Here is a 225,566-nt window from a genome sequence, read left to right as displayed (position 1 = left end):
GCGGCGCAGCGCTGGCAGCCGCGCAAGCCGCGACCGGGGCGGCGGCCCAGGCCCTATGGCAGCAGCCCACACCAGCGGACCGGGGCTGTCCGCAAAGGAGTGTGACATTTTCCGGGAACTACCTAGCGTGGCAGGCATGGGACTCATGGAGCTGGAACTTGCCCGGCTGGAGCACCGAGAACGAACCGAGGACGCCGAGCGGCGCAACAACCTTCGGCGGTTGAGGCAGGAGCGCTTGCCGGCTCCGGACCGGCAGCGGGAGCGACCGGTCGCAGCACGGTCCGCGAAACTGGACTGGCCCGTCATTACGCTGCGGCTGGGCCCTTTCCAGGTTGTCCTCTTCCGCACGGTCCGTCTGCCGCGGTCGGGACCGGACTCGCATTCACACGGGACGTCCAGCCTTTTCCCGGGTTGAGCGGAGTACCGTGTTCCGCGAAGAGGCAACCGCCGCTTTCCGTGCTGGGCGGAACGGCGGCCCCGGTTGGGATGATCATGACAAGTGGTTACGCGGGACGCAGCTCATCTTCGGGACGGCGCACCACCACCTCGGGCGGATCACCATGGACCATCGTGGTGGTGGGCGTGGTGATGCTGCTGCTCGTCATTGCCCAGGGAGTGGCCACAGGATTCACCGGCCTGCTGGGCTCGGCGGGACTAATAGCCCTGTGCACCGGGCTGTACACATTCCTCACCAACCGCCCGTCCTGGCTGGACCTGCCCAACCGGGTGCTCGGCGGGATCCTGGCCTTGGCGGGACTGATCGCCTCGCTCATTGCCACCGCCATCCACTGGGGCTGACGAGATCCCGGACTGACTAGATCCGGGACTGCCGCAGAACCCCGGGGCTAGATCCGGCCGGGAAGCGTTTCCCGGTCCACTCCGGTCTCGTCCGCCAGCTCGGCGCGTACCCGTCCGTCGCCGCGCACCCACAGGCGGTAGGCGATAAACAGCAGCCCAATCCACACAACGCCGACAATCAGCGCCACCCGGGTGCCCGGCATAACGCCGAGCAGCACCACAATGAACACCATGAAGGCCAGTGCAGCGTAGGAGGCAACCGGCCAGAACGGCACGCCGAATTCCGACGCCGGCAGGTTGCGCCGGGCCATTTCGCGCTTCATCGCGATGTGCGAGAGCAGGATCATCAGCCACACCCACACGGTGGCGAAGGTGGCAATTGAGGCAATGATGGTGAACAGGGATTCGGGCAGCAGCGCGTTGAGCACCACCCCGAGCAGCAGCACCACCGCCATGGTGGCCACGGTCATCCACGGCACGCCGTTCTTGGAGACTTTGGCGAACGACGCCGGTGCCTGGCCTTGGCGCGCGAGCCCGTACATCATCCGGCCGGCACCGAAAATGTCGGCGTTGATGGCGGACAGGGCAGCGGTGATGACCACGGCATTGAGGATGTGCGCGGCGGCGTGGATGCCGAGCGAATCGAAGATCTGCACAAAGGGGCTCGTGGAGCCGTCAATGTCCTGCCACGGGAAGATCATCATCAGCACCGTCAGGGTGCCTACATAGAAGAGCAGGATCCGGAACGGCACGGTGTTCACTGCCGCCGGAATGGCCTTCTTCGGATTCTCTGCCTCGCCTGCGGTGATGCCGATGGTTTCAATGCCGCCGAAGGCAAACATCACAATCGAGAAGGACGCCAGCAGGCCCCAGAAACCGTTCGCGAAGAAGCCGCCGGAGCCCAAAAGGGTGTCCACGCCCGGGCTGGCGCCGTCGTCGAGCCCAAAACCGAACACGATGATCGCAATGCCGCCCACAATCATGGCAATGATGGCCGTGACCTTGAGGATGGAGAGCCAGAACTCCGTCTCACCGAACACTTTCACCCGCATCAGGTTCAGTGCCGCGATCAGCAGGACCACCGCCAGGATCCAGATCCAGCGCGGCACGTCCGGGAACCAGAAGCCCATGTAGATGCCGAACGCGGTGACATCGGCAATGGCCACCACCGCCATTTCAAAGGCGAAGGTCCACCCGGTGATGAAGCCGGCGAAGGGGCCGAGGTAGCGGCTGGCGTACTGGCCGAAGGAGCCTGAGACCGGATGCCGGACCGCCATCTCGCCCAGGGCGCGCATGACCAGGAACACAGCCGCGCCGCCGATCATGTAGGCCAGCAGGACGGCCGGACCGGCGGACTGGATAGCGGAGGCGGAGCCGTAGAACAGGCCGGTGCCGATGGCCGAACCGAGCGCCATAAAGCGGATGTGCCGGACATTCAGCCCGCGGGCCAAGGCCTGGGTAAAGGAGGACTTCAAAGAAAACGCACCTTGGAGATTGGGGGAGGACACCGAATAGTCGGCCTATCCATGGTACGCCTGCCGCCGGTCGCTCCCTTTTCACCGTCCTGTGCTGCACGCCACTCCCGCACGGCGCACTTTTTGTAGACTCGTCGCAACTGCACGCACCATTGGGGGGATAACCATGGACAACAGCCCTGGCCACAGCACTGCCTATCCGCCGGCGGCACCGCCGGCACCGCCGCCACTGCAGAAGAAAGAACCGGTGCCCGCGCGCGGCAACCGGCGCCGGATTCTCTTGCTGGCAGGTGTGCTCTTGCTGGTCCTGCTCGCCGTCATCGCCGGGCTGGTCCTGTCCCGTGACGACGGCGACGGCGACGGCGATGAGCCTGTCGCTGAGTCGTCCGCCCCGGCGGTGGGCACCTCACAGCAGGTGGCCGATTACAGCGTGACGGTGACCGGGGTGGAAACCGACGCCACCGAGGAGATCAAATCCCTCAATTCGCTGACCAAAGACCCGCAGGGCCAATACGTGCTGGTGGACATCAATGCCGAGTACCTGGGCACCGAAAGCGGGACGCCCTCGGAGGATCTCCAGATCCAGTTCATCGCCGCGGACGGCAGCGAATACGGCCATTGCGGGGCGACGCTCGTCAAACCCATGCACAGGGTTCCGGCCATGGCCACCGGTGACACGGCGGAGTTCCAGATGTGCATGGACGTGCCCACGGATGACCTCGCCGGGGCCACCATCCGGGTCGAGTCCTATATATGGGTCAGCGAGGAGGAAGACGCGGTGGACTGGGCAGTGAAGTAGGGGGGACTGTTTGCCGGAGGACCCGAAGCCCTGGATGGCGGCTTCGCCCGTGCGATGTGGATGATGCCGCGGAACTCCAGGGACGCCGTCTGGCCGACATTCGGGTCCACAGGAGCAGAGGATCCGAAAATGTCAGAGGCAGCCGCTACCTTCACTGTTGGGGATCAATCGAGCCCGGCAGGCACCTCAATCAGTGTCTGCACCTTTTCATCAGCTGCCTGCTTTGCCGGCACGCACATCACATGGGGACCACTATGGACAACACCGGAAACACGCCTTACCCGCCCGCGAACCAGTCAGGGGAGGGCGGGCGCCCCGGTGGTCAGCCGGACCCTGCAGGTTCCGCCTACGCTGGGTCCGGCTATGCCGGCACCACCTATGCGGGTCCCGGTCCCGGAGGTGGTCCCGTCCCGGGGAAACCTGGAAACCCCGAGGCCGGGAAGGGCCTGGCCATCACAGCGCTGGTCATCGGAATCGTGTCCCTGCTGCTGTGCTGGATTCCCATTGTGAACAACGCGGTGTTCTTCCTCGGGCTGATCGGCTTGGGCTTCGCCATCCCGGCACTGATTATTTCGCTGAAGAACCGGTCCCGTGCCAAGGGCATGTCCATTGCGGCATTGATTCTTGTAATCCTGTCCCTGGTCGGGGTTCTGGCCACTCAGGCCTTCTACGGCAAAGTGATCGACGATGTCGTGGAATCCATCGAAGACGGAGCCGACGGCGTGGTGGAGAGTTCGGAGAACGAGCAGGAAGTTGCCGCTACTGAGGCACTGGCTCTGGGAACTGCGGCACAGGTGGGCGACTACAGTGTCACCGTCACCGCTGTGAACACCAATGCGGCCGACATCATCCTGGCAGCGAATCAGTTCAACGAGCCGCCCGTGGGGCAGTACGTGTTGGTAGATCTTGCGGTGGAATACTCCGGCGACGCGGAGGGCAACCCGTGGATCGATCTGCAGACCAAGTTCATCGGTGCCGACGCCCGGCAGTATGACCGCTCAACCTGCGGTGCCGTGGTGCCCAACCCTGACATGGATGTGCCCACCCTGGAAAAGAGCGGTACGGCCACTTACCAGATCTGCATGGACGTCCCGGCCGAAGCGCTTACCGACGCCAAGATCTTCGTGGAACCCAGTTTCTCGCTGAGCAATAATGACCGAGCCTACTGGTCAGCCCAGTAGCAAGCTAGAGGACCACAGACGACGGCGGTACCTCCCTTGGGGAGGCGCCGCCGTCGTGCTGCCGGGGATCGGCTACGGAACGCTCGTAGTAGGAACGTACGGCACCGTGTACTCCTCGACATAGGTGCCGGTCGGTGCGGTGCCGGAGAAACGAGTCGGCGGGCCGAACTGTCCGTCCAGCTGGCAGGTCTGCTGCGATCCGGAAAACGACACGATGTCGAAGCCGTACACAGCGACCTTCGACTGGCCGACCGTGACCGGCCCCGAAAGCTGTAGTGGATCTTCGAGACTCCAGCTTTCGCTCAGGGAGGCGTCGGCGTTGACCTGTGCCTGCAGGGGCTCAAGGATTTGCCCAACCGGGACCTGGCCGGACACCTCAGCGGTAGCGGTGCCGGGGGACGGCGCCGTCAGTGCGACGGGGACCTCGGATCCGGAAACATTCGACAGCGTGACCGAGGAGACGGATTCCTTGCTGGCGGTGACGTAATGGTGGTCGAATGTTGTACTCAGGCCGCCGGGTTCGCACTCGGTGCCGGCGGCCCCGGCTGACGGGGCAAGGACCACGGAGCCGGCGATGAGTCCGGCAGTTGACAGTAGGACGGCGGTTCTTTTGCTCGTGCTCAACATGTCGCTCCTTCGTGCAGCGGGATCGTCCCGCTGCCTTGGGGAGCCCCCACGATACTCCTCAGTAAAGGAGTGTCAAGTGTGCGGAAGGCATGATCGCGCTGGTATGCCGGTCTGTCAATACTGTTTTGTCGGATTAGGGTCAGTTGTGGCCTGCGCCTAGCCGATGCGCGCCTCGCGGGGAATCAGAGGCTGACCGGCACGGACCTTTATTTCCTGAACGGTCCACGAATTGCCGTCCGGATCCGAGAATCCGAACAGCGTCCCGCCGTCGCGCGGATCAATAACCATGACGTCGCCCGCGTCCACGCCCCGGTCGACGAGCTCCTGCCGCGCGGTTCTGGCATCGGGGACCACCAACTGCAGGCCGTGCAGGGACCCGGGTGCCATCTGCGCCAGACCCAGCACTATGGAACAGCCCGAACCCGGCGGCGTCAGCTGGGCGAAATCCATCTGCTCGTTAGTGGTCCGGTGGTCCAGGGTGAAACCGACCTGGTCGCGGTAGAAACCCACCGCCCGGTCCAAATCACTGACCGGAACCTGCACCACTTCAAGGGTCCAATCCACTCGGATCATCCTCCTGTCCGGACGGATGCAAGCAGTTCGTCCAGCTGGTCGTAGCCGGCCGACATTCCTTCTTCGATGCCGTTGGTCAGGAACTGGTCACGGGATTCCAATGAAGGATAAAGGGAGCGGCCCTGCAAGCTGCTCCGCCCGCCGGGCAGGGCCGCGAAGGTGGAGTATTCCAGGGTCACCACATCCGGATACCCCTCAAACTCGAAGGTCTGCAGCACAAACTCGTCCTGCCGCACCGTGTGGAACATGCCCCGGAAGGCGAATTCGTCGTCGCCCCGCGAGTGCACAAAGCGGTAGGTCCCGCCGGTGCGGGCCTCAAAGGTGTCTATTCGGGTATCCAGGTCCCGCGGTCCGACCCACAGGGCGTAGAGGGCCGGGTCCATGTGCGCGCGAAAGACATCGCTCACCGGGAAATCGAACTCCCGGTGATATTCGAGGAACGGTTCGCCTGCCGGAGCGTTGAGGGTCAGGGCATTGGTCATCACACGCCCCTTCCCTGCAGCGGTGCCGGCTGGAGCTGTGCCAGGAGCTCCTCCATCCGGTCGAAGCCCTCGGCGACGCCGGACTCCATGCCGGAGGCGGCCATGCCGTCCCGTGCCTCCATGGACGGGTAAACCGCGTGGGCGCTGATTCGGGTGCGGCCGTTGTCGAGCGCCGTCAGCGTCATGAACTCCAGACTGGTCACATCGGGATAGCCGGAGAACTCGAAGGTCTGGATGGCGGCTTCGTTTTCCCGCACGGTGTGGAAAATGCCGCGGAACTCGTAGGGCACTCCGTCCGGGCCGGTGTGGATGTAGCTGTAGGAGCCGCCGGTGCGGAAATCGTAATGGTTGATCTCCATCTTCATTCCCCGCGGGCCAAGCCACTGAACGATCAGGTCCGGTTCGGCGTAGGCCCGGAAAACCTGCTCCACGGGGTAATCCACCTCGCGGCTGAAATCGATGAACGGTACTCCGTCGGGGACGGTGAGCTGCAGTGCGTTGGTCATGATGGATCCTTTGCCTGCGGGCCGCTTTTCGCTGCGGCCTGTGCGCGAAGCACGGCGTCAAGGCTGCGGAACTGCTCCTCCCGGACCAGCCGGTACTGGCCGATCCAGGCGGTGAGCGCCTCCAACCGTGCGGGATTCAGGTGGACGGGCCGGCGCTGCGCGTCACGGCTGCGCGTGACGAGCCGGGCATGCTCGAGGACCTGGATGTGCTTCGAGACCGCCTGCTTGGAAATCTCGAAGGGTTCCGCCAGTTCGTTGACCGTGGCCGGACCCCGGGAAAGCCGGGCAATGATTTGGCGGCGGACCGGATCGGCCAGGGCCAGGAAGGCCTGGTCCAAAAGGGGTTCGTCGCTGTGGGAGTCCATGCGCCTGGTCTGTTCTGAGGAGCGGTAATCAAGGTGCTGGTTGTTCAACCTTGCGGTTGATTACGAAGCTACGCCCGGTGCTCTGGAGGGTCAAGGGTGTGCTGGAAAACAATTCCGAAAGGCCGCCGTCGCCGCGGACAGGAGAGAGAATCCGCCCGGACGCCGGGACGACGGAGCCAATCCGGAAATTACGCATCCGCAGTTTTCTCCCTGCGGGTACGGTCGCCCTCCTCTGTACATCTCACACGTCGATTAGGACGGACCTGCCATGGCATATCTCATCGGCTCCCACCACGTGACGCTCTCCGTGGGCGGGGCGCAAGAGGACGTAGACTTCCACACCCGGGTCCTCGGCTTGCGCTTTATCAAAAAGACCGTGCTCTACGACGGATCCACCCCCGTCTACCACCTGTATTACTCCAATGCCGACGGAGATCCTTCCTCAGTGGTGACAACCTTTCCGTGGGCCCAGCACGGCCTTTTCGGCACCCGTGGCACCAACCAGGCCCGAGAGGTGCTGCTGGCTGTTCCGGAAGGGTCAATCGACTTCTGGGCCCAGCGCCTGACGGACCATGGCATCGAGAATGCGCAGACGGAGATCTTCGGGGAGAGACGGGTAACCTTCCACCACCCATCCGGGCTGGAGTACCAGCTGGTGAGCACGGCCGGGGACTCCCGCCGGGGTTTCACCGGCCATGGCGTGCCGGACACTGCGGCAATCCACGGTATCCACGGCGTGGGTATACACGTGTACGACGCCGACCGAATGGTTGACTTTGGCAGCGAGGCCTTCTTTGCGCGGGACCAGATTCTGGAAGAGGGCGACCGGGCCCGTTTCCGGGTGGGCAAGAGCGATTTCGGCAACTGGATAGAGCTCACCGGCAACCGCACCGACGCCCAGGGAACGTGGCGTTACGGTGCCGGGACATATCACCACTTTGCCTGGAATTTCGACACCTTGCAGAACCAGGAAGAGGCGAAATTCGACATCGAAGGCGCCGGCTACACCGACATCTCCGAACTAAAGGACCGCACCTACTTCAAGTCCCACTATGTCCGGTCCCCCGGAGGGGCGCTGTTCGAGCTGGCGGTGACCCACGAGGACGGCGGCTGGGACTGCGATGAGTCTCCGGAGGAACTGGGCCGGGCGTTCATGCTACCGCCGCGGTTTGAGCACGAACGCGAACACATCATGTCCCAGCTTGAGCCCATCACTACGGATGAAGGCTGAACTCCATGCATGCACCGGGCGGTGCGGGGTCCTGCCCGGTGCCGGGAAAACGCCGCCCGGCCGCACCGCATGCCCGTAAGGAGGATCCGTGCCGTCCAACCCCCATCTGAGCCAGGACCCTCTCTGGTACGGACCAACCGATGCCTCGTTGGTTGTTTATGCAGTGCACGGGAGAGGACAGAGCCCTGACTACATGAAGGACGTCGCAGACCGAGTGGACCTGCCCGACCTCGCGTGGGTTCTGCCGGCCGCCCACAACAACAGCTGGTACCCGCAGAGCTTCCTGGCGCCTGTCGAGGACAATCAACCGGAGCTCGATGACGCACTGGAGACTGTCCGCACACACCTGGCTGACCTGTTGGACCGGGACGGGCCGCCGGTCGGCGTATTGGGATTCTCCCAGGGCGCATGCCTGTTGTCGGAGTACCTATTGCAGGAGCGCCCGCCTTTGGCCGGGGCTGTCCTGCACACCGGAGGCTACCTCGGTCCAGCCCAACGGGATTGGCCCCCGGATCCCCACCTGACCGGATTGGCGGTTGAACTATTGACTTCCCAGGACGATGCCTGGGTCCCGCTCCACCGCGTCGAAGCCACCGCCCTTGCCTTCCGTTCCCTCGGTGCCACGGTGGAACTGACCACCTACGACGATCCTGAGCACCACCTCAATGACGATTCCATCCGGATAATCCGCCGCTACCTTCGGCAGCGCACGACCAGCAGCAGGAGCAAATAACCATGGCCCTGGCATTTGAACATGTGACCCTTGGCCAGCGTGTGCTGTTCGGCTCCGGCAAGGCGGCGGAAAACCTGGCATCCGAGGTCGAGAGGATCAACGCGAAGCGGGTAATGGTGATCGCCTCGGCAAGGGGAGCCAAGGACGCTGCTGACGTTTCCTCCGGAATCGACGTGGCCCTCAAATACTCCGACGTGACAGCGCACGTGCCGCTCGAAATAGCCGAGGCAGCCAGGTCCGCTGCGGCCGATTCCCACATTGACCTGGTAGTGAGCATCGGAGGCGGCTCAGCGACCGGACTGGCCAAAGCCGTTGCCATGACCGCAGGCCTTCCCATCGTTGCTGTCCCCACCACGTACTCCGGTTCTGAGGCAACGAACATCTGGGGTCTGACCGAAGCTTCTCGCAAGACCACCGGCGTTGATGACGCGGTATTGCCGACGACCGTTATCTATGACGCCGCTTTGACCCTCTCCCTCCCGGTGGATCTGTCGGTGGCCTCCGGGCTGAACGCCGTGGCCCACTGCATCGATTCGATGTGGGCGCCCCGGGCGGACCCGATCAACAAGGCCTTGGCAGCAGAGGGTCTCCGGGCGCTGAGCAGGGGTTTGCCTTCGGTTTTCGAGGACCCGCAGGATCTGCCCGGGAGGGAACTGCTGCTCTACGGGGCATACCTCGCAGCGGTCGCCCTTTCCTCGGCCGGTGCCGGAATGCACCACAAGATCTGCCATGCCCTCGGGGGCACCTGGAACCTGCCTCACGCGCAGACCCACGCCATCGTGCTGCCCTACGTGCTCGCCTTCAATGCGCCCTCGGCTCCGGAGGCTGCTGCCCGGATCGCCGACGCATTCGGTGCCGAGGACGCCCTCACCGGCCTGAACCACCTCCGTGCCGCCGTCGATGCGCCTGCAGGGCTCAAAAACTACGGTTTTGCGGAGAAAAACATAGCCGAAGCCGTGGAACTCATCCTGCCGGTCATTCCCGCATCGAATCCGCGGCGGGCCACCGCTGCGGAGCTCGCCGAGCTGCTCACGGCGGCCTGGGCAGGAGCGCCCGAAAGTGCATAGCCGCCGCTACGGGTGAAACGGGGAGGGAAATGACAAGCAAAGTCCGGTCCGGCGGAAACCGGGCGGCCGCGCGGAAAATCACCGAACCGGCGCCTGGCGTGTTCTTCGTGGAAGGACCGGCGTCGAACTGGATCATTCTGCGCCGCGGCCAGCAGTTCACACTCGTCGACGGCGGCTACCGGGGTGACCTGCCCCGGGTCCTGGCCTCCATCCGCGCCGTCGGCCTGGACCCGGGTGGCGCCGTCGCGCTGCTGCTCACGCATGCGCACGTGGACCACACGGGGGCCGCCGCGTACTTTGCCCGGCACTACGGCACACCGGTGTTCAGCAGCGCGGCCGAGCACCGGCAGCTGACGGGACTGGAGAAATTCCAAGTGTCGCCGCTGCAGATACTGGCCCGTGCCTGGCAGCCAAGGGTGTTGCACTGGACGGTGCGTGCGCTGCGGTCCGGCGGCGCCAGGGCCGTACCGGTTCCGTCAGCAGCGGTCTGGGATGACGCGCTGCTGGCATCGCTCCCGGGCAGCCCCGTTGCCGTCCCCACACCGGGGCATACCCCCGGGCATACGGCCTTCTATCTGCCAACGGCCAAAGCGGTGGTTACCGGGGACGCTCTGATCACCGGGCACGCCATCAGTGCCCGGAACGGTCCGCAGCTGCTGCACCCGATGTTCCATCACCATGCCTCCGGCGTGCAGGGTTCGCTGGCGGTCCTGGCGAAACTGGATGCCGGCCTGCTGCTGCCCGGGCACGGCCCTGCGCTCCGGATGCCAGTCCGCGACGCGGTGGATGCAGTCCGCCGGTCGACGGCGGCTGCCGGACGGGCTCGCGGGCCCGCCCTGCTGCCGGGCCGGACAGGCCTGGCCGGGAACGGCGTCCGCTTCTTCACCTGACCCCGGCACAGTCGTACACTGAGCGCCAAGTTAGTACCGCCGTCGCTGTGCAGTTGAACCGGAGCTGGCTCGCCCGTCCGGCACAGTTGCGGACCGGCGAACACGCGAAGGAAGCGCATCATGCAGAAACAGCTCATGACGCCCCGGCGGCGCTGGATCGTCGCCTTGTGCTGGCTCACCGTGGTGTTTGAGGGGTATGACATTGTGGCGCTGGGGGCCGCCATTCCCACGCTGCTGGATACCGCGCACGTTGGCATCACCGCTGCCGGTGCAACCTATGTCTCCACCATTTCCCTGGTGGGCGTGGGCATCGGTGCGGCGTTGATCGGCCCGCTGTCGGACCGCTGGGGCCGGCGGGTTCCGCTGATTCTCTGCGTGGTCGTTTTCTCCCTGTTCACCCTCGTGCTGCCGCTCATGCCCAGCGTTGCACTGATGGGGATAGTCCGGTTTATTGCCGGGCTGGGCCTGGGCGGGTGCATGCCCGTGGCCATCACCGCCATGCAGGAAGCGGCCTCTGAGAACGCCAAGGCCAATGCCAGCACCATCACCATGACCGGCTACCACTGCGGTGCCGTGCTGGCTTCGGTACTGGCGATCATCTTCCGTGAGCACTGGGGGTGGCTGTTCTATGCCGGCGGCGCGCTGGGACTGGCAGCCGCCGTCGTCATGTGGTTCCGTCTTCCGGAGACCGGATCAGTGCATCTGGCCGCTCGGGAGGCCAAGGAGAAGGGAACCGCCCAGGTGAAACTGGGGGACCTGCTGCGCCCGCCGTATCTGCGGATCACCCTGGGGCTGTGGGTGGCAGCGTTCATGGGGCTCATGCTTGTGTACGGCCTGAACACCTGGCTGCCGCAGATTATGCGGGAGGCCGGCTATGCGGTGTCCGCCTCGCTGGTGCTGCTGCTGGTTCTGAACGTCGGTGCCGTGATTGGGCTGCTGATCGGCGGCCGGGTGGCGGACAAACGCGGGCCCAAAGGAACCACCATGGCATGGTTCGGTGCGGCTGCGGTGCTGCTGGCCATCCTCAGTATCCGGATTGAGAGCTCGCTGCTGCTGAACGCGGTGGTCCTGGTGACCGGCGTCTTCGTCTTCTGCGCGCAGGTCCTGGTCTACGGCTTCGTGGGATACCTGTATCCCCGCGCGGTGGTGGGCTCGGCCATGGGGTTTGTCTCCGGCGTGGGACGGCTGGGCGCCATTGTCGGACCGTGGCTGACCGGCGCCCTGGTCACCGCGGGGATTGCCTACCCGTTCGGGTTCTACGTCTTTGCGCTCGCCGCCGCCCTGGGGGTGGTGGCCGTTGCGGTCATCCCGCGGCCCGGGCGGCCTGTTGCAGACACGGCGGACCCCCGGGTCTCTCCGGACGGGCAGGCTGTCTAGGATCGCACAGCCAACCCCGCCTGCTGCCGGATCCTGGGCGGCTGCCGTTCCGAAGAACGGTAGCCGCCCAGGAGATCAACAGCCTCTAGCAGGGGCGCCAGGTCTGGCCGCCCGGTGCGTAGCAGCGCGGCCCGTTGTAGCCCGGGGGATTGACCTGCACCGGAGGTGCCGGCGGAATGTACTGCTGCTGGGCCTGCCGGTTGGCCTCGGCCTGGGCGGCTGCCTGCCTATTCGCTTCGGCCTGGGCAGCCGCGATACGGTCTGCCTCCGCCTGGGCAGCCGCAATGCGGTTGGCTTCGGCCTGCGCGGCCTCGGCCGCAACCCGCTGGGCCTCGGCTTCGGCGGCCACGCGGGCCGCTTCCTTCTCGGCGGACCGGCGCTGGCCTTCCAGGGCCACCAGCTGGTCATGTTCGGTATGGACAGTGCTTTTCGCAGCAGCGGCGCGGGCCTTGAGCGAGGTTTTCTCCGCCTCCGAAAGCGCCTTCGACATCAGGGCATCACCGGTCTTGACCGCTTTTTCCAGCGCATCAACGGTCTCATCCACGGTTTTGACCAGGGCATACACCACCGCGACGGCAGCAGCAGCCTCATCCGCGCTGGACCCTGTTCCCTCGGCAGCGGCCTGAGCCGCGGCCTGCTCCACCAGGCCAACCATGGCCGGCACAGTGCACTCAATGGCAGGGCTGTAGAGTCCGGCCTGGGCGTCCCTGGCCTCCTGGTAAGCCTCGTCCACCGGCGGGCGGAACTTGACGTTCTTGCCGTAGGTTACCGGGAAGCCCAGCCCGGCACGGGCCACCTCGGCGTTCATCAGGCGGTCCGTGGCGTCGTACACCCCGGCAAGGGTCCGGCCGTAGCGGTCTTCGCGTTCGACGTCGTACTCCAACGTCACGGTGCTGCCGGCCGGCAGCGCGTCCTTGAGGAACTCCGTGGCTTCCGGGCCGAGGCACTCCACGTCCTTGTCCGGATCTTTGGTCTCCGGGGTGTCCACATTCAACAGCCGGACGGTGACTTCCTCATTGTCGAGGTCCACCACGAGGGTGTCTCCGTCGATCACCCGGACGACGGTCGCCCCGTCACGCTGCTCGACCTCGGTCTCGGCGGCGGCAGGTTCGGAGCAGGAGGAGGCGGTAAGAACAACGACGGCGGCAGCCGCGATGGCCGCCGCCTTTCTGAAAGGTGCGGAGCGGTACGCTCCACCGGTAGTGCGATACAAGGTGTTTCCCCATCTATTGAAATATCCGGGAGAACTATCGGCATGTTCCGCGGAACGGGTAGGCGCGTCCGGATGCCGCGCAGGCTCCCGCAGCGATCTGGAGTTGGCGCCCATTCATAGTGCAGATAATGCGGCCTGGACGGACCGCAGCCAGCATTATCTGCGCTATGAACGCCGTGCAGGCGGAGATCCCGAACACTAAGTGCGCTGTCGATGGGCATGAACGGGCGCAAACCTGAAAGAATGGCAAATGCCGGCTCGGGGGAGTCACGCTGCGGAACCCGTTGTGGAATGCCCCCTGCCGACGCGCCACCTTCAGTCTCACGCAGGAGCATGCATATGACCCCCGAACCAGCCGCCTCCCCCTTCAGCATCCCCGCGGACTCCCGCGTCACCGTGTACGGTGCGCACGGCCGTGCGGAGGTGGCGGAGTTGGTCCCGGCCGGTGCGTTCCTTGCCGAGGACGACGGCCGGTTCCCCGCCGACGTCGTGATCCTTTTCGTCTCCACTGCCGCGGACCTGGCGCACGAGCTGGCCACCGCCGCCGCATCCGTGGAGTCCGGCGGGGTGCTGTGGGTCTGCTATCCCACCGCCGAGGTAGACGGCAATGCTCCGGACCTGAACCGGGACACCGTCGCGTCCCTCTTTGAGACCAATGACTGGGAGCCGGTGGGCGACGGGACCCTGAACGCGCACTGGTCTGCGGTTCGCGGGCAGCCGACGGGAATCTGACCTCACCGCCGAAACTGGCAAATCTCTCTTGTGTAAGTAGGGATCGAGTGGATAAGTTGTCCGCGCCTACAAATAGTTGACGGGCTGGACCCGGCAACAGGTGCTACAGCGTTGTATCCGCTTGATCCAGCTGCCGCCAGCCGCGGCCGTGACGCCGGTTCCCGGCCGCGCGGCCCCCGTCTTCCGACTGCGGGATCCTTTTCGAAGGCTTCAGCATGAGCACAATGAAGAATGTCTCGGCCGTCTTTTTGGCCGCAGGACTCGCCGCCGGCCTGGCGGCCTGCGCACCGGCAGGATCCGGTGACGGCGGGGACGGGGAAGCATCCTCCTGCAACGTCGGCATCTCCATGCCCACCCGCAGCCTGGAACGCTGGATCAATGACGGCGAGGGTTTGAAGGAAAAACTCGAGGACAAGGGCTGCCAGGTTGACCTGCAGTACGCGGACGACAAGACCGACCAGCAGATCAGCCAGATCCAGAACCAGGTGGCCGGCGGCGCGAAGATCCTCGTGGTCGCGGCCATCGACGGCGAGGTCCTGGGCCCCGCCCTGGAGGATGCCAAGAACCAGGACATCCAGGTGATCGCCTATGACCGCCTTATCAACGGCACCGATGCCGTGGACTACTACGCCACCTTCGACAACTACAAGGTGGGCCAGCTGCAGGGCGAGTTCATTGAAGAGGAGCTGGGCCTGGCCAACGGCGAGGGACCCTACAACCTCGAACCGTTTGCCGGCAGCCCGGATGACAACAATGCCGCGTTCTTCTTCGCCGGCGCCTGGGACGTGCTGCTCCCGTACGTGGAAAGCGGGCAGCTGGTGGTTCCCTCCGGCAAGTCCCCGGCCAGCAACGAGGAGTGGACCTCCATCGGCATCCTCGGCTGGCAGTCCAAGGATGCGCAGGCCGAAATGGACAACAGGCTGCAGTCCTTCTACACGGGGGACAAGAAGGTTGATGTGGTGCTCTCCCCGAATGACAGCCTTGCCCTGGGCATCGAATCCTCCCTGGACGCCGCGGGCTACGAACCCGGCACCGACTGGCCGGTGATCACCGGTCAGGACGCCGACGTCGCCAACGTCCAGGCCATGCAGGGGGACCGGCAGTCGATGACCGTCTGGAAGGACACCCGCGAACTCGGCAGCCAGGTGGAAACCATGGTGGACGCCATCGTGGCCGGTGACGAGGTGGAGGTCAACGACACCGAAACCTACGACAACGGGGTGAAGGTGGTTCCCACCTACATTCTGGAGCCGATGGTGGTCACCAAGGACACGGTCCAGAAGGAGCTGGTGGATTCGGGCTTTATGTCCGCCTCCGACGCCGGCCTCTGACCTGTCGGCCTTTGACACGCGGGGTACGACGACGACGGCGGCCGCCCGCCGCCGTCGTCGACCCCCGTTCTCCACTACTGAAGCGAGTGCGGCATGAGTGACGTCATCCTGAAAATGGACGGCATTGTGAAGGAATTCAGCGGCGTCCGGGCACTGGACGGCGTCTCGATAGACGTGGAACGCGGCGGCGTGCATGCCATCTGCGGCGAAAACGGCGCCGGGAAATCCACCCTGATGAAGGTGCTCAGCGGTGTGTACCCGCACGGCAGCTTCGACGGGACCATCACCCTGGAAGGCACCCCGGTCAGCTACGGATCGATCAACGATTCCGAGCGCGACGGCGTTGTCATCATCCACCAGGAACTGGCATTGAGCCCGTTCCTGTCCATTGCGGAGAACATTTTCCTGGGCAACGAGGTGTCCAGGGGCGGGGTGATCGACTGGAACAAAACCAATCTGGAGGCGGCCCGGCTGCTGCAGCGGGTGGGCCTGGTGGAGAATCCAGCCACCAAGATCGTCGAGCTGGGGGTCGGCAAACAGCAGCTGGTGGAGATTGCCAAGGCGCTGTCCAAGGAGGTGAAAATCCTGATTCTGGACGAACCCACCGCGGCGCTGAACGACGACGACTCCGCGCACCTGCTGGGGCTGATCCGCCAGCTGAATGAAACCGGCATCACCTCGATCATCATTTCGCACAAGCTCAAGGAGATCCGCTCCATTGCGGATACGGTCACGGTGATCCGGGACGGACGGACCATCGACACTTTCGAGGTCCAGGACACCGAGGAAATTGAAACGCGCATCATCCGCGCGATGGTCGGCCGCCCGCTGGACCACCAGTTCCCGCCACGCGAGCCGCAGATCGGTGAGGAGAAATTCCGGGTGGAGGACTGGACCGTGCATCACCCCATCGATCTGGACCGGGTGGTGGTGGACCGCGCGTCCTTCTCGGTGCGGGCGGGGGAAATCATCGGCTTCGCCGGGCTGATGGGGGCCGGCCGGACGGAGCTGGCCATGAGCATTTTCGGCCGGTCCTACGGTTCCGGCATCTCCGGCCGGGTGTACAAGGACGGCGTCGAAATCCGCACCCGGACCGTTGATGAAGCGATCGGGCACGGGATCGCCTACCTCAGTGAGGACCGCAAGCGGTACGGGCTGAACCTGATTGGCAGCGTCACCGTGAATGTCTCCGCTGCGGCGCTGGGCAAGCTGGCACGGCTGGGCATCATCGACCGGAACCGGGAATACCGGGTGGCGGATGAGTACCGCCAACGCATGAACATCCGCACGCCCAGCGTCTCTTCCCTGGTGGAAAACCTCTCCGGCGGCAACCAGCAGAAGGTGGTGCTGAGCAAATGGCTGTACTCCGGTCCCGAGGTGCTGATCCTGGACGAGCCGACCCGGGGCATTGATGTCGGGGCGAAATTCGAAATCTACGGAGTCATCAACGAGCTGGCGGCGCAGGGCAAGGCCGTCATCCTCATATCCAGCGAACTGCCCGAGCTGATCGGGCTGGCGGACCGGATCTACACCATCTCCGAGGGCAGGCTGACGGCTGAAATTCCCCGTGCGGACGCCACCCAGGAGGAACTGATGCGCCATATGACCGCGGACCGGACCCAAGGAGCAGAAACCCCGTGACCACTACTACTCCCGAACAGGCCCGGGCGCCGCTGCCGCAACCGGGCAAGAACGGCAAAAAGCGCCGCCGGGTGGACCTGCGGCAGTACGGCATCCTGGGGGCGCTGGCCGTCATCATCCTGCTGTTCCAGATCCTCACCGGCGGCCGGCTGCTGTATCCGGGCAACGTCAGCAACCTCTTCCAGCAGAACGCCTACGTGGTGATCCTGGCCATCGGCATGGTCATGGTGATCATTGCCGGGCACATCGACCTGTCCGTAGGATCCGTGGTGGCCACGGTCGGCGCCATTGCCGCCCTGTCAATGAACGAGTGGGGCCTGCCCTGGTGGGCCGCCGTCGCCATCTCCCTCGTGGTCGGAGCCCTGATCGGTGCCTGGCAGGGGTTCTGGGTGGCATTTGTGGGGATCCCGGCGTTTATTGTCACGCTGGCCGGGATGCTGGTGTTCCGCGGCACCGCGCTGATCCTGCTCACCGGCGGAACCATCAGCGGACTGCCGCGCCCGTACAGTGCGATCAGCTCCGGCACCCTGCCGTCCACGGGCACACCGGACCTGGTGACGCTGGGCATCGGCGCGCTTGCCTGCGTGGCCCTGGTGGTGCAGCAGCTCAAGGGGCGGGCGGACCTGCGCCGGCTGGACCTGCCCCGGGAGCGGAGCGGCTCCTTCATCTTCAAGATCGCGCTGGCCGTCATCGCCATCATGTACCTCTGCTACCTGCTGGCCTACAGCCGCGGCATGCCGATCATCGTGGTCATCCTCGCGGTCCTGGTGCTCGCTTACTCCTTCCTGCTGAACCGCACGGTGTTTGGCCGGCACATCTACGCCATGGGCGGGAACCTTAACGCCGCGATGATGTCCGGCGTCAAAACCCGGTGGGTGAACTTCCTCGTGTTTGTGAACATGGGCTTCCTGGCCGGACTGGCTGCGGTGGTGAGCACCGCCCGGGCCGGCGGAGCCGTGGCGTCGGCCGGCGGCGGGTTCGAGCTGGACGCGATTGCCGCGGTGTTCATCGGCGGAGCTTCCGTGCAGGGCGGTGTAGGCACTGTGGTGGGGGCCGTGATCGGGGCGCTCGTGATGGGCGTGCTGAATCAGGGCCTGTCCATCCTGTCCGTGGATGCCGCCTGGCAGCAGGTCATCAAGGGCCTGGTGCTGCTGGCTGCGGTCGCCTTCGGGTTCAGTCGGCGGAAGGGTGCCCGTTAGGGCTGAGATTTTTAGCCGGACCGCTACCGCCGGGACTGACGCCGGAGCATACTCGGTGGCATCCGATCCGCCATGCGTAAGGAGAGAATTATGCCCAGCCAGATGAACCCCTACCTCAGCTTTCGGGACAACGCCCGGGAAGCCATGGACTTCTACCAGAGTGTCTTTGGCGGCACGCTGGAACGCTCCACGTTCGGTGAAATGAACATGGCCGATGATCCGGCCGAGGCGAACAAGATCATGCATTCCTCACTGACCACCGACAACGGATTCGTCCTGATGGCCTCGGACACGCCGTCGAGCATGAATCTCGACGAAGGCAGCAGCTATTCCATCTCGCTGAGCGGCGACAACGGCGAAGAACTGCGCCGCTACTGGGACCGCCTGCTCGACGGCGGGCAGATGGACCTGCCGCTGGAAAAGGCCCCCTGGGGCGACCTCTTCGGCATGCTGACGGACAAGTTCGGCACCAGCTGGATGATCAGCATCGAGGGCGAGGACTCCTAAGCGTCCTCGCCCGAGCCGGAGGTCATGCCCTGCCCGGCTGCCCATTCGGCAACCCGGGCGGCGCTTTCCTCCTCGGACAGGTCCTCCACCCGGGACATCACGGACCAGCGGACCCCGAACGGGTCACGGATGCTGGCGAACCGGTCCCCGCTGACGAAGGTCGTCAGTGGTTCACGGATACTGGCCCCGGCTGCTTCCGCCCTGGCCACGGTCTCATCCGCGTTTTCGCAGTACAGGCCCATCGAATAGCAGTCGGCATCGCCGTCCGGGGCGGAGACCAGGCCGTAGTCGGGGTTGGGTTCGCCCAGTTGCAGCCGGCCGGTGCCGAAGTCCAGGTCCGCGTGGACCACGATGCCGCCCATCTCGGTGGCATCGATCAGCCGGGCGCCGAAGACATCCCGGTAGAAGTTGATGGCCTCGCGGGCGTCCGGAACGGCCAGGAACGGGGTCAGCGTGGTGACGCCATGCGGGACGCCGCCGGTGGTGTGCCGGCCGGTCACGCCTGCGGTGCCCTGCGCAGTGGTTGAAGGATTGGTGTTGGGTGAAGTAGTCATGTTTCGACGGTAGGGGTGCAGGCAGGGCTCCGGCTTGAAGATTTGCGACAGTTCGGGAAGCAGGCCGGGAAGGCACTCCGGAAGACAGGCCGGAAGGCAGTCCAGATGCCAGGGCGGGGGAGGCAACGTGGAGGAGCAGTGGCGCGGAACGCTGTATCCCGCCCGGCTGCCCTCCTTCCACCGGCTCCCGGCTCCGGTGGCGCTCGCGGACCGGGTGCGCTGGTTCTGGATCCCGGAATGGCAGCTCGCCCCCGGCCGGGTCAGCCGGCAGGAGGTGCTGCCCTTTCCCGCCCTGAACCTGGTGGTGCAGCCAACCGGGGTTACCCTCTCCGGACCGGCCACCCGGCGGTCCTTCCGTGATCTGGAGGGGCACGGGTGGGCGGTGGGGATGCTGCTCGGTGCCCGCCTTTACCAGCGATCCGGGCAGCCTGCGGAACTCCGAAATCCCCGTGGACATGCCTGACCTCCATGCTGCCGTCGTTTCCGCCATGGCCGGGGAGAGCGGGACGCGCGACGGTGACGGCCGGCGCGAGGACGCGGCGGGTGCGGCGGGGACCTGGCTGGAGCGCAGGGTGCCGGTTCCCGAGGCCGACGGGTTGGTGGCCAACCGGTTGGAGGACCTCATCGCCGCCGATGCGTCGCTGACGCGGGTAGGGCAGGCAGCTGACCGGCTGGGGGTGTCGGTACGGACGCTGCAGCGGCTGGCCCGGCGCCACGTGGGCCTGCCGCCGCTGGCCATGATCCGGCGCTACCGGCTGCAGGAAGCCGCCGAACGCCTGCGCCTGCAACCCGGTCTGCCCGTCGCAGACATTGCCGCCGAGCTGGGCTACGCCGACCATGCCCACCTGACGACGGATTTTCGTACCGTCCTGGGCTTCACGCCCAGCGGTTACCGGCGTTCGGCGGCGGAACCGTAGAAGGACCGGACGCTGAGCTGAACAGCCCGGCCACCTGCGCCAGCTCCGGGGGAGCAGCGGCATTCCAGGCGGCCCAGGTCTGGACCTGAAGGGATTCTCCACCGGCATCCCGGGCAGAGAGGGGTACCCATTTCCAGCCGGGAAAGTTGATGCCGGCCGAGGATTCGGTGGTGAGGGCGGCGTCGGCGTCCGCCAGATCCGCAATCAGCAGGCTGTGGTGGCTGAACTTCCGGAAGACCCAGTGGGTGCGGACCCCCTCCGCCTCCGCGGCGCTGCGCAGCTTCACTTCCTGGATGCGGATTTCCCCCGCTGCGTGGGCCATCACCGTGAGTCCGTCCAGATCGAACAGGCTCAGGACATCCCGGTCATTCAGCGCTGAGGAAGGCCGGACGGCAGCGCCCAGCGGCTGGGTCAGCAGGTGCCGGCGCTGAATGCCCTCGCCGGGTTCCGTGTGCAGCAGGGCCATGTCGATCTGGCCGGCGCGCAGCAGCCGGTGCTGTTCATCGCTGCTGGCTTCGTAGAGGGAAAACCGCACCGCCAGTCCGGCGGACTCCACCCGGCGGACGGCGGCCCGGAACCAGTCGTGCGGAAGGCCGGGAGGAGCGCCCACCCGGATCAGCGAGCTGCCGCTGGCGGCCAGGCGCACCAGCTCGGGGGTGCGGTCCACCTGGGCCAGGATGGTGTCGGCATGGGTCTTGATCACCTGGCCCAGCGGCGTCAGGGTCACCCCGCGGGGATTGCGCTGCAGCAGTGCCCCGCCCAGTTCCTTCTCCAGTTCCGCGAGCTGGCGGCTCAGGGCAGGCTGCGTCATGTGCAGTTCCGCCGCGGCGCCACTGATGCTGCCCGTGGTCGCCGTGCGCACAAAGTACTTCAGGTGCCTGATCTCCATGCCGACACCCTATGCCCAAAAGGCATGGCGTCACGTAGCTTTAGGCATTTGATTTATAGGTGGTCGGAGTGGACGATGGTTCGCAAGTGAACTATGTGACTTAGGTCACCCGTAAGAACCAGCTAAGGAACCACCCTCTATGACCTCCCCATCTCCCAGCGCCACCTTCGACGTCGTTGTGGTGGGCGGCGGCGCGGCAGGCGTGGCCGCCGCGGTCAGCGCCGCCCGGACCGGAGCCAGCGTTTGCCTGATCGAGCAGTACGGTTTCCTCGGCGGAGCCGCCACCAACAGCTCGGTCCTGGCCTACTGCGGCTTCTTCGACCAGACCAAGGAACAGGTGGTCCGCGGCATCGGCCAGGACTTCCTGGATGAACTTGAACGCCAGGAACTGCTGAACGTGGAGACCTCGCCCGCGACCGGCAACACCATCGTGGTCCTGGACCTGGAGACCACCAAGTCGGTCCTGGACAACCTGGTCCGGTCCGCCGGCGTCGAGGTGCTGTTCCACAGCACGCTGGTGGCAGCGGAAACCGATTCCACCGGCATTACGGCCGTCCGGATTGTGCACCGCGGCGGAACCCTGCGCATCACAGCGGCGTCCTTTGTGGACTGCAGCGGAGACGGTGCCCTGCTGCAGGCCGCCGGGGCCGGGTTCCAGCTGGCACCCACGGAACGCCGGCAGGCCAGCACCCTGGTGATGCGGATCGGCGGCGTGGAGGAGGATGCTGACGTCTCCGGCGAGGGCATGGACGCTGCCTTCGCCGCGTACGGCAAGGCCACCGGGGAAACCCTGACCCGCAGCAACGGCACCTGTGTGCGGATGCCCCGCTCCCGGGAACTGATGCTGCTGCTGGCCGACGAGCACGTGGACGTGCTGGACGTCCGCGAACTCTCCCGCGCGGAACTGGAGGGACGGGAACGGGCCCGGCACTATCTCACCGCGCTGAAGACCGGCGCCCGCGGCTGGTCCGGCGCCTACCTGGCCTCCACCGGACCGCAAATCGGCATCCGGGAAGCCCGGCGGATGCAGGGCGTGGAAAGCGTGGCGGCCGAGGATGTCCTGACCGCGCGGCGTCGTCCGGCCGACGGAATAGCCCGCTGCGGCTGGCCGATGGAGGACCACGCGACCCCCGGCGCCACCACCTACAGCTCCATCCGGGACCGCAAGTGGTACGACATTCCCTACGGCGCGGTCACCAGCGCAACCATCCGCAACCTCTGGGGTGCCGGGCGGCTGACCAGCTGCGACAGCCGGGCCTTTGCCTCGCTGCGGGTGATGGGCACCTCCTTCGCCACCGGCCATGCCGCCGGCCTGGCCGCCGCCCTGCACAGCTCCTCCGGAAGCGTGGACGTGGCCAAGCTGCGCGGCATGCTCGAGGACCAGGGAGCACTGCTGTGAACCCGGCGCAGGAGAAGGGACGGCGGATAGCCGTCACCGGCGCCTCCGGCAGCCTGGCCCGGGACATCATTCCGCAGCTGGCCGACGCCGGCTACACCATGGTGTGCGTGGACCGGACACCTCCGGTCGAGTCCTTCGGCCAGGAATGGGTCATCACCGAGGTCTCCGACACGGATGCACTCACCGCCGCCTTCCGGGGCTGCGACGCCGTCATCCACTTGGCCGGGATCCCGCTGGAAGCCGACTGGGACCGCATCCTCTCCGCCAATATCGACGGCACCCACTCCGTCCTGGACGCCGCGCACCGGGCCGGGGTGACGCGGGCGGTGCTGGCCAGTTCCATCCACGCCACCGGATTCACTGCCGTGCCCCGTCCCGGGGAGCAGGTTCCGGATGACACCGCGGTGCGGCCCAACACTTTATACGGCGTCTCAAAGGCGGCGGTTGAGGCCCTTGGCAGTTACTATTCGGATCGATACGGCATGGATGTTATCTGCCTTCGCATCGCCTCCCGGTTCGACCGCCCCCGCGATGTCCGAATGCTGAGCACCTGGCTCTCGCCCGACGACGCCGCACGGTTGTTCCGCGCGGCCCTCACCGACTCCGGGCACGGCTTCCGTATTGTCTGGGGGGTGTCCGCGAACACCAGAAGCTACCTCTCCCCGGATGCCGGCAGGGCAATCGGCTATGTCCCACAGGACGACGCCGAGAGCTACGCCAAGGACCTGATCGGCCCGGCCGCGCCCAGCGCCGCCGCGGAAACCGACTGGGACAGACAATTCATCGGCGGCGTTTTCTGCTCACCCCGGCCTCCGCGCCATACCGATATGCACCCCTCCAAATGACCAGGAATCAGAACATGACACCAGCCCCACCCGCGGTGAATTACGCGTTCGAGGTCGACGCGGTCCACAAAGTCTTCTCCGGATCGCAGAACGTGTATGCCCTCGAAGACATCAACCTCAAGCTGAAGGAGGGCTCCTTCACCTGCATCGTCGGACCCTCCGGCTGCGGCAAGTCCACCCTGCTGCGGATCCTGGGCGAACTCGAAACCGCCACTGCCGGCACGGTTACCCGCAACGTCACCGCAGACAAGGTGCCCGCCTCCGCCTTCGTGTTCCAGGAACACGGTGTGTTCCCCTGGTTCACCGTGCTGCAGAACGTGGCCTTCGGCGAGCACATGGCCGGTGTGGGCAAACGTGAGCGGCTCGAACACGCCCGGCACTGGATTGCCGAAGCGGGCCTGTCCGGCTTCGAGGACAGCTACCCGCACCAGCTCTCCGGCGGCATGCGGCAGCGCATCGCCATTGCCCGGGCCTTCGCCACCGGCTCCCCGGCCCTGCTGATGGACGAGCCGCTGGGCGCCCTGGACGCACAGACCCGCATGCTGATGCAGGAACAGCTGGTCCGGCTCTGGGAACTCGAGCGCAAGACGGTGGTCCTGGTAACCCACTCCATTGAGGAGGCGCTGCTGCTCGGGGACCAGATTGTGATGATGTCCGCCCGCCCGGGCCGCATCAAGGAAATCATCGACGTGCCCTTCGGCCGTCCCCGCAGCATGGAAATCGAAGGCACCAGCGAGTTCGGCTCCATGAAGCAGGGGATCTGGGATTCCCTCCGCGACGAGGTACAAGCATCTTTGAGGTTCTCCTAATGACTAACACCACTGCCGACCGCACTGCCGCGAAGGCCAACCAGCCCGAGCTGGACGCCGCCATCCGCCGCGAATACCGCCAGACCGTCCGGCTGCGCTACCGCGACGTCCTGCTCTCCACCCTCACGCCGGTCCTGCTCCTGGCCCTCTGGGAAGTTGCCGCCCGGACCGGTGCCCTGGACGCCCGGCTGTTCACCCCGCCAAGCCTGATCGCCCAGCAGGCGTGGAACATGCTGCTCAGCGGGGAACTGTGGACCCATACCTCAGCCACCATTGCCCGGCTGATGGCCGGCTTCCTGCTCGGCGCCGTCGCCGGGATCCTGGCCGGGCTGCTGATGGGTGTCTGGCGGCCGCTGCGCGCAGCACTCGGGCCCACCTTCACGGCCCTGTACGCACTGCCGAAAATCGCCATTGTCCCGCTGCTGCTGCTGATCTTCGGGCTGACCGAAACCCCCAAGGTCCTCTCCGTGGCCATCTCCGTGTTCTTCGTGATGCAGATCAACACCCTGGCCGGCATTGTCCAGATTGACAGCCGCGTGCTGGAAGCGGCCCGGGCGTACAAGGCCAGCGGGTTGAAACTCTTCCGCTACGTGCTGCTGCCCGGCGCCACCCCGGCCATCATGACCGGCCTGCGGGTTGCCGCGGGCATGTCGGTGATCGTGATTACCGCCGTCGAATTTGTCGCATCCAACAACGGCCTCGGCTACCTGATCTGGAACTCCTGGCAGCTGTTCCAGCCCAGCAAAATGTACGTCGGCCTGATTGTGGTGTCCCTGGTGGGCGCCGGCGTCACCGCCCTCATCATCCTTCTCGAACGGGCTGCCCTGCCCTGGAAATACAAATCCGGATCCAAGAAGAAGGATCGAAAATGAAAAAACACCTGAAGGTCCTGGCAGCAACGGTGCTGGCCGGACTTGCCCTCTCCGCCTGCGGGGGAGACACCACTGCCTCCTCCGAGGGCGACTCGCAGGAAAACGCCACCGTGAAGGTCGGCATTGTGCAGCTGCCCATCTTCGCCCCTATCTACGTGGCTGACGCGAAGGGTTACTTCGACGAAGCCGGCCTGGACGTACAGCTGGAAACCGTGAAGTCCGGCCAGGACGCGGTGCCGCTGGCCTCCAGCGGCAAGCTCGACGTCGTCGCCGCCGGGTTCTCCGCCGGTATGTTCAGCGCCATCGAAACCGGTTTGGACATCAAGGTGGTCGCGTCCATGGGTGTCAGCGACGGCGACACCGAGAAGAGCCCCACGGACCTGGTGGTTTCCAAGGCCAAGGTCGATTCCGGTGAGATCACCGACATCGCCGGGCTGAAGGGCAAAAAGATCGGCGCCGCAGGCGGAGCCGGCGGTACCGGCGCCTTCCTGCTGAGCCTGGCGCTCGAAGAAGCAGGCCTGAGCATCAACGACGTGGAGATTGTGAACCTGGGCAACCCGGACATGCCGACGGCGCTGGCCAACGGCAGCCTGGACGCCGGCCTGATCTCCGCACCGTTCTCCACCATGGCCATCGAGGACGGCACCGGTGTGTCCATGGCCGTCCCGCCGGAAGGCACCTCCGGCACCGGCATGCTCTACGGCGGCCAGTTCGCCGGCAGCGAGAACGCGCAGAAGTTCTTCGACGCCGTGGCCCGTGCCGCACAGGACCTGCAGGGCGAGGAACGCTACTCGGAGGAGAACCTGAAGATCATCGGCGAGGCCACCGGCCAGAGCGTGGAGGAACTCAAGTCGGTTCCGCTCTACACCTGGCTGCCGAATATCGAACCGCTCCCGGAACAGCTCAAGGGCATGGAAGCGGTCTGGATGGAATCCGGTGCCATTGAGTACAAGGAAGCCATTGACCAGGATTCCTACATTGACGCCTCGTTCTCGGAGAAGACGCCGTAGGTTCGGTTTGAGAACAGCAGCGGCACCCCGGGACACCGGGGTGCCGCTATTTGTTTAACCCGGGCGCCGGGAGCTAGGTCCGCAGCAGGTACACCGCGAGGAGGGCGGCCGCCGTCGTCAGGGCGAGCCGGAGCAGGAAGTAGGCCTGCGGATAGCCGCGGGCCAGGCGCAGCCACACCCCGGGCTGGCCGGCAGGCCAGGACCGGGATTCGCAGCGGATCACGGTCAGCGTGAAAATGACGGCTCCGCCCACACCGCACAGAGTGGTCAGGGCGCCCACCAGGTCCGCGTTGGCGCTCAGCCCGCCCGCCAACAGCACACCCACCGCCAGACCCAGCGAGCTGCCGCGGCCCACGAAATCCAGGTAGCGTGCCATGCCGGGCAGGAAGGCGTCCCGGAAGCGGCGCGGAACATCTCCGCGCAGCAGGCGCAGTCCGGCGGCCCGGTGCAGCTTCTCAGTTGCGGCGAGCTCCGCGGGTGTGCACGCGGCGGCAACGGCACCGGCCAGCCCGGTGAGCTCGTCCCGGGTGGACGGCGGCAGACCCGGTGCCAGCGAGGGCCGGTCCAGCAGCTGCAGCAGTGCTTCCTGGGAGGCGGCACGTTCGGCATCCGAGGGGAGAGCCTGCAGGGAACGGCGCAGGCGGCGGAGGTAGCCTGCGTCCTGCCGGTTGGCAGCGAATTCCACATCCGGGTCCCGCAGCCGGTCTTCCACCAGCTGCAGGTAGCGGTCCTTGAACTCGGGCAGCCCGGCGTAGTCCCAGCAGGCCCTGGCCAGGATCCAAATCCCGAAACCGGCGGTTACCAGTGCTGCCGCCTGCAGCACGGTCCAAAAACCTATTCCCAGCACGTTCCCCGGCCCCCGTCCCACCTGGCCAGCAGCGGTTACCGGCCGGAAGAAATCCTTTCACAGGGGTTGAAGTGTTACGCGGCTGTTTACCGGGACACCGTAGCGGTCATTCCCGGGACCCGGCGGGAACGCGCCCGAGGGTTTCCCGGGCCGAGCGGATGACGGCGGCGTCGATCATCCGGCCCTCGCCGTCCACGAGCACGCCTCCGCCCTGCCCGTCGAAGCGGTCCACCAGTTCACGCGCAGCGGCAAGCGCGGCCGCATCCGGAGTGAAGGTCCTGTGGATCAGCTCCACCTGGGAGGGATGGATGGCGGTGCGGGAGCGGAAACCCAGATCATGCAGGTGACGGCCGGTACGCTCAAAAAGCTCCGTGTCCCGGATGGCCGTGGAGGTCGGTGCCACCGGTGCGCTCAGTCCGGCCGCCGCGCAGGCCACCACCAGGCGGGTACGGAGTGAATCAAGGGCCGCCTCGGTGCCCGCGGTGCGGGCCATCCGCAGATCAGCGAGCAGATCCACCTCGCCCAATGCCAACGTGACGAGCCGGCGGGACCGGACAATATCGTCCAGGCCGGCCAAGGCATCGGCATCCTCGATCAGCCCGATGATGCCGATGCTGCCCGCCGGCAGTCCCCGCTCGATTTCCAATTCGGCAAGCACTCCGGCCGCCCCTTCCAGGACCGCCTTGCTGCACTTGGCCAGAAACACCCCGTCCAGGGCGGGGCCCGTCACGGCGTGCAGATCGGTGTCGAAACTGTCCGGATTCAGGCGCACCCACTGCTGCTGACGCGGTTCCCGGCGGGGCGGTGTTCCGCCCGCGTTCGCAGCGGTTCCGGCGCCTGCGGAAAGCCAGCGGCCGACGGCGGCGCGGGCCTCGGCCTTCCGGTCCAGGGGGACGGCGTCCTCCAGATCGAGGATCAGCGCGTCCGCGGCACCGGCGGCCGCCTTGGCAAACAGCTCCGGCTTGTTGCCCGGAACGTAAAGGAAGGAGCGCGGCAGAACCGCCGGATCGGGGGACATGGGATTCCTATCTGGCCAGCAGCCGCGTGATTTCACGTGCGGCTGCGGTTACTTTGGCGGCATGCCCGGCGGTGTCCGCGGAGGTGAATCTGAAAATCGGGCCGCAGGAGCTGATGGCACCGAGCACATTGCCGGTCTTGTCGAAAAACGGTGCCGCAATGGACGCCGCACCGATGTTGCGTTCGTTATAGGAGGTTGCGTAGCCGTCCCGGCGGACCGTTTCCAACAGCTGCCGGTACTCCGTCTCGTTAAAATCCGGTTTGGACTGGGCCAGCGCAGAAACAGCTTCCTCCACATAGGACTCGGGCAGGAAGGCGATCATCGCCCGGCTGGAGGCGCCGGAATGCAGCGGATGCCGGGCACCGATGTCCACCACCATCTTGATTTCCTGCGGACTCTCGAACTGATCCACATAGAGCCGGGAATGGTTCATGAGCACCGAGAGGGTAGTGGTTTCCCGGGTGTCGTCGCGCAGTTGGCGCAATACCGGAGCCGCGATGCTGCGGAAGTCCAGCTGGCCCCAGGCCTTGTTGCCCATGCCGATGGCCGCCGGGCCCAGGACATAGCTGCCCGAGGCATCCACGGTGGAAAGCAGCCCGCGGGAACCCAGGGACTGCAGGATCCGGTGCACCACTGCCTTGCTCAGTTTCAGGCTGCGGGCTATTTCGGAAACCCCGAGTGCGCCGTCAGCCCGGCTGAACAGCAGCAGGACGTCGGCCACCCTGTCCGCTGCTTCGGTTCCCCCGGCTGTGGGTTGTAGATCTGTCGTCGGCGCCATGTTGAGTCCTTTCCGGAACGTAACTCTATCCTAGCGTTCCGGTCAGCGGAATGATTCCGGCACGTAAACTCTGGATTAACGGCTAGTAATCCAAGTCACACTCGTGCACAATGAGTCGAAAGCCTTGCTGCTCCCCCCATTCGCAGTCCGCTGAACGGAACGTAGTTCACTGTTTCTGTTCCGCTCAGCGGATCGACGTCAGGCATATGAAGGGAAATACCGTCATGAAAAGAAATGCCCTATCCGCAGCGGTGCTGGCCGCCAGCCTTGTTGGCCTCTCAGCATGTTCGTCCGAATCGGCTGATTCCGGCTCGGACTCCGTGGAGACCGTGACCATCGGCTCCGTCCACCCGCTGAGCGGAAGCCTCGCCGGCGTCGGCGGGCTGATGAACGACGGCGCCAAGATGGCGGTGGAGGACATCAACGCCGCCGGCGGCATCGAGTCCCTCGGCGGCGCCCAGCTGGAACTGATGGACGGTGACAGCCAGGGTGAGGCACAGGTAGGCCAGAGCGAGGCGCAGCGGCTGATCAGTGAAGGCGCCGTCGCCTTGGTGGGGACTTACCAGTCCGATGTGACGCAGAACGTTGCCTCCGTGGCGGAACGCTCCAAGGTCCCCCTCGTCATTGACGTTGCCGTGGATGACAAGATCCTGGAGCAGGGCTACAAAAACACGTTCCGCATCCAGCCCGATGCCAGCAGCATGGGCCAGGCCGGGGCGCAGGCATTGGTGGCCATGGGCGAGGAGACCGGTGAGCCCATCGACTCGGCAGCCTACATCCACATTGAGGGCGCCTTCGGCGACTCCGTCTTCGCCGCGTTCAAGGAGGAAGCGGAGAAGCAGGGAATCACCATCACCAAGGAAGTCACCTACTCCGGCAGCAACTTCTCCGATGCCACCACCCAGGTCAGCGAAGCCCTGGCCGGTAATCCGGACGTCATTGCCGTCACCGGCTACTACCCGGACAACCTGCTGGTGGCCAAGGCCCTGGGCTCGATGGCTAACGACACCAAGGCCGTCTTCGGCATCGCCAGCGGTGCCTTCGATGACACGTCCTTCCCGGCCGCGGCGGGCGACGCCGGCACCGAAGTGCTCAGCGCGAACTACCACTACAGCGCCACCAGCGACCGGGCCGCGGACATCCGCGAGCGCTTCGAGGAGAAGTACGGCAAGCCCATGGAAACCGCGTCCATGCTCTCCTATCAGGCCGTGGAAGTCATTGCCGAAGGCCTGGAGCAGAGCGGGTCCGATGACCCGGAGGAACTGCGCGACGCGATTGCCGGACTCAGCCTGGAGGACCCGCTGCTGGCCTTCGACGGTCCCATTGAATTCGGTGAGAACGGCCAGAACGAGAACGCGACGGTCATTGTGATGCAGGTCCTGGACGGCAAGGTGGAGCAGGTCTTCCCGCAGGAATTCGCCACCGCGGAGCTGGTCTTCCCGACCGGCTCGGGTAACTAAAGCAGGGAATCCATGGCTATTACAGAAACTCCGGCGGCTCCGGCCGCCGACAAACGCAATCCGCTGACCGCCGGGGGGACCCGTATCACCCTGACCATCGGTGGCATCGCGGCGGTTGGCCTGGCCCTGGTGTACCTGGTGGGGGACCGGGATCCCTCCCTGGTCACCCAGTATCTGGTCTCGGGCCTGCTGCTGGGCGGGGTATATGCGCTGGTCTCGCTGGGCCTGACCCTGATCTTCGGTGTCCTGGGCATCGTCAACTTTGCCCAGGGCGCCATGCTGACCCTGTCGATGTACCTGGTCTACGTCCTGCAGGGCAGCCTCGGACTGAACCTGTACGTGGCGGTGGTGCTGACCATTCCGCTGCTGTTCGGCTTCGGCTGGCTGGTGCAGTCCTTGCTGCTGAACCGGCTCACCGAGGATGCCAGCCATGACCGGCCGCTGCTGGTCACCCTGGGCCTGTCCCTGCTGATCGTGAACGTGCTGCTGATGATCTTCGGCGGCCGGCCCAAGAGCGTGGACGCCCCGATCAGCGGCAGTATCGAGATCCTCGGGGCGCTGGCGGACATCCAGCGGATCATCGCCTTCGCCGGAGCGGTGCTGGTAGCTGCAGCCCTGACCTTGGTGCTCCGCAGGACCTCCATGGGCCTGGCCATCCGTGCGGTGGCTGCCAACGGCACCGGTGCCTCGCTGGTGGGCGTGAACGTCCGCAGGGTTTATGCCCTGACCTTCGGACTCGGCGCAGCCTCCGTGGCCGTGGCCGGCGGTCTGATCACCCCGTTCACCACGCTGGTGCCCTCGGCCGGAGAACAGTTCACCACCCTCGCCTTCGTGATTGTGGTCCTCGGCGGGCTGGGGAGCATCCCCGGCGCCCTGGTGGGCGGCCTGTTCATCGGCGTGCTGCAGACCGTCGGGTCCCTGTACCTGCCCGGCAGCGGCTCCCTGATCCTGGTCTTCGGGATCTTCGTCCTTATTCTCTTTCTGCGTCCCCAGGGACTGTTCGGAGCAAAACAATGACGGCCACCGACGCCCCGGCCGCCCCGCAGGCACCCAAACTGCGCCCGGCCAACGGAGCCAAACGCCAGTACACCTTCCTGCTGATTGTCCTCGCAGCACTGTTCTTTGTGCCCTACATCCTGCCCGACTCCGCGCAGCCGGTAGCGGTGCGGACCCTGATCTTCGCCATCATGGCGGTGGGCTGGAACCTGATGAGCGGCTTCGGCGGCATGTTCAGCTTCGGCCACGCCGTGTTCTTCGGCGTCGGGGCGTACACGGACGCGTACCTGCTCACCTCGTTCGGCGTCTCCCCATGGCTGTCCATGATCATCGGCGCGGTCCTCGCCGCCGGCGTCGGCCTCACCATCGCCTACTTCTGCCTGCGCTATAAACTGGCCGGCTCCTACTTTGCCCTGGCCACGTTCGCCTTTGCGCAGATGTTTTATCTGCTCAGCCAGAACCTGGGCTTCCTGAATAAGACCGACGGCATCAATGTTCCGCTGCTGCCGGAGGAATCCTGGGCGATGCTGCAGTTTGACCAGGACTCCAAGTTCTACTTCTGGATTCCGCTGGCCATCCTGGGCCTGGCCATGGCCGTGACCATTTACTTTGCCCACTCCCGGGCCGGGCAGTTTGCCCAGGCCATCCGCGACGACGCGACGGCGGCGGAATCGCTGGGCATCAAGGTGATGAAATACCGGCTGATCACGGTGGCCATGAGCTGCGCCATCACCGCCGTGGCCGGTGCCTACTACAGCCAGTACTACCTCTTCGTCGGCCCGGACCAGGCCTTCGGCATCCACGTTTCCACCGACGCCATCATCCCCGCGGTGATTGGCGGCGTCGGAACCATTTGGGGGCCGCTGATCGGTGCCGCCGTCGTCGGCCCGCTCTCCGAAGTGATCGCCCACCTGCTGCGCAACCCGCCGGAGTTCCTGGAGTTCCTGCAGGGCACCAGCGGCTTGGACGTCGCCGTGTACGCGGCCCTGCTGATCGTAATTGTCATCTTCCTGCCCAAGGGCATCTACGGAACCATCCGCGAAAGGATGCGCAAATGAGCCTGCTGACCCTGGACGGCGTCTCCAAATCCTTCGGCGGCCTCAAAGCACTGGGGGAGACCACGCTGGAGATCCCCGAACACGAATTCTTCGGGATCATCGGCCCCAACGGCGCGGGGAAGACCACCCTGTTCTCGGTCCTCGCCGGCCAGCTGGCCCCGACCTCCGGACAGATGATGTTCGACGGCGTGGACATCACCGGCTGGTCCGCGGACAAAACCGCGGCGCAGGGCCTGGTCCGGACGTTCCAGCTGATGCGTCCGTTCGAAAGCATGACCGTGCTGGAAAACGTCACCATCGCCTCGCACAACAAGTTCCGTTCCCCGCACAAGGCACGCGAGCACGCGGCCGCGGTGGTGGAGCGGGTGGGCCTGGACTCCTATATGTACGCGATGTCCGGCACCCTGCCCACGGCCGGCCTGAAACGGCTGGAGCTGGCACGGGCGCTGGCCCTGGAACCGCGCATGATCCTGCTTGACGAGGTGCTCGCCGGACTGGTGCCCACCGAACGCGCACCGATCATCGATCTGCTGCGCAGCATCCACGCCGAGGGCGTCACCGTGATGTTTGTTGAACACATCATGGCCGCCGTGATGGCACTGTCCGAACGCCTGCTGGTGATGCATGAGGGCAAGGAACTGGCCCTGGGCCTGCCCGAGGAAGTCATCGCCAACCAGCTGGTCATCGACGCCTACCTCGGAGAGGACTACTCATGATCCTGGAACTGGATGCCGTTTCCGCCGGCTACCGGCGGCTGGAAATCCTGCACGATCTGACACTAGGGGTGGAGGAAGGCGAAATCGTCTCCGTCATCGGCGCCAACGGCGCCGGGAAAACCACCACGCTGCGGGCCGTGGCCGGGCTGATCTCCACCTCCAAGGGCAGCATCAAATTCAAGGGCGAACCCGTGCACAACACCCGCCCAGACAAGCTGGTCCGCTCCGGGCTGGTGCATGTGTCCCAGGACCGGGCGCTGTTCGGCAACCTGCAGGTGCTCGAAAACCTGACCATGGGTGCCTACACCCAGCCCCGGAACACCATCGCCGCCTCTCTGGAACAGGTCTTTGAACTGTTTCCCATCCTCAAGGAACGCCGCACCCAGCGGGCGGACACCATGTCCGGCGGGCAGCAGCAGATGCTGGCCATTGGCCGGGCCCTGATGGCCCGGCCGGCCTGCCTGACCTTGGACGAACCGTCCATCGGCCTGGCGCCCAACCTGGTGGCCCAGGTGCTGGACGCCATCACCCGGATCCGGGACACCGGCGTCACCGTGCTGATCGTGGAACAGAACGCCTCCCAGGCCCTGGCCATCTCGGACCGGGCCTACGTGATGGAAAGCGGCGCCATTGTCCTGGAGGGCACCGGCAGCGAACTGGCCGACAGTGCCGAGGTGCGCAAGGCCTACCTGGGCATGTAACCGGTCCGCACGCCCCCGTTGCACATCCGGCAAGTGAAAGGAACCCCATGCAGATCCTCGCAGTGACCCCCATCGCTGTCCCCCCGGAGGAACTGAGGCGCCGGCAGGCACGCTACACCCGGCTGGCCCCGCCCGGGCTCACCGTCCGCCTGCACAATCTGGGCACCGGCTCCTCGGTGCCGCGGGCTCTGGAGACCGACGACGACGTCACCGCCTCCGAGGCGGCGGTCACCGAATGGTTCGCCGCGGCGGACCCCGAAGGTGTGGATGCCTTCCTTCCCGACTGCGTGCTGGATCCCGGCGTGGGACCGGACGCCCGCGAGCAGCTCCGCCCAATGCTGGGCCTGACCCGGCTTGGCACCGGATTCCTGGGCGGAACCGGCGCCACCCTCGGCGCGGTGGCCCGGAACGAGGCCATTGCCCGCGAACTCGACCGCAAGATCGCCTCCTACGGGCTGGGCCTGCACGAACCCGTGTCCGTGCTGGGACTGACGCTGGCGGACATTGCCGACGACGCCGGTTGGAGCCGCGCCGTGGACACCGCACTGACCCGCCTCTCCAGCGATTACGTGCTCAACGCCTGCTCCGCAGTGAACCTGGCTCGGCGGGAGGCGGGCGGTCCGGTACTGGTTGATCCCACCGCGCTGGCCCTGCAGCTGGCTGGCCTCCTCGCCGGTATGGGAAGCGGTGCCGGAACGAGTAGTGGAGAGACTGCCCGAAAGAGTGCGGAAACCGGGCCGGGCACGGACCGCCCGGGACAGGTGCCGGCATGAGCCTGACCGCCCGGCCGGACCAGCCCGGAACCTCCGCCGCCGTCGTGGGGGCCATTGATGAACTGGCCCGCTTCGCCGCGGACCTGGACTATGCCGCCCTGCCGGAACCGGTCCGGGAACGCCTGGCCCTGATGCTCACCGATCTGTGGGGCGTGACCGCAGCCGGCGGACGAACCCCGGAGCAGCAGGCGCTGTGCACCGCATGGCAGGCCGGACCCGGGGATAGTCCGGTGCTCGGCGCCGGGTTCAGCTCCACACCGGAAACCGCGGCGTTCCTGAATGCCGTGGCCGCGTGCCAACTGGAACTGGACGAGGGCAACAAACACGCCCAGGGCCACCCCGCCGTGCACGTGGTCTTCGCTGCGATGGCCGCCGTCCAAGGAGAAACCCGGCCCGTCACCGGCACCGAGTTCCTCACCGCAGTGGCCGCCGGCTATGAAGTAGCCGCCCGGTTCGGCCGCGCCCTGACGCGCCATCCGGGCTGGCACACGCACGGCCACTGGGGCGCCACGGGCGCCGCCTGCGCTGCCGCCCTGATCCGCCGGCTACCCGCCGGGAAAATTGCGGCGGCCATCGATGCCGCTGCCGGGCTGGTGCACGCAGCCGCCTGGGACATGGTGCTGGGCGGGCAGTACACCCGAAACCTCTGGGCCGCCGGCGCCAACCTGGCCGGGCTGAACGCCGCCCGTCTGGCCGCCGCCGGGCTGGCGGGCAACGACGGCGCGGCCGCCATGGGCCTGGGCACGCTGGCGGGCACCCTGGACCCGGACCGGCTGGTCGAAGGCCTCGGCCGGGACTGGCTGCTCACGCAGGGCTACGCGAAACTGCATTCCTCCTGTTCCTACACCCACGGAGCGGTGGACCTGGCCCTGGAGCTGCGGCCCGAACACGTTGAGCCGGAGGAGATTGCCGCCGTGCAGGTCCATACCCACTCCCTGGCCGCCCCGTTGTTCCCCGGCGGCGGCACGGGGGCGCCCCGCAACCGGCTCGCGGCGATGTTCGACTTCCCCTTTGTAGTGGCCAACGCGCTGACGGCGGGGGAAATCTCCCCGGCCAGCATGGCCCCGGACGCCCCGGGGTTCGACGCCGCTGGGCGTCTGGCAGCCCGGGTCAGCGTGGCCGCGGATCCGGGCTATGACCGGCTGCTGCCGGCCCAGCGGCGCACCCGGATGGAGATCCGGTTCACCGACGGCCGCGTAACCGCCGCGGAGTCACCCAACCCGCGCGGCGACGTCGACCATTTCCCGCTGGACCGCACCGGCGTCGGCACCAAACTGGCCGCCCTGATCGGCACAGGCCCCGCCGCCCGGCTGGACACGGCAGTCCGCGGCCTGCCGGACACGGCCGACGCCAAGGCCATGCTGAACACGCTGGAAACCCTGATGACCTCCCCGGAAGGAGATGCCCAATGAGCGAAGACGAGTTCGCCGGACCCGATCTGGTGGTTGCCGGTGCAGGCGGAGGGCTGATCGCTGCTCTGCGCGCCGCCCAGCTGGGACAGTCCGTCCTGGTGGTGGAAGCCAATGAGCACTTCCGCCGCGGCAATAACACCGCCATGTCCACCGCCATGATTCCCGGGGCCGGTTCCCGCTTCCAAGCCGATGCCGGCGTACAGGACTCCCCGGAAGCCTTCGTCGCCGACATCATGGCCAAAACCAAGAACACCGCCGATCCGGTGCTCGCCGAGGCGCTCGCCGGTGTCAGCGCCCGGCTGGTGGAGTGGATGGCCGATGACCTTTCCCTGCCGCTCACCCTGGTCACCGACTTCCAATACCCCGGGCACAGCTTCCACCGCTGCCACACTGTTCCCGGCCGGATCGGCACCGCGCTGCTGGACCTGATCCTGGCACGGGTCGAGGCCGAACCGCTGATCGATGTCTACGCCCCTGCCCGGCTGGTGGACGTGCTGATGGAGGACGGTGCGGTGGCCGGCGTGGTGGTTGACACCCCGGCCGGTCCCGAGGAAATCCCGGCCCGCGCCGTGCTGCTGGCCACCAACGGTTTCGGCAACAATCCCGAGCTCGTCGCACAGCACCTGCCCGAGATTGCCGGCGCCCAGTACTACGGCAGCGAGGAATCCCGGGGAGATGCCCTGCGGATCGGTGCCGGCCTGGGGGCGGACAGCGCCTATCTGGACGCCTACCAGGGCCACGCCGCGCTGGCCATGCCCTCGGCCACCCTGGCCGGCTGGGCCACGGTGATGCACGGAGGGTTCCTGGTCAACCGGGCAGGAGAGCGGTTCGGCAACGAGACCGTGGGCTACTCCGAATACGCGGTGGAATCCCTGCAACACGCTGACGGGCAGGCCTGGATTGTGCTGGACGAGCGGATCCACGACGCCTGCGGCAGTTTCCAGGACTTCCGCAACACGGTGGAATCCGGCGGCCTGAAATGGGCGGCGGACGTGGACGGGCTGGCCGCCGCCACCGGAATCGACGCCGACGGGTTGCGGGAAACGCTGGCGCAGACCCGGCGGATTGCCGCCGGGGACGCCGAGGACAGTTTCGGCCGCACCGCCTGGGAAGCCCCGCTGGCCGGCCGGCTCGGTGCCATTGCCGTCCAGCCAGCCCTGTTCCACACCCAGGGCGGGCTGCGCGTGGACGCCAATGCCCGGGTGCTGCGTACCGACGGTGACCCCATTCCGGGACTCTATGCCTCCGGCGGCGCGGCCAACGGCATCTCCGGCCACGGGGCCGGCGGCTACCTGGCCGGCAACGGGCTGCTCCCCGCGCTCGGGCTGGCCCTGCTGGCCGCCGAGCACGCCGGCGCAGGCGGGGCTCCGGAAGCCTCGGCGCAGCCGGCCCTTGAAGCCTCGGCGCAGCCGGCCCTTGAAGCCTCGGCGCAGCCGGCCCCGGCAGCAGCAGCTCCGGTGGCCCCGGACCTGCCCGCCCCCGGCACGCCTGCCTGACCGGACAGGTTTCCCGCAGACACAGTCCAGCCCGGCCCCCGGCAGCACGGCCGGCGCATCCGCACCATCGAGAACGGAACGAGATCCACGTGAGCGAGAAAGCACCACCCCCGACGCCATCTCCGGACGGCAACGCCCGAAACAGTGACACAGCGGTTACCGGACCCCTGGCCGGCCTGCGGGTCCTGGACGCCTCTACCATCCTCGCCGGACCGCTGTGCTGCCAGCTGCTGGGGGACTTCGGCGCCGAAGTCATCAAGATTGAACACCCCCAGCACGGGGACAGCATGCGCGGCCACGGGGAAAGCAAAAACGGCATCCCGCTTTGGTGGAAGGAAGTCTCCCGCAACAAGCGCACCCTCGGCCTGAGCCTGAGCAGCCCCGAGGGCGCCGACGTCTTCCGGCGCCTGGCCGCGACCGCCGACGTCGTGGTGGAGAACTTCCGCCCCGGCACCCTGGAGCGCTGGGGGCTGGGCCCGGACGTGCTGGCGGAACTAAACCCCGGCCTGGTGCTGGTCCGGCTCACCGGCTTCGGCCAGACCGGGCCGTACTCATCCCGTGCCGGATTCGGCACCCTCGCGGAGGCGATGAGCGGCTTCGCGCACCTCACCGGGCCCGCGGACGGCCCGCCCACCCTGCCGGCCTTCGGCCTGGCGGACAGCATCTGCGGCATCGCCGCGTCCTCCGCCGTGCTGATGGCGCTGCGCCACCGGGACGCCACCGGCGAAGGGCAGACCGTGGACCTGAGCATCCTGGAACCGATCATGACCGCCGTCGGGCCCAGCCCTACCGTCTACCAGCAGCTTGGCGTGATCGGACAGCGGCACGGCAACCAGTCCACCAACAACGCCCCGCGCAACACCTACCTCACCAAGGACGGCAAATGGGTGGCGGTCTCCACCAGCGCCCAGCGCATTGCCGAACGGGTGATGGAACTGGTGGGCCATCCCGAAGTCATCACCGAACCGTGGTTCGCCGCCGGCAGCACCAGGGTGGAGCATGCCGAGGAGCTGGACGGCTATGTGGGCAGCTGGATCGCCGACCGCAGCCGCGAAGACGTGGTGGCTGCGTTCTCCGATGCCGGAGCCGCCGTCGCCGCCGTCTATGACGCCCGGGACGTGGTGGAGGATCCGCACATTCGGGAAACCCGGATGCTGCTGGAGGTTGAGGACCCGGATCTGGGACCGGTGCTGCAGCACAACGTGATGTTCCGGCTGAGCAAGAGCCCGGGGCAGATCCGCTTCACCGGCCGCAGCCTCGGTGCGGACACCGCAGACATCTTGCACGAAATCGGTTATTCGGACTCAGAAGTCACCAGTCTCAGGGAAAGCGACGTCATCAAATGAGCGATGCACTGCTGGAAGCAGTCACCAACGGCATCACCTACGTGGATCTGGGCCGGCAGCTGACCGTGGGCATGCCGCAGTCGCCCAACCATCCCCAGTTCTGGCACACTCTGCCGCGCCGGCACGGGGACATGGTCCGGGCCGACGGCGGCAGCGCCGCGAATGACATGATCACCACCGGCACGCATGTGGGCACCCACATCGACGCACTGGCGCACGTCAGCCAGGACGGCAAGCTGTACGGCGGCGCGGACGCCGGCCAGTCCTGCCTGGGCGGCAAATACGTGGAACACGGAGTGCACACCATCGACCCCATGGTCCGCCGCGGGATCCTCCTGGACGCCGCCGGTCACCTGGGCGCCGACGTGCTGGAAGGCGGTTACGAAATCACCGTGGCGGACCTGCAGGGCTGCCTGGCCGCGCAGCAGGTGGAACTGCGCGAGGGGGACGTGGTGCTGATCCGCTCCGGCTGGGGCCAACGGTTCGCCGAGGGCGCCGCCTATGTGGGCAAGGACTCCGGAGTGCCCGGCATTAGCGAAGACGGCGCCGAATGGCTGGCCGCGCAGGGTATCCACGCCGCCGGCGCGGACAGCATCGCCTTTGAACGCCTCGCCCCCGGCGGCGGGCACGCCGCGCTGCCGGCGCACCGGGTGTTCCTGGTGGAAAACGGCATCTACATCATCGAGGCGCTGGACCTGGAAGAGCTGGCCCAACGCCGGATCTACGAGTTCACGTTCGTGCTGGTGCCGCTGAACATCTTCGGCGCCACCGGTTCCCCCGTCCGCCCGCTGGCCGTGGTGGCGGCATGAGCGCCGTCCACGCCGGCGAGCGCACGCTCGCCCAGCAGCTGGGGGACTTCGCCGCCGGAACCCGCTATGAGGATCTGCCGGAAGAAGTGGTGGAGAGCGTCAAAGCCCGGGTGCTGGACATTCTCGGCATCGCCGCCGCCGCGGCGCCGCTGGACACCAGCCGGGCTGCACGCCGCTGGGCCGCGGACCAGGGCGGCACGCCGTCGGCCTCCGCCGTAGGTGTCTCCGCGCTGCTGCCGGCCAGCCAGGCGGCATTCGTCAACGGCGTGCTGGCGCACTCGCTGGACTATGACGACACGCATCTGCCCTCCGTGCTGCATCCCAGCGCCAGCGTGGTCCCGGCGGTGCTCGCCGCTGCGCAGGCCGCCGGGAAGGATGGCCGGGACGCGATCCGGGCCATCGCCGTCGGGCTGGAAATCTGCGTCCGGCTGGGCATGGCCGGGTATGACACCGAGGCGAAGAACTCCACCTTCTTTGAGCACGGCCAGCACGCCACCTCCATCTGCGGGGCCATGGGGGCCGCCGCCGGGGTGGCCGTGCTGCTGGGCGACGGGCAGCTGGTGACCGACGCGCTGGGCGTCACCGCGTCGATGGCCTCGGGCATTATCGAATCCAACCGCACCGGCGGCACGGTCAAACGCATCCACTGCGGCTGGGCCGCGCACGCCGCCGTCAGCGCGGTGGAACTGGTCCGCTATGGCCTCACCGGCCCGCCCACCGTGCTGGAGGGCAGGTTCGGGTTCTTCCAGGCCTGGCTGCAGGGCCGGTTCAATCCGGCGGCCATCACCGACGGGCTGGGGGAGCAGTGGCAGGTGCCGGACATCTTCTTCAAGCCGTACCCGGCCAACCACTTCACCCACGCCGCGGTGGACGCGGCTGCCGCCCTGCGCCGCGCCGGCATCAGGCCCGAGGACGTGGAATCCTTCACCCTGGGCGTGCCGGCGCCGAACCTGCGCACCGTCGGTGAACCGCTGGCCGTCAAGCAGCAGCCGCAGACCGGCTACATGGCGCAGTTCTCCGGACCCTACGCGGTGGCCGCCGGGCTGCTGGGCGGCGGCGGGCTGGAAGTGGGCCTGGATGACTACACCGACGAGCTGGCCAAGGACCCCGTCCGCCGGGCGATCATGGCCCGCGTGGACGTGGTGCCCGACGAGGAATGCACCGCCATTTTCCCGATGCAGTTCCCGGCCGTGCTGACCGCCCGGCTCACCGACGGACGCACCGTCACCGAGAAGGTCCTCACCACCCGCGGCGGGCCGCAGCGTCCGCTGGGCTTTGAGGACCTGGCCGCCAAATTCGAGGACAACGCCCGCCGCACCCTCGCCCCGGCGGCACGCGAGCGCCTCCGCGAAACCTGCCGCACCCTGCAGAACTGCACCGACCTGTCCGTCCTGTTCACCGACCTCTCCACAGCCGACGCCCCCGTGCCCGGCACCCCCACGAACCTCCCCACAGTAGAAAGAGGAAACAAATGAGCACCTATGACCTGCTGGTAAAGAACGTCCAGGTTGTCCGTCCCGGCGGCGACGGCGCCGAAGCCCTCGACCTGGCCATCAAGGACGGCAAGTTCGCCGCCATCGAGCCCGGCATCGATCCCGGCACCGCCGCCGAAGTGGTCGACGGCGGCGGCAAGCACCTGTTCCCCGGCGTGGTGGACGTGCACCAGCACTGGGGCATCTACAACGAACTGGGCGAGGACACCGAGTCCGAGAGCCGCGCCAGCGCCCAGGGCGGCGTCACCAGCGGCATCACCTACATCCGCACCGGGGCCTACTACCTGAACAAATCAGGCCCCTACAAAGAGATCTTCCCCGAGATCCTCGAAGCCGCGGACGGCCGCGCCTACATCGACTACGGCTTCCACGTGGCCCCCATCCTCAAGGAACACATCGAGGAGATCCCGGACCTGCTGGACATGGGCGTGCCGTCCTTCAAGATCTTTATGTTCTACGGAATCCACGGACTGCACGGCAAATCCAGCGACCAGGGCAAGTTCCTGATGATCCCGCCGGAGGACTCCTACGACTACGCGCACTTCGAATTCATCATGCGCGCCATTGAAAAGGCGCGCCGGGACCCGAAGTACGCGGACATCGCGGACCAGATCTCGCTGTCCCTGCACTGCGAGACCGCGGAAATCATGCGCGCCTACACCAAGATGGTGGAGGAGGAAGGCCAGCTCAAGGGCCTGGAAGCCTACAGCGCGTCCCGGCCGCCGCACTCCGAGGGCCTGGCCATCACCATCGCCTCCTACCTGGCGTACGAGACCGAGCTGCCGAACATCAACCTGCTGCATCTGTCCTCCCGCAAGGCCATCGAGGCGGCCATGATGATGCAGGAGACCTTCCCGCACATCAACTTCCGCCGCGAGGTCACCGTGGGACACCTGCTGGCGGACTTCAACACCGCCAATATGGGCGGCAAGGTCAACCCGCCGCTGCGCTCCCCGGAAGACGTGGAAGCGCTTTGGGAACACCTGCTCGCCGGGCACTTCTCCTGGGTCACCTCCGACCACGCCTGCTGCAAGGACGAAACCAAGTTCGGCGATCCTCGGGATGACGTGTTCCTGGCCAAGTCCGGGTTTGGCGGCGCGGAATACCTGCTGCCGGGCATGATTTCCGAGGGGCGCAAGCGCGGACTGTCCTACAACCGGATCGCGGAGCTGGTCTCCAAGAACCCCGCCGAGCGCTACGGCATGCCCGGCAAGGGCGACCTGGCCGTGGGCTTCGACGCCGACTTCTGCCTGGTGGACGACGGCGTGCAGTACACCGTGCGCGCAGAGGACTCCCTGTCCACGCAGGATTACACGCCGTTCGAGGGCTTCGAGCTCACCGCCGCGGTAACGGACACCTACCTGCGCGGCAGCAAGGTCTTTGGCGACGGCGCCGTGGTGGGCGAGCCGCGCGGCAAGTACGTCAAGCGCTCCGGCAACTAGGAGCATGTTCCACTCTGTGGCCGGGAGGCGGTTCGCCGTTCCCGGCCACAGGTGCCTGAGATTCATCCTTGGCCGGAGCCTAGCCGGGGCAGGCCTACCAAATGCAGGCGGCATACACTGAGGGTGCCTAACTTTTACTCAAGACACCTTGGGAGACCTCCCCGCATGATCAGCACGCCCGTCACCGAATCCCTGGTCCGCGGTGCCGCGGAATACGAAACCACACCCCGGGGACTGCGCCCGCACCGGCTGCCGGCGAACGTGCGCACGCGCTTCCCGGATCCGCAGCTGCTCATGGCCGAGGCCCAGCCCTCCGGCGTCCGGCTGGTCTTTAGGACGACGGCGCAGCAGCTGGAACTGGTCCTGCACTCCACCCGGGTGGTCTACCTCGGGGCGGACCGGCCGCGCGGCCATGTGGACCTGCTGGTCGACGGCGAGCTGCAGCACAGCGACGAACTCACCGGAGGTTCCTACACCGAGGTGAACATGTCCACAGGTGCCGCCCGGCAGGTGGACGGGGAGTCGCACGTGAGCGTGTTCTCCGGGCTGCCCGCGGGCAGCAAGCGGGTGGAAATCTGGCTGCCGCACAACGAAGCAGTGGAACTGGTCGAGCTGCACTCGGATGCGCCGCTGGAGCCGGCCGCCGCGGACCGGCCGGTGTGGCTGCACCACGGCAGTTCGGTGAGCCACGGCTCCAACGCGGCAACGCCGTCGGGCGTCTGGCCCGCGGTGGCCGCACGGATCGGCGGCGTGGAACTGACGAACCTCGGCCTGGGCGGCAGCGCCCTGGTTGACCCGTTCACGGCGCAGGTGATGCGGGATTCGCCGGCGGACCTGATCAGCGTGAAGCTCGGCATCAACATGGTGAACCTCGACGGGATGCGGCTGCGGACCTTCGTGCCGGCGGTGCACGGCTTCCTGGACATCATCCGTGAGGGACATCCGGAGACCCCGCTGGTGCTGATCTCCCCGATTTTCTGCGGGATCCACGAGGACACGCCCGGTCCCGGCGCCTTTGATCCGGCGTCCTTCGGGACGGGGCAGGTGAAGTTCCAGGCCACCGGTGATCCGGCCGGGGTGGCGGCGGGACAGCTGACACTGCGGGTAATCCGCGAGGCGCTGGCATCGCTGGTGGAACGCCGTGCGGAGGATCCGAACCTGTACTACCTGGACGGACTGGAGCTGTACGGGGCGGCGGACGCCCAGGAGCATCCGCTGCCCGATGCGCTGCATCCGGACAGCGCCACGCACCAGATCATCGGGGAACGGTTTGCGAAGTATGCGTTTGCGGGAGAGGGGCCGTTCGCGGGCGGCCGGCACCTGTTGTAACGGGTGATCCGGCCGCCGCTGCCCGGCTAGTGGATGACGGCGGAGAGGAACTGCTGGGTCCGTTCCATCTGCGGTGACCCGACCACAGAGGCGGCGGGACTTCCTCCACGACGGCGCCGTCCGCCATAAAGATGATCCGGTCCGCCACTTCCCGGGCAAAGCCGATTTCGTGGGTAACCACCATCATGGTGCGGCCGGACTTCGCGAGCTCCCTCATGTCGTCCAGCACTTCGCCCACCAGTTCAGGGTCCAGTGCCGAGGTGGGCTCATCGAAGAGCATCAGCTCCGGATTCATCGCCAGGGCACGGGCAATGGCCACACGCTGTTGCTGCCTGCCCGAAAGCTGGACGGGGTGACGGTCCACCGTGCCGATCTCGCGGCGCTGCCGTGCCTTCTGCCGTTCCGTCAGGTCAAATTAGCGGCCAGCAAATGCAGGAACTCCATGACCGGCTGCCGGACGCCAATGGGGACCGTGCCGTCCGGCACCCCGCCGCCGTTCCGCTGAATGATCGAAGCGGTTCAGGGGAACGCCCTACGGAAATAGAGTCCGGAAGGCCGGCTGATAAGCGCGGCCGCGCTCCGGAGGAGGACTGGGATGAGAACAAATTTGCTAGACGGTGTCAGGGTTTTGGACCTGACCAATGTGCTGTCCGGGCCGTTCGCCGGCTACCAGCTGGCGCTCATGGGCGCCGAAGTCCTCAAGGTCGAGGCAACCCGCGGGGGAGACCTTGCCCGGAAGCTGGGAGCATCCGCTGATCTCAGCGCCCGTCATCTGGGAATCTCCTTCCTGGCGCAGAACAGCTCCAAGCAATCGCTGACCCTAAACCTCAAGTCCGAGCAGGGCCGGCAGGTCTTCCGGCAGCTTGTTGAGACCCACGATGTGGTGCTGGAAAACTTCCGTCCCGGGGTGATGGACCGCCTGGGCTTTGGCTGGGAGGCCCTGCAGGAGATCAATCCGGGCATTGTCTACTGCGCCATTTCGGGATTCGGGCAGAGCGGACCGCTGCGGGACCGGCCGGCCTATGACCAGATCATCCAGGGGATGTCCGGTCTGATGTCCGTGACCGGTGACCGGGAAACCGCGCCCCTGCGGGTGGGAGCTCCCATCGCTGACACCGTGGGCGGTTTTGCCGCGGCCTTCGCCATCGCCTCGGCCCTGGTGCGTCGCGGACGAACCGGGCAGGGCGCTTTGCTGGACGTGTCCATGCTGGAAGCCACGCTCACCGCCATGGGCTGGGTGGCCTCGGACTACCTGGTGGGCGGCAGCGAACCGGTGCCGATGGGCAACGAAAACCGGACGGCCGCGCCGTCGGGCACCTTTGCCACGGCCGACGGCGATTTCAACATCGCGGCCAACAAGCAGGAACAGTTCGAAGAACTGTGCCGGGTGATCGGCCGCCCCGAGCTCATCGGGGACCCGCGCTTCGCTGAACGGGAAACCCGCAAAACCAACCGCCTGGCACTGAAGGCGGAAATCGAATCCGTCCTCACCACGCGCCCCAGCGCCCACTGGGACAAGGAATTCGCTGCTTCCGGCATCCCCGGTGCCCCCGTCATGGACGTGGCAACCGTCCTGGCCTCCGAACAGATTGTGGAACGGAGTCTGGTCTCGACCTTGAGGATCGATGCCGCAGCCGGCGTCACCGGCACCGGGGTGGGGCCCGAGGGGGACATCCGGCTGCTGGGCGCCCCCACACACGTGGACGGCGCACCGGTGGGTCCGGATGCGCCGCCGCCGCTGCTCGGTGAACACACCGAGCAGGTGCTGGCGGGCCTCGGGTACAGCCCGGAGGACATAGCTGCAATGCGCAACGAGGGAGTCATCTAATGGAAAGCTCAACCTGGTGGAAGACCTCCATCTCGGACATCTCACCCGGGGTGATCCGCTTCCACGGCTACCCGGTGGAACAGCTGATCGCCTCCGCCGACGTCGGCATGGCCACCATGGCGTGGCTGATGACCCGGGGTGAGCTGCCCGGCGTGCCGCAGGCGCGGCTGCTGGAACGGGCTCTGGTGGCCGGTGTGGACCACGGACCCCAGGCGCCCTCCATCGGCATTGCCCGCATGGCCATGACCTGCGGCGTCGGCATCAACAACGCGATGGCCTCGGCCACCAACGTGCTCGGGGACGTGCACGGCGGAGCCGGCCAGGAACTGATGGAGATCTTCGAAAGGATCCTGCAGGATCCGCGTCCGGTGCCGGACGCGGTGGCCGCCGAAATTGCCCGGCTGCGGGCGGAGAACAAATACGTTCCCGGCTTCGGGCACCGCTTCCATCCGGTGGACCCGCGCAGGGCACCGCTGGTGGCAGCGGTGGAGGAGGCGCGGGACCAGGGCGTGGTGGAAGGCCGCGTACTGGAGGTTGCGCTGGAGATTGAACGGCAGATCAACGAGGGCCGCCAGCGTCCCATTCCCATGAACATCGACGGCGCCACCGCCATCATCTACGCGGAACTGGGGTTTGCGCCGGTCCTGGGCCGGGGGCTGTTCATTCTCTCCCGTTCCATCGGAGCGCTGGCCCACGCCTGGGAGGAATCCAACTCCGGACAACGCAACAAGGGGCCCGAACACCGAACGATCCTGCCGGACTACGTGGGCCCCGCCCCGCGCGACGTCCCCTGATCCCGCCTGCCGGTTACACACAAAGGATTGCCCCCATGCTGACCACGTCCTCCACCGCCCCAACCGGAACCCTGGAGCTCTCCACCGGCCCCGTGCGCTACGTGGATATCACAACGGTGCCGGGCGTGGAGGCCCTGCCGCTCAGCCTGAAAATCCTGCTGGAAAACGTGCTCCGGCACGGGGCCGGGCCGGAAGCGGTGGCGGCGTTGGTGGACTCTCCGTCAGCGGGAGAGGGCCGGCAGGTTCCGTTCCATCCGGCCCGGGTGGTCATGCAGGACATGGCCGGCGCCCCGGTCATCCATGACCTGGTGACGCTGCGGGAGGCCGTTGCCCGGCACGGCGGGGACCCGGCCGGGGTCAAGCCGCTGATCCCTGCGGAGCTGGTGGTGGACCACTCGGTGATCGTGGACAGCTCCGGCACCCGTGGCGCCTTCCGGCGCAACGCTGAACGGGAGTTTGAGCGCAATGAAGAACGCTTCCGGTTCCTTCGCTGGGCCCAGGACGCCTTCGACGGACTCAAAGTGGTTCCGCCGGGACGCGGCATCATTCACCAGGTCAACATTGAACACCTGACCCGCGGCGTGATGACCACCGATGCGAACGGCGAACGGATCGCCTACCCGGACTCCTGCATCGGCACGGACAGCCACACCACCATGGTCAACGGCCTCGGTGTCCTGGGCTGGGGCGTAGGCGGCATCGAAGCCGTCTCCGCACTGTTGGGCCACCCGCTGTCCATGCTGGTTCCCCCGGTGGTGGGAGTGGAATTCACCGGCAGCCTCCGCCCCGGAACCACCGCAACGGACCTGGTCCTGCGCATCACCGAACTGCTGCGCGGGCACGGGGTGGTGGGCAAGATCGTGGAGTTCCACGGCCCCGGCCTGGCCGGCATCCCGGTGGCGGACCGGGCCACCATCGCCAACATGTCACCCGAGTTTGGCTCCACCGCGGCAATGTTCCCCGTGGATGCCAAGACCGTGGAGTACTACACGCTCACCGGCCGCCCCCGGGAACAGGTGGAACTGATCGAGGCCTACGCCCGGGCGCAGGGAATGTGGAGCGACGGCGGGAGCTCACCGGCGCGCTACAGCGAGTCGCTGCGGCTGGACCTGTCCGAAGTGGTTCCCTCGATTGCCGGCCCTTACCGGCCGCAGGACCGGATATCCCTGGACTCGGCCCATGCCCGCTTCCGGGAAGACCTGGCTGCGCTGCTCGACCGGGACACGGGCCGGGACAACGGGCGGGACGGGGGCACCAACACGGGCAGCGGCACGGACAGCCAGCGCGGCCCCAGCGCCCCCGGCGTGGACGTGACCGTCAACGGGGCCGATGTCCGCCTGCGGCACGGGGCACTGGCCATCGCCGCCATCACCAGCTGCACCAACACCTCCAATCCGCACGTGATGATGACGGCGGCGCTGCTGGCCCGCAACGCCGTCCGGCACGGACTGCGCGTCCCGCCCTGGGTGAAGACGTCGCTGGCACCGGGCTCGCAGGTGGTGACCCGCTACCTGGAACAGGCGGGACTGATGCCGGATCTGGAAACGCTGGGCTTCCACGTGGTGGGCTACGGCTGCACCACCTGCATGGGAAACTCCGGCCCCCTGGCGGATCCGGTCTCCGACGCCGCGCAGGACGTGGTCCTCACCTCCGTGCTGTCCGGAAACCGGAACTTTGAGGGACGCATCAGCCCCGATGTCCGCATGAACTACCTGGCCTCCCCGCCCCTGGTCATCAGCTACGCGCTGGCCGGAACCATGGACATTGACCTGCACCGGGACCCGCTGGGACAGGACAGGGACGGCAGGGCAATCCATCTGGCCGACCTCTGGCCAAGCCCGCAGGAAGTGGAAGAGGAACTCGCCCGGGCCGTCACCGGCTCCCTGTACCGGGACACCTACGCGGAGGCCTTTGCCGGCACGGCACAGTGGGAGGGTATGGCTATCCCGGCCGGCCCATCCTATGAATTCGGCGAGTCCACCTACATGCGCCCCTCCCCGTTCCTGGACGGTGCCGGCCTGCAGCCGCAGCCGGTGGCCGATCTGGCGGGAGCCCGGGTGCTGCTGAAACTGGGCGACTCGGTAACCACGGACCACATCAGCCCGGTGGGACACATCCGCGCCGACAGCCCGGCAGGGCAGTACCTGCTCGCCCAGGGCGTGCCGCGCCGGGACTTCAACACCTACGGTTCCCGCCGCGGCAACCACGAGGTGATGGTGCGCGGCACCTTCGCCAATGTGCGCCTGCGCAACGAGCTGGCCAATGGGCGAAGCGGAGGATTCACGCAGTTCCTGCCTTCGGGGGAGGAAATGACGGTCTTCGACGCCGCAGAACGCTACCGCCGCCAGGGCGTTCCGCTGCTGGTGCTGGGCGGCAGGGAATACGGCAGCGGCTCAGCCCGCGACTACGCCGCCAAAGGCACCTACCTGCTGGGCGTTCGGGCCGTGCTCGCCGAGTCCTTTGAGCGCATCCACCGCTCCAACCTCGTAGGCATGGGGGTCATCCCCCTGCAGTTCCGCTCGGGCGACAGTGCCGAGGCCCGTGGACTGGACGGGACCGAGGAATACAGTGTGTCCGGTCTGTCCGGGTTTACCGACGGCGGATGGCCGCGCACCGCGGGTGTGGAAGCCCGGCGGCAGGACGGCACCCGCGTGATGTTCGACGTCGATATCCGCGTGGACACGGCCACTGAAGCGGACTACATCCGCCACGGAGGGATCCTGCCGTTCGCCTTCCGGGCCGGGTTGGCCACGTGAGCGGCATCATCCCCGTCAGCGACCAGGAATTCTCCGCGCATACCGCCGGGAAACTGCCGGCCCCCGAACAGGTGGCGGACGGCGTCTGGACCCTCCCACAGCCCAACAAAGCCGGGCATATGCCGTTCACCCTGTCCTACCTGATCCAGGATTCCGCCGGGGACATCCACGTGCTGGACCCGGGGTGGGACCTGCCGCCGAACACAGGGATCCTGGCCGCGGCCCTGGACCGGATCCGTCCGGGGCTGAGGGCCCCGGCCTCCGCCATCCTCACCCACCTGCACCCGGACCACACCGGCCTGGCCCGGAGCCTGCGGGAGCAGTACGGAACCCGGACCGTGATGCACCGGCGGGAGCAGGAGGCGCAGCAGGACTATGCCCGCTGGACGGCCGATGACTCCCGCATCCGCGCCGATCTGGACGCCTGGGCCGTACCGCAAAGCCGCCACACGGAGGTTTTGGGTTATGCGAAGGGCAGCCCGCGCGTGGTGGTTCCCGCGGACCGGCTGGTGACGGACGGGGACCTGCTGCCGGTGCCCGGACGCCGGCTGCGGGTGCTGCACAGCCCCGGCCATACCCCCGGGCATATGTGCCTGGTGGAGGAGGACCAGCGGCTGCTGTTCTCCGGGGACCACCTCCTGCCGCGCGTCACGCCGGGCATCGGCGCGTCCGGCGGTTTCCCGGAGAATCCCCTGGAGCTGTATCTGCAGAGCCTGCACCGGCTGCGCGCCTATGACGACTGCCAGAACCTGCCCGGCCACGAGTACCGGTACCGGGGCATCGCGGACCGGGCGCACGCCATCGCCACACGCCATCTGACGCGCACGGCGGAGGTGGAGCAGGTGCTGGCCGCGGATCCGGATGCCACGGTGTGGCAGACCGCTGAACGGCTGAGCTGGGGGAGAGGCTGGGACGCACTGACCCGGCATTACCTTGTCTCTGCCCTGCGCCAGACCGCCATGCACATGGACCTGGTGGCGTCCGGTGGGCATAAAAAAGCGTTCGGGTCCTGGCAACCACTGGCTGCCAGGACCCGAACGGTCTGAGGGTTACGCGCGGGCAACCACCGGCATGGTCAGTTCCCCGACCTCCGGGATGGTCAGCACCACGGTTTCACCGGGCAGGATCTGGCCCACGCCCTCGGGAGTACCCGTGGCAATGATGTCGCCCGGCTGGAGCGTCATCACCTCGGAGTACACCTCGATCAGCTTGGCAATCCCGTAGATGAGGTAGGAGGTGTTGGAGCGCTGGCGCTCCTCGCCGTCCACGGTCAGCCAGAAATCCAGGTTCTCGGGGTCCGGCACCTCGTCTGCGGTGACGATGTAGGGGCCGATCGGCGTGAACGTGTCAAAGGATTTCCGGAAGGAACGGTCTTCTTCCCCGCGCAGGGTGATATCCAGCAGCGGGGTGTAGCCGAACACGTAGTCCAGGGCGTCCTCGGCGGACACCCGGCTGGCGGTCTTGCCGATGATCACGCCGATCTCCGCTTCATGGTCGAAGCGCCGGTCCTCCCAGGGCAGCTCGATGGCGCCGTCGGGCCCGACCACGGAGGTCACGGCCTTGAGGAATCCCTTCCGCACCTCGGCGGTGAGGATCTTGCGGTCCGCGTAGACGCCGTTCTCGCCGCCCATTTCCTGCTGGTGCTTGTGGTAATTCACCGGAGCGGCAAACAGGTTGCGCGGGCGCGGCTGCGGCGCACGGAGCGTCACCTCGGCCTCCGGGACGCCGCCGCCGGCCGCGGCGCGCTCGGCCGCGGCGGCCTGCAGCGAAGCCCACCCCGAAATCAGGGCGTTCATCCGGTCCTCAGCGGGCGTGTGCTCGGGCACCAGATCCGTCAGGTCCACCACCGTGCCGTCGTCGGCCAGGACGCCGAGACGCTGATCGTTGAAAACGCAAAGCCGCATTACTTGCCCACCTGCTCGCGCCACAGGCCCAGTGCCGTAATGGCCGGGCGGTCGGTGTAGGAGAACAGCACTGCATCCTCGGACGTGGAGTTGTGGTGGGAGTGCTCGTACCAGAGCGGAACGGCCAGGGTATCGCCCTTGGTCCATTCGATCTTCTGCCCGTCCACAATGGAGTAGCCACTGCCGCTGACCACGTGGTAGACCGTGCTGTGCGTGTGCCGGTGCGAACGGGTGTCCACACCCGGGCGGATCAGCTGCAGGTAGGCGGAAATGGTGGTCATGACCGGACCGCCGGTGACCGGGTTCTTGTACTCCACGATGATGTCGTCGTAGGGGTCGCCTTCGCCGTCGCGCAGGTACTCCAGTGCCGCCAGGGCGTCCGCCAGCTTGTAGACCAGCGGCTGCTGCAGCTGGTGCGGCTCGCCGTAGGTCTTGGCCAGCATGCCCTCCACATAGGCGGCCGGCATGGCCTTCTCCACCGGCTGCTCGTCCGAAGACTCGTCGATGATGTACTGGTTCAGCCGGCTGATCAGCGGCGAATCCAGGCCGTCCAGCCAGATCATGGGACCGTCGCCCTCGTGGCCGTGTTCGTGCCAGTGCAGGGACGGGGTCAGCAGGAAATCTCCCACCTCCATGGGGACGCGCTGCCCGTTCACCACGGTGTAGGCGCCCTCGCCCTCAACGATGAACCGCAGGGCGGAGGGGGTGTGGCGGTGAGGGGGTGCCACCTCGCCGGGCATGACCAGCTGCAGGGCGGCCCAGAGGGAGTCGGTGGCACCGGTGCGCTGCTCCGGGCGTGACCCCGGGTTGCGGAAGCCCAGGACGCGGCGGAGTGCATCCTCGAGGGGAACCACCTGGCCGGCCTTCACCATGAGTTCGCGGGCCTGCTCATAGCGCCAGATGTGCGGCACCAGGTTGGTTTTGGCCTCGGGGCCAATGCCGCCCATGAGCTTCCACAGCGGGGAGTAGTGGTTCTCGGCCAGCTCGGCGTAGAAGGCCTGGTCAGCGGTGACTGTCTCGGTTGTCATCATGGCTCCATTCTGCATGACAGATTCATATTCCGCTTACAAGAATGTGTCACCGGTCACGCCGCGTCAAGACCCCTCTCGCTGGGTGAGAGTACGGAGCACCCTCGCCGCCCGCGGAATCAGGTGAAACCGCCGGCCACGCGTACGGAATTGGGTGCCTGCGTGTGCCGGGTCTGCACGGAGGACATCAGTGTGGAACGGAGCCACTCCAGATCCGCGGCCGGCAGATCGCGCCGCAGGGTGTACATCGCCACCTGGGTGAGGGGAACGTCGAACGGCAGCCGGAAGGAGCGGACCTCATGGCGCCGAATGAGGCGGCTGGCGACGCCGGTGGGTGCGTAGGAGACCAGCTCACTGCCCTCGAGCAGGTCCGGCAGCGAGCTGAAGGTCGGGATGACCACCGAAACCCGCCGGTTGATGCCAAGTTCACGCACCCGCACATCCAGGGCGGTGTGGCCGGTGGAGGTTGCCACTGCCACATGTTCTTCATCCTCGTAGGCGCCCAGGGCGGGTTCCTCGGAAATGCGCGGATGGTCCGCGGCGCACAGCCCGACATATTCCTGGTTGAAGAGCAGGTCCCTGCGGATATCCGACTCGTCCAGCCGGGTGGTGCAGATGGCGGCATCTGCAGCCCCCGTCCGCAGGTCATGCAGGACCGTGGCCAGGTTCAGCGATTCCACCTCAAGCGTCACCCCCGGCGCCTGGCTGCGCACGGAACGGAGGATGGAGGGCAGCAGTCCGCTCACGCCGACGTCGGTCATCCGCAGCCGGAAGCGGCGGCTCGAGACGGCCGGGGAGAATTCCCCCGGGGTCTCCATGATGTCGTCCAGTGACTCCAGCAGGTGGCGCAGCTTGGGGTAAAGCTCATGCGCCAGGCGGGTGGGTTCAAGCCGGTGGCCCTTGCGCTGGAAAAGGGGATCCCCGAAGTGTGCGCGCAGCTTCCGCAGCGTGTAACTGACGGAGGGCTGGCTGATGAAAAGCCGTTCGGAGGCATGGGTGACGCTGCCGGTTTCGTACACGAGGATAAAAACGCGGAGCATCCCGAGGTCATAGGAAGACATTCCCTGACTATAAAGACCGTCTATGTCTGCATCAAGTATTCATTGTTTGAATTTATGCGGGGCTCTCCTAGGGTGATATGCAACACATTTACTGATTCCAAAGGCAACCACATGACTACAAACCGCGAAGCGACATATGAATTGTTGCGGCGGCAGGGAATGACCAAGGTCTTCGGCAACCCGGGATCAAACGAGTTGCAGTTCCTCAAGGACTTCCCCGAAGACTTTCATTACATCCTGGGCCTGCACGAGGGTGCCGTGATGGCCATGGCCGACGGATATGCCCAAGCCTCCGGCGAAATCCCGCTGGTGAGCCTCCACTCCGCCGCCGGCACGGGCACGTCCATGGGCGTGCTGGCCAATACCGTCCAGTCCAAGTCCCCGGTAGTGGTGCTCTCCGGGCAGCAGCTGCGGGACATGGTGGGCCAGGAAATCATGGTCAGCAGCACCAACGCCGCCCAGCTGCCCCAGCCGCTGACCAAGTTCAGCGCCGAACCCCTCTCCGCGAACGACGTCGTCCGCACCATGGCGCACGCCATCCACCTTGCCGGCATGCACCCCAAGGGGCCGGCCCACATCTCGGTCCCGCACGATGACTGGGACCGGCCGGTGGATGAGAACACGCAGCTCACCATTGGCCGCACGGTGCAGGACGCCATGTCCCTGGCACCGGCCCAGCTGGAAGAGCTGGCCGCGCTGCTGGACTCGGCTGCCTCCCCGGTACTGGTGCTGGGACCGGAAGTGGATGCCACCCACGCCAACGACGCCGCGGTGGTCCTGTCCGAGCAGCTGGGCGCTCCGGTCTGGATAGCCCCCTCGCCGGCCCGCTGCCCGTTCCCCACCGACCATCCGCACTTTGCCGGGCTGCTGCCCGCCAACGTCCGCGACATCTCCGGACTGCTGTCGAAGCACGACCTGGTGCTGGTGGTCGGGGCACCCGTGTTCCGGTACCACCATGACAAGCCGGGAGCCTACCTGGGGGAAGGCACCCGGCTCATCCACCTGTCCCAGGATCCGGACGAGCTGGCCCGGGCACCGTTCGGTGACGCCTACCTGGCTCCGGTCGCAGACACACTCTCCGCCCTGTCCGCACGGGTACAGAAGCGCACGGACACCGCGGTTCCCGCCCGGACCATCCCCGCACCGGGCACCGACCGGCCGGGTCGCATGCACCCGGATACGGTGTTCCGCGCCATCCAGGACCTGGGCCCGGAGGACCTGATCCACGTGGTCGAATCCACCTCCACCGCCGAGTCCTTCTGGTCCCATGTGAAGCTGCGCTCGCAGGGCTCCTTCTACTCCGCAGCCGCCGGCGGCCTTGGCTTCGGCCTGCCCGCCGCCGTCGGCATCCAGCTGGCCCAGCCTGAACGGCGGGTGGTCGCTGAAATCGGTGACGGATCGGCGAACTTCGGCATCACGGGCCTGTGGTCCGCGGCCCGTCACCAACTGCCGGTGGTCTTCGTGATCTTCCGGAATGAAACCTACGGCGCCCTGGTCAACTTCGGCCGGCGCCTGGACACCCTGGGAACCCCCTCCTTTGAGCTTCCCGGAATCGACTTCGTGGCCATTGCCAAGGGCTATGGGGTGCGGGCGGAGTCCGCAACCACCGAGGCCGAGCTTCGCGACGCACTGGCCCGGGCGTTCAGCGCCCAGGAGCCGGTCCTGATTGAAGCATTCACCTACTTCGAATAGGCGGAACAATGAAGATTACTATCGAGAACCTCCAGCTGCGGTACGGCAAGTTCACCGCAATCGACAACATGAATGTGGAAATCGGCGACCGCGAATCAGTGGTGCTGCTGGGCAAGTCCGGCTGCGGAAAAACCAGCACCATGCGCTGCATCGCCGGGCTGGAACAGCCCACCGCCGGCCGCATCACCATCGGAGACACAGTGGTCTTCGATGCCGAGGCAGGGATCAACCTTCCGCCCAACAAGCGCAACGTCGGCATGGTGTTCCAGTCCTACGCCGTCTGGCCGCACATGACCGTCTTCGAGAACGTGGCCTATTCCCTCAAGATCCAGGGGGTCGGCAAGAGCGAGATCAAGCAGCGCGTGCATGAAGTCCTGGAACTGGTGGGCCTGGAGGACTTCGCCTCCCGGGGCGCCAGCCTGCTTTCCGGCGGCCAGATGCAGCGCGTTGCCCTGGCCCGCAGCCTGGTCATGCGCCCGGACGTGCTGCTCCTGGATGAACCGCTGTCCAACCTGGATGCGCGGCTGCGGGACCGGCTGCGGATTGAACTGCGCGAGATCCAGCTGCAGCTGGGCCTGACCACCGTCTACGTCACCCATGACCAGCAGGAAGCCTTTGCCCTGGCGGACCGGATTGCGCTGATGAAGGACGGCATCATTGTCCAGATGGAGGATCCCACCTCCATGTACCTGGAGCCGGCCAGCGCCTCCATTGCGCACTTCCTCGGCGTCTCCAACGTCCATCCCGTGGTTCCGGCCCCCGGTGGCGCGTGGAGCTTCCCCGGTTCGGACCTTCTTCTGGCCCCGGCCTCCCCGGTCCGGGAGACCGGCGAGGATCTGCGGGCCTGTTTCCGCAGCGAGGACCTGAGGCTGTCCAGCGCCGGCGCGGCCGGGGCCAACAGCTGGCGCGGCGTCGTCAAGGTGTCCAGCTTCCAGGGGAGCAGCATCCGCTATGCCGTTGCCCTCGGCGACGGGCACATGGAGCTCGATGTCCTGGCACCGCTCAGCGCCGCGGAACGTTTCCAGCCCGGGCAGGATGTCTGGGTCACCATTGATCCCGCTGCAGTGCAGATCCTCCCGGAGAACCCCGCACCGCAGACGCTGCAGCCGGCGGTGGCCGCATGACGTCCACGCTGCGCCCGGTCGAACCCGAAGCCATCCCGACCCTCACCGGCACCCAAAACCCGCTCAACCGGCCGCATCACAAACGGTCCCGCGGCGGGCGGGGCCTGGTTCGGCTGAAGAACCTCCGCCGCGAGATCCCCAGCGGGATCCTAGGCGTGCTGTTGTTCTTCCTGATCATCCTGCCCATCATCTTCATTGTCATTGCGGCGTTCTCCACCGCGGTGCCGCGGCCCGGAAACGCCGAAGTGGGCTCCTTCACCTGGGCCAACTTCGGAATCCTGGGCACGCCTGAGGGCATCCAAAGCATCATTAACTCGCTGATCATCGGTGCGGGAGCGGGTGTGCTCTCGTTGCTGATCGGGGCGCTGCTGGCCTTCATCGCGGCCCGGACCGATGCGCCGTGGAAGCGGTTCATCTACATCACCGGAATTGCCCCGATGTTCCTGCCGGCACTGGTGGGCGCCCTGGCCTGGTCCATCCTCGCCAGCCCCAACGCCGGGCACCTGAACCTCTTCCTGGAGGCCATCGGCATTGGCGGGACGCTGAACATCTACTCCTACGGCGGCATCATCTTCGTCCTGGGCCTGTACTACGCCCCGTACGCCTTTATGCTCACCTACAGCTCCTTCTCCATGATGAACGCGGACCTGGAAGAGGCGGCATCGGTGCACGGCGCCAGCCTGGGCCGGCTGTTCCGCACGGTCACCCTGCCGCTGTCCATTCCCGCCCTGGCAGGTGCAGCCATCCTCTGCTTCACCCTGGCCATGGAAAACTTCCCGGTCAACGCCATCCTGGGCAACCCCGCCGGCATTGAAACCCTTCCCACCTACATTTACCGGCTGATGGCCGGGGACGCCCGTCCCAACGCGGCCGCCGGCATCGCGATCGCCCTCACGGTGGCCGTGGTGGCTGTGACCTGGCTGCAGCAGCGGGTGGTGAACCGGAAGCGGTTCACCACGCTCACCGGCAAGGGCAACCGGCCGCGCACCATTCCGCTGCGCTGGCTGCGGTGGGTAGCCACCGGCTTCGCCGCGGTCTACTTCGCCCTGGCCGTGGTCCTGCCCGTTGGCGCACTGGTGTTCACGGCGATGGGGGAGAAGACCTACATCAGCCGCTTCGGGGATCTGTTCGGCGGATTCTCCGCCCACCGGCTGGTCCAGGCCATAGGCCAGGCAGACTTCCAGCAGTCCACCTGGAACTCCATCCTCATGGCCCTTGCCGCCGCAGTGGCGGGCACCCTGATTGCCTTTATGGCCTCCTACGTCCGGTTCCGGACCACGTCCAAGGCCGGCCAGCTGCTGGAACAGGTTTCCATGCTCCCGCTGGCCATCCCGCAGGTGGTCCTGGGCATGGGCATCCTCTGGGGCTGGCTGACCCTGCCGCTGCCCGTCTTCGGTACGCTGCTGCTGCTGGTCATCGCCACCGTGGCGGTCAACATGCCGCAGGGATACCGCAGCATTTCCTCCTCCATGCTGCAGATGGACGGGGACCTGGAACACAGCGCCGTCATGCTGGGGGCCGGGCGCCTCCGGGCCGTCCGGGACATCACCATCCCGCTGATGCGCACCGGCATGGTCTCCACGCTGCTGCTGCTGCTCATGCTGGGCCTGCGGGAGATGAGCGCCATCCTCTTCGTCTACACCTCGGACACCCGGGTGCTCTCCATCCTGGTGTTCCACAGCTTCGAGAACGGCAGCATCAGCTACTCGGCCGCCATCAGCCTGGTGTTCGTGCTCCTGATCGCCATTGTTGCCATTGCCACCCAGGTGATCGGCATCCGGGAAAAGAAGTTCAAGGAACCCGGGCACTGAGTTTTCTCCGGGCAGCGCGCAGGCGCTGCCCGCCACCCCCCCCCACAACAAATGAAAGGCACACCCATGAAGAAGCGAATTGGCAGCGTCGCCTCGCTTGCCGCCCTCATGCTGGCCCTCTCCGCCTGCTCCGGTGCATCGGCCAACTCCGTGGTTACCGACGAAGCCGAGGTGGACACCAGCAACGGCAGCCTGGTCATCGACGGGGAACAGATTGCCGACAAGGAGACCTACGAGGCGGCCAAGGAGCAGACCCTCACGGTCTACACCGGCTACCAAGAAGCCAACCAGCATGTCCTCAACGAGGCGTTCACCGAAGACACCGGCATCAAGGTGGAGTACGTCCGCGACGTAACCAACAAGCTCTCCGAACGCGTCCTGTCCGAGGCCGGTGCCGGCCAGCTGGGCGCCGACGTGCTGATCACCTCCGACTACAAGGTCGCCAACGCCTTTGACGAGGCCGGAATCTGGGACTCCTACGTCCCGGACGCCGTGGCGGACCTGCCCGAGCTGCAGCACAACGACGGCAAGTTCGTCACTTTCGCCAATGTGCCCGTCACCTTCGCCTACAACACCAACAACGTTGCCGAAGAGGATGCGCCCAGCTCCTGGAAGGATCTGCTGGATCCGGCCAACGAGGGCAAGATCGGCATTGTCCAGGGCACCGCGGGCGGTTCCTCCATTGCCCTGAACCGCTTCATCCAGGAAAAAGTCGACCCGGACTACTGGACCAAGATGGCTGCGCTCAAGCCCACCGTCTATGACAGCGGCGGACAGCGCCAGGAGGCACTGGCCCGCGGTGAACTCAACGTTGCCACCGCCGGCACCGCTGCCGTGAACGTGGCCATCACGGAGGACGGCGCCCCCATCCAGTACGTGGTGCCGGAAGAGGGGATTGTGCTCTTCAGCTTCTTCGCGGGCAAGGCTGCGGATACCAAGAACCCGGAGGCGGCGGAGCTGTACCTGAACTACGCCCTCTCAGAGCGGGGCCAGTCCGTGGTCCGGCAGGTGGGAGACTACTCGGCGCGTGCCGATGTGGATCCGCCCGTGGCCGCCGGCCGTGAACTGCCCGCCCTGGATTCCGAGCAGGTCTGGCTGATGCCGGCCCAGGATGAGCTGAAGTACGCCACCGAAGACGCCGCCCTCTGGCGGAGCGCTTTCGGCCGCTGATCCGCCGCGCAGCCCGTCAGGGCATCGAACGGCCGGCGTCCGGATCAGCACCGAACGCCACGCAGAGCCCGGCACGGACCCCGTGCCGGGCTCGCTTTTTGTCCGGGCCCGTTATTGAACGGGGTCGACCGACTTCATGATGGGGGAAACATGGCTGCCACCGGCCCGAATGTCCAGGGACATCCCTTCGCCGCCCTCCGCCACCGCGGGTTCGCCCTGTTCTGGACGGGCGCCCTGCTCTCGAATACCGGCACCTGGCTGGGAAACCTGACCGTTCCGTACGTGCTGTACCAGAGCACCGGCAGCGCCTTCTGGGTGGGGCTCGCAGCGGCCGCCCAGTTCGGCCCGGCCCTCATCCTCTCTCCGCTGGGCGGACTGCTGGCTGACTCGCTGGACCGCCGCCGGCTCCTGCTTTGGACCCAGATGTGCATGGGCGGGGTGGCAGTGGCCATGTGGCTGCAGTGGTCCTCCGGCCTGCACTCACCCGCACTGCTGATCGCCCTGCTCACCCTGTCCGGAGTGTTCAACGGGCTGAACAACCCCGCCTGGCAGTCACTGGTCAATGACCTGGTGCCACGGGGCGATGTGCTCTCCGCCGTCACCCTGAACTCCCTGCAGTTCAACCTGGCCCGCGCCGTCGGACCCGCACTGGCCGGCGTCCTGCTGGCCTCGCTGGGCGCCACCTGGGCGTTCTTCTTCAACGCCGCCTCGTTCGCCGTAGTGGTGGTGAGCCTGCTCTTTGTGCGCGCCTACCGGACCATGGATCCGCCGGCACACCGGGAGGGCTTTGTTGCGCAGTGGCGCCAGGCCGGCGTCTACCTGGCGTCCAGCCGTCCGCTGCTGCTGGCCGTGGCCCTGTGCTGCGTGGTGGGCATGCTCAGCAACCCCGTCTTCAGCATGACCGTGGTGTTCGCCGAAACGGTCTACCGCACGGACACCATCGGACTGGGACTGCTGACGGCCGCCCTGGGCACCGGCTCGGTGCTCTACGCCCTGGCCGGGCTGCTGCCCCGCCGCCGGCCGGTCTCCTTCGCCCGCCGCACGCAAGTCGGCATCACCGTCCTGGGGATCGGCCACATCATGCTCGGGGTGGTATCCGGGCTGGTCGGGGGAATCATCGCGGCGGTCCTGATCGGCGCGGCGTTCCTGGCCGCCATGTCCACCTTCAACTCCGTCATCCAGCTGCTGGCACCGGATCTGCTGCGCGGACGCATCCTGGCCGCCCGGCACATGGTCTTCTCCACCTCGGTGGCCGCCGGCGCGCTCCTGGCAGGCCTGCTCACGGATGCCCTGGGCGTCCAAACCACCTTCCTGCTCCTGGGCGGCGCGCTGCTGCTGTCAGTGCTGATCCTGGTCTGCATCCCGCGGGCCCCAGCGCTGCTAGACCGCGCCGGATCCGGGGCCGGAGCGGGCGCCAGCGCAGCGACCGAAGCCGGCACCGACACCGCGGACGGCACCACTGCCGGCTCCCCAAAAGACACCGCACCGGAAACTCCCGGCCCTAATTCCACCCGGTGATACATCCGGTACCGCCCCGGCTCCGGCTTCGTTTCACTGGAGTCCAACACGACATAAGGAGTAACCATGGCAGATTTCATTGAGTCATCGGCATTCGGCCTCACTGAGGACCAGCTCGTCATCCGCAAGGCCATTGATGATCTGTGCGCCCCCTTCGACAACGAGTACTGGCGCAAGCACGACGCCGAGCACACCTACCCGGAAGAGTTCGTCGACGCACTCTACGAAGCGGGCTGGATGAGCATGCTGATCCCGGAGGAATACGGCGGCGGCGGAGCCGATATCCGTGACGCGGCAGTGGTGCTGGAGCAGATCGAGCGCAACGGCGGCCACGCCGGTGCAGCCCGCGCCGGCATGTACACCATGGGCGCCATCCTGCGGCACGGCTCCGAGGAACAGAAGGCCGAGTGGCTGCCGAGGATCGCCTCCGGTGAGCTGCGGCTGCAGTCCTTCGGCGTCACCGAGCCCGACGCCGGGTCCGACACCACCCGCATCAAGACCTTCGCCGTGCGCGAGGGCGATGAATACGTGGTCAACGGCAACAAGATCTTCATTTCCCGCGTCCAGCACTCGGACCTGCTGCTGCTGCTGACCCGCACGGCCAAGCGCGAGGACGGGGCCAAGCCCACGGACGGTTTCACCGTGCTGCTGGTGGACCTGAAGACGGCTCTGGCCAACGGGCAGATCGAAGCCACGCCCATCAAGACCATGGTCAACCACGAGACCAACGAGCTGGCCATCCGCAACCTCCGGGTGCCGGTGGCCAACCGCATCGGCGAAGAGGGCAAGGGCTTCCGCGTGATTCTCTCCGGCATGAACTCCGAGCGGGTGATCGTCACCAGCGAATACATCGGCGCCGGGTTCTACCTGCTGGACCGTGCCGTGCAGTACGCCAACGAGCGCGAGGTGTTCGGGCGCAAGATCGGCCAGAACCAGGCGATTCAGGTGCCCCTGGCCCGGGCCTACGCCCAGCTGCAGGCCGCCTCGCTGATGCGCTGGCGCGCCGCGGAAATGTACGCCGCCGGGGAAAACCCGCGCTTCGAAGTCAACGGCGCCAAGCTGCTGGCCTCGGAGGCACTGTGGGCTGCCGCCGACGCCGCCTTCGACACGTTCGGCGGATACGCCGCCGCGGAGGAATACGGCATTGAGCGCAAGTGGCGCGAGGCGCGGCTGCCGCGTACCGCCCCCATCAGCAACAACCTGGTGCTCGCCGGTATTGCCCACGGCACCCTCGGCCTGCCGAAGTCGTTCTGACGCCTTGGCCGGGAACACAGCGGAAATGGGCGCCACGGAGGTCCTCGCCACCTATGCCGTTGCAGGCGACGGCGCGGCGGCGGACCACCGGGACGAGGTTGCCCGGGCACTGATCGACACGGTGGCCGTGGCGCTGGGCAGTGCCGGGTCCGCCGGGGAGACGATCCTGCGCGACTGGGCCCGCGCCCAGTCGCCGTCGGGACCCGCCACGGTTTGGACCTCGGGGGAGCGGACGTCGGCATCCACTGCGGCGCTGGTCAACGGAACAGCGGCACACCTGCTGGACTTCGATGACATCTCCCCGTCCATGCCGCTGCACCCCAGTGCCGTGCTGATGCCGGCACTGGTGGCCGCCGCCGAAGGCTGGGGCGGCCCGGCGGCCACGCCGGAACGCTTCACTGCCGCGTACGACGTCGGGGCTGCAGCGTTCCGCGCGCTGGCGGACCTGCTGCCCCAGCACGTCCACTACGCCCGCGGCTGGCACAGCACCTCCACGGTCGGCCGGCTCGCCGCCGTCGCCGCACTGGCCCGGCTGGGCGGCCTGGATGTGGAGACCACCCGGCACGCGCTGGGCCTGGTCTCCTCGCTGGCCGCCGGCTCGCGGCCGAACTTCGGCTCCATGACCAAACCGCTGCACGCCGGGGCCGCCGCCCGCGATGCGGTGATGGCGGTGGAACTGGCCCGGGCCGGATTTACCGCCAACCCGGAGGAACTGGAAGCACCCAACGGGTTCCTGGAACGCTACGGCGATCCACAGCTGGCACCGGTGGGATCGGCAGCCCAGACCCTGGACGAGCGCCTGGAATATTGGACGGACGCGTGGCTCCAGGACTGGGGGCTCAAACGCTACGCCAGCTGCTACGGCACCCACCGCGGCATCGACGCCGTCCTGGAACTGCGCCGGCAGCATCCCCAGGACCTGCCGGTATCTCTCAAGGCGACGCTGCACCGCCGCGGAACCCGGCCGCTGCGCCGGACCGCCCCGACGTCGGGCACCGAAGCGAAATTCAGCCTCGAATACGTGCTGGCCGTGGCCTACCTGCGCGGGCGGGTCACGCTGGAGGACTTCACCGAAGAGGCCTTCGCGGACGGGCAGGTCCGGGAGTTGATGGGCCGGGTCCAGGTGGGGGAGAGCGATCAACCGCCGGTGGGACCGGCGGAATATGCCACCGGGTTCACCGTGGTGGAGGCCTCCTTCGCGGACGGGTCCACCCGGGCGGCCCGCGTGGAAATCACGCACGGACAGTATGCCGATCCGCTGACGGACGCCGAGCTGCGCGAGAAAAGCGGAGAGTGCGTCCGGGCCGGCGGCTATCCCGCTGAGCTGGCAGACCAGATCATCGAGGCGGTCTCGGATGCACCGGGCCCGGCCTTCACACGAGTTATTTCCGGGAGGAATCCATGAGCAACGGCAGGCCCACCGTCCTGATCCAGGAAGAGGGCATGCGCGAAGGCATGCAGATCGAAAGCCGCGACATCCCCGTTGACGGCAAGATCCGCCTGCTGGACGCGCTGTCCCGGACCGGACTGAAGAAAATCATTGTGGGCTCTTTCGTGAGCCCGAAATGGACACCCCAGATGGCCGAGGTGGAGGCCGTCATTGACGGCTTCACCCCGGCCGAGGGCGTGGAGTACACGGCGATCGTGCTGAACCGGAAGGGAGCCGAGCGCCGGGCGGAGTACGCGCACAAGCTCACCCTGCCGGATCCCGCGCTGGGCCGCATCAAGGTCCATCTGTGCGACGTGTTTGTCCGGCGCAACACCAACCGCAGCCAGCAGGATGAACTGGACGCGCTGGAAAGCTCTGTGGCCTCCGCCCGCGATGCCGGCATCACCCACGCTGAGATCTCCATCAACGCTGCCTGGGGTTCGAACTGGCTGGGCGAATTCACCGAGGATGAGCGGATGCGGCTGCTGCAGCTGCAGTATGACGCGTGGACCGCCGCCGGCATCCCGGTGACCCGCATCCAGATCGGCGACCCGATGAGCTGGAACACCCCGGCGGCCGTGCGGTCCATGATGCGCCGCGTCGTCCGGACCTGGCCCGAGGTCCGCAACTACCACCTGCACCTGCACGACGCGCGGGGGATGGCGATGCTCTCGGCCTACGTGGCGATGGAGGAACTGGATGAGCGGCACACCCTGCTCATTGACACCGCCATCGGCGGCATGGGCGGCTGCCCTTATTGCGGCAACGGCCGGGCCACCCGGATGATCCCCACCGAGGACTTTGTGCACCTGCTCGAATCCGAAGGAATCGAGACGGGCATCGACCTGCCGCTGCTGATCGAGGCCGGGAAGATCGCCGAGGAGGTGGTGGGCCATCCGCTGTGGTCGAAGGTGACCGCGGCCGGTCCCCGCCCCACCGGCGAGGACGTGTATCCGATGGACATGCCGTTTATTGAAACCTTCGAGGAAGCCCAGCATTTCCGGCTGGGGCCCTCCGTCTACCAGGGGGCGCTCTCACCCTGGCGCGAGCCGGTGCAGTCCCCGGCCCGGAAGAACTACGACGCGCGGCTCGCCGCAGGAAAGGAACCGGCGCTATGAGTACCCAGGGATCCCTGGCCGGAATCCGGATCATCGAAATCGGGACCAGTGTGGCCGTTCCCTACGGCTGCCAGATCCTGGCCGATTTCGGAGCCGAGGTCATCAAGGTGGAACGCCTCGGCGGCGGCGACGACGCCCGCACCTGGGCACCGCTCAGCGGCGGCATCTCCATCACCTTCCTGTCCCTGAACCGGAACAAGAAGTCCGTGGTGCTGAACTACAAGGACCAGCGCGGCGCGGAACTGCTCGAGGAACTGCTGGGCTCCGCCGACGTCCTGGTGCAGAACCTGCGCCCGGGAGCCCTGGCCGCGGCCGGGTTCTCCTGGGAACGGATCCACGAGATCAACCCGAAGCTGGTCTATGTGGAAATGACCGGCTACGGACGCACCGGGCCGCGCAGCCAGCAGCCCGCCTATGACGCGATGCTGCAGGCCTACGCCGGCGTGGTGGCCATGACCGGTTCCGACGACGGCCCGCCGGCACGGGTGCCGCTGTCCATGATGGACATGGGCACCGGCATGTGGCTGGCGCTGGGCGTTTTTGACGCGCTCCGCCGCCGGGAACAGACCGGTGAAGGCACCCATGTGGAGGTCTCGCTGCTGCAGACCGCCCTGGCCTGGGTGAACACCCCGCTGATGAGCGTCGCGGCCGGCGGCGCCGTCCCCGAACGGCTCGGCTCCGGGTTCCGCGGCAACGTCCCCAACGGCGCCTTCCCGGCGTCGGACGGCTACGTGTTCCTCTCCGTGGGCAACAACGAGAGCTTCTACCGCCTGCTGGACGCCATTGAAGCCCCGTACCTGCGGGACGAGCCGGGCTTCGAGGACAACCTGGCCCGGGTGAAGAACCGGCACACGGTCAACGAACGGCTCGGGGAAGCCACGGCGAAGTTCACCATGGATGACCTGCTGCAGCGCCTGGAGAAAGCCAAGGTTCCGCACTCCGCGGTGAACACCCTGGACCGGGTCCTGGCGGATCCGCAGGTGGAGGCCCTGGGCCAGCTCGAAGACGTTTCCCATCCGGTCCTGGGAGACGTGACGGTGGTGAACACCCCGGTCACCTTCAACGGGGAGTACCTGGCCCAGCGCCGGACCCCGCCCGCCCTCGGTTCGGACACCGCCGACGTCCTCACCGCCCTCGGCCTCACCGATGAGCAGATTGACGGACTGCTGGCCGCCGGCGTCATCGAGACCGGCACCGCAACAGACAGCACTACAGAAGGAGCAGACGCATGAGCGACGGCCTGATCAGCGGCAGCGCCGAGGAAGTCCGCTATGAAGTACGGGACTCGGTAGCGTGGATCACCATCAACCGGCCCGAACGGCGCAACGCCATCAGCCGGCACACCGTCCAGCTCCTGGTAAAGGCCTTTGTGGAGGCCGAGGAGGATCCGGATGTCTGGGCCGTGGTCATCACCGGCACCGGCGACAAGGCGTTCTGCGCCGGCGGCGACATGAAGGAAATGGACAGCGTGGCCCGCGCCGGACGTCAGGTGCACACCCCCATGACCGGCGAGTACCGTGCCCTGCTGGAAGTAATGCTGGAGACCTACAAACCCGTGATTGCCGCGATCAACGGGCACGCCCTGGCCGGGGGCTGCGAAATAGCCCTGGCCTGCGACATCCGGATTGCCGTGGAGGGAGCCACCGTGGGCCTCACCGAGGCCAAGCGCGGCATGGGCGCCAACTTCGGCTCCGTGGTGCTGCCCCGGCTGATCCCGCGCGCGCTGGCCATGGACATGCTCTACACCGCCCGGATGGTGCCGGTGGAGGAAGCCCTGCAGATGGGCCTGGTCAACAAGGTGGTGCCGCGCGAGGAGTTCGAGACCGCGGTGAAGGATTACGTGGCCGGCATTGTGGCCAACTCCCCGGTATCCCTGCGCCGCTACAAGGAAATGGCCACCAAGAGCTGGGGCCTGCCCGTCAGCTCGGCGCTGCGCCTGAACGTGGGCCCCAATCCCTACACCAGCGAGGACCGTGCCGAGGGGGTCCGCGCGTTCCTGGAGAAGCGCGCCCCGCAGTGGAAGAACAGGTAGGAAGCGCCCATGGACATGCTTGAGGAATGGGCCGTCCCGCAGGGCGGGATCTGGACGGACGGCGACGGCGAGCCGCTGCCGGTGCGCGAGGCCGCCACCGGCGAGGTGATCACCACGCTGGCCACCGCCTCGGTGGCCCAGGCCGAAGAAGCCGCCCGCACCGCTGCCCGCGCCCAGCGGGACTGGGCCGCGCTCCCGCCGTCGGCCCGCGCCGCCGTGCTCCGCCGCGCCAGCGAATTGTTCGCCCAGCACGCGGACCGGATCACGCCGTGGATTGTCCGCGAAAGCGGCGGCACCTGGGCCAAGGCCTCCACCGAGATCCTCGCCGCCGTCTCCGAATGCGCCGAGGCGTCCGCGCTGCCCACCCTCCCGCAGGGGGACACCCTGGCCACCAACAAGCAGCGGTGGTCCTTCTCCCGCCGGGTTCCGGCCGGAGTGGTGTCCGTGATTGCCCCGTTCAACTATCCGCTCACCCTGGCCATCCGCTCGGTGGCTCCCGCGCTCGCCGCCGGCAACGCGGTGCTGCTGAAGCCCGATCCGCGCACCACGGTGTGCGGCGGGGCCGCGATCCAGCGGATCTTCAACGAGGCCGGCCTGCCCGCGGGTGTGCTGCAGGTCCTGCCCGGCGGCGCCGACATCGGCGCGGCCGTGGTCAGTGCCCCCGAGGTGCGCATCATTTCCTTCACCGGTTCGACGGCGGCCGGCATCAAGGTGGGCGAGGCCGCAGCACGGCAGATGAAACGAGCGCACCTGGAGCTGGGCGGCAACAACGCGGTAGTGGTGCTGCCCGGGGCGGACATTGCTGCCGCCGCGGCGGCCGGGGCCTTCGCCTCCTTCCTGCACCAGGGGCAGATCTGCCAGGCCGCCGGCCGGCACCTGGTGCATGTCTCCCAGGCGGAGGACTACCTTGCGGAGCTGGCCCGGATCGCCAAATCCCTGGTGGTGGGGGATCCCTGGCGGCAGGAAGGCGTGCAGATCGGCCCGGTCATCGATGAACGCCAGCTGGCCGCCGTCAAAGCCCTGGTGGACGGCGCCGTGGCAACCGGTGCCCGGGTACACGCCGGCGGACGGACGGAGGGCCGGGCTTACCTGCCCACCGTCCTCTCCGGCGTCGAACCGGGCATGCCCGTGTGGCAGGACGAGATCTTCGGACCCGTGGCCCCCGTTCTGACCTACGAAACCCTCGACGAAGCAGTGGAGCTGGTCAACGCGAGCCCCTACGGCCTGTCCGTGGCGGTGCTTGGTGATGCCGGCACGGCCATGGCGGTGGCGGACCGGATCCACAGCGGGGTAGTGCACATCAACGAACAGACCGTGGGGGATGAGGCCACGGCGCCGTTCGGCGGGATGGGCACGTCCGGAAACGGTGCTCGCTTCGGCGGCCCGGAGGCGAACTTTGAGGCCTTCACTGAGACACAATGGGTCACAGTACGTCCAACCATTGAGACCTACGCCGTGCCGTCCGGGCGGGCGCCGCTCAACGGATAGAATCGCCGGGTGGCGGGCGGAAACGGGCCCGCCCCACGGGATAGACGGAGATTTTATGGCAGGCAACGGCACGGTGGATCCGCACGAGGACACAAAGCGGTCCGTCCTGGGCAGGGCCTTCGAAATCCTGGACTGCTTCGAGGGCGGCCAGGAAATGACGGTGGCCGGGATCTGCGAACGGACCGGCCTGCCGCCGGCCACCGTGCACCGGATGCTCGCGGCCCTGGTGGAGTGGGAAGGCGTGGAACGCCTGGCCCGCGGCCGCTACCGCCTCGGCGCGCGCATCTGGCGGCTGGGTGTCAGCGCACCGCAGGTACGGCGCCTGCGCGAGCTCGCCCAGCCGTACCTGGTCAACCTGCACATGGCCACCCGCGGAACGGTCTACCTGGGCGTCCGCGACGGCCAGGACGCCGTCTTCGGTGACCGGATCACCCGGGTCAAACCCACCGCAGCCTCCTCCTTCGTCACCCGGCGGATGCCGCTGCAGAGCACGGCCGGCGGCCGGGTGCTGCTGGCCTACTGCGAGGACGCCTGGGCGCAGGTGCGGAAGGACGCCGCCCTGGAAGCGGAGGACAGCAGCGGCGCAGCGTACGACGACGGCGCCTCCGCCGCGGGTGCCGCGGTTCCGTACGGGCTGGCCGCGCTGGAACGCGAGCTGGCCGAGATCCGGAGGCAGGGCTACGGTGTGATGCTCAATGACGGGCTGCCCGGCCGGACCTCCGTGGCAGCGCCCGTGTTTGGCGAACTCGGCACGGTGGTGGCCAGCCTCACCGTCTCCTTCCCGGAAACCCGGATTCCAGAGCCGCGCACCATCCTGCCGCAGGTGCTGGGCACCGCCCGGGCCATCAGCGGTGACCTGGCCCGGCACTCGCTGCCGGCGTCGTCGGCCGTGCCGCCGGAGCCTGCGCACTAGTCCAACCCTTTTCCGCGACACCGGCGCAGAATCGCATTCTGGAGGGCGAGACCCCGCTAAGGTCTTGACGTATGACAGCTAAGCAGCGCGAGAAGGACGAGCCCACCTATCCCATCGGATCGGTGGACAAGGCCCTGCGCCTGGTGGTCCTGGTGTCCGAACACCCGGGCGGTATCCGGATCGGCGAGGTTGCTGCCGTCCTGGGCGTGGCTCCGTCCACGGCCCACCGGCTGCTGCAGATGCTGGTGCACCGCGGCTTCGCGCGCCAGGACCCGGACACCAAGGCCTACCATCCCGGTGAAACCCTGGACCGGCTCTCCGACCAGCGCGAGCGGGTCCGCCAGCTGGCCCGGCCCATCCTGACCGGCCTGGTGGAGGAGTTCGGCGAGACCGTGCACCTGGCCATGCTGGACGGATGGAACGCCCTGACCATTGCCTCCGTGGAAAGCCCGCATCTGCTGCGCGTCGGCAACCGCGAGGGCCACGCCCAGCCCGCGGTGAGCAGCGGTATGGGCCGGGTACTGCTCTCCGGCGTCGACACCCCGGTGCCCTCGCCCATGCTCAAGTCCGCCGGCGTCGGCCGGGAACGCTTCGAAAACCACCTGGCAGAGATCGAGGCGAACGGTTTCCTGCTCCAGCACGGGGAAGTGGAGCACGGCGTCAGTGCTTTGGCCGTCCCGGTGTACGGGCGGGACGGGGAATCGGTGGACTACGCCATCGGTGTCACCTACCCCACCGGGCGGATCGGGGAGGCAGACCTGCCGAAGCTGGTGAAGGCCGCCAAAACAGCAGCGGCGCAGCTCGGGGAGGAGCTGCACCGCTGAGCTGCACGGCTGACTTACACCGCTGACAGGCGTTCGGTTCGGCGGCCGGCTTGGGCCGGGGCTTAGCTTGAGGCTTGGATCGGGGCTTAGATCGGGTACTTCCGCTCCTGCGGAGCCCGGTCCAGCGGCATGAACATCCAGTCCAGATCCGCGTAGTCCTTCGGATCGTGGTCCTTGAAGATGAAGTTGCGCATGTTCCGGCCCACACCCTCGGTGTGGAACAGCTCTCCGGCCGCGCGGGCCAGGCGCTGGATGTTGCCGGCATGCTTCAGCCGCCGGTCCTGGTAGGCAGCGAAGGCTCCCTCCACATCCTCCGTGCGGGTCAGTTCCTCGGAGATCGCGATGGCGTCATCGATGGACTGGGCCCCGCCCTGGGCGAGGTACTGGAGCATCGGATGGGCGGCGTCGCCCAGCAGGGCCACCCGGCCATCCACCCACACATCCGCCGGCTCGCGGTCATACATGGGCCAGCGGATGTCGCGGCTGAGGTACTGGCCGGCGTTCTGCACGGCGTCGCAGCACTTGGAGAAGCGGGCATCCAGTTCCTCCGGGGTGCCCCAGTTGTCGTGGTCCGGGGAGTACGCGTCGGACTTGAAGACCGCCACGTTGTTGTACAGCTTGCCGCCGCGCAGCGGGTACTGGATCAGGTGCATGTTCGGGCCCAGCCAGCACAGCACGGCGGGGGAGGAGGTGACGTCCTCGCCCACGGCTTCGATGGGGACCGTGCCGCGGTAGGCCACGTACTTGGACGGCACCAGATCATCATCGATGATGGCCCCGCGCAGGTTGGAGCGCACGCCGTCGGCCCCGATCACCGCTTCGGCAAGGTACTGGGCGCCGGAGAGGGTCTTGACCAGCACCGTCCCGTCGGCCTGGTTGGTGGCGCTGAGCACCTCCGCATCGGTCTGCAGCTGGACCCGGCCGCTCTCCTGGCAGGCCTCCAGCAGTGCCGAGTGCAGGTCCGCGCGGTGCGTGACGATGTAGGGGTAGCCGTAGTGCGCCTGGAACTCTTCGCCCAGGTCAATGGTGGCAATGGTCTGCCCGGTGACGGCGTCAATGTAGATTTTCCGCTCCGGGACCACCGCGTCCTTCTTGACCTTGTCCAGCACGCCCAGCCGGTCCAGTGCGGACAGGGCATTGGGGGCCAGCTGGATGCCGGCGCCCACCTCGGCGAATTCGGGGGCGCGTTCCAGGACAAGGACGTCCTTGCCGGCACGGGCGAGGCCGGCAGCGGCGGCCAGGCCGCCAATTCCTCCGCCTACCACCAGGGTGTGGACCTTCGTGATTTCCTGCGTCATGTCTTGCTCTCCTCCGGTGCCGAATCCGCGGCGTCGCGGTTCTTGCTGATTCTGTATAGCGGAACTTCATTCGTTCCAACAGAATAGGGAGGGATGTGAGCTGCGTCAATGGGTTGCCGCCGCACTATCAGCCAGTGAGAGGACCGGTACGCAGCCTGCGACTCCGCCATTAGGCTGGCGCTGATGAAACTGAGGCGGTGCCCGCGGGCCGGGCCGCCGTAGCTTCCGCACACTTAAGGAGCCGTAATGAGAATCGTTGTCTTGGTCAAGGAAGTCCCGGACACCTACGGGGACCGCAAGCTGTCCCTGGAGACCGGGCTTGCCGACCGCGCGGCCGGGGACGTGGTGATGGACGAAATCGGGGAACGCGCCATTGAAGCGGCCCTGACCTATGCCGATGCCAACGCCGGCACCGAAGTGGTGCTGCTGTCCATGGCGCCGGAATCCGCGACTGCAACCATTCGGAAGGGCCTGGCCGCGGGGGCGTCCTCGGCCGTGCTGGTGGCGGACGAGGCCCTGCTGGGCGCGGACATGAACCTGACCTCTGAGGTGCTGGCGGCCGCGGTGCAGCGGATCGACGCCGACCTGGTGATCGCCGGCAACCAGTCCACGGACGGCTCCGGCGGCATGATGGCGGCCATGCTGGCCGAACGGCTGGGCCTGCCCCAGCTGACCTTCCTCTCCGCCGTGGAGATCTCCGAGACCGCGGTTTCCGGCACCCGGATGACGGACGCCGGCACGGCACAGGTCTCCGCGGACCTGCCCGCGGTGATTTCCGTGACCGAGGCACTGCCGCCCTGCCGCTTCCCCAACTTCAAGGGCATCATGGCCGCCAAGAAGAAGCCGTTCGAGGTGCTGAGCGCCGCGGACCTGGGCCTGGACGCCGAGCGCCTGGACATTCCGCGTTCCATCCTCACCCAGGTCTCCGTCCGTCCGGCCCGCGGGACGGGCGTGAAGATTGTGGACGACGGCGACGGCGGCCGGCAGCTGGCGGAGTACCTACTCGAAAACAAACTGGCCTGAGGGGCACCATCATGACTGAATTCGCAACTGATTCCATTCTCGTGCTGCTGGACACCCTTCCCGGCGGAGCCCTGGCCAAGAGTGCATCGGCACTGCTGGGGGCTGCGGACAGCATCGGCACCCCCGTGGTGCTGCTGGCCGGAAAGCCGGATGAGCTGGCGGAAGCTGCCGAGGCCGCTGCCGGTTTCGGTGCCGCACAGGTCCTGGTGGCGGACACGTCCGCCGCCGGTGGTGAGCTGACTGTGCCCACCGTGGATGCCCTGGAAGCGGCAGCCGCCTTGGTCCGGCCCGACGCCGTGCTGATTTCCCACTCCGTGGAGGGCCGCGACGTCGCCGGCCGGTACGCGGTACGCGCCGGCACCGCCGTGGCCGTGGACGCGGTGGGCGTCGCCCGGGACGCCGAGGGCATTGTGGCCCAGCATTCCGTGTACGGCGGCGAGTTCCTGGCCGAATCCGCCCTGACCTTCGGCACTCCGGTGATCACGCTCCGCCAGGGTGCTGTGGAGGCACGGGCCGAGGCCCGGCCGCTGCAGCGGCAGGACCTGGACTTTGCACTCTCCGCTGCCCGCGCCGCCAAGGTGAACTCCTTCGACGCCGCTGCAGTCAACGCCTCCCGGCCGGAGCTGCGCGGTGCCGCCAAGGTGGTGGCCGGCGGCCGCGGCCTCGGCTCCGTGGAGCAGTTTGCCCTGGTGGAGCAGCTGGCCGACGAACTCGGCGCCGCCGTGGGTGCTTCCCGTGCCGCCGTCGACGCCGGGTACATTCCTTACGCCCATCAGGTGGGGCAGACCGGCGTCTCGGTGTCCCCGCAGCTGTACCTGGCCCTGGGTATTTCCGGTGCCATCCAGCACAAGGCCGGCATGCAGACCGCCAAGACCATTGTGGCGGTGAATAAGGATGCGGATGCGCCGATCTTTGAGGTGGCGGACTTCGGTGTGGTGGGTGATCTCTTCACGGTGATCCCGCAGGCCATCGAGGTGCTTCAGGCGAAGAAGGCGGCGTCCTGATGACTGCCGCAACCACGACCCTGCGCCGCGGGCTGCCCCGCCGGCCGGGCGGGGAACCGTGGCCGGAGGTCGACGGGGGAGCGGTGGATGTTGGCGGGGCTGGTGCTGAGGCGGCGGTTGCGGCGGAGGCTGCTGCGGCTGAGGTTGCCCCGGCCGCTGATGCGCCGGCCGCTGATGCGCAGGTTGCAGCTCCCGCTGACGCGCAGGGTGCCACCGAGGCGGCGCCGCAGGTGTCGGCCGAGCCCGCAGCCCAGGCTATTCCTGCGGCTGAAACCCCTGAACCGACTCCCCAGCCTGTTCCGGCAACCGAGCCTGCTCCGTCGTCGGCGACCGTTTCCCTGCGGCGCGGCCTACCGCGCACCCCCGGCGGCGAACCGTGGCCGCCCGGTGGCGTGTCGGTGCCGGCGGCAGCCGCCGTTCCGACGTCGTCGGACGCGGCGAACAGTTCCGCACCGGATGCTTCAGCAGCTGGCGCCTCGAAGGGTTCGGCACCCGCCGTTTCAGGGAGTGCCAACCCAGCGCCGGTGACGGACGCACCCGTCGCCGACCCGGCGTCGGCGTCCTCCGCTGCAGCTGTCTCCAATCCGGCTATCTCCAATCCAGCAGTCGGCAGCCGCACCGAGACGGTCCGGCTGCGGCAGGGACTGCCCCGGAAAGCCGGTGAAGACGCCTGGCCAACCGTTGCCGAAGTCCAAACCGAGGTGGCAGGCGTCGCATCCGTCGCCGCGCCGCCGTCATCCCCTGCAGCTGACAACTCTGCGGGTACGGCAGCGTCGGCTGCACCCGCTGCTGACGCTGCACGGACATCAACTGAGGTGCCTGCTGAGAACGCTGCTGCCGGTGCCTCTGATGCGGCGAGTCCCGCTGCTCCGGCTGCTCCCGCCATGTCGGCCGCTTCCGCCGGGGCTTCAGTTCAAGCTGAACCCGCTGCCCAGGCCAAACCGGCTGTCGCTTCGGCCACCCCTGCGACCTCCACCAAACTGGGCACCCCGGCATCCCCGACCAAATCCACCTCGGCGGGTTCCGCCGAGCCCGGCAGGGCCTGGTTGTCGAACCGCTGGGCGAAGCTCGGTGCCGCCGCTGCAGCCCTGGTGGTTCTTGCTGCCGTGGCCGTGCTGTGTTCGCGCTGGTTCCTCAGCAGCGACGCCGGCGTTTCCTTCTTGGCGGCGTATCCGGGGGAGTACCACCTGCCCGAGGGCGCTCCGGTCGGGCTGCCGGCCTGGCTGGGCTGGCAGCACTTCATGAACGTGTTCCTGATGGTGCTGATCATCCGTTCCGGCTTGCAGATCCGCCGGGAGACGCGGCCTTCTGCGTACTGGACGCCGAAGCGGGCGGGCGGATCCAAGGTCAGCCTGACCGTCTGGTTCCACCAGTCACTGGACCTGCTCTGGCTGGTGAACGGGGCGGTGTTCATAGTGCTGCTGTTCGCCACGGGCCAGTGGATGCGTGTCATTCCCACCTCGTGGGAGGTCTTCCCCAATGCGGTGTCCGCCGGTCTGCAGTACATGTCCCTGGACTGGCCGACGGATAACGGGTGGGTGAACTACAACGCCCTGCAGCAGCTGGCCTACTTTGTCACCATCTTTATCGCCGCGCCGCTGGCCGCAGCGACCGGTTTCCGGATGTCGGGCGTGTGGCCGAAGAAGGCCGTGAAGGTGAGCCAGCTGTTCCCCATCGAGGCCGCCCGTCGGGTGCATTTCCCGGTGATGCTGTACTTCGTGGCGTTCATCGCCGTCCACGTCATCCTGGTCTTCGCCACGGGCGCACTGCGCAACCTGAACCACATGTATGCGGCGCAGGGATCCACCGATCCCTCGGCCTATGCATCCAACTGGTTCGGCTTCTGGATGTTCGTCCTGTCCCTGGCCGTCATTGGCGGGGCATGGGCAGCCAGCCGGCCGTTCCTTCTGGCACCGGTGGCCTCCCTATTCGGGAAGGTCAGTTCCCGGTAACGGTTTTCCAGTCCTCCGGCCACGGGATTCCCCTGTCCCGTGGCCGGGGTTTTATCCCGGGTCGCCAGACAATCAAGCTTCCAAACTGCGAGGTCGTCGGGCATCTGACCGGCGGTGGCCGCACGGGTCGGCGGCGTGGAACTGACGAACCTCGGCCTGGGCGGCAGCGCCCTGGTTGACCCGTTCACCGCGCAGCTGATGCGGGATACCCGGCGGACCTGATCAGCGTGAAGCTGGGCATCAATTGTGGTCAACGCGGACGTGATGCGTTTGCACGCGTTTGTGCCGGCGGCGCACGGGTTCCTGGACACCATCCGCGAGGGGGATCTGGAGACCCCGCTGGTGCTCATTTCGCCGATTTTCTGCGGCATCCACGAGGACACTCCCGGCCCTAGTGCGTTCGATCCGGCGTCCTTCGGGACCGGTCAGGTTGGGTTTGTGGCCAGGCTCGTCAGAGGGTGTGGCTGTCGGCCAGCTGACGTTGCAGGTAATCCACGAGGCGCTGGCATGCGCAGGGCAGAGGACCCGAACCTGTTCTATTTGGACGGGCTTTCGCAACACGGGGGCAGCGCATGCTGAGGTGCATCCGCTGCCCGATGCGTACAACCGGACAGTGCCACGCACCAGCTGATCGGGGACCGGCTTGCGAAGTATGTGTGTCGGGGGAGGGGTAGTTTGCAGCCTCCTAAAACCCCGACTTAGGTAGGTGGGATGCACCGGTGCCGTTGTTTACGGTGGTGATCGAGCACGGAGCCCCAGGTTGTTCGAGTTGCGCATCAAGGAATTTGTCGTGCTAGCAGCACCTCTCTTCGAAGTTCATCGGGAGAGAAGGGCGGCCACCTTCTGTGCGCGGCACGGTGGCAATTTGCGCATAGGGGTACCAGCTCGGTGCGTGGATCAACCACTCGAGGGCCGTCCATACTGCTGACCGGGGTCAAATGATGAATCTCCACGTACCCCTTGGCCAGATTTCCGTAGAAGGAACTGAAGGAGAACCCGCAAACAGTGCAGTTCGTTCCGTGTAATTCGATAGCGACCGCACGATTAGCTCTGCTGCGCTCATATCGACGGGACAGCTCAAGCTTTTCGGCACCTTCCTCGTCAAATACTTCAGGTGGTCCCGTCATAGCTGGATCATTCGAAATAGTTGCGAGCTCCAGTATGAGAGCTAAGACACTGGCCGCCGCCACTCGTCGCGCGTCGCCGGTCGTGGGGACGTCATCGAACATAACCCGGCTCGAAAACAAGGGAATCGTTGTGGGCTGCTCTTCAGATTTCATAGCTGAATGTGTCTCTTCGGAATACCGGGCACCCAGAGACGAGAAAGAATCGATAAGCACCTGTAGTTGGTTACGCTTTTCAACAAACGATGAGGCCACATGGTCACGCAAAGTCTTAGCCAAGTTATCGAATTCCAGTGTTGCATCCACCCATGACAACATCGGACGGAGAGTCACACTGAGCCCGTGCGGCCGTTTCAAGCCTTCAATACGAAGCTGGAGCTTTGCTCCTCCCGTTGGCTGGCTAACCACGGGGAGCCCCAGTATGCGAGAAAGCTCCTCTTCCAGAACATTCAGTTCAGACAAGGTTTACCCCTCAAGATCGGGCTCAGGAAGATCTTCGACTAGTTTCCGCAAGGCTCTCGAGACATCGAACCGAATGTCTTCAAATATTTCTTTGGTAGCGTCCTCAGTAGCACGGAATTCAGCAGCAGCTAGCGCCCATAGGAGCGAATCTAGTGCTTGGACCGTCACACCGGTGCTCCGGTTCGGAACATAAACCTTTCGGTAGTATGGGTGGCTCTTGCTTATGAGTACCCCTGGGTTGCTTCCGATGTATGAAGGCTTATAGAGCAAACCCTCGTTGAGTTCATCCACGCCCTCGATGAAGACCTTCGAGTCGTGCGACGGACGGTAGGGAACGGAAACTGTGCCTTTGGGATTGGTTATTTGTGCACTACCACCGATTTCATCCGTTGATGTAACGGACGGCTTCGGAAGATTCTTACCTTTGTCCCCGATAACAGCGTTGGACGGACCATGGGTCGCTGCATCATCAATCTTGGCAACGTCGGACCTCTGCCCGTCTCGATAGCGGATCTGGGCTTCCCTACGAGGTGGAGTTAGGGCTCTTTCAGCGAACTCACTTAAACCGCTGTCGAGCACTATTGCGGATTTCTTGATGTCGACTTGGAAAGCATCGTCCAAGGTATGATCAAAGGACAGCTCCGCGCGCGCAAGGGTCAAGTGGGGTTCTTGACTCCACATATTGAGCCAGTCCGGGCCGTGGATGAGACGGTTTTCACGATAGACATAAATGCCCTGCCATTTATTGGCCAAACGCGCGTGACTAGGAGCGCTTTCACCCAATGTTGCCTGCATGTCCGACTTGCGCGGAAGGACAAAGGCCCGAACCTTCAGGACTGATATTCCGGCCTCGGTCTCAACCTTTACGTCCTTGTCCAATAAACACTCGGCACCAAACCCGAACGGGTTCCATGCCGTAATGCCCTTTCCATTGAGCGTGAGGGAAACGTTCTCTGCTCGTGCATCTTCCGGATCAAGAAAACGCTGGAAGATCATGGAGAGGTGTTCATTCAGGCCAGATATTGCCCGCTGAAGGGCCGCCTTAGCCCGCGTCCCGGTCGGGTCTTTATATTCACGTATGACCCGGTCGACGGATTCCCAACGAACTACCGTTCCGGTGCCTTGGGAAGCAATGTCGTCCAGTTGGTCAATATCAGCCTGCCGATCAGCAGAGAATATTTGAACCTGCCATCCTAGCTCCTTGACCCGGTCCAGGTCCCAGAGTGCGGTTAACGGTTCCCCTTCAGGGGTGGCGCGCGAGGTTATGCGGATGCGACGGGCGAATGCTGTTGATGCTGTCTTTAATCCAAGCCCAAATTTACCGAGACTCGATGGATCGTCACGATGCGATGAACCATATCGCAGTGCATTAGCTAAACCCGCCTGATCCATGCCACATCCGTTGTCCGCCACGCTGAAACGAACGTTTCCCCGTGGGTCTTGGACGAGTTCCAAGCTGATTCGACTCGCACCGGCCGCGATCGAGTTATCAACAATATCTGCAATGGCCGTGTTTAAATTATAACCAGTGTCTCGCAGGGATTCGGCGATCCGTTCTGGATCTGGAGTGACCTCTACGTACTCATTAGTCATAACGGTCATCGCTTTCTGTAGGTGGTCCACTGCCCCGTGAGGGTGATCGTAAACGAGAATTGATCTTCCTGAAGTGCATTGAGGTCTGAAGTTGGTTTCGTGATTGACAATATATAGTCGAGCTCCGCGAGCCTTTTGATCGTCAATTTATCGCCAGCCTCTGCTGAGTTTCGGGAAAAAAACCCGCTCAGGCCGGTGAGGCGAAACTCGTTCCTTGTGCTCCTCCCATGCAACTTCCCATTGTAGTAGATATATGTTAGTGGAATACCCACTTCATGGTGGCTGTCAAACCCGTATAAAACTTGGCGCGGGTTAAATTCGGAGGCGTCAAGTACGGGAAAGAAATCAAGCATATCTCCAGTCTTGGGAACGGCTATCCCTGCTTGATGACTGCCAGTAGTACCGACGTCATTTGGCGTGAGTATCTTGGTGACTTGGTCTATGGACTTGTTCATGTGGACTCCTTTGGGACTAAATCCAGTATCTTTTCCAACTCAGCTTTATCAGGGCCGTCCATCACCTTCGACATGCCACTTGATTGCAATTCCCGCTTGGATGAAAGACGTTCAATCATGACGGACTCGATGGTTTGCTCGTAATAGAGGTAGTAAACAAAGACAGGGAGTAGCTGTCCGCGGCGGTATGAGCGTGCTGACGCTTGGTCTACGACGGCCGGGTTCCACTCCGGAGTAAAGTGGACAACATAGTTAGCTGCTTGAATGTTCAATCCCACGCCGGCAGCGCGGGGATTGACGACAAGTATTCCCGGTCCTGGATGGTCAGTGTACTCGTCTATTAGTTCCTGTCGACGGCCAATACCGGTGCGACCGTCGACGGTCGCTGTGAATAAGCCCGGTACTCCTCGAAAAAATGAGGCAATTTCATCTATTGAATCTGCAAAGGATGCGAAGACTAAGACCTTTTTCCCAGTGGCAAATGCTTCCTCTGCAATTTCGGTCAGTCTTCTCATCTTCGAACTGTTCGTTGTGCTTGTCGCGGATGCTGCGCATACCCTCAACGCGGTCATTTTTGCCAGAACAGGTTTCGGGCTTACGCGTATTGCGTTGTACCCCGCGGCAACTGTGCCGTCTAACGTGAGGGGTACAAATGCGTCTATGCGCTTCGGTAGATCGGCTGCAACTTGGTCAACATTGCGACGGATAACAAGTGGGGAGACGAGCTCACCAAGATGCTCGGCAGCCCAGATCTCATCGGGATAGAGATCTTGAAACACTTTGAATGGCGGCAGATATGCACTGGCAACGAACTCCATAATCGCCCAAAGGTCCCGCAGTGAATTCTCGATCGGGGTTCCTGTAACTGCGACGTGGCTATGCCCATCAAGGTGCTTCACGGCTAGGGCGCGCTTGGTCATAGGATTCTTGATCGCTTGCGCCTCGTCCAAGGCGATCACGTTCCAATGAACCTGTTCAAACAGAGTCAAGTCTTGGACGATGGATTCGTAAGACGTCACGACAACGTCGGCTCTGGTCAGACTGCTTGGGTGACCAGTTCTCGCCGATCCTTGGTGGACGAGGATGTTGAGAGATGGAGCGAACCGGGAGAATTCCCTAGACCAGTTTGCGAGCGTGGAGGCCGGGCCGACAACGAGCGACGTGCCTGAGTCGCAAACTGCGGTTAGGAGCGCTATTACTTGTAGAGTTTTTCCCAGTCCCATTTCATCCGCCAAGAGGCATCCGAGTTTTTGTGCGTACAAGGATCGCAACCGCTGGAAGCCTTGCGCCTGATAGGGATACAGATCTGCGGTTAGCCGGCCCGAACGCTTGAGGGGCGTCTCCTCTCTGGAAGGGACGGCAGGGCTTTCCAGAGCTGAGAAAAACACATCCAAGCCCGATTTCCAGCTCAGCCACAGCACCTGCTGATCTGATAGCTCTGTATGCGGCAAGATGCCCTGCCCAGACAGGGTGGTCCTGATCTCCGTGCATTGACCTTGGTCCAATGCGAACCAGTTGTTCTCTGCAAGAACCTGCCCGAACTGCGGAATGTCGCGCAAAGGGTATTCCGAGGACGAATCAGAGACGACTGGGACTAGTACGCGCTGATCGGTGGCTGTGCGCCTGATTTGCAGATTGACGCTGCCCACTTCGGCATGAAAGGTGATGTCTGGAAGATCCGTGCTCGGCGGAGAGCAGAGGGAACCGTTTATTGACAGGTTCCCCTCATACTGTGCCGTCCATACGTCCAGGGCTTCGGTCGTGACAGTGCCGCTACTGGATACGAGATGAACTGTTGAAGTGTCGGCATCGATCACCCAACTGGCACCCCCCACTTGAGACTCCCCCCAGGGTCTTCGGCTCTGCGAGCCGACTTAAGAGCATTCTTGCCCTCGGACACCATATCTTGTTGTGGTGCGTTAGCACTTGTTTGCTGACGCAGCCGTGTCGGCGACGTCTTCGTCGATGTGCTGCTGTGGGATGCACAACATTTTTGGGCCTGGGTGGCGTGCCGATTTGGGTTGGACGCAGAAATGGGGAATATTTATGGACAGTTTGACCCGCAAATTTCCCCTTTTGAACGGAGCGTTCTAGTGACGTTGGCCCCGACAACTCCTGCCAGTAGTCCCGGTGGACTGCCCGTGGAGTCGCGTGCACTCCTGTTGGACCTGCGCAGCTCCCACAGCCAAGCCAAACTGGCCGCGCTGTTGGAGGTCTCATTGAAGACCATCGGGCGGTGGGAATCGGGGGAAACTGAGTGCCCGCCTTACCTTCTCCCTGCGCTCGAACGCATCAAGCTCGACCAGGTAACGGCTAAGGTGCCGGTGGTGGCCACGCCTCAATTCCGCTTTATCGACCTCTTTGCAGGGATCGGCGGTATCCGCTTGGCATTCGAGTCTATCGGCGGAAAGTGCGTCTTCACATCAGAATGGAATAAATTTGCCCAGCAGACTTATGCGCGCAACTTCGGGCATGACTTGCCGAGCTTCGTTGATGGTCTCCACACAGAACCTAATGGACATATGTTCGCCGGAGACATCACACGTATTGATGCAGAGGACATTCCTGATCACGATGTCCTCCTAGCAGGGTTTCCTTGCCAGCCCTTTTCGATCGCGGGTGTCTCGAAGAAGAACTCGTTAGGCCGCGAACATGGCTTTGCGGATGCCACACAAGGAACTTTGTTCTTCGATGTTGCCCGTATTATCGAGCAAAAACAGCCCCAAGCTTTTATGCTTGAGAATGTTAAGAACCTCCTTTCGCATGATAAGGGACGCACTTTTAGGGTAATCAAGGAGACTCTAGAAGACGAGCTCGGATACACTATCGCATTCCGTATCGTGAACGGTTCTGCATATGTCCCCCAAGGGCGGCAGAGAATAATTATTGTTGGATTCAAGGATCCCTCTGCGTTTGAGGGTGAAAAAGGATTCAGTTTTGATAACCTCAAGAGTCAGGTGAACCAGGATGGCTCGTCCCGGATTATTCACCCCACGATGGTCTCTGTGCTGCATCCAGAAGACGGAACTGAAACTGCGGAAGCCCCTTATACCGAGGGTGCTGACGCCGTCGTTAGTGAAAAGTACATCTTGACGCCGAACCTTTGGGAGTACCTCAAAAACTATGCGGCGAAACATCGTGCTGCTGGTAACGGCTTTGGCTATGGCTTGGTTGGACCAGAGTCCGTAGCGCGCACTCTGTCTGCTCGGTATCACAAAGACGGTTCGGAGATTCTGGTATCGAGGGGGGTCGGAGAGCGGCCACGCAGGCTTACACCCCGTGAGTGTGCGCGCCTTATGGGATTCCCGGACACGTACGAGATTCCGGTCTCTGATACCCAGGCTTACAGGCAGTTCGGTAACAGTGTTGTCGTTCCCGCCGTCACGGCAGTTGCTGAGGAAATGAAGAGGTTTATTCGCTGACAGTGACTCGTTTCTCCGCTCGCCTAGGTATCTGAGGGTGGGCGGAGAAACACACGACAGCGAGTACTAGGGCCCCCACTCCTCCGCCCGCCCCAACGCCAGCTCCAGCTCCCGACCGCCGGCTTCAGCAATCAGTTCCGGATCGCCGACCACCACCAGCAGGCACCGTGCCCGGGACAGCCCCACGTAGAGCTGCTCCGGAGCGCGAGCCATGTCCTTGAACCCGTTGACGCATAGGATCACGACAGACCGTTCCAGCCCCTTAAATCCCAGGACATGCCCGTAGAACTCCGCATCGTCGTCGTGGAAGGACCTCCAGTACTCGGGGATACGCTGGGACTCGTAATAATCCTGATGGATTGGATGGCGCTTGTTGGTGGTCAGCAGGGCGATCTGGTTGGCTGCCCAGCCCTCCTCGATGAGTGCGTCAACGCAGTCGCTCGCCACATCCAGTGCATCTTCGGTGGCGCAGGCGACGAGACGCACCGGCAGCCCGTCCCCGCCGCGGGGCGAGAAATGTTCGCCGGCGAACCCGCGGAAGGTCTCTGCGATCCGTTTGGTGTTGCGCAGGTTCTCGTCGATGTGCAGGGTGACGAGCCCGGCGGTGGGGTCCTCGGCCGTTCCTGCGGTTGCCGCGTCCCACCGCCCATAGACGTTCTGCCGCTCGTCCATGAACGCGTACACCCCGCCGTCGTCGGGCTTCTTCAAGCACGCGAGGAGGGCTTCCCACCACAACGGGGCGAAGTCCTGGGCCTCGTCGACGACGACCGCGTCCAGCTTCTCCTCGACCGGCAGGACGTCGGCGAGTTCCTTGAGCAGCCGCGGCATCTCCTCGTCGAAGTACTCCTGCCCGGACCCGTCGGGCACGCCCAAGGACTGCACGTAGTCGTGGAACTCGCCCACAAATACGGGCGCGGCCTGCTTCCAGGCGGCGACCTCGCGGCGCAGGTGCACGCTGAGTCCCTTGTTGTAACAGAACAGCCCGACGCGCTGGCCGTCCTTGGCGAGGCGCTTGGCCTTCTCGACGGCGAGCCAGGTCTTGCCGCTGCCGGCGCCGCCGACGAAGCGGGCGCGGGTGATCGAGCGGGTGGAATCCAGCAAGACCTTCTGCCGGGTGGTGAGCCGTTCCTGATGGTCCTCCAATTCGGCGGCATCGAGGCCCGGGCGGTCTGCCGGGGCCAGATCGCCAGAGAGATGCGGGAGGATGCGCTCGAGGTACTTGGGGGAGAGCGGTACGGATCCCTGCCCTTCCGTCTGGATGGCGGCCGAGATCTTCGCAGCGCATCCGTTTGCAAGCTCCATTTGGTCAATGATGAGGCTGCGCGGTGTGCCGGCCATCTCCCAGCCGGGCCGGACATCCGAATAGGGGAAGCACGCCAGATAGGTGATGCGGCTGGTCAGGGGAGTGCCGAGGCGGCTGCCGATCCAGTCCTTGAAGGCGTGCTGCGCGCTCTGGGCCTGGGCGATGGGGCTTTCCATCCGGCGTTTGCCGGTCCGGTCGCTTTGGTACCACTGGCCGTTCTCCACGGAGACCCGGCCGCCCTTGACTTCGAGGACGGCGACGCCGACGCCGGGCCAGAGGACCAGGATGTCGATTTCGTGTTCGGCGCGGCCGTGTCGCAGTTGGACGGAATGCGCCAGTACGACGTCGTCGGGCAGTTGTGCGCGCAGGGCGTTCCAGACCGCCTGTTCGGCTAGGTGTCCGTCCTTAAACTCTGGCTCTTCCGGTATGCAGCGCACGATTCCCCCTTATCGTTCCGGCTGGTGCCGGGGCTGGTGGGTAATCTACCGGACTGGTCCAGAAGACTGGTGGCAACTCAGGGAGCTGCCGCGCCGGCGTCATGTTGGAGCGCCTTGCTGTTTGCACTGGACAAGGTTGTCAACGTGGTGTGTGCCCGCTCCCGGACGGCAAGAAGCCGCTCCCGGTAACGGATCGCGTTGTACGCGTCCCCTGGATCTCTTGGGCAAGGCTGTTGATGCGCTGAAGCTCGGGTCCGAAAAGGTCTTCCAAGCTGTCATTGACCGTCCGGAGCGCGTCTAACACGGTGCCGTCAGCATGTTTTAGAGCACCAACGGGCCCAAGAGGGACAACGACAGCACCACCAGCCCTCCTCCGATGCGTGATGAGATTGACAGGAAGGGGAGCAGCTCTAGCCGGTTCGACGCGCCAAGGACAGCCAGATCGCCGCTGGATCCGAAGTCTGCGAGCCCGAGTCCACCGGAAATAGCAGACTCAATGAAGTGGAGGTGCACGAGCCACCCCACGAAACCCGCCGCAAGCAGGGCAACGAGAACAACGGCAATAGTTGAGAGCATGTAAACGGGGTCATTCAGCAGGCTAACGACTTCTCGGAAGTCGATTGCAACGATGCTGACGGATACGAGAATGGCAGGAATAAAGGCGTTCGCCACAAGCCTGTACCAAAGGTCGGCCCCTTGAACGAGAAAATCGGGCAGCGGGAGGAAGACCTTCGCGACCGCACACAACAGAATGAGAAATACATAACTGTGGATTGTTGGCACGAAGGATGCAATCGCGTTGGCGATCATGAACAGCATTCCCGCTGTGAATAGGCCGATAACCGTGCTCTGAACGGCTTCGACGGGGTTCACGGGCTTGGATACCGGGATTACCAGTTTTGACTTGCTTGTGGCAAGTTCACCATTGCCGTTGAAATTCCGAAAAAGAGCTGGGTTGCGACGCCCCAGCCAGGCCAGTGCACCTGCTGCTGCGATGCAGACTATGTTGGCGACAACGACTGCTGGCACGAGCTGTGTCAGGTACTCCTCAGACGAGCCTCCGGAATTATGTGCGATGAGCTCTGAGATCGGTATCGCTCCTGCAGCGACTCCGCCAGCAAGGACAGGCCCCACCACGTAGAAGAGCATCTTTCCGAGGCCGTAGCCCGTAACATAACCAACGAGTCCGAAGAGCGCGAAGCAAATGATAATGGTCGCAATAATCGGGATAATTATGCGCGATCCTGCGTTCATTAGGAGTGTCCGGTCCATGCCGAGGATACTGCCGACAATAAGCGCCGCCACTACGAACTCGCCGAACGAAGATAGATCGTAGAAGTCGGCGATGGCGGCGGCCGTGCTCACTGGAAGCATGTCGTAGCTGAGGAGCACGGCCGGGATCATGATGGCTAGGATCACGCCACCGCCGACACGGTTGAAGCCGGGAATGGCGTTGCCTATGACGACTAGCAATCCGCCTAGCGCCATGGAAACAGCGAAGCCGCTGGTCATGCCCCCCGCCGGAGTGAATAGATACGCCAGGACCACGACGACTAAGGCCATGGGAATGAACCATCGCATTGGGAGCCCCAGTGTCGCATTCAAATCGGGCTTCCGGCTTGCCTTCCGGGACACCACATCCGGTTCTTTTTCGCTGGCCTGTGTCACGCTTGCTCCTCGTGGAATGGGGGCAGTTTCATTGCTGCCGACCTATGCCTCTGCACGGAGGTTCCGGGGGAACCGGCCACGCCCCGCTAGGTTATGTGTCCCACGTCACAACGTCAACGTTGTTGTATACCTTTTCTTGAAAATTATGGCTTCTCGTATGTGGTATTCGTCGAATTGTATGCAATAGGGGATGGGCAAGGGATAACAGTGAACCTTGCGACCGCCCCCAATGCCATATGGACCAAACCGCTCGAAGGCTTTCCGATAATTGGTTAACAGTCATCCCGGTGAAGAGGATGTCCGTCGTTCTGCCTTGGAGGGTTGTCGGTACGACGATGGTGTCGACACTGACTACTGCCTCAAAGGCAGCCGTAGTCATTTCGGTTGGCGTAGGTCTCATTGCCGGTTCATCCCCGCGATTCGGCTCCCGCCCCGCCGTCTGCAAAGATGCTGGTAAGCCTGCTGATAAAGGAGTCATTCATGCCTGCCCCCGTCCCTGCCGCCGCACAAGGCCCCGCCTCCGCCTACGGGGTGCACTCGGAGGTCGGCAAACTGCGCAAGGTCCTGGTCTGCGCCCCGGGCCTGGCGCACGAACGGCTCACCCCCACCAACCGGGAAGACCTGCTCTTCGACGACGTGATGTGGGTGGAGAACGCCCAGCGCGACCACGCCGACTTCGTCACCCAAATGACCGACCACGGCGTCGACGTCGTAGAACTGCACGACCTGCTCGGCGCCACCATGGACATTCCCGAGGCACGGACCTGGCTGCTGGACCGCAAGATCATCGCCAACCGGGTCGGCCTCGGCCTGGTCCCCGGCACCCGCGCGTTCCTGGACTCACTCACCGGCGCCGAACTGGCACGCTACCTCATCGGCGGGCTCACGACGTCGGAGCTCCCCACCGACTACCTCAGCGGCTACGTCGCCCTGGTCCGCGAATCGCAGGGCCGGCCCGAATACCTGCTGCCGCCGCTGCCCAACACCCTCTACACCCGGGACACCACCTGCTGGATCGGCTCCGGGCTCACCCTGAACCCGCTGTACTGGCCGGCCCGGCACGACGAAACCCTGCTGATGCAGGCCATCTACCGGTTCCACCCCGACTACACCGGGTCGAAAATCTGGTGGGGCGACGCGGAAAAGGACTGGAGCCAGGCCTACCTGGAGGGCGGCGACGTCATGCCGGTGGGCAACGGGACCGTGCTGCTGGGGATGGGGGAGCGGACCTCCCGGCAGGCCATCACCCAGCTCGCGCAGGCCCTCTTTGAGGACGAGGCGGCGGAACGGATCGTCGTCGCCGGCATGCCCAAGCTGCGCGCCGCCATGCACCTGGACACCGTGTTCACCTTCGCGGACCGGGACCTAGCCACCATCCACCCGGCCATCGTGGACGGCATCCACCCCTTCACCATCCACCCCTCGGACAAGGCCCCCGGGTTGGAGGTCCGCGACCACCGGGACCGCCGCTTCACGGACGTCGTCGCCGAATCCATGGGCTACAAGAAGCTGCGCCTGGTGGAGACCGCCGGGGACTACCACGCCACCGAACGCCAGCAGTGGGACAGCGCGAACAACGCCGTCGCCCTGGAACCGGGCGTGGTGTTCACCTATGACCGCAACACCCAGACCAATGCGGCGCTGCGCAACGCCGGTGTCGAGGTTATCCCGATCGTCGGCGCTGAACTGGGCCGCGGCCGCGGCGGTGGGCACTGCATGACCTGCCCGATCATCCGGGATCCGCTGGACTAACGACGACGGCGGCGTGCCGGCCGCGGCGGCTGGCATTTGAGAGGGTCCGCGCATTTCCACTGTTCGGCCCCCCTTCGGCACCTGTCTCGAGGTGCTGGCCGCCGATTCGGAGCCTGTCGTCTCCCTCTGAGAGGATTGTGGTGAGCCGCTGACGGAGGAGCCCCCCGCAGGAAGCGGTCGGTTTCTCCATCTAAGCGGTGTTGCCTTAGTGGCCGCTACATCCGATTGGAAAAGAACCGTGTCTAATGCGCCTGCTTCGGGGGACAAAGCCCCAGCGGCCAAACTCTCCCTGCTGACCCTCACCACGGTGGTGATCGGGTCCATGGTCGGGGCCGGGGTGTTTTCCCTGCCCCAGCGCTTCGCCGAGGAAACCGGGGTGTGGGGTGCGCTGGTCTCCTGGCTGATTGCAGGTTCCGGCATGCTGATGCTGGCTTTCGTGTTCCAGCGGCTGTCCATGCGCAAACCGGCCCTTGATGCGGGGGTCTTCGCCTACGCCAAGGCCGGCTTCGGAAATTACGTGGGGTTCTTCTCCGCAGCGGGTTACTGGGCCAGTGCCTGTGTTGGAAACGTCACCTACTGGGTGCTCACCATGTCCACACTGGGAGCCCTGTTTCCGCAGCTTGGCGCAGGGGACACCCTCCTCGCCGTCGTGCTGTCCTCGGCCGGACTGTGGGGATTCTTCTTCCTGATCAGACGCGGCATCAAGGGAGCCACGGCCATTAACCGGATAGTCACGATCGCCAAGGTTGTTCCCATCCTGGTCTTTGTGCTGTTTGCTGTCTTTCTGTTCGACCCCGCCGTCTTCGCGGGAAACCTTAGCGGGGCGGACTATACGGGGCCGCTGTTCGAGCAGGTCAGGGACACGATGCTGGTGACGGTGTTCGTGTTCCTGGGGGTTGAAGGTGCCAGTGTGTATTCGCGCCATGCCCGACGGCGGGAGGACGTTGGCAGGGCGACCATCCTCGGTTTCCTGAGCGTCTTTGCCATCTTTGCCTCGGTCACGATCGTTTCCTACGGGGTCCTGCCGATGGAACAGCTCGCCGAGCTGCGCCAGCCATCCATGGCGGGTGTCCTGGAAGCGGGGGTGGGGACCTGGGGGCTGGTGTTCGTCAGCGCAGGCCTGATCATTTCGGTGATGGGGGCTTACCTGGCCTGGAGCCTGATGGCAGCGGAGGTTGTGTACATAGCCGCCACGGAGAAGGACATGCCGCGGTTCCTGTCCCGGGTCAGTGCGGACGATGTCCCCGTCAACGCCCTGCTGCTGAGCACACTGCTCAGCCAGCTGGTCATGGTCATCACCTACTTCTCCGAGGATGCCTTCGACTTCGCGCTGGACATGACCGCGGTCCTGACGTTGTTTTCCCTCCTCTTCGCGGCCCTCTACGCCTTGAAGCTCGGCTGGAGCGGCGAAACGTATGAAGGAGCCCCGAGCCGCACCCGGCGGGGCGACCTGGCCATTGCCGTCATTGCCACCGTTTACTCGGTGTTCCTGGTCTACGCCGCCGGGCTGCCCCTGGTGCTGCTTTCGCTGATCTTCTACGCCCCCGCCACCGTCCTGTTTGTGATCGCGCGCCGTGAACAAGGGCTGCGCGTCTTCCGGGGAGGGGAGCTTCTCCTTTTCCTTATGACCTTGGCCGGAGCCGTGGTAGCCGTGCTCGCCCTGGCCCGGGGCTGGATAGAGCTCTGAGCCAGCGGAGTCGCGGGCTGGGCACACCATGAAGGCGGAAAACGCCCAGCGCTCCCGCGCTAGCGTCGACGTCGTCGAACTCCCTGTCGGCTTGCCAGACCACGGAGCACCCCGAGGTCCAGACCTGGTTGCTGGACCGGAAGATCATCGCCAACCGCGTGGGGCTGAGATTGCTCCCGGGAGGCCATCACCCAGCTAGCGCTGGCCCTATTCCACGACGAAGCTGCGGACCGGATCGTCGTCGCTGACATGCCGAAGCTGCGCGCCGCGATGCACCTGGACGCCGTGTTCACCTTTCCGGCATCTGGCGACCATCCACCGGGCCAGCAGCGGGTCCGCGCGAACAACGCCGTCGCCCTGGAACCGGGCATGGTGTTCACCCATGACCAACACCCAGACCAACTCGGCGCTGCTCAACGCCGGCGCCGAGCAGGGCCGGCGACAAGAGGAGTCCCAGCGATTCATCGCTTCTGTCGATCGGAACCTTTTGCGCATATCACTGTCGCCGAACTGCGGACACTACCAAGGGGTGTCTCTGAATTCGTTTGGAGGGTATGCAGTAAACACGGGATTTCTGGCATTCGGGGCTTCAGCAGTGTCCTGATGCTTGAAGGGCCAAGTTATAGTGGGGAATTCTGCTTAAAACTATGGACTATCGAAGGCGCACATCATGAAGCATCACATTTTAGTAGCTACCCTTGTCGTGTGCCTCGGTCTGACCGCTTGCGGTGGGAATAATTCGTCTGCCGGAGAGTTAGATGAAAGCATCGATAAGAATCAGGCCACCGCTCAGTGCGGTATTTTAGGCGGTCTTATCGGCGGTGACGTGTCCATCACCGTCGACAATGTTGGGGAAGTTACCGGCACCTTGGAGGTACTTGCGGAAGACGGCGTGGGTGAAGTGAAGCACACCGCTGCCTATATTCTTTCGACAATAAACGACGAACACACGTCGCAGGATGATGAGGAAGTCATAGAGAGGTTTAAGAAGTTCTGCCTGAACTACACAGTGGATTAAATCGCGTTCGAACTTGACGCGGCACTTCTACGGAGACGCGTCTGCACAGTCCGTTCAGCTGTAGTCCGGGCTTCTTGAATGGTGTCCTGGTTACCCGATTGGGGGTAGGGGGGATAGGGGATGTCTGCCGGAGAACACCGTGAACCCCATCCCCACTACAATCGACGGATGCCCGAAACCCTGCAGCCAGCCGCCCCCACAGCACCACGCCCCACCGCAGCCTCCACCCGCCTGGCACGCATCGTCACGGAAGCCTCCGCGCCGGCGGTCCTGGTGGGGATCCTCCTGTTGCTGCAGCCGCTGCTCAGCCCGGGGGTGACGTGGTTGCAGGGCGTCGTCGCGGCCCTGTTCACCGTAGGACTGCCGTTTGCCGGAATCATGGTGCTGAAGCGGCGCGGCCGAGTGACCGACCACCACGTGGGCGTCCGGACCCAGCGGGCTCCGATCCTCGCCGCATCCGCGGTGTCCCTGGGCATCGGCGCGCTGCTCCTGGTCCTACTGGATGCCCCGGCGGCCCTGTTCGGCGAAATCGGCGGCGTCTTCATCGGCCTCATGCTGTGCATGGCGGCGAACCTGGTGTGGAAGCTGTCGGTGCATTCCGCCGTCGCCGCCTACGTGGGGCTGGCCCTGCTCGCACCGGTCCCGGCGGTCGGCGCGGCGCTGGCCCTGCTGCTGGCCTCGGCCACCGGCTGGTCCCGCGTGAAGCTCGGTGACCATACCCCCACACAGGTCCTGGCCGGACACATCGCCGGCTGCCTGACCTTTGGCGCCACCCTGCTCCTGCCCTAACCTCGCCCGACAGCCCCACCCGCCGCCGGAAACGCGTTTGGTAGAGTCGGTGCTGTCTCTTTCCGCAGGCACGGTGTGGGAAACAACGATGGGGAACTGATGGCAGTGCGTTTCGGGAAGCCCGCCAGGGAACGGGCCACCTCCAAAGCAGTGGTGGCCGCACTGGGGCTGGGCGAGCACGTGTCCTTCGAGGAACTGCTGGCGGCCGTGACCAAAAAACACGGCAAACCCATTGAACTGCGGGACATCGACTCCGCCGTGATCCCCTCCGTCACCGGGCTCTGGATCGAGAAGGAAAACAAGTCGATCATCCTGCTGCCCTCCGGCGACAACAAACTCCACCGCACCCACGCCGCGTGCCACGAGTTCGGCCACATCCTGCTGCGCCACCAGGGCTGCGGGGGAGTGGAAACCACCATGCCCTCCGTCTTCCAGCACGTCGGCAGCCGCCAGGGCATCCGCCGGATGCTCGCCCGCTCGCTGAACTGGAATGAGACCGAACGCGCCGCCGAACAGGTGGCCTACCTGCTCTCCCTGGCACTGCTGCCCCAGGACCGCGAGAGCACCAACTCCTTCGAGCGGACCTTTTTGTGATCACCCTGCAGATGCTGCCCGCAGCCTGCCTCTGGCTGCTGGTGATCATCCGGCTGGTGGGCCTGCGCTTCGGCTGGAAACCGGGCATCCTGCCCGGCATGGCCGCCGTGGCCGTGGGCGCGACCCTGAACATCGACCAGGTCTACCTGTTCGTGGACTCCCTGCTGGGCGGGCGGAACCTGCTCAACCTGATCGTGCACCTGTTCATGGGTGCCGGGATGACCGAACTGAGCCGCCTGCTGCTCAAGGCCACCGGACGGTCCGGCGACGGCGGACGGCACGTAAGAGCGCTCCTGGGCATCGGCGTCGTCCTCGCCGTCATTCAGGCAACCCTGCTGCTGGTCTCGGACACCCCCGGCTCGGCCACCAACTTCACCGACACCTTCGCCTCCATTCCCACCATCGCCGCCTACCAGGCCAGCTTCTTCGCGTGGATCGGCGTGGTCTTGGGCTACACCGGCATCGAATGCATGCGCCGGGACAAGACCGGCGAATCCCGCGGGTTCGGCATCGGCCTGGGCATTGTCAGCGCCGGGTGCGCTGCCGGCGTGGGTGCCGTGGCGGTGAAAATGCTGCTGATCGGCCTGGAATTCTCCGGAGTGCAGGCCTCCTTCGCCCTCTACATCGGCTACCGGACCCTCATCGCACTGACCATGCTCTGCTTCGCCGCAGGGTTCGCGCTGCCCTCCTCCGCCCGCGCCCGGGCCGCCGCCGAGGCACGACGGCGGCGCGCAGCGGACCTGGACGCGCTGCGCCCCATAGTGCGGCGCCTGAAAACCACCTGCGAAGGCACCCGGGCCCTGGAAGCGGCCAACGTCTCGCTGGGTGCCCGCACCTCCAAGACCCAGCTGTACCGCTGGTTCATCCTCATCGGCGACGTCCGGGTCCTGGAGCCCGGGCTGCTCTCCGCCGAAGAGAACCGCATCGTTGATGAGATAGGCAGAAGAATTGAAGACAACGGAACACCCGCCCGCCGCGCAACGCTCAGCCGCGGCTAGCTGGTACTCCAAACTCCTGCCGCCGGCTTTGGCACTGGCCGTCCTGGTGGTCCTGGCCGGCATCGAGGCCGGACTGGGGGTGCTGGGTGTGACCCTGCTGCTGGTCGGCGTGGTGGTGGTGCCCGGTGCAATCTACAAGGGCACCAAGGGCATGTTCCGGCGCCGCGGCATCCCGGACAGCAGGCGGACCGCCCTGGTATCGCTGCTGATGCTGGCCGCCGCCGTCGTCTGCTTTGTGCTGCCCGTGGCCGCACCGGTGCCGGCCACGGTGACCGGGCTGCTGCTGGGCAACCTGGGCCTGGTGTTTTTCCGGCGCTGGCTGAACGTGTCCGCGCATGTTTCGGTGCTGACCTTCGCCGTACTGTGGATTACCGCCACATACGGGGCGGGCTGGAGCTGGCTGTTGATACTATCGCCGTTGATGATCTTCAGCCGGGTGTCCCTGGGCGAACATACGCGCCGGGAAGCGCTGTCCGGTGCCGCCTTGGGACTGGCGACTTTTTGCTGTTATCTCGCAGTTGGAACTTGGAGCTGAATACCATGAATGATTTGGATCTTCCCCCGGAGCGCGCCGCGGGCCTTCGGCGCGCCGAAACGCTGGCCCGGAAGATCAACCTCCTGCTGGACGTGATCATGTCCGAGTCCGGCAAGCCCTTTGACTATCCGGCCATCCGCGACGGAGCGCAGAAGGCGGGCTACTACCTCTCGCGCACCCGGTGGTCGCTGCTGAAATCCGGCAAGGAGCAGGTGGTCCCCGACGAGGCGCTGCGGGCCATTGCCGCCGTGTTCGACGTCGATCCGGACTACCTCCTGCAGGAGGACGGCAGCCTCCCCGAACGGGTCGAGGCCGAGCTGGAGCTGCTGCGCAGCATGCGCAGGGCCGAGGTGCGCAACTTCGCCGCCCGCGCCCTGGGACCCGTGGACCCGGAGGCACTGAAGGCCATCGCGAAAATCCTGGACGAGAGCGACTAAGCCTTTCCTTCCCGGCGTCCCCGGCCACGAGAGGAACACAACGCCTGATACAAAAACTTTGACCGCCGTCACGCACGGTGGTACGCTCACAAACATGTTTCACACATGTGTGAGACGTGCTTGATAACTCGATAAACGCTGGACGGAGCAATCCTGGTCCGGGGATGTTCGTGCACTGTGACTGGGGGGTCACCGCCGATATCTCCGCTACACAGGAGTTCCGCAAGTTTCCGGTTGGTGGCTCGGTCAGTGACCGGGAGTGAACCTGCAGGGCAGCTCCGGACGGCGTTTATTGCGGATCGGATCAGGTGCTCGGCGCCCCGATCCGGATCATCCGCTGCCTGTGGGGGGACAGTGCGTGATGACAACCGAAGCCAGCGGATTTCTCCGCTGGCTTCGCTGTTTTCCGGCATCTTCTCACGGCGCCGGCACCGGGCCGCAGGCGCCGGCGCCGGACCGTGCCGCAGCCGGCCGTCACCGGCCGACGTCGTCCCTCCCCAACCCCCGCTACCGCGAACTGAACGCCGCATCAAAGGCGGCGTCCGGCGGATCCATTGCCAGGGAGCGCACAAAGGCCAGGGCCTCCGGGGCGCCGACCAGCCGGTCCATCCCGGCGTCCTCCCATTCCACCGAAATGGGCCCCTCGAAGCCGATGCTGTTCAGCATCCGGAACGCGTCCTCCCACGGCACGTCCCCGTGCCCGGTGGAGACGAAGTCCCAGCCGCGCCGCGGATCGGCCCAGGGCAGGTGCGAGCCCAGCCGGCCGTTGCGCCCGTTGGACATCCGCTTCTTCGTGTCCTTGCAGTCCACGTGGTAAATCCGGTCGGCAAAGTCCCAGAGGAAGCTGACCGGATCCAGGTCCTGCCAGACAAAGTGGCTGGGATCCCAGTTCAACCCGAACGCCGGCCGGTGCCCGATGGCTTCCATGGCCCGCTGCGTGGTCCAGTAGTCATAGGCAATCTCGCTGGGATGCACCTCGTGCGCAAACCGCACGCCCACCTCGTCGAACACGTCCAGGATGGGATTCCAGCGGTCCGCGAAGTCCTGGTAGCCGGCGTCGATCGCCTCCGCGGATACCGGCGGGAACATTGCCACGTACTTCCAGATCGAGGAGCCGGTGAAGCCAACCACGGTCTTCACCCCGAGCTTGGCGGCGAGCCGGGCGGTGTGTTTCATTTCCTCCGCGGCCCGCTGCCGGACACCTTCGGGATCCCCGTCGCCCCACACCTGGTCCGGCAGGATGTCCCGGTGCCGCTGGTCGATCGGGTCATCACAGACCGCCTGGCCCTTCAGGTGGTTGGAGATCGCGTAGACCTTCAAGCAGTATTTCTCCAACAAGGCGAGGCGCCCGGAGACGTACTCTTCGTCATCCCACCGCCACGGGTCCAGATGATCGCCCCAGCAGGCAATCTCCAGACCGTCATAGCCCCAGTCCGAGGCAAGGCGGGCCACTTCCTCCAGCGGCAGGTCGGCCCACTGGCCGGTAAACAGGGTGACAGGACGGGGCATGGCTGGCTCCTTCGGGACGGGGATGTACTTAGGCGACGGGCGTCCAGACGCTGGACTTGTCCGCACTGCGGGACACGGCGTCCAGGACTTCCTGGACCTGGAGGCCGTCAGCGAACGACGGCGAGGGGTCGGTTCCGGCGGCAATGGCCTCGACAAAGTCCTTGGCCTGGTGCACAAAACCGTGCTCATAGCCCAGGGAATGTCCGGCCGGCCACCAGGCCTCCATGTACGGATGGTTGGGTTCGGTGACCATGATCCGGGTGAATCCCTGCCGGTCCGCCGGGGCGGTGTAGTCATAGAAGTCCAGGAAATTCAGGTCCTCCAGATCGAAGCTGAGCGCACCCAGCGTGCCGGAGATTTCCACCCGCAGCGCGTTCTTGCGCCCGGTGGCCATCCGGCTGGCCTCGAAGGTGCCCAGCACCCCGGTGTCGAACCGGCCGGTGAACAGCGCGACGTCGTCCACGGTCACCGGACCGCGCTCGCCGCTGCCGCCGGCCGTCCCGCCCAGACCGCCGCCGGCCTCCCCGCCGGGGGAGTCCGCCGCCAGCGGACGGGTGGGGACCAGGGTTTCCAGGGTGCCGCTGACCCCGGTGAGCCGGAGCCCGGTGATGTACTGGGCCAGGTCCACGGCGTGGGCGGCCAGATCCCCGAGCACCCCGGAGCCGGCCTGCTCCTGCTGCAGCCGCCAGGTCAGCGGCGCATCGGCGTCCACCAGCCAGTCCTGCAGATAGACCGCGCGCACCTGCCGCACGTCCCCAACGGCGCCGGAGGCCACCAGGTTCCGGGCATGGGTGGTGGCGGGCAGCCGCCGGTAGGTGAATCCCACCATGGCCCGCGCGCCCGAGGAGGCCCGGGCCATAGCGGCCGCCTCGGCCATGGCCCGTGCCTCCTCGGCCGTGTTGGCCAGCGGCTTCTCGCACAGCACGTGTTTGCCGGCCTGCAGTGCCGCGATGGCGATCTCCGCGTGCGAGGCGCCGGGGGTGACAATGTCAATGACGTCGATGTCCTCCCGTGCCACCGCCTCACGCCAGTCAGTGCCAGTCTCCGCCCAGCCCCATTTCGCTGCGGCGGCCCGGGTGCGGCCGGGGTCCCGGCCCACCAGCAGGGCCGGTTCCGGCCGCAGCGGCAGGTCGAAGAACCGCGGTGCCACCCGCCAGGCCTGTGAATGGGCCGCCCCCATAAAGCCGTGGCCGATCATGGCCACCTTCAACGGCTTGGTCTCCTGCATGTGGTTCCTCTTTCTGGGCCGCAGGTACGTGCGGCCGGGTGGTGCGGGCAGTGCCGGCGGATCAGGATTCGAACGCGGTGGGCAGGTACTGGTCCACGTTCTCGGAGGTCACCACCGGAGCGTTGAGCACCACCCGGTTGGGTACTTCAATCTCCACCAGATCGCTCATCGCCTTGTCCTGCACCAGCAGTCGGGCCAGCCGGATGCCGTCCGCCGCCTGCGTGTGCGGATAGATGATGGTCGCCTGCATCACGCCGTCACCTTCCTGGATCTCGCGCATGGCGTTGGCCGAGCCGGCACCGCCCACCATGATGAACTCGTCGCGTCCGGCGGCGTCGATGGCGGCCAGGACGCCGATGCCCTGATCGTCGTCGTGGTTCCACAGGGCGTCGATTTCGGGTGCAGCGGAGAGCAGCTGGGATGCTGCGGCCTCGCCGCCCTGGACGGTGAAGTCCGCGGCCACCCGGTTGTTGACCTCCAGGCCGCAGCCGGAGAGGGCGTCCTTGAAGCCCTGGCTGCGGTCCTGGGTGAGCGGCAGCGAGTCGATGCCGGCAATCTCCGCCACCACGGCGTCGGGCTGGTCACCCAGCTGCTCGCAGATATAGGTGCCGGCGCTGACGCCCATGCCGTAGTTGTCTCCCAGTACGGTGGTGCGGGCGGCGAACGGGTTGGAGAACTCGCGGTCCACGTTGATCACCGGAATCCCGGCCTCCATGGCCCGGGTGGCGACGTCGGTCAGGGCCGCGCCGTCGGTCGGCAGGAGGACAATCGCGTCCACCTGGTCATTGATGAACTGCTCCACCTGGCTAATCTGCAGGTTGGCGTCATTGGTGCCCTCCGCCACGCGCAGGTCAATGTCCGGGTACTTTTCGGCTTCCGCCAGGGCCGCCGAGTTGATGGCGCCCAGCCAGCCGTGGTCTGCCGCGGGGCCGGAGAACCCGATGACGGCGGTCTCGCCCTCGGCGGAGTTGCCCTCGGCCGAGTTGTTGGTGGGTTCGCTGTTGCTTTCATCGCCGCTGGTACATCCGGTGAGGACCAGCGCGCCGGCGGCAATAAACGCCGCCCCGGCCGCGAACTGCCTCCTGCCCGTCATGCGTCCTTGCATGGTGTTCTCCTCTGTCGATAGGGCACTACTGGGGTGACATGCGTCACAGTAACAGAAGTCCGACGATAAAGCGCCAAGATACTACTGGGAATCGACGTAAGTGTGTAAGCTCCGTCACATGGCCGCATCCCCTGCACCTTCCGAGCCCGCCGTGCCGCTGCTCGAAGTGCGCAATCTCAGCAAAAGCTTCGCCGGAGTCCGCGCCCTCAAAGGCGTGAACCTGCAGGTACTGCCCGGCGAGGTGCACTGCGTGCTGGGCCAGAACGGCGCCGGCAAGTCCACCCTGATCAAGGCCCTGTCCGGGGTGCACCGGCCGGATTCCGGCGAAATCCGCTGGAACGGGGAAGAAGTAACCATTCCCGGCCCGACGGCGGCGCTGGATCTGGGGATTGCCACCATGTATCAGGAGCTGGATGTGGTGGACGGGCTGAGCGTCGCGGAAAACATCTTCCTGGGCCATGAGGACGCCCGGGCCGGGGTGCTGCGCGTCCGCGACGCCCGCCGCCGGGCCCGGGAGCTGCTCGCCCGGCTCGGGCACACCGACATCTCCCCGTCCGCGGAAGTGGGCAGCCTGTCGGCCGCCGGCAAGCAGATGGTGAGCATGGCCCGCGCCCTGTCCCGCAATGCGCGGCTGATCATCATGGACGAGCCCAGCGCCATCCTGGACGTGGGGGAGGTGCAGAACCTGTTCCGGGTGATCCGCGAGCTCACCGGCCAGGGCATCGCCATTGTCTACATCTCGCACCGGCTGGAGGAGATCCGGCAGATCGGCGACCGGATTTCGGTGATCAAGGACGGTTCCAGCACCGCGTCCTCGCTGCCGGTGGAAGGCACATCCCGGGCGGACCTGGTGCGGCTGATGACCGGCCGCGACGTCGCCCACGCCTTTCCGCCGCGGGTGGCGGTTCCCGGCGAGGCGCCCGTGATGCTCGAGGTCCAGGACCTGGCACTGGAGGGCTCCTTCTCCGGGGTGAGCTTCACCGTCCGCGCCGGAGAGGTGTTCGGCTTGGTTGGGCTGGTGGGATCGGGCCGCTCGGAAATCCTAGAGACCATCTACGGGGCCCGCCGCGCCACCGCGGGCACGGTGCGCGTGAACGGGACCGCACTGCAGCCCGGCTCGGTGCCGGCGGCAATCGAAGCGGGTCTGGGCCTGTCCCCGGAGGAACGCAAAAGCCAGGGCCTGCTGCTGGAGGAGCCGATCTACCGCAACGCCACGCTCTCCACCTTCGCCCGGTTCGCCCGGCGGGGACTGCTCAATGAGAGGCGCGAGAAGGAAGCCACCCGCGGGCAGGCGGCGGCGGTGCAGCTGCACCCCGCGGATCCGGACCGGCCCGCCCGCACCCTCTCCGGCGGCAACCAGCAGAAGGTGCTGCTGGCCCGCTGGCTGCTGCACGGCACCCGGGTACTGCTGCTCGATGAGCCCACCCGCGGCGTCGACGTCGGCGCGAAAACCGAGATTTACGCACTGATCCGCAACCTCGCCGCCGACGGCGTGGCCGTGGTGGTGGTCTCCAGCGAACTGGAGGAGGTGCTCGGGCTGGCGGACCGGGTGCTCGTGCTCGACGCCGGCCGGGTGCTTGCCACCGGCAATGCCACTGATCTGGACGAGCACGCCGTGCTTGACCTCGTGCTGAAAGGAAATGCGCAGTGAGTGAGTCCAAGACGGCGGCCATCCAGCCGCCCCCGGCCGACGGCGCCACCGCCCCGGCCTCCCGGCCGAACCCGGTGCGGGCCTGGCTCGGCGGATCCGCCGGACGCAACGTCGGCCTGGCCCTGGCTGTGGTGCTGCTGTGCGTGGTGGGTGCGGCAACCAGCGGGGAGCGGTTCCTGAACCTGGAAAACATGCTGACCATCCTTCGCTACGCCTCCATTACCGGGGTGATCTGCATCGGCATGACGTTTGTCATCACCGCCGGCGGCATCGACCTGTCCGTGGGCTCGGTCATGGGCCTGACCACGGTGGTGGCGTCACTGACCGCGGTGCAGCGGACCGCTGCGGAGAGCAGCTGGCTGCTGATGGTGGCGGTGGCGCTCGCCGTCGGGATGTTCGCCGGGCTGATCAACGGGGTGATCATCGCCTACGGCAACGTGGTGGCGTTTATGGCCACCCTCGCCATGCTGGTGGCCGCCCGCGGCGCCGCGGAACTGATCTCCGGGCGGCGCACGCAGATAGTCATTGAACCGGATTTCCTGTCCGTGATGCGCTCGAACTTCCTGGGTGTACCCCTGCTGATCTGGATCTTCGCCCTGGTGGCCGCCGCCGGCTGGTTCCTGCTCAACCGCACCACCTTCGGCCGGCGCACGGTGGCCATCGGCGGCAACCTGGAGGCGGCCCGGCTGGCCGGCATCAAGGTTCGCCGGCACATCGTCTGGCTGTACGTGCTCTCCGGCACCACCGTGGGCATTGCCGGGGTGATGATGATGGGCCGCACCACCGCCGGCACCTCCACCCACGGACTGCTGTTCGAGCTGGACGCGATCGCCGCCGTCGTCGTCGGCGGCACGCTGCTGATCGGCGGGCGCGGCACCATCGTGGGCACCGTGCTGGGTGTGCTGCTGTTCAGCATCCTCATCAACGTGTTCACGCAGAACAACCTGGACACCTCGGTGCAGCAGGTGGCCAAGGGGGCGATCATCGTGGCCGCGGTGCTGCTTCAGCAGCGCTTCGCCGTCCGCGGCACCCGGCGCAAGGGCGCGCTATGAGCCGCCGGACGACGGCGGGTGACTGCCCTGTGATGCGCCGGTTACGGCCGCTGCAGAGTAACGCCGGTCACTATGCTTCAATTGGCCAGTGGTCGATATAAGGAAAACCGCGTCGGCTCCGGCCGGCGCCAGCGAACTCTTCCAGCTGCTGCGCGACGGGCAGCCCCGCACCCGCACCGAGCTGGCGGACCTGGTGGGAGTCGCCCGCTCCACTGTGGCCCTGCGCCTGGACGCGCTGATGGACCTGGGCCTGGTGGCACCGGTGGAAGACGCCATCTCCACCGGCGGCCGGCCCTCCGCGCAGGTGGCGCTGCAGACCGACACCCGGCTGGTCCTGGGCGTGGACATCGGCGCCTCGCACCTGCGCGTGGGCCTGAGCGATCTCTCCGGCATCTGCCTGGCGGACGCGTTCCGGGACGGACTGCTGGTCAGCGCCGGCCCCCGGACCGTGCTGGATGCCGTGGTGGAACTGGCCGGCACCGTGCTGGCCGAGGCGGGCCGGTCCGCCGCGGACCTGCTGGCCGTGGGCGTGGGCCTGCCCGGACCGGTGGAACACAGCACCGGCCGCCCCATCAACCCGCCCATCATGCCCGGCTGGCACGGCTTCGACGTACCCGGCTACCTGCGCGAACACTTCGGCGTGCCGGTGCTGGTGGACAACGATGTGAACGTGATGTCCGTGGGGGAGCGCGAAACCGCCTGGCCCGACGTCGAAAACCTGATCTTCGTGAAGGTCGCCACCGGCATCGGTGCCGGGATCATCTGTAACGGCGAACTGCTGCGCGGCGCCGACGGCGTGGCCGGGGATATCGGGCACATCCGGGTGGCCAGCGGCGAGGAGCTGCTGTGCCGGTGCGGCAACGTCGGCTGCCTGGAGGCACTGGCCTCCGGGCCCGCCGTGGCGCTGAAGCTGCGCGCCGCCGGCCACGACGCCGAGGGCAGCCGCGACGTGGTGGACCTGGTGAACCGGGGCGATCATGACGCCGTGCGTGCGGTCCGCCAGGCCGGCCGGGATGTGGGCGAAGTGCTCTCCGCCTGCCTGAGCATGATGAACCCCGCCGTGATTGTGATCGGCGGGTCCATGGCCCTGACCGGCGAGCACTTCATTGCCGGGGTGCGGGAAGCGGTGTACTCGCGCAGCATGCCCCTGGCCACCCAGCACCTGCAGATAGTCCAGTCCGCCTCCGGGCCGGACGCCGGCATGCTCGGAGCAAGCATGCTGGCCATCCACCACGCCCTTTCGCCCGAGAGCGTGGACGGCATGCTGGCCGCCCGGGTGGGGTAGGGCGCACCCGCGCCGGGCCCTATAGTTCCCTCATGACCAAACCCTCGAATTACGAGATCCACGCCTGGCGCCGCCTCCAGCGGGTCCGGTCCCGGCCGGTCTCGCGGGCGCTGAAACAGGCCAGTGAACAGGTGGCCGACGGCGCGGAAGGGCTGGGCCGGCGCGCCGCCAAATACCTCGGTGACCGTCCCGGTGCGAAGGCGGCCGTCTCCCGCGGGCAGGAACTCTTCGGCCGGGGCGCCGAGGTCCTGCGCGCCGGAGCCCGCAAAACCGCCGGGGCCGTTCCCGAGGCTGTGACGGACTGGGGCGGCTCCGCCGTCGACTCCGTGAACCGGATGCTGGCACGCGCCGGGCGGGCCGCTGAACTGAACCCGCGCTGGGTGCTGGACGCCCACCGCAAACGCGGCCACGAGGTTTCCTCCCTGGCGGACCTGAAACGGCTGGACCTGCAGCAGATCGACGCCGTGCGCGGACGGGGAGTGAACCTGTACTACCCGATTGCCGCCGCAGTGTCGGGGATGGGTGCCGGGCTGGTGATGTCCGGCGGGGCAGTGTTCAACGCCGCCACGGGGACCGACGCGGTGCCAGCCGGGGGAAGCGCTGCCGGCGCCGGCGGTGACGCCGCAGTGCTCCTGAAACTCGCGCAGCGTTCGGCGGGGCATGTGGGCCTGTTTTACGGCTACGACCCTGAAGAGCCCGCGGAGAAGCTGTTCATCCTCGCGGTGGTCAACGCCGGCACGGCACTGTCCGCCAGCGCGAAGACCGCTGCGGTGGCCGACGTGTCCCGGCTGACCCAGGCACTGGTCCGCCGCACGGCGTGGGCGGACCTGGAAGCGCCGGTGGTTGAGCGGGTCTCCGCGGAGTTCGCGAAGGCCTTCGGAATGCGGACCAGCAGGCAGTCCCGGGGCAAGGTGGTACCGGCGGCCGGCATCTTGGTGGGCGGCGGCTTCAACTGGGCCACCCTGGAATCCGTGGTGGATGCGGCGGATGCGGCCTACCGCCGCCGTTTCCTGCTGGAGAAGTATCCGCAGTTCGGGGAGGAGGACGCTCCCGGAGTGGTGATTGACCCCGAGGCTCCCGAAGACGCCGACGAAGCCATCAGCGTGCTCGCCGAGCTGGCCCGGGTGGGCGGGCCGGAGCTCACCTAGCAGTTACCCGCTGGCCTGGCTTACCCACTGACCGTCTTACCCGCTGGCCCGGACCACCAGTTCCGGGGCCAGCCGCAGGCTCTCCGCGGACCCGCCGCCCATCAGTGACTGCAGCGCCAGCAGCCCGCGCCGGCCCATCTCATGCATGGGGGAGCGGACCGTGGTCAGGTTGATTCCGCCGGCCAGCGGGGTGTCGTTGAACCCGCCCACCGCCACGTCCCCGGGAACGCTGAGCCCGCGCTCGCGGAACACGCCGATGGCACCGATGGCAGCGAAGTCATTCACGGCAAACACCGCCTCGGGCACCTTGCCGGAGGCGAGGATCCGCCGGGCGGCGTCCTGGCCGGCCGCCGCGTCAAAGCCGTTGTGGATGATCCACTCTTCCGGAACCTCCATGCCTGCCTCGGCCAGCACATCCAGGAACCCGCCGGTACGCCCCTGCGAGGTGGAGGTATTCGCCGAACCGGCCACCAGTGCGAAGGACCGGCGGCCTGCCGCGAGGAAGTGTTCGGCCATCAGCCGGCCGCCGGCATAGTCGTCACAGGTCACGCTGACCTGCCCGGGGGAGGAGCGGCTGACCAGCACCAGCGGCACCCCGCGCGCGGCCAGTTCCTCCAGATACGGCTCGTGCAGGTGGGCGTCGCCGAAAATCAGTCCGTCCGAGCGGCGGCCCAGCAGCATCTCGGCCTTGGCCCGCTGCTTGGCCGGGTCATCCAGCGAGTTGGCCACCACGGCAAACAGCCCGTTCTCCGCGGCGGCCTCGTCAATGCCCTCGTAGATGGTGGCCAGGACAAAGTCCTGCAGCCGGGGCACAATCACACCCACGGTGTCTGAGCGGGAGGTCCGCAGCGAGGCCGCATGCGGGTTGCGGCTGTAGCCGCGCTCCCTCGCCAGGGCGAAAATCCGCTCCGTGGTGGCCGGGGCTGCCCACTTGGACTCGGGTCCGGCCGGGTCATTCAGGACGCGGGAGACGGTGGAGACGTTCAGGCCCAGTTCGGCGGCCAGCAGCTTCAGCGTGACCTGTCCTGAGGATGGCATGTTTCCGTTTCGTTTCGTATGTCGGGGGAAATGTAACGAGTGTGTGAATGTGTTGCGCTTCACAGGATCTGCCCCATAGTATCGCTTCCACCGGTTACACAAACGTTTGCGGCAATCGTATGCGGCAATCGTTCGGCCGGCTCCAGGCAATCAACGGACGGAATGGGCAGTGGCTTCGATTTTGGTTTTGGGCACAGGCGGCACCATCGCCTCCCGCGGGCAGGGTCCGGAGGGAGCAGTGGCCGCCGACGGCGCGGCAGCACTCACCGCGTCCCTCTCCGGCCGGCACACGGTCACCGCCCGGGACATCCTCACCACGGGCAGCTACCGGCTGGACCTGGGCAACCTGCGCACCATCGCTGAAGCCGTCTCCGCCGCCGTCGAGCAGGAGGACGTGGACGGCGTGGTGGTCACGCACGGCACCGACACCATGGAGGAAACCGCGTTCCTGCTGGACCTGGTCCATGCCAGCGCCAAACCCGTGGTCTTCACCGGCGCCCAGCAGCCGGCGGACAGCGAGACCCCGGACGGCCCGGCGAACCTCGCCGAAGCCGTGGCCGCGGCCGCGGAACCGCAGCTGCACGGCGCCGGGGTGCTGATCAGCTTCGCCGGAACGGTCCGCACCGCCCGCGGCACCCGCAAAGCGCACACCACTGCTGCCCGCCCGTTCGCCGGCGGCACCGTGGTGGCGCACCTGACCGGGAACGACGTCGTCGTTGGTGCTTCCCCCCAACGGCCCCCGGCGCTGCCGCTGCCGGGCGCCGCCTTTGACGCCGCGCGGGTGGAGATCATCACCGCCTACCCCGGCGCCACCCCGAACCTGCTGCGCCACGCAGCCGCCGACGGCGCGCAGGCCGTGGTGCTGGCCGGCACCGGCATCGGCAACGCCGGACCCGGCTTCGCCGAAGCCGTGGCGGAACTGACCGCCGCCGGCATCCCGGTGATCCTGGCCAGCCGCACCCCGTGGGGCCCGGTGATTCCGACCTACGGCAACGGCGGCGGCAAGGACCTGGTCCGCGCCGGAGCCATCACCGCCGGCACCCTGAACCCGTTCCAGTCCCGCATCCTGGCCGCCCTGCTGCTGGCCCTGGATCCGTCCCCGGAAAGCTTCCCCGAACGCTTCTCCGCCTACGCCCAGACCATCCCGAACCCCTGATCCACCCCACCCCGCACCAACCCAGGAGGAACACATGTCCAAGAAAATCCAAGTTTCCGTTGGCATCGACGTCGACGCCGTGGGCGGCTGGCTCGGCTCCTACGGCGGAGAGGATTCGCCCGGCGATATTTCCCGCGGCATCTTCGCAGGCGAGGTAGGCGTGCCCCGCCTGCTCAAGCTCGCCACCGACCGGCAAATGCCGGTGACCTGGTTCTGGCCGGGCCACTCCATTGAGACCTTCCCGGAGCAGTTCGAGGCCACCGTCGCCGCCGGCCACGAGGTGGGCGTGCACGGCTACAGCCACGAGAACCCGATTGCCATGACCCGGGAGCAGGAAACCGAGGTGCTGGACCACTGCATCGAACTGTTCACCGCTCGCACCGGCAAAAAGCCGGTGGGCTACGTGGCCCCGTGGTGGGAATTCTCCAACGTCACCAACGAGATCCTGCTAGAGCGCGGCTTCCTCTACGACCACTCGCTGATGCACAACGACTTCACCCCGTACTACGTCCGGGTGGGCGATTCCTGGACCAAGATCAACTACGACGCCGCGTCCGCCAAGGAATGGATGAAGCCGCTGGTCCGCGGCGAGGAAACCGACCTGATCGAAATCCCGGCCAACTGGTACCTCGATGACCTGCCTCCCATGATGTTCATCAAGGGCAGCGCCAACAGCCACGGCTTCGTCTCCCCGCGGGACATCGAGCAGATGTGGAAGGACCAGTTCGACTGGGTCTACCGCGAAATGGACTACGCCGTCTTCCCGCTCACCATCCACCCGGACGTCTCCGGCCGGCCGCAGAACCTGCTGATGCTCGAGCGGCTCTTCGACCACATTGCCGGCCACGACGGCGTGGAGTTCGTGAACATGGAAACCATTGCCCGGGACTTCGCCGCCCGCAACCCCCGCACCACCTAAGCCCCTCGCAAGATCCCTCTGGTACAGGATAGGACCCCCCTCAATGAGCGCTGCACCCCATAAACGCCCGCCCACCGGAACCGGCCGCCGGGCCGACGACGTCGCCCCCTGGGACGTGGAGATCACCCCCAAGGTGGTCCGCAAGGTTTCGCTGGTCTGCTTCATCGCCTGGGTGGTGTCGGTCTACGACTTCACCCTCTTCGGCACGCTGCTGCCGGTCATCGCCGAGGACTTCGGCTGGACCGCCGCGGAATCCACCGCGGTGAACACCATTGCGCACGTGGGCATCTTTATTGTGGCGCTCGTGGTGGGCACCATCATTGACCGTCTGGGCCGCAAGAACGCGCTGATTGTGCTGATGCTCGGCGGCGCCGCCGCGGCGGGCTTCACCGGCCTGGCCGCCGGCGCCGTCAGCCTGATCATCATCCGTTCCTTCTCCGGATTCTCCATGTCCGAGGAAGTGGTCAACGCGGTCTACCTCAACGAGATCTACAAGAAGGTCAAGAACCGCGGCCTGATGTACTCCATCGTGCAGGGCGGCTGGCCGGTGGGCGCGCTCCTCTCCGCCGGACTCTCCGCAGCCCTGCTGCCGGTGATCGGCTGGCGCTGGAGCTTTGTGGTGGCCGCCGTCATGGCGCTGCTGGTGGCCGTGATGGCCTCCCGGCTGCCCGAATCACCCACCTTCGCCGCCATCAAGGAAGTCCGCCGCCGCCAGGACGCCGGGGACATTGAGGGGGCCCGGGCGCTGGCCGCCGAGCACGAGCTGGAAGAGGGCAGCCAGCACAAGACCGGCTTCAAGGACGTCTTCACCCCCGAGCTGCGCCGCCACACCACCCTGCTCTCCCTGGCCTGGCTGTTCAACTGGGCCGCCATCCAGGTCTTCTCCGTGCTGGGCACCACCGTGCTGGTGGAAGCCAAGGACGTCTCCTTCGAAAACGCCCTGCTGATCCTGGTCCTGGCCAACGCCGTGGGCTTTGCCGGCTACGTGTTCCACGGCTGGCTCGGTGACCGCATCGGCCGGCAGAAGACCGTTATCCTCGGCTGGTTCGGCGGCGGCGCCGCCAGCCTGATCATGCTGCTGGGACCCAGCAGCGAGGTCTTCATCATCATCATGTACGCCCTGACCCTGTTCTTCCTCACCGGCCCCTACGCCGCCCTGCTCTACTACATGGGCGAGTCCTACCCCGCCCACGTCCGCGGCATGGGCACCAACGTGGCCCACGTGATGGCGCCGCTGGGCGGCATCGCCGGCTCCGGCCTGCTCAGCCTCTTCCTCTTTATGGGACTGGGCATGCAGACCGCAGCCATCATTACCGGCACCGGCGGCCTGGTCATCTCCGCACTGTGCATGATCGGCACCCGCAAGGTGGACCAGGCCACCGGCAAAGCCACCGAAAAGAAGGTAACCGCATGAACCGCGATGACGGATTCGAAGGCAAAACAGCAGTAATCTCCGGCGGTGCCTCCGGCATCGGCCAGGCCCTGGCCGTGGCCTACGCCCGGGCCGGCGCCAACACCGTGGTGGGCTACCTGGAAAACGATCCGCACGACGTCGGCGAAACGGTGGCGCTGGTGGAGGCGGCAGGAGCCAAGTGCGTTCCGGTGCCGGTGGATGTGCGCAGCTACGCGGACACCGAAGCCCTGGCGCAGGCCGCACTGGATAGCTTCGGCCGGCTGGACATTGCCGTGGCGGCCGCCGGGATCCTGCGCCGCGCCTCGCTGGCGGACATGACCGACGAGGCGTGGGAGGACATGATGGCGGTGGACCTGTCCGGCGTGATGCGCACCTTCCGCTCCTGCGCCGCCCGGATGGAGCATGGCGGTGCCATGGTGGCCACGTCCTCGATTGCCGGCGGGGTGTACGGCTGGGAGGACCACAGCCACTACGCCGCGGCGAAGGCCGGCCTGCTGGGCATGTGCCGTTCCCTCGCCGTCGAACTGGCGCCCCGGAAAATCCGCGTCAACGCCGTCATCCCCGGGCTGATCGAAAGCCCGCAGTCCCTGGACGGCGTGAACTCGCTGGGCAAGGACGGCCTGGAGGCGGCCGGCAGCATCATTCCGTGGGGACGGGTAGGCAACGTGGATGAAGCCGCCCGCGTGATCCGCTTCCTCACCGGCGATGACTCCGCCTATGTCACCGGCCAGCAGCTGATTGTCGACGGCGGACTCACCGTCCGCTGGCCCAGCTAGGCCGCACGCCAGGCCTTCCCACCGGGAGGCCCCCTCAACCCTCCGGCCGTGGAGTTTCCCCGGCTCCACGGCCGGAGCCTCAACTTTTTGCAAAGGATGTATCCATGAGCTCACTTCGCGGCAAGACCGCCGTTATCACCGGAGCCGGCAGCGGCATCGGTGCCGCCATTGCCCGGCTCTTCGCCGCCGAAGGCGCGGACCTGGCCCTGCTGGACCTGGATGAGGCCCAGGCCGGCGCCGTCGCCGCCGAGTGCACCGCCCTGGGCGTGAAAGCCACTGCCCGGCGCGTGGATGTGACGGACAGCGAGGATGTCCGTGCCGCCATGGACGCCGCCGCCGGGGAGCTGGGCGGACTGGACATCCTGGTCAGCAGTGCGGGCATCCTGGACGAAACCCCGTTCCTGGAACTGAGCCCGGAAACCTTCGACCGGACCCTGGACGTGGACCTGCGCGGCGTGTTCCTTGCCGCCCGGTGGGCCGCGCCGCACATGGTGGAACGCGGCGGCGGGCGGATCATCAACATTTCCTCGCAGCTGGGCATCAAGGGCGGCACCGGGCTGGCGCACTACGTCTCCGCGAAGGCCGGCGTCATCGGCCTGACCAAGGCGCTGGCCCTGGAACTGGCACCGCACTCGATCCTGGTCAACGCCATTGCGCCGGGCCCGATCTTCACGCCGCTGATCGACGGGCTCTCCGAGGACTGGAAAGCCGCCAAGCAGGCCGAACTGCCGGTGGGCCGGTTCGGCACGGCGGAGGAAGTGGCACCCACCGCGCTGCTGCTGGCCTCCTCGCCCGGCGGCAACCTGTACACCGGGCAGACACTGGGCCCGAACAGCGGCGACGTGATGCCGTAGGTCCCGAAACCCCACCAGCAGGTCCAGCAACAGGAAGGCAGAGCATGTGCGGAGCATGTCCCGGCGGAACGGTAATCCCACGGCTGTCGGCGTATGCCGCGCTGGCCGGAATCCGCTCCTCCGTGGCCGGGGTGCTGCAGGAGATTGCCGGTCGGCGGCTGACCGTGCGGGCCTTCGGCGATGCCTGGACTGTCCGCGACCGGCTCGGGAAGCAGCAGGTGCTGCCCGGGCTGGAAGAGGTTGCCGCAGCGGTGGCGGCGGGGCCGTTGGACTGGGACGCGGTTGCCCGGCTCACCGGCCAGGAGGTTACCGGCCGGGTCCCGGACCTGTCCTGCCCGGCGCTGCCCGTGCTGCAGGAGATTGCCGCCGCCCCGCTGTCCCCGGATGCTCCCCGGCCGGAACTCACCGCCGGGGAGTTTGCGGCGGGGCTGCTGGTGCATGCGGCCAATCGTGCCGGCTCAGGTACCGGCGCTGTAGCCCGGGACTGACCCAAGGACGGGGCCGGCAGCAGGGGAGTGGCTGGAACCGGGTGCTGGACCGGAACCGGGTGCGGTGCCGACGGCCGGAGTGGGGCCGGAGCCAAGTGCGGGGCTGGAACCGGGTGCTGGGTCAGGGCCAGGGTCAGGCTCCGTGGAGGTATCCGGCGTCGGTGTTGTCCCCGGCGTCGCTGAGTGCGGCCGGTCCCGGCGGCCCGGAGCTTCGCCGGGGCTGAGATAACGGATGTCCCGGCGGCCGTCGGTCAGTATCCGCAGGTCCTCGTCGAGGTTCCGGCGCAGCTCCATCAGCTCAAACTGGTACTGCTGCGGCTCCGCTGCGGTGATGCGCAGGTAGCGGTTGCAGGCTGCGGACATACGCATCAGGACCTCACCCGCGGTGGAACCGGGCTGAAGCCGGGCGAGGGTTTCCATCAGGTTTTCCCGGATATCGTGCACCGAGCTGCGGAACCTCGGTTCCAGGGCCGGCGTCTCCGCGGAACGGGGAGCCACCGGGGCAAGCATCCGTTTCAGGTGCAGATATGTGACCAGTTCATTGAGCGCCCGGGCTTCCTCCCTGCGGGCCAGGCCGCGTTTCGTCAGCCATCCGGCGGCGAATCCGAGCACCACGCCCGTCACCGGCATCACGGCAATCCAGATCCAATCCATCCCAGCCTCCTGTCGATGCATGGAGAGGCTACGGCTGCGCGCCGGTATCAACCAGAGGGGACGGCCGGTACCGGGCCCGCTACCCGGTTTCAGCTCAAAACTACTGGCGAGCCCTGGTCAACTGGTCCTCCACAGGTGCGGTAGCGTGTGCCTCGATGCATTCGCATCGACTTTCGCTTTTCTGTCCATGGGGGACCTATGCCTGTTTTGCCCGGCGTCCGCATCGCTTCGATGACGGAACACATCTCTTCTTCTCGCCGCACCAGGCCGTTGGCCTTCGGGGCTGTGGCGCTGAGCGCCGTCGTCGTTCTCACCGGCTGCGGAGGGGGTGAGATGGAGCAGGCTGCTGCGACGCCCTCGCCCACCAAAACGACGTCGTCGCCCTCGCCGTCTCCTACGCCCACCGTCACGCAGATCGCGAACAAGGCCTGCAACTCCGCGGGCTCCACGCAGACGGTGAAGCAGGCTACGGCCAGCCCCACGCCGACGCCGTCGAAGACCTCGGCAAAGGCCTCGCCGTCCTCCTCCCCGAGCACCACGGCGGCCTCACCCTCACCCTCGCCGACCACCACCGTCCAGAGCACCGTCTACGTGTGCACCGAGAATGACAACGGCAAGCTGATCTGGATGGAGAAGGACAAGTCGGAGAAACTGCTCGCAGACCGGAAGGAGACCGAGGAACGGAAAGCCGCCGAGGACAAAAAGAAGAACTCCGAGCAGGCTCCGCCGCCGGTTGATCCCGGTCCGGCTCCGGCTCCGCCTGCCCCGGCACCTGCACCGCCCGCTCCCGCACCGGCTCCTCCCGCTCCGGCACCGGCACCGCCTGCCCCGGCACCTGCACCGCCCGCACCCGCCCCGGTGATTCCGCCGCCCGCCCCGGCCCCGGCCTACTACCCGAACTGTGCCGCGGCCCGGGCCGCCGGCGCAGCGCCGGTACGGATCGGCCAGCCCGGCTACGGCACCCACCTGGACCGCGACGGCGACGGCGTGGGCTGCGAGTAAGTCGGCCGGACCCGCGCCGGGGTTTGCGTTAGCTCTGGATGTTGCCCTCGGACCCGCCTAGCGTTGTTTCGAGGGCAACATCCGCCGGAGCAAAAACGGGCCACAGCGTCCGGGCATGTTGCCGCATCAGAAGCCGGACCGGGGCCCTGCCACGGCAGGCTCCGGCAGATCCCCGCTGAGGCGCCATGTCCCACCACGCAGACCCCGTCCCATCTCCTTCTGATTCTCCGCGGCCGGGACAGTGGCCGGGACAGCGGCCGTCCGGAGAGCCGGCGTCGAGCCGCCGGATGCCGGAGCCGCGGGGGCCGCGGCGAAGTCCCAGATCAGCCTGGCTTGTGCTGGGCCTGGCCGCAGTGCTGCTTTGTGTGTTGTCGCTGCGCGGAACGGTGGGGATTGCCGCGTGGATGCTGGCCGTGGGGCTGCTGCTGCTGGTCACCGCGCTGTACTCGCTGGGATTTCGCCGTCGCAGTTGGGCGGCGCTGGACACCGTGCAGCAAAAACGCCTGGCCCTGACCGGCAGCGGTCTGGTGCTGGTGGCGGGCATGGCTGCCGGCGCGGTGGCGGCACCGCAGCTTCGCCCCGCCCAGCCCACAGCGGAGGACGTTCCGCAGGACGAGTGGCCGAAGTCCGAACCGTTACCGCCCCCGCTCCCTATCCCGGCGGAGCCTCCTGCGGTGGCACCGGATCCGGACCTGGCGGAGACCAACGTTTTGAGCGGGATGCCGCACTCCGGTACGTCGCTTGCCGGTACTGCCTGTGCCACGCCGGGGGATGCCCGCGGCCAGGGCGATGCGGACTACCGGTGCATGCAGGACGACGCCGGGCGCCTGGTGTGGATGGAGCGGGCCGCCGCCGAACGGCTGGCAGCGCAGCGGGCGGAACGCGCCGCCCGGGACGCAGCACAGCAGCCACCCGCGGCACCCCGGCCGGCGAATCCAGCACAGCAACCCCCGGCCGCGCCGGCCCCGGAACAGAAACCTCCGCAAACCCCGTCCGAGCCGCCGGAACCGCCGTCGGCTGAGCCTTCGGAGCCTGCACCGTCCCCGTCGGCTCCGCCCACCATTCCTGCGCCGGACCCGGAACTGCCCACGCCGTCGCCGCCGCCGGTGCCGCCGGAGCCTTCGCCCACGGCCCCGGGGACTCCCCGGATTCCGTCACCGCAGCCGCCTGCGCCGGTGCCGAGCCCGCCGTCGTCGCCGCGGATCGCCGAGCCGGTGAACGTCCCTGGCCCCGCAGCAACGCAACCCGTCAGCTAGTCGGGTTCGCGGGTAGGCGGCTACGCAGTCCGCCACCCGGGCTGACACGGCGGCAGGCGTGAAGGCCCCGCGGTACCGGGTGCCCGGCGTCGGCTGTACTGTTTATCCTGCGGCTCAGAAGCGGAAGTGCTTGCCGGGGGATGGGGGATCCTGAAATGGACTTTGATGCTGGCACGGCTGACCAGCTCATAACGGCCTGCGACGAGGCCGCCGCTGCGTTGGGTGAGCAGCGCGGTCCGCGGGCCTCGGCTACGGGAGAAGCGCTGGAAGAATTCCGCGGCCCGTTCGCGGACTCGTACCGCCGGAATGCCGCAGCGCAGCTGGCAGCACGGAACATCCTGATCGGCGCGCTGGAGGATGTTGCCCGTCAGGTTCGGTTCGCGAAGACCCAGGCCGAACAGGCCCGTCAGGACCTCAAGGAAAAGCAGGCGAGGACCCTGTTCAAGCTGCTTGAGGAGGGCATGGTAGCCGCTGGCGCCGATTACCTCCGGGACCGGCTTCCGGGGTTTTCAGCTCCGGGGGAGTTGTTCGAGTCCGAGGTGCCCCGCCCCGAGGTGGCCTTCCCATCGATGGTCTTCCAGCTCCACAATTGGGCAGTCAGCGGGACGCCGGGCACGAGTTCCGCAGTGCCGGATGCCCTGAAGAAGGCAGCATCGCTGATCTTTGACCAGGAGGATGCGGCTGAACCGGTCTGCCAGGATGTTCTCCGGGCCTTGGACAGCTTCCGGAACTCGTGTTCCTGGGCGGTGATCGACGTCGGCACCTTCGGGCCGGCGGTCTCCCAATATAACCAGGATGACCGTGACGACGCAGGAAAGCTGTGGCAGATCGGGCAGGCCTTCAGCACCGCAGGGCAGGACGGTGACCTGGCCGGTTCGGTGGAGCTGTCCTCGACGGCGCTGGCCCTGGCCATTTCCCCCGGATCCGTGCGCGGGGAGGCCCTCCTGAAGTTCTTTGAAACGGCCTCGCCGGTTGACCTCGAAGTGGCGTCGAAAAATCCGGCCTGGCTCACGCACCTGCCGTCGGTGTCAGCAGAACGCATCGCCGAGTGGTGGGCCGAGCTGCAGGCCTCCGGCAACGCGGCCAACGGCTTCACGGCCCAGCAGCTGGTGCTGCTGGAATCCGCGCCGAAGGTCTTCGGGTCCCTCGACGGGGTGCCCGTACTGGCCCGCGTGCACGCCAACAGCATCGCTGCGGTCAAGGACATTGAAGTTGCCGAAGCGCAGCTGGCCCGGCGGCGGGAGATCGGCGGCGACTCCGAGGCGCGCGAGGCGATGCTGATGAAGGAGATCGACTACCTGAAAAGGGTCGAAGCCGGGCAGGTGCAGCTGTATCTGTACAACCGCGACGAGTCACGGATCATCGAAATGATCGGGACCCCGGGCCCGGACACTCAGCGCACGATCACGTATGTTCCCGGCACGTTCACGAGCATGAAGAGTTTCTATACCGGAGGAGTCCAGGACTTCGCGAACTACATGGTGGGTATGGCCCCGAATACGGTGGCATTTGTGTATAAGGACGGGCTTTTCCCCGGGGAGAATCAGGAAGAAGGCGGGGAGGACCTCCGGCGACTCCTGGAAGCCAATGATCCGCAGATGGGTTACGACGCCGGCAGACAGCTGGCCGGCTTTCAGCACGGAATGCTCACCGACCCGGCCTTGCAGGGCACCGAGCAGGTTGGCATCGGTCACAGCTGGGGCTACGTCAACCTCACCAGTTCGGAAATCCACGGGGCGGAATATGACAAGTCCCTGTCCCTGTCCGGGGCGGGGATGCACGAAGAATGGGAGCCGGACGAGGATACTAGTTATTCGAATTACGTTTACGGCACGGATGCCCTGCTCTGGGCACAAAGAAGGGGATTGGTCTGGGACGACAAGATTCCCAGCGAACATGATGCATTCACCAATCACGAGTATGCCGTCCCCAATGAGGGGACCTTCTGGCCTGACAGCACTCCGATTGATGACCATTCGCTCCCCACAACGAACAGCAAGGACAATGCGGAATTGCTGGAAGATGCGCTCCGAGAGGTAATGCAATGACCCGAGCCAGATATACCGCCGCAGCAATGATTCTGCTGCTAGGCCTCGTCGGCTGTGCAAGCAACGCGGCGGAGACGCCGACACCAGCAAGTCCTACCGAAGGGAACACATCCATGGCATCAGAGCCGACCTGGCAGGAGGCAAAGGCCCGAACACAGGCCATGGAATTGGAGATCGCCGATTCGCTTCCTTTGGACGTGGTGGCCGGGATCGAGCAAATGCCGGACGGGGTTCTGATCAAGTGCGGTGACTCTGCTGTGAACTGGCACGGCGCGACCACCGTTACTTTGAGTGAGGGAACTGAGCCGGACCCGCTCGTTCGGGAGTTGGAGGCGAAGTACCGGGACAGCCGCTTCCAGATAAAGGTGCGGGACCCCGCACCGGCAGGACATTACGAAGTTCAGCTGCGCTCTCCGGATACGGCCGAAATCTATATCATCGGCGAAGGACTTGATCCCTCCACAATTCGTATTGCCTCCGGTTCTGATTGCTTCCCTTGGCCGGAGGATGAATACATGGGCGGTAAGTTCTAGGCGGAGGGCCTTCTGGTGCGCAACGGAATGATTCTGGGGCAAGCGGCGGTCGTAGGTGTGATTCTCCTGCTTAACCTTGCAGGCTGCGCCGAGGATTCGTCCGCGTCGGCCGGAGGGGACGAGCTGACCTGGCAGGACGCTAAAGCCCGGACACAGGCCATGGAATGGGAAATCGCCGATTCGCTTCCGCAGGACGTGGTGGCCGAGGCCGAGCAAATGCCGAAGGGGGGTCTGATCGAGTGCGGTGACCCTTCCGTCAACTGGCATGGCGCGACCACCGTGACTTTGACTGAGGGGACGGAGCCGGAGCCGCTCGTTCGGGAACTGGAGGCGAAGTACCGGGACAGCCGCTTCGAGATTAAGGTGCGGGACCCAGCTCCGGCAGGACACTACGAAGTTCAACTGCGCTCGCCGGATACGGCCGAAATTTACATCATCGGGGAAGGATTTGATCCCTCCACGATCCGTATCGCTTCCGGCTCCGAGTGCTTTCCCTGGCCTGCGGACGAAACGATCCGGGGGGATTTTTGAGTTCCCGGGCTTTGAAAGGTGGAGGTGTGGCTCGGACACGGTCCGTTGCATCGCTGGTGCTGGTGCTCTGCGTCATGGGCTGCGCTGAGGATTCGTCCGCGCTGGCCGGAGGGGACGAGCTGACCTGGCAGGACGCTAAAGCCCGGACACAGGCAATGGAATTGGAGATCGCCGATTCGCTTCCGCCGGACGTGGTCGCCGCGGCCGAGCAAATGCCGGAGGGGGTTCTGATCCAGTGCGGTGACTCTGCAGTGAACTGGCACGGTGCGACCACCGTGACCTTAAGTGAGGGAACGGAGCCGGAGCCGCTCGTTCGGGAGTTGGAGGCGAAGTACCGGGACAGCCGCTTCGACATCAAGGTGCGGGACCCAGCTCCGGCAGGACACTACGAAGTCCAGTTGCGTTCTCCGGATACAGCGGAGATCTACTTCATAAAAAGGGGAGTGGAACCCGGCACGATTCGTATTGCCTCCGGTTCTGACTGCTTCCCCTGGCCTGAGGACGAATACATGGGCGGCAAGTTCTAGCGGCGGCCTACCGGAACGCGCCGATTCCGGTGATGTGCCGGCCCAGGATCAGGGTGTGGACCTCATCGGTGCCCTCATAGGTGCGGACTGATTCGAGGTTATTGGCGTGCCGCAGCGGTGAATAGTCCAGCGTGATGCCGTTGCCGCCCAGAATCGCCCGGGCGTCGCGGCAGATTGTGATGGCCTCGCGCACGTTGTTCAGCTTGCCTACGGAAATCTGGACCGGTTCCAGCGCTCCGGCGTCCTTCATCCGCCCGGTGTGAATGGCCAGCAGCACGCCCTTCTGGATCTCCAAGAGCATGTTCACTAGCTTCTCCTGCGTGATTTGGTAAGCCGCCAGGGGTTTGTCGAACTGCAGCCGCTCCAGCGAATAGGCCAGCGCCGCCTCATAGCTGTCCCGGGCCGCGCCCATGGCACCCCACAGGATCCCGTAGCGGGCCTCGTTCAGGCAGGAGAACGGTCCGCGCAGGCCCTTCGCGCCGGGCAGTACCGCCGTCTCCGGCAGCCGGACATCCTCCAGGAACACATCGCACTGGATGGAGGCACGCATGGACAGCTTCGGTTCAATCGGCACAGCCGTGAATCCGGGGGTATCCGTGGGCACCAGGAACCCGCGGATGCCGTCAGCGGTCTGCGCCCACACCACTGCAAGGTCCGCAATGGAAGCCAGCCCGATCCAGCGTTTGGCGCCGCTGAGAACCCACCCCTCGCCGTCGTGCTCCGCGAAGGTGCTCATGCTGGAAGGATCCGACCCCGCAGTGGGTTCGGTGAGTCCGAAGCAGCCGATCAGCTCGCCGGCGGCCATGCCGGGCAGATACCGGTTCTTCTGCTCCTCCGAGCCCCATTTGTGGATAGCGGTCATGGCCAGTGACCCCTGGACGGAGACGAAGGTGCGCAGCCCGGAATCCCCGGCCTCCAGTTCCATGGCAGCCAGGCCGTATTCCACGGCGGAGCGCCCCGGGCACCCGTAGCCCTCCAGATGCATGCCGAGCAGGCCCAGGCTGCCCAGCTCCCGGACAATCTCCACGGGGAACACCGCGTCCTCATACCAGTCCTTGATGTTGGGGCGGATGCGCTCATCCACGAAGGTGCGCACCTTGCCGCGCAGCGCGCGTTCCTCAGTGGTCAGCAGCGCGTCCAGCCCCAGTACGTCGGAGGCGGTTCGCAGGGCGTCCGCTGCGGCGGGGGATGCCTGCGGGGTGTCACTGCCGGCGATTGCGTTGCCGGTGGCGGCGCTGCCGGCGGTCGGAAGGCTGCCTGCTGCGGGAATGCTCATGTGCTGATCCTCCTTGGGCGCCGGACAGAGGGGTGCCGGGCCCGAAACGCGGTTACTGTCGTCTGGATCACACTACTAGCTCGGGCACAGTACGATTCGTGCATGACTGAGGCCTATCTGATCTCCGGTGTCCGCACGCCCGTGGGCCGCTACGGCGGCTCCCTGTCCGGGATCCGTCCCGATGACCTGGCCGCCCTGGTGCTCGGCGACGCCGTTGCCCGCGCCGGCGTGAACCCGGCCGATGTGGACGAGGTGATCCTGGGCTGCACCAACCAGGCCGGCGAGGACAACCGGAACGTGGCGCGGATGGCCACGCTGCTGGCGGGCTTCCCGGACACGGTGCCGGCGATGACCGTGAACCGGCTCTGCGCCTCCGGGCTCAGCGCCATCCTGATGGCCGCGCAGATGGTGAAAGCCGGGGCGGCGGACATTGTGGTGGCAGGGGGAGTGGAATCCATGTCCCGGGCGCCGTGGGTGCTGGCCAAACCGGAGAAGGCATTCGCCAAGCCGGGGGAGCTGGCGGACTCGGCGATCGGTGCACGGTTCACGAACCCGAAGTTCTACGACCTGCCCGGCACCACCTATTCGATGCCGGAAACCGCGGAGGAACTGGCCTCCCGCGAGGGGATTTCCCGGGAGGATTCGGACGCGTTTGCGCTGCGCTCGCACACCCGGGCGCTCGCCGCCGTGGACGAGGGTCGCTTCGCAGCGGAGATCGTCCCGGTGGAAACGAAGCAGGGCGTGGTGAAGACCGATGAGGGTCCCCGCCGGGAGACCAGCATTGAGGCGCTGGCGAAGCTGCGGCCCATCGTGAGGCCGGACGGCGCGGTCACGGCCGGGAACGCGAGCTCGCTGAACGACGGCGCCTCCGCCGTCGTCGTCGCCAGTGCCGCGGCGGTGCGTCGGCTGGGCCTGGACGCCCGGGCGCGGATTGTCGACGGCGCCGCGGCCGGGGTGGCGCCGGCGGTGATGGGCATCGGGCCGGTGCCGGCCACCCGGAAGGTGCTTGAACGGACCGGCTGGGCGCTCGGGGACATCGGCGCGGTGGAACTGAATGAGGCATTCGCGGCCCAGTCCCTGGCCTGCATCCGGCAGCTGGGCCTGGACGAGGGGGTGGTCAACCGCGACGGCGGCGCGATTGCGCTGGGGCATGCGCTGGGTTCCTCGGGGTCGAGGATCACGGTGACCCTGCTGAACCGGATGGAGCGTGAAGGGGCGGACCGAGGTCTGGCGACCATGTGCGTGGGGCTCGGCCAGGGCGTTTCGATGCTGCTGGAGCGGGTGTAGGTCAGTTCTAGTTCAATCGAGTCTGCAAAATTTACCGTTTTCGAGCCGGAAATCGGTAAATTTTGCAGACTCGATTCCCGGAATGCCTGGGCCGGGGCCTGCTGGCCGTAGGGTGGCCCGCATGAGTGCGATGATCTCCCACACCACGTTCGATAGCCTTGATGCCTATGCCCAGTCCGTGTTCTGGGCGAAGGTGCTGGACTTCGCCGAAGACCCTGACGATCCCAACCGGCCCGGCGACGAGGAATGCATGATCTTCGCGCCCGACGGCGGGCAGAGGCTGCTGTTCATCAACGTGCCGGACGCCAAGCAGGTCAAAAACCGGGTGCACCTGGACCTGCAGCCGGCCGAGGTGGGCGGCCGGGACCGGGAGCTGCAGCGGCTGCTGGAGCTGGGGGCCACGCAGGTGGACGACCAACGCCGCCCCGACGGGACCGGCTGGGTGGTCCTGGCCGATCCGGAGGGCAATGAATTCTGCATCCTCCGCAGCGAGGCCGAACGCACCGCCTGATCCCGCTACCCAGGCGCGGATGTCAGGGGTAGGCTGACCCGGGATCGGTGCAGGGAGAGCGGGGATGCGGTTCATCCCGGGGAAGGGGGCGGCATTGGCGTTGTTTAGGACGGACCCGGTCGTGGCGAAGAAGGAACACTGGACGTCGCCGCAGCCGCCGCATGTAGTCCTGCAGGCGCTGACCGAGGCCTTCTCACACCACGGTGAAAAGCTGCGGCACGTCGGGCCCCGGCTGGAAGTGAGCCTCGGCTCGCGCTGGAAGTTTACCCATTTGGGTCCCTGGTTTGCCCAGGGGCGGGCCAATATCCCGCTGGTACTGGTTTTCGTCACCAAGCCCTCCGGCTATGGGACGGCCATCACCGCGCACGCCTTCGATACGTTGGGTTTCCGGCTGGGCGACGGATCAGTCTTCGGCGTCCCGGAGGCACTCGCGTGGCGGGTGGAGGAATTCCTCACCTATGCGGCCGGCGTGGTGGGTGTCCACCGCCCGATGACCCGGCCGGCGCCTTCTTCTCCGCCCCCGGTCTAGCTCTACTCTCGGTCTGGCCCGCGAAACCGTTTAGCCCGCGACGCCGCCGCGGGCGAAACCGTTTAGCCCGCGACGCCGCCGCGCACCGAATCCAGTACCCGGCGCAGAATCTCTTCCCCGGCAAGAATCCCGCGGGACTCAGTGACCTGCAGGTGCGGATCCAGCCAGCCGGCGTCGTCGAGCTCCCCGTGCGCGGGACGGAGCGCCAGATCGGCAGCCTCCAGCATCGGCCGGTCCAGCAGCGAATCCCCGGCGGCGATGATGCGTTCGGATCCGGTGCGCCGGGCGACCTCGGCTACGGCGTCCTGCTTGGTCACCGGGACCGGCACGCAGTAGAGCTTGCGGCCCTGCAGCGACACGGTCCAGCCGCGCTCCGCGCACCAGGCCTCCAGCTCCAGCAGGAAGTCCCCGGGCAGGGCTGCCCGGTCCACGACGGCATAGGCGAACAGGTCCTCGGCGGTGCGCAGCTTCAGCGTCCAGGCCGCGAATTCCGGCCGGGCCAGATGCGCGGAAATCTCCGCCAGCGGTGCGCAGCCGCCGGCCACCAGGGAGCGGACCTTCTGCTGCCAGTCGGCATCCGGAACCCCGTGGTGCAGCAGCACCCCGCCGTTGGTGGTGACCGCGTACTCGGGTGCCGGGCCGGGCAGCTGGATCCGCCGGTACTGCGCCACCGTGCGGGTGGTGACGGGCATAAACACGCACTCCCGGGCGACGGTGACCAGCAGGTCTTCGGCGGCGCGGGTGATGAAGGAGAGCGGCTTGCCCTCATAGACCTCGGCGACAACCATGGCCGGCGCGGCGGTGTCCTCCGTGTCGAGGAACAGTGCGTTGGCGGAATAGATCAGCGTCCGGTCCAGGTCCGAGGCGAAGAGGGTCCTCATGCGCCGGCCTCCGGCACGCCGCCGGACACCCCGGTCGGGACCGCACCAGCTCCAGACACGCCGGCACCAACCACTGCCTTGCCGTCCGCGCCCACGGCGCCGGCGGTGAACCGGGGATGGATCAGTCCCACGCAGCTGAACGGCAGGTCCGGCACCTCCTCCACCGGTACGCCGCGCTGCTCGGCCAGCAGCAGCACGTGCGCCACCTCGGAACGGGCGTCCGGATGCACCAGCACCTTCCACGGCACCCGGCGCAGCAGCACCCGCGTGGTTTCGCCGACGCCGGGCTTCACCAGGTTCACGTTATGGATGCCGTACTCCTCGCTGAGCCGTTCCACCGCCTGCCAGCCCACCCAGGTGGGGGTCCGGTCCGCGGCGGCCAGCGATGCTGCAGCGGCAACGGCCTCGGAGCGCACGGCGTCGAAGTGCGCCGAAACGGCGGCCAGGAATTCCCGCGACACGTCCGCGGAGGCCAGATGGGCGTAGAACTTCGCGCCGTGGAAATCCTCCGGGCCGATCAGGTCCTTGTTGAACACGGTGCGGGAGACCAGCCCGGAGACGGTGGAGTTCAGGCAGGCCGAGGGAATCAGGTAATCCTCCCGGGTGCCGAACAGCTCCACTGAGTGCCCCGGATCCGCCAGCACCGCCAGCTGCGCGGAGAACCGGACGCCGTCGGTCTGCTCGAACTTATCCAGCGCGGCAGTCAGCTCACGCGTGATGGCGCCCTTGCCGGTCCAGCCGTCCACAAACAGGATCCGTGCCGGGTCATACCGGGCGGACAGATAGCGCAGCGCGGTTTCATCCATGCCCACCCCGCGCACAATGCTCATGGTGTAGTGCGGCAGGTCCAGGCCGTGCATCTGCTGCGCCCAGCGGCGCATGAGGATGCCGATGGGGGTACCGGCCCGGGCCAGGGACACCAGCACCGGTTCATTGTTCCGGGCGGCCAGCGCCATCTCGGTCACGGTGCCGACGGCGGCGGCGACCCGCGGTGCCGAGCGGACCAGCGCCTCCGCGTACAGGTCCTGGTACTGGGCCGAGGGCAGGTACTCCATGGGCAGCGACTCGGCGTAGTTCGCGCCGCCGGACTGGATGGCGGCCTCCCGCTCGGCGGTGGGCGCCTCCAGCTGCGCGTCGCGCAGGTCCTTGAGCAGCCAGGTCACGTCACCGGCGTCGTAGGACCCGAACTCCGGCCCGGTCAGCGGCACGGCGGGCGCGGCCGGTACCGGTCCCGCGGTCCAGTCACCGGGTCCGGGTACATCCGCGGGTGAAAGCACGACGACGACGGCGCCGGCCACTGCGCGCAGCGCCTCCGTCACGCTTCTCTCGCCGGTGATGGAGGCCAGGTCGGTGCCGGGCTCGGGCATCAGCACAATGCTGCCGAAGCCTTCCCCGCCCCGGCGGGCGCCCACGTTGTAGGCGTGCCGGGGGCCCGGTCCGTCCTCGGTGATGTCGTGGCTTGCGAAGTCCACCACGTTGGCTATGGCGTAGTCCGGCCGGTCGATCGGCACGATGGGGGAGCGGGTGGTGGTGGAGAACCGCACCGGCCCGCCCGGGGTGGTTTCGGCCAGGGCGTTGGCCACGGTGAGCGGCACGTGGATGAATTCCTCGCAGCCCAGCACCAGCACCGGCGCAGTGGATTCGGGCAGCTTCGCCCGGATGGACGCGGCGACGGCGGCCAGGTCTGCCCCGGATACCGCGCCGGGCAACGCCTCGGGCAGGGCGGCCTGGTACTGGCAGGACATGCCGGCCTGGTTGCCGAACCGGTCGCTTCGCAGCGGCCGTCGGCCCTCGGCGGACAGGTCAAGGACGGTCAGTGATCCCGGAGCGGAGGGTGCTGCAGGTGCTGCGGGCTCGGGGGACGGCAGCTCGTCGATGATCTGGCGGGCGCGGTTCAGGATGTCTGGGCCAAGATCGATGCTGCCGGTGCCCAGGGCCACCACGCGGATCTCGCAGTCCAGCGCGATGGCCAGTTCCTCGAACCGGGCCCGGTCCGCGGCAGAACGCAGGTCGATCAGCGTGGCGACCACATAGAGCGGATGCGGGGCGGCAGCGTGCAGTTCGGCGATGGTGTTGATGACGGTGGCGCCGGTGCTGAGTTCATCATCCACCAGGACCACGGGGGCGCTGCTGTTAAGCAGCGCCGGGTCGGTGGGCAGCAGCCGGTGCGAGGTGGCGTGCGAGTGGGCCTCTTCGAACGCACCGTAGGCCACCGCACCCTCCGGGGCGTGCCGGGTGGAGTGGATGTAGTAGGAGCCCAGGGTGTCCGCGACCAAGCGGCCCAGCCCGGTAGCAGTTTCCGCATAACCGATGGTGACGGCACCGGGGTGGCTGACGGGCAGTTCCCAGAGCTGTTCGCGGGCCTCCAGCAGCCGGGCGCGCGGTGACCGGACCGTACCCGGGCGCGCGTCGTCGTCGGACCCGGACACCGGAGCGCCGCGCAGCTCCGCCAGCAGTGCGGCAGCGACGGAGCGGAGCACCCCGGTGTCCACCGTGCTGCCCAGCGCCGCCCCGGCCAGGGTGCCGAGCAGTTCGCCGGAGGCAAGCACCAGGGCCGGTTCGGTGGGGACGTGCTTGGCCAGCACACGGGAGACCAGCAGATGCGCCCGGCGCGGGTTGCGGCGCAGCGCCAGGCCCACCAGGTCTTCCACCGGCAGCAGCGCGGAGGGGTCGGAGGTGATCCGTACGCCCAGGGCCTCGTGGACAAAACCGCCGGTCCAGGGGTGCTGGCTCAATTCATGCTCGCTTCCAGAAGATCTACGTACGTGGTGTCGGGTGCGGCGACGCCGAAGGCGGCGGCCCGGACGAGGGTGGAAGCAGCCCACGCCTGATGCGGTTTCATTTCATTCATCTTGTTCCGGTAGGGCGATGCCGCGGCCCCGCCGCCGGACTCGCCGGAAATGTGCAGCGCATCCAGGTACGCCTCGTGGCTGATGACGGACATGGCGTGGACCAGCGGCACATGGGAGGGGTGGATCACGGTTTTGCCCAGCAGGCCGTTGGCCAGGTCCAGTTCGATTTCGCGGATCAGCCCGTCCAGGTTCGCCGTGAGCAGCCGCTGCCGCAGCTGCAGTTCGTCCGCTTCGGCAAAGGGGGTGGAGCGCAGCTGGGGCCGGAGCAGGCGTTCGCCGGAACTGTAGTGTTCCCAGACCGGGCCGCTGATCACGAACCCGTCGGGACGGCCCAGCACATTCACGATGTCGCCGATGACGGCGGAAACCACCTTCACGTCATAGATGGTCAGGTCACGGGAGCGGCGCAGGCCGTAGGCGCTGGACATGTCCGTGGCACCGATCCGGACCGAGAGGATGTCCGGCCGGTTCGCCTGCAGTACCTGGGAGATCCCGGACAGGGTCTCCGTGCGGGTCTCGGCGTGGATCATCAGCGGCGATTCCAGGATCGGCATGATCCGCAGGGGACGGGCGGCCGGGTCACCGGACCGGCGGGCGGCATTGACGCCGTGCAGGGCATCGAGGAAACGCTGCGCCGTCCCGCTGGTGTTTTCGAACTTGGGGATGACGAACCCGGTGAGGACAGAGAGGCTGTCGCCGCAGCGGTCAGCGAGGCTGAGCAGCTGCTCCGGGCTGCGGACACGGACAAACAGCATCAGCCCTGCCGGGTTGCCCGCGCCGGTTTCGGCGTGCAGCTGGCCCAGCGCGGCGACGACGTTCGCTTCCGCCGCCGGGACGTCGGCGTCGGCAATGGAATCCTCCAGGCACAGGACCATGCTCAGCGCCCCGCGGGCACCCTGCTTGCGGACGTCCTTGACCAGGTCGGCCCGGGTGGCGGGGCAGTACAGGGTGGCACCGAGCGCGGTGGCGAGCAGTCCGGGGTCGGAGGAGAGGCTCAGCTCCTGTGGCGGGAGGTGGAACAGCCGGCCGGTTTCGGCGTCGCTGAGGTAGGCGAAGTGGCGCACCGGGTCTCAGTTTCCCCGGAAGGGGAACTCCGAGGACATGGAGAATCCGAAGGCTTCCCAGATGGCCTTGAGCTCCATCCCGTACGGAATCACCTCCGCCCGCAGCTCCAGCACGGTACCGATGCGCAGCACCGAGAGAACGTAGAAACTGCGCTCGCCGGCCTTGGCCGGAACCGTCAGCGACCTGCCGTTGTAGATCCCCACGCTCAGCGGCTGCTTCGGCTTCGGGAAGAACAGGGCCCGGCGCAGCATTGAGGCCCGGCGCAGCGGGATGAGGGCCAGTTCCTCCTCGTAGCCGACCAGCGGCCGGTTGCCGGGGGTGTCCACGATGACGCCGGAGAGGTTCTCCCGGCGCAGTTCCCCGGAGGACACCGACCCGGTGCGGAAGTCCGCTGCTTCCCACACCGCGCGCATGGAGCCGGCGACGGCGAGGGTGCCCACCGCCGATTCCATCGGGGTCAGGCGGACCACGGGGTTCTGCTTGTCCAGGGTGCGGACTTCATGCATCCCCGGCGCCGGGAACAGCTTGGTGTGCAGCGGTGCCGGGCGCTGCGGGGCAGGGGAGGCTGCGCTGCCCTGCCCGTTGGCCAGACCGCTGCCGGGCCGGCCGGGCACACTGGCTGCCGGGGCGGGCTCGGCGGAGTTTCCGAGTGAGAGCGACGTGGTCACCGGTGGCGGGCCCGCCGCCGGCCGGGACGGTGAGGAGAGTGTGAGCGAACCGGGCGGGGGTGTTGCCGGCGTCGTGTGCGGCGGTGAGGCGGGCGCAGCGGCGGACGGCGGGGGAGTGCCGGGCCGGGCCGGCGCCGGGGCTGCGGGTGCCGGAGCCGTTGCCGGGGCGGCCGGTTGTGCCGGTGCGGCAGGGCGCGGTTTGACCCGGCGGCTCAGGAACGGGAGGTCGGTACGGGGAACCGACGATCGGTTGACGGCCATCGCCTAGAGGTCGAATCCGAAGTCGGCGGCCAGTCCGCGCAGGCCCGTGGTGTAACCCTGGCCGAGGGCACGGAATTTCCAGTCCTCACGGTGCCGGTAGAGCTCGCCGAACATCATGGCGGTGATGGTGTCCCGGTTGGCGGCGGGCAGGTCGAACCGGACCAGTTCGCTGCCGTTGGGCCGGGCCACACGGATGTGGGCGCTGCGGACGGCGGCGAAGTTGCCCGGTCCGCGCATTTCCGGATCCGCGTAAACGGCAAACACAATCTTGGCCACCTGGGCGGGCACGCGGGAGAGGTCGACGTCGATCTGCTCGTCATCCTCCTCGCCGAGGAACTGCACGGAGGCTTCCGGGCTGGCGATCTGGTTGAAGAACACCAGGTGGTCATCGGAGAGGACCCGGCCGTCGGGGCCGCACAGCAGGGTGAGGGGGACCAGTTCGGACTGTGGTCCGCGGCTGGGAATCACGTCCCAGCCCATGCCCACCAGGATGGAGGTCAGGCCGGGGTTCTCCGCGGTCAGTGCGGCGTTGGCGCCGGCTACCAGGGTGCCCATCAGTGCTCTCCGAAGGTCAGGGAGGAGGGGGAGAACTTGTCGTCCAGGAACCGTCCGTGCGTGGACAGTTCAGCGATGGCACCGGTGCGGACCTGGTTTTCCAGGTCCCGGGCGATGCCCTCGAGGATGGTCAGTTGTTCAACGAGCAATGCAGTGGCCTCGGAATCGTCGGTCCGCTCCCGTTCGTTCAGGGCCACATAGGCCCGCAGGGGAGTGGGGAGGTAGCTGGTAATGATGGAGTTCAGCAGCACCCGCTGCTCGGTGGAGGCCCCGTTGCTGCCGATGTATTCCACCAGCGGCGCCAGGATGTCATCGATCTGGCGTACCTGGGAGGAGATCAGGGTGGGCATGGCAGCTCCGGCGCGGCGGACGGCGGTACGCAGGTTCACCAGGGACCGCGCGGTCTCCCGGTGCTCGGCGTCGGGGCCCGAGGGTGCCGGGGCAGCCGAGGGCTGCCCTTGGCCCTGCAACGGACCCGATTCGGGCGAGTTGCCGAAGAGTGAACCGATGAACCTGCCGATTACCACGTGAATGTCCTTTGCGTCGGAGCTGCCGTGCCCGGCACCTAGCGGGACTCGCTCTGGCGGGAGCGCTCCAGGTAGGGCTTTGCCTGGGTGATGGTGGACTCCAGCGACTTCACGGTGCCTTCCATGTTCCGGGCAGCCTCGGAGCGGAAGGTGTCAATGGCGTCCATGGTCTGGAACACGTTGTCGAACGCACGCTGCAGGGTTTCAACACTCACGCCCGAGCTGGAAGCCTGCTGGTGGATCCGAGCTGTCTGGTCCTTAAGCATCTCGCTGGTGCTCAGGATCATGTTGTTCGTAGTGGTGTTCACCGCGTCAATCTGGTCCAGGACCATCTTCTGGTTGGCCAGGGCCTGGGCCACGATGACGGCGGTGCGCAGCGCTGAAATGGTGGTGGTCCGGGCGCGTTCCACGCCCTTGATCAGTTCCACGTTGTTCTTGCGGATCAGATCCATGGCCAGGTAGCCCTGCACGGAGACGGCGAGCTGGGTGAGGATGTCCTGGCGGCGCTGGCGGATCGGGAACAGTACGTCCGCCTCCAGGGCGTTGGCCTGTTCAATCTGGCCGGAGTTCTTGAGCTTGTCCACCTTCTCCACGCAGGCGGCGTCCAGGGACTCGGCCAGCACGGAGTATTCGCTCAGGGTCTGCATGGTCTTCCAGAGCTCGACCTTTTCCCCGGCGAGGGAAGCGTTGTCCTTGAGCAGTTCATCCTGGCCGGCCATCAGGGACTTGATGATGTGGTCCAGCTGTACCTGTGCGGACTCGTACTTCTGGAAGTACTTGGCCAGCTTGTTGCCGCCCGGAATCAGGCCCAGGATCTTGCGTCCGGTGCCCAGGTTCGCCTGGTTCGGGGTCAGGTCCTCCACCGTGCTGCGCAGGTCGCCCAGCGTGGACGCGACTTTCTTCTGGGCGTCGTTGCCGGACTTCTTCGAGCCCGCCACCGAGGTGGAGGAACGGTCCAGCAGACGGGAGGAGTAGCCGGCGGAGGCCACCATTTCCTGTCCGGCCAGCTTGTTGATGGAATCCACCTGCGCCGTGAACTCCGGGCTCCGTGCGTCCAGCTTCGAGACTTCCTCCATAAAGGAGCGTGCCTGGGCGGCGATCTCTGCACGGCGTTCCTCCGGCACCGGGACCATTCCCGGGGCGTCGGCCGGAGCAACCGGGGCGGGCGGTTCGGGAGCCTGAAGCACCAGCGAGGCTTCGGAGGCGTCCGGAGGAGTCAACGGTGAGGTCATGATTTCGCCTTTTCGTAGGTGAACTGCGGTATGGGAGCGGGGAGTGTTCCGGCCCGCGGAACACTCCCCGCAGGGTGTTGCTAAGAAGGCGAGCCTAGCCCAGCTGCACGCCGAAGTCGGTCACAATGCCGGCCAGCCCGCTGGCGTAGCCCTGGCCAACGGCCTTGAACTTCCATTCGCCGTTGTTGCGGTAGACCTCGGCGAAGATCATGGAGGTCTCGGGGGCAGCGTCCTCGCTGAGGTCGAACCGGACAATCTCGCTGTCGCTGTCCTGGTTGACCACACGGCAGTAGGCGCCGCGGACCTGGCCGAAGTTCTGGTTGCGGACATCGGCCTGGTCAATGGAAACCACAATAACCACGCGCTCGACGTCGGCGGCCATGGCGCTCAGATCGATGAGGATCTGCTCGTCGTCGCCGGCACCCTCGCCCGAGCGGTTGTCACCCAGGTGAGTGACGGAACCGTCCTTGGCGGCGGGCTGGTTGTAGAAGATGAAGTCGTCGGAGGAACGGACCTTGCCGTTTGCTCCGATCATCAGTGCCGAGGCATCCAGGTCGAAAGGTTCGCCCGTGGTGGTGCGGGGGTCCCAGCCAAGGCCCACGAGGGCCTTCTGCAGTCCGGGATCGGATTTGGTGAGGGAAAGGTTGTTGCCCTTGGAAAGGGACAGACCTGCCATGGTGTTCAGCTCCTTGTAACGAGGTTGGGGGAAATTAGTCGAGGACGACGCCGAAGTCGGTGGCGATGCCGTACAGGCCCGAGGCATAGCCCTGGCCGATGGCACGGAATTTCCATTCACCGCGGTTGCGGTAGACCTCGGCGAAGATCATGGAGGTTTCCGCCGCAGCATCTTCGCTGAGGTCGTACCGCACCACCTCGGTGTCGGTGTCCTGGTTGACTACGCGGCAGTACGCATCGCGCACCTGCCCGAAGTTCTGGTGCCGGACATCGGCCTGGTCAATGGAAACCACAATGACCACGCGGTCAACGTCGGCGGGCAGGAGGCTGAAGTCAATCAGGATCTGCTCGTCGTCGCCGTCGCCCTGGCCGGTGCGGTTGTCGCCCTGGTGGACCACCGAGTTGTCCTTGGCGGCCAGCTGGTTGTAGAAGATGAAGTCGTCCTGGGAACGCACCTTGCCGTCGGAGCCCAGCAGCAGTGCCGAGGCGTCCAGGTCAAACGGGTCCCCGCTGGTGGTCCGCGGGTCCCAGCCCAAGCCCACCAGGGCCCGTTCCAACCCGGGATCGGCTTTGGTCAGGGATAGGTTGTTGCCTTTGGTCAGTGTCAGGCTGGACAAGGTGCGCTCCTTCTGAACGACGTTCGGTTTAGAGTGTGCGGGCGGCCGTGGGGATCAGGTCCATGACGGTGCGGCCCTGGGCACGCTCGCCGAGGGCCTTGAAGCTCCAGCCGGATCCTTCGCGGGCCACCTTGGCCATGATCATGGCGGTGTGGTTGCCCGAGTCGGTCAGCTGGTACCGGGCGATTTCCGGGCTGCCGGGGGTGGAATCGTCAACCAGCCGGCAGAAGGCGTTCTCCACCTGGTCGAAGGTCTGGCGGCTGTAGCTGGAGATGACGAAGACAATCTGCTGCACGGCGGGGGAGACGGCTTCGAGATTGACCAGGATGACTTCGTCGTCGCCCTCGCCGGCACCGGTCAGATTGTCGCCGGTGTGCTTGGAGGAGCCGTCCTTGCTGGCCAGCTGCCCGTACCAGACCTGGTCCAGGGCGTTGCCGTTGGCATCAAAGAAGATGGCCGAGGCATCCAGGTCCACTTCAGCGGCCTTCTTCGTGCCGAAGAGTCCGCGCTTGACCGGGGCGGCGGAATCCCAGCCCAGTCCCAGGCGCGTCTTGCTGAGAGCGCCGCCGTCCTTCTTCGTCAGCGACAGCGACTGACCTTTTTGCAGGCTCAGGCCCATGATTCTCCCTTGTTAGTTCGAGTAGACAGGTTTGGTAGCGGCGCCGGAGGACGCGGCGCGCTTGTTGCGCACGATCGAGGAGATCAGTGACGCCAGGATAAAGACGACGCCGATCAGGCCGGTGATGACCTCGTTGATCTCCAGCTCAATGGTCAGCAGCAGGATGGCCGCGAGGGCGCCAATGGCCCAGTGCGCGCCATGGTCCAAGTAAACGAATTCATCCAGGGTGCCCTGGCGGACCAGGAAAACGGTCAGCGAGCGGACGAAGATAGCCCCGATCAGGCCCAGTCCCAGGGCAATGATTATCGGGTCGGACGTGATGGCGAAGGCACCGATGACGCCGTCGAAGGAGAAGGACGCGTCGATCATTTCCAGGTAGAGGAAGAGCATAAAAGCTGCCTTGCCGGTGGCCTTGACCAGCTCGCCGTTGCCGGACTTCTTCTCCACCCGCTCGATGGCGTCTTCGTCATCAAAGTCGCCGTCGCCGTCGACGTCGAACAGGTTGCCCAGGCCGGTGACCAGCAGGTAGGTGATGAGGCCCGCGGAACCGGCCACGAAGATGTCGGTGGTGTGTTCGGCGTCGGCCAGACTGGCCGCGGCCAGCAGGACCCCCAGGCCCACGATCAGGGACGCGCCGCTGAGCTTGCCGATTTTCGCCAGCGGGGCCTCGATCCAGCGCAGCCAGCGGATGTCCCGGTCCTCGAACATAAAGTCCAGGAAGATCATCAGCAGGAACATGCCGCCGAAGGCAGCGATCTGCGGGTGGGCCTCGTGCAGCAGATACCCGTAGGTGCCCGGCTGGTCCGGGTCGCCTTTCTCCAGCGCCAGCCGCAGTGCCTCGATGGGGTTCATGCTGGCCGTAACGCCCACAATGACCAGCGGGAACACAATGCGCATGCCCACCACGGCAATCAAAATGCCCACGGTGAGGAACATTTTCTGCCAGAACGGGCTCATTTTTTCGAGGATGCGGGCGTTAACCACCGCGTTGTCGAAGCTGAGGCTGATTTCCAGAACGCCAAGAATGGCACAGAGGATGAGTGCCTCTATCCCCCCGTAGAAGAACGCTGTGACCAGCGCGGCGGCCGTGATGGCGAACGACCAGCCGAAAGTCTTGAAAAACACTCTGCCTTGCAGCTCCTTCAGTTCCTGCACGCAGCCGGCGGCCGGATAAGGCAAAAACTTTGATAGAGGATTGCTCGATCCAAGAACGAATAGGCTTCAGTATGTCGCACGCCGGACACCGCGGGCAACTATCTCCAGCCGCTGCCGCGCGGAATCCTAGCCCCAGGCGGGGCGCCGGGCCAGACCGTGGCCCGGTTCCGGGGCCGTGGGGCTGCGTCTTTCCTCCAGTGGCAGCCGTGTGGTCCGGATCCGCGGTGCAGGCGCAACGGTTTGGGCTGCGGCGCCGGGGTCTGTAAGGATGATTTGAAAGCCTACTGATAAAGGCCCGCGTTTGAAGGAGGACTGCATGCAGGACGAGATTCAGAAGCCAGGAGACCGGACGGCCAGCCCGGTCATGAACATTCCCGCCGCCGACGTGGTGGCGGACGCCGGCGCTTCCGCCGTTCCGGCCTCCAAAGTGAATCCGGAGGAAGTGGCGCTCCTGGCGCAGGCCGAGGACCCGGGCACCAGCTCGCTCCGGCTGCAGGAGCTGGCCACCGACCACCCGATGGTGCGCCCGGCGGTGGCGGCCAATCCTTCGGCAGGACCGGAGCTGTTGAGCTGGCTGAAGGCACTGAACGACGACGGCGTGAACGCCGCGATCGCCCGCCGCGGGGCTTAGCTCCGGGCCGGGTCCGGCTGTCGGCGGCTTTGGCCGCCGTCAGCTGCTGCCTAAAGCTCGGCCGCGGCCAGCAGCGGCAGTGTGGGGGTCTGGGAGCCGCCCTCCGGTTCCACCGTCATGGCGACCGCCCCCGCCTCGGCGACGTTGCCGCTGAGCCAGATCCGGACGTCCTCCCCGCCGCTGAAGTGGACGTTCGGGATGGGGGTATCTTCCTCCAGCAGCCAGAGCTGGTATTCCCGGTCCTGTCCCGGATCCGGCAGGCTCCCGGCAACCAACAGCGCGGAGTCCTCCTCCCGGGATACCACCAGGGTGGCCGGAACGCCGTTGACGTCCAACTGCCGGGTGGTGACATCGGGTGCGGCCAGCAACTGGGTCTCGCGCGCCTGCTCGGCAGCCGCAACCTGCTCCTGTTCCCGCTGCTCGGACTGCACGCCCAGCGCCCAGCCGCCCAGGGCAATACCCGGCACCAGTACGGCCGCGGCTGCGGCGGCAAGCACCGTCCGGGTGCGGCGGCTCCGCCGGTCCGGCAGGGATGCGACCTCCGATGCGGGCAGCGGACGGGTCCCGGAAATGCCCGAAAGCACGGCGGTGCGCAGCCCCGGCGGGGCTTCCTGCGCGGCTCCGGCTGCCAGAGACGCTCCGACCTCCGCGTAGGAATCCACCTCGGCCCGGCACTGCGGGCACCCGGCAAGGTGCTGCTCAAACTCCGCACGTTCCTGCGGTTCCAAGGCGTCCACCGCGTACAGCGGTGCCAGCTCATGGGGGTTGCCGGCGAAGCTGCCCGGCTGATCGTTGCGGTTGCTCACCGTTCTCCTCCCAGTGCTGATCGGAGGCTTTTCAGGCCGTCCCGGATACGGGCTTTTGCCGTCCCCAGCGGGATATCCAGATGCTGGGCCACCTGCCGGTACGTGCGGCCCTGATAGTAGGCCAGAGATACGGCCTCCCGTTGGAGGGGGCTGAGGGTGTCCAGCCCGTCGCGGACCTCACGGGTCTCCATGCTTTGTTCAACTTCCTGCCAGGTCTGATCAGCCGGTGTATCCGTTCGCCGGTCCTCATACGTCTGTTCCCGGTCGCGTTCCCGCGCCACCTGGCGGATCCGGTCCACGGCACGGCGGTGGGCGATAGTGCACAGCCAAGCCAGCACCGAGCCCTTCGCCGGATCGAAGCGGGCCGACTGCTGCCAGGCCATCAGATAGACCTCCTGGACCACTTCGGCGGCGATCTCCGGTGACCGCGTGACACGCACGGTGAGGCCGTAGACCTTCGCTGAGGTGGCGTCATACAGGGCGGCGAAGCTTGCCTCGTCTCCCTGCCCGCTCCGTCGCAGCAGGTCCGCCAGCTCCGCGGCCGGGTCATTGAGGCCGGTCTCCGCGACGGTTTCCCCGCCGGGCTCCGGAACGGCAGACGGCGAACCCCCGCGAAAAGCCTCGGGGGAGGGCAGGTCAGTCATGCGCTTCCACGGACGTTCCCTTCGACGACGGCGCCCCGCCGGGTCAACGACCGGGGACATTACCGGGGAGAACACTGCCACATCTTCGCTCGGGGCCGCCAGCCCGTGCAGCGCCGGGACGGCCGGGGCGGCGCGGAGGCGCTGCAGGGGATTGTCCATACCCGCTGTTCGGCGCGGAGGACGGAACGGACGGGTAGGCCGGGCGGAGCAGGTGCCAAAAAATCTCTTTCAGGTTTTTCGATCCGGGACACATCCGCCCGGCAATCAGCTCCGAACCTGTGGTGTTGCTAGAGACCCACCACGACGAAGGACACGATGATGAATAAGAAGATGCGTCTGCTTGCCGTTCCCACGCTGGCCTTGGGCGCCCTTGCCCTTTCCGGCGGTCCGGCCATGGCTCACGGTGAAGACTCCTGGAGCAGCCAGGCCACGCTGAACACCATGAACAATTCCGGCACCACCGGACAGGCCATGGTGGAGGTGCACGGCACCGAGGCAGTTGTCACCGTCAACGTTTCCGGTGCAGCGGAGACCTTTATGGACGGACCCTTCCCGCATGCCCAGCACATCCACATCGCTGCGCAGGGCACCTGCCCCGGCCCGGAAGCGGATACCGACGGAGACGGCGTGGTCAACACCACCGAGGGCCACCCCTACTACGGGCACATCGGCACCTCGCTGACCACTGAAGGCGATTCCAGCCCCGATTCCGCACTGGCCGTTGAGCGCTTCCCGGGCGGATCCGCATACACCTACGAGCGGACCCTTGAACTGAGCCCCGAAACCGCCGCATCCCTGAAGGACGGCAGCGCGGTTGTGGTGGTGCACGGCGTGGATCCGACCAAGATGCCTGCCGCGGCCGCCGAGAAGATGTCGGACCTGGATCCCAGTCTGCCGGCAGCAGCCACCCTTCCCGCCGCCTGCGGAACGCTGGTGGGTTCCCAGATGGCGGCCATGCCTGAGGGCGGAGCTGACACCGGTGTGGAGACCGCCTCCGACAACGGTGTTGCCGGTACTGCCGTAGCCGGAGCGGGCGTCCTGGCCCTGGCCGGTGCAGCAATGGTGGCCCTCCGCCGCCGTGCCCGCGCCTAGGGAACCGCGTCAGTAGCTGAGGCGATCCCTATGAAGGAATCCCCAAACGGCCGCCGCGCGGGTCTGTTGACCGGCGCGGCGGCCGCCCTCATCCTGTTCACCGGGTGCAGTTCCGGCTCCGCACCGGAGGCGGGAGCGCCGACGAGTGCGTCAGCTCCCGTAACTTCTGCGGCGCCGTCACCGGCCACACCGTCACCCGCCGCGCCCTCAGCCGCCACGCCGTCGGCGGGCGCCGCTGCCCCGGCCCAAATGCCCGCGGCCGCACCGCCTGCGTCGCTGTCCATCCCGGCCACCGGAACGGAATCCCCGCTCCTGCACCTCGGGCTGCGCGAAGACGGTTCCCTGGACGTTCCGCCTGAACCGCCGGGCTCACCGGCCAGCTGGTTCACCGGCTCACCGGCACCCGGTGACCGCGGCCCCGCTGTACTGCTGGGGCACGTCAATGCCACCGGCGGAGGTCCGGGAGTTTTTGCCGGCCTGCGCGATCTTCACCCGGGGGACCGGATCAGCATTGCCCGGGAAGACGGGACCACCGCCGTGTTTGCCGTGGACCGGGGAGAGCAGTACGGGAAAACGGATTTCCCCACCCTGGAGGTCTACGGAAACACCGAGCAGCCCGAGCTGCGCCTGATCACCTGCGACGGCTTTGATGCCGCCAGCGGGGAATTCGAGGACAACTACGTTGTATATGCCACCCTGATTCCGTAAATCCCCTCCACGGGCCTCCGCCCCGGGCCCCGTCATAACCGGCGGAGCATATAGGCCCCATGCTAAGGTCTTTTGCGAACGTATCTGTTGGCTCGGGGGGACCATCACTTACTCCTTCCGGGCGTTTACTACCTGGGGGAGACTTGAAAAACTGCACGTCCTGCGGCGCTGAACTACAGTCGCACTGGAAATTCTGTACCAACTGTCAGGCGCCGCAGCCGGCACAGCAGAGCGGTGCGAGCAACGACGCCGTCCGCAGCGAACAGCCCACACAGCGTTTTGAGCAGGCACCCGGCCAGACCGCCGGCGAGCAGCCGGGACAGCGGACGGAAATCTCCGCCACGACCACATCGGTTTTTGATCCGCCCGTAACGACGCCGGTTGCATCAACTGCCGGCGCGGCCGGCACCAGCGGGTCCGGTTTCGCCGCTCCCGGCGCCCCCGCTCCCGGCAGCCCTGCAGGCCCCGGCGCCCCCGCCGGTCCGGGCGGTGACGGTACCGGAAACGGCGGCACGGGCAACGGCGGACCAACAGGTCCGCAGGGACCCGCCGGTCCGAACACCCCGCAGCCGGCTCCCAAGGGGCCGAAGAAGCGCTCCCGCAAGGTCATCATCCTGGTGTCCGTGCTCGTGGTCCTGCTGGCCGTCGGACTCGGTGCCTTCTTCTACGTCCAGAACCTGATCCGCGGCGGAGCCAGCTCCCCGCAGAAGGCTGCCGACCAGCTGATGGAGTCGATCGAGACCAAGGACATGCTTGGCGTCGCCACTCTGGTTCCGCTGGAGGAACGTGAACCCATCCAGCGCATCCAGGAGCACCTGGCGGACAAGATGGACGAGTTCGGGCTCGAGGCAGCGCTGGAGAAGGTCGGCGAGGACGAAGAGCTCAGCGATGAGGAATTCTCCTTCGACGGCGTGACCATCGCCTTCGAGGGTGTCGAGCCGGAAATCAAGGAAATCGACGAGAGCACGGCACTGATCCGGTACACCACGGGCGAGGTCAAGGTCGACATCGATCCGGAGGCCACCACCGGAACCCTGCGCTCCCTCTTCGACTCCCTGGATGAGACCGAGAAGACCAGCGAGACCGTGGAGCTGGGCGAACTCGGCCCGGACGGTTCCCCGCTGACCCTGGTCGCCACCGAACGTGACGGCCGCTGGTACATCAGCCCGATGTACAGCGTCGCCGAAATGATCAACGCCAGCGAAAGCTATGACCGCGGCAGCGTCCCGGAGGCCTCCACCGGCAGCGACAGCCCGGCCGAAGCGGCCAAGGCCATGGTCGAAGCCGTTCCCGCCGTGGCATCGGAAGGCAGCCTCAGCCCGCTTGCCGGCACGCTGTCCATCCACGAAGGCAGCCTGCTCTACCTCTACCAGGACATGTTCGACGACGCGATGTCGGGCATGGGCGGGGAAGAGATCAGCGTCAGCGACGTCCGTTTCACGGAAGGCGAGAAGGACGGAAACCGTGCCACCGCCGTCGTCGAAAACATCAAACTCGAAAATGACTACGGTGACGAAATCACCCTGACGGCCGAGTGCATCAAGGGCGAACGCGAATCCGACAGCTTCTGCCTCAACGGCTCCGGCTACACGGTGGAACCGTCAGCGCAGATGTTCGGCGGCCTGCAGAACCTCTCGGTGACCACCCTGGAGGAAAACGGCAAGTGGCGGGTCAGCCTGAGCCACACCCTGGCCGACGCGGTCATTGACTGGACCGATTCCCTGACCCGCGAGCAGGCGCTGGCACTGCTGTCCCTGGCACACAGCGAGGACGCCTCCGGCGACATCGCCGTGGACGAGGCCACCGACGTGAAATTCAATTCCGCCGGCTTCGCAGTGCTCAACCTCCGGGTTGATGAGGAAATGAGCCTGGCCGCCGAAGACGAGTACGACTTCGGTGACATGACCGTCTACTCCAAGGACGGCAAGGAAGAAATCACCACCCTCGGCTACGGCGACGAAATCCCCGAAGGCGACTACAAGCTCGTGGTGTTCGCCGGTTCGGAATGGGACGAGGAACGCGCCGAAGACGGCGGCGACATTGACTACTCCAAGGAACTGACCCTGGTGGAGGACTCGGGCGCATCCTTCTCCGACTCCTACCTGGACGCGGGCAAGGATTACTTCTACGGCCTGCTCTCCCTGAGCGGTGAAGCCATGACCCACACGCTGAAGGGCATTGAGGACGACGGCGAGCTGATGGTCGAGGTGTCCGGTTCGGTGCTGCCCGTCGGCACGAACGGCACAGTAGTGGTGACCATGGACGGTGAGGAACACGAACTGAAGCTCGTGGCCGGCGAGCCGTCCACCGTGACCATCCCGTACCCCGGTGACGGTGAGGAACACGAGGTCACAGTGGAGCTGTTCCCCGGTGAGGGCGCCACCACCGCGTTCCTCAGCTACAACGGCGAGCTGACCGCAAACTAGCACCCAGGGACGGTCCTGCCGCACTGCGCGGCAGGACCGTCCTGCCCTTTGCCGGCTACGGCATCCACAGTTTTCAAAATTCCAAGGAAGGCACCATGAAATTCTGTCCCGAATGCGGCAAACAACAGGAAGCCGGAGGCCGGTTCTGTCCGGAGTGCGGCTTCGCGATGGGCACCGAGTCCGCTGCCGCACCTTCCGGGGCGCATGCTCCCGGAACACATGCTCCTGGCGCACATGCCGGCGCTGAAGCGGCACCGCAGCGCCAGCCCGAGTTCGCAGCAGCCGGCCACCCCGGCCAGGGCCGCCAGCAGCACCAGGACCAGTTCACGGGTCAAGCGCAGCCGTATCAGGGGAATCCCGGCACCGGGACCCCCGCCTACGGCCAGGCACAGGCTCCGGCTCCGGCCCAGAAGCGTCCCTCGGCCTTCGCCGGAGTTCCGGTGAGCGACTACGTGCGAGACGGCATTGCCGTCCTGCTGCTGTTCTTCTCCCTCTTTATGACCTGGACCTTCGGTGCCGGAAGCTACTACGGCGCCGAATCGACGGCGGGCACCCGACTGGATGTCCTGCTCATCACCCTCCTGAGCATCTTCTCCGTGGGCGTGAGCTACCTCTGGCGCGCCGGGATCTTCGGTCCCAAGATCGGCTACCGCCAGGTGCAGGACATCAAGGCCCTGGCCAACCTGCCCTACCTGATCCTGGTAGTGGTGTACCTGGTGATGAGCATGGCGGCAGCCGGCTCCTTTGACTCGAGCCTGAGCATCCTCGATGCGGCCCCGGCCTTCGGCCTGGCAGGCGCCATCATGGCGGCACAGCCGCGCCGCGGTGAAATCGCACCCGGCACCGTGGACGCCGCGCGGAACCGGCGCTGGGTTTTCGTCACCGTGGCAATCGCCGGCCTCGCCGCCGTCGCGGTCCTGGCACAGATCATCATCCGCATCGTCGAGGTCTCCGGCCGCGGCGATGACGCCGTCTACCAGTCGCTGGGACTGGGCAACCCCTGGATCCCCACCCTGCTGCTCTCCGTGGCCGGCCTGGTATCCGTAGCAATCCTGGCCCTGGTGGCACTGAACGTTCTGCGCGGATCCGAGACCTGGCGGTTCACCGGCGTCTGCCTCGGCGTCGGAGCCGTCTTCCTCGGCCTGCTCTCCCTGATGGGCGCCTACGGTGCTTCCCTGGATTACTACGCCGGATCGCCGTCCTTCTCGCTGACCTTCTGGATGGCCTTCGGCGCCGCCGTTTCGGCACCGTCCGTTGCCCGCCTGACCCAGCACACCGCGGCCGCCCCGGCGGACCGCCTCACCGCGCTGAAGCCGGCGATCCTGCTGACCCTCATCCTGACGGCAGCACTGGCAGCACTGTCCCTGTTCTCCATGGTGTGGACGCTCGTTGAGGATTACGACGGCGCCGCCACCTGGGCGATCTCCTTCGTCTTCGCACTGGTCATGGTTGCCGGCGCGGTCATGCTGCCCAAGATCGCTGCCCGCGACCAGCGCTCTGCCTATGTGATGGGCAGTGCGTACGCCGGGCTCCTGTTTGTGCTCGCGCTGATCCTGATGATCATCCGGATTGTCCGCAACGACGGCTCCGCGAATGAGGTGGGGACCGGCAGCACGGCCACCATCATCATGGTGCTGGCCTGGGTGATGCCGTTTGTGATCCTGGCGGTCCTTTGGCTCGACAAAGCTGCCCGGGAACACTTCAAGACCCTGGCGCCCACCGGTGGCGTTGGCGCCGGATTCACCTTCGAGGCCGCTCCGCAGGCACCCGTCCAGCAGGTGCCGGCGCAGCAGGCTTATGCTCCGCAGGAACCGGCCCAGCAGGCTTCGGTGCAGTCCGGCCAGACAGCTCCGGCGGCCTCGGCCCCGGGCCAGCATGCTGCTGCGGAAGCACCTGTTGCAGCAGCACACCCCGCGGCAGCACACCCCGCGGCAGCACCCGTTGTTGACGTCCCTGCCGCGGAAGCACCCGTTGCAGCAGCACCCGCTGCGGAAGCGGACGCCGAAAATGCTGCCGGAACCGCTGCGGACCCTGATGCCGCGCTGATCGCCGAGGCCGCCGATCCGGCCACGGCCCTGGCCCGGTTGCAGGAACTGGCCACACACCCCCGGGCACGGGTGGCAGTTGCCGCCAACCCGTCCACCTACCCGGATCTGCTCACCTGGCTCGGCCAGCTGGGCGACCCGGATGTGGACGAGGCGCTTCGGCGCCGGCGGTAAGCATGAAACGGCTGGCGGCAGGCGTCGTGGCAGCGGTGGCAGTACTCACCGCCTGCACTGCGACGCCTGCCGTCGGTCCCTCTGAACCGGCGGGCAGGTCATCATCCGACGCAGTGTCCCCGCAGGTGACAACGACGACGGCGGGGGCACCGCCGTCGTCGTCCGCATCATCGGGTTCGGCCGATCTGAAAGTGGCCAGCCCTTCCGGCTGGCTGGCCGCCGTCAGCGGAGATGCCGGACGCCTGGCCATCCTGGGGGATTCCTTCGCCTCCGGCGAGGGCGCGGGCAGCTACCGGCCAGCCGGCGACGCCCGCCGGGATTCCTGCCACCGCAGCACCCACGCGGTGGCCTCCGAACTTTTTGCCCCGGACAGTATTGCCAATCTGGCGTGTTCCCGGGCGACCACCGGGCACCTCACCGGCCCGCAGACGCTGGCCTTCCGGGAACCCGTGCAGCCCGGCGCCGGCCCCGGGTCCGTCCCGCCCCAGCTGCAGCAGCTGCAGGGCTTTGACCCCACGCTGGTGATCCTCTCCGTGGGCGGCAACAACCTGGATTTCGCCGGCATCCTGCAGGCCTGCCTGCTGGATGCGCAGCCATGCACCCAGAACCCCGCCCTTCGCGCGGATGCCGCTGTTCAGCTCGCAGCGCTGCAGCCGCAGCTGGAAGAAGCCTATTCAGCCGTGGGCGCCGCGGTTGCCGCACCTGTCCTGGTGCTTCCCTATCCCCAGCTTTTTGATGCGCCCGACGGCGGCTGCGGGCGCCTCAGCGTCGAGGAACAGGGGTTCGCCCGGGAACTGGTCGGGGAGCTGAACACCGTGATCCGTGCAGCGGTGAACAGTGTCCCGCAGGCCAACGTGTATTTCGTGGATGCGGCGGAGGAGGCCCTGGCCGGTCACGGAGCCTGCAGTGAGGATCCGTACCTGCATGCCGCCGATGTCTCCGGCCTGCTGCAGGCCGCCGATTCTCCCACTGCCAACCAGGAACTGCTGCACCCCACCCGGCAGGGATACCGCGCAATGACCGCAGCGATCGTGGAGTGGGCTGCGGAGTACCCCGTAGCCGGCTAACCCGATGCGCCAAGGACCCTGAACAGCAAAGGACCCCCGGGACGTGAAGTCCCGGGGGTCCTTTGCTGCCGTGCGGCTGACTATGCCTGCGTTGCGGCCTTGCGTACATCCTGCCCGGCGTCCGGCAGGTCCTCCTGGGTGCTGAAGCTGTCCGAGCTGGCATACCCGTCGCCCATGTTGCTGGACCGGGCCAGCAGGCCCAGCACGCAGCCGATGGTCAGGCCCACATGGACCAGCGCCAGGGCCACCACCGCCATGATGGAACCGCTGACATTGAGCAGGTACTGGCCCATCATGGGTGCCGTTCCGGCAAACAGGGTGGAACTGAGCTGGTAGCTCAGGGAGATCCCGGTGTAGCGGATGTTCGGCGGGAAGGACTTGGCCAGGATCCCGGCCAGCGCTGCGTAGTACATCGAGTGCGGGATGGTGGCCACCGCCATGCCCACCACGGCCAGCAGGTAGTTGCCGGTGCCGATCATGATGAACATCAGCGGCATAAACACCAGCTCCGGCACCAGCAGCAGCAGAACGGCCTTGCGCAGGTCCATCTTGGACGCGATCACTGCGCCGAAGGGCTGCACACAGAACTGAACCACCAGGGCAATCGTCACAATGGTGAGGAAGGTGGACCGGTCAAAGAGCCCGCTGTCCACCGCCCAGGCCAGGGCGAAGGTGCCCTTGAAGTAGGTGGCGGAGACGGCGATGATGCAGGCGCCGATGCCCAGCACCACAATGCCCTTGGAGTGGCGCAGCACCTCGGTGAACGGCGTCTTGGCCACGGTTTTGGTGACCATGAGTTCCTTCATGGCCGGGGATTCCTCGATGCTGAGCCGGATGAACAGGCCAATGCCCACCAGGACGGCGGAGAGCAGGAACGGGATGCGCCAGCCCCAGGAGAGGAACTGCTCGTCCGGAAGCTGGGCCACGGCCAGCCACACCAGGGTCGAGAGCAGGTTGCCCATGGGGGAACCCTGCTGGGCGAAGGCACCGTAGATGATGCCCTTGCCCTTGGGTGCGTGTTCAGCAGCCAGGACGACGGCGCCGCCCCACTCGCCGCCCATCGCGATGCCCTGGATGAGGCGCAGGAACACCAGGATCACGGCGGCCCACATGCCGATCTGTCCGTACGTGGGCAGCAGCCCGACGGCGGTGGTGCAGATGCCCATCATCAGCAGGGTGGTGACCAGTGCCTTCTTGCGGCCGAACTTGTCACCAAAGTGGCCGAACACCACGCCGCCCAGGGGGCGGGCCAGGAAGCCGACCCAGAAGGTCGCGAAGGCGGCAAGCGTGCCCACGGCGGCGTCCTCGGCCGGGAAGAAGATCTGGCCGAAGACCAGGGCGGAGGCGGTGCCGTAGGCGTAGAAGTCGTACCACTCGACGGTGGTTCCGGCGAAGGAGGCGAAACCGGCCTTCTTCGCCATCCGGGTGCGCGTTTCCGCGTCAACCGCTGGGGTTTGATTAGTGCTCACAACAGCTCCGGTGTAAGTGATGGTGGGGGGTGTGACAGGTCACACATAAAAGTTTTCCTCACTCACCTTGCCAGCGCGCACTGAGAGCGTCCAATAACCAATCTGACCAACAGTAGGACGAAATATTACTGAATGCCGGAGGAAAGCCGGCTTTCCGCAGGAACCGGGGTGGGTAGGACTTCCTCGGCAATCTTCAATACCGCCTGAACAGCCGCGGAAGCATTGTCTTTCCGCCAGGCCAGAACGGCTGCCATCTCCGGAATATCGTCGTCAAGATTCCGGTAAACCAGGCCGGGAGTATTGATGTGCTGAACCGAAGAAACCGTAATTGTTACGCCGACTCCCGCCGCAACCAGGCCCAGAATCGTGTAGGAATCCGGGGCCTCCTGCATGATGCGCGGCGTGAACCCGGCATTCATGGCCACCTGGATCAGGGCATCCCGGACCGTGGAGCCGCGGGTGCCGGGGAAGGTGACAAAGGGTTCCTCGGCCAGATCGGCCGCGCTGATGCTCTCGCGTCCGGCGAGGGGGTGATCGCTCGGCAGGGCGGCGACCAGCCGTTCATATTCGTACACCCGGGTACTCAGCGCCGAATCGCGTACGGGCAGCCGGGCAAAACCGATATCCAGGGTGCCCGCGGTGACCTCCGCGAGGGCCGCGCCGGCATAGGTCTGGCCCTGCAGGACCAGCTCAATGCCGGGCTGTTCGGCCCGTACGGCCCGGGCGAGTTTGGGCAGCGCGGCACGGCTGCTGGCGCCGGCGAACCCCACCACCACCCGGCCCACAATCTCCGAGTTGCCCAGTACCGCCGCGCGTTTGGCCACTTCGACGTCGGCAAGCACCTGCCGCGCCGGGCCCAGCAGGGCCGCGCCGGCGTCGCTCAGCGTCACCGACCGGGTGTTGCGGTGGAAGAGCTGGACCCCGAGTTCCTTTTCCAGATGCCGGATCTGCTGGCTGAGGGCCGGCTGGGCCGTGTGCAGGCGTGCGGCGGCCCGGCCGAAATGCAGTTCCTCCGCCGTCGCCACAAAGCCGATCAGATGCCGAAGTTCCATGGTCCGTCCCGCCGCTCGAGAATCATTGAGATCTATTTCTTATCACACAAGGCATTTCTAAGTATTGGACCCTTATAGATCCCCAATGCCAGTATGAGGAGCACCACAAAACCGGAGGCCGTACAGAAATGATCCAAAAGCAGTATTCCCTTCAGGATGCCGTTGCCGAATTCGTCAAAGACGGGGATACGGTGGCGCTGGAGGGATTCACTCACCTGATTCCCTTTGCCGCCGGGCATGAAATCATCCGGCAGGGACGGACCGGACTGACCCTGGTGCGGATGACGCCCGACATTGTGGCGGACCAGCTGGTGGGTGCCGGCGCCGTGGACAAAATGATCTTCGCCTTCACCGGGAACAGTTCGGTGGGCTCCCTCTACGCCATCCGCCGTGCCGTGGAGGCCGGCGGACCCCGCTCGCTCGAGCTGGAGGAATACAGCCACTACGGGCTCCTGGCCCGCTACCAGGCAGGCGCCGCCGGAATCCCGTTTATGCCGGTGCGCTCCTACGCCGGCAGCAGCCTGCCGGAGGTCAACCCCAATCTGCGCAAGGTCGCCTCGCCCTTCGACGAAGGTGTGGAGACCTATGTGGTTCCGGCACTGAACCCCGACGTCGCCATCATTCACGCCCAGCGCGCGGACCGGCACGGCAACATCCAGAGCTGGGGGATCCTCGGCCCCCAGCAGGAAGCGGCGTTCGCCTCCAAGCGCACCATTGCCCTGGTGGAGGAAATTGTGCCCGACGACGTCATCCGGTCGGATCCGAACCGCACCGCCGTCCCGGGCTTCGCCGTCGACGCCGTGGTGGAGGTGCCCTACGGCGCCCACCCCTCGTTTGTCCAGGGCTACTATGACCGCGACAACACCTTCTACCGTTCCTGGTCGGCCATCAGCCGGGATCCGGAACGGCTGGCAGCCTGGCTGCAGGAATGGGTCCACGACACCGGGGACCACGCCGGCTATGTCGCCAAACTCGGCGCCGACTTCTTTGCTCCGCTGACCCCCGAACCGCACCTGTCCACCCCGGTAAATTACGGAAGCGTCCGATGACCCCCTTCACCGCCCTCCCGCCCGAAACCGCCGCCGCCGACGATTCCGCTGTCCCCGCGCCGGCATACACCTCCAGCGAACTGCTGGCAGCGGTCAGCTGCCGCTACCTGCAGGGCACCCGCCGGGTCTTTGCCGGCATCGGGCTGCCCACCCTCGCGGTGGCCCTGGCGCAGAAATCCACCAGCCCCGATATTGAGCAGGTCTACGAATCCGGAGTCTGCGGCGCCCATCCGCCGCGGCTGCCCGAGACCATCGCCGATGCCTCGCTGGCCACCGGGGCCGAGGCCATCCTCACCATGCCCGTGCTCTTCGGCTACGTGCTGCAGGGCGGCTGGATTGACGTGGGGTTCCTGGGCGCGGCACAGATTGACCGGTTCGGCAGCCTGAACTCCAGCGTCATCGGGGACTGGGAGTCACCGGACGTCCGGCTGCCGGGTTCCGGCGGCGCGGCCGAAGTAATGGCCAACTCCGCGGAGGTTTTTGTGGTGATGCGCCGGCACAACCCCACCTCCTTTGTCCGGGAACTGGATTTCTGCACCAGCCCCTCGCCCCGGATTGCCCGTGAAAAGGACCCGCTGGTTCCCGCCCAGGGCCGCGGGGTAACCACGGTCATCAGCGACCTTGGCGTACTTAAGGCGGATGAGACCGGTGAACTGTGCCTGGCCACGGTGCACGAGGGCGTCAGCGTGGAACAGGTCATCGAAGCTACCGGCTGGCCGCTGAAGGTGCTGCCCGGGCTGTCCGTCACCCCCGCGCCCACCGCGGAGGAACTGGACCTGCTGCGCAATGAGATCGACCCCGGCCGCGTCTACCTGCGCTGACCCCAGGACAAGGAGACCCGCATGTTCAGCACCCCCGTTTTTGCCGGGCACACCGCGCTGGTGACCGGCGGCAGCGCCGGCATCGGGCTGGCGATCGCCGGCAGGCTCGCCGGACTCGGCGCGAAGGTGGCGGTGATCGGCCGGAACCGGGACCGGTTGGACGACGCCGTCGAACAGCTCCGCTCCCACGGTGGCCAGGTGCGCGGCTACGCCGTGGACGTCCGTGACGCCGCGGAAGTGGCCGCCGTGATGGATGCCGTCACCCGTGACCTCGGCCCGGTGGGCCTGCTGGTGAACAACGCGGCCGGCAACTTCCGGGTGGATCCGCTGCAGCTCTCACCCAACGGATGGGCCGCCGTCGTGGACATAGTCCTCACCGGCACCTGGAATGTCACATCGGCGGTGGCCCGGACCGCCGTGGAAACGGGCACCGGGCTCTCCGTAGTCAGCATCGGCACCTCCGCCGCCGTCACCGGCAGCGCCAGCACCGTCCACTCGGCCAGCGCCAAGGCCGGCGTGGAAGCCATGACCAAGTCGCTGGCCAAGGCCTGGGCACCGCACGGTTTCCGGCTCAACGTCCTGACCCCGGGACTCACCGAGGGCACGGGCGGCACCACGGCCCTCTACCCGGATGACGATGCGGTGCAGGAGCATACGGGCCGGATTCCGCTGCGCCGGCTTGCCCGCCGGGAGGAAATAGCCAATGCCTGCGCCTATCTGCTCAGCGATTACGCTTCCTACATCACCGGCACCACGCTGCTGATTGACGGCGGCCGGCAGCTGGGTGACCAGTGATCCCGGCATCAGTTCCTGTTCCACCGACCCTAAGCGAGACCAGAGAATGACGTCCCTTTTTGCCGAAACCGCGTTCACCACGCTGCTGGTCACCGAGACCGAGGACCGGGTCCAGGTCCAGCTGAACCGGCCCGAGGTGCGCAACGCCATCGATGCGGCCATGGTGGAGGAACTGCACGCCGTCTGCGCCGTGCTGGAGCGCTCCCCGCGGATCCTCATCCTCTGCGGTGCCAGTGCCGCCGGCCGCGGGGTGTTCGCCTCCGGCGCCGATATTTCCCAGCTGCGGGAACGCCGCCGCGACGACGCGCTGGCCGGCATCAACTCCAGCGTTTTTGCCCGGATCGCCCAGCTTCCGCTGCCAGTGATTGCCGCCCTGGACGGTTTCGCCCTGGGCGGCGGCGCGGAACTGGCGTATGCCGCCGACTTCCGGCTGGGCACGCCGACGCTGAAGATCGGCCAGCCGGAGGTGGGGCTGGGCATCATGGCCGCCGCGGGAGCCACCTGGCGGCTGAAGGAACTGGTGGGGGAGCCGCTGGCCAAGGAACTGCTCCTGGCCGGCCGCATCCTCAACGCGGAGGAGGCCCTGCAGGCTCGCCTGGTCACCGAACTGCACGAACCCGCCGAACTGCTGCCCGCTGCCCATGCCCTCGCGGACCGCATCGCCGCGCAGGACGCCCTGGCGGTCCGCCTGACCAAGAGTGTGTTCGCCGCCCCGCGGGAAGCGCACCCGATGGTGGAGACCCTGGCCCAGGGCATCCTCTTTGAATCCGAGGCCAAGTTCGAGCGGATGCAGGCCTTCCTGGACCGCAGCGCCGCCCGGCAGGCCGCCAAGCAAGCAGCGGCCCCCGCCGCATCCAATTCCACTGCCGCATTTAATTCCACAGCACCGAAGGACGAAGCATGAGCACCGCCGAAAATCTTTCCGCCCCGATCAACCCGGCCGCCGACGGATCACCCGTCATCGCCGGCTCCGCCGTCCCCGCCACCGTCGGCGTCCTGGGCGGCGGCCGGATGGGCGCCGGCATCGCCCACGCCTTCGCCGTCGCGGGCGCGGACGTGGTGGTGGTGGAACGGGACCAGCCCGCTGCCGACGCAGCCCGTGAGCGGGTGGCAGCCGCCTTCGCCAAGAGCGTGGAACGCGGCACCACGGCCCACACGCTTGAGGAGCTGGCCGGGCGGCTGAGCGTCTCCACCGACTACGCATCCTTTGCCGGCAGCGGCCTGGTGGTGGAGGCCGTGCCGGAGGACTTCGAGCTCAAGTCCGCCGCCCTGAAAGCCGTGGAGGAACACCTGTCCGACGGCGCCTGGCTGGCCACCAACACGTCCTCGCTGTCCGTGGCTCGACTGGCAGCCGGACTGGCCCGCCCGGAACGCTTCTGCGGCCTGCACTTCTTCAACCCGGTGCCCGCCTCGCTGCTGGTGGAGGTGGTGCTGACGGATACGACGTCGGCGGAGCTGGGGGAGGCCGCCCGGGAGTGGACCGAAGCCCTGGGGAAGACCGCCGTCGTGGTCCGGGACGCACCCGGCTTCGCCTCCTCCCGGCTGGGGGTGGCCATTGCGCTGGAAGCCATGCGGATGGTCGAGGAAGGCGTGGCCTCGGCCGAGGACATCGATGCAGCAATGGTGCTGGGCTACAAACACCCCGTAGGGCCGCTGCGCACCACCGACATGGTGGGGCTGGATGTGCGGCTGGGCATCGCGGAGTACCTGCACGAGACCCTGGGCGAGCGTTTCGCGCCGCCGCAGATCCTGCGGGACAAGGTGGCCCGCGGCGAACTGGGCCGCAAGAGCGGGCAGGGCTTCTTCAGCTACTGATCAAGACCAGACAACAAGGAAGGGCCGGGGCGCCATGCCCCGGCCCTTCCTTGTTGTTCGTTGGTCTCTCGCGGCTTTACTCGCCCTTGAGCGCGTTGATGCCGGTGATTTCGCGGCCGATCAGCAGGGACTGGATGGAGTCCGTTCCTTCATAGGTGTAAACCACCTCCATGTCCGTCATGTGCCGGGCCACCTGGTACTCCAGCAGCAGGCCGTTGCCGCCGAGCATGTCGCGGGCTTCGGAGCAGATCCAGCGGGCCTTTTTCGCGGTGTGCATCTTGGCCATGGAGGACATGGGACCGGTGAGCTTGCCGGCCTCCTGCAGGTTGGTGATGCGGAAACAGATCAGCTGCATGGCGGTCAGCTCGGCCAGCATGTTTGCCAGCTTGTTCTGCACCAGCTGGAACCCGGCAATCTGCTTGCCGAACTGCTTGCGCTGCAGCGAGTAGGCCAGGGCCGCTTCATAGGCAGCCATGGCATGGCCCAGCGCTTCCCAGGAGGCGTTGCCGCGGGTGGCCATCAGCACCCGGCTGACATCCCGGAAGCCCTTGGAATCCACCAGCACGTTCTCGGCCGGGATGCGCAGGTTGGTGATGGTGATGTCCGGCTGCAGGATGGCCCGCTTGCCCACCTTTCCGGTGATGACCTCCGCCTGGTATCCCTGCGGATACGTGCCGTCGGCGTTCTTCTCCATCACGAAGCCCTTGACCTTGCCGTCGGCTTCATCCCGCGCCCAGATCACGACGACGTCGGCGAAGCTGGCATTGCCGATCCACCGTTTTTTGCCGTTGAGGATGTAGGAATCCCCGTCACGACGGGCCGAGGTTTCCAGCCCCACCGAATCCGAGCCGTGGTCCGGTTCGGTCAGGGCGAAGGAGCCAATGGCATCCAGGTTAGCCATGCGCGGCAGCCACCGGTTTTTCTGTTCCTCGCTGCCCAGCAGGTTGATGGAGCCCATGGTCAGGCCGGACTGCACACTCAGGAAGGTGTTGACGCTGCCGTCCACGCGGGACATCTCCATGGAGACCAGGGCGGAGGAGAGCCGGTCCATGCCCGGGCAGCCGTAGCCCTCAATGGTGGTGCCCACTACGCCCAGGCCGGCAAGCTTGGGGACCAGCTCAAAGGGGAACTCGGCGCGGTCCCAGTAGTCGTTGATGATCGGTGCCACCTGCTCGTTCGCAAAGGTGCGCACGCGCAGCTGCACCTCCCGCTGCTCAGCGGTCAGGGATTCCTCGAGGAGGTAAAAATCGGTTGCGTCGGTCATTGCTTCTCCGTAGTTCTGCCGGGGCGGGCCGGGTGGTTATCGTGGGGGTTCGGTGGGGGAAAGGTAGCGGGACAGGTACTCCGTTTCGGCCGGCTGCAGCGCGCGCGAGGTTCCGGCCGCCGGGTCCAGAGGCACCTGAACGGTGCTGCCGGTGAAACAGACATCACCGGTCTGCAGGGCCCGGTAGGCAATGGTGAAGGACCGCGATCCGATCCGGCTGATCCACAGCTGCATCTCCAACTGCTGTGCGTATTCCACCGGGCGCCGGTACTCCACGTTCAGGGCTGCCACCACCTTGGGATCGCTGAAGCTCTCGACGCCGGCGGAAGCTGCCTCCCGGTTCAGCCAGAGGATGCGTGCCTCTTCCATCAGGGTCACAATCCGGGCGTTGTTCACATGCCCGTTCAGATCCTGGTCCGACCAGCGCAGCGGCAGGATGCAGGTGAACATGCCGGGTTCCATGGGGGTGCCCATTATCAGCGTCCGGTGAAGCCGGGGGAGCGGCGCTCGCGGAAGGCAGCCTTGCCCTCGGCGAAGTCCGAGGTGAAAAACAGTCTCGGCTGATGCTCGGCTTCCACTTCCAGGGCGTCCTCCAACGTGGGCGTTCCGTTCGCCAGCGCGGCCTTTAGGGCGGCGATGGCCAGCGGTGCCTGCCCGGCCGCAACGTTGGCCTGCGCCAGGGCTGCCGCAGGAAGGTCAGCGGCGGGGTGGATGGCGTCGGCCAGTCCGGCGGCCAGGCAGGCGTCTGCGTCCAGGGTGGCGGCTTCGAGCAGGATCTGGCGTGCTCGGGAGGTGCCTGCCCGCTGCGCCACGGTGGCCAGCAGCCCGCCGTCCGGCACCAGGCCCAGGCGGGTGAACGGGAAAAGCAGCCGCCCATCCGCAGCCATCAGGACATAGTCGCAGGCCAGGGCCAGGCCGGCGCCCATGCCTGCCGCCGCTCCCTCCACCACGGCAATGGTGGGTGTGGGGAAGCCGGCCAGCAGCCGGATCATTTCCCCGACGCCCCGGAGCCGCCGGGTGGCGGTGGCCGGATCTTCGGGCGGCATGGCGGTGAGATCGCCGCCGGCGCAGAAACTGCCCTGCTCCCCGCGCAGCAGTACCGCGCGCACCTGCGGGTCGCCCGCGGCGGCCCTCAGGGCAGCGGTGAGCTCCTCACACATGGCAGTGCCCATGGCGTTGCGCTTGGCAGGGTCATTGAGGGTCAGCGTCAGCACGCGATCCTGCCGGTCGGCTTTGATGAGCAACTGCGTCTCCTGTTTTATTTAAACCGGATGTGTCCGCTGCCACTCTTTCAAACGCGATTATAAATATCCAATACTTATTACCTATCCCATTTATAGGAAGAACAGCTTAGTTAGGGGAGTATTCATGCACTCACCGGTCCCCGTTAAGCGTGTGGCGGTCCTGGGCGGAGGCATCCTGGGGGTCTCAACCGCGGTGCACCTGCTCCGGGAGGGTGCCTCGGTGGTGCTGGTGACGGAAGCCGGCGTGGCCAGCGGCGCCTCCGGGCGGTCCCTGGCCTGGCTGAATTCCGCCGCTTCCCGGCCCGAGGCGTATCACCGGCTCCGGATGGCCGGCATCGACCGGTACCGGACCTTGCTGGCGCAGCATCCCGCGATTGACTGGCTGGGATTCGGTGGCGGCATTTACTGGTCCGAACCCGGAAGCGAGGATGCCGTTCGGGAGCGGCATACCGCCGAGGCGGAGCACGGCTATGCTTCCCGGCTGCTCCGCGGGGAGGAGGTGGGCGAAGCATTGGCGGGGATTGATCCCGCGGTGGACCCGGCGTCGGTGACCGGTCCGGCGGTGTCCAACCCCGGGGAGGGCTGGGTCAGCCTGCCGCACCTGATAGAGCACTTGCTCGTTGAGTTCCGGGACCTCGGCGGCGAGCTGCAGGAGCACGCAGGCAAGGCCGCCGTCGCCGTCAATAAAGGCCGGGCCGTCGGGCTGCGGCTGCCTGCCGGGGGTACCGTGCGCGCGGATGCGGTGCTGGTGGCCGCCGGCGCCGATACTCCGGCCGTGGTCCGGGAGCTGGGCATTGATCTGCCCGATGCCTCGGACCTGGCCATGCTGCTGATCACCGAACCCGCCGGCATCGCCCTGTCGGCAGTGCTGAACACGCCCAGGGTCTCGGTGCGTCCGCACCCCGGCAACCGCCTGGCCATGGACCACACCTGGTATCTGGACCGCATTACCCGGGACGCCTCCGGTGCCTACGGCATTGATCCGGTCACCGTACGGGAACTGGCCGGCGAGGCTGCCCGGGTTCTGGCCGGGCACCCGGAGCTGCGTCCGGCGGAGTACCTGATCGGCCGGAAACCGGTCCCCGGCGACGGACTCCCGGTCCTGGGTGAGGCTGCACCCGGCTGCTTTGTGGCGTTCACCCATTCCGGCGCCACCCTGGGTCTGATCGCCGGCGAGCTGCTGGCGCAGGAGATGCTCACCGGGCGCCGGCATCCGATGCTCGCGGAGTTCCGCGCGGAACGGTTCAGCTAGCCTCGGTGGCGGCTGCTGTCCCGTGCGAGGGGGCAGCCAGCAGCGGCGCGAACGCCAGTTCGGCCGCACCCACCAGCAGCAGCTCAGAGCGCAGTTCGGCCCGGCGCAGGGTCACCCGCTTGCCCAGGCCGGCAATGGCCTCCGCGGCCACGGCATCGGCGAGGCGCTCCGGTGCACAGGAAAACAGGGTGCCCAGGAAGCCGCCCAGCACCACGGTTTCGGGGTTGAAGATGTTTACGAAGTTCGTCAGTGCCACGGCCAGGCAATCAAGCTGCCGGTCCACTTCGGCCTGCAGGGCAGGGCTGCGGGGGGCGGCCATCCCGGCGTCAAGCACGTCCTGGTCTGCGCGCTGGAGACCCAGCACGTCCAGCAGCCGGGCCAGGCTCACTTCGGTTTCCAGGCAGCCGCGGCGGCCGCAGTGGCACCGGGTGCCGTCTGTGCGCACCAGGGTGTGGCCCAGTTCGCCGGCATAGCCGTCGGCGCCCCGCAGCGGACTGCCGGCGGCCATGATCCCGCCGCCGATGCCGCTGGCACTGCCGTTCAGGTACACGGTATCCCCGGCGTCGGCGGCAGCGCCGAAGAGGCTTTCCGCCAGGGATCCGAGGGTGGCGTCGTTGCCGGCAGCCACCGGCAGGTCCAGGGCTTCGGCCAGCGGTGCCGCCAGCGGCTCGTGCCGCCAGCCCAGATGCGGAGCGAGCAGCACCAGTCCGTCGGAGGTGCGGGTGAGCCCGGGGACTGCCACCCCCACGCCGGCAATCCGGTCCATGGCGGCCAGATCGGTGGACATGCCGGCCAGGACGGCACGGGTGATGGTGACGGTGTCGGCGACACTTGGCACCGCCGCTGTGTCGTGCCGGACCCTGCGGTGCACCCGACCGCCCAGGCCCACGAGGCCCACCGTCACGGCGTCCACATCCGGGTGGACCACCACTGCCGACACCTGCCCGTTCGGGTGGACCAACGGGCTGGGCCGTCCCACCCGGCCGGCGGGGGAATCGGTTTCGTAGGCCAGTCCCATGGCCGTGAGCTCCGCGGCCAGGGCGCCGACGGTGGACCGGTTGAAGCCGGTCAGCCGGGTTAGCTCCGCCCGGGAGAGCGGGCCGCGGCGGTGCAACAGGGTCAGTACCCGGGAGAGGTTGGCGGTCCGCAGGCTGTCGGAGCCGCCGCCTGCCGGCGCCGGTTGTGTGCCGCCGTTGCTACCGTCCATCGCCGTACCTTCCCCGAATTCCGTTGCGTCAGGCTCCAGAGTACCCGTCCCGGACGCGAATTAGTTGGACGGGAAAACAAATCGCGCTGTGGCCGGGCAATGCTTTCGTCTGGTACGACAACGGGGGTCAAGGCCAGTGGTGTTCCGGGTTCGGCAAACCATTGACAGGGGTTGTTGCGGCCAATATGTTGTGGCTACCAACTAATCCTGTGATCTGGAGCTAACGTGACAATGACGCCATCGCCTTCCGACCGGTTTACCTTCGGCCTCTGGACCATCGGCTGGACCGGAACCGACCCTTTCGGCATCCCCACCCGTGCCAATCTGGACCCCGTCGAGGGCATGCATAAGCTCGCCGAACTCGGCGCGTACGGGGTGACCTTCCACGACAATGACCTGGTTCCCTTTGACGCAACGCCGCAGGAACGGGACCTGATCCTGAAGAACTTCACCAACGCCCTGGCCGAGACCGGGCTCAAGGCGCCCATGGTGACTACCAACCTGTTCACCCACCCGGTCTTCAAGGACGGCGGCTTCACCTCCAACGACCGCTCGGTCCGCCGCTTCGCGCTGCGCAAGGTGCTGCGCAACATTGACCTTGCCGCCGAGCTCGGTGCGGAGACCTTCGTGATGTGGGGCGGCCGCGAGGGAAGCGAGTACGACGGCTCCAAGGACTTCGCCGCGGCCTTCGAACGGATGAAGGAAGGCGTGGACACGGTTGCCGGCTACGTCAAGGACAAGGGCTACGGCCTGCGCCTGGCGATCGAACCGAAGCCCAACGAGCCGCGCGGCGACATTTTCCTGCCCACCATCGGCCATGCCCTGGCATTCATTTCCCAGCTGGAGCACGGCGACATTGTGGGCCTGAACCCGGAAACCGGGCACGAGCAGATGGCCGGGCTGAACTTCACCCACGGCATCGCCCAGGCACTGTGGTCCGGGAAGCTGTTCCACATTGACCTCAACGGCCAGAAGTCCATCAAGTTCGACCAGGACCTGGTCTTTGGCCACGGCGACCTCACCAGCGCCTTCTTCACCGTGGATCTGCTGGAGAACGGTTTCCCCAACGGCGGCCCGCGCTACGAGGGCCCGCGGCACTTTGACTACAAGCCGTCCCGAACCGAGGGATACCCCGGCGTGTGGGAATCGGCCAAGGCCAACATGGACATGTACCTGCTGCTTAAGGAACGGGCCGCAGCCTTCCGTGCCGATTCCGAGGTGCAGGAAGCCATGGCCTACGCCGGCATCGGTGAATTGGCCGAACCCACGCTCGCCGCCGGGGAAACCGTCAGTGATGTCCTTGCCGACGCCGCCTCCTTTGAAACCTTCGACGCCGCTGCTGCCGCTGAGCGGGACTTCGGTTTCGTGAAGCTGAACCAGCTGGCACTGGAACACCTGATGGGTGCCCGCTAGGCTGCCTCAACCAGCCAGCACACCGACACCAAAGAGCACCGAATACGGCTGCCGCCCGGTCTGTGACGGACCGGGCGGCAGCACCTGTTGAAAGGCACCCTCGTTTGAAAGGCTCCGCCATGTCCCTTGTCGCCGGAATCGACAGTTCCACCCAGTCCTGCAAGGTTGTTATCCGCGACGCCGGCACCGGTGCGCTGCTGCGCGAGGGGACGGCCCGCCATCCCGGCGGCACCGAGGTGGACCCGGAAGCCTGGTGGGCCGCGCTGCAGCAGGCCGTGGCCGCAGCCGGCGGGCTCGAGGATGTTGCCGCCGTCTCCGTGGGCGGGCAGCAGCACGGCATGGTCTGCCTGGACGAGACCGGCGCCGTCGTCCGCCCGGCGCTGCTGTGGAATGACGTGCGTTCGGCTGCCGCCGCGGAGAAAATGGTGGCCGACGCCGGCCCGGACGGGGCGCGTTACTGGGCCGAGCGCACGGGGTCGGTGCCGGTGGCCTCGTTCACTGCGACGAAACTGCGCTGGCTGGCGGAAAACGAGCCGGAAAACGCCGCCCGCACCGCTGCCGTCTGCCTCCCGCATGACTGGCTGAGCTGGCGCCTGGCCGGGTACGGGCCAGGCAGCGGCGCGGACGGGCTGGCCGCCCTGACCACCGACCGGTCCGACGCCTCCGGCACCGGATACTGGTCTCCATCCACCGGGAAGTACCTCCCGGAGATCCTGGAACAGACCCTGGGCCATGTGCCGCAGCTGCCCCGGGTCCTGGAGCCCCTTGAGGCGGGTGCCCGCACACCCGCCGGCGCACTGATCGGGCCCGGTGCCGGTGACAACGCCGCAGCCGGACTGGGCGTCGCGGCCGGGGTGGGGGATGTGGTGGTCTCCATCGGCACGTCAGGCACCGTGTTCGCCGTCGCCGACGCTCCGACGTCGGACGCCACCGGACTTGTGGCAGGCTTTGCCGACGCCACCGGCCACTTCCTCCCGCTGACCGCCACCCTGAACGCCTCCCGCATCCTGGACGCCACCGCCGCCTTGCTCGGGGTGGAACTGAATGAACTGACCCGGCTGGCGCTCTCCGCCCCGGCCGGTGCCGAAGGGCTGGTCATGGTGCCCTATTTCGAGGGGGAGCGGACCCCGAACCTGCCCGATGCCACCGGCTCGCTGCACGGGATGACCCTGGCGAACTTCACCCCCGCCAACCTTGCCCGCGCCGCCGTCGAGGGGGTGGCCTGCTCACTCGCTGACGGCTTTGCCGCCCTCAGCGACACCGGGGTCACACCGCACCGCGTGATTTTGGTGGGCGGTGCTGCCCGGTCCGCGGCCATGCAGCAGGCCATCGCGGCGGTTTTCGAACTGCCGGTGAGCGTGCCCCCGCCCGGTGAATACGTGGCCGACGGCGCCGCCCGGCAGGCCGCGGCCGTCCTCAGCGGTGAGTGGCCGGCCTGGGGTGACGCGGCATCAACCACGGTGGTTAGTGCCGAGGCCGCGCCCGAAACGCTGCGGCGCTATCGGCAGGTGGCCGGACGCACCGGACTGCCTGCCACCCGATAGGCTCGATGCCATGAATACTTCGTTCGGCCCCAACGGCACCCCCGTGGAACTGTCCGCCGGCCCCTACCGCGCCACCGTTTTCCCCGTTGGCGCCACGCTGGCCAAACTCACCCGCGACGGCCGGCACGTGGTGCTGCCGCTGGCCGAGGATACCGTCCCGCACGCCTACACCGGCAAGGTCCTGATGCCCTGGCCCAACCGGATCACCGGCGGCCGCTACTCCTTTGAGGGCACCGAGTACCAGGTGCCGGTCAACGAACCCGAGACCGCGATGGCCCTGCACGGGCTGGCCTGCTGGGACGAGTGGGACGTGGCGGAGTCCGCCCAGGACCGCGTGGTGCTGCGGCACCGGCTGATGGGCCAGCCCGGGTATCCCTTCCCGCTGGAGCTGGAGGCCGTGTACGCGCTCGACGCCGCCACCGGGCTCAGCGTGGAACTGGCCGCGCGGAACGCGGGCACCTCGGCGGCGCCCTACGGCGTCTCCACGCATCCGTACCTGACCGCTGATCTGGCGCCGGTGGACCGCTGCGTCTTGGAGGTTCCTGCCACGCAGGTGCTCGGCACCGTGGAGCAGCCGGGACGGCCGCTGGACCTGTCCGAACTGCAGGATGTAGCGGGCGGTCCGCTGGAGTTCACCGCCGAAAAGCCCATCGGTGCCCGCACCGCCGATCACGCCTATGCCGGGCTGCCGGACGGCGAGTGGCAGGTGCGCCTGACCGATCCCGAAACAGGCATCGGGTCCGTGCTGTCCGCCGACGGCAAGGACGCCCCCTGGCTGCAGATCTACTCCGGCGAGCAGATGGACCGCCTGGGTGTCGCGGCCGAACCCATGACTTGCCCGCCGGATGCCTTCAACTCGGGGGAGGCCCTGATTGTGCTGGCCCCGGGCGAGGAGCACCGGCTCGGCTTCCGGATCGCCGGGATCTAAGCCGCAGCCCCTGTTGCCGGCGCGGAGATGGTCCTAGCATTCTGCGCATGGCACAGGACCCGGTTCAGACCAATCCGGACAGCTACGCAGTGGTCTTCGAGAATGAGCGGGTGCGTGTCCTGGAATACCGGGACACCCCCGGTCATGTGAGTACCCTGCACCGGCACCCGGACAGCGTCATGATTACCGCCAGCGCGTTCCGACGCCGGCTCCACGCGGCGGACGGCGCGGCGTTGGACGTGGAACTGCCTGCCGGGGCCAGCCGCTGGCTGCCGGCGCAGGAACACTACGGCGAGAACATCGGCGACACAGACACCCACGTGTTCTTCGTCGAGCTGAAGGAACCGAATCCGGGCGGAGAGATGCCGGGGGCCATGGGCCCTGCTGCCGGTCCGCAATCGTAGACTGCTCTGATGCTGACCTTGGAAACGCACCGTTTGCGCCTGCGCCCGTTCACCGTTGAGGACGCAGGCTTTGTCCTGGACGTCTATTCACCCTCGGAAGTCCAGCGTTTCATCGGCCGCAACCGCAACCTGATGCAGGACCGGTCCGAGGCACTTGCCCTCATCGAAGCATGGCATCTGCGGGACGACGGGACCTGTGGAATCTGGGCGGTGCAGGAGAAGGACTCGGGGAAGCTGTCCGGAACCTTGCTGCTGAAGCCCATCCCGGCGTCGGGCCCGGACGGGCAGCCGTCCGGGGACATTGAAATCGGCTGGCACTTCCATCCGGACAGCTGGGGAAAGGGATACGCGACGGAAGCCGCAGGCACTGTGCTGCAGCATGCCTTCGACGCCGGTTTGCCACGCGTTGTTGCGGTCACCAACCCGGCAAATACGGCCTCGATGCGGGTCTGCGAAAAGATCGGCCTGCAGCACCATGGCCAGACCGACCGGTACTACAACACTGTGTGCGAGCTGTTCACCGCTGACGCTCCGCGCGCCTAACTGCTTCTCCGGTCCTACCTGTTGCCGAGCTGTTCCTGCAGGAAGTCCAGCGCCGCCAGCTCATCCTCGATGCCGCCGCCCTCGTGCCCGTTGAACGGCCACACCTCCAGATCCTTGGGACCGGCATAGTTGTTGTACGCGGCGTAGACCGTGGAGGGCGGGGTGATCGTGTCCATCAGGCCCACGGAGAACAGCGCCGGCGCCGTGGCACGCCGGGCCAGATGGACGGCGTCGAAATAGCGCAGGGTTTCCATCACCCGGTCGGTGGATCCGCGGTGGATGGCGAGGAAGTCGCAGACTTCGCGGAAAGGGTAGGCATCCGTGACGCTCACCGCCCGCGGAATGTCTGCGAGGTACGGGACAAAGGCGACAACGGCAGCCACTTCCGGGCAGAACGCGCCCGCCGCCAGCGCCACGGCCCCTCCCTGGCTCTGCCCCAGCACGGCCACCCGGTCCGGATCCACCACACCCGCCAGGTCTGCCACCCCGGCCGCCTCTGCCGAACCACCCGCCTCAGCTGAATCCAGCGAACGCAGGGCCTGCACCGCCCGTACGGCGTCAGTAAACAGCCGACGGTAGTAGTAGGTCTCCGGATCCAGGATCCCGCGGGTCATGACACCGGGACCCTGCGGGCCGGCGCTGCCCGCACCGTCCGGTGTTGCCCCCTTGCTCCAGCCGGCGCCCTGGCCGCGGGTATCCATGTGCAGGTGCGCGAACCCGGCGGACGCCCAGAACAGGTTCTCGTGCGCGTCGCCGCGGCCGCCGCCGTACCCGGCAAACTGCACCACCCCGGGCAGCGGGCCCCCGGTGCGCAGGGCGCGCGCCGGCAGCCGCAGCCAGGCGCGGATCAGTTCACCTCCGAAGCCGGAAAAGACGACGTCGTAGAGTTCCACCGTCCGAAGTGCCGTGGGGTAGGGGGTGGCTTTCAGTGCCAGCGGGTACAACCGGGCATCGTCCAGGGTGTCTTCCCAGAACGCATCGAAGTCCTTCGGTTCACTCGTGGTGCCGCGGTACGTGGCGAGCTGGTCGACGGGCAGATCGGAGTACATCGGCGGGTCCTCGTTTTCGGTGCTCGTTCCGGTGCTGGTCTCAGGCCGGGGTTACGGCCACGGGACAATGCAGCCGCCGGGCGGAATCCACCTCCCGGACTGTTCCGATCAGGCTAACGGGCAGGGCGGCACGGATGTCGGTACTGGAGGCACCGAGTCGCAGCTCCAGGTTCCCGGGTTCAACGATCCGGCGTCCGTTCCGCCCGGTGAAGGAGGCGGCGTCAGCAGGGACGGTGAAGCTCACCCGGGCGGATTCCCCGACCCGCAGCGGCACCCGCGCAAATCCGACCAGACGCTGCACCGGCCGCACCACGGAGGCCACCGGATCATGCAGGTACAGCTGGATGACCTCCGCGCCGTCACGCTCACCGGTATTGGCCACCGTCAGCGCCACCGCCGTTTCGCCGTCGGTGCCGAACTCGGCCGGACCTTCCAGCACGGCATCGGACCAGGCGAAGGTGCTGTAGCCCAGGCCGTGGCCGAAGGCGAATGCGGGGGTGGGATCAATGCTGGAGACATCACTGGACTGTGCCAGCGGCGCGGCCAGATAGGTGGCGGGCTGGGCGCCGGGGGAGGCCGGCACACTCACCGGCAGCCGGCCGCTGGGATTGACCCGGCCGCTGAGCACCCCGGCCACGGCCGGCCCGCCCTCCTCGCCCGGGAAAAACGCCTGCACTATTGCTGCGGCGTCGGTGGCTGCCCGGCCCAGCGCATACGGGCGTCCGGTCAGCAGCACGAGGACCACCGGGGTGCCGGTGTCCAGCAGCGCGGCCAGGAAATCCTGCTGCACGCCGGGCAGCAGGAGTGATTCGGCGTCGCAGCCCTCGCCGCTGGTGCCGCGGCCAAACAGTCCTGACCGGTCGCCCAGCACAGCCACCGCAACGTCGGCGTCCCGGGCCGCTGCGAGCGCGGCGGCGAAACCGTCGGTCTCGGGCCCGTCCACGCTGCAACCCTCCGCCACGGTGATCTCGCTGTCCGGGAACTCGGTGCGCAGCGACGCGGCCACGGTGGGCAGCTCAATGCCGGCGGCCACCTCCGGGTGCTGCACCCCCACATGGGCAGGGAAGGAGTAGCAGCCCAGGAACGCCATGGGGTTATCCGCGTTGGGTCCGACGACGGCGATCCGCCCCGGCGCGGCCAGCGGCAGGATGCCGTTGTTGGCGGTCAGCACCAGCGCCTGCTCGGCGACCTCGGCGGCCAGGGCACGGTTCTGGGGCCCGTCCAGGTCTACGGACCCCTGTACGGCCGCAGCGTCGGTACCGGCTCCGGCCAGCACCGGGGGAACGGGGGACCAGTCCGGATCCAGCAGGCCGAGCTGGATCTTCTGGGTCAGGACCCGGTGCACTGCGGTGTCGATGACCGCCTCGTCCAGCCGGCCGGCGTCGAGCTCGGCCAGCAGCGGGGCGCCGAAGGCATCCACGGTGGGCAGTTCGACGTCGACTCCGGCAGTCAGCGCCGCTGCTGCCGCCTCGCCCATGGTGCCGGCCACCCGGTGCAGCTCCTTGAGGAAACCGACGCCGAAGTAGTCGGCCACCACGGTGCCCTCGAATCCCCAGGTGTCCCGCAGCAGACCGGTCAGCAGGTCCCGGTCAGCGGCGGACGGTACGCCGTCGACGTCGGTATAGGCATGCATCACCGACCGCACCCCGGATTCCCGGACGGCCATCTCAAAGGGCACCAGCAGGACGTCGTTGCGCTCGCGGACGCCGATGGACACGGGGGCGAGGTTGCGTCCGGCCTTGGACGCGGAGTAGCCCACGAAGTGTTTGAGGGTGGCGACCACACCGGCACCCTCGATTCCCCGGATGTAGGCGGAGGCGATGCTGCCCACCAGATAGGGGTCCTCGCCGATGGTTTCCTCCACCCGGCCCCAGCGGGCGTCGCGGACGACGTCGAGGACCGGGGCCAGGCCCTGATGCACACCCACCGAGCGCAGGTCCGCACCGATGGCGGCACCCACCCGGCCGATCAGGTCCGGGTTGAAGGTGGCGCCCCAGGACAACGGCACCGGATAGGCGGTGGCGCCCCAGGCGGCGAACCCGGCCAGGCATTCCTCGTGGGCCATGGCCGGGATGCCGAACCGGTTGGCGGCGGCGATCCGCTCCTGGGTGCGCATCAGGGACAGGGCCCCCATCCCGGCATCCACCGGATGGGTGCCGAACGGCCGGGTGAGCTGGCCGAGTCCGTCGGGAAGCAGGTCCTCCAACGGCACGGGTTCCTTCATGTCATGCTGGTGCGGCGCCACCTGGCCGCCCTCGCTGGAGGCACCCACCCAGACGCCGAAGAGCTGGGCCACCTTCTCGCGCCGGGTCATCTGGGCCGCCAGCAGGGAAGCACGGTCCTCGGCGGTCCGGGAGGTGTCCCGCCAGGGCAGGTAATCAACGGTTGTTTCGCTCATGTCTACTTTCCGCCCACGCCCATAAGGCCCTGGACCAGCGCTCGGCGCGCAAAGAGGTACACCAGCAGCACCGGAACCATGGAGAGCATCACTGCGGCGAGGATGCCCGGCACATTGATGCCGTACTGGGTTTGGAAGTTGAAGAGGCCCAGTGTGACCACCTTGGTGGCATCGGACTGGGTCAGGATCAGCGGCAGGAGGAACCCGTTCCAGCCCTGCAGTGCGGCAAAGACGGCGATGGTGGACAGCCCGCCCTTGGACAACGGCAGCACCAGGCGCAGGAAGGCGCGCCACGTGCTCGCCCCGTCCACGGACATCGCCTCGTAGAGCTCGGGCGTAATGTCCCGCATGGTTCCCGAGAGGATCAGCGTGCAGATGGGCAGCGCAAAGGCCGCGGTGGGCAGGATGATGCCCAGCAGCGTGTCATACAGGCCCACCGAGTTGATCAGGTAGAACATCGGCACAATCACCGCCTGGACCGGAATGGCCAGTCCGAGCAGGAAGAACCGGAAGATAAGCGTGGTGGCCCGGGACTGGCTGCGCACAATTGCGTAGGAGAGCGGCGGCACCACCAGCAGCACAATGCCCACCACCCCGGCGGTGACGAGGAAGGTGTTCAGGAAATACCTGCCGAAACCGCTGTTGAACACCTCCAGGAAGTTGTCCAGGGTCAGGCTGGTGGGCAGCGCCACTGGACCGTTTGCGCTGAAATCTGACCGGGTCTGCACGCTGGCAGCCACCATCACGTACAGCGGCAGGGCCACGATCAGGAGCCAGAGGGTTACCGCGGCGCCGGCAATGTAATTGGGGCGGGTACGCATCAGACTCCCTCCATGGTGCTGCGCATCTTGTCGTATCCGGAGAGCTTGACCATGATCAGCGAGATGGCGGTGGCCACCACCACCAGGACCAGCGCAATGGCGGAGCCCATACCGAAGTTGTAGCGGCGGAAGGCTTCCTCAAACATGTAGAAGGCGGTGATGGTGGTATCCGTGCCGGGACCGCCGTTGGTCAGGATCAGCACCGTTTCGAAGGTGGTCAGCCCGCCCACCACCATCAGGATCACGGAGGTGATCATGCTGTTGCGCAGCTGCGGCAGCGTGATGGAGAAGAACTGGCGGACCCGTCCGGCGCCGTCCACCTCGGCGGCCTGGTACAGCACCGGCGGAACGGATTTGGCCGCACCTTGGTAGATCAGCGTGTGGAACGGGGTGAACTGCCACATGCTGACAAAAATGATCACGCCGATGGCCGTGGACTGGTGGCCGAACAGGTTGCCGTCCCCGAACAGCCACCGGAACTGGGCCGGAACACCGAAGTTCGGGTCCAGCAGGGCCCGCCACAGTACGGAGATGGCGGCCGAGGAGAGCAGCAGCGGCAGAAAGAAAATGGCGCTGAGCACCGCACGGTTGCGCTGCGGGCCGGCAGCCCAGACGCCCAGCAGGATGCTCACCGGCGTCTGGGTCACCACCCCCAGCACAATGAACAGCAGGCTCAGCCACAGGCTCTTGAGCATCACCGAATCCCCGGCGAGCGTCTGCCAGTTCTCCATGCCCACAAACTTCGGTTCCCCCAGCCCCGTCCAGGTCATAAAGGACAGTACGGCGACGGCGACCAGCGGCACTGCGGCGAAGAGCAGGAAAAAGATGGTGGCCGGCAGGGTCCAGGCCACGCCCGGACGGTTGAGCCGGGCCCGGCTCCGCCGCACCGGAGACCCCTTGCCGGGGTTTTCCGGTGCGGACGGAGGCCGGGGCGGAAGCAGAGTAGTCATGGTTCGGCCTTCGCTCCGGCTACTTCTTCAGGGATTGCATGGCGGCAATAAAGCCGTCTTCGTCGATGCTTCCGGCGAGGAAGTCGGAGACCGCACTGTGGATGGTGGGCGTTGCCGCCGGCGGGTACGCCTGGTCCCAGGAGAGCTGGAAGTTCGGGGCGTCCTGCACCAGGCCGAACTGGAAGCTGGCGTACTCCGGGTTGGCTGCCTGGTCCAGGAACTGCTCGGTGTTGGTGGTGGTGGGCAGGTTGCCGATGGCCATGTGCTCCTGGACGAACTCGTCGGAGTACATCAGCTTCAGGAAGTCGCGGGCGGCATCCGGGTACCGGGTGTCCTTCAGGACCGAGTAGTAGTTGTTGGTGTTGCCGACCAGGTTGGCGGGGTCGCCCTTGCCGCCTTCGATCTCCGGGAACTCGCTCCAACCCAGGGTGTTTGCCGCAAATTCCGGATTGACGTCCTGGATGGTGGAGTACTCCCACGAGCCCATCAGTTCGAAGCCGGCCTCACCGCTGGAGAGCAGGGTGGGCGAGCCTCCGTCAGTGAACTTCACCGACTGGAAGTTGGTGCCGAACGCGCCGGAATCCACGAGGTCGCGCAGCATGCCGAGCGACTCGCGGCTTTCCTCGGAGTCCCAGACCTCGGTGTCACCGTCGAGGGCGGAGGCGAAGAGCTCCGGACCGGCCACCCGGTCATAGACATAGGAGAACCACATCTGGGTGGGCCATTCGTCGCCGCCGCCCAGGGCGATCGGCGTCTTGCCGGCGGCCTTGAGCTTGTCGACGGCGTCGAGCAGGTCATCCCAGGTCTGCGGGGGTTCGGCGATGCCGGCGGAGGCAAGGACGTCCTTGTTGGAGAAGAGCATCACCGGCTGGGTTCCGCGCATCGGAATGCCGTACGGGGTGTCATCGACCCTGGCGACGTCGAAGACGGAGGGCAGGAAGGCTTCCTCGAGCTGCGGGTCCTCCTCGATGAAGTCATCCAGGGGCATCAGCAGATCGGCTTCCACGAAGTCGGAGATGCTGCCGCCGCCCCAGTTGAAGAAGATATCCGGTGCTGCATCGGTGCTCATGACCGTCTGCAGTTTCTGCTGGTATTCGGCGCCGGGGATGGTGTCCAGGACAACCTTCACATCAGACGTTTCGTTGAACTTGTCGACCATGGCGTTTTCGACGTCGTTGCTTGCGTCGCCGTACACCAGGACGTGGATCTCGTTTTCGGGACGGTCTGAGGCTGCGGAGTCACTGCCTCCGCAGCCGGCCAGCGAGAGACCGAGCGCCAGTACACCGGCGGCGGCCAGGACCGGGGTCCGTAGCGATGGGTTGTTCCTCATTGAACACCTTCCGAAAGTTTCGGCATATTGATCGAAAGTTACTTGACGCCGTCAGCATAAGTTGCGCGTAATGTGATGCGCAACACTTTTCTATAAACTGGTTTCCGCCGTTGTTTCGAAGACTCTAAGGATCCCCATGCCGCCATCTGCGCCGCAGAACCCCGTCACCTTGGCGGACCTCGCTGCCGAAGCCGAGGTTTCCCTCTCGACGGTTTCGAAAGTCCTCAACGGCAGGACCGACGTTTCCCGGCACACCCGGGCGAAAGTGGAGGCGCTCCTGGAGGACCACGGTTACCGCCGGAAGGGCGGGGCCAAGTCCCGGCTGCTGGAACTGGTGTTCCACGAGCTTGAAAGCGCCTGGGCGCTGGAAATCATCCGCGGCGTGGAAAACGTGGCGCGCGAGAAGGGACTGAGCGTGGTCCTGACCGAAAGCGGCACCCGGCACGCGCCGTCGCCCGAGTGGGTGGAGGGGGTGATTGCCCGCCGGCCCGTCGGCGTCGTGCTGGTCTTCTCCGACCTGGCGCAGGACTCCCGCCGCCAGCTGGAGGCCCGGTCCATACCGTTTGTCATCATCGACCCGGCCGGGGACCCGGCCCCGGACGTGCCCTCGGTGGGCTCGGCGAACTGGTCCGGCGGCATGATGGCCACCCGCCACCTGATCGAGCTGGGGCACACCAGGATTGCCGCCATCACCGGCCCCGAAGACATGATGTGTTCCCTGGCCCGCATCGACGGCTACCGGTCAGCATTGAATGCAGCCGCGCTGCCCCTGGACAAGGACCTGATCCGGTACGGCAATTTCCATGTGGACGGCGGCCGCGACCATGCCCTGGAACTGCTGTCCCTGCCGGACCGGCCCACCGCGATTTTCGCCGGCAGCGACCTGCAGGCCCTCGGCGTGCTCGACGCCGCGCGGCAGCTGGGCATCGCCGTTCCGGAGGAACTCTCGATTGTCGGCTATGACGATCTGCAGGTCGCCCAGTGGTCCAGTCCGGCACTCACCACGGTGCACCAGCCGCTGATCGAAATGGCTGAAGAAGCAGCGCGCATGGCGGTGCGCCTGTTTGAAGGGGAGCGGCCGAACAACCTGCGCCTGGACCTGGCCACCTCGCTGGTGGTGCGGCAGAGCACGGCGCCGGTCGCTGCGTCAGTAGTGGGATAAGCAGGGCGCGCCGTCGGTTCGGCAGCTCTCACGTCGCCGGACCGGGCAGGTCAGGGCGCGGGCGCGGACAGGATCTCCACCCGGTTGCCGAAGGGGTCCTTGCAGTGGAACCGCTCGTAGCCCTCAAAGGTGTGCCGCTCCGTCCAGGAGACGTCGAATCCGTGTGCCTGGAGCCGGGCACCCAGTTCCTCCAGCGCCGTGGCGGAGTCCAGCACCAGGGCGGGATGGGCTTTCTTCGCAGGGATAAAGGGCGAGTCCACGCCAAGGTGGATTTCCGCGACCACGGCATCGCCGTCGAACGCCCGGAACCAGCACCCGCCCCGTCCGGCCAGGGACGGCGGTTTGGGAACCTCCGTCAGGCCCAGGGCCGCACCGTAGAACTGCCGGGCACGGTCTTCGCCGTCCTCGGGAATAGAAACCTGAACGTGGTGCAACCGCATACTTCCCCCAAAGTGACATGAATGGCGCATCTAGATGTGCCGGAGTTTTTCCTCCGCCGTTAGCCTACTGTTTCCCGCCGCGTTAGCTGCAGCCGTTAATGTTGCCTCCATATTGGCGTGGGACCCGGCACGTATTCAGGGCCAGGCTGTTTAGGGCCATGCTGTTTAGGGTCAGGCTGCGGATCGGGCCTACCATCGACGAGGACAAACCCCCGGCGCGGGGGTGGCGAAACCAAGCGGAAGTGATCCCGGCAAGTGGCAGAAAAAGCAGGTTCTACAGGACCGGGACGGCGGACTCCGCTGGTCGTGGGGCACCGCGGCAACAGCGGGTTGGCGCCGGAAAACACCGCTGTCGCCTTTGCCCAGGCCGCTGCGGCCGGGGCGGACATGGTGGAAACCGACGTCCGGCTTACCGCCGACGGCGAATTGTTCCTGTTCCATGACGAAACCGGTGTCCGCACCACCAACGTGGCGCAGGTGTACCCCCGCCGTGCCGAGGATCCCATCACCTCCTTCACCGCAGGGGAGCTGCGCCGGCTCGACGCCGGGGCCCACTTCGGCCCGCAGTACGCCGGCGAGCGGATTATGTTCCTCGCCGACCTGCCGGCGGCGGTCGGCTTTGGTCTCGGCATCAACCTCGAGATCAAGTCACCGGCCAGCTCGCCCGGAGTGGAGCAGGAAGTGGCCGCGATGCTGGCGGGAAACAGAGACTGGCTGCGGCTGCGCGAAACCCAGCTGCTGGCCTTCAGCTCCTTTGACCCCGCTTCGGTCGGCCGGCTGGCCGACCTCCGCCTGCCCGCCTGGCAGCTGATCCAGACCGACCCGGACGCCGCGCTGCTGGCGCGGGCCGACCCGCGCATTAGGGGAGTGGTTGCTGACCATCTGACCCTGACCGCACGGGGCGCCGCCGCCGTCCGTGCCGCAGAGCTGGGGCTGTGGGTTTACACCGTGAACTCGAAGGAAGATACCGCCGCGGTCCTCGCGCTGGGGGTCGACGCCGTGATTACGGATTTCCCCGGCGCCCACCTGTCGCCGGGCGTTCACTAGGGGGCCGCGGGGCAGGCCAGGACCGGCGTTGACCCGGTCCCGGGCAGGTTTCACACTGGGTGCAGAGCACGTTCGCTGTCCGTCACCGATTGAAGGCGGGTTCCATGGACAAGGACTTCCTGAGCTATCCCGACTGGCAGGCGACAGCGGATACGCTGCGTCTGTATCTCCAGGTAGCGGGCAAGGTGAAATTGGAACGCAGCTACCCGGAACCGGAATGGGGGCATTTGCGGATGCCGCTCACAGTGCAGGGCATCGGCACCGGCGTCATTCCCGGCCCGGACACGAACTTCGAAATCTACTTCAACCTGCGCCGGCACCACGTCGACGTGCAGAGCAGCACCGGCCTCCGGAGCCGGCTGGACCTCAGCGACGGCCTGAGTGTTGCTGATTTTTACGGCCAGCTGATGGCGGGTCTCGAGTCCATCCACGTGGCCACCGCAGTGAACCCTGACCCGCAGGAATTCCATGACCCGGTGCCTTTTCCGGAGGACACCCGGCACCATGCCTATGACCGGCACGCGGTGGAGCTGTTCCTGGGCAACCTGCACTTCGCCTACCGGGGCCTGACGCAGTTCCTTTCTCCGGTACGCGGCAAAGTGCACCTTCCCGCGTACTGGTTCGGCACCATGGACCTGTCCGGAGCCCTCTACAGCGGGCAGTCCGCTCCTTACCCGGGCCGCGGCCAGATCTCGGCCAACAGCTTCGATGAGAGGTTCTGCGAGTTCGGTTTCTGGCCCGGGGACCCGTCCTTCCCCGAACCGGCCTTTTATGTGATGCCCTATCCGTTCCTGTCCAATATCGGCAGTTACGGCAGCATGCTCTCCCCGTCCAAGGCGCAGTTCCTCACCCAATCCAGCGAATTCGTCCTCACCCTCGAGGATGTCCTTTCCTATCCTGATCCGCAGCAGGCCGTGGTGGATTTCTGCCGGACATGCTTTGACATCCTGCAGCGGATGGATCCGTGGAATGACATTGAATGGATTACCGAACCGCTGACCTACCCGAAGTGAGGGGAAACCCCGCGTCTGTGACCGCCGTCTCTGCCTGGAGATGGAAGAATCATTCGGGCAACCTCATGGGGAGGAGCGACGAAGGGGTCACTATGGATGCGCGCGATGATCAGGCACTGGATGCGGTCAAGCTTTACTACGAGACAGGGCTCTCGCAGAGCGAAGTGGCAGCACGGCTGGGGCTTTCACGCCCAACAGTGTCCAAGCTGATCCAATACGGCAAGGACCGAGGATACGTCAGCATCCGGATCCATGACCCCAGGGAACAGGAATCGAGTCTGGCGGCTGAGCTGTGCGCCGCGTTCGGACTCCAGGAGGTCAGGCTGGCTGTTGTCCCCGATCCCGCGGCCCTGACCCGCGATTTGGGCAAGGTGGGCGCCGGGCTGCTGGCCGAGAACGTGCATGACGGGGATCTGGTGGGCGTGACCTGGGGCTCGACCATGTATTCGGTGGCGCGGAGCCTGCCCCGGCAGGAACGCCGGGGCGTGGAAATCATCCAGCTCAAAGGCGGGGTTTCCTACACCACCCGGGTGACCAATGACTTCGAAACCATCACCCTGTTCTGCAATGCGTTCGGAGCGTTTGCGCGCACCCTGCCGCTGCCCGTGATTTTCGACAGTGTTGAGGTCAAGCGGCTGGTGGAGGGGGAGAAGCACATCCGGCGCGTGATGGAGATGGGCCGTGAGGCCGACGTCGCTGTCTTCACGGTGGGTGCCATTCGTTCCGACGCGATGCTCTTCAATCTTGGCTACCTCAGCGAAACGGAGAAGGCAGGCATCGCGGCACGTGCGGTCGGCGATATCTGCTCGCGCTTTTTTGATGAAGACGGCAATCCGTGTGTGCCGCAGCTGGATGAGCGGACGGTCGGGATCTCCCTGGCCGATCTGCGCGGCATCCGCACCCGGCTGCTGGTGGCCGGCGGCCAGGAGAAGGTTCGGGCCATCGAAGCAGCGCTGCGGGCGGGGTACGCCACGCATCTGGTGATTGACCAGGAGGCGGCCCGGGAGGTCCTGAACATGGCCCGGCAACGGGCCGCCTCCTAACCCGGGCCCTGGGCTTACATATGTAAAAAGGGAATTTGACATGTGTTCTGAGCCACTTCTACAGTGAGTGAAAACCCTCAATGAGGAGGCTCACATGTCGAAGATTTCGCAGCTCATCGATCACACCCTGCTTGCCCCGACGGCAACCGCAGCGCAGATCGAAACCCTTGTCCAGGAAGCCATTGACCACGAGTTCAAGACGGTCTGCGTCAACCCCACCTGGGTTGCCCTGGCCCGCCGTGCCGCCGAAGGCACACCCGTTGGCATCTGCACCGTCATCGGATTCCCGCTGGGCGCGTCCACCACCGCCGTCAAGGTTTTCGAAACCACCGACGCCGTGGCCAACGGTGCCGACGAGGTGGACATGGTCATCAATATCGGCTGGGCGCTCGACGGCGCCTGGGACCAGGTAGAGGCCGACATCCGTGCCGTCGTTGAAGCAGCCGCCGGAAAGGCCCTGGTCAAGGTCATCCTGGAAACCTGCCTCCTAAACGCCGAACAGACCGCCGAAGCCGCCCGCCGCTGTGTTGCCGCCGGCGCCGATTTCGTCAAGACCTCCACCGGCTTCTCCCAGCACGGCGCCACCGTGGAGGCGGTAACCCTCATGCGCGAGACCGTCGGCCCCGACCTGGGCGTCAAGGCCTCCGGCGGCGTCCGCACCGCCGAGGACCTGGCCCGCATGGTTGACGCCGGTGCCAGCCGCATCGGTGCCTCCGCAGGTGCCGCCATCCTTGCAGGCAGCGCCGTCTAATGCTCTTCAAGACCTCCGCCGTCCAGCAGCCGGACGGCTACCTCAGCCGTATCCCGTGGTTCCAGTTCCTGCTGATTTCCCTCTGCTTCCCGCTCTGGGGCGCTGCTGCGAGCCTGAACGAAATCCTCATCACGCAGTTCAAGTCGGTTTTCACGCTTTCGGACCTGGCCACCGCCTTTGTGCAGTCGGCGTTCTACGGCGGCTACTTCCTGATCGCCATCCCCGCCTCCCGGATCATCCGCCGGTTCACCTACAAAACCGGCATCCTCATCGGCCTGGGTGTATACATCCTCGGCTGCGCGGCCTTCTTCCCGGCCTCGCACATGGCCACCTACGGCATGTTCCTGGTGGCGCTGTTTGCCATCGCCATCGGCCTGAGCTTCCTCGAGACCGCGTGCAACACCTATTCCACCCTGCTCGGCCCGAAGCCCACCTCCACGTGGCGGCTGAATATCTCCCAGACCTTCACGCCCATCGGCTCGATCCTGGGCATCCTGCTGGGCAAATACCTGGTCTTTACCGACGGCGCCACGCTGGACAGCCAGATGGAAGGCATGAGCGCAGCCGAAAAAACTGCCTTCAGCGCCGAAATGCTGCAGCGGACCCTGCTGCCCTACAAATACATCATCATGATCCTGGTGGTCGTGTTCATCGTGGTGGCACTGACGAAGTTCCCGCACTGCAAGCCGCTGCGCGACCGGACGCACGAGGCCACGGCCCGGATCGGTGAGACCCTGGCCTACCTTGGCCGCAACAAGGAATTCCTGCGCGGCATCTTCGCCCAGTTCATGTACGTCGGTATGCAGACGGCTGTCTGGTCCTTCACCATCCGTCTGGCCCTGAACCTGGATGACTCCATCAATGAGCGCACGGCCACGAACTACATGGCCTTCGCCTTCGTTGCTTTCTTCCTGGGCAAGGTCGTCGCGAACTTCCTGATTATCCGGTTCGACGTCAATGCCGTGCTCATGGGCTTCGCCGCCCTGGGCAGCCTGGCACTGGTCTACGTCATGCTGGTCCCGAACATCACCGCCGTCTGGGCCGCAGTGCTGGTTTCCGGCCTGTTCGGACCCTGCTGGGCCACCATCTTCGGCCGCACTCTGGACACCATCGAGGACAAGCGGCACCAGGAAACGGGCGGAGCCGTTCTGGTCATGGCCATTGTGGGCGGCGCGGTCATCCCCGTTCTCCAGGGCCTGGTCTCGGATGTCTCCGGTTCCCTCCAGTTCTCCTTCGTGGTCTCGCTGGTCTGCTTCCTGACAGTCCTGCTGCACTTCGGACGCCTGCGCCGCGTTGCGCGTTCCACCGCGGCACCGGAAAGGACCGTCGAGCATGTATCGCATTAATCTGAACCGGACGTCCTTCTCAGCCGCCGAGGCAACGCTCGCGGAATCCGTGGAATTCACGGTCACCGGCATCCGCTATCCCAGCGGCGTCGAGTCGGTCACCGTGCGCAACTCCCGCGGGCGGGTGGAAGTGCTGCCGTTCCTGGGCCAGATGGTCTGGGATGCGGAGTTCGACGGCGTGAGCCTGCGGATGGACTCAACGTTCCGTCAGCCCCGGCCGGCCAGCCTCATCGAGGACACGTATGGCTGCTTCGCATTCCACTCCGGCCTGCTCGCGGCCGGCTGCCCGGCACCGGAGGACACCCACCCGCTGCACGGGGAGTTCCCCTGCGCGGAGTTCGACGAAGCCTGGCTGGAGATCGACACCGACTCGGTGGCGGTATCCGGGCGCTACGAATATGTGAAGGGGTTCGGGGACCACTACGCCGCCGTCCCCGCCGTCCGGCTGCACGCCGGATCGGTGATGTTCGACATCGATCTGACCGTTACCAACCTGTCCGCAGCGCGCACCATGCCGCTGCAGTACATGTGCCACATGAACTACGCCTACGTGGACGGGGCACGCATGAGCCAGAACCTGCCCGACGGCGCGTTCCGGCTGCGGGAAACCGTGCCGGCGCACGTCACTCCCACGCCGCAGTGGACCGCCCTGAACGAGGCCATTCAGGCCGGCCGGGTCAACCCGGATGTGCTCGACGCCGCACAGGGCTACGATCCCGAAATCGTGTTCTTCGCGGACAACTTGCCGACCTACGGGCAGGATCTCGAGTTCTCGCTGGAGGGCACCGACGGCACTGCGTTCTGCACCCGGTTCTCCAGCGCGGACTTCCCGGTGGCCACGCGCTGGCTGCTGCACAACGCCGACCAGCGGGTGGCGTCATTTGTCCTGCCCGGCACATCGCGGCCGGAAGGCTTCCAGGCCGCCAGGGCGGCCGGAACACTGATTGAACTGGCGCCGGGGGCTTCACGCTCCTTCTCCGTCAGCACCGGCATCAAAGAGGAGGCATAGTCCGTTGGATATTGCAGTGATCGGCTCAAACATGGTGGACCTGGTGTCCTACCTCCGCCGCATGCCGGACGAAGGCGAAACCGTCGAGGCCTGGGATTTCCAGATGGGCTGCGGCGGCAAGGGCGCCAACCAGGCCATGGCCGCTGCCCGCATGGGATCCTCCGTCCTGATGCTCACCCGGGTGGGCAATGACGCCTTTGCCGAAACCACCCGCCGCAACTTCGAGGCCAACGGCATCGACACCACCTATGTGCTGGATACGGACGCCACCAGCGGCGTGGCGCCCATCTTCGTGGATGACAATTCCCGCAACTCGATTGTCATTGCCAAGGGTGCCAATGCGTTCCTGACGCCGGCTGATATAGAGGACGCCGCCGAGGCCATCGCCCAGTGCTCACTGATTGTGCTGCAGCTCGAAGTGAACCTGGAGACCGTCTACGCGGCCATCGACTTCGGCAACCGGCACGGCATCCCGGTACTGCTCAACCCGGCGCCGGCCACCCCGGAGCTGGACTTCGCACAGGTAGCCCGGTGTGACTACTTCGTGCCGAACGAAACCGAGCTGGCCCTGCTCAGCGGCATGCCGGTGCAGACCCTGGATGAGGTGCAGGCGGCGGCGCAGACCATCCTGGACCACGGGGTGAAGAACGTCATTGTCACCATGGGGTCCCGCGGAGTGCTCTGGCTTTCCGCGGCAGGTTCCACCTTCCTGGAGGGGCGGACCGTGCAGGCGCTGGACACCACCGGGGCAGGGGACGCCTTTATCGGCTGCTTCAGCCACTGCCTGGTGGAGACCGGCGACGTGCCTTCGGCACTGGCCACGGCCAACGCCTACGCAGCCGATTCAGTGACCCGCCGGGGGACCCAGACCTCCTATGCCACGCGTGACGCCTTTGAAACGAGCACTGCCGCCGGCTAAAAAACGAGCCGGGTATTGCCCGGCCCAACGCAGCAGGACCCGCGGCACGCGGGTCCTGCTGCGTTGGCGGGATTGGCGTCTGCCAACGGCATCCTGACATACTGTTGGTAAATCTCTGCAGAAGGTGGTTCCCGCATATGACCCCCCGCAAACTCTTCCGTACGCTGGCCTTCGCGGAGGCGGTGACCTGGACCCTGCTGATTGCAGCACTGGTGTTCAAGTACGGCTTCGACAATGAGAGCTTTACCCCCATTGCCGGCGGCCTGCACGGTTTTGTGTTCCTGGCCTACGGCGTGGTCACCCTCTTTGTCTGGGCTAACCAGAAGTGGCCGCTCCGGACGGGCATCCTGGGCCTGGTCACCACGGTGATCCCGTGGGCAACCATTCCCTTTGAAAAATCCGTTGACCGCCGCGGACTGCTGAATGGCGGCTGGCGGATGGCGCCGGGCGGCGAAAAGCCGACCAACGCCGTGGACAAGGTGGCCGCCATGGTGCTGCGCCGTCCGATCGTCGCCGGCGCCGTGGCACTGGTGGCCGTGGCAGTGGTCTTCAGCGTCCTGCTGATCCTCGGCCCGCCCATCCCGAAGGGTTAGACACCGCCGGCGCCGGGAACACCCTCAGGCGGCCCCGGGCTCCGTTCCCTGCCGCAGCCGGCGCCGCCCGGGCCGGTTGGATGCGCCGCCGCGGTACGCCGTCGTCGCCGTGGCCAGGATCAGCACGATCAGTGCCGCGCAGCCGATAATCACCGACACCATGGCCATGGCGCCGCCGCCCAACAGGCCCACCAGCGGGCTGATAAGCCCGGCCAGACCCACCTGCAGGGCGCCGATCATGGCCGCGGCGCTGCCGGCCATGTGGCCGTAGTCGGCCAGGGCCAGCACCGAGGAATTCGCGGCCACGAAGCCGTGCATGGCCAGCACCAGCCACAGCCCGGCGGTCAGGCCCGCCACTCCGCCAAGACCGGTCACCAGGATGACCGGCAGGAGCACGGCCAGCCCCAGCAGCACAATCACTGCCACCCGCAGAATGCCCATGGGGGAGTGCCTGCCCACGAGCCAGGCATTGAGCTGAGCGGAGATCACCATGCCGACGCCGTTGATGGCGAATACCAGCGCGTACTGCGCCGGGGTGAGCCCGTACTCGTCCTGGAAGACAAAGGGCGAACCCACCACGTAACTCATGATCACTGCCATGCCCAGGCCGGGAATGACGGCCAGCGCGAGGAACCGGCGGTCCCGGAACAGCACCCGGAAGCCGCTGAACGTGCTGGCGCCGGCCTTGGTCCGGCGCCGTTCCGGCGGCAGGGTCTCGGGCATCCAGCGGAGCACGATCGCCCCGAGGACGACGCCGATCAGTGCAAGCGCGAGGAAGACCGCCCGCCAGTTCCAGAGGCCGGAGACCGCCTGTCCGATGGACGGTGCCAGCAGCGGGGCGAGCCCGATAATCAGCATCAGCCGGGACAGCATGGCCGCTGCGGTGGAGCCGGTGAACCGGTCGCGGACCACCGCCAGCGCCACCACGCCGGCGGCGGCGTTAAAGAAGCCCTGCAGCAGCCGGAGGACAATCAGGGCGCCGATGTTCGGCGCCAGGAAGCAGGCCAGCGAAACAAGGACGTGCAGGGAGATGCCGATGATCAGCGGCAGGCGGCGGCCGAAGCGGTCCGAGAACGGGCCGATCACCAGTTGTCCCACCGCGGCCCCGAGCAGCGTGCCGGACAGGGTGAACTGGGCGGCGGCGGCACTGGTGTGCAGATCCTCCGCCACCTGCGGCAGCGCCGGCAGATACATGTCGGTGGTTACTGCCGGCAGCGCGGCCAGCGCACCGAGCATCAGGATGTACTTGATGCTGGTGCGCGCCCCCGGGCGTGCGGGCCGGGCGGAGTTGCCGGTTCCAGATGACGTGGATCCGGGCGGTACGGTTTCGGGCGGGGTTTCGCTCACTCGGCACTCCTGGTGCGGTTACGGTCGGAACGGAAAAGGCTATGGATGCCGGACTCCGGTGCCGGCCAGGACGGCCCGGTACCCTTCGCGGAACGTGGGGTAGGCGAACTCGAATCCGGTACCCAGCAGTCTCCGGTTGCTGATCCGGCGGTTGCCGCCGCGGCTGCTTCCGGAGTCGGACGGAGCGGGCAGCTCCGCGCCGAGTTCGGCTGCCAGGAACTGCAGCACCTCGGCCAGTTCCACCGGCTCCGCATCTACTCCAACATAGAGCGGGTCCGGATGTGAAACCTGTGTGCTCAGATGCACTATGGCGGCGGCTGCATCGTCCCGGTGGATGCGGTTGGTCAGGCGCGTGCCGGCGGGGACGACGGCGGTGCCTGCGGACACGGTATCGATCAGACGGGTGCGTCCCGGGCCGTAAATGCCGGCCAGGCGCAGCACCACGGCATCGGGACGGCGGTCGTGGAGCAGCCGCTCGGCTTCCAGGATCAGCTCTGCCGTGACCGACGCGGGAGCCGGCGGGGTGTGCTCGTCCACCTCGCCGCCGTCGGCGTCGCCGTAGACCGCGGTGGAGGAGACAAACAGGATGCGCCGGGGCCGGACGCCGTCGCGTTCCAGGGCATCCAGCACATTGGCCGTCCCGTCCACATAGGCCGCCCGGTAGGCGGCTTCGCTGCGTTCACCGGCCGCCACTGCTATCACCACCACGTCGGTGCCCGCCGGTATCCGGGGCAGCTCGCCCGTCCGGCCGGTCAGGTCTGCGGCCTGGCCGGTAATGACGGCGGGAAGGTTTTCCGGGGAGCGCCGCCAGCCGAGCACGGAAAAGCCGGCTGCGGCGAACCGCAGGCCGGCTTCCGTGCCAAGATCGCCACAACCGGCGATCAGGACTCTCATGTAGTTACTCGGCCAGGGCGGAGATGACGGCCTTGGCCACATCTTCGCTGGACTGGGGGTTCTGGCCGGAAATGAGGTTCCGGTCGCGGACCACATAGCTGGTCCAGGCCGGGCCGGTCTCCACGACGGCGCCCTTGTTGCGCAGCACTTCCTCCACGAACCAGGGGGTGTTTTCGCCGGTGCCGCCGTTCAGCTCCTCCTCGTCGGTGAAGACGGTGACCTTGCGGCCGGCGAAGACAAAGTCGCCGCTGTCGGTCTCGGCGCTGAGTAGGCCGGCCGGGCCGTGGCAGAACGGGGCAATGATCTTGCCGGCGGCGTCGGCCTCGGTGAGGATCCGGCCCAGGTCCTTGTCGAACGCCAGATCACTCATGGGGCCGTGCCCGCCCGGCATCACCACGGCGTCGTACTCCGCCAGATCGGCGTCAGCGAGCACCAGCGGGGAGGACAGCTCGGCGTCGATGAAGGCAATGTACTGGGTGAAGGCTGCGGCCTTTTCGGCGCTGCCGGCGGACTCGGGGGCCAGGGACACCTGGTCAACGGTGGGCTTGGCGCCGCCCGGGGTGGCGATGCGGACCGTGTGCCCGGCCTCGCGCAGGACGCGGTGGGACTCGACGAGTTCCTCCGCCCAGTAGCCGGTGGGGTGCTCGCTGCCGTCCCGCATGGTGAGGGAATCGGCGGCGGATACGACCATCAGAATGTTAGCCATGTGTTGTGTCTCCTTGGTGCTGTGGAAAAAGATGAAGGCGTGGGGTTACTTGGCGGCTGCGGCGGCACCGGCGGCGTCAAGCTTCGCGAACGTGGCGTCGTCGAGGGAGATGTTCGCGGCACCCAGGTTGTCCTCGAGGTGCGCAATGGAACCGGTGCCCGGAATGGGCATCATCACGGGCGAGCGGCGCAGCAGCCAGGCCAGCGCCACCTGCGAGGTGCTGGCACCCAGTCGCTTGGCCGCTTCATCCACGGGGCCGCCCTGCTTCGCCAGCTCGCCGGCGGAAATCGGCGCCCACGGGATAAAGCCGATGCCGTTGTCCTCGGAGTACTTGAGCACGTCTTCGGAGCTGCGGTCGGTGAGGTTGTAGCGGTTCTGCACGGTGGAGACGGTGAAGAACTTGGCAGCGGCCTCCAGGTCCTCAACGGAGACCTGGGACAGGCCCAGGGCCTTGACCTTGCCCTCCTGCTGCAGGTCGCGCAGAACGGCGAACTGCTCGTCGCGGTCCACCTTGGGGTCAATGCGGTGCAGCTGGAGCAGATCCAGGGAATCCACCTTCAGCTTGCGCAGCGACAACTCGGTCTGCTGGCGCAGGTACTCCGGGCGGCCCACCGGCACCCAGACATCCGGGCCGGTGCGGACAAAGCCGACCTTGGTGGCGATGCGCACGCCGTCCGGGTAGGGGTAGAGCGCCTCGGCGATGATCTCTTCGCTGATGTTCGGGCCGTAGGAGTCGGCGGTGTCGATGAAGTCGACGCCCAGCTCCACGGCGCGGCGGACCACGTCAACGGCGGTGCCGCGGCTTTCGGGTTCGCCCCAGACACCGGGTCCCACAATCCGCATGGCGCCGAAGCCCAGGCGGTGTACGGTGCCGAGGTCCTTGAGATCGATGGTGGGGGACAGGGCGGGTGAGGTATCCGTCGTATCAGTCATGTAAGCGCCAACACGGATTGCCGCCCGGTTTATTCCTCAGCAGCCTTACAAGTGGAGCGGCGGCTTCCTCCGACGGTGGGCTGCAGCGCGCGTGCGGCCGGCCCGCTGTTCCTGCCGGGACTGCCAACGGGCGGATCGAGTCTGCACTTTTTACCGGTTTCACAGGCTGAAACGGTAAATTTTGCAGACTCGATCCGTTGCCCGCGGCTATCAGGACCGGTCCTGTCCGCGAGAGGGTTCCGGGGCTGCCCGCGCCGGTTTAGCGTGGCGGCATGGACTGGAAAATTGAGCTTGTACCGGTGCCGGTGTCCGACGTCGATGCCTCCAAGGACTTCTACGTGGACCAGGTGGGCTTCAACGCCGATTTCGACGAGCGGGTGGATGAGAGCCTGCGCTTTGTGCAGCTCACCCCGCCCGGCTCCGCCTGTTCGGTGGTGATTGGCCCGGGCACCACCGACATGGTCCCCGGCACGCAGCGGATCCAGGTGGTGGTGCCCAGTGCGGCGGACGCGCGCCAGCATTTGGTGGACCACGGGGTGGAAACCAGCGACATTACCCCGCTGGACTGGGGGACTTTCGTCTACTTCAGTGACCCGGACGGAAACCAGTGGTCGCTTCAGGAGTTGCCCGCGATTCCGCCTACGCTGCCGTCGGAGTCCTAGCCGCCGCGTAGTAGCCGTCGGGTCCTAACGGCCGCGTGCCAGCCGGGCGGTGACGGCCCTTACCGTCCCCGCCCTTGCCAGGAGCACCGCCACTGCCCCTGCCTACAGCTCCGCCGCGACGGCGGTCAGCACCTCGGTCAGATCGGCTTTGCCCTGCCCGTAGTCAAAGATCGTGGTGGCCAGCTGGGGCGTGCTGGTGGCGAGCACCCGCGTGGTCCCGGCGTCGATCGGCTCGAAGCTGAGCACAATATCCTCACCGAACGTCTTCCAGGTGGTTCCCGCCGCGAGTTCCGCCCGTTCCTTCCAGATCCCCGTGACGGTCATCCGCGGAAGCCGGTAGGAGGCCCGTTCGACGGCGGCGGGCAGCTCGGCCACCGGTGCCTGGACTACCAGCTCGCCACGGGCTCGGGCCCGTTTCGACGTGACGTTGAGACTGATTGTTTTGGTGTTCCCCATAGTCATGCATCAGAGGATAGCGCAGGCGGCAGGCAGCGGCCGGAGGTGATGAAACTACCTGCTTGCCTGCCCTGGGCATACCAATGCCGGGGAGTATGTTTGAAGATGGTCAGACAATAGGGGCGCCTCTGGCCGGCGCCGCTGAAGACGGCCGCTCAATAGCCCGCTGAAAGGCAACCAATGAAGATTGCACTTTTTGCCACCTGCATTGTCGACGCGATGTATCCGTCCACGGCCCGCGCCACGGTATCCATCCTGGAGCGGTTGGGCCATACGGTGGTGTTTCCCGCGGGCCAGGCCTGCTGCGGCCAGATGCACATGAATTCCGGCTATTTTCCGGAAGCCGTGCCTGTGGTCCGCAACCACGTCCAGGCCTTCGAAGCAGCGGATTACGACGTCGCCGTGGCGCCTTCCGGTTCCTGCGTCGCCTCCGTGAAGCACCAGCACGCGATGCTGGCCCGCACCGTTGGCGACGCGGACCTCGAAGCCCGGGCCAACGCCGTCGGCGCCCAGACCTATGAACTCTCCGCCCTGCTGACCGATGTCCTGGGCATCACCGACGCCGCCGCGCAGCTGGGGTCCTGGTATCCCCACCGGGTGACCTACCACCCCAGCTGCCATGGAATGCGGCTGCTGCGGCTGGGGGACCGGCAGGCGGACCTGCTGCGCACGGTGGAGGGACTGGAGCTGGAACCGCTGCCGCAGGCGGATCAGTGCTGCGGATTCGGGGGAACGTTCTCGATGAAGAATGCGGATGTATCCTCGGCCATGCTGGCGGACAAAAACGCCAACATCACCGCCACCGGAGCGCAGGTGTGCACCGGGGGAGACGCTTCCTGCCTGCTGCAGATCGGCGGCGGGCTCTCCCGGGCCGGCAGCACCATTTCCACCCTGCACTTCGCCGAGATCCTCGCCAGCACGAGGGAGAATCCTGCACCTGCACCCGGCCGGACCGGCCACAGCGCCGGGATGAGCGGAAAGGCCGGCCAATGAGCTCCACCTACCTGGGCATGCCCGGACGGCCCGTCTTCGGAGACGGCAACCTGCACGCCACGGAAGCTTTTCCCGACGCAGCCCGGCGGGAACTGGGCAACGCGCAGCTGCGCGCCAATCTGGGCCATGCCACCCACACCATCCGGGACAAACGGCTGCGGGTGGTTGCCGAGCTGCCGGACTGGGAAGAACTGCGGAACGCCGGCAGCGCGGTAAAAGCCTCAGTCATGGCGCGGCTGCCCGAACTGCTGGAGGAATTCGAGGCGAACTTCACCGCCCGCGGCGGGATTATCCACTGGGCGCGGGACGCGGCCGAAGCGAACGAAACCGTGCGCGACCTCATCCGTGCCGCCGGCGCCGACGAAGTGGTCAAGGTCAAGTCCATGGCCACCCAGGAAATCGGGCTGAACGAATACCTCGAAGAGCAGGGCATCGCTGCCTTCGAAACCGACTTGGCGGAATTGATCGTCCAGCTGGACCATGACAAGCCCAGCCACATCCTGGTGCCGGCCATTCACAAGAACCGCACCCAGATCCGGGACATCTTCCTGCGGGAAATGCCGGACGTCGATCCGGGGCTCACCAACAACCCGGCACGTCTGGCTGAGGCGGCCCGGGTCCACCTGCGCCGCAAATTCCTGTCCGCGAAGGTAGCCGTATCCGGTGCGAACTTCGCCATTGCCGAATCCGGCACGCTCGCCGTCGTCGAATCCGAAGGCAACGGCCGGATGTGCCTGACGCTGCCCGAAACCCTGATCACCGTGATGGGGGTGGAGAAGCTGCTGCCGTCCTGGCAGGACCTGGAGGTGTTTATGCAGCTGCTGCCGCGCTCCTCCACGGGGGAGCGGATGAACCCCTACACCTCACTGTGGACCGGTGTGACCGCCGGCGACGGCCCGCAGAATGTGCATCTGGTGCTGCTGGATAACGGACGCAGTGCTGCCCTGGCGGATGAAATGGGGCGGTCGGCGCTGCACTGCATCCGCTGCAGTGCCTGCATGAATGTCTGTCCGGTGTATGAGCGCACCGGCGGGCACGCCTACGGCTCCACCTATCCGGGCCCCATCGGAGCCATCCTTTCGCCCCTGCTCACCGGGATCACCTCCGAGGAAAACGCGTCGCTGCCCTACGCCTCCTCGCTGTGCGGCGCCTGCTATGACGCCTGCCCGGTGAAGATCAACATTCCGGAAATCCTGGTTCACCTGCGGGCAGAGGACGTGGACAGCAAGCGGGGGAAAAAGAAGATCCCGGGGCAGATGGACGTCGCCATGAAGGCGGCGTCCTGGGCCATGGGTGCGGGCCGGCGCATGGCGCTGGTGGAAAAGGCCCTTCCGCTTGGGAAGCTGGCCGCCGGCCCGGACAGGAAAATCAAGAAACTCCCCGGCATCGCAGCCGGATGGACACAAAGCAGGGACCTCCCGGCACCGCCCGCACAGTCCTTCCGGGACTGGTGGGCGAAGGAGCACGGGAATCCTGCAGCAAATAACAACACAGGAAAGAACACGAGTTCGAAGGACGAGGCATGAGCGCCCGTACGGAAATCCTGGACCGGCTCCGGTCCGCACTTCACGATGCGCCGGTAGCTCCGGACATCCCGCGCACCTATCGGCATGGCTCCGGGCTCACCACGGAGGAGCGCATTGAGCTGCTGGAGGACCGGCTGCTGGATTACAAGGCAGGGGTGTCCGTAGTGGAGGAATCGGAAGTCCCGGCCCGCGTGGCCGAGCTGCTGGGAAAGGCATCCTCCTATGTCATCCCGGCAGGATTGGAGGAGAGATGGACAGCGCTCGCTCCCGGCCGCATCACGGATTCCCCGGAGGCTCCGTTGTCCGTCGCCGAGCTGGATGCGGTTGACGCCGTGGTCACTGGATGCGCGGCAGCCGTGGCAGAAACAGGCACCATTATTTTGGATGGCAGCCCCGATCAGGGACGCCGCGCCATCTCGCTCATCCCGGACCACCACATCTGCCTGGTCCGTGCCGGTGACATTGCCGGAGTGCTGCCCGAGGCATTGCGCCGGCTGGACGGCACCCACCCGCTGACCTGGATCAGCGGCCCCAGCGCCACCAGCGATATAGAGCTGGAACGGGTGGAGGGCGTTCACGGGCCGCGGACCCTGGACGTGGTGATCATCCGCGGGTGATGCCCGGCGTACCGGGTCAGGCGTCAGGATCGAAAGTGCGATGCCCGGGGTACCGCGTCAGGCGGTATCCCGGCTCAGGCGTTGAGCAGGATCCGGGCCCGTTTGCGCGCGGGGGCGGGGGCCGGGACCGGGGCGGCAGGCAGGGCAGGAAGCGGATCCGTCACCAGGGTCCGGAGCTGGGTGACCGCCTTCAGGAACCGGACCGTTTCATCCAGTGTCCGGCGGGCCTCGGGCCGATGCAGCCGGAACTGGTATTCATGGCCGAGCGCCGGTTTGTAATCCTCGGGCCAGAAGCCGCGGGTTACCGGAACCCCGAACTTCTCCAGCCGGTCCGCAAGCGGAACGGATTGGCTGGCCGTCAGCGGATCACCGTTCCCGGCGGAAATATAGGTGGGCGGGAACCGTGCATCCACATGTTCGAAAATGGACATGTGTTTGGCGGCCTCCGTGGCAGCCCAGTTCTTGGAGCCGGTATAGGCCCAGAGCGCGTTCTTCAGGCCCCATCCAAAGGTCCCGGGGAGGGCGGCCACGGACTGGAAATCATAGACTCCGCAATGGAGCAGCATGCCGCGCAGGTGCTCCGGCGCCGCGGCGGGTGTTATGCCGGTGCGGCTGGCATAGCCGGGATTGGTAATGCCCAGCGCCAGTTGCGCTGCGAGCTGCGCGCCTGCGGAGTCCCCGGCGAGGACAATCCGTTCCGGATCGAGGCCGTATTGTCCGGCGTGCTCCCGCAAATAACCCAGCGCCGCGTTCAGTTCCCGAACTGCCGTGGGATAGCTGACCTTGGGGGATACGGAATAACCGACGCCCACCACGGCATAGCCGTAGCCGGCAAGGACGCGCAGATACGGCTCAACGTCCTTTTTTGACCCCGAGATCCAGGCACCCCCGTGAATCCAGACGACCATGGGCAGCGGTTCAGTGGCGGAGGCAGGCAGGAAAACGTCAAGGGTCGGGTTGCCGGTGGCGGAGCCGAGATAACGAAGACCCTGGTGCCCGGTGATGCTCACATGGGGAAGGTGCAGCCGCGGCCGGGGAAACTGCAGTTTCCCCGCACCGGAGAAAACACTGCGGATCAGCAGGGCCGCGGGCCGGGGATCCCGCTGCAGGGTGACGGCAGCCATGGTTCCGGCAACGGCGGCTGCCCCGGCAAGAACCCCCGTTGCTGCTGGAGAAAGGAGCTTCACGATTTCAGGCTAGGGCGCTCCCGAAAGCGGTTTTTTCGGCCTTCACCGCCAGCATGCGGTTCTGTCCCCGGTGCCGGGACGGATCTCACGGCGCTGGGTGAGGCGGCTTACCGGGCGGAGGGTCTTTCAGGGTCTGCGGGGTGACTCAGGGAAGCATCCACCCCAGGACCGGAGTGGACTGCAGATAGACCAGGATGCACAGGGCCAACAGGAGCAGCACGCTCCAGCCGACCACCTTGCGGAGCAGCACGGACTCCGCGCCGCTCATGTTCACTGCCGCCGCGGCAATGGCCAGGTTCTGCGGGCTGATCAGCTTGCCCATCACCCCGCCGCCGGTATTGGCTGCAACCATCAGCTGCGGGTTGATCCCGGCTTCCAAGCCGGCGGTCTGCTGCAGTTTGGCAAACAGGGCATTGGCGGAGGTGTCCGATCCCGTGACTGCGGTGCCGATCCAGCCCAGCACGGGAGAGAGGAACGCAAAGAAGGAACCGGTCGCGGCCAGCCAGGTGCCAATGGACACCGTCTGCCCGGAAAAGTTCATGACATAGGCCAGGGCGAGTACCACCAGAATGGTCAGGGCGGCGGCCCGCAGGCGTACTGCGGTCCGCCAGATTTCCCGCACCGCGTTACCCACGGCCAGCGGGTATCTGCCGTTTTCATCGAAGCGGGCGTAGACGAAGGTGACAATCAGGCCGGTAATCAGCAGCAAGGTGCCGGGGCTGATCAGCCATTCGAAGGAATAGACGGTGGCGGACTGGCGCTCGCCGGTGCCGGTCAGCAGTGCGTCGTGCAACACCGGCCAGGGGATTTCTATGGTGGTGCGGGCCAGGGCCTCGGGAATGTTCACGCCCCAGGTCCAGAGGTTCACGAATCCGAAAATCACAATGACCACAACATAGGGGAACAGCGCCATCCAGGCCCGGGACGGCGTCAGCCGGTCTGCTGCCGTATCGCTTTCGGCAGTCATCATTTCGCTGCCCTCCCCGGCACCCGCGGGGGTCCAGCCGCCGGCACGGGCTTCGGCGAGTTCCGCCGTCATCCGCCGGTCCGCGTCCTCGCCGTTCCGCGGATGCCAGAACCGCAGGAATCCGACGGCGGCCGCCATGGCAGCCAGGGAGGAGACGATGTCCGTGAGTTCGTAGGAGAAATAATTCGAGCACAGGAACTGAAAGACAGAGAACACGACGCCGGTAAACAGGGCCACCGGCCAGCAGTCCCGCAGGCCCCGCCGTCCGTCGAGGATGAAGAGCAGGATCAGCGGCACAAACAGGGCCAGGACGGGAGTCTGCCGGCCCACGATGGCACCGATCTCTTCTCCGGTGTAACCGGTCAGGTTCGCGGCGGTGGTGATGGGAATGGCCAGCGCACCGAAGGCGACCGGGGCGGTGTTGGCCACCAGCACGGCCGTCGCCGCCCGGATGGGGGCAATCCCCAGGGCCAGCAGCATGGTGACGGTAATGGCCACAGGAGCACCGAATCCGGCCAGGGCCTCCAGCAGTCCGCCGAAACAGAATGCAACAAGAATGGCCTGGACCCGGATGTCCCCGCCGCCGATCGCATCAAAAACCCGCCGAAGGTCCTCGAACCGGCCGCTGAGCACCGTGACCTGGTAGAGCCAGACGGCCATGACGATGATCCAGACCACCGGGAACAGTCCGAACGCCGCACCCTGCGTTGCCGAGAGCAATGCCAGGCCCAGCGGCATACCGAAGCCGATCACGCCTACCGCCAGTGCGACCAGCAGGGCCCATGCTCCCGCCACGTAGGCCTTGGTTTTCACAAAGGCAAGCAGCAGGAAAAAGGTCAGCAGCGGCAGCAGCGCCACGAGGGCGGAGAGCGCTACGCTGCCGGCAACGGAATCAGTGCTTGGGGTGAAGCTCTCCATACGAACCTCCGCGGTGGGCCACTGGCGGGCAGCTACGGATGGGGCTTCCCGGGCCGTCCGGCAAGGCGCCGGAAATACGGGTTGGGATGCCTGGTGGGATAAGCGTTCCTCAAGCCTACGTCTGAGTTCCCGGCAGGTAACCCTTCAACGCGTGCCGGCGGGCCGGGGAGCCGGAATGATGCCCCGTCCTAGCCCTCTGCCGCCCCGCCGGCGGGAGTGTCCTCGCGGTGATGGCGCACATACCCGGCGAGGGCCACGGCTATGGAGATTGCAGCGGAAACGGCCAGCCCGAGCCAGAGTCCGACACTCAGTGATGCTGCGCCGGCCAGGGCGCCGAGCAGGATCAGGGCAATGGCCAGCGCCCGCCGGACCCAGAACCGGCTGTTCCCGCCGGCCAGGCGGGAGTCCGAGGCCAGTCCGGTGATGGTGGAGGTCACCACCACGGTGGTGATCTCGGCAACCTGCAGGCGTTTCGCCGTCGCAGCCTGGACGCCCATGGCTGTGGCGAGGGTCGACGTCGTGATGCCGCCAAGGATCTCGTTGCCCTGCACATCCACCACCAGGGTGAACACGGCCAGTGCGGTAATGAACGCTGCCACCACCATTAAGGAGATCGAGGTTCGCAGCGACCAGCCTTCGGGCCCCTTGCGCAGCATGCGTCCGGCTAGGGCGGCACCGAGCATAAAGAAGAGCAGCGCCAGCACTGGCCGCAGGATGGGCAGGTTCTCCGCTCCGGCGAACGCCATGCCCAGCAGGACAACGTTGCCGGTCATGTTGCCGGTGAACACCCGGTCCAGCCCCAGGTAACCCACCGCATCCACCACGCCGGTGGAGAACGTCAGGGCCAGCATCAGCCACAGGTGCAGACGGTCGGTGGGCACGGCGTTGAGGCGCTTCACTGGTGGTTGGTCTCCCTAGGCAATGACCGGCGTCGGTAAACGAAACGCCGGTTGAACCCCCGATTGTATTCAAAACCCTGTGTAAAGATGCAACGATTTCGCCATGTCAGACACCTCCGCGTCCTTCACCCCGCCTGCACCATTCAGCACCAGGCCCACCCTGCAGGGAACCTTCGGCATGAGTGCTTCCACGCACTGGCTGGCAACCGCCTCCGCGCAGCCCGTGCTGGAACGGGGCGGCAATGCCTTTGACGCGGCCGTGGCCGCAGCCTTTGTGCTGCATGTTGTGGAACCGCATCTGAACGGGCCCGGCGGTGACATGACCGGGGTTTTTGTGACGGCGGAGAACCCCTCGGAACCCGTGGTGCTGATGGGCCAGGGGCGGGCACCTGCAGGGGCCACCCGGGACCACTACCTGGCGGAGGGGCTGGATCTGGTTCCGGGCGCAGGTGCCCTGGCCGCGGCGGTTCCGGCCGCTGTGGATGCCTGGCTGCTGCTGCTGCGTGACCACGGCAGCTGGGAACTGGAAGATGTGCTGTCCTTCGCCGTCGGTTACGCCCGCAATGGCCATCCGGTGCTGGAACGGGTGGCAGCAACCGTCACGCTGGTGGAGCAGCTGTTTACCGACCATTGGCCGAGTTCCGCCGCGCAGTGGATGCCCGAAGGCAGACCGCCGCGTGCAGGGGAGTTGATCCGCAACGAGGCATATGCCTCCGTGCTGGACCGGCTGGTAGCGGCCGGCGGCGATGCGGATGGCCGCAGTGCGCGCATCGATGCGGCCCGCCGGGAATGGCGCGAGGGGTTTGTCGCCCGTGCAGCGGTTTCCTTTTCCGGTCTCCCGCACCGGCATTCCTCAGGAACGGATCATGCGGGTGTGCTGACGCTGGCGGATTTTGCCGCCGGCGAGGCGGGCTACGAACCGGCGGTCACGCTCGCCTTCCGCGGCTTCAGTATTGCCAAAACCGGTCCCTGGGGGCAGGGGCCCGCCCTGCTGCAGACCCTGGCCATCCTAGCTGGTTTCGAGGACGGGAGGCTGGACCCGTGCGCGGGGATCGGCGCCCACACCATCCTTGAAGCACTGAAACTGGCGATGGCGGACCGGGAGGCCTATTACGGTGACGGCGACGTGCCGCTTGCCTACCTGCTGAGTGAGGAATACGCCGCCTCGCGCCGGGCCCTGATCGGGGAGAGAGCCTCCCATGAGTTCCGCCCGGGCACCGTCCCGGGCAGAACTCCGTTCATCCCGCCGCTCCGTACGGAGTACGTGCCTCACGTTGCGCACATGGCACGCGGCGGCAGGTCCGGGGAGGCCGGCCCGGGCGGGGCAGGATTTGCCGGAGCCGGCGAGCCTACGGTGCAGCACAGCGGCGAAACCCGCGGGGACACCTGCCACATTGACGTGGTGGACCGGTGGGGAAACATGGTCTCGGCCACCCCGTCCGGCGGGTGGCTGCAGTCCTCGCCCACCATTCCGGAACTGGGATTCTGCCTGGGCACCCGCCTGCAGATGACCTGGCTGGAAGAGGGTGCGCCGTCCACGCTGGCACCGGGCCGGCGTCCTCGTACCACCCTCACGCCCACGCTGGTACTGAGGGACGGACGCCCGGTGGCGGCCCTTGGCTCACCCGGCGGGGACCAGCAGGATCAGTGGCAGCTGCTCTACCTGCTGCGCACCATTGTCGGCGGGTACACCCCGCAGCAGGCCATCGACGCCCCCGCCCTGCACACCACCTCCATCCCGGGCTCATTCTGGCCACGGACCTGGACGCCGGGCGGTGCCGTGGTGGAGGACCGGCTGGGCGAAGACGTCATCGCGGAGCTTCAGGCCCGCGGGCACGTCGTGACCCGGGCAGGGGACTGGTCGCTGGGTCGGCTGTCCGCGGTCACCCGCCATCCCGAAACAGGAGTGCTGCAGGCAGCGGCGAACCCGCGGGGCATGCAGGGTTATGCTGCCGGGCGCTGAGGCTTCCCAAGGGCCTGGAACAAGATGATGATGAAGCACCCGTGTACCGGCGCCGCGCCGGAGACCTGCGCCGGTTAGCCGGCACACAGCCCGGTCACGAGGCGGGCCGTTCCGTTCCGGACGGGGCCCGCTTATCGTGGGGAACGGGGGTTCCTTCCTATCGTGAGCGAGGCGTGAGAATGGCCAATATCACCACCCGACCCGTCACAAAGCTGGGGATTGTGGGTGCTGGCAGCGTCGGCACGTCTCTGGCCTACGCCGCGATCATCCGGGATGCCGCCCGCGAGATCGCCATTTACGACATTGATGCCGTCAAGGCCGAGGCGGAAGGGCTGGATCTTGCCCACGGCACCCAGTTCACCGGAGCAAACACCGTCACCGGCGGGGGCGACATCAAGGCCCTGGCCGGCGCCGACGTCATTGTGATTACCGCCGGTGCCCGCCAGCAGCCGGGCCAGAGCCGGCTGGACCTGGCCGGCACGAACGTACGAATACTGGAAAAGCTCATTCCGCAGCTGATCGAACAGGCCCCGGACGCGGTCTACATCCAGGTGACCAATCCGGCGGATGTCCTGGCCGTGGCGGCACAGAAGATCGGCGGACTGCCGCGCAACCGCATTTTCTCTTCCGGCACCGTGCTGGACACGTCCCGGCTGCGTCTGCTGCTGGCCCGCAAGGCCCACGTGCTGATGACCAGCGTGCATGCGACCATCATCGGGGAGCACGGCGATTCGGAGTTCCCCGTCTGGTCAAATGCGACCATCGGCCCGGTGCCGATCCGCGAATGGGAAGTCAGCGGCCGTCAGGTCTTCACTGATGAATTCCTGACGGCGGCCACCAACGACGTCGTCAACGCCGCGTACCAGGTGATCGAGGGCAAGGGCGCCACGAACTACGCCATCGGCCTGGCCGGGGTACGGATTGTCGAAGCGGTCCTCAATGCCGAGAACGCCGTCCTGCCCGTCTCTGCCATGCTGAACGGCGAATACGGCATCAGCGGAGTGGCCCTGTCCCTTCCCTCGATTGTGGGCCACAACGGCGTGTACAAAATGCTGGAGATGCCGCTGGATGAATCCGAGACGCAGAAGCTGATGGATTCGGCGGAGACACTGCGCAACACCCTGGCCTCGCTGGGAATTTAGCTGTCCGTGGCTGCAGACATGTCGGTGATCGAGATCCATGGACTGCGGAAGTCCTTCGGCAGGTTCCCGGCGCTGCGGAGTGTGGACCTGGAGGTGCAGCGGGGTGAGGTCCACGTTGGCGTACGTACCAGGGGATGTGTCCCTGTGGCCGGGCATGAGCGGCGGGGAAGCAATCGACCTGCTGGGGTCCCTGCGGGGCGGGTTGGACCCGCGGCGCCGGGCGGAACTGCTGGATCGCTTTGAACTGGATCCGACCAAGCGCGGACGCCAGTACTCCAAAGGCAACCGGCAGAAGGTTGCCCTGGTCGCCGCCCTGGCCGCCGACGTCGAACTGCTTATCCTGGATGAACCCACCAGCGGCCTGGATCCGCTGATGGAAAACGTGTTCCAAGCCGAGATCATCAATGCGAGGCAGCGCGGCACCACAGTGCTGCTCAGCAGCCATGTGCTCGCAGAGGTCGAAAACCTGGCGGACCGGCTGAGCATCATCCGTGAGGGCAGCATTGTGCGGACCGGAACCCTGCAGGAACTGCGCGGGACGGCCCGGGCCACCGTTCACGCAACCCTTGGCCGGCCGTCGGAGGCAGCAGCCGTACCGGGCCTCCACGACGTTCAGCTGGACGGCTCCCGCCTGTCTGCAACCGTTGCCGGTCCCCGTAACGGAGCTCACCGGATCCTTTATCAAGACCATCCTGAGCCTGGTGGGCATCATCGCCGCCGTGGCCGGGGTTCAGATAAACCTGCGGGTGCGGTCAGAGGAGGGGGAAGACCGGCTCGACCCGCTGTTGGCTGCCCCGCTGGGCAGGACCCGCTACTACGCGTCCAATGTGGTTCCGGCCCTGGTGTTCCCCGCGATGATGACCCTCGTTTCCGGCACGGTTATTGCCCTCATTTCGGCTGCTGCCGGGACGGGAATCAGCTTCGGGACCGCTTTCGCACAGGCGGTGCTGACCATCCCGGCCGTGTGGACCGCTGCCGCCGTGGCCGCGGCCGTTGTGGGCGTCCGCCCCCGGTTCAGCGTCGCCGCGTGGGCCGGCGTCCTGCTCTCCTTCGCGCTCACCCTGCTGGGGCCCACGTTCCGGCTGCCGGACTGGGCCCTGGGGATCAGCCCGTTCTGGCACGTTCCCACTGCCGGTTCGGGTCTCCCGGACCTGAGCGGGCTGCTGGGGATATCAGTGGTCACCGCCGTGCTGCTCCTGGTCGGGTTTGCAGGGTTCCGGCGGCGGGATATCGGCTAGAACAGCGGCCCAAAAGGACGGCGCCCTCCCATACGTGGGAAGGCGCCGTCTTGGGGCGGCTCGGCCGTGTAGGTTAGCGGACCGCCGCTGCTTCCTCTGCCGCCGCCGGCGCCTTCGCCAGCCGCACGGCGTCGTCGAACTCCGCATCCACCTCGGGGGAGGGCTTGTGCGTGGCCAGGCTGACCACCACGGCCAGGAGCACGTTGATGAAGAAGCCGGGCACAATCTCGTACAGGGTGCCGGACAGGGCATCGACGCTGCCCCAGATGTAGGCGGTCAGTGCACCGGCAATCATGCCGGTCAGTGCGCCGGCAATGCTCAGCCGGCGCCAGAACAGAGCCAACAGGATGGTGGGGCCGAACGCCGCACCGAAACCGGCCCAGGCGAAACCGACGAGGTCCAGGATGGTTGCGTTGCGGTCCAGGGCAATGAGGATGGAGATCACCGAAACCACCAGCACGCCAAGCCGGCCCAGCGTGACCAGGAACTTCGGCGACGCGTCCCGCTTCAGCACAATCTTGTACAGGTCCTCGACCAGGGCCGAGGACGTCACGATGAGCTGGGAGGAAATGGTGCTCATGATCGCGGCCAGTACTGCGGCCAGGACAAATCCGGCCACCAGCGGATGGAAGAGGATCTGCGCCAGGCTCAGGAACACGGCTTCGGGATCATCCAGGGTCAGGGCGTTCTGCTGGAAGTAGGCCACACCCACCAGGGCGGTGAACATGGCGCCGATGACGCTGAAGACCATCCAGCCGACGCCGATCCGGCGGCCGGCCTTGGCATCGGCGGGGGAGCGCAGCGCCATGAAACGGACAATGATGTGCGGCTGGCCGAAGTAGCCCAGGCCCCAGGCCAGAGCCGAAATGATGCCCAGAGCGGTGCCGCCGGCGATCGGGTCCAGCATGTCCGGGTTCACCTCGCGGAGGGAATCCACCATGCCGCCGAAACCGCCCACCTGCGCCAGTCCCACTGCGGGAACCAGGATCAGCGCCGCGACCATCATCAGCCCCTGCACGACGTCGGTGTAGCTGGCCCCGAGGAATCCGCCGAAGAGGGTGTAGGCAATGGTGACGGCAGCGACAACGAGCATGCCGGTCACGTAGGTGGAGCCGAAGGAACTTTCAAAGAAGACCCCGCCGGCCACGATGCCCGAGGAAACATAGAAAGTGAAGAAGACCAGGATGATGATGCCGGAGACTACGCGCAGGGTCCGGGAGCGGTCCCGGAGCCGGTTCTCCAGAAAGCTGGGAACCGTAATCGAGTTGTTGGACACCAGAGTGTAGGCCCGCAGCCGCGGGGCCACGAACTTCCAGTTCAGCCACGCACCGACGGTGAGCCCGACGGCGATCCAGCCTTCCACGAGGCCGGACACGTAAATTGCGCCGGGCAGGCCCATCAGCAGCCAGCCGGACATGTCCGAGGCACCGGCGCTCAGCGCGGCGACGCCGGGCTTCAGGTCCCGGCCGGCCAGCATGTAGTCATCGAGGCTGTTGGTTTTCCGGTAGGCCCACCAGCCGATGGCCAGCATCGCGAGCATGTAGACCGCCATGGCGATCACCTTGTACGTCTGGTCAGTCATTATCTTGGATTGCCGTTCGTTAGGGGGTAGATCAGGGGGTTACGGCATCCAAGTATGTCAGACGTCACATGTCCATCACTTCGCGCAGGCGCCACGCGTTACGCACGGCGTGCCCCTCGCCGTCGTTGTTGAAATAGGCGTACACGTCCTTGCCCATGCTGTCCCATTCCCTGATCCTCCCGGCCCACCACTGCAGGTCCGCTTCGGAATAGGAGCCCGCGTACAGGTGCTCCGGGTCCGGGCCGTGCAGGCGCACATAAACGAAATCCGCCGTCGCGCGCAGGGTGCAGGGCAGGTGGGCGCCGCTCATCACGGTGTAGGCCGCATTGTGCCGTTCCAAGATGCGGAAGGCTTCCTCGGCGTTCCAGCTCTCGTGCCGAAACTCCACCGCCACCCGGATGGCCTGCGGGAGGTGGGACAGGACGTAGTCCAGCCGGTCGTCGTCGCGCTGCATATCCGGTGAAAGCTGGAGCAGCAGGATGCCGGAACGGTTGCCCAGCGCCTGGAAGCAGCGGTCGATCCGCCCCACCCACTCGTCCGGGTCCCGCAGTTTCCGGGCATGGGTCAGGCCCCGGGGCGCCTTGACCGAGAAGACATACCCCTCCGGCAAGCGGTCCCGGTATGCCGCGAAGGCCTCTTCCCGCGGCCAGCGGTAGAAGCTCCCATTGAATTCCACGGTGTCGAATTCCGCGGCATAGGTTTCCAACCAGAGGCGTGCGGGCACCCCCTTGGGGTAGAGCACATTGCGCCAGTGGTTGTAGGCCCAACCCGATGTCCCGATATGAATGCTCACGCCATCCAAACTAGTGCCCCGCTGCCGTGTGCCGCGGCATTGTGCTCTCCGGGCACCGGTTCCACACTGGAATAAGGACTGCCGCACCACCCGTCCCGCCAGCTAGGAGCCCTCCATGGATGACCAGCTTCCCGACGACGGCGAGGATTTCCTGCACATGGTGAGGGATCTGCCATCCGGTCCCTCCGCCATTTATTCGGCCTGGACCGATCTGGGCAGGATCACGGCGTGGTGGGGGGCCGAGGGCTTTGTTGTTCCGCCGGACCGTGTCTCCCTGAACCACTACGAAGGCGGGGACTATCAGGCATGCATGGTCCATACCGCCACGGGTGACGAGATGTGGTGGGGCGGTGAATACCGGATCCTGCGCCCGCCGCACCAGTTCGAGGTGACACAGCAGTGGAAGCATGCTGACGGCACACCAGCGGGCCCTGTACGGGTGCTCAGCGTGGAGTTGCGGCCGCTGCAGGACCGGGACGGAGGAGAACTCACCCGCATGACATTCCGGGAGGGCCCGTTCAGCGAGGACCGGGTACTGCTGGCGCATGAAAGCGGGTGGAGCGAGTCCTTTAGCCGGTTGGCCGGCTACCTGGCGCGTCACGGAGGCCGAGCCTAGCGCTGCCTCCGGACATGGCGGGCGTTAGGCCCGGCACACGGAGGGAAGAAATAAGCCGGAGTCCCCGGAGGTTGCATCTAGCGTGCCCGGGCAAAAACAACCGGGTACACCGGAAACTGAAAGGCACGCCTCAATGACTGTCCCGCTCTCCATTCTCGATCTCGCCATCATCGATGAGGGTGAGACCGCACGAGATTCATTTGCGTCTTCCCTGGCCCTGGCCCGGGAAGCGGAAAAGCTCGGCTACACCCGCATCTGGTACGCCGAACACCACAACATGCCCACCATCGCCTCCTCGGCCACCAGCGTGCTGATCGGTTACATTGCCGCCCACACGGAGAGCATCCGGCTGGGCGCCGGCGGCGTGATGCTGCCCAACCACGCGCCGCTGACCATTGCCGAGCAGTTCGGCACCCTGGAAGCCCTGTTCCCCGGCCGTATCGACCTGGGCCTGGGCCGTGCCCCGGGCAGCGACCAGAAGACCATGCGCGCCCTGCGCCGGGATCCCATGTCCGCGGACAGCTTCCCCCAGGACGTTCAGGAGCTGCAGGGCTACCTGACGGGCAACACCCTGATTCCCGGCATCAATGCGACGCCGGGCGCCGGCACCAACGTGCCGCTGTATATCCTCGGGTCCTCCCTTTTCGGCGCCAAGCTGGCCGCGGCCCTGGGCCTGCCGTACTCCTTCGCCTCGCACTTCGCCCCGCAGGCGCTGCAGGACGCGGTGAGCATTTACCGGCGCGACTTCAAGCCCTCCGCCCAGCTGGCCGAGCCGTACGTGATTGCCGGCGTCAACGTGATTGCCGCGGAGACCAGCGAAGAAGCCCAGGAACTGTTTGCGGATTCCCAGCGCCGCCGGGTAACCCAGCTCTTTGGCCGCGACCGCACCTTCACCGATGAGGAAGCGGATGCCATCCTGCAGTCCCCGGGCGGCCAGCAGGTCAAGCAGATGGGCCGATACTCCGCCGTCGGCAACCCGGAGGAAGTTCGGGACTACCTGGACTGGTTCACCGGCCATGCCCAGGCGGATGAACTGATCGTTGCCACGCAGACGGCCACCTTGGAGACCCGCCTGCGTTCCTTCCAGCTGCTCGCCGAGGCTGCCCTGCCCGTCAGCGCCTAGGCAGCGGAACCGGCTGTGGCTGTTGTGCTAGATATGAAGGATGAGCCCTAGCACCACAGCCGCGCCTGCTTCCGCCATCCACTGCTCGGTTCCCATGCGCTGGGGGGACATGGATGCCTACGGGCACATCAACAACGTGGAAATCGTGCGGATGCTGGAAGAGGCCCGCGTGCACGCCTTTGGTCCTCCCGGCGGAACGGGAGGACCGGGCAACGCGCCGGCCGTGCCGCTTTTCACCAACGTTCCGCCGGGCACGCAGTCGCTGGTGGTGGAACACCGCATCCGGTATGTCGCCGAGCTGACCTACCGGAACATCCCGGCCGACGTCGACGTCTGGATCAGCGCGCTCAAAGGCGCCAGCCTGACGCTGGCCCATGTAATCTCGGACCCCGTCACGTCCAAGCCGTGCGTGCGGGCCGAGACCACCCTGGCGTTCGTGGGCGGGGCCACGGGCGCACTGCAGCGCCTGACACCGGAGCAGAAGGATATGGCCGCGGCATACATGGGGGAGCCGGTCTTCGCCTGAAGCCCCCTCCGGGCTGCGCTCCTCTCCGGGCTGTGCTCCGATGCGGGGCATGCCCTGACGCGAGGTGGGCCGGGGCGCCGGCCCGGGCGGGCCGGGCCTTCTGCCTGGCGGGCCGCGGCGCTAGCATCGGGAAGACACCGCACCCGAAGATTTCCTTACAGAAGGAGATGCGCCGTGTGGCACAACCTCGGCATCGCCCCGCTGGAAGCACTCTGGGTAGTCCTGGGGGCCGTTGGCATTTACGCGGCCTTCTATTTTTTTGTGCGGGCCTTTGGGCTGCGCGCGCTGGCCACGTGGTCAACCTTGGACAAAGCAGTGGTGATTGCCCTGGGTTCGCTGCTTGGCCGGGTCGTGCTGGGCTATACGCCCACCCTCGCCGCCGGCATCGTTGGCCTGGCCACCCTGTTTGGGATGCTGCGCCTGGAGCGCTGGTGCAGGAAGAAAGACTTCCGGTTTCTCACCAGCAGGCCGATCCTGCTGATGGCGGGCAGCGAGGTACTTCCCGACGGGCTGCGCCGGGCACGGGTGGTGGAGGATGAGCTGTACCTCAAGCTCCGCCAGTCCGGGATCCGCAATTTCTCCGAGGTGGCGGCAGCTGTGCTGGAAACCACCGGAGACGTGACCGTCCTGCGGAGAGGCCAGCGGATAGATCCGCTGCTGCTGCACCGGGTGCCGAACCGGGAACGGATTCCGGCGGAGTTGATGCTGCCGGAGTAACGCCGCCGGAGAGCCGTTTGGACTTGCCGGGGAACCTCGTGTAGGCTGAAACGCAGTTGTTGTGTTGCGCATTTTGTATTTCAAGCGGCGAAACCCAAACGGGCTAGCCGCTTTTCTGTAAAAGCGGTAAAGGAACACCGCGACTGAAACCTCCCGAAAGTCGGGAAGTGTTTCAATCCAGAAGGAATATTAAAATGGCTACAGGTACCGTGAAATGGTTCAACTCCGAAAAGGGCTTCGGCTTCATTGAGCCCGACGACGGCAGCGCCGACGTCTTCGCTCACTACTCCGCTATCAACTCCAACGGCTACAAGTCGCTGGACGAGAACCAGAAGGTTAGCTTCGACACCGAGCAGGGCCCCAAGGGCCCGCAGGCCTCGAACATCCAGGCCCTCTAATTTCTTAGAGACTTTGTAACGGCTTCAATGCCGTAACAGCACCAAGCAGGACGGGTTCGCCCGTCCTGCTTTTGCGTTAACGGGCACACCGCGGGGCACCATGGGCTGCCGGAACCCCGACCCGCAGGGATCGGCCAGTGCGCCGGGCCCGGAATTACTCCGGGCCCGGCGCCGCTAACTAGTCATGAATCCGCACGGCGGCCTCGCGCAGGTACTGCTCCACGCGGGTGTACGCATCCTGCGTCAGGGCCTTCCAGAGATTCATGCTGAGCACCGGGTCCTTGGCGGCCAGTTCCTCAATGGCATCGGCGGTCAGGACCATCACCTGCAGCGGTCCGGATGCCTTGACCGTGGTTTCCTGCCGCTTGTCCTCACCCATGGCCATTTCGCCGAACGTCATGCCCGGTCCCAGCGTGGCAAGCTTCACCCTGCTGCCGTCCGGCCCCGGCATGGAGGTGGTGATATGCCCGGAGACAATGAAGAACACACCGCCAAAGCGCTGGCCGACGCGGCGGACAACGCCGCCGTCCTCGTAGGTGCGTTCCTCCATCATGTCCTGGAGCAGCGCGGCTTCTTCCGGCTGCAGGGGGCTCAGGGCCGGGGAATCCACCGGCTTGATGCTGGCCGGCAGCACCAACTCGGAGCCGTGGCCTTCGAGGAGCCTGTTCTCGCTCCACTCCACGGCAGCGGAACGGGTAGTGAAGGAGGCGGTGTCACGGCCCAGCTCCTGCAGCGCATCGGTGACGGATCCCTCCACATCCACCAGCGCCAGTTCTCGGCCGTTGCGGCGGAGCATGTCCTCCGCTTCGGCAATCAGCCTGATGGCGACGTCGGAAACCTCATCGACACTGCGCAGATCGGCGACCACGATCTCGACCTCCTCCGGCAGTTCGCTGAGGGCACGGACCATGGACTCCGCCCCGGCAAAGAGGAGATCTCCGTTGAGTTCGATGACCTGCACCCGGTGCCCGTGTCCGGCCAGGATTTCGGCTGCCTCGTCGGTGCGGCGGATGCCGGAGGGAGTGGCGGTGATGTCGTAAATCGCACGGATGGCCGAGCGTCCGGTCCGGGCCGCCCGGACAAAATGGAGGCCCAGGTCCGAGGAGAGCCGCTGGCTGACGGCGACGCCCCGCACGCTGTTGCCGTGCTCATCCAGGGGAGGGGAGTAGACCGCAAGCCCCACCTGTCCGGGCAGAACGGCAAGGATGCCTCCGGCCACGCCGGATTTGGCGGGCATGCCCACGTTGCTGATCCAGGATCCGGCGTCGTCGTACATGCCGCAGGTGGTCATGACGGACAGGACCCGTTCCACGGAGGAAAGGTCCAGCACCTCATCGCCGGACAGGGGATGCCGCCCGCCGTTGGCCAGGGTGGCTGCCATGAGTGCCAGGTCCCGGGCGTTGACGAGTACGGAGCACTGCCGGAAGTAGTCCTCGATGATCGGTGTGGGATCGGATTCGATGATGCCGAAGGAGCGCAGCAGATAGGCAAGGGCAGTGTTGCGGTGCCCGGATTTCAGTTCGGACGCGTAAATCCGTTCGCTCACATCCAGGCTCCGGCCGGCGAAGGCGGAGTAGGTATCCAGGATGCGTTTAAACCGGGACCTGCCGCCGGAGCCTTTGACCAGGGACGTGGCGGTCAGGGCACCGGCATTGATCATGGCGTTGGCAGGCCGGCCGGTTCCTTCCGCCAGGGAGATCTCGTTGAACGAGTCCCCGGACGGTTCCACGTCCACCTTTTCATCCACCGCGTCCATGCCCAGATCCGACAACGCCAGCCCGTAGGTGAACGGTTTGGAGATGGATTGGATGCTGAACTCTTCGCGGGTGTCACCGACTTCGTAGACGTAGCCGTCGGCCGTGGCCAGGGCTATGCCGAAGTGATCGGGGTCCACGTTGGCCATGGCCGGAATGGCGCTGTACGGATGGCCGTCTTTCATGCCCGCTATCTCGGCATGGATCCGGCGCAGGTAGTTCTCAATCGGGGAGTCCATACTTCCACCCTATGGGGTCGCAGAGGGGTGACTCTCCGAGGGGTGCGTTATATACTTTTAGCAGTTGCGGTGTTGTGCAATGTGTATGTTCAAGCGGCAGAACCCAGATCCAGGGGGAGCCGCTTTTTCTGTACTTGTCCAAAAAGGCAGCGCAACGTGAAACTCCCCGACGGTCGGGGCAGGTTTCGTTCAGAAGGATGATTAAAAATGGCAACAGGTACCGTGAAATGGTTCAACGCTGAAAAGGGCTTTGGCTTCATCGAGCCCGATGACGGCAGTGCCGATGTTTTCGCTCACTACTCCGCTATCAACGCCAGTGGCTACCGGTCGCTCGAAGAAAACCAGAAGGTTAGCTTCGATACCGAGCAGGGCCCCAAGGGCCCGCAGGCGGTTAACATCCAGGTCGTCTAACTAGACTTTCAGGTCCGTTTCACGGGCCGGCTTGAATCGGAAGCAGGACGGGATTTCCCGTCCTGCTTCTGCGTTCCCCGGCGGGCGGACACCCAGATCGAGCGGTCCAGGGCGCCCACCGGTTTCGGGCCCGCCGCCGTACCCGGCGGGGGCCCCGCGAGTGTCATCCTGCGTCCGCCCGCAGCGCGCGGCCTGCGGCTCGGAATACCTCGCTACGTCGCTGTAAAACGGCTTTGGCGGCGGGTCAGTTTAGCGCAGTTCCGAGGCATCCACGAGGGGTAAATCCAAGGAGAAAAAAAGTCGTTACGGGCCATCTACGCCACGAATCTGCTCCGCTACGCTAGAGAGGGCGAGAGAAGGTTGCAGCATGGAAACCAGCGCAACGGGTGGCCTGGACAGGCTCATTGCAGGCCGATACCGACTCATCGAACCCATCGGGCATGGTGGGATGGCCACCGTCTACCGGGGCCGGGATGATGCACTCGGGCGCAGCGTCGCGGTAAAGCTGTTCCGGGCCAGCGCAGCCGCTCCGGACGATGTCGGGCGGCAGGAAAACGAAATGCGGCTCCTCGCCTCGCTTTCGCATCCGGGACTGGTGACCCTCTTCGATGCGGGCAAGGACGACGGCGTGCAGGCGGAGGCAGACGGCGAACCCCGGACCTATCTCGTGATGGAACTGGTGGATGGAACGGATCTGCGGAAACGGCTGCGCGAAGACGGAGTGCGGCAAACCGACGTCGGTTTCATCGGGGCCGAGCTGGCAGGGGCGCTGGCCTACATCCACCACCGCGGCGTGGTGCACCGGGACGTCAAACCCGCGAACATCCTGCTGCCTCCCGCTATCGAAGGAACGGCGCCGCGGGCGAAGCTGACCGATTTCGGCATTGCCCGGATCCTCGACGGCGCCCGGATCACCGCCGCCGGTGCCACGCTGGGCACAGCGAATTACCTTAGTCCGGAACAGGCGTCCGGGATGGGCGCCGGTGCACCCAGTGACGTGTACTCCCTGGGCCTTGTCCTGCTCGAATGCCTCACCGGCAAAGTGGAATTCGGCGGCAGCGCCATTGAATCCGCCGTCGCCAGGCTCAGCAGGGATCCGGACCTGCCGTCCTTTCTTGACGGCCACTGGCGTGATCTGCTGGCGGCGATGACCAGCCGTGATCCGGATCTTCGCCCGACGGCGGCAGAGGTTTCGGCGGCATTGCTGGACTCTCGCAGGGCCGAGGGCTTTGTCCGTGCCGCCGATGCGTCCGGCCCGCCACCCATCTCGGCGGAAATGTGGAACGGTCCGGTCACCGCTGAGGCGGAGGGCGCCGGCCCGGAGGCTGCGCGGCCGATTCATCCGTCGGCGCCGCTTCCCTCCGTTTCCCTGCCTGCGGAGGCGGATCCTGAGCCAGATGCGGAGCGGCCCGGAACCTCGATGCCTTCGGCCGCACTGCCCCTGGCCTCCGCGCCCAAGGTACCGCCGAGGATCGGAACCGCAGCGGCATCGACCGGTGCCTACCGTACGTCTCCAAGGGTGCAGGTGGTTGCCGATCCCAGGCCGGCGGGTGGACGGGCGCTGCTGGCCCTGCTGGTGGTGGCAGTACTCACGGTGGCGGTTGTCCTGGTGCTGGGCCGGATGGGGGCACTGCCGGACGGCGCGGGCCGGCCTGGCAATATCGGGCCTAACCTCGAACGTCTGCAGGAGGATTTCGGCCCGTAGCGGTGTTGCGAACGCGGGATACTGGAAACATGAGTTCAGCCCCTTTCCCCGTGCCTGCCGTATCCTCCCGCTGCCCCTGCCTGAGCGGAGACACTTATGGTGAGTGCTGCGGCGGGTTCCATGCAGGGCAGACGGCCCCCACTGCTGAGGCCCTGATGCGCTCGAGGTACAGCGCCTTTGCCACCGGCAACGTGCCGTATCTGCTGGCCACCTGGCATCCGGCCCACCGCCCTGAGGATCTGGAGCTGGACCCGACACTCCAGTGGCGCCGGCTGGACATTCTGGCCACCACCGGCGGCGGTCCGCTGGATTCCACGGGAACAGTAGAGTTCCGCGCCCACTACCGGCAGGACGGAGCCCGCGGCACGCAGCAGGAGCTGAGCCGGTTTGTCCGTGAAAACGGCAAATGGCTCTATGTGGACGGGCGATAGCCGCCGGCTTCTTCCACGCTTCCGAGGGCAGGACTACGCTTGAAATCATCCGACGGCTGCCTGCACACGGCAGGTACGTTCCGGGAAGCTCCCGAAAGGCAGGCGCATTAATGGCGCTGCACATGGTCGGATGAGCAGGCGAGGACATTATGAAAGCACTCGTTTACGAAGGTCCCGGACAGAAATCCTGGAAGGACGTACCGGATCCCCAAATCAGGGAATCGCGTGATGCCATAGTCAAAATTGACTCCACCACCATCTGTGGCACCGACCTGCACATTCTCAAGGGCGACGTTCCGGCAGTCACTCCGGGGCGGATTCTCGGTCACGAGGGAGTCGGGACCATCACCGAAATAGGCAGCGGCGTGAGTAACTTCAAGGTGGGGGACAAAGTCATCCTCTCCTGCGTGTCTGCGGACGGGTCCTGCAGCTTCTGCCGCGAAGGGCTGTACTCGCACTGCCTCGGCGACGAGGGGAGCAGTGGCATCGGTTGGATCTTCGGACACCTGATCGACGGCACCCAGGCCGAGTATGTCCGGGCACCGTATGCGGATACCTCCCTCTACCACCTGCCGGAAAGCGTCTCCCAGGAGCACGGTGTGCTGCTCAGCGACATTTTCCCCACCGGTTTCGAAATGGGCGTGCAGTACGGGCAGACCAAGCCCGGCGACGTGGTGGCCGTGGTGGGCGCCGGACCGGTGGGCCTGGCCGTCATCGCCACGGCCAAGCTCTACGGTGCCGCCAAGGTCATTGCCGTGGACCTGGACGCGAACCGGGTGGAGCAGGCGCGCAAATTCGGCGCCACGCACGGGGTGAACTCCGGCGACGCAGACTGGCGGGATCAGATCATGGCCCAGACGGACGGTCGGGGAGTGGACGTGGCCGTCGAAGCAGTGGGTATTCCGGCCACCTTCGAGATGTGCACGGACATTGTCCGGCCCGGCGGGAACGTGGCCAACGTGGGCGTGCACGGGACACCGGTGAGCCTGGCCCTGGACCGGCTGTGGATTGAGAACATCGACATCAGCATGGGCCTGGTGAACACCAATACCCTGCCCATGCTGCTGAAACTGGTGGCGGAGGGAAAGCTTCCGGCGGAAGAATTCATCAGCCACCGGTACCCCCTGCATGACATCATGGAGGCCTATGACACTTTCTCGCGCGCGGCGGAAACCAACGCGCTGAAAGTGATCCTGCAGGCCTAGTCCATTCGCGGAAGCGGCCGGTCGGGCAGCCGAATGCCCGCCCGGCCGCTTTTTGCGCATTCGGGCTGCGGGCAGATAATGAGAACCGCGGTGAGCAACTGCCGCCGCAGTTTTCGTTCAAAAGAGGTTTTCCATGTCCAATGGCACTTCCGCCGGCACCATGATCGCCGGACGTCTCAACGTTGAAACGGGCACTTTCGCCATGAAGGAAGTCCCCATTCCGGATCCCGGCCCCGGATTTGTACGGATCAAGGTAGGTGCCGCCGGCGTCTGCCTCTCCGACGTCCACCTCATCCAGGGCCTGCTGCACCCGCAGTTCCTCAAGGGCAGCGAGGTCACCCTCGGCCACGAAGTGGCGGGCACCGTGGACCTTCCCGGCGCGGGCGTCACCTCGGTGGCTCCCGGTGACCGCGTAGTGGTCCAGGCCGGGTACGAAGTCGACGGGGTCACGCTCACCATGGGTGTGGATTACGACGGCGGCTGGGCGGAATACCTCGTTGTCCCCGCCGGCGTGCTGGTTCCGTTGGGCGAGGACATACCCTTCGACCAGGCCTCGATCATTCCCGACGCCGTCTCCACCCCCTGGGGCGCCATCGCGTCCACCGGCGACGTCCGTGCCGGAGAAGCAGTGGGCGTCTGGGGCATCGGCGGGCTGGGTGCTCACGGTGTCCAGTTGCTGCGGCTGATCGGCGCCGCTCCCATCATTGCGGTGGACCCGATTCCGGAGGCCCGTGAGCGGGCGCTGGAGTTCGGCGCCGACGTCGCGCTGGACCCGATGGCGGAGGATTTCGCAGACGCCATGAAGGCAGCCACCGGCGGCCGCGGCCTGGACGTCGCCTTGGACTTTGCCGGCGTCGACGCCGTGCGCAGCCAGGCGATCAAGTGCCTGGGCCTGCGCGGCCGGCTGGTCCTGGTGGGCCTGAGCGGCAAGCCGATGACGATCAGTGACAGCACCGGGTTCTCCTATGCCCGCAAGCAGATCCGCGGGCATTACGGTTCTGAAGCCCACCACGTGCCGCAGCTGGTGTCCCTGACCCGGTTGGGCCGGCTGGACTTCGCCAAGTCCGTCAGCGCCCGCATACCGCTGGCTGACGCGGAAGCAGCCGTGAAGGCCCTGGACGCCAAGGAAGGCAACCCCATCCGCCTGGTGCTCATCCCATAACCAGAGCAGCCATGCAAAGAAGCCTCCCGCTTACTGGCGGGAGGCTTCTTTCACAGGTGCAGGTTCGGTCAGGCCATGTCCGCATACCGGCGGGCGTCAGCCAGAGCCTGCTCCATGCCCGCGGCATCCAGCGCACTGACATAGGCGGGAGTATCCCGCTGCCAGCGCCACCCTTCGGAGAGCGGTCCGGCATCCACCACGTCGAAGCCGAACTCGTTGATCAGGGAGCGCACCTGGTCCTTGGCCGCGGCGTCGTCACCGGCAATGGGCAGGGCCCGGCGGTTAGGCGTCCCTGCCGGTGAACCCTGACTGGTCAGGTGGTCCGACACGATGTTGTTAAACGCCTTCACCACGTGCGAATCGGGCAGGTGCGACTGCAGCAGTTCACTGGTGGTGGTGGACTCATCGTCCAGCTCCGCGATGTTCCCGTCCCGCTGCGGATAGTAGTTCATGGTGTCGATGACCGTTTTTCCGCGCAGTTCCTCCACCGGAACGTCGGCATAGTTCTTCAGGGGAATGGTGACCACCACAAGGTCGCCGGCCGCGGCGGCTTCGGCAGGTGTGGCCGCCCGCGCCCGCCCGCCCAGTTCCATGACAAGCGGCTCCAGCGTTTCAGGCCCCCGCGAGTTGCTGAGGACGACGTCGTACCCCTGCTTTATCGCCAGGCGCGCCAACTGCGATCCGATGTTTCCGCTGCCGATGAGGCCGATGGTCCTGATCCGCGGTGTGTTCTCCAATGTGCTCATGATGGCTTCAACCACCAAGCCTGCTGTTTATTCCGCGCCCGGGGCAGTGGTTGTTCCACGGACAATCAGGCGGGTGGGCAGCACGATCTCCGGTTGCGCCACGGCCCCGGTTTCCATGCCCTCCAGGGCCATCTGTCCGCCGAGCCGGCCCTGTTCGCGCACCGGTTGGGCCACGGTGGAGAGGTCCAGCAGATCCGCCATGCTGTGGTTGTCGAAACCCATCACCGAGATGTCCGGGCCGGCGATGAGATTGGAGCGGCGCAGCGTGCGCAGTGCACCGATGGCCACCTCATCCGATTCGGTAAAAACGGCCGTGGGAAAGTCGGCGGAACTGAGCAGCGCGGCCATTGCCTCACTGCCGCCCTGCATGCCCCACGGTGCGGAGACCACGTACTCCGGCGGTACCGCCAGCTTCCGTTCCTCCATGGCCTGCCGGAATCCGGCAAAGCGGCTGGTGGACGCCGCACCAAAGGAACCCGTGGCGTTGGTGGAGCGGATGACCGCAATGCGCCGGTGCCCCAGATTGGTCAGGTGCCGGACGGCACCGGCCGCTCCCGCGCCGTCGTCAATCCCGACAAACGGAGCTCCCGGGATCCGGCTGCTGACGGCTACCACCGGGACGCCGTGGCCGGACAGCGCAGCGCTTTCCTCTGCCGACAGGGACACGGCGATGACCACCAGGGCGTCCACCCGGCGACGGAACGGCAGACCCTGGAAAAACGCCGCCCGGTCGCTCGCGCTCTCGGTGCGGTAGAGCAGCACGTCCAGCCCGCTTCCGCGCAGCGCATCCTCCAACCCGGCCAGGGCGGTGGAATGGAACCACTGGTCAATGTGCGGCAGCAGTACGCCCACCGCACCGGACCGTCCCGTCACCAGGCCCGAGGCCGCGGGGGAGACGGCGTAGTCCAGTTCGCGCGCCACCGCGCGGATCCGTTCAGCCTGCGCGGGTGACACGCCGGGACGGCCGTTGAGGGCCCGGGACACCGTGGAGAGTGCGACTTGGGCGCGGGCGGCCACGTCGGCCATGGTGGCGGGGCGGCGGGGAACTGTCACCCGAGTAAGCCTAGCGAACTCGCAAGCGTTTGCGTCATTTGTTCGCTTTATTTGCCGTTGCCGGGCGTGCTACGTTGGCGAACAGGCTCCGATCGGCGTGGATAGGGCATACTTCGCGCGTTGACCAGGAGTTATTCAACGCAAACACTTGCGCAACGAATGGGGAAACGCGTGAAGCATCCACTCGCACACCACCTGCGGACCGCCGCAGCGCTGGGTACCGCCGGCCTGCTGCTGTCCACCGCTGCCTGCGGTTCAGCCGGCGAGGAAGACCCGGCTGCCGGGCAGAGCGCCGAGGAACCCACCTCTCCCGTGACCCTCACCTGGCAGGCGGCACCCTTCGGGAACCGCGCCGATGACGCACGCGTCTGGCTGGTGGAGGAGTTCGAAGCAGAGCATCCGAACATCGACATTGAGGTCATCAGCGCTCCCACGAACGTGGATACCAACCGGGCCAGCCTGGCGACGCAGATCATGGGCGGTGCCTCCACGCCGGATATCTATAACGGCGATGTCGCCTGGGCCGCCCAGCTGGCGGACAACGGGCTCGCGCTGCCGGTGGACCGGTACCTCCCGGCGGACTACTTCGACGGCTTCGATCCCGCCGTCGTGGAGGGAGCCACCTTCGAAGACCAGGTCTACGGAATCCCCCTGACCCTGGACCAGTCCTTCCTGTACTACCGCAAGGACCTGCTGGAAAAACACGGACTGCCGGTACCCGCCACCTGGCAGGAGGTCGCCGAGCAGGCCCGGACACTGCAGGACGCCGGCGAGGTTGCCGAAGGCATCACCTGGCAGGGCGCCTCCTATGAAGGACTGACAGCCGTGACCAACGAGTTCGTTGCCTCGGCCGGCGGAGCCCTGGTGAGCGATGACCTCTCCGAAGGGCTGATCGATTCACCCGAAGCCATCGAAGCGGTGGAGTTTATGCGCGGGCTCGTGGCGGACGGAACCAGCCCCCGCGGTGTTCCCACCTACCAGGAGCCGCAGTCGCTGCAGACTTTCACCAACGGTGACGCCGCCTTTATGCGCAACTGGGCGTATGCCTATGCCACCGCCGAGAACGAGAAGACATCGGCCATTGCCGGAAAGGTGGGGGTCACCTCCATGCCGGCCTTCGGTGACGGAGACACCAACGCGGCTTCGGTGGGCGGCTGGAACGTCTATGTAAACCCGCACACCGAACAACTCGGGGCGTCACTGACATTCCTGAAGTGGCTGACCAGCGCCGAAACCCAGACAGACCTCGCCAAGCGGTCCTCCACCATCCCCACCCTGGACGCCGTCCGGGAAGCCGAGGACGTGCAGGCACTCTCTCCGGTGATCGTGGCCAGCGCCGGCAATGACCTGGTGGCCCGTCCCACGGCGTCGCCGTACTATCCGCAGATTTCCCAGTCCATCTACGGGCAGGTCAACGGCATCCTGGCCGGGACCACGGACACGGGCGCCGGCCTCGAGGCCGCCCGCAACGGGATCCGGTCCGCACTGGAAGGCAGGAGCCTCTGATGGCCGTCACTACACCCTTGAAACCGCGCACCCCGCAGCCGCCGGCGCCCAAGCGGCCCCGCCGCGGCCTGAGCAGCTCTGCTGCCCGCACCGGCTGGATCTACCTGACCCCCACCCTGGTGGTCGTCGGGCTGATCACCCTGTTTCCCATCGCCTTCTCGGTGGTGATGAGCTTCTCCAAGGTGGAGCTGGGGTACTCCGGGTTTGAGCTGACCGGATTCTCCGCAGATAACTACATAGCCCTGTTCTCCAGCCCCCGGTGGGCCCACGCCGCGCTTTTCACCATCTTCTACACCGTGGTCACGGTGGTGATCGAGCTGGTGCTAGGCACCCTCGTGGCCCTGGTGCTGGAACGGCTGGCCAACTGGCGCGGCTGGATGATGGCCCTGCTGCTGATCCCCTGGGCCATGATCACCGTGATCTCCGCCCAGCTGTGGTCCTACATGTACAACGCCTCCTACGGTGCCATCTCCTGGTTCCTCGGCCTCTTCGGCGCGGATCCGGTGATCCTGGGCGAACCGGCCTCGGCCATCACCGCCATGATGGTGGCGGATATCTGGAAGACCACACCGTTTGTCGCCATCATTGTGCTGGCCGGACTCGTGGTTATTCCCAATGACCTCTACGAGGCCGCCGAACTGGACGGGGCCAATGCCTGGCAGACCTTCTGGCGGGTGACCCTTCCGCAGCTCACCGGCACGCTCGCCATCGCCGTCCTGTTCCGCGTCCTGCAGGCCTTCGGTGTGTTTGACCTGCCGTTTGTCCTTACCGGGGGCGGGCCCGGAACCTCCACGGAATCCCTGGCCCTGCTGGGGTGGAAGGTGATGTTCCAAAGCCTGAACCTCGGTGCCGGTGCCGCCATTGCCGTCACCACCGGAGCGCTGGTGTTGCTTGCCTGCCTGCTCTCGCTTAAAGCCTTCCGCTCCCAGGTCAGTGAGGAAAAGCCATGAGGAACCGCACCCGCAAAGGATGGCGGAAGTACGTCAACACCATCAATATCAGCGCCGTGCTGATTGCCCTGCTCACGGCCCTGCCCATTTACTGGCTGTTTGCCAGCTCCTTCAAGCCCACCGGGGAACTGGGGGCCCTGCCGCCGAGCATCCTGCCGCAGGATCCCACTCTGGACCACTACCGGGAGGCCTTCGGGCAGTACTCCTTCTCCACCTACATGCTGAACAGTGTCCTGATCGCCAGCGTGACCACCGCCGTCGTCCTGGCGCTGGCACTGTTCTCGGGCTACGCCCTGGCCCGGATGCCGGTACGAGGCAAGGCGCCCCTGCTCGTGGGGCTGCTGGTGATCTCGGTGTTCCCGACCATCGCGGTGCTGACGCCCCTGTACCTGCTCGAACGCAGCCTGGGCATGCTGAACAGCTACCACGGCCTGATCCTGCCCTACATTGCCTTCAACCTGCCGTTTGCCGTGTGGATTATGCGCAACTATCTCAAGGACCTGCCCTTCGAACTGGAGGAGTCTGCGCGGATGGACGGCGCCTCCAGCACCCGGACGGTGCTCTCGATCATCCTGCCCGCCGCACGTCCGGGCCTGTTCACGGCCGGCATCTTCACTTTCACGGCCAGCTTTACCGAGTTCCTCATGGCCATGACGTTCAACTCGGAAGACAGCTTCCGTACCGTGCCGGTGGGCATCGCCCTGTTCGGCTCGGAATTCGACATACCGTACGGCACCATTTTTGCCGCCTCGGTGATAGCAATCCTGCCCATCGCCATCCTGGTCCTGGTGTTCCGCAAATCAGTGGTCTCGGGCATGACGGCCGGTGCGGTAAAGGGATAGCGCGCAGTAAAGGGATAGGAGCAGTACATGGAAAACAGCAAGACCCAGTGGTGGCGGGACGCCGTGATCTACGAGGTGTATGTGCGCAGCTTTGCGGACAGCAACGGCGACGGCATCGGGGACCTGCCGGGCATCACCTCCCGGCTGGATTACCTGGCCTCCCTGGGGGTGGATGCCCTGTGGCTGACCCCCTTCTTCCCATCACCGCAGGCCGACGGAGGCTACGACGTCAGTAACTACCGCGACGTTGAACCCATGTACGGGACGCTCGGCCAGTTCCGGGAACTGCTCGACGCCGCCCACGCACGCAGCATCCGCATGATCGTGGACATTGTGCCCAACCACTGCTCCGACCGGCATCCGGACTTCCAGGCAGCCCTGGCTGCCGGACCCGGGTCACCGGAACGGGAGAAATTCATCTTCCGGGACGGACTCGGCAAGAACGGCGAGCTCCCGCCGTCGGACTGGCAGTCCAAGTTCGGCGGTCCGGCCTGGGAACGCGTGCCGGACGGCCAGTGGTACATGCACATCTTCTCCAAGGAACAGCCGGACTTTAACTGGCGCCACCCCGAGGTTTGGGCCGACTTTGAACGCACCCTGCGTTTCTGGTCCGATCTGGGCGTGGACGGGTTCCGGATTGACGTGGCCCACGGCCTGATGAAGGACCTTGAGCTGCCGCTGCGCAACACCTACGGCGCCGACATTGCTCCGCTGCTCTCACCTCCGGAAGGGGACAACCACCCCTTCTGGGACCGGGAGGACGTGCACGAGGTTTACCGGCAGTGGCGCACTGTCCTGGACGAGTACGATCCGCCGCGGCTGGCCGTGGCCGAAGCCGGGGTGAGCCTGGACCGCCTGCCCTTGTATGTGCGGCAGGACGAACTGGACCAGGCCTTCAACTTCTTCTACCTGCGCAGCCCCTGGGACGCAGCAGAGCTTCGCCGGGTCATCGACGCCGCGCTCGCCGGGGTCGCCTCGGTGGGCGCGGCCACCTCCTGGGTGCTCTCCAACCATGACGTGGTCCGGCACCGCACCCGGTACGGCCTGCCCGCCGGGACGGACCTGCTCCGCTGGCTGGCGGACGACGGCGCGGATCCGGCTCCCGACGACGCCGCCGGGGAACGCCGGGCCCGGGCGTCCCTGCTGCTCACCTACGCCCTGCCCGGTGCCGCGTACCTGTATCAGGGTGAGGAACTGGGCCTGCCGGAAGTGGCCGACCTGCCGGCAGCGGCCCTGCAGGACCCGATCTTCGAGCGGACCGGAGGCGTGGAGAAGGGCAGGGACGGCTGCCGGGTTCCCCTGCCCTGGGAGGAGGACGCGCCGGGCTACGGCTTCAGCACCGGAAAACCGTGGCTGCCGCAGCCCGCCGATTGGGGCAAATTTGCGGCCTCGGCGCAGGAGGGCGACGCCGGTTCCTTCCTCTCGCTCTACCGCCAGGCCGCAGCGGTGCGGCGCACGTTCCTTGCCACCAATCCGGGATCGGAGATTCACTGGCTGGATGCAGGGCCTGAGGTTCTGGCCTTCCGGCGCGGGGAACTGATCTGCCTGCTGAACCTCGGATCAGAACCGGTCGCGCTGCCGGACGGCACGGTGATCCTGGCCAGCGAACCGGGAATCGAGGACCGGCTGGAAACCGACCAATCCGCGTGGATCCGGTGCCCGTAAGCCCCGCCGCGGCGCCGTCATCGGATGCTGCGCTGTCGTGGGATGCTGCGCCGTCGCCGGATGCGGCGACGGCGTCCGGGGCACATCCGGATCAGGCGTAACACGGGTTCACCGTAACGTTGCGGAAATCTGCCCGGCCTAGGCTCGGGCGCAGACTCTGTTCCCGTTTTGAATGGTTGGCCCGCATGACCACGCCCGCAGCCGCACCTCCTACCGCCGCACCCCCTTCCGCTGCACCCGGAACACGCAAACCGGCAGGCAAAGCCCTCTGGGGTATGGGGCTGGGTGTTTTGGCCCTGCACCTGCTGGGGTGGGGCGGCTTTGCCCTGCTGGTGCTGCCGCATGACTACACCGCCGCCGGGGGAGCCGGCTTCGGCGTGGGCCTCGCACTGACCGCGTACCTGCTGGGGGTGCGGCACGCCTTCGATGCGGACCACATTGCCGCCATCGATAACACCAGCCGCAAACTTGCCGCCGGCGGAAAAGCCCCGGTCACCACCGGTTTCTGGTTTGCCCTGGGACATTCCACGGTGGTGCTGGTGGCCGTTGCGCTGCTGGCCGCCGGCGTGAACGCACTGGCCGGGCAGCTGTCCGACGACGGATCGGTGCTGAAACAGGTGGCCGGGGTGTGGGGCCCGGCAGTGTCCGGCTCGTTCCTGCTGCTGATCGGTGCCATCAACCTGCTGGCGCTGCGGGGGATTATCCGCGCCTACCGGAAGCTGCGCGCCGGCGGGTACAGCGACGTCGAGCTCGAACGTGCACTGGACCAGCGCGGGCTGATGGCCCGGCTGCTGGCACCGGTGTCACGGCGGGTGGATAAAGCGTGGAAACTCTACCCGCTGGGATTCCTGTTTGGCCTGGGGCTGGATACCGCCACCACCATTGGCCTGTTTGTGGTGGCCGGCGGCGCCGTCGTCCTGCTGCCCTGGCAGGCGGTGATGGTGCTGCCGCTGCTGTTCACCGCAGGCATGGTGCTCTTCGATTCCCTGGACGGGATCCTCATGAGCCGGGTCTACCGGTGGGCATTCGACTCCCCGGAGCGCAAGGTGTTTTACAACCTGGTGATCACTGCCGTGTCCGTGCTGGCGGCCTTCGGCGTCGGCCTGGTTGTCCTGGGCGGGCTGCTGACGGAAACACTGGCGCTGACCTCGGGTCCGGTCGCCTGGCTGGGGAACCTGGACCTGGAGTACTTCGGGTTTGCCGTGGTGGGACTGTTTGCGGTCGCCTGGCTCGGCGCCTATGCGTTCTGGAAGGTTTCCGGCGAACGGAACGGTGCTCGGGGAACGGCTGCCGAAACCAGCTGAGCAGGTGCCATGCCTGCCGGCGGGGCCGGCAGGCATGGATCGCAGCCCGGGCAGGATCACCGGCATGGTTTCGGCCCGGCACCCCTGAGCGCCGTTCCCGGCAGCCCGTTTCCTTGCCGCTATCGGGTGACAGCAATGTTGAATGCCGGGCTGCGCAGGGCACCCATCAGCGCTGCGAAGAGCAGGAAGTAGTGTTCCACGGCACGTGCTGTGCTGATTCCGCCGAGGTCCACCTGCCGGTCGGGAGCCCAGCCAAGATCCGCCAGCAACCCGGACACCAGGGCCTTGGCCTGGGGATCATCGCCGGAGAGGAAAACGCTGGTGGGTGCGGACAGCTGGCTCGGATCAATGCCGATGGGCCCGCCGACGGTGCTGAGGGTTTTGACTACCATCGTTGCGGGCAGCGCCTGCTGCACGCGTTCACCCAGACTGGAATCGGCATAAATAAGGTCCATCTCGCTGTTCACCGCGTTGCCGATGTCAATCAGGACACGGCCTTGAAGCGGCCCGCTGAGCGTGCCCAGGATGTCCAGGGAATGCGCGGCCGCCAGCGCGCTGACGACAACGTCGCCGGTACCGGCGGCGTCGGCATATCCGGTGGCCGGGCCGGGCAGATCAATCTGCTGCTCAGGTGTCCGGGACCCGTAAACCACCTCATGTCCTGCCTTCGAAAATCCCTGCCCGAGGGTGCGGCCCATATGTCCGGTGCCGAGGATGGAGATACGCATGGGAGTGTCCTGTCCGGCGGCCGCTGCCGCCTGCTATTATTCGAATTTGAACCAACATCCGAAACGTAACATGTTGTTCAAATTTGAACAAGGCCTGGAAGGAAATTCTTGTCCGCCACACTCAGTGCAGACGAACTTGCCGCCTATTTCGTGCTCCGTGCGGCGGGGGACCGCCTGCAGCGGGCAGTCGCCCGGCAGCTGAGGACCTACGGACTGACCGAGGTCCAGTTCTCAATCCTGGCGCAGCTCAGCTCGGCACCTGAGGGGATCGGCATGACCGAACTCGCCGGAGCCCTCGTGGTGACCAAGAGTGGTTTGACGTATCAGGCCGGCCAACTGGAAGGCAAGGGGCTGGTAGCCAGGACCGCCGATACCGCGGATGACCGCGCCGTCCGGCTGACCCTGACCCCCGAAGGCAGGGAGCTGGTTTCACGGGTTCTTCCGCAGCATGTGGCCCTGGTCCGGGACCTGTTCATTGACCGGATGGATTCCGCCGAACTGGCCACCGTGCGCGCCTCACTGGCGAAGGTGGCACGGGACTAGGCTTCCCGGTCCGGTGCGCCCAGCGCCTCGGCCTTCCACTGCCAATACACCGGTTCCAGGGAATGGTCTGCCGTGTGGGCGGTCCCGGCCAGCGCGCGGCATATTGCGCCCGGCTGCGCGAGTTCGAACCTGCGGGCGCCGGCTCCCGGTGCCCCGGTCCGCTCTTCGCCGGGCGGTCCCGGCCGCCAGCCGGCCGCCGTCACGCTGCCCATGACCTTGGACCCGCCCAGGACGCCGACGGCGCGGTGCCGCATTCCGTGCAGGTCCAGGTCCTCGTAAAGGTAATCGTTCTCCGGGCCGGACACGCGGGTGATGCTGCGCAACGGGCCGGCAACCTCGCCGGTACGGCCCAGCACCAGGGTCTCCCGCAGCAGGAACCGCGCCCCCTGTCCCATCCGCACGCGGGTGTCCCGCAGGACGTTGGAGCCTGCGGCGGCCACGAAGGCGGCGCCTTCCCAGATCAGCACGGCCCCTTCGCCAAGGACCGCGTCCAGGGACCAGCGGGACTGCCGGCCCTCGGCGTCGTACGCCACCATCCCGGCAGGTTCGATCACCTCCAGGGTGACGCCGGGACCCACGGCAATTTCGATCCGCACGTCGTCGCCGCCCAGCAGCATCATGTGGATGCCGATCAGGGCCACCCGCAGGTGCCGGCGCCCCGGAGCCGATCCGCCGGCTACCGGCCGTGGCGCCAGATAGAGGCCCTGGTCCAGCAGCGCAAAGCGCGCCCCGTCCCCGGACGCCTCAACGGCAATCCGGGTCGGCCGGGACGCGGCGCCAGGCCGGGCGGTGGCACCCGTGTCTGTGCCTGCCGACATGCCGGTCTCAGTGCTGGTGGGGGACAGCACCGGCACCTTCGTCGTCGTGCGTGTGGATGTAGCCGCCGCCGTCTTCGTCGGCATGGAAATGCGGTGCCATGGGCCCCGGATCCTGGGGAGTATGGCTGCCTGCCCGGTGTTTGGCCACCATCTCCCGGACCCACGCGCTGAGCTGGTCCACGGTGTCCTGCTGTTTGCGGGACAGGGCCAGCACCGGGCCGCCCTCGCGGGCCTCGACGGCGTCGGCAAGCATTTGCTCCACGTCCACTTCCACGTACGGTGCCAGGTCGATCTTGTTGATCACCAGCAGGTCCGCACGGGCAATGCCGGGACCGCCCTTGCGGGCGACGTCCCCGCCGCCGGCCACGTCCAGCACAAAGATCTGCGCATCCACCAGTGCGGGGGAGAAGGTGGCGGTCAGGTTGTCGCCGCCGCTTTCCACCAGGACCAGGTCCAGCGGGGCGAAGTCGGATTCCAGGTCTTCAACGGCCAGCAGGTTTGCAGTGACGTCGTCGCGGATGGCGGTGTGCGGGCAGGCACCGGTCTCCACCGCACGGATGCGTTCCTCCGGCAGCACTCCGGCCGAGCGCAGGAACCGGGCGTCCTCATCGGTGTAGATGTCATTGGTGATCACGCCGATCTGCAGCTCCCGGGCCATGGCCCGGCAGATGGTGGCAATCAGCGAGCTCTTGCCGGTTCCCACCGGCCCGGCAACACCCAGGCGCAGCGACCGGGTGGACGTCGCGGGGGAGGGGGTGGTCTCTTGGGGAAGGTTTTCAGGCAACGAACAGTCTCCTTGTTCTGGTGGTGTGGTCTTCGGCCCAGTGCTCCATCCAGGGGGCACTGAGCGCGGGAATCTGGTCCGGGGTCTGCACCCGCAGGGATTCCCGGGCGACGGCGTCCATCTCCTCGGCCGCGGCCAGGATCCAGGCCGTCGCGTCCATCGGGTCAATCGGCAGAAGTTTCAGGGCGGCGGCCACCACGGACTGGGCGTCGTCGTAGCAGCACAGCCGGGCGAGCTGGAATTCGTCCACGCCCAGCGCCGCGGCGGTCACGCCCAGGGCTACCGGGCGGGTGGGTTTGGGCACGGTGCGCAGCAGTTCGACGACGGCGGGATGGCCGGGCCGGAGCTTACCGGCCAGGCGCAGCATGCCGCGGCCCAGCCGGCGGGAAGCATCCCGCTGCGCGGCGGAGGGCGTGCGCGCATCCAGGGCCGCCTCAATCCAGGCAAAGCCTGAATCCATCCGGTGCGCCAGCACCGCGGCGGCGGTCTCCACCCGGACAACGGTCTGCAGCCGGGAACGGAGGTACGGATATACCCCGTCCACGCCCAGCCCGGCAATCACCGCAGGTTCCAGGCCGGCCGAGTGTGAGTAGGCTCCGGAGGGCAGGCGGGAGTCGGCCAGCAGAAACGCGGCCACGCCGGCGTCGGAGGGAACGCCCGTCATATCAGAACAGCGAATAGCGCTGGGTCAGGGGCAGCTCGGAGACAGGCGCCGGTTCGATAACCTGCCCGTCGATGCTGACCATGAAGGTTTCCGGGTTCACCCGGATGTCCGGCAGTGCCGTGTTGTTCGGCAGCGACGCCTTGGTGACATCCCGGGTGGAACGGATGGGGGTCAGCGAACGGACCAGGCCGAGCCGCTCGGCCAAACCGTTCTCGAGGGCTGCCGGTGCCACGAAGGAGGTGGACAGGTGCGGGGCCGACGACGCCGTTCCGGCCAGTGCCTCGCGCATCCAGACCGGCTGCGGCGTGGGCAGCGTGGCGTTCGGATCGCCCATCTGTCCGGCCACGATGGCGCCGCCCTTGATCACCAGGGCAGGCCGGATGCCGAAGAACGCCGGCTCCCAGAGCACCAGGTCCGCCATTTTCCCGGGCTCGATGGACCCGACCTCATGGTCGATGCCGTGCGCTACCGCGGGGCAGATGGTGTATTTGGCGATGTACCGCCGCACCCTCTCGTTGTCCGCCGGCAGGGCGGACTCCGAGGGGCCCATGTAGTCCTTCATGACGTGGGCCACCTGCCAGGTGCGGGTGATGGTTTCCCCGATCCGGCCCATGGCCTGGGCATCCGATGAGGTGATGGACATGGCGCCCAGATCCTGCAGCACGTCCTCGGCCATCATGGTGTTGGCCCGGATCCGGGACTCGGCAAAGGCCAGGTCCTCCGGGATTCTCGGGTTCAGGTGGTGGCAGACCATCAGCATGTCCAGATGCTCGGCCACGGTGTTGACGGTGAAGGGGAGTGTCGGGTTGGTGGAGGCCGGCAGTACGTTCGCCGCTGCCGCTACCGTGATGATGTCCGGGGCGTGGCCGCCGCCGGCGCCCTCGGCGTGGAAGATGTGGATGCCGCGGCCTTTCATGGCGGCAAGGGTGTCCTGGACGTAACCTGCTTCGTTGAGCGAGTCGGCGTGCAGCGCCACCTGGACGTCCCAGCGGTCTGCGGCAGTCAGTGCGGCGTCGATGGCAGCGGGAGTGGAGCCCCAGTCCTCGTGCACTTTGTAGCCGGCGGCGCCGGCCAGTGCCTGTTCCTCCAGGGCCGGCTGGCTGACAGTGTTGCCCTTGCCGTAAAGCAGGAAGTTCATCGGCAGGTGGTCCAGCGCACGGTGCATCACCTGCAGGTTCCAGGCCCCGGGGGTGACGGTGGTGGCCTTGGATCCTTCCGCCGGGCCGGTTCCGCCGCCGCCCACCGTGGTGATGCCGGAGGCCAGGGCTTCGCGGAGCGCTTCGGTGCCCAGCAGATGCACATGGGTGTCGATGCCGCCGGCGGTGAGGATCCGCCCCTCTCCGGACACCACCTCGGTGCCGGGACCGATCACCAGGGCGGGATGGATATTGTCCATGATGTCCGGATTGCCGGACTTCCCGATGCCGGCAATCCGGCCCTGCCGTACGCCCACATCGGCGCGGACAATGCCCCAGTGATCCACAATCACCACGTTGGTAATGATCAGGTCCGGTGCGCCCTCGGCCGAGGTTCGGGTGGACTGGGCCATGGATTCGCGGATGTTCTTGCCGCCGCCGAACACGGATTCGTCACCGCCGAAGGTGTAGTCCTTCTCCGGGCTGATCCACAGATCGGTATCGCCCAGCCGGATGGAATCACCGACGGTCGGTCCGTAAAGATGGGCATATTCATGCCTGCTGATGTGCATGCTCAGGCGCCTTCCTGGAGTGGATCGGTCCGCAGCCGGAGGCCGGGAACGGTGCCGGTGCCTGCCAGCCGGACGAGGACGACCTCGCGGGACGCGCCCGGCTCGAACCGCACGGCGGTTCCCGCGGGCACCCCCAGACGGAAGCCGACGGCGGCGGCCCGGTCAAAGGACAAAGCGGCGTTGACGTCCGCGAAGTGGAAGTGGGAGCCGATCTGCACCGGACGGTCGCCGTCGTTAGTGACCACCAAGGTGCGGGTCTCCCGGCCGGCGTTGAGCTCCAGCCGGCCGTCGGCGGTGCGGATTTCGCCGGGAATCATCCGGCCGCTCATGAGATCGGGTCCGTGACGGTGACCAGCTTGCGTCCGTCCGGGAAGGTGGCTTCAATCTGCAGGTCCGGGATCATTTCCGGCACTCCCTCCATCACCTCATCCCGGCGCAGGACGTGGCGCCCCTCGCTCATCAGGTCCGCCACCAGGCCGCCTTCCCGTGCTCGCTCCATCACCCAGCAGGAAAGCAGGGCCACGGCTTCGGGGTAGTTGAGCCGGATGCCGCGGGCCCGGCGGTCGCGGGCCACCATGCCGGCCACACTGAGCAGGAGCTTGTCCTTATCTGCTGGGGTGAGGAACATGCGGCGATTCTGCCACCGGGTTGTTTCCGTCGTGTTGCGGAGGCGGTGATTGTGACGGATTGCGAATTGGGTGCCCCGCATGCCCCGCCATAGACTGCGGCGGTGAGTTCCGGACTGCTGCTAACCGTGCTGATTGCCGTCTTCATCGGCGGGATTGCGCAGCGCGTGGCCGGCATCGGCTTCGGCCTGCTGCTGGCGCCTTTCCTCATTGTTGCCCTGGGCCCGGCACCGGGCGTGGTGGTGACCAACGTGTGCGGGGCGCTCGCAGCCGGGCTGGTGATCCGGTCAGTGTGGCGGCGGATTGACTGGAGGATGTACCGGTGGCTGATGCCAGCTGCGGCTGCCGGGGTGTTACTGGGAACCTACGCGGCTTCACAGCTGCCAACGCCGCCGCTGGAAATAGGAGTGGGCGTCTTTATGCTGGCCGCCCTGACCTCTTCGCTGCTGCTGACGCGGGCCAACGTGGTACTGCACGGCGGGGTTCCGAAGCTGTCAGCCGGACTGCTCGCCGGTCTCAGTAATTCCATGGCCGGGGCGGGAGTTCCAGCCGTTAGTGCCTATGCCGTGCTGGCGCGCTGGCCGCAGGCAGCGTTTATGGCCACCATGCAGCCGTTCCTAGCGTCCCTGAGCCTGGCCACCATCCTGACCCATGCGGTCCTGGACTCCGGCCAGTGGCCGGATCTTCAGTGGTGGATCTGGCTGCTGCTCCTGGTATTGACCCTGGGCGGGCTGCGGGCCGGGGCGGCCCTGGCACCGCACGTGCCGCAGGCGGCCGCGCGGCGGGCCGTGCTGGTGCTGGCCTACCTGGGGGCTCTCTCCGCTTTGCTGAAGGGCATCGTCGGCCTGCAGTAACGGCGGCCGTTTACCGGCGGACTGCGGAACCGTGTACGGCCCGCCCTCTGCCGTATGCATGTAGCCGCCTGGATCTGAGCCGGCTCGATCTAAGCCGCCCGCTTCGTGGCGCCTAGTCCTTAGCCGCCTTGTTCTTAGCCGCCTTGTTCTTTGCCGCTTTGCCCGCGGACGCCGCGGCTTTACCCGCAGCCGTGGCCTTGGCAGTCTTCGCCGCGGCCTTGCGGGCAGCCTTGCCTGCTGTCTCGACACCGGCCACCGCGGCCGCAGCCTTCACCGGGGTGGGAACCTTCACCACCTTGACCTTGGTCTTCTTCTTTCCACCGTCCAGGATCAGGGCAGCGGCGATGCCGGCCATCCAGGTGTCCTTGGCCAGGCCGGTACCGGCGGCCGTGGGACGGATGCCGTCCTCCTCGGTCATGCCGGGGGTTTTCAGGTACATACGGATCATCCCGCCGGAGAATGCCCCCAGGATCAGGCCCGCCAGCCGGCTGGGAATGAAGGGCAGCAGGAGGGACAGGCCCACGCAGATTTCGGTAGTGCTCAGCAGCTTGCCGAACCGTGCCGCATCGAGATCCTGAACCTGCGGAAAAGCATTTCCGGCCATCTGCTGCAGACCCGCGGCGGACTCAGCGTCAAGGTTCCGCTTGTTGAGCCCCGAATTGAGGATGAAGGCACCGGTGGTGAGCCGCAGGGGGAGGTGGCTGAGTTTCATGGACATTTCCTTCGCAGACGTGGGCGTGCAAACCTGCCACCGAGCCTACGGCCGGTCCCGCCCGGCGCGCCAGAGCAGTTCCTGCCGATAGCCCCGGTCCGCAGCGAAAACACGGCGAAACGCGCTCCGGCAGGTTACTCCGGGGGCGCGACATCTGCTTGTATGGGAGAGAAACGCAGTAGCACCTGTCGAGTCGAGAAGGTTCTGATGGATTTCCGCCCGGCCGAGCATCCCCGTCCGCGCCGCTTCCTCCTTCATCTCAGCGATACCCACCTGCTCGGAGATGAGGCTCCCCTCTACGGTGCCGTGGACAGCCATGCCAACCTGCGGAATCTCTTCGCCCGGCTGGAGGACAGCGGGCAGCGGCCCGACGCCCTGGTGTTCACCGGAGACCTTGCGGACAAGGGCGAGGCCGGAGCCTATGCGCGGATCCGGGACATTGTGCTGCCGGCCGCCGAGCGCATGGGCGCCCAGGTCATCTGGGCCATGGGAAACCATGACAACCGTGCCCGGTTCCGGGAAATCCTGCTCAACGATGCCCCGGAGATGTCCCCGGTGGACCAGGTGCACCACGTGGGCGGGCTGCGCATCATCACCCTGGACACCACCGTCCCGGGGCGGCATCACGGCGAACTGGGGGACACCCAGCTGGCTTGGCTCCGCCGGGAACTGGAAACATCCGCCCCTGAAGGAACCATCCTCGCGATGCATCACCCTCCCGTTCCGAGCGTGCAGGATCTCGCCGTGCTCGTGGAGCTGCGCAACCAGCGGGACCTGGCCTCAGTACTGTCCGGGACGGATGTGCGGGCCATCATTTCCGGGCACCTGCACTACTCCACCTTTAGTACCTTCGCCGGCATTCCCGTGTCCGTCGCATCCGCCACCTGCTATGCCCAGGACCTGTCCACCCCGGGGACGCGCGGGCAAAACGCGGGCCAGGGCTACAACATGGTCCACCTCTACGAGGATGCAGTGGTGCACTCGGTGGTTCCCCTGGAGGAAAGCACCACTGTGGGTGAGCCGGTGGGGCCGGAGGAGACCGCGGCCCGGCTGGCTGCTGCGGGAATCCGCATTCCGGAGGACCACCGGCTGGCCTCGGCCTAGCCGCCCGTCCGGCGGCCGGCCGGAATGGACTACTCCGGTTCCGGCCCCAGATTGAAGAAGCGTCCCGAGAGGGTTTCCGGCGTCAGTTCCACATAGCGGTACTTTTCGGTCCGGATCCAGGGGCGAAGCGGCAGCTTTTCCGCTGCCTCGATTTCCGCGGATGTCTCCAGTTCGCGGGTGGTGCCCTGCACGACGACGGACCACGCCTGATCGCTGTGGACGCCGTCCGCTTCGAATGCCACGTGCGAGTTGACCGTCAGCTCCGCCAGTTTGGTGCCGGGCGCCGTGCGGAAGAGGATCACGCCGTCATGCGCGAAGTAGTTGATGGGAAAGATGTTGGGCCTGTTCGCCACACTGACCGCCAGCCGGCCATGAAAAGTGTGCTCAAGGTACTTCCAGCTTTGCTCGGGGGTCAGCTCAACTACCGGGGGGCGCTCGTCACTAGTCATGTTCTCAGTGTGCCAACGGGGCCCTCCCACCGCTACTATCAGGCTGCTTATCAACTTGACTGGGTCCGGGCTTTTGAAGAGAGTTGAGAGGGTAGTTATGCCAGCCAGCTATGGACCTCACACACTCAGAGAGCACGTGATGACAGACGCAGATACGCAGAATCCCGGTAACGGCCAGAACAACGCCGAAGGCCCCAAGACACTGACCACCCGCCAGGGACACCCGGTCTACGACAACCAGAACACCCGTACCGTGGGTGCCCGCGGCCCGGCCACGCTGGAAAATTACCAGCTCCTGGAGAAGATCAGCCACTTCGACCGCGAACGCATCCCGGAACGCGTGGTGCATGCCCGCGGTTTCGTGGCCTACGGCGAATTCGAAGCCTCCGGCAAGTGGGGCGATGAGCCGATTGCCAAGTACACCCGCGCCAAGCTTTTCTCCGAGCCCGGCAAGAAGACCGACGTCGCCATCCGGTTCTCCTCGGTGATCGGCGGCCGCGATTCCTCCGAAGCTGCCCGCGATCCGCGCGGCTTCGCCATCAAGTTCTACACCGAAGACGGCAACTGGGACCTGGTCGGCAACAACCTGGGCGTCTTCTTCATCCGCGACGCCATCAAGTTCCCCGACGTGATCCACTCCCTGAAGCCGGACCCCGTCACCTTCCGGCAGGAACCGGCCCGCATCTTCGACTTCATGTCGCAGACCCCCGAAGCCATGCACATGCTGGTGAACCTCTTCAGCCCGCGCGGCATCCCGGCGGACTACCGCCACATGCAGGGCTTCGGCGTGAACACCTACCGCTGGGTCAACGCCGCCGGCGAGTCCAAGCTCGTCAAGTACCACTGGCTGCCGCAGCAGGGCGTAAAGTCCCTGACCGAGGAAGACGCCGCGAACATCCAGGCCAACGACCTGGGCCACGCGTCCAAGGACCTCTACGAGGCCATCGAGCGCGGCGACTACCCCAAGTGGGACCTGTACGTGCAGCTGATGGACGACCATGACCACCCGGAACTGGACTTCGATCCGCTGGATGACACCAAGACCTGGCCGGAGCAGGAATTCGAGCCCAAGTACGTGGGCACCATGACCCTGAACCGGAACGTGACGGACCACCACAACGAGAACGAGCAGATCGCGTTCGGCACCGGCGTGCTGGTGGACGGGCTGGAGTTCTCGGACGACAAGATGCTTGTTGGCCGTACCTTCAGCTACTCCGACACGCAGCGCTACCGCGTGGGCCCGAACTACCTGCAGCTTCCGGTGAACTCCGCGAAGAACGCCCGCGTGGCCACCAACCAGCGCGGCGGTCAGATGTCCTACGGTGTTGATCTCGCGCCGGGCCAGAACCCGCACGTGAACTACGAGCCGAACATCACCGGCGGCCTGCAGGAAGCACCCAAGCCGGAACAGGCCGAGGTGGGTCCGGAGCTGGAGGGCCGCCTGACCCGCGCCCGCCTGCCGCGCACCAATGACTACATGCAGGCCGGCCAGCGCTACCAGCTGATGGAGCAGTGGGAGAAGGACGACCTGGTCGCCAACTTCGTGGCCAACATCGGCGAGGCGGTCCGCCCGGTGCAGGAGCGGATGCTCTGGCACTTCTACATGTGCGACGACGAGCTCGGTGCCCGCGTGGGCGAGGGCCTGGGCATCAGCCTGGAGGAGATCAAGGATCTCGGCCCGCTGGCCACCCAGACGCTCAACGAGGAAGAAACCGAGCGGATGAAGAACCTGGGCCACAACGGTCCCCGCAACGTGGAAGGCCTCACCATGACGCACTGCGTGCCCAACGAGCACGTGGTCGTCACCCGCTAGGTCAGCACGGCTGCCTGAGCGAACAACGACGGCGGCGGGGCACTTTAGGTGCGCCGCCGCCGTCGTCGTTTAATCACCGGGCCGCCCTCAGCGCTCCCAGGGCGCTTTGACCGGAAAGTACTTTTCGAGGAAGCCGGTGACCCGCTCGGCACGTTCGGCGGCGGGAACCTCCGGGAAACTGCCGTCATTGAGGCAGAACATGTCCATGTTCCGTTTCGCCAGCAGCCGTTCCAGAACCTCCAGCCCGGCATAGGAGGTGGTGTCCACGTACTTCACCTTCGCCGTCTCCTGGGTGACGGCGCGGCCGGTCAGCAGGGCGTAGTAGTGGTACAGCGAGTTGGTCACCGAGATGTTGTCCTTGGCCCGGAACGTGCTGGCGGCGGTGGCGGCGAACTCCTCGGGGAATTCCTCTTCCATCTCCAGCAGGACGCTGCGGCGCAGGGGTGCGGCGGTGTGTTCCAGGTGCCTGGTGGTGATGCGCCCGAACCGTTCCCAGAGCAGGCGCCGGTTCACGCGGGCGGCGTTCTCGAAGCCGCTCCGCTCGGCGTCGTTGGCGCCCAGACCGATCCGGGTGCTGGCCTCGATGAACTTGGTGATCCCGCCGGGGGAGAAGAACAGGTCCGGGGCAACCGGGCGGCCGAAGAACATGTCGTCATTGGAATACAGGAAATGCTCCGCCAGCCCCGGGACGTGCTGCAGCTGCGCCTCCACCGCCTGGGAATTGTGGGTGGGCAGCACTGACGGATCCCTGAAGTGCTCCGCCGCCGGCACGAAGGTCACCGACGGGTGCTCGGCCAGCCACTCGGGCCGCGGGGAATCCGAGGCAATAAAAATGCGGCGGATCCACGGGGCGAACATGTGCACCGACCGCAGGGCGTACTTGAGCTCGTTGATCTGGCGGAAGCGGGCCTCATGATCGTCCCCCTCGCCCACCACGGCATCCTTCATCCGGGCGGCGCGGGCTGCCTGGAACTCGGCCGAGCTGCCGTCCACCCAGGAGAACACCAGATCAATGTCGAAGCGGATGTCCGTGGCATGGTCGGCGAACATGTTTTCAATGGTGGGCCAGACAAGCCCGTGCTTTTCCACCGTCCCGCGGACCGCCTCCGCGGCGGGGAGGGTGCGGCGGGTCAGGGAATTCTCCACCGGCAGCGTGATCTCAGGTCCTTCCAGATCCCAGAGTTCGAGCTGGACGCCGGCGGCGGCAGACAGCACCAGGTTCGTGCCGCGGAAGGCCCGCGGCCGGTAGACCCTGATGATCCGGGTCTTTTCGGTGGTGGCCAGGCTCCCGTCGGCGATCAGCAGGGTCCGGCTTTTCTTGGTATCCACGCTGCGCGCATAGAACGGCTCGTCACGGCAGGCCTCGACCATCGCCTTCCGCACCTGGGCCCGCATCCGCAGGTCCACGGCAATCACCGGCCGCTGGTCATTGCCGCGCACCAACAGGTAGGCGATGCCGGCGTCGTCGAGGACCTTCCGGACAAACAGCAGGTCCTCAACCATGGCCTCGTGCGGGGTGCGGCCGGTGTCCATCAGCGCCAGGCGGCCCTTGACCAGGGCCACATCCGGCCTGTCCCGGACCCGCTGAACCACGTCAAGGGACGCGGTTTGCAGGTTCTCCGGCTCGAAATCAGGTTCCGGGGCACCGAAGTAGACATCGTGTTCGGCGGCTGTATCTGTAATGGGAACCTCCAACAACTGGTTGCGCCCACGGATGCAGGCGCTGGGATGATGTGCAGCGCTGCACGGGGGAACCGGCGGAAGTCGGAGCGGCACCCTGAGGTATCCCGCGGCGGACGGCCTGCACGCTATGTGCTCTGCTGCCTGCCGCCAGTAGCATGGGTTCGGACACGGACACTCCGGGAGCCGCTGTGGGATACCGTAACACCGCCCGACGCATCACCGCCCGAAACACCGTGCTGGCCGGGGCTGTATTACTTCTGGCCGGCATGTCCTCCTGTGCCGAAGCGCCGCAGGAGGCCCAGCCGTCGTCGTCCTCCGCCGCGTCCCGCCCGTGGTCCGGGTACACCACCACTGACCGTTCACTGAGCTTTGAGTACCCGCAGGACTGGAAGGTCACGGAGCGTCCGGCGCTTGCCAACGATCCGGCCGGCGGGATTTCGGTTGAGGTCTCGGACGGCTCCGGCCGGGTGCTGGCGCGCCTGGATACCGGCATTATTGCGGACCTGAGCTGCACCGCTCCGGCAGAGCCTGCCGCCTACGTCGAGTATGAAAGCGTGCCGATGCCGGAGCTGGACTCGACACAGGGAACAGAGCAGCGCTTTGTCTACCGGTCCCTCGCGCCGTCCGGATCCCGGGGCGCCCAGGCGACCTACGCCGTCGTGAGCGGGCAGCAGCAGGGTCCGCCGTGCGGACTGTTTGATTTCTTCACGTTGACCGAATCCGGCGGCGGGCGCTTCGCGGGGGAGTACCCGGCGGGGGATGCGCAGCAGGACCCGCGGAGCTACCTCGACGGCGCTGCCCGGTATCCGGACACCCAGGAGTACCGGGACCTGCGGCGGATGCTCACGTCGCTTCGGAACGCCGGGTAAGCCCGGGCCCGAGGCGCGGACTTGGCCCTGGGGCCGCGGCCTATTCGGGAACCGGGCCCGAGCCCGGGCGCAGTCGACGGCGCTTGCGTGCGGGCACGACGGCGAAACGCGCCCGGTGTTCGCGTGGAATGAGCGGCAGGTATTCCGGATGGTCCGCCACATAGGCGCGGGTCTGCGGGCAATAGGGCAGGAGGGCGATACGGCTCCGGCGTGCGTCGGCAAGAGCTTCCTCGATCAGGAGTGTCTCTGCTGTCCGCTGCCGGTAGGCGGGATCCACCGTGATGCGCAGGGCCCAGAGCTCTCCGCCGTGCATTTCATACTGCAGATAAGCGGCCACTGTGCCGTCCACAAAGAGCTCGAACCGGTTGTGCAGGCGGTTGTTGCGGACGGTCGCGTTGCTCAGGCCTGCTTTCGAGGCCTTTGCGGTTTTGCGGCGCTGTGCTCTGTCCCGGGTTTTGGCAATACCGGCCGGCTCGGGTGCCGGGGTGTTGCCTGCCGGCGAGGACAGGTCCGGTAGGTCAACGTCACGGGGTGCTCGGGTTTTGGGATTCACAGCAGGCTCCACAATAGAAACGGAGTGGACAGCTGCTGGACCACGATGAGATGAGCATAGCGGTGAATCGGTTCCGCTCAAATTCACCCAATGAACCGGTGCGGGATTCTCACCGCCCACCCTGTGGATAACGGGTGAGGGGTTCGAAGGGCTGGCTAGGATGGCCGGACTGACAGTCTTGCGGGTTGCCCGACCGGGGGTTACAGATGACCAGAACCATTGCGCGGCGTGCCGCATCCCTGTTTGTTTCCGGGGTGCTGTTGGGCGGGCTGGTTGCCTGTTCCCAGGCCACGGGGGATCCCGGAGGGGGGTCGACATCGCCTGCTCCGCCTTCGGCATCGGCGTCTGCCACGCCTACGCCTACACCCACCCCCTCCGCGAAGTACAAGCCTGCCTCAGCGGACGGCCCGGCGGAAAACGTGCCGGTACCTGTCATGCCGGAGGAAGCGAAGCTGGAGTCCAAGGAAGGGCTGGAGGCGTTCGCGCGGTATTGGTACGAGGCTGCGAACTACGGATATGAGACGGGGGACGTGGGACTGGTCAAGGCGATTAGCGGTCCCGATTGCGTCGCATGCAGCAAATATTACGAGGTCGTTGAAAACGGCTTTATAGACGATGACTGGATGGCGAACTCGGCTATAGACGTTCTGGGCGTTAGCACCTCAACCTTTACAGCCACGGCTGAGGGGCGCTATCAAACGTTGGTCCATTTCAGCCAGGAAGCTATGGAGTATTACGGTCCCCAAGGCTTGCAGACAGTAGGCGAACCAGATGCCGGTGTAGTCCAACTGTTCGAAGCCTCGCGGTCCGAGGGGCAGTGGAAAGTAGTCAACATTGCGACCATCCAGGGATAAGCATTGATGGCAACGAAAAAACTAGGCGCTTTGGTCCTCGCAAGCCTGACTACCTTGATGCTAGGTCTGGCAGGTTCGCAGCCGGCCACAGCGAAGGGCAATGCTGAAGGTGATATGAAAGGGGGCGCCAAAGTAGCCGGGTCAGCATTCGTCGAAGATCCGGAAAGCGGAATGTGGACGATTATGCCCGTCGGCGTTCCGGATGATCCCTTCGGATACCGTTTTCAGCCCGTGTGTTTCGACGATATGGCCGGTCATGTGGAGTGCCTTGCCGCTAACCAGGCTGCCTGTACTGCAGGTGAAGACGGACAGCTGGTTTATTGGTACCGCGGTCTCAAGGGCCAGGATCCGAGCACCTGGTCCAGAGTCAGCGACACGCCCTCGTGTATTTACTCCGAAGAGCCCGTCGATATCGGTGAGCAGATCCGGGAGCAGATCCTCACCGCATTCCAGGAACGGCCCATAGCACCCGGCTTGTTGGTGCTGCAGCCCAGCCCGCACACGTTGGTTGGGATGGAAACGAACGTGTATGTCGAAGCCACCGAGCAGGTGTTCGAGATGGTCCTGCTGGAGCAGACCATCCGGATTGTGGCCACGCCGACGGAATACGAAATCAACTACGGCGACGGCACGGTGTACGGTCCCACTCCTGTCCCGGGAGGACCGTTGGGGCAGGACCGCTGGGGAGAGGCGACCCAGACGAGCCACGTCTATGCCGCCAGCGGGGACTACCAGGTGGGTGCAACCGTGTATTTCTCCGGCACGTATTCGGTGAATGGGGGAACTGCTATTCCTATCGACGGGCGGGCAACGGTGTCCTCACCCGCGCAGACCCTGCGGGTGTGGCGGGCCGAAACCCGGAGCGTGGCTGACAACTGCCTGGTGAACCCGAACGGAGTCGGCTGCTAGGGGAGCGGCGGCATGTCGGCAGGCCGCGGCACGGCAAAAAGTGTCCGGGGATCCTGCAGCACCGCGGGATAGCTGAACGCTGAACGCGGAATGCTGCCGGAGAGCACCACCGGCCGCGCCGCTGTGTCGTTCGTCAGTTCCACCGGACCGGCGCGCCCCAGCAACAGCCTCGACCTGTCGTCCGGGGCTATCACGGCCACCGGATCGCCGTCGTTCATGTCCTCGAGCAGCCGCACCAGCTGCCGGCCCCGCTTGCCCGCAATCGGTGCGCCCTTCGCGGACAGCATCGGCAGGACAATGGCGGCGGCGTTGCCGTCGGGAACCGCACGCGCCACCCACAGCCCGTCCGCGGGGGACGGATCCACAGGATCGGGAACATCGGCGGGGGCAGGCCAGACATACGGCAGGCCGGCATCGGTGTCCGGGAACAGCGGCGCGTAGACCTCCGGCGATTTCTCGATGAGGTTGGACCGGTGACTGCGGTGCAGGGCATCATCCCCCAACCATCCCGGGAGCTCGACGGCGCCGGCATCCCCGTCAATCTGGGGAGCAAATTCGAGGATCTGTTCACGCACGGTAT

215 protein-coding genes and 2 pseudogenes (1 of these 217 cut by a window edge) are annotated in these 225,566 nt (G+C 66.4%); 138 read left to right on the top strand and 79 right to left on the bottom strand.

The features are described 5' to 3' along the window. Positions 1-492: 492 nt before the first annotated feature. On the top strand, positions 493-798 hold the full coding sequence (locus AC5RTS_RS04100; RefSeq protein ID WP_493990797.1) for a hypothetical protein: 306 nt from the start codon (positions 493-495) through the stop codon (positions 796-798). 47 nt (positions 799-845) lie between these two features. Here the strand turns inward: AC5RTS_RS04100 and AC5RTS_RS04095 are convergent, their stop codons facing one another. After that, a complete protein-coding gene (locus tag AC5RTS_RS04095; RefSeq protein WP_493990964.1) occupies positions 846-2,213 on the bottom strand; it encodes an amino acid permease in 1,368 nt (455 codons plus the stop codon). Between the two features lie 226 nt (positions 2,214-2,439). Between AC5RTS_RS04095 and AC5RTS_RS04090 the strand changes: the two genes are divergently transcribed. Together AC5RTS_RS04090 and AC5RTS_RS04085 are read left to right on the top strand one after the other, a co-directional pair. After that, complete coding sequence (locus AC5RTS_RS04090) at positions 2,440-3,072, top strand: hypothetical protein (RefSeq protein WP_493990796.1); 633 nt, start codon at positions 2,440-2,442, stop codon at positions 3,070-3,072. Positions 3,073-3,314: 242 nt separating this feature from the next. Beyond that, positions 3,315-4,253, top strand: a complete 939-nt coding sequence (locus AC5RTS_RS04085; protein ID WP_493990795.1) for a hypothetical protein — start codon at positions 3,315-3,317, stop codon at positions 4,251-4,253. Between the two features lie 72 nt (positions 4,254-4,325). Here the strand turns inward: AC5RTS_RS04085 and AC5RTS_RS04080 are convergent, their stop codons facing one another. The 5 genes from AC5RTS_RS04080 to AC5RTS_RS04060 all read right to left on the bottom strand — a co-directional run bounded on the left by AC5RTS_RS04080 (position 4,326) and on the right by AC5RTS_RS04060 (position 6,806). Beyond that, entirely contained in the window at positions 4,326-4,877 is a 552-nt protein-coding gene (locus tag AC5RTS_RS04080) for a hypothetical protein (protein ID WP_493990794.1), read from the bottom strand. 159 nt (positions 4,878-5,036) lie between these two features. Further along, positions 5,037-5,453, bottom strand: coding sequence for a VOC family protein (locus AC5RTS_RS04075; RefSeq protein WP_493990793.1), 417 nt, complete (start codon positions 5,451-5,453; stop codon positions 5,037-5,039). Further along, positions 5,450-5,935, bottom strand: a complete 486-nt coding sequence (locus tag AC5RTS_RS04070) for an SRPBCC domain-containing protein (RefSeq protein ID WP_493990792.1) — start codon at positions 5,933-5,935, stop codon at positions 5,450-5,452. Before AC5RTS_RS04070 ends, AC5RTS_RS04075 begins: the two co-directional genes overlap by 4 nt. Beyond that, positions 5,935-6,441: an SRPBCC family protein gene (locus AC5RTS_RS04065; RefSeq protein WP_493990791.1), complete on the bottom strand. Its 507-nt coding sequence runs from the start codon at positions 6,439-6,441 to the stop codon at positions 5,935-5,937. The genes AC5RTS_RS04070 and AC5RTS_RS04065 overlap by 1 nt, the downstream gene beginning before the upstream one ends. Continuing rightward, positions 6,438-6,806, bottom strand: a complete 369-nt coding sequence (locus AC5RTS_RS04060) for an ArsR/SmtB family transcription factor (RefSeq protein WP_493990790.1) — start codon at positions 6,804-6,806, stop codon at positions 6,438-6,440. The genes AC5RTS_RS04065 and AC5RTS_RS04060 overlap by 4 nt, the downstream gene beginning before the upstream one ends. Before the next feature lie 268 nt (positions 6,807-7,074). Here AC5RTS_RS04060 and AC5RTS_RS04055 point away from each other — a divergent pair, with 268 nt between their 5' ends. From AC5RTS_RS04055 to AC5RTS_RS04035, 5 genes are all read left to right on the top strand, one after another. After that, positions 7,075-8,037: a VOC family protein gene (locus AC5RTS_RS04055; protein ID WP_493990789.1), complete on the top strand. Its 963-nt coding sequence runs from the start codon at positions 7,075-7,077 to the stop codon at positions 8,035-8,037. Positions 8,038-8,125: 88 nt separating this feature from the next. Then, positions 8,126-8,770: an alpha/beta hydrolase gene (locus AC5RTS_RS04050; RefSeq protein WP_493990788.1), complete on the top strand. Its 645-nt coding sequence runs from the start codon at positions 8,126-8,128 to the stop codon at positions 8,768-8,770. Positions 8,771-8,772: 2 nt separating this feature from the next. Next, positions 8,773-9,837 (top strand): maleylacetate reductase, encoded by a 1,065-nt coding sequence (locus tag AC5RTS_RS04045; protein ID WP_493990787.1) that lies wholly within the window; start codon positions 8,773-8,775, stop codon positions 9,835-9,837. Positions 9,838-9,866: 29 nt separating this feature from the next. Further along, positions 9,867-10,727: an MBL fold metallo-hydrolase gene (locus tag AC5RTS_RS04040; RefSeq protein WP_493990786.1), complete on the top strand. Its 861-nt coding sequence runs from the start codon at positions 9,867-9,869 to the stop codon at positions 10,725-10,727. 120 nt (positions 10,728-10,847) lie between these two features. Continuing rightward, on the top strand, positions 10,848-12,104 hold the full coding sequence (locus AC5RTS_RS04035; RefSeq protein WP_493990785.1) for an MFS transporter: 1,257 nt from the start codon (positions 10,848-10,850) through the stop codon (positions 12,102-12,104). 85 nt (positions 12,105-12,189) lie between these two features. On the opposite strand, the gene AC5RTS_RS04030 is transcribed toward AC5RTS_RS04035, so the two are convergent. Further along, positions 12,190-13,317, bottom strand: a complete 1,128-nt coding sequence (locus AC5RTS_RS04030; RefSeq protein WP_493990784.1) for a thermonuclease family protein — start codon at positions 13,315-13,317, stop codon at positions 12,190-12,192. Positions 13,318-13,656: 339 nt separating this feature from the next. On the opposite strand from AC5RTS_RS04030, the gene AC5RTS_RS04025 reads away from it, so the two are divergent. The 5 genes from AC5RTS_RS04025 to AC5RTS_RS04005 all read left to right on the top strand — a co-directional run bounded on the left by AC5RTS_RS04025 (position 13,657) and on the right by AC5RTS_RS04005 (position 18,727). Further along, positions 13,657-14,049, top strand: a complete 393-nt coding sequence (locus tag AC5RTS_RS04025) for a hypothetical protein (protein WP_493990783.1) — start codon at positions 13,657-13,659, stop codon at positions 14,047-14,049. Positions 14,050-14,264: 215 nt separating this feature from the next. Beyond that, positions 14,265-15,380, top strand: a complete 1,116-nt coding sequence (gene chvE, locus AC5RTS_RS04020; protein WP_493990782.1) for a multiple monosaccharide ABC transporter substrate-binding protein — start codon at positions 14,265-14,267, stop codon at positions 15,378-15,380. A gap of 93 nt (positions 15,381-15,473) precedes the next feature. Next, positions 15,474-17,021 (top strand): multiple monosaccharide ABC transporter ATP-binding protein, encoded by a 1,548-nt coding sequence (gene mmsA / locus AC5RTS_RS04015; RefSeq protein WP_493990781.1) that lies wholly within the window; start codon positions 15,474-15,476, stop codon positions 17,019-17,021. Further along, positions 17,018-18,220: a multiple monosaccharide ABC transporter permease gene (gene mmsB / locus AC5RTS_RS04010; RefSeq protein WP_493990780.1), complete on the top strand. Its 1,203-nt coding sequence runs from the start codon at positions 17,018-17,020 to the stop codon at positions 18,218-18,220. The genes mmsA and mmsB overlap by 4 nt, the downstream gene beginning before the upstream one ends. 90 nt (positions 18,221-18,310) lie before the next feature. Further along, positions 18,311-18,727, top strand: a complete 417-nt coding sequence (locus tag AC5RTS_RS04005; RefSeq protein WP_493990779.1) for a VOC family protein — start codon at positions 18,311-18,313, stop codon at positions 18,725-18,727. Here AC5RTS_RS04005 and AC5RTS_RS04000 read toward each other — a convergent pair. Continuing rightward, positions 18,724-19,281: a VOC family protein gene (locus AC5RTS_RS04000; protein WP_493990778.1), complete on the bottom strand. Its 558-nt coding sequence runs from the start codon at positions 19,279-19,281 to the stop codon at positions 18,724-18,726. The two genes, AC5RTS_RS04005 and AC5RTS_RS04000, sit on opposite strands and share 4 nt — an antisense overlap. Positions 19,282-19,408: 127 nt before the next feature. Between AC5RTS_RS04000 and AC5RTS_RS03995 the strand changes: the two genes are divergently transcribed. Beyond that, positions 19,409-19,744 (top strand): DUF6597 domain-containing transcriptional factor, encoded by a 336-nt coding sequence (locus AC5RTS_RS03995; RefSeq protein WP_493990777.1) that lies wholly within the window; start codon positions 19,409-19,411, stop codon positions 19,742-19,744. Next, positions 19,737-20,198, top strand: a complete 462-nt coding sequence (locus AC5RTS_RS03990) for a helix-turn-helix domain-containing protein (protein WP_493990776.1) — start codon at positions 19,737-19,739, stop codon at positions 20,196-20,198. The genes AC5RTS_RS03995 and AC5RTS_RS03990 overlap by 8 nt, the downstream gene beginning before the upstream one ends. Here the strand turns inward: AC5RTS_RS03990 and AC5RTS_RS03985 are convergent. Next, complete coding sequence (locus tag AC5RTS_RS03985) at positions 20,158-21,087, bottom strand: LysR family transcriptional regulator (RefSeq protein ID WP_493990775.1); 930 nt, start codon at positions 21,085-21,087, stop codon at positions 20,158-20,160. The genes AC5RTS_RS03990 and AC5RTS_RS03985 overlap by 41 nt on opposite strands. A 139-nt stretch (positions 21,088-21,226) precedes the next feature. Between AC5RTS_RS03985 and AC5RTS_RS03980 the strand changes: the two genes are divergently transcribed. From AC5RTS_RS03980 to AC5RTS_RS03960, 5 genes are read left to right on the top strand one after another with little or no spacing between them, the layout of a single operon-like run. Continuing rightward, on the top strand, positions 21,227-22,486 hold the full coding sequence (locus tag AC5RTS_RS03980; RefSeq protein WP_493990774.1) for an FAD-dependent oxidoreductase: 1,260 nt from the start codon (positions 21,227-21,229) through the stop codon (positions 22,484-22,486). Further along, positions 22,483-23,331, top strand: coding sequence for an NAD-dependent epimerase/dehydratase family protein (locus AC5RTS_RS03975; RefSeq protein WP_493990773.1), 849 nt, complete (start codon positions 22,483-22,485; stop codon positions 23,329-23,331). Before AC5RTS_RS03980 ends, AC5RTS_RS03975 begins: the two co-directional genes overlap by 4 nt. A gap of 14 nt (positions 23,332-23,345) precedes the next feature. Beyond that, positions 23,346-24,140: an ABC transporter ATP-binding protein gene (locus AC5RTS_RS03970; RefSeq protein WP_227905488.1), complete on the top strand. Its 795-nt coding sequence runs from the start codon at positions 23,346-23,348 to the stop codon at positions 24,138-24,140. Then, complete coding sequence (locus AC5RTS_RS03965; RefSeq protein ID WP_493990772.1) at positions 24,140-25,012, top strand: ABC transporter permease; 873 nt, start codon at positions 24,140-24,142, stop codon at positions 25,010-25,012. Before AC5RTS_RS03970 ends, AC5RTS_RS03965 begins: the two co-directional genes overlap by 1 nt. Next, positions 25,009-26,022: an ABC transporter substrate-binding protein gene (locus AC5RTS_RS03960; protein ID WP_493990771.1), complete on the top strand. Its 1,014-nt coding sequence runs from the start codon at positions 25,009-25,011 to the stop codon at positions 26,020-26,022. Before AC5RTS_RS03965 ends, AC5RTS_RS03960 begins: the two co-directional genes overlap by 4 nt. A gap of 73 nt (positions 26,023-26,095) precedes the next feature. Here the strand turns inward: AC5RTS_RS03960 and AC5RTS_RS03955 are convergent, their stop codons facing one another. The 3 genes from AC5RTS_RS03955 to AC5RTS_RS03945 all read right to left on the bottom strand — a co-directional run bounded on the left by AC5RTS_RS03955 (position 26,096) and on the right by AC5RTS_RS03945 (position 28,665). Continuing rightward, positions 26,096-26,845 (bottom strand): hypothetical protein, encoded by a 750-nt coding sequence (locus AC5RTS_RS03955; protein WP_493990770.1) that lies wholly within the window; start codon positions 26,843-26,845, stop codon positions 26,096-26,098. A gap of 130 nt (positions 26,846-26,975) precedes the next feature. Next, complete coding sequence (locus AC5RTS_RS03950) at positions 26,976-27,887, bottom strand: HpcH/HpaI aldolase/citrate lyase family protein (protein WP_493990769.1); 912 nt, start codon at positions 27,885-27,887, stop codon at positions 26,976-26,978. Between the two features lie 7 nt (positions 27,888-27,894). Beyond that, complete coding sequence (locus AC5RTS_RS03945) at positions 27,895-28,665, bottom strand: IclR family transcriptional regulator (RefSeq protein ID WP_493990768.1); 771 nt, start codon at positions 28,663-28,665, stop codon at positions 27,895-27,897. 224 nt (positions 28,666-28,889) lie between these two features. Between AC5RTS_RS03945 and AC5RTS_RS03940 the strand changes: the two genes are divergently transcribed. The 13 genes from AC5RTS_RS03940 (at position 28,890) to AC5RTS_RS03880 (ending at position 43,696) form a co-directional block, all read left to right on the top strand. Next, the gene (locus tag AC5RTS_RS03940; RefSeq protein WP_493990767.1) at positions 28,890-30,125 is read left to right on the top strand and encodes an ABC transporter substrate-binding protein; all 1,236 of its coding nucleotides are present in this window, start codon (positions 28,890-28,892) and stop codon (positions 30,123-30,125) included. A gap of 12 nt (positions 30,126-30,137) precedes the next feature. Next, positions 30,138-31,142 (top strand): branched-chain amino acid ABC transporter permease, encoded by a 1,005-nt coding sequence (locus AC5RTS_RS03935; RefSeq protein ID WP_493990766.1) that lies wholly within the window; start codon positions 30,138-30,140, stop codon positions 31,140-31,142. Next, the gene (locus AC5RTS_RS03930; RefSeq protein WP_493990765.1) at positions 31,139-32,179 is read left to right on the top strand and encodes a branched-chain amino acid ABC transporter permease; all 1,041 of its coding nucleotides are present in this window, start codon (positions 31,139-31,141) and stop codon (positions 32,177-32,179) included. The genes AC5RTS_RS03935 and AC5RTS_RS03930 overlap by 4 nt, the downstream gene beginning before the upstream one ends. Further along, positions 32,176-32,895 (top strand): ABC transporter ATP-binding protein, encoded by a 720-nt coding sequence (locus tag AC5RTS_RS03925; RefSeq protein ID WP_493990764.1) that lies wholly within the window; start codon positions 32,176-32,178, stop codon positions 32,893-32,895. The genes AC5RTS_RS03930 and AC5RTS_RS03925 overlap by 4 nt, the downstream gene beginning before the upstream one ends. Beyond that, a complete protein-coding gene (locus tag AC5RTS_RS03920) occupies positions 32,892-33,596 on the top strand; it encodes an ABC transporter ATP-binding protein (RefSeq protein ID WP_493990763.1) in 705 nt (234 codons plus the stop codon). The genes AC5RTS_RS03925 and AC5RTS_RS03920 overlap by 4 nt, the downstream gene beginning before the upstream one ends. Positions 33,597-33,643: 47 nt before the next feature. Continuing rightward, on the top strand, positions 33,644-34,369 hold the full coding sequence (locus tag AC5RTS_RS03915) for a hypothetical protein (RefSeq protein ID WP_493990762.1): 726 nt from the start codon (positions 33,644-33,646) through the stop codon (positions 34,367-34,369). Next, positions 34,366-35,781: an MmgE/PrpD family protein gene (locus tag AC5RTS_RS03910; protein WP_493990761.1), complete on the top strand. Its 1,416-nt coding sequence runs from the start codon at positions 34,366-34,368 to the stop codon at positions 35,779-35,781. Before AC5RTS_RS03915 ends, AC5RTS_RS03910 begins: the two co-directional genes overlap by 4 nt. After that, the gene (locus tag AC5RTS_RS03905) at positions 35,778-37,277 is read left to right on the top strand and encodes an FAD-dependent oxidoreductase (protein WP_493990760.1); all 1,500 of its coding nucleotides are present in this window, start codon (positions 35,778-35,780) and stop codon (positions 37,275-37,277) included. Before AC5RTS_RS03910 ends, AC5RTS_RS03905 begins: the two co-directional genes overlap by 4 nt. An 89-nt stretch (positions 37,278-37,366) precedes the next feature. Then, on the top strand, positions 37,367-38,623 hold the full coding sequence (locus AC5RTS_RS03900; protein WP_493990759.1) for a CaiB/BaiF CoA transferase family protein: 1,257 nt from the start codon (positions 37,367-37,369) through the stop codon (positions 38,621-38,623). Next, entirely contained in the window at positions 38,620-39,432 is an 813-nt protein-coding gene (locus AC5RTS_RS03895) for a cyclase family protein (RefSeq protein WP_493990758.1), read from the top strand. Before AC5RTS_RS03900 ends, AC5RTS_RS03895 begins: the two co-directional genes overlap by 4 nt. Further along, positions 39,429-40,907 (top strand): MmgE/PrpD family protein, encoded by a 1,479-nt coding sequence (locus AC5RTS_RS03890; protein ID WP_493990757.1) that lies wholly within the window; start codon positions 39,429-39,431, stop codon positions 40,905-40,907. The genes AC5RTS_RS03895 and AC5RTS_RS03890 overlap by 4 nt, the downstream gene beginning before the upstream one ends. Next, a complete protein-coding gene (locus tag AC5RTS_RS03885) occupies positions 40,904-42,367 on the top strand; it encodes a dihydroorotase (RefSeq protein ID WP_493990756.1) in 1,464 nt (487 codons plus the stop codon). The genes AC5RTS_RS03890 and AC5RTS_RS03885 overlap by 4 nt, the downstream gene beginning before the upstream one ends. 165 nt (positions 42,368-42,532) lie before the next feature. After that, on the top strand, positions 42,533-43,696 hold the full coding sequence (locus AC5RTS_RS03880; protein ID WP_493990755.1) for a GDSL-type esterase/lipase family protein: 1,164 nt from the start codon (positions 42,533-42,535) through the stop codon (positions 43,694-43,696). A 26-nt stretch (positions 43,697-43,722) separates the two neighbouring features. Here AC5RTS_RS03880 and AC5RTS_RS03875 read toward each other — a convergent pair. After that, positions 43,723-44,057, bottom strand: a pseudogene (locus AC5RTS_RS03875) (ATP-binding cassette domain-containing protein); the annotation flags it as partial. Between the two features lie 234 nt (positions 44,058-44,291). On the opposite strand from AC5RTS_RS03875, the gene AC5RTS_RS03870 reads away from it, so the two are divergent. From AC5RTS_RS03870 to AC5RTS_RS03855, 4 genes are read left to right on the top strand one after another with little or no spacing between them, the layout of a single operon-like run. After that, positions 44,292-45,524 (top strand): CaiB/BaiF CoA transferase family protein, encoded by a 1,233-nt coding sequence (locus AC5RTS_RS03870; RefSeq protein WP_493990754.1) that lies wholly within the window; start codon positions 44,292-44,294, stop codon positions 45,522-45,524. Continuing rightward, entirely contained in the window at positions 45,524-46,318 is a 795-nt protein-coding gene (locus AC5RTS_RS03865) for a citryl-CoA lyase (RefSeq protein WP_290245611.1), read from the top strand. Before AC5RTS_RS03870 ends, AC5RTS_RS03865 begins: the two co-directional genes overlap by 1 nt. A 35-nt stretch (positions 46,319-46,353) precedes the next feature. Next, positions 46,354-49,074: an aconitate hydratase AcnA gene (gene acnA / locus AC5RTS_RS03860; RefSeq protein ID WP_493990753.1), complete on the top strand. Its 2,721-nt coding sequence runs from the start codon at positions 46,354-46,356 to the stop codon at positions 49,072-49,074. Further along, complete coding sequence (locus tag AC5RTS_RS03855; RefSeq protein ID WP_493990752.1) at positions 49,071-50,120, top strand: MBL fold metallo-hydrolase; 1,050 nt, start codon at positions 49,071-49,073, stop codon at positions 50,118-50,120. Before acnA ends, AC5RTS_RS03855 begins: the two co-directional genes overlap by 4 nt. A 3-nt stretch (positions 50,121-50,123) precedes the next feature. On the opposite strand, the gene AC5RTS_RS03850 is transcribed toward AC5RTS_RS03855, so the two are convergent. The 3 genes from AC5RTS_RS03850 to AC5RTS_RS03840 form a co-directional block, all read right to left on the bottom strand. Further along, positions 50,124-50,978, bottom strand: a complete 855-nt coding sequence (locus tag AC5RTS_RS03850; protein WP_493990751.1) for a fumarylacetoacetate hydrolase family protein — start codon at positions 50,976-50,978, stop codon at positions 50,124-50,126. Next, positions 50,978-52,006, bottom strand: a complete 1,029-nt coding sequence (locus AC5RTS_RS03845) for a cupin domain-containing protein (RefSeq protein WP_493990750.1) — start codon at positions 52,004-52,006, stop codon at positions 50,978-50,980. Before AC5RTS_RS03845 ends, AC5RTS_RS03850 begins: the two co-directional genes overlap by 1 nt. A gap of 119 nt (positions 52,007-52,125) precedes the next feature. After that, positions 52,126-53,067, bottom strand: coding sequence for a LysR family transcriptional regulator (locus AC5RTS_RS03840; RefSeq protein WP_493990749.1), 942 nt, complete (start codon positions 53,065-53,067; stop codon positions 52,126-52,128). A 111-nt stretch (positions 53,068-53,178) separates the two neighbouring features. Between AC5RTS_RS03840 and mdlC the strand changes: the two genes are divergently transcribed. From mdlC to AC5RTS_RS03775, 13 genes are all read left to right on the top strand, one after another. Next, complete coding sequence (gene mdlC, locus AC5RTS_RS03835) at positions 53,179-54,759, top strand: benzoylformate decarboxylase (protein WP_493990748.1); 1,581 nt, start codon at positions 53,179-53,181, stop codon at positions 54,757-54,759. 8 nt (positions 54,760-54,767) lie between these two features. Next, positions 54,768-55,883 carry an ABC transporter ATP-binding protein gene (locus AC5RTS_RS03830; RefSeq protein ID WP_493990747.1) on the top strand — a complete coding sequence of 372 codons (1,116 nt, stop codon included), beginning with the start codon at positions 54,768-54,770 and terminating at the stop codon, positions 55,881-55,883. After that, positions 55,880-57,694, top strand: a complete 1,815-nt coding sequence (locus AC5RTS_RS03825; RefSeq protein WP_493990746.1) for an ABC transporter permease — start codon at positions 55,880-55,882, stop codon at positions 57,692-57,694. The genes AC5RTS_RS03830 and AC5RTS_RS03825 overlap by 4 nt, the downstream gene beginning before the upstream one ends. Positions 57,695-57,760: 66 nt before the next feature. Further along, a complete protein-coding gene (locus tag AC5RTS_RS03820) occupies positions 57,761-58,864 on the top strand; it encodes an ABC transporter substrate-binding protein (protein WP_493990745.1) in 1,104 nt (367 codons plus the stop codon). A 150-nt stretch (positions 58,865-59,014) separates the two neighbouring features. Beyond that, positions 59,015-60,382: an MFS transporter gene (locus AC5RTS_RS03815; protein ID WP_493990744.1), complete on the top strand. Its 1,368-nt coding sequence runs from the start codon at positions 59,015-59,017 to the stop codon at positions 60,380-60,382. 66 nt (positions 60,383-60,448) lie between these two features. Next, the gene (locus tag AC5RTS_RS03810; protein WP_493990743.1) at positions 60,449-61,636 is read left to right on the top strand and encodes an acyl-CoA dehydrogenase family protein; all 1,188 of its coding nucleotides are present in this window, start codon (positions 60,449-60,451) and stop codon (positions 61,634-61,636) included. Positions 61,637-61,661: 25 nt separating this feature from the next. After that, the gene (locus AC5RTS_RS03805) at positions 61,662-63,041 is read left to right on the top strand and encodes an MmgE/PrpD family protein (RefSeq protein ID WP_493990742.1); all 1,380 of its coding nucleotides are present in this window, start codon (positions 61,662-61,664) and stop codon (positions 63,039-63,041) included. Continuing rightward, complete coding sequence (locus AC5RTS_RS03800) at positions 63,038-64,183, top strand: hydroxymethylglutaryl-CoA lyase-like TIM-barrel protein (RefSeq protein ID WP_493990741.1); 1,146 nt, start codon at positions 63,038-63,040, stop codon at positions 64,181-64,183. The genes AC5RTS_RS03805 and AC5RTS_RS03800 overlap by 4 nt, the downstream gene beginning before the upstream one ends. After that, positions 64,180-65,415, top strand: a complete 1,236-nt coding sequence (locus AC5RTS_RS03795; RefSeq protein ID WP_493990740.1) for a CaiB/BaiF CoA transferase family protein — start codon at positions 64,180-64,182, stop codon at positions 65,413-65,415. The genes AC5RTS_RS03800 and AC5RTS_RS03795 overlap by 4 nt, the downstream gene beginning before the upstream one ends. Next, positions 65,412-66,215, top strand: coding sequence for an enoyl-CoA hydratase/isomerase family protein (locus AC5RTS_RS03790; protein WP_290245596.1), 804 nt, complete (start codon positions 65,412-65,414; stop codon positions 66,213-66,215). Before AC5RTS_RS03795 ends, AC5RTS_RS03790 begins: the two co-directional genes overlap by 4 nt. 9 nt (positions 66,216-66,224) lie before the next feature. Further along, positions 66,225-67,703, top strand: coding sequence for an aldehyde dehydrogenase family protein (locus AC5RTS_RS03785; RefSeq protein ID WP_493990739.1), 1,479 nt, complete (start codon positions 66,225-66,227; stop codon positions 67,701-67,703). Positions 67,704-67,758: 55 nt separating this feature from the next. After that, complete coding sequence (locus tag AC5RTS_RS03780) at positions 67,759-68,616, top strand: IclR family transcriptional regulator (RefSeq protein WP_493990738.1); 858 nt, start codon at positions 67,759-67,761, stop codon at positions 68,614-68,616. A 71-nt stretch (positions 68,617-68,687) separates the two neighbouring features. Further along, positions 68,688-69,440, top strand: coding sequence for an IclR family transcriptional regulator (locus AC5RTS_RS03775; RefSeq protein ID WP_493990737.1), 753 nt, complete (start codon positions 68,688-68,690; stop codon positions 69,438-69,440). Positions 69,441-69,526: 86 nt separating this feature from the next. Here the strand turns inward: AC5RTS_RS03775 and AC5RTS_RS03770 are convergent, their stop codons facing one another. Beyond that, positions 69,527-70,738 (bottom strand): FAD-dependent monooxygenase, encoded by a 1,212-nt coding sequence (locus AC5RTS_RS03770; RefSeq protein WP_493990736.1) that lies wholly within the window; start codon positions 70,736-70,738, stop codon positions 69,527-69,529. A gap of 246 nt (positions 70,739-70,984) precedes the next feature. Between AC5RTS_RS03770 and AC5RTS_RS03765 the strand changes: the two genes are divergently transcribed. The 3 genes from AC5RTS_RS03765 to AC5RTS_RS03755 are packed head-to-tail and all read left to right on the top strand — an operon-like array spanning position 70,985 to position 74,717. Beyond that, on the top strand, positions 70,985-71,761 hold the full coding sequence (locus AC5RTS_RS03765; RefSeq protein WP_493990735.1) for an electron transfer flavoprotein subunit beta/FixA family protein: 777 nt from the start codon (positions 70,985-70,987) through the stop codon (positions 71,759-71,761). 11 nt (positions 71,762-71,772) lie between these two features. Beyond that, positions 71,773-72,765, top strand: coding sequence for an electron transfer flavoprotein subunit alpha/FixB family protein (locus AC5RTS_RS03760; protein ID WP_493990734.1), 993 nt, complete (start codon positions 71,773-71,775; stop codon positions 72,763-72,765). Further along, positions 72,765-74,717, top strand: coding sequence for a cytochrome b/b6 domain-containing protein (locus tag AC5RTS_RS03755; protein ID WP_493990733.1), 1,953 nt, complete (start codon positions 72,765-72,767; stop codon positions 74,715-74,717). Before AC5RTS_RS03760 ends, AC5RTS_RS03755 begins: the two co-directional genes overlap by 1 nt. A gap of 776 nt (positions 74,718-75,493) precedes the next feature. On the opposite strand, the gene AC5RTS_RS03750 is transcribed toward AC5RTS_RS03755, so the two are convergent. The 4 genes from AC5RTS_RS03750 to AC5RTS_RS03735 are packed head-to-tail and all read right to left on the bottom strand — an operon-like array spanning position 75,494 to position 80,168. After that, positions 75,494-76,303, bottom strand: a complete 810-nt coding sequence (locus tag AC5RTS_RS03750) for an HNH endonuclease (RefSeq protein WP_493990732.1) — start codon at positions 76,301-76,303, stop codon at positions 75,494-75,496. A gap of 3 nt (positions 76,304-76,306) precedes the next feature. Then, positions 76,307-77,896 carry an ATP-binding protein gene (locus tag AC5RTS_RS03745; RefSeq protein WP_493990731.1) on the bottom strand — a complete coding sequence of 530 codons (1,590 nt, stop codon included), beginning with the start codon at positions 77,894-77,896 and terminating at the stop codon, positions 76,307-76,309. A 5-nt stretch (positions 77,897-77,901) separates the two neighbouring features. Beyond that, positions 77,902-78,351, bottom strand: coding sequence for an EcoRII N-terminal effector-binding domain-containing protein (locus tag AC5RTS_RS03740; protein WP_493990730.1), 450 nt, complete (start codon positions 78,349-78,351; stop codon positions 77,902-77,904). After that, positions 78,348-80,168: a DEAD/DEAH box helicase gene (locus AC5RTS_RS03735; protein ID WP_493990729.1), complete on the bottom strand. Its 1,821-nt coding sequence runs from the start codon at positions 80,166-80,168 to the stop codon at positions 78,348-78,350. The genes AC5RTS_RS03740 and AC5RTS_RS03735 overlap by 4 nt, the downstream gene beginning before the upstream one ends. Positions 80,169-80,384: 216 nt before the next feature. On the opposite strand from AC5RTS_RS03735, the gene dcm reads away from it, so the two are divergent. Next, positions 80,385-81,773 (top strand): DNA (cytosine-5-)-methyltransferase, encoded by a 1,389-nt coding sequence (gene dcm / locus AC5RTS_RS03730; RefSeq protein WP_493990728.1) that lies wholly within the window; start codon positions 80,385-80,387, stop codon positions 81,771-81,773. Between the two features lie 66 nt (positions 81,774-81,839). Here dcm and AC5RTS_RS03725 read toward each other — a convergent pair whose 3' ends face one another. Beyond that, on the bottom strand, positions 81,840-83,513 hold the full coding sequence (locus AC5RTS_RS03725; protein ID WP_493990727.1) for a nuclease-related domain-containing DEAD/DEAH box helicase: 1,674 nt from the start codon (positions 83,511-83,513) through the stop codon (positions 81,840-81,842). Between the two features lie 321 nt (positions 83,514-83,834). After that, positions 83,835-85,181 carry a 2-hydroxycarboxylate transporter family protein gene (locus tag AC5RTS_RS03720; protein WP_493990726.1) on the bottom strand — a complete coding sequence of 449 codons (1,347 nt, stop codon included), beginning with the start codon at positions 85,179-85,181 and terminating at the stop codon, positions 83,835-83,837. Positions 85,182-85,661: 480 nt separating this feature from the next. On the opposite strand from AC5RTS_RS03720, the gene AC5RTS_RS03715 reads away from it, so the two are divergent. From AC5RTS_RS03715 to AC5RTS_RS03675, 9 genes are all read left to right on the top strand, one after another. Then, positions 85,662-86,933: an arginine deiminase gene (locus tag AC5RTS_RS03715; RefSeq protein ID WP_493990725.1), complete on the top strand. Its 1,272-nt coding sequence runs from the start codon at positions 85,662-85,664 to the stop codon at positions 86,931-86,933. A 238-nt stretch (positions 86,934-87,171) separates the two neighbouring features. Continuing rightward, positions 87,172-88,620 carry a basic amino acid/polyamine antiporter gene (locus tag AC5RTS_RS03710; protein ID WP_493990724.1) on the top strand — a complete coding sequence of 483 codons (1,449 nt, stop codon included), beginning with the start codon at positions 87,172-87,174 and terminating at the stop codon, positions 88,618-88,620. A gap of 186 nt (positions 88,621-88,806) precedes the next feature. Further along, entirely contained in the window at positions 88,807-89,358 is a 552-nt protein-coding gene (locus AC5RTS_RS03705) for an arginine deiminase family protein (RefSeq protein ID WP_493990963.1), read from the top strand. Next, entirely contained in the window at positions 89,291-89,638 is a 348-nt protein-coding gene (locus AC5RTS_RS03700) for a hypothetical protein (protein ID WP_493990723.1), read from the top strand. Before AC5RTS_RS03705 ends, AC5RTS_RS03700 begins: the two co-directional genes overlap by 68 nt. A gap of 168 nt (positions 89,639-89,806) precedes the next feature. Then, positions 89,807-90,427: a phosphatase PAP2 family protein gene (locus AC5RTS_RS03695; protein ID WP_493990722.1), complete on the top strand. Its 621-nt coding sequence runs from the start codon at positions 89,807-89,809 to the stop codon at positions 90,425-90,427. Positions 90,428-90,502: 75 nt separating this feature from the next. Beyond that, positions 90,503-91,021 carry a hypothetical protein gene (locus AC5RTS_RS03690; RefSeq protein ID WP_493990721.1) on the top strand — a complete coding sequence of 173 codons (519 nt, stop codon included), beginning with the start codon at positions 90,503-90,505 and terminating at the stop codon, positions 91,019-91,021. Then, a complete protein-coding gene (locus AC5RTS_RS03685) occupies positions 91,018-92,019 on the top strand; it encodes a hypothetical protein (protein ID WP_493990720.1) in 1,002 nt (333 codons plus the stop codon). The genes AC5RTS_RS03690 and AC5RTS_RS03685 overlap by 4 nt, the downstream gene beginning before the upstream one ends. A 28-nt stretch (positions 92,020-92,047) precedes the next feature. Next, positions 92,048-92,554, top strand: coding sequence for a hypothetical protein (locus tag AC5RTS_RS03680; protein WP_493990719.1), 507 nt, complete (start codon positions 92,048-92,050; stop codon positions 92,552-92,554). A 14-nt stretch (positions 92,555-92,568) separates the two neighbouring features. Then, positions 92,569-92,991, top strand: a complete 423-nt coding sequence (locus tag AC5RTS_RS03675) for a hypothetical protein (RefSeq protein WP_493990718.1) — start codon at positions 92,569-92,571, stop codon at positions 92,989-92,991. 507 nt (positions 92,992-93,498) lie between these two features. Here AC5RTS_RS03675 and AC5RTS_RS03670 read toward each other — a convergent pair. The 3 genes from AC5RTS_RS03670 to AC5RTS_RS03660 all read right to left on the bottom strand — a co-directional run bounded on the left by AC5RTS_RS03670 (position 93,499) and on the right by AC5RTS_RS03660 (position 96,821). Continuing rightward, positions 93,499-94,500 carry a sugar phosphate isomerase/epimerase family protein gene (locus AC5RTS_RS03670; protein WP_493990717.1) on the bottom strand — a complete coding sequence of 334 codons (1,002 nt, stop codon included), beginning with the start codon at positions 94,498-94,500 and terminating at the stop codon, positions 93,499-93,501. 28 nt (positions 94,501-94,528) lie between these two features. Next, a complete protein-coding gene (locus AC5RTS_RS03665) occupies positions 94,529-95,728 on the bottom strand; it encodes a Gfo/Idh/MocA family protein (protein WP_493990716.1) in 1,200 nt (399 codons plus the stop codon). Positions 95,729-95,789: 61 nt separating this feature from the next. After that, on the bottom strand, positions 95,790-96,821 hold the full coding sequence (locus AC5RTS_RS03660; RefSeq protein WP_493990715.1) for a substrate-binding domain-containing protein: 1,032 nt from the start codon (positions 96,819-96,821) through the stop codon (positions 95,790-95,792). Between the two features lie 130 nt (positions 96,822-96,951). On the opposite strand from AC5RTS_RS03660, the gene AC5RTS_RS03655 reads away from it, so the two are divergent. From AC5RTS_RS03655 to AC5RTS_RS03640, 4 genes are all read left to right on the top strand, one after another. Further along, the gene (locus AC5RTS_RS03655) at positions 96,952-98,484 is read left to right on the top strand and encodes a sugar ABC transporter ATP-binding protein (RefSeq protein ID WP_493990714.1); all 1,533 of its coding nucleotides are present in this window, start codon (positions 96,952-96,954) and stop codon (positions 98,482-98,484) included. Next, positions 98,481-99,536: an ABC transporter permease gene (locus AC5RTS_RS03650; protein ID WP_493990713.1), complete on the top strand. Its 1,056-nt coding sequence runs from the start codon at positions 98,481-98,483 to the stop codon at positions 99,534-99,536. The genes AC5RTS_RS03655 and AC5RTS_RS03650 overlap by 4 nt, the downstream gene beginning before the upstream one ends. 88 nt (positions 99,537-99,624) lie before the next feature. Then, on the top strand, positions 99,625-100,821 hold the full coding sequence (locus tag AC5RTS_RS03645) for an ROK family transcriptional regulator (RefSeq protein WP_493990712.1): 1,197 nt from the start codon (positions 99,625-99,627) through the stop codon (positions 100,819-100,821). Positions 100,822-100,853: 32 nt separating this feature from the next. Then, positions 100,854-101,969, top strand: a complete 1,116-nt coding sequence (locus AC5RTS_RS03640; RefSeq protein ID WP_493990711.1) for an EcsC family protein — start codon at positions 100,854-100,856, stop codon at positions 101,967-101,969. Positions 101,970-102,005: 36 nt separating this feature from the next. On the opposite strand, the gene AC5RTS_RS03635 is transcribed toward AC5RTS_RS03640, so the two are convergent. Continuing rightward, positions 102,006-103,007 (bottom strand): LacI family DNA-binding transcriptional regulator, encoded by a 1,002-nt coding sequence (locus tag AC5RTS_RS03635; RefSeq protein ID WP_493990710.1) that lies wholly within the window; start codon positions 103,005-103,007, stop codon positions 102,006-102,008. Between the two features lie 169 nt (positions 103,008-103,176). Between AC5RTS_RS03635 and AC5RTS_RS03630 the strand changes: the two genes are divergently transcribed. From AC5RTS_RS03630 to AC5RTS_RS03605, 6 genes are all read left to right on the top strand, one after another. Further along, a complete protein-coding gene (locus tag AC5RTS_RS03630; RefSeq protein WP_493990709.1) occupies positions 103,177-104,163 on the top strand; it encodes an asparaginase in 987 nt (328 codons plus the stop codon). A 34-nt stretch (positions 104,164-104,197) separates the two neighbouring features. After that, positions 104,198-105,082: a polysaccharide deacetylase family protein gene (locus tag AC5RTS_RS03625; RefSeq protein WP_493990708.1), complete on the top strand. Its 885-nt coding sequence runs from the start codon at positions 104,198-104,200 to the stop codon at positions 105,080-105,082. A 43-nt stretch (positions 105,083-105,125) separates the two neighbouring features. Beyond that, positions 105,126-106,496 carry an MFS transporter gene (locus tag AC5RTS_RS03620; RefSeq protein WP_493990707.1) on the top strand — a complete coding sequence of 457 codons (1,371 nt, stop codon included), beginning with the start codon at positions 105,126-105,128 and terminating at the stop codon, positions 106,494-106,496. Continuing rightward, positions 106,493-107,272 (top strand): SDR family NAD(P)-dependent oxidoreductase, encoded by a 780-nt coding sequence (locus AC5RTS_RS03615; RefSeq protein WP_493990706.1) that lies wholly within the window; start codon positions 106,493-106,495, stop codon positions 107,270-107,272. The genes AC5RTS_RS03620 and AC5RTS_RS03615 overlap by 4 nt, the downstream gene beginning before the upstream one ends. A gap of 104 nt (positions 107,273-107,376) precedes the next feature. After that, a complete protein-coding gene (locus AC5RTS_RS03610; protein WP_493990705.1) occupies positions 107,377-108,126 on the top strand; it encodes an SDR family NAD(P)-dependent oxidoreductase in 750 nt (249 codons plus the stop codon). A 44-nt stretch (positions 108,127-108,170) separates the two neighbouring features. Continuing rightward, a complete protein-coding gene (locus tag AC5RTS_RS03605; RefSeq protein WP_493990704.1) occupies positions 108,171-108,614 on the top strand; it encodes a hypothetical protein in 444 nt (147 codons plus the stop codon). Here AC5RTS_RS03605 and AC5RTS_RS03600 read toward each other — a convergent pair. Then, positions 108,585-109,268: a DUF6650 family protein gene (locus tag AC5RTS_RS03600; RefSeq protein WP_493990703.1), complete on the bottom strand. Its 684-nt coding sequence runs from the start codon at positions 109,266-109,268 to the stop codon at positions 108,585-108,587. The two genes, AC5RTS_RS03605 and AC5RTS_RS03600, sit on opposite strands and share 30 nt — an antisense overlap. Positions 109,269-109,466: 198 nt before the next feature. On the opposite strand from AC5RTS_RS03600, the gene AC5RTS_RS03595 reads away from it, so the two are divergent. The 6 genes from AC5RTS_RS03595 (at position 109,467) to AC5RTS_RS03570 (ending at position 115,165) form a co-directional block, all read left to right on the top strand. Then, complete coding sequence (locus AC5RTS_RS03595) at positions 109,467-110,270, top strand: excalibur calcium-binding domain-containing protein (RefSeq protein WP_493990702.1); 804 nt, start codon at positions 109,467-109,469, stop codon at positions 110,268-110,270. 335 nt (positions 110,271-110,605) lie between these two features. Further along, on the top strand, positions 110,606-111,526 hold the full coding sequence (locus AC5RTS_RS03590; protein ID WP_493990701.1) for a hypothetical protein: 921 nt from the start codon (positions 110,606-110,608) through the stop codon (positions 111,524-111,526). Between the two features lie 155 nt (positions 111,527-111,681). Beyond that, positions 111,682-113,574, top strand: a complete 1,893-nt coding sequence (locus AC5RTS_RS03585; protein WP_493990700.1) for a hypothetical protein — start codon at positions 111,682-111,684, stop codon at positions 113,572-113,574. A gap of 113 nt (positions 113,575-113,687) precedes the next feature. Beyond that, entirely contained in the window at positions 113,688-114,107 is a 420-nt protein-coding gene (locus tag AC5RTS_RS03580) for a hypothetical protein (protein WP_493990699.1), read from the top strand. A 15-nt stretch (positions 114,108-114,122) separates the two neighbouring features. Continuing rightward, positions 114,123-114,638 (top strand): hypothetical protein, encoded by a 516-nt coding sequence (locus AC5RTS_RS03575; protein WP_493990698.1) that lies wholly within the window; start codon positions 114,123-114,125, stop codon positions 114,636-114,638. A gap of 26 nt (positions 114,639-114,664) precedes the next feature. Next, positions 114,665-115,165: a hypothetical protein gene (locus AC5RTS_RS03570; protein ID WP_493990697.1), complete on the top strand. Its 501-nt coding sequence runs from the start codon at positions 114,665-114,667 to the stop codon at positions 115,163-115,165. 7 nt (positions 115,166-115,172) lie between these two features. On the opposite strand, the gene AC5RTS_RS03565 is transcribed toward AC5RTS_RS03570, so the two are convergent. Next, positions 115,173-116,441: an acyl-CoA dehydrogenase family protein gene (locus AC5RTS_RS03565; protein WP_493990696.1), complete on the bottom strand. Its 1,269-nt coding sequence runs from the start codon at positions 116,439-116,441 to the stop codon at positions 115,173-115,175. A 102-nt stretch (positions 116,442-116,543) separates the two neighbouring features. On the opposite strand from AC5RTS_RS03565, the gene AC5RTS_RS03560 reads away from it, so the two are divergent. The 3 genes from AC5RTS_RS03560 (at position 116,544) to AC5RTS_RS03550 (ending at position 118,768) form a co-directional block, all read left to right on the top strand. Continuing rightward, positions 116,544-117,728 carry a thiolase family protein gene (locus AC5RTS_RS03560; protein ID WP_493990695.1) on the top strand — a complete coding sequence of 395 codons (1,185 nt, stop codon included), beginning with the start codon at positions 116,544-116,546 and terminating at the stop codon, positions 117,726-117,728. A gap of 121 nt (positions 117,729-117,849) precedes the next feature. Further along, positions 117,850-118,239 carry a VOC family protein gene (locus tag AC5RTS_RS03555; protein WP_493990694.1) on the top strand — a complete coding sequence of 130 codons (390 nt, stop codon included), beginning with the start codon at positions 117,850-117,852 and terminating at the stop codon, positions 118,237-118,239. A gap of 121 nt (positions 118,240-118,360) precedes the next feature. After that, positions 118,361-118,768 (top strand): hypothetical protein, encoded by a 408-nt coding sequence (locus tag AC5RTS_RS03550; RefSeq protein ID WP_493990693.1) that lies wholly within the window; start codon positions 118,361-118,363, stop codon positions 118,766-118,768. A gap of 62 nt (positions 118,769-118,830) precedes the next feature. Here AC5RTS_RS03550 and AC5RTS_RS03545 read toward each other — a convergent pair whose 3' ends face one another. The 11 genes from AC5RTS_RS03545 to AC5RTS_RS03495 form a co-directional block, all read right to left on the bottom strand. Further along, entirely contained in the window at positions 118,831-119,649 is an 819-nt protein-coding gene (locus AC5RTS_RS03545) for an HAD family hydrolase (RefSeq protein ID WP_493990692.1), read from the bottom strand. Beyond that, on the bottom strand, positions 119,646-122,384 hold the full coding sequence (locus tag AC5RTS_RS03540) for a phosphoribosyltransferase domain-containing protein (protein WP_493990691.1): 2,739 nt from the start codon (positions 122,382-122,384) through the stop codon (positions 119,646-119,648). The genes AC5RTS_RS03545 and AC5RTS_RS03540 overlap by 4 nt, the downstream gene beginning before the upstream one ends. After that, positions 122,381-123,565, bottom strand: a complete 1,185-nt coding sequence (locus AC5RTS_RS03535) for an HpcH/HpaI aldolase/citrate lyase family protein (RefSeq protein WP_493990690.1) — start codon at positions 123,563-123,565, stop codon at positions 122,381-122,383. Before AC5RTS_RS03535 ends, AC5RTS_RS03540 begins: the two co-directional genes overlap by 4 nt. 6 nt (positions 123,566-123,571) lie before the next feature. After that, entirely contained in the window at positions 123,572-124,495 is a 924-nt protein-coding gene (locus AC5RTS_RS03530) for a hypothetical protein (protein WP_493990689.1), read from the bottom strand. Between the two features lie 3 nt (positions 124,496-124,498). Next, complete coding sequence (locus tag AC5RTS_RS03525) at positions 124,499-125,050, bottom strand: TerD family protein (protein ID WP_493990688.1); 552 nt, start codon at positions 125,048-125,050, stop codon at positions 124,499-124,501. Then, on the bottom strand, positions 125,050-125,577 hold the full coding sequence (locus tag AC5RTS_RS03520) for a hypothetical protein (RefSeq protein ID WP_493990687.1): 528 nt from the start codon (positions 125,575-125,577) through the stop codon (positions 125,050-125,052). The genes AC5RTS_RS03525 and AC5RTS_RS03520 overlap by 1 nt, the downstream gene beginning before the upstream one ends. A gap of 38 nt (positions 125,578-125,615) precedes the next feature. Next, entirely contained in the window at positions 125,616-126,809 is a 1,194-nt protein-coding gene (locus tag AC5RTS_RS03515; RefSeq protein WP_493990686.1) for a toxic anion resistance protein, read from the bottom strand. Positions 126,810-126,903: 94 nt separating this feature from the next. Further along, positions 126,904-127,485 carry a TerD family protein gene (locus tag AC5RTS_RS03510; protein ID WP_493990685.1) on the bottom strand — a complete coding sequence of 194 codons (582 nt, stop codon included), beginning with the start codon at positions 127,483-127,485 and terminating at the stop codon, positions 126,904-126,906. Positions 127,486-127,519: 34 nt separating this feature from the next. Next, the gene (locus tag AC5RTS_RS03505) at positions 127,520-128,101 is read right to left on the bottom strand and encodes a TerD family protein (RefSeq protein ID WP_493990684.1); all 582 of its coding nucleotides are present in this window, start codon (positions 128,099-128,101) and stop codon (positions 127,520-127,522) included. Between the two features lie 28 nt (positions 128,102-128,129). After that, positions 128,130-128,720 (bottom strand): TerD family protein, encoded by a 591-nt coding sequence (locus tag AC5RTS_RS03500; protein ID WP_493990683.1) that lies wholly within the window; start codon positions 128,718-128,720, stop codon positions 128,130-128,132. Between the two features lie 12 nt (positions 128,721-128,732). Continuing rightward, positions 128,733-129,845 (bottom strand): DUF475 domain-containing protein, encoded by a 1,113-nt coding sequence (locus tag AC5RTS_RS03495; protein ID WP_493990682.1) that lies wholly within the window; start codon positions 129,843-129,845, stop codon positions 128,733-128,735. 346 nt (positions 129,846-130,191) lie between these two features. Between AC5RTS_RS03495 and AC5RTS_RS03490 the strand changes: the two genes are divergently transcribed. After that, the gene (locus tag AC5RTS_RS03490; RefSeq protein ID WP_493990681.1) at positions 130,192-130,506 is read left to right on the top strand and encodes a variant leucine-rich repeat-containing protein; all 315 of its coding nucleotides are present in this window, start codon (positions 130,192-130,194) and stop codon (positions 130,504-130,506) included. Positions 130,507-130,556: 50 nt separating this feature from the next. Here AC5RTS_RS03490 and AC5RTS_RS03485 read toward each other — a convergent pair whose 3' ends face one another. Both AC5RTS_RS03485 and sigK read right to left on the bottom strand, forming a co-directional pair. Beyond that, complete coding sequence (locus tag AC5RTS_RS03485) at positions 130,557-131,312, bottom strand: anti-sigma factor (RefSeq protein ID WP_493990680.1); 756 nt, start codon at positions 131,310-131,312, stop codon at positions 130,557-130,559. Continuing rightward, positions 131,309-132,115, bottom strand: coding sequence for an ECF RNA polymerase sigma factor SigK (gene sigK, locus AC5RTS_RS03480; protein WP_493990679.1), 807 nt, complete (start codon positions 132,113-132,115; stop codon positions 131,309-131,311). The genes AC5RTS_RS03485 and sigK overlap by 4 nt, the downstream gene beginning before the upstream one ends. A gap of 159 nt (positions 132,116-132,274) precedes the next feature. On the opposite strand from sigK, the gene AC5RTS_RS03475 reads away from it, so the two are divergent. The 5 genes from AC5RTS_RS03475 (at position 132,275) to AC5RTS_RS03455 (ending at position 139,468) form a co-directional block, all read left to right on the top strand. Beyond that, positions 132,275-133,048, top strand: coding sequence for a hypothetical protein (locus AC5RTS_RS03475; RefSeq protein WP_493990678.1), 774 nt, complete (start codon positions 132,275-132,277; stop codon positions 133,046-133,048). A 30-nt stretch (positions 133,049-133,078) separates the two neighbouring features. Then, positions 133,079-133,756 (top strand): class F sortase, encoded by a 678-nt coding sequence (locus AC5RTS_RS03470; RefSeq protein ID WP_493990677.1) that lies wholly within the window; start codon positions 133,079-133,081, stop codon positions 133,754-133,756. A 143-nt stretch (positions 133,757-133,899) separates the two neighbouring features. Beyond that, positions 133,900-136,182, top strand: coding sequence for a zinc ribbon domain-containing protein (locus AC5RTS_RS03465; RefSeq protein ID WP_493990676.1), 2,283 nt, complete (start codon positions 133,900-133,902; stop codon positions 136,180-136,182). A 95-nt stretch (positions 136,183-136,277) separates the two neighbouring features. Further along, positions 136,278-138,401, top strand: coding sequence for a DUF7937 domain-containing protein (locus AC5RTS_RS03460; protein WP_493990675.1), 2,124 nt, complete (start codon positions 136,278-136,280; stop codon positions 138,399-138,401). 125 nt (positions 138,402-138,526) lie between these two features. Then, the gene (locus tag AC5RTS_RS03455; protein ID WP_493990674.1) at positions 138,527-139,468 is read left to right on the top strand and encodes an SGNH/GDSL hydrolase family protein; all 942 of its coding nucleotides are present in this window, start codon (positions 138,527-138,529) and stop codon (positions 139,466-139,468) included. An 80-nt stretch (positions 139,469-139,548) separates the two neighbouring features. On the opposite strand, the gene AC5RTS_RS03450 is transcribed toward AC5RTS_RS03455, so the two are convergent. Further along, complete coding sequence (locus AC5RTS_RS03450) at positions 139,549-140,937, bottom strand: MFS transporter (protein ID WP_493990673.1); 1,389 nt, start codon at positions 140,935-140,937, stop codon at positions 139,549-139,551. Positions 140,938-141,062: 125 nt separating this feature from the next. Continuing rightward, a complete protein-coding gene (locus AC5RTS_RS03445; protein ID WP_493990672.1) occupies positions 141,063-141,989 on the bottom strand; it encodes a LysR family transcriptional regulator in 927 nt (308 codons plus the stop codon). A gap of 128 nt (positions 141,990-142,117) precedes the next feature. Here AC5RTS_RS03445 and AC5RTS_RS03440 point away from each other — a divergent pair, with 128 nt between their 5' ends. Genes AC5RTS_RS03440 through AC5RTS_RS03420 form a run of 5 tightly spaced genes read left to right on the top strand, consistent with a single transcriptional unit; the run spans position 142,118 to position 146,469 of the window. Further along, complete coding sequence (locus AC5RTS_RS03440) at positions 142,118-143,038, top strand: CoA transferase subunit A (RefSeq protein ID WP_493990671.1); 921 nt, start codon at positions 142,118-142,120, stop codon at positions 143,036-143,038. Continuing rightward, positions 143,035-143,859 (top strand): CoA-transferase subunit beta, encoded by an 825-nt coding sequence (locus tag AC5RTS_RS03435; RefSeq protein WP_493990670.1) that lies wholly within the window; start codon positions 143,035-143,037, stop codon positions 143,857-143,859. The genes AC5RTS_RS03440 and AC5RTS_RS03435 overlap by 4 nt, the downstream gene beginning before the upstream one ends. Positions 143,860-143,880: 21 nt before the next feature. Then, the gene (locus AC5RTS_RS03430) at positions 143,881-144,654 is read left to right on the top strand and encodes an SDR family oxidoreductase (protein WP_493990669.1); all 774 of its coding nucleotides are present in this window, start codon (positions 143,881-143,883) and stop codon (positions 144,652-144,654) included. Between the two features lie 46 nt (positions 144,655-144,700). Then, positions 144,701-145,558 (top strand): enoyl-CoA hydratase/isomerase family protein, encoded by an 858-nt coding sequence (locus tag AC5RTS_RS03425; RefSeq protein WP_493990668.1) that lies wholly within the window; start codon positions 144,701-144,703, stop codon positions 145,556-145,558. Beyond that, on the top strand, positions 145,555-146,469 hold the full coding sequence (locus AC5RTS_RS03420; RefSeq protein ID WP_493990667.1) for a 3-hydroxyacyl-CoA dehydrogenase family protein: 915 nt from the start codon (positions 145,555-145,557) through the stop codon (positions 146,467-146,469). Before AC5RTS_RS03425 ends, AC5RTS_RS03420 begins: the two co-directional genes overlap by 4 nt. 76 nt (positions 146,470-146,545) lie before the next feature. Here AC5RTS_RS03420 and AC5RTS_RS03415 read toward each other — a convergent pair whose 3' ends face one another. Genes AC5RTS_RS03415 through AC5RTS_RS03405 form a run of 3 tightly spaced genes read right to left on the bottom strand, consistent with a single transcriptional unit; the run spans position 146,546 to position 148,977 of the window. Next, complete coding sequence (locus AC5RTS_RS03415; RefSeq protein ID WP_493990666.1) at positions 146,546-147,733, bottom strand: acyl-CoA dehydrogenase family protein; 1,188 nt, start codon at positions 147,731-147,733, stop codon at positions 146,546-146,548. 36 nt (positions 147,734-147,769) lie between these two features. Next, positions 147,770-148,207: an acyl-CoA thioesterase gene (locus AC5RTS_RS03410; RefSeq protein ID WP_493990665.1), complete on the bottom strand. Its 438-nt coding sequence runs from the start codon at positions 148,205-148,207 to the stop codon at positions 147,770-147,772. A gap of 2 nt (positions 148,208-148,209) precedes the next feature. Next, entirely contained in the window at positions 148,210-148,977 is a 768-nt protein-coding gene (locus tag AC5RTS_RS03405; protein WP_493990664.1) for an enoyl-CoA hydratase/isomerase family protein, read from the bottom strand. 124 nt (positions 148,978-149,101) lie between these two features. Here AC5RTS_RS03405 and AC5RTS_RS03400 point away from each other — a divergent pair, with 124 nt between their 5' ends. Then, complete coding sequence (locus AC5RTS_RS03400) at positions 149,102-150,229, top strand: NAD(P)/FAD-dependent oxidoreductase (RefSeq protein WP_493990663.1); 1,128 nt, start codon at positions 149,102-149,104, stop codon at positions 150,227-150,229. On the opposite strand, the gene AC5RTS_RS03395 is transcribed toward AC5RTS_RS03400, so the two are convergent. Continuing rightward, complete coding sequence (locus AC5RTS_RS03395; protein WP_493990662.1) at positions 150,222-151,436, bottom strand: ROK family transcriptional regulator; 1,215 nt, start codon at positions 151,434-151,436, stop codon at positions 150,222-150,224. The two genes, AC5RTS_RS03400 and AC5RTS_RS03395, sit on opposite strands and share 8 nt — an antisense overlap. A 231-nt stretch (positions 151,437-151,667) precedes the next feature. On the opposite strand from AC5RTS_RS03395, the gene xylA reads away from it, so the two are divergent. The 5 genes from xylA to AC5RTS_RS03370 all read left to right on the top strand — a co-directional run bounded on the left by xylA (position 151,668) and on the right by AC5RTS_RS03370 (position 156,268). Continuing rightward, on the top strand, positions 151,668-152,849 hold the full coding sequence (gene xylA / locus AC5RTS_RS03390; RefSeq protein WP_493990661.1) for a xylose isomerase: 1,182 nt from the start codon (positions 151,668-151,670) through the stop codon (positions 152,847-152,849). 119 nt (positions 152,850-152,968) lie between these two features. After that, positions 152,969-154,393: a xylulokinase gene (locus tag AC5RTS_RS03385; protein ID WP_493990660.1), complete on the top strand. Its 1,425-nt coding sequence runs from the start codon at positions 152,969-152,971 to the stop codon at positions 154,391-154,393. Positions 154,394-154,403: 10 nt separating this feature from the next. Further along, the gene (locus AC5RTS_RS03380; protein WP_493990659.1) at positions 154,404-155,321 is read left to right on the top strand and encodes an aldose-1-epimerase; all 918 of its coding nucleotides are present in this window, start codon (positions 154,404-154,406) and stop codon (positions 155,319-155,321) included. Between the two features lie 47 nt (positions 155,322-155,368). After that, the gene (locus AC5RTS_RS03375) at positions 155,369-155,725 is read left to right on the top strand and encodes a cupin domain-containing protein (RefSeq protein WP_493990658.1); all 357 of its coding nucleotides are present in this window, start codon (positions 155,369-155,371) and stop codon (positions 155,723-155,725) included. Between the two features lie 9 nt (positions 155,726-155,734). Then, positions 155,735-156,268: a GNAT family N-acetyltransferase gene (locus AC5RTS_RS03370; RefSeq protein WP_493990657.1), complete on the top strand. Its 534-nt coding sequence runs from the start codon at positions 155,735-155,737 to the stop codon at positions 156,266-156,268. Between the two features lie 14 nt (positions 156,269-156,282). On the opposite strand, the gene AC5RTS_RS03365 is transcribed toward AC5RTS_RS03370, so the two are convergent. Genes AC5RTS_RS03365 through AC5RTS_RS03345 form a run of 5 tightly spaced genes read right to left on the bottom strand, consistent with a single transcriptional unit; the run spans position 156,283 to position 162,816 of the window. Continuing rightward, positions 156,283-157,317 (bottom strand): acetylxylan esterase, encoded by a 1,035-nt coding sequence (locus AC5RTS_RS03365; RefSeq protein ID WP_493990656.1) that lies wholly within the window; start codon positions 157,315-157,317, stop codon positions 156,283-156,285. Positions 157,318-157,357: 40 nt separating this feature from the next. Next, positions 157,358-159,715 carry a beta-xylosidase/alpha-l-arabinosidase gene (locus AC5RTS_RS03360; protein ID WP_493990655.1) on the bottom strand — a complete coding sequence of 786 codons (2,358 nt, stop codon included), beginning with the start codon at positions 159,713-159,715 and terminating at the stop codon, positions 157,358-157,360. A 2-nt stretch (positions 159,716-159,717) separates the two neighbouring features. Beyond that, the gene (locus tag AC5RTS_RS03355; RefSeq protein ID WP_493990654.1) at positions 159,718-160,536 is read right to left on the bottom strand and encodes a carbohydrate ABC transporter permease; all 819 of its coding nucleotides are present in this window, start codon (positions 160,534-160,536) and stop codon (positions 159,718-159,720) included. Then, the gene (locus AC5RTS_RS03350; RefSeq protein ID WP_493990653.1) at positions 160,536-161,486 is read right to left on the bottom strand and encodes a carbohydrate ABC transporter permease; all 951 of its coding nucleotides are present in this window, start codon (positions 161,484-161,486) and stop codon (positions 160,536-160,538) included. Before AC5RTS_RS03350 ends, AC5RTS_RS03355 begins: the two co-directional genes overlap by 1 nt. 19 nt (positions 161,487-161,505) lie before the next feature. Next, positions 161,506-162,816: an ABC transporter substrate-binding protein gene (locus AC5RTS_RS03345; protein WP_493990652.1), complete on the bottom strand. Its 1,311-nt coding sequence runs from the start codon at positions 162,814-162,816 to the stop codon at positions 161,506-161,508. Between the two features lie 136 nt (positions 162,817-162,952). Here AC5RTS_RS03345 and AC5RTS_RS03340 point away from each other — a divergent pair, with 136 nt between their 5' ends. Next, positions 162,953-163,978 carry a LacI family DNA-binding transcriptional regulator gene (locus AC5RTS_RS03340; protein ID WP_493990651.1) on the top strand — a complete coding sequence of 342 codons (1,026 nt, stop codon included), beginning with the start codon at positions 162,953-162,955 and terminating at the stop codon, positions 163,976-163,978. A gap of 50 nt (positions 163,979-164,028) precedes the next feature. Here AC5RTS_RS03340 and AC5RTS_RS03335 read toward each other — a convergent pair whose 3' ends face one another. After that, positions 164,029-164,418, bottom strand: coding sequence for a VOC family protein (locus AC5RTS_RS03335; protein WP_493990650.1), 390 nt, complete (start codon positions 164,416-164,418; stop codon positions 164,029-164,031). A 255-nt stretch (positions 164,419-164,673) separates the two neighbouring features. On the opposite strand from AC5RTS_RS03335, the gene AC5RTS_RS03330 reads away from it, so the two are divergent. From AC5RTS_RS03330 to AC5RTS_RS03295, 8 genes are all read left to right on the top strand, one after another. Further along, entirely contained in the window at positions 164,674-165,465 is a 792-nt protein-coding gene (locus AC5RTS_RS03330) for a glycerophosphodiester phosphodiesterase (protein ID WP_493990649.1), read from the top strand. Positions 165,466-165,569: 104 nt separating this feature from the next. Beyond that, positions 165,570-166,478 carry a DUF5996 family protein gene (locus AC5RTS_RS03325; RefSeq protein WP_493990648.1) on the top strand — a complete coding sequence of 303 codons (909 nt, stop codon included), beginning with the start codon at positions 165,570-165,572 and terminating at the stop codon, positions 166,476-166,478. A gap of 92 nt (positions 166,479-166,570) precedes the next feature. Then, positions 166,571-167,521 (top strand): sugar-binding transcriptional regulator, encoded by a 951-nt coding sequence (locus AC5RTS_RS03320; RefSeq protein WP_493990647.1) that lies wholly within the window; start codon positions 166,571-166,573, stop codon positions 167,519-167,521. 94 nt (positions 167,522-167,615) lie between these two features. After that, positions 167,616-168,272, top strand: coding sequence for a deoxyribose-phosphate aldolase (gene deoC, locus AC5RTS_RS03315; protein WP_493990646.1), 657 nt, complete (start codon positions 167,616-167,618; stop codon positions 168,270-168,272). Continuing rightward, complete coding sequence (gene fucP, locus AC5RTS_RS03310; RefSeq protein ID WP_493990645.1) at positions 168,272-169,618, top strand: L-fucose:H+ symporter permease; 1,347 nt, start codon at positions 168,272-168,274, stop codon at positions 169,616-169,618. The genes deoC and fucP overlap by 1 nt, the downstream gene beginning before the upstream one ends. Next, complete coding sequence (locus AC5RTS_RS03305; protein WP_493990644.1) at positions 169,605-170,627, top strand: aldose 1-epimerase family protein; 1,023 nt, start codon at positions 169,605-169,607, stop codon at positions 170,625-170,627. Before fucP ends, AC5RTS_RS03305 begins: the two co-directional genes overlap by 14 nt. A 4-nt stretch (positions 170,628-170,631) precedes the next feature. Continuing rightward, positions 170,632-171,546, top strand: coding sequence for a ribokinase (gene rbsK, locus AC5RTS_RS03300; protein ID WP_493990643.1), 915 nt, complete (start codon positions 170,632-170,634; stop codon positions 171,544-171,546). A 137-nt stretch (positions 171,547-171,683) separates the two neighbouring features. Beyond that, positions 171,684-172,139, top strand: a complete 456-nt coding sequence (locus AC5RTS_RS03295; protein WP_493990642.1) for a DUF3817 domain-containing protein — start codon at positions 171,684-171,686, stop codon at positions 172,137-172,139. Between the two features lie 24 nt (positions 172,140-172,163). On the opposite strand, the gene AC5RTS_RS03290 is transcribed toward AC5RTS_RS03295, so the two are convergent. Genes AC5RTS_RS03290 through AC5RTS_RS03275 form a run of 4 tightly spaced genes read right to left on the bottom strand, consistent with a single transcriptional unit; the run spans position 172,164 to position 176,019 of the window. Beyond that, on the bottom strand, positions 172,164-173,486 hold the full coding sequence (locus tag AC5RTS_RS03290; RefSeq protein WP_493990641.1) for a multidrug effflux MFS transporter: 1,323 nt from the start codon (positions 173,484-173,486) through the stop codon (positions 172,164-172,166). 39 nt (positions 173,487-173,525) lie between these two features. After that, on the bottom strand, positions 173,526-174,380 hold the full coding sequence (locus tag AC5RTS_RS03285; protein ID WP_493990640.1) for an SDR family oxidoreductase: 855 nt from the start codon (positions 174,378-174,380) through the stop codon (positions 173,526-173,528). A 4-nt stretch (positions 174,381-174,384) separates the two neighbouring features. Next, on the bottom strand, positions 174,385-175,086 hold the full coding sequence (locus AC5RTS_RS03280; RefSeq protein ID WP_493990639.1) for a type 1 glutamine amidotransferase domain-containing protein: 702 nt from the start codon (positions 175,084-175,086) through the stop codon (positions 174,385-174,387). A 45-nt stretch (positions 175,087-175,131) separates the two neighbouring features. Continuing rightward, complete coding sequence (locus AC5RTS_RS03275; RefSeq protein WP_493990638.1) at positions 175,132-176,019, bottom strand: aldo/keto reductase; 888 nt, start codon at positions 176,017-176,019, stop codon at positions 175,132-175,134. A 272-nt stretch (positions 176,020-176,291) separates the two neighbouring features. Between AC5RTS_RS03275 and AC5RTS_RS03270 the strand changes: the two genes are divergently transcribed. Next, on the top strand, positions 176,292-176,681 hold the full coding sequence (locus AC5RTS_RS03270; protein WP_493990637.1) for a VOC family protein: 390 nt from the start codon (positions 176,292-176,294) through the stop codon (positions 176,679-176,681). Positions 176,682-176,783: 102 nt separating this feature from the next. Here the strand turns inward: AC5RTS_RS03270 and AC5RTS_RS03265 are convergent, their stop codons facing one another. Then, positions 176,784-177,143 carry a hypothetical protein gene (locus AC5RTS_RS03265; RefSeq protein WP_493990636.1) on the bottom strand — a complete coding sequence of 120 codons (360 nt, stop codon included), beginning with the start codon at positions 177,141-177,143 and terminating at the stop codon, positions 176,784-176,786. 174 nt (positions 177,144-177,317) lie between these two features. On the opposite strand from AC5RTS_RS03265, the gene AC5RTS_RS03260 reads away from it, so the two are divergent. From AC5RTS_RS03260 to AC5RTS_RS03250, 3 genes are read left to right on the top strand one after another with little or no spacing between them, the layout of a single operon-like run. Then, on the top strand, positions 177,318-178,130 hold the full coding sequence (locus tag AC5RTS_RS03260) for a (Fe-S)-binding protein (protein WP_493990635.1): 813 nt from the start codon (positions 177,318-177,320) through the stop codon (positions 178,128-178,130). Then, a complete protein-coding gene (locus AC5RTS_RS03255) occupies positions 178,127-179,656 on the top strand; it encodes a LutB/LldF family L-lactate oxidation iron-sulfur protein (protein WP_493990634.1) in 1,530 nt (509 codons plus the stop codon). The genes AC5RTS_RS03260 and AC5RTS_RS03255 overlap by 4 nt, the downstream gene beginning before the upstream one ends. Beyond that, entirely contained in the window at positions 179,653-180,273 is a 621-nt protein-coding gene (locus AC5RTS_RS03250; RefSeq protein ID WP_493990633.1) for a LutC/YkgG family protein, read from the top strand. Before AC5RTS_RS03255 ends, AC5RTS_RS03250 begins: the two co-directional genes overlap by 4 nt. 74 nt (positions 180,274-180,347) lie before the next feature. On the opposite strand, the gene AC5RTS_RS03245 is transcribed toward AC5RTS_RS03250, so the two are convergent. The 3 genes from AC5RTS_RS03245 to AC5RTS_RS03235 all read right to left on the bottom strand — a co-directional run bounded on the left by AC5RTS_RS03245 (position 180,348) and on the right by AC5RTS_RS03235 (position 184,244). Beyond that, entirely contained in the window at positions 180,348-181,460 is a 1,113-nt protein-coding gene (locus AC5RTS_RS03245; RefSeq protein ID WP_493990632.1) for an alpha/beta hydrolase, read from the bottom strand. Between the two features lie 145 nt (positions 181,461-181,605). Then, the gene (locus AC5RTS_RS03240; RefSeq protein WP_493990631.1) at positions 181,606-183,345 is read right to left on the bottom strand and encodes an L-lactate permease; all 1,740 of its coding nucleotides are present in this window, start codon (positions 183,343-183,345) and stop codon (positions 181,606-181,608) included. A 188-nt stretch (positions 183,346-183,533) separates the two neighbouring features. Continuing rightward, positions 183,534-184,244, bottom strand: a complete 711-nt coding sequence (locus tag AC5RTS_RS03235) for a YoaK family protein (RefSeq protein ID WP_493990630.1) — start codon at positions 184,242-184,244, stop codon at positions 183,534-183,536. A 103-nt stretch (positions 184,245-184,347) separates the two neighbouring features. On the opposite strand from AC5RTS_RS03235, the gene AC5RTS_RS03230 reads away from it, so the two are divergent. From AC5RTS_RS03230 to AC5RTS_RS03215, 4 genes and pseudogenes are all read left to right on the top strand, one after another. Further along, the gene (locus AC5RTS_RS03230) at positions 184,348-186,207 is read left to right on the top strand and encodes a gamma-glutamyltransferase family protein (protein WP_493990629.1); all 1,860 of its coding nucleotides are present in this window, start codon (positions 184,348-184,350) and stop codon (positions 186,205-186,207) included. A gap of 179 nt (positions 186,208-186,386) precedes the next feature. Next, complete coding sequence (locus tag AC5RTS_RS03225; RefSeq protein ID WP_493990628.1) at positions 186,387-187,349, top strand: L-lactate dehydrogenase; 963 nt, start codon at positions 186,387-186,389, stop codon at positions 187,347-187,349. Positions 187,350-187,386: 37 nt separating this feature from the next. Further along, positions 187,387-187,734 (top strand): annotated as a pseudogene (locus AC5RTS_RS03220) (ATP-binding cassette domain-containing protein); the annotation flags it as partial. A 259-nt stretch (positions 187,735-187,993) separates the two neighbouring features. After that, positions 187,994-188,587: an efflux permease Rv1217c-related protein gene (locus AC5RTS_RS03215; protein ID WP_493990627.1), complete on the top strand. Its 594-nt coding sequence runs from the start codon at positions 187,994-187,996 to the stop codon at positions 188,585-188,587. A gap of 73 nt (positions 188,588-188,660) precedes the next feature. On the opposite strand, the gene putP is transcribed toward AC5RTS_RS03215, so the two are convergent. Together putP and AC5RTS_RS03205 are read right to left on the bottom strand one after the other, a co-directional pair. Next, a complete protein-coding gene (gene putP / locus AC5RTS_RS03210) occupies positions 188,661-190,169 on the bottom strand; it encodes a sodium/proline symporter PutP (RefSeq protein ID WP_493990626.1) in 1,509 nt (502 codons plus the stop codon). A gap of 64 nt (positions 190,170-190,233) precedes the next feature. Next, on the bottom strand, positions 190,234-190,962 hold the full coding sequence (locus AC5RTS_RS03205) for a DUF72 domain-containing protein (protein WP_493990625.1): 729 nt from the start codon (positions 190,960-190,962) through the stop codon (positions 190,234-190,236). A gap of 115 nt (positions 190,963-191,077) precedes the next feature. Here AC5RTS_RS03205 and AC5RTS_RS03200 point away from each other — a divergent pair, with 115 nt between their 5' ends. The 5 genes from AC5RTS_RS03200 to AC5RTS_RS03180 all read left to right on the top strand — a co-directional run bounded on the left by AC5RTS_RS03200 (position 191,078) and on the right by AC5RTS_RS03180 (position 194,342). Then, positions 191,078-191,578 carry an SRPBCC family protein gene (locus AC5RTS_RS03200; RefSeq protein ID WP_493990624.1) on the top strand — a complete coding sequence of 167 codons (501 nt, stop codon included), beginning with the start codon at positions 191,078-191,080 and terminating at the stop codon, positions 191,576-191,578. A 133-nt stretch (positions 191,579-191,711) separates the two neighbouring features. Next, a complete protein-coding gene (locus tag AC5RTS_RS03195) occupies positions 191,712-192,701 on the top strand; it encodes an LLM class flavin-dependent oxidoreductase (RefSeq protein ID WP_493990623.1) in 990 nt (329 codons plus the stop codon). Positions 192,702-192,741: 40 nt separating this feature from the next. Further along, positions 192,742-193,227, top strand: coding sequence for an acyl-CoA thioesterase (locus tag AC5RTS_RS03190; RefSeq protein ID WP_493990622.1), 486 nt, complete (start codon positions 192,742-192,744; stop codon positions 193,225-193,227). A gap of 174 nt (positions 193,228-193,401) precedes the next feature. Then, positions 193,402-193,944, top strand: coding sequence for a DUF421 domain-containing protein (locus AC5RTS_RS03185; RefSeq protein WP_493990621.1), 543 nt, complete (start codon positions 193,402-193,404; stop codon positions 193,942-193,944). 194 nt (positions 193,945-194,138) lie between these two features. Next, positions 194,139-194,342 (top strand): cold-shock protein, encoded by a 204-nt coding sequence (locus AC5RTS_RS03180; RefSeq protein ID WP_146362594.1) that lies wholly within the window; start codon positions 194,139-194,141, stop codon positions 194,340-194,342. A 178-nt stretch (positions 194,343-194,520) separates the two neighbouring features. On the opposite strand, the gene glsA is transcribed toward AC5RTS_RS03180, so the two are convergent. Continuing rightward, positions 194,521-196,335 carry a glutaminase A gene (gene glsA / locus AC5RTS_RS03175; protein WP_493990620.1) on the bottom strand — a complete coding sequence of 605 codons (1,815 nt, stop codon included), beginning with the start codon at positions 196,333-196,335 and terminating at the stop codon, positions 194,521-194,523. A 207-nt stretch (positions 196,336-196,542) separates the two neighbouring features. Here glsA and AC5RTS_RS03170 point away from each other — a divergent pair, with 207 nt between their 5' ends. The 5 genes from AC5RTS_RS03170 to AC5RTS_RS03150 all read left to right on the top strand — a co-directional run bounded on the left by AC5RTS_RS03170 (position 196,543) and on the right by AC5RTS_RS03150 (position 201,249). Further along, positions 196,543-196,746 (top strand): cold-shock protein, encoded by a 204-nt coding sequence (locus AC5RTS_RS03170; protein WP_227904088.1) that lies wholly within the window; start codon positions 196,543-196,545, stop codon positions 196,744-196,746. 367 nt (positions 196,747-197,113) lie between these two features. After that, entirely contained in the window at positions 197,114-198,451 is a 1,338-nt protein-coding gene (locus tag AC5RTS_RS03165) for a serine/threonine-protein kinase (RefSeq protein ID WP_493990619.1), read from the top strand. Between the two features lie 29 nt (positions 198,452-198,480). Further along, entirely contained in the window at positions 198,481-198,882 is a 402-nt protein-coding gene (locus tag AC5RTS_RS03160; protein ID WP_493990618.1) for a YchJ family protein, read from the top strand. Between the two features lie 149 nt (positions 198,883-199,031). Continuing rightward, positions 199,032-200,087: a zinc-dependent alcohol dehydrogenase family protein gene (locus AC5RTS_RS03155; RefSeq protein ID WP_493990617.1), complete on the top strand. Its 1,056-nt coding sequence runs from the start codon at positions 199,032-199,034 to the stop codon at positions 200,085-200,087. A 133-nt stretch (positions 200,088-200,220) separates the two neighbouring features. Beyond that, positions 200,221-201,249: a zinc-binding dehydrogenase gene (locus tag AC5RTS_RS03150; RefSeq protein ID WP_493990616.1), complete on the top strand. Its 1,029-nt coding sequence runs from the start codon at positions 200,221-200,223 to the stop codon at positions 201,247-201,249. 68 nt (positions 201,250-201,317) lie between these two features. On the opposite strand, the gene AC5RTS_RS03145 is transcribed toward AC5RTS_RS03150, so the two are convergent. Together AC5RTS_RS03145 and AC5RTS_RS03140 are read right to left on the bottom strand one after the other, a co-directional pair. Then, entirely contained in the window at positions 201,318-201,968 is a 651-nt protein-coding gene (locus tag AC5RTS_RS03145) for an NADPH-dependent F420 reductase (protein ID WP_493990962.1), read from the bottom strand. Between the two features lie 54 nt (positions 201,969-202,022). After that, positions 202,023-203,048, bottom strand: coding sequence for a LacI family DNA-binding transcriptional regulator (locus AC5RTS_RS03140; RefSeq protein WP_493990615.1), 1,026 nt, complete (start codon positions 203,046-203,048; stop codon positions 202,023-202,025). Between the two features lie 171 nt (positions 203,049-203,219). Here AC5RTS_RS03140 and AC5RTS_RS03135 point away from each other — a divergent pair, with 171 nt between their 5' ends. From AC5RTS_RS03135 to AC5RTS_RS03115, 5 genes are all read left to right on the top strand, one after another. Then, positions 203,220-204,554 carry an ABC transporter substrate-binding protein gene (locus AC5RTS_RS03135; protein ID WP_493990614.1) on the top strand — a complete coding sequence of 445 codons (1,335 nt, stop codon included), beginning with the start codon at positions 203,220-203,222 and terminating at the stop codon, positions 204,552-204,554. Further along, positions 204,554-205,504 (top strand): carbohydrate ABC transporter permease, encoded by a 951-nt coding sequence (locus AC5RTS_RS03130; RefSeq protein WP_493990613.1) that lies wholly within the window; start codon positions 204,554-204,556, stop codon positions 205,502-205,504. The genes AC5RTS_RS03135 and AC5RTS_RS03130 overlap by 1 nt, the downstream gene beginning before the upstream one ends. Continuing rightward, positions 205,501-206,346, top strand: coding sequence for a carbohydrate ABC transporter permease (locus AC5RTS_RS03125; protein ID WP_493990612.1), 846 nt, complete (start codon positions 205,501-205,503; stop codon positions 206,344-206,346). Before AC5RTS_RS03130 ends, AC5RTS_RS03125 begins: the two co-directional genes overlap by 4 nt. A gap of 27 nt (positions 206,347-206,373) precedes the next feature. Continuing rightward, the gene (locus AC5RTS_RS03120; RefSeq protein ID WP_493990611.1) at positions 206,374-208,011 is read left to right on the top strand and encodes a glycoside hydrolase family 13 protein; all 1,638 of its coding nucleotides are present in this window, start codon (positions 206,374-206,376) and stop codon (positions 208,009-208,011) included. Positions 208,012-208,196: 185 nt separating this feature from the next. Then, positions 208,197-209,315 carry a HoxN/HupN/NixA family nickel/cobalt transporter gene (locus AC5RTS_RS03115; RefSeq protein WP_493990610.1) on the top strand — a complete coding sequence of 373 codons (1,119 nt, stop codon included), beginning with the start codon at positions 208,197-208,199 and terminating at the stop codon, positions 209,313-209,315. A gap of 119 nt (positions 209,316-209,434) precedes the next feature. On the opposite strand, the gene AC5RTS_RS03110 is transcribed toward AC5RTS_RS03115, so the two are convergent. Beyond that, positions 209,435-210,043 (bottom strand): NADPH-dependent F420 reductase, encoded by a 609-nt coding sequence (locus tag AC5RTS_RS03110; protein ID WP_493990609.1) that lies wholly within the window; start codon positions 210,041-210,043, stop codon positions 209,435-209,437. Between the two features lie 108 nt (positions 210,044-210,151). Between AC5RTS_RS03110 and AC5RTS_RS03105 the strand changes: the two genes are divergently transcribed. Next, the gene (locus AC5RTS_RS03105) at positions 210,152-210,586 is read left to right on the top strand and encodes a MarR family winged helix-turn-helix transcriptional regulator (protein ID WP_493990608.1); all 435 of its coding nucleotides are present in this window, start codon (positions 210,152-210,154) and stop codon (positions 210,584-210,586) included. Here the strand turns inward: AC5RTS_RS03105 and AC5RTS_RS03100 are convergent. From AC5RTS_RS03100 to AC5RTS_RS03075, 6 genes are read right to left on the bottom strand one after another with little or no spacing between them, the layout of a single operon-like run. Further along, on the bottom strand, positions 210,583-211,404 hold the full coding sequence (locus tag AC5RTS_RS03100; protein ID WP_493990607.1) for an urease accessory protein UreD: 822 nt from the start codon (positions 211,402-211,404) through the stop codon (positions 210,583-210,585). The two genes, AC5RTS_RS03105 and AC5RTS_RS03100, sit on opposite strands and share 4 nt — an antisense overlap. Before the next feature lie 7 nt (positions 211,405-211,411). Next, a complete protein-coding gene (ureG, locus tag AC5RTS_RS03095; protein ID WP_493990606.1) occupies positions 211,412-212,188 on the bottom strand; it encodes an urease accessory protein UreG in 777 nt (258 codons plus the stop codon). Further along, a complete protein-coding gene (locus AC5RTS_RS03090) occupies positions 212,181-212,852 on the bottom strand; it encodes an urease accessory protein UreF (RefSeq protein ID WP_493990605.1) in 672 nt (223 codons plus the stop codon). The genes ureG and AC5RTS_RS03090 overlap by 8 nt, the downstream gene beginning before the upstream one ends. Position 212,853: 1 nt before the next feature. Beyond that, the gene (locus AC5RTS_RS03085) at positions 212,854-214,560 is read right to left on the bottom strand and encodes an urease subunit alpha (RefSeq protein ID WP_493990604.1); all 1,707 of its coding nucleotides are present in this window, start codon (positions 214,558-214,560) and stop codon (positions 212,854-212,856) included. A gap of 2 nt (positions 214,561-214,562) precedes the next feature. Beyond that, positions 214,563-214,877, bottom strand: a complete 315-nt coding sequence (locus AC5RTS_RS03080; RefSeq protein ID WP_493990961.1) for an urease subunit beta — start codon at positions 214,875-214,877, stop codon at positions 214,563-214,565. Positions 214,878-214,885: 8 nt separating this feature from the next. Further along, entirely contained in the window at positions 214,886-215,188 is a 303-nt protein-coding gene (locus AC5RTS_RS03075) for an urease subunit gamma (RefSeq protein WP_493990603.1), read from the bottom strand. 102 nt (positions 215,189-215,290) lie between these two features. Between AC5RTS_RS03075 and AC5RTS_RS03070 the strand changes: the two genes are divergently transcribed. Beyond that, positions 215,291-216,040, top strand: coding sequence for a sulfite exporter TauE/SafE family protein (locus AC5RTS_RS03070; RefSeq protein WP_493990602.1), 750 nt, complete (start codon positions 215,291-215,293; stop codon positions 216,038-216,040). Between the two features lie 112 nt (positions 216,041-216,152). Here AC5RTS_RS03070 and AC5RTS_RS03065 read toward each other — a convergent pair whose 3' ends face one another. Then, the gene (locus tag AC5RTS_RS03065; protein WP_493990601.1) at positions 216,153-216,752 is read right to left on the bottom strand and encodes a hypothetical protein; all 600 of its coding nucleotides are present in this window, start codon (positions 216,750-216,752) and stop codon (positions 216,153-216,155) included. 207 nt (positions 216,753-216,959) lie between these two features. Between AC5RTS_RS03065 and AC5RTS_RS03060 the strand changes: the two genes are divergently transcribed. Further along, positions 216,960-217,856 carry a phosphodiesterase gene (locus AC5RTS_RS03060; protein WP_493990600.1) on the top strand — a complete coding sequence of 299 codons (897 nt, stop codon included), beginning with the start codon at positions 216,960-216,962 and terminating at the stop codon, positions 217,854-217,856. Positions 217,857-217,885: 29 nt separating this feature from the next. Here the strand turns inward: AC5RTS_RS03060 and AC5RTS_RS03055 are convergent, their stop codons facing one another. Further along, positions 217,886-218,305: a pyridoxamine 5'-phosphate oxidase family protein gene (locus tag AC5RTS_RS03055; RefSeq protein ID WP_493990599.1), complete on the bottom strand. Its 420-nt coding sequence runs from the start codon at positions 218,303-218,305 to the stop codon at positions 217,886-217,888. A gap of 139 nt (positions 218,306-218,444) precedes the next feature. Between AC5RTS_RS03055 and AC5RTS_RS03050 the strand changes: the two genes are divergently transcribed. Then, positions 218,445-220,118, top strand: a complete 1,674-nt coding sequence (locus tag AC5RTS_RS03050) for a catalase (RefSeq protein WP_493990598.1) — start codon at positions 218,445-218,447, stop codon at positions 220,116-220,118. An 87-nt stretch (positions 220,119-220,205) separates the two neighbouring features. Here AC5RTS_RS03050 and AC5RTS_RS03045 read toward each other — a convergent pair whose 3' ends face one another. Beyond that, positions 220,206-221,651, bottom strand: a complete 1,446-nt coding sequence (locus AC5RTS_RS03045; protein WP_493990960.1) for a stealth family protein — start codon at positions 221,649-221,651, stop codon at positions 220,206-220,208. Between the two features lie 338 nt (positions 221,652-221,989). On the opposite strand from AC5RTS_RS03045, the gene AC5RTS_RS03040 reads away from it, so the two are divergent. Further along, a complete protein-coding gene (locus AC5RTS_RS03040; RefSeq protein ID WP_493990597.1) occupies positions 221,990-222,670 on the top strand; it encodes a hypothetical protein in 681 nt (226 codons plus the stop codon). Positions 222,671-222,710: 40 nt separating this feature from the next. Here the strand turns inward: AC5RTS_RS03040 and AC5RTS_RS03035 are convergent, their stop codons facing one another. Beyond that, positions 222,711-223,223: a GNAT family N-acetyltransferase gene (locus AC5RTS_RS03035; RefSeq protein ID WP_493990596.1), complete on the bottom strand. Its 513-nt coding sequence runs from the start codon at positions 223,221-223,223 to the stop codon at positions 222,711-222,713. A gap of 206 nt (positions 223,224-223,429) precedes the next feature. Between AC5RTS_RS03035 and AC5RTS_RS03030 the strand changes: the two genes are divergently transcribed. Continuing rightward, the gene (locus AC5RTS_RS03030; RefSeq protein ID WP_493990595.1) at positions 223,430-224,077 is read left to right on the top strand and encodes a DUF6318 family protein; all 648 of its coding nucleotides are present in this window, start codon (positions 223,430-223,432) and stop codon (positions 224,075-224,077) included. Between the two features lie 114 nt (positions 224,078-224,191). Next, a complete protein-coding gene (locus AC5RTS_RS03025) occupies positions 224,192-224,986 on the top strand; it encodes a hypothetical protein (RefSeq protein ID WP_493990594.1) in 795 nt (264 codons plus the stop codon). Here the strand turns inward: AC5RTS_RS03025 and AC5RTS_RS03020 are convergent. Next, positions 224,983-225,566, bottom strand: partial view of an MSMEG_6728 family protein gene (locus AC5RTS_RS03020; RefSeq protein WP_493990593.1) — the 3' portion only. The gene runs 229 nt beyond the window's last position; the window shows 584 of its 813 coding nt (coding positions 230-813); its start codon lies beyond the right edge, outside the window; its stop codon occupies positions 224,983-224,985. The genes AC5RTS_RS03025 and AC5RTS_RS03020 overlap by 4 nt on opposite strands.

Source organism: Arthrobacter sp. MDT1-49-2 (genome assembly GCF_059090185.1).
The sequence above is the reverse complement of the archived record's forward strand: the minus strand, read 5'-3'. Positions and strand labels throughout refer to the sequence as shown.

What these genes read in the sequence shown, in the direction of transcription:
- AC5RTS_RS03850 (WP_493990751.1), bottom strand. Translation starts at nt 50,978, where the DNA reads ATGCGGCTTTGCGTTTTCAACGATCAGCGTCTCGGCGTCCTGGCCGAC.
- AC5RTS_RS03830 (WP_493990747.1), top strand. Translation starts at nt 54,768, where the DNA reads ATGAAGATTACTATCGAGAACCTCCAGCTGCGGTACGGCAAGTTCACC.
- AC5RTS_RS03335 (WP_493990650.1), bottom strand. Translation starts at nt 164,418, where the DNA reads ATGCGGTTGCACCACGTTCAGGTTTCTATTCCCGAGGACGGCGAAGAC.
- sigK (WP_493990679.1), bottom strand. Translation starts at nt 132,115, where the DNA reads ATGGACAATCCCCTGCAGCGCCTCCGCGCCGCCCCGGCCGTCCCGGCG.
- AC5RTS_RS03990 (WP_493990776.1), top strand. Translation starts at nt 19,737, where the DNA reads ATGCCTGACCTCCATGCTGCCGTCGTTTCCGCCATGGCCGGGGAGAGC.
- AC5RTS_RS03420 (WP_493990667.1), top strand. Translation starts at nt 145,555, where the DNA reads ATGAGCACCGCCGAAAATCTTTCCGCCCCGATCAACCCGGCCGCCGAC.
- AC5RTS_RS03815 (WP_493990744.1), top strand. Translation starts at nt 59,015, where the DNA reads ATGGCTGCCACCGGCCCGAATGTCCAGGGACATCCCTTCGCCGCCCTC.
- AC5RTS_RS03350 (WP_493990653.1), bottom strand. Translation starts at nt 161,486, where the DNA reads ATGACTACTCTGCTTCCGCCCCGGCCTCCGTCCGCACCGGAAAACCCC.
- AC5RTS_RS03905 (WP_493990760.1), top strand. Translation starts at nt 35,778, where the DNA reads ATGAGCGAAGACGAGTTCGCCGGACCCGATCTGGTGGTTGCCGGTGCA.
- AC5RTS_RS03065 (WP_493990601.1), bottom strand. Translation starts at nt 216,752, where the DNA reads ATGAAACTCAGCCACCTCCCCCTGCGGCTCACCACCGGTGCCTTCATC.
- AC5RTS_RS04095 (WP_493990964.1), bottom strand. Translation starts at nt 2,213, where the DNA reads ATGGCGCTCGGTTCGGCCATCGGCACCGGCCTGTTCTACGGCTCCGCC.
- AC5RTS_RS03440 (WP_493990671.1), top strand. Translation starts at nt 142,118, where the DNA reads ATGATCCAAAAGCAGTATTCCCTTCAGGATGCCGTTGCCGAATTCGTC.
- AC5RTS_RS03280 (WP_493990639.1), bottom strand. Translation starts at nt 175,086, where the DNA reads ATGGCTAACATTCTGATGGTCGTATCCGCCGCCGATTCCCTCACCATG.
- AC5RTS_RS03270 (WP_493990637.1), top strand. Translation starts at nt 176,292, where the DNA reads ATGGACTGGAAAATTGAGCTTGTACCGGTGCCGGTGTCCGACGTCGAT.
- AC5RTS_RS03100 (WP_493990607.1), bottom strand. Translation starts at nt 211,404, where the DNA reads ATGTCGGCAGGCACAGACACGGGTGCCACCGCCCGGCCTGGCGCCGCG.
- AC5RTS_RS03255 (WP_493990634.1), top strand. Translation starts at nt 178,127, where the DNA reads ATGAGCTCCACCTACCTGGGCATGCCCGGACGGCCCGTCTTCGGAGAC.
- AC5RTS_RS03840 (WP_493990749.1), bottom strand. Translation starts at nt 53,067, where the DNA reads ATGTCTTCCTATGACCTCGGGATGCTCCGCGTTTTTATCCTCGTGTAC.
- AC5RTS_RS03580 (WP_493990699.1), top strand. Translation starts at nt 113,688, where the DNA reads ATGGCATCAGAGCCGACCTGGCAGGAGGCAAAGGCCCGAACACAGGCC.
- AC5RTS_RS03800 (WP_493990741.1), top strand. Translation starts at nt 63,038, where the DNA reads ATGAGCAACGGCAGGCCCACCGTCCTGATCCAGGAAGAGGGCATGCGC.
- AC5RTS_RS03150 (WP_493990616.1), top strand. Translation starts at nt 200,221, where the DNA reads ATGTCCAATGGCACTTCCGCCGGCACCATGATCGCCGGACGTCTCAAC.
- AC5RTS_RS03080 (WP_493990961.1), bottom strand. Translation starts at nt 214,877, where the DNA reads ATGATTCCCGGCGAAATCCGCACCGCCGACGGCCGGCTGGAGCTCAAC.
- AC5RTS_RS03055 (WP_493990599.1), bottom strand. Translation starts at nt 218,305, where the DNA reads ATGACTAGTGACGAGCGCCCCCCGGTAGTTGAGCTGACCCCCGAGCAA.
- AC5RTS_RS03965 (WP_493990772.1), top strand. Translation starts at nt 24,140, where the DNA reads ATGACTAACACCACTGCCGACCGCACTGCCGCGAAGGCCAACCAGCCC.
- AC5RTS_RS03090 (WP_493990605.1), bottom strand. Translation starts at nt 212,852, where the DNA reads ATGACGGGCGTTCCCTCCGACGCCGGCGTGGCCGCGTTTCTGCTGGCC.
- AC5RTS_RS03865 (WP_290245611.1), top strand. Translation starts at nt 45,524, where the DNA reads ATGGAAAGCTCAACCTGGTGGAAGACCTCCATCTCGGACATCTCACCC.
- AC5RTS_RS03490 (WP_493990681.1), top strand. Translation starts at nt 130,192, where the DNA reads ATGCAGGACGAGATTCAGAAGCCAGGAGACCGGACGGCCAGCCCGGTC.
- AC5RTS_RS03895 (WP_493990758.1), top strand. Translation starts at nt 38,620, where the DNA reads ATGAGCGATGCACTGCTGGAAGCAGTCACCAACGGCATCACCTACGTG.
- AC5RTS_RS03920 (WP_493990763.1), top strand. Translation starts at nt 32,892, where the DNA reads ATGATCCTGGAACTGGATGCCGTTTCCGCCGGCTACCGGCGGCTGGAA.
- AC5RTS_RS03415 (WP_493990666.1), bottom strand. Translation starts at nt 147,733, where the DNA reads ATGACCGACGCAACCGATTTTTACCTCCTCGAGGAATCCCTGACCGCT.
- AC5RTS_RS03935 (WP_493990766.1), top strand. Translation starts at nt 30,138, where the DNA reads ATGGCTATTACAGAAACTCCGGCGGCTCCGGCCGCCGACAAACGCAAT.
- AC5RTS_RS03820 (WP_493990745.1), top strand. Translation starts at nt 57,761, where the DNA reads ATGAAGAAGCGAATTGGCAGCGTCGCCTCGCTTGCCGCCCTCATGCTG.
- AC5RTS_RS03930 (WP_493990765.1), top strand. Translation starts at nt 31,139, where the DNA reads ATGACGGCCACCGACGCCCCGGCCGCCCCGCAGGCACCCAAACTGCGC.
- AC5RTS_RS03435 (WP_493990670.1), top strand. Translation starts at nt 143,035, where the DNA reads ATGACCCCCTTCACCGCCCTCCCGCCCGAAACCGCCGCCGCCGACGAT.
- AC5RTS_RS03595 (WP_493990702.1), top strand. Translation starts at nt 109,467, where the DNA reads ATGCCTGTTTTGCCCGGCGTCCGCATCGCTTCGATGACGGAACACATC.
- AC5RTS_RS03265 (WP_493990636.1), bottom strand. Translation starts at nt 177,143, where the DNA reads ATGACTATGGGGAACACCAAAACAATCAGTCTCAACGTCACGTCGAAA.
- AC5RTS_RS03940 (WP_493990767.1), top strand. Translation starts at nt 28,890, where the DNA reads ATGAAAAGAAATGCCCTATCCGCAGCGGTGCTGGCCGCCAGCCTTGTT.
- AC5RTS_RS03715 (WP_493990725.1), top strand. Translation starts at nt 85,662, where the DNA reads ATGCCTGCCCCCGTCCCTGCCGCCGCACAAGGCCCCGCCTCCGCCTAC.
- AC5RTS_RS04070 (WP_493990792.1), bottom strand. Translation starts at nt 5,935, where the DNA reads ATGACCAATGCCCTGACCCTCAACGCTCCGGCAGGCGAACCGTTCCTC.
- AC5RTS_RS03980 (WP_493990774.1), top strand. Translation starts at nt 21,227, where the DNA reads ATGACCTCCCCATCTCCCAGCGCCACCTTCGACGTCGTTGTGGTGGGC.
- putP (WP_493990626.1), bottom strand. Translation starts at nt 190,169, where the DNA reads ATGACTGACCAGACGTACAAGGTGATCGCCATGGCGGTCTACATGCTC.
- AC5RTS_RS04085 (WP_493990795.1), top strand. Translation starts at nt 3,315, where the DNA reads ATGGGGACCACTATGGACAACACCGGAAACACGCCTTACCCGCCCGCG.
- AC5RTS_RS03610 (WP_493990705.1), top strand. Translation starts at nt 107,377, where the DNA reads ATGAGCTCACTTCGCGGCAAGACCGCCGTTATCACCGGAGCCGGCAGC.
- AC5RTS_RS03695 (WP_493990722.1), top strand. Translation starts at nt 89,807, where the DNA reads ATGCCCGAAACCCTGCAGCCAGCCGCCCCCACAGCACCACGCCCCACC.
- AC5RTS_RS03475 (WP_493990678.1), top strand. Translation starts at nt 132,275, where the DNA reads ATGAATAAGAAGATGCGTCTGCTTGCCGTTCCCACGCTGGCCTTGGGC.
- AC5RTS_RS03285 (WP_493990640.1), bottom strand. Translation starts at nt 174,380, where the DNA reads ATGAGAGTCCTGATCGCCGGTTGTGGCGATCTTGGCACGGAAGCCGGC.
- mdlC (WP_493990748.1), top strand. Translation starts at nt 53,179, where the DNA reads ATGACTACAAACCGCGAAGCGACATATGAATTGTTGCGGCGGCAGGGA.
- AC5RTS_RS03530 (WP_493990689.1), bottom strand. Translation starts at nt 124,495, where the DNA reads ATGGCCGTCAACCGATCGTCGGTTCCCCGTACCGACCTCCCGTTCCTG.
- AC5RTS_RS03045 (WP_493990960.1), bottom strand. Translation starts at nt 221,651, where the DNA reads ATGGACACCGGCCGCACCCCGCACGAGGCCATGGTTGAGGACCTGCTG.
- AC5RTS_RS03190 (WP_493990622.1), top strand. Translation starts at nt 192,742, where the DNA reads ATGAGCCCTAGCACCACAGCCGCGCCTGCTTCCGCCATCCACTGCTCG.
- mmsA (WP_493990781.1), top strand. Translation starts at nt 15,474, where the DNA reads ATGAGTGACGTCATCCTGAAAATGGACGGCATTGTGAAGGAATTCAGC.
- AC5RTS_RS04090 (WP_493990796.1), top strand. Translation starts at nt 2,440, where the DNA reads ATGGACAACAGCCCTGGCCACAGCACTGCCTATCCGCCGGCGGCACCG.
- AC5RTS_RS03805 (WP_493990742.1), top strand. Translation starts at nt 61,662, where the DNA reads ATGGGCGCCACGGAGGTCCTCGCCACCTATGCCGTTGCAGGCGACGGC.
- AC5RTS_RS03170 (WP_227904088.1), top strand. Translation starts at nt 196,543, where the DNA reads ATGGCAACAGGTACCGTGAAATGGTTCAACGCTGAAAAGGGCTTTGGC.
- AC5RTS_RS04025 (WP_493990783.1), top strand. Translation starts at nt 13,657, where the DNA reads ATGACCCCCGAACCAGCCGCCTCCCCCTTCAGCATCCCCGCGGACTCC.
- dcm (WP_493990728.1), top strand. Translation starts at nt 80,385, where the DNA reads ATGGGGAATATTTATGGACAGTTTGACCCGCAAATTTCCCCTTTTGAA.
- AC5RTS_RS03585 (WP_493990700.1), top strand. Translation starts at nt 111,682, where the DNA reads ATGGACTTTGATGCTGGCACGGCTGACCAGCTCATAACGGCCTGCGAC.
- AC5RTS_RS03365 (WP_493990656.1), bottom strand. Translation starts at nt 157,317, where the DNA reads ATGTACTCCGATCTGCCCGTCGACCAGCTCGCCACGTACCGCGGCACC.
- AC5RTS_RS04060 (WP_493990790.1), bottom strand. Translation starts at nt 6,806, where the DNA reads ATGGACTCCCACAGCGACGAACCCCTTTTGGACCAGGCCTTCCTGGCC.
- AC5RTS_RS03425 (WP_493990668.1), top strand. Translation starts at nt 144,701, where the DNA reads ATGACGTCCCTTTTTGCCGAAACCGCGTTCACCACGCTGCTGGTCACC.
- AC5RTS_RS03985 (WP_493990775.1), bottom strand. Translation starts at nt 21,087, where the DNA reads ATGGAGATCAGGCACCTGAAGTACTTTGTGCGCACGGCGACCACGGGC.
- AC5RTS_RS03115 (WP_493990610.1), top strand. Translation starts at nt 208,197, where the DNA reads ATGACCACGCCCGCAGCCGCACCTCCTACCGCCGCACCCCCTTCCGCT.
- AC5RTS_RS03230 (WP_493990629.1), top strand. Translation starts at nt 184,348, where the DNA reads ATGTCAGACACCTCCGCGTCCTTCACCCCGCCTGCACCATTCAGCACC.
- AC5RTS_RS03125 (WP_493990612.1), top strand. Translation starts at nt 205,501, where the DNA reads ATGAGGAACCGCACCCGCAAAGGATGGCGGAAGTACGTCAACACCATC.
- AC5RTS_RS03250 (WP_493990633.1), top strand. Translation starts at nt 179,653, where the DNA reads ATGAGCGCCCGTACGGAAATCCTGGACCGGCTCCGGTCCGCACTTCAC.
- AC5RTS_RS03740 (WP_493990730.1), bottom strand. Translation starts at nt 78,351, where the DNA reads ATGAACAAGTCCATAGACCAAGTCACCAAGATACTCACGCCAAATGAC.
- AC5RTS_RS03620 (WP_493990707.1), top strand. Translation starts at nt 105,126, where the DNA reads ATGAGCGCTGCACCCCATAAACGCCCGCCCACCGGAACCGGCCGCCGG.
- AC5RTS_RS03470 (WP_493990677.1), top strand. Translation starts at nt 133,079, where the DNA reads ATGAAGGAATCCCCAAACGGCCGCCGCGCGGGTCTGTTGACCGGCGCG.
- AC5RTS_RS03395 (WP_493990662.1), bottom strand. Translation starts at nt 151,436, where the DNA reads ATGGACGGTAGCAACGGCGGCACACAACCGGCGCCGGCAGGCGGCGGC.
- AC5RTS_RS03240 (WP_493990631.1), bottom strand. Translation starts at nt 183,345, where the DNA reads ATGGAGAGCTTCACCCCAAGCACTGATTCCGTTGCCGGCAGCGTAGCG.
- AC5RTS_RS03360 (WP_493990655.1), bottom strand. Translation starts at nt 159,715, where the DNA reads ATGAGCGAAACAACCGTTGATTACCTGCCCTGGCGGGACACCTCCCGG.
- AC5RTS_RS04005 (WP_493990779.1), top strand. Translation starts at nt 18,311, where the DNA reads ATGCCCAGCCAGATGAACCCCTACCTCAGCTTTCGGGACAACGCCCGG.
- AC5RTS_RS03945 (WP_493990768.1), bottom strand. Translation starts at nt 28,665, where the DNA reads ATGGCGCCGACGACAGATCTACAACCCACAGCCGGGGGAACCGAAGCA.
- xylA (WP_493990661.1), top strand. Translation starts at nt 151,668, where the DNA reads ATGACGCCATCGCCTTCCGACCGGTTTACCTTCGGCCTCTGGACCATC.
- AC5RTS_RS04045 (WP_493990787.1), top strand. Translation starts at nt 8,773, where the DNA reads ATGGCCCTGGCATTTGAACATGTGACCCTTGGCCAGCGTGTGCTGTTC.
- AC5RTS_RS03050 (WP_493990598.1), top strand. Translation starts at nt 218,445, where the DNA reads ATGACAGACGCAGATACGCAGAATCCCGGTAACGGCCAGAACAACGCC.
- AC5RTS_RS03950 (WP_493990769.1), bottom strand. Translation starts at nt 27,887, where the DNA reads ATGTCCCCCGATCCGGCGGTTCTGCCGCGCTCCTTCCTTTACGTTCCG.
- AC5RTS_RS03765 (WP_493990735.1), top strand. Translation starts at nt 70,985, where the DNA reads ATGAGAATCGTTGTCTTGGTCAAGGAAGTCCCGGACACCTACGGGGAC.
- AC5RTS_RS03810 (WP_493990743.1), top strand. Translation starts at nt 60,449, where the DNA reads ATGGCAGATTTCATTGAGTCATCGGCATTCGGCCTCACTGAGGACCAG.
- AC5RTS_RS03500 (WP_493990683.1), bottom strand. Translation starts at nt 128,720, where the DNA reads ATGGGCCTGAGCCTGCAAAAAGGTCAGTCGCTGTCGCTGACGAAGAAG.
- AC5RTS_RS03025 (WP_493990594.1), top strand. Translation starts at nt 224,192, where the DNA reads ATGAAAGGGGGCGCCAAAGTAGCCGGGTCAGCATTCGTCGAAGATCCG.
- AC5RTS_RS03410 (WP_493990665.1), bottom strand. Translation starts at nt 148,207, where the DNA reads ATGGGCACCCCCATGGAACCCGGCATGTTCACCTGCATCCTGCCGCTG.
- AC5RTS_RS03970 (WP_227905488.1), top strand. Translation starts at nt 23,346, where the DNA reads ATGACACCAGCCCCACCCGCGGTGAATTACGCGTTCGAGGTCGACGCG.
- AC5RTS_RS03195 (WP_493990623.1), top strand. Translation starts at nt 191,712, where the DNA reads ATGACTGTCCCGCTCTCCATTCTCGATCTCGCCATCATCGATGAGGGT.
- AC5RTS_RS03075 (WP_493990603.1), bottom strand. Translation starts at nt 215,188, where the DNA reads ATGTTCCTCACCCCAGCAGATAAGGACAAGCTCCTGCTCAGTGTGGCC.
- AC5RTS_RS03260 (WP_493990635.1), top strand. Translation starts at nt 177,318, where the DNA reads ATGAAGATTGCACTTTTTGCCACCTGCATTGTCGACGCGATGTATCCG.
- AC5RTS_RS03635 (WP_493990710.1), bottom strand. Translation starts at nt 103,007, where the DNA reads ATGCCATCCTCAGGACAGGTCACGCTGAAGCTGCTGGCCGCCGAACTG.
- AC5RTS_RS03355 (WP_493990654.1), bottom strand. Translation starts at nt 160,536, where the DNA reads ATGCGTACCCGCCCCAATTACATTGCCGGCGCCGCGGTAACCCTCTGG.
- AC5RTS_RS03845 (WP_493990750.1), bottom strand. Translation starts at nt 52,006, where the DNA reads ATGACAACCGAGACAGTCACCGCTGACCAGGCCTTCTACGCCGAGCTG.
- AC5RTS_RS03030 (WP_493990595.1), top strand. Translation starts at nt 223,430, where the DNA reads ATGACCAGAACCATTGCGCGGCGTGCCGCATCCCTGTTTGTTTCCGGG.
- AC5RTS_RS03130 (WP_493990613.1), top strand. Translation starts at nt 204,554, where the DNA reads ATGGCCGTCACTACACCCTTGAAACCGCGCACCCCGCAGCCGCCGGCG.
- AC5RTS_RS03225 (WP_493990628.1), top strand. Translation starts at nt 186,387, where the DNA reads ATGGCCAATATCACCACCCGACCCGTCACAAAGCTGGGGATTGTGGGT.
- AC5RTS_RS03165 (WP_493990619.1), top strand. Translation starts at nt 197,114, where the DNA reads ATGGAAACCAGCGCAACGGGTGGCCTGGACAGGCTCATTGCAGGCCGA.
- AC5RTS_RS03305 (WP_493990644.1), top strand. Translation starts at nt 169,605, where the DNA reads ATGTATCGCATTAATCTGAACCGGACGTCCTTCTCAGCCGCCGAGGCA.
- AC5RTS_RS03510 (WP_493990685.1), bottom strand. Translation starts at nt 127,485, where the DNA reads ATGGCAGGTCTGTCCCTTTCCAAGGGCAACAACCTTTCCCTCACCAAA.
- AC5RTS_RS03670 (WP_493990717.1), bottom strand. Translation starts at nt 94,500, where the DNA reads ATGCCCCGTCCTGTCACCCTGTTTACCGGCCAGTGGGCCGACCTGCCG.
- AC5RTS_RS03655 (WP_493990714.1), top strand. Translation starts at nt 96,952, where the DNA reads ATGGCCGCATCCCCTGCACCTTCCGAGCCCGCCGTGCCGCTGCTCGAA.
- AC5RTS_RS03320 (WP_493990647.1), top strand. Translation starts at nt 166,571, where the DNA reads ATGGATGCGCGCGATGATCAGGCACTGGATGCGGTCAAGCTTTACTAC.
- AC5RTS_RS04040 (WP_493990786.1), top strand. Translation starts at nt 9,867, where the DNA reads ATGACAAGCAAAGTCCGGTCCGGCGGAAACCGGGCGGCCGCGCGGAAA.
- AC5RTS_RS03745 (WP_493990731.1), bottom strand. Translation starts at nt 77,896, where the DNA reads ATGACTAATGAGTACGTAGAGGTCACTCCAGATCCAGAACGGATCGCC.
- AC5RTS_RS03160 (WP_493990618.1), top strand. Translation starts at nt 198,481, where the DNA reads ATGAGTTCAGCCCCTTTCCCCGTGCCTGCCGTATCCTCCCGCTGCCCC.
- AC5RTS_RS03775 (WP_493990737.1), top strand. Translation starts at nt 68,688, where the DNA reads ATGACAGCTAAGCAGCGCGAGAAGGACGAGCCCACCTATCCCATCGGA.
- AC5RTS_RS03910 (WP_493990761.1), top strand. Translation starts at nt 34,366, where the DNA reads ATGAGCCTGACCGCCCGGCCGGACCAGCCCGGAACCTCCGCCGCCGTC.
- AC5RTS_RS03615 (WP_493990706.1), top strand. Translation starts at nt 106,493, where the DNA reads ATGAACCGCGATGACGGATTCGAAGGCAAAACAGCAGTAATCTCCGGC.
- AC5RTS_RS03890 (WP_493990757.1), top strand. Translation starts at nt 39,429, where the DNA reads ATGAGCGCCGTCCACGCCGGCGAGCGCACGCTCGCCCAGCAGCTGGGG.
- AC5RTS_RS03665 (WP_493990716.1), bottom strand. Translation starts at nt 95,728, where the DNA reads ATGCAGGAGACCAAGCCGTTGAAGGTGGCCATGATCGGCCACGGCTTT.
- AC5RTS_RS03400 (WP_493990663.1), top strand. Translation starts at nt 149,102, where the DNA reads ATGCACTCACCGGTCCCCGTTAAGCGTGTGGCGGTCCTGGGCGGAGGC.
- AC5RTS_RS03515 (WP_493990686.1), bottom strand. Translation starts at nt 126,809, where the DNA reads ATGACCTCACCGTTGACTCCTCCGGACGCCTCCGAAGCCTCGCTGGTG.
- acnA (WP_493990753.1), top strand. Translation starts at nt 46,354, where the DNA reads ATGCTGACCACGTCCTCCACCGCCCCAACCGGAACCCTGGAGCTCTCC.
- AC5RTS_RS03915 (WP_493990762.1), top strand. Translation starts at nt 33,644, where the DNA reads ATGCAGATCCTCGCAGTGACCCCCATCGCTGTCCCCCCGGAGGAACTG.
- AC5RTS_RS03325 (WP_493990648.1), top strand. Translation starts at nt 165,570, where the DNA reads ATGGACAAGGACTTCCTGAGCTATCCCGACTGGCAGGCGACAGCGGAT.
- AC5RTS_RS03155 (WP_493990617.1), top strand. Translation starts at nt 199,032, where the DNA reads ATGAAAGCACTCGTTTACGAAGGTCCCGGACAGAAATCCTGGAAGGAC.
- AC5RTS_RS03180 (WP_146362594.1), top strand. Translation starts at nt 194,139, where the DNA reads ATGGCTACAGGTACCGTGAAATGGTTCAACTCCGAAAAGGGCTTCGGC.
- AC5RTS_RS04075 (WP_493990793.1), bottom strand. Translation starts at nt 5,453, where the DNA reads ATGATCCGAGTGGATTGGACCCTTGAAGTGGTGCAGGTTCCGGTCAGT.
- AC5RTS_RS04000 (WP_493990778.1), bottom strand. Translation starts at nt 19,281, where the DNA reads ATGACTACTTCACCCAACACCAATCCTTCAACCACTGCGCAGGGCACC.
- AC5RTS_RS03925 (WP_493990764.1), top strand. Translation starts at nt 32,176, where the DNA reads ATGAGCCTGCTGACCCTGGACGGCGTCTCCAAATCCTTCGGCGGCCTC.
- AC5RTS_RS04055 (WP_493990789.1), top strand. Translation starts at nt 7,075, where the DNA reads ATGGCATATCTCATCGGCTCCCACCACGTGACGCTCTCCGTGGGCGGG.
- AC5RTS_RS03375 (WP_493990658.1), top strand. Translation starts at nt 155,369, where the DNA reads ATGGCACAGGACCCGGTTCAGACCAATCCGGACAGCTACGCAGTGGTC.
- AC5RTS_RS03200 (WP_493990624.1), top strand. Translation starts at nt 191,078, where the DNA reads ATGGATGACCAGCTTCCCGACGACGGCGAGGATTTCCTGCACATGGTG.
- deoC (WP_493990646.1), top strand. Translation starts at nt 167,616, where the DNA reads ATGTCGAAGATTTCGCAGCTCATCGATCACACCCTGCTTGCCCCGACG.
- AC5RTS_RS03700 (WP_493990723.1), top strand. Translation starts at nt 89,291, where the DNA reads ATGAAGCATCACATTTTAGTAGCTACCCTTGTCGTGTGCCTCGGTCTG.
- AC5RTS_RS03770 (WP_493990736.1), bottom strand. Translation starts at nt 70,738, where the DNA reads ATGACGCAGGAAATCACGAAGGTCCACACCCTGGTGGTAGGCGGAGGA.
- AC5RTS_RS03085 (WP_493990604.1), bottom strand. Translation starts at nt 214,560, where the DNA reads ATGCACATCAGCAGGCATGAATATGCCCATCTTTACGGACCGACCGTC.
- AC5RTS_RS03605 (WP_493990704.1), top strand. Translation starts at nt 108,171, where the DNA reads ATGTGCGGAGCATGTCCCGGCGGAACGGTAATCCCACGGCTGTCGGCG.
- AC5RTS_RS03345 (WP_493990652.1), bottom strand. Translation starts at nt 162,816, where the DNA reads ATGAGGAACAACCCATCGCTACGGACCCCGGTCCTGGCCGCCGCCGGT.
- AC5RTS_RS04100 (WP_493990797.1), top strand. Translation starts at nt 493, where the DNA reads ATGACAAGTGGTTACGCGGGACGCAGCTCATCTTCGGGACGGCGCACC.
- AC5RTS_RS03555 (WP_493990694.1), top strand. Translation starts at nt 117,850, where the DNA reads ATGAGTGCGATGATCTCCCACACCACGTTCGATAGCCTTGATGCCTAT.
- AC5RTS_RS03295 (WP_493990642.1), top strand. Translation starts at nt 171,684, where the DNA reads ATGACCCCCCGCAAACTCTTCCGTACGCTGGCCTTCGCGGAGGCGGTG.
- AC5RTS_RS03760 (WP_493990734.1), top strand. Translation starts at nt 71,773, where the DNA reads ATGACTGAATTCGCAACTGATTCCATTCTCGTGCTGCTGGACACCCTT.
- fucP (WP_493990645.1), top strand. Translation starts at nt 168,272, where the DNA reads ATGCTCTTCAAGACCTCCGCCGTCCAGCAGCCGGACGGCTACCTCAGC.
- AC5RTS_RS03340 (WP_493990651.1), top strand. Translation starts at nt 162,953, where the DNA reads ATGCCGCCATCTGCGCCGCAGAACCCCGTCACCTTGGCGGACCTCGCT.
- AC5RTS_RS04035 (WP_493990785.1), top strand. Translation starts at nt 10,848, where the DNA reads ATGCAGAAACAGCTCATGACGCCCCGGCGGCGCTGGATCGTCGCCTTG.
- AC5RTS_RS03545 (WP_493990692.1), bottom strand. Translation starts at nt 119,649, where the DNA reads ATGAGGACCCTCTTCGCCTCGGACCTGGACCGGACGCTGATCTATTCC.
- AC5RTS_RS03795 (WP_493990740.1), top strand. Translation starts at nt 64,180, where the DNA reads ATGAGTACCCAGGGATCCCTGGCCGGAATCCGGATCATCGAAATCGGG.
- AC5RTS_RS03755 (WP_493990733.1), top strand. Translation starts at nt 72,765, where the DNA reads ATGACTGCCGCAACCACGACCCTGCGCCGCGGGCTGCCCCGCCGGCCG.
- AC5RTS_RS03385 (WP_493990660.1), top strand. Translation starts at nt 152,969, where the DNA reads ATGTCCCTTGTCGCCGGAATCGACAGTTCCACCCAGTCCTGCAAGGTT.
- AC5RTS_RS03525 (WP_493990688.1), bottom strand. Translation starts at nt 125,050, where the DNA reads ATGGGCACCCTGGTAGCCGGCGCCAACGCCGCACTGACCGCGGAGAAC.
- AC5RTS_RS03460 (WP_493990675.1), top strand. Translation starts at nt 136,278, where the DNA reads ATGAAATTCTGTCCCGAATGCGGCAAACAACAGGAAGCCGGAGGCCGG.
- AC5RTS_RS03565 (WP_493990696.1), bottom strand. Translation starts at nt 116,441, where the DNA reads ATGAGCATTCCCGCAGCAGGCAGCCTTCCGACCGCCGGCAGCGCCGCC.
- glsA (WP_493990620.1), bottom strand. Translation starts at nt 196,335, where the DNA reads ATGGACTCCCCGATTGAGAACTACCTGCGCCGGATCCATGCCGAGATA.
- AC5RTS_RS03275 (WP_493990638.1), bottom strand. Translation starts at nt 176,019, where the DNA reads ATGACTGATACGACGGATACCTCACCCGCCCTGTCCCCCACCATCGAT.
- chvE (WP_493990782.1), top strand. Translation starts at nt 14,265, where the DNA reads ATGAGCACAATGAAGAATGTCTCGGCCGTCTTTTTGGCCGCAGGACTC.
- AC5RTS_RS03560 (WP_493990695.1), top strand. Translation starts at nt 116,544, where the DNA reads ATGACTGAGGCCTATCTGATCTCCGGTGTCCGCACGCCCGTGGGCCGC.
- AC5RTS_RS03120 (WP_493990611.1), top strand. Translation starts at nt 206,374, where the DNA reads ATGGAAAACAGCAAGACCCAGTGGTGGCGGGACGCCGTGATCTACGAG.
- AC5RTS_RS03060 (WP_493990600.1), top strand. Translation starts at nt 216,960, where the DNA reads ATGGATTTCCGCCCGGCCGAGCATCCCCGTCCGCGCCGCTTCCTCCTT.
- AC5RTS_RS03780 (WP_493990738.1), top strand. Translation starts at nt 67,759, where the DNA reads ATGGCAGGCAACGGCACGGTGGATCCGCACGAGGACACAAAGCGGTCC.
- AC5RTS_RS03430 (WP_493990669.1), top strand. Translation starts at nt 143,881, where the DNA reads ATGTTCAGCACCCCCGTTTTTGCCGGGCACACCGCGCTGGTGACCGGC.
- AC5RTS_RS03825 (WP_493990746.1), top strand. Translation starts at nt 55,880, where the DNA reads ATGACGTCCACGCTGCGCCCGGTCGAACCCGAAGCCATCCCGACCCTC.
- AC5RTS_RS03870 (WP_493990754.1), top strand. Translation starts at nt 44,292, where the DNA reads ATGAGAACAAATTTGCTAGACGGTGTCAGGGTTTTGGACCTGACCAAT.
- AC5RTS_RS03625 (WP_493990708.1), top strand. Translation starts at nt 104,198, where the DNA reads ATGTCCAAGAAAATCCAAGTTTCCGTTGGCATCGACGTCGACGCCGTG.
- AC5RTS_RS03600 (WP_493990703.1), bottom strand. Translation starts at nt 109,268, where the DNA reads ATGGATTGGATCTGGATTGCCGTGATGCCGGTGACGGGCGTGGTGCTC.
- AC5RTS_RS03880 (WP_493990755.1), top strand. Translation starts at nt 42,533, where the DNA reads ATGATCAGCACGCCCGTCACCGAATCCCTGGTCCGCGGTGCCGCGGAA.
- AC5RTS_RS03960 (WP_493990771.1), top strand. Translation starts at nt 25,009, where the DNA reads ATGAAAAAACACCTGAAGGTCCTGGCAGCAACGGTGCTGGCCGGACTT.
- AC5RTS_RS03110 (WP_493990609.1), bottom strand. Translation starts at nt 210,043, where the DNA reads ATGCGTATCTCCATCCTCGGCACCGGACATATGGGCCGCACCCTCGGG.
- AC5RTS_RS03790 (WP_290245596.1), top strand. Translation starts at nt 65,412, where the DNA reads ATGAGCGACGGCCTGATCAGCGGCAGCGCCGAGGAAGTCCGCTATGAA.
- AC5RTS_RS03380 (WP_493990659.1), top strand. Translation starts at nt 154,404, where the DNA reads ATGAATACTTCGTTCGGCCCCAACGGCACCCCCGTGGAACTGTCCGCC.
- AC5RTS_RS03640 (WP_493990711.1), top strand. Translation starts at nt 100,854, where the DNA reads ATGACCAAACCCTCGAATTACGAGATCCACGCCTGGCGCCGCCTCCAG.
- AC5RTS_RS04065 (WP_493990791.1), bottom strand. Translation starts at nt 6,441, where the DNA reads ATGACCAACGCACTGCAGCTCACCGTCCCCGACGGAGTACCGTTCATC.
- AC5RTS_RS03785 (WP_493990739.1), top strand. Translation starts at nt 66,225, where the DNA reads ATGGACATGCTTGAGGAATGGGCCGTCCCGCAGGGCGGGATCTGGACG.
- AC5RTS_RS03660 (WP_493990715.1), bottom strand. Translation starts at nt 96,821, where the DNA reads ATGACGGGCAGGAGGCAGTTCGCGGCCGGGGCGGCGTTTATTGCCGCC.
- AC5RTS_RS03370 (WP_493990657.1), top strand. Translation starts at nt 155,735, where the DNA reads ATGCTGACCTTGGAAACGCACCGTTTGCGCCTGCGCCCGTTCACCGTT.
- AC5RTS_RS03885 (WP_493990756.1), top strand. Translation starts at nt 40,904, where the DNA reads ATGAGCACCTATGACCTGCTGGTAAAGAACGTCCAGGTTGTCCGTCCC.
- AC5RTS_RS03445 (WP_493990672.1), bottom strand. Translation starts at nt 141,989, where the DNA reads ATGGAACTTCGGCATCTGATCGGCTTTGTGGCGACGGCGGAGGAACTG.